Origin of the sequence: Mesorhizobium sp. M0062 (genome assembly GCF_040323125.1) — a bacterium.
Lineage (GTDB): Bacteria > Pseudomonadota > Alphaproteobacteria > Rhizobiales > Rhizobiaceae > Mesorhizobium.
The window spans coordinates 1-222,827 of sequence record NZ_JAMYUO010000006.1 but is presented as its reverse complement, the minus strand read 5'-3'; the positions used below and the strand labels follow the sequence as shown (position 1 = coordinate 222,827).

At 62.0% G+C, this 222,827-nt stretch carries 231 protein-coding genes, 2 tRNA genes and 2 pseudogenes (1 of these 235 running past the window's edge); 72 read left to right on the top strand and 163 right to left on the bottom strand.

The genetic code is table 11. From position 1 onward, the window contains the following. Together NKJ64_RS10465 and NKJ64_RS10460 are read right to left on the bottom strand one after the other, a co-directional pair. Positions 1–311, bottom strand: the beginning of a protein-coding gene (locus NKJ64_RS10465) for an NAD(P)/FAD-dependent oxidoreductase (protein ID WP_023693465.1). Its footprint begins 1,066 nt before the window's first position; the window shows 311 of its 1,377 coding nt (coding positions 1–311); it begins with the start codon at positions 309–311; its stop codon lies off the left edge, out of view. A gap of 30 nt (positions 312–341) precedes the next feature. Beyond that, on the bottom strand, positions 342–1,169 hold the full coding sequence (locus NKJ64_RS10460; RefSeq protein ID WP_023710464.1) for a DUF2243 domain-containing protein: 828 nt from the start codon (positions 1,167–1,169) through the stop codon (positions 342–344). Positions 1,170–1,480: 311 nt separating this feature from the next. Here NKJ64_RS10460 and ctaD point away from each other — a divergent pair, with 311 nt between their 5' ends. Further along, positions 1,481–3,139 carry a cytochrome c oxidase subunit I gene (gene ctaD, locus NKJ64_RS10455; RefSeq protein WP_023693467.1) on the top strand — a complete coding sequence of 553 codons (1,659 nt, stop codon included), beginning with the start codon at positions 1,481–1,483 and terminating at the stop codon, positions 3,137–3,139. A 103-nt stretch (positions 3,140–3,242) separates the two neighbouring features. Here ctaD and sdhD read toward each other — a convergent pair whose 3' ends face one another. Further along, positions 3,243–3,632: a succinate dehydrogenase, hydrophobic membrane anchor protein gene (sdhD, locus tag NKJ64_RS10450; RefSeq protein ID WP_352462498.1), complete on the bottom strand. Its 390-nt coding sequence runs from the start codon at positions 3,630–3,632 to the stop codon at positions 3,243–3,245. A 549-nt stretch (positions 3,633–4,181) separates the two neighbouring features. On the opposite strand from sdhD, the gene cphA reads away from it, so the two are divergent. The 3 genes from cphA to NKJ64_RS10435 are packed head-to-tail and all read left to right on the top strand — an operon-like array spanning position 4,182 to position 8,787. After that, positions 4,182–7,067 (top strand): cyanophycin synthetase, encoded by a 2,886-nt coding sequence (gene cphA / locus NKJ64_RS10445; protein ID WP_352462497.1) that lies wholly within the window; start codon positions 4,182–4,184, stop codon positions 7,065–7,067. After that, the gene (locus NKJ64_RS10440; protein WP_352462496.1) at positions 7,067–7,966 is read left to right on the top strand and encodes an isoaspartyl peptidase/L-asparaginase family protein; all 900 of its coding nucleotides are present in this window, start codon (positions 7,067–7,069) and stop codon (positions 7,964–7,966) included. Before cphA ends, NKJ64_RS10440 begins: the two co-directional genes overlap by 1 nt. After that, positions 7,963–8,787 carry a cyanophycinase gene (locus NKJ64_RS10435; protein WP_352462495.1) on the top strand — a complete coding sequence of 275 codons (825 nt, stop codon included), beginning with the start codon at positions 7,963–7,965 and terminating at the stop codon, positions 8,785–8,787. The genes NKJ64_RS10440 and NKJ64_RS10435 overlap by 4 nt, the downstream gene beginning before the upstream one ends. 222 nt (positions 8,788–9,009) lie before the next feature. Here the strand turns inward: NKJ64_RS10435 and NKJ64_RS10430 are convergent, their stop codons facing one another. Beyond that, positions 9,010–9,507: a hydrolase gene (locus NKJ64_RS10430; protein ID WP_023702861.1), complete on the bottom strand. Its 498-nt coding sequence runs from the start codon at positions 9,505–9,507 to the stop codon at positions 9,010–9,012. 39 nt (positions 9,508–9,546) lie between these two features. Beyond that, entirely contained in the window at positions 9,547–9,717 is a 171-nt protein-coding gene (locus NKJ64_RS10425; protein WP_023672674.1) for a hypothetical protein, read from the bottom strand. Positions 9,718–10,616: 899 nt separating this feature from the next. Here NKJ64_RS10425 and NKJ64_RS10420 point away from each other — a divergent pair. Next, positions 10,617–11,441: an SIR2 family NAD-dependent protein deacylase gene (locus tag NKJ64_RS10420; protein ID WP_023696169.1), complete on the top strand. Its 825-nt coding sequence runs from the start codon at positions 10,617–10,619 to the stop codon at positions 11,439–11,441. Positions 11,442–11,570: 129 nt separating this feature from the next. Here NKJ64_RS10420 and NKJ64_RS10415 read toward each other — a convergent pair whose 3' ends face one another. From NKJ64_RS10415 to NKJ64_RS10405, 3 genes are all read right to left on the bottom strand, one after another. After that, positions 11,571–12,638, bottom strand: a complete 1,068-nt coding sequence (locus tag NKJ64_RS10415) for a M42 family metallopeptidase (RefSeq protein ID WP_352462494.1) — start codon at positions 12,636–12,638, stop codon at positions 11,571–11,573. A gap of 47 nt (positions 12,639–12,685) precedes the next feature. After that, positions 12,686–13,114 (bottom strand): GFA family protein, encoded by a 429-nt coding sequence (locus tag NKJ64_RS10410; protein ID WP_050587750.1) that lies wholly within the window; start codon positions 13,112–13,114, stop codon positions 12,686–12,688. Between the two features lie 68 nt (positions 13,115–13,182). Beyond that, positions 13,183–13,794 (bottom strand): ATP-dependent Clp protease proteolytic subunit, encoded by a 612-nt coding sequence (locus tag NKJ64_RS10405; RefSeq protein ID WP_023672669.1) that lies wholly within the window; start codon positions 13,792–13,794, stop codon positions 13,183–13,185. Between the two features lie 445 nt (positions 13,795–14,239). Here NKJ64_RS10405 and NKJ64_RS10400 point away from each other — a divergent pair, with 445 nt between their 5' ends. Further along, complete coding sequence (locus tag NKJ64_RS10400; RefSeq protein WP_352462492.1) at positions 14,240–15,640, top strand: Do family serine endopeptidase; 1,401 nt, start codon at positions 14,240–14,242, stop codon at positions 15,638–15,640. A 200-nt stretch (positions 15,641–15,840) separates the two neighbouring features. On the opposite strand, the gene NKJ64_RS10395 is transcribed toward NKJ64_RS10400, so the two are convergent. The 6 genes from NKJ64_RS10395 to NKJ64_RS10370 form a co-directional block, all read right to left on the bottom strand. Continuing rightward, the gene (locus tag NKJ64_RS10395) at positions 15,841–16,806 is read right to left on the bottom strand and encodes an ABC transporter permease (protein ID WP_352462490.1); all 966 of its coding nucleotides are present in this window, start codon (positions 16,804–16,806) and stop codon (positions 15,841–15,843) included. 3 nt (positions 16,807–16,809) lie between these two features. Next, on the bottom strand, positions 16,810–17,814 hold the full coding sequence (locus tag NKJ64_RS10390; protein WP_023682465.1) for an ABC transporter permease: 1,005 nt from the start codon (positions 17,812–17,814) through the stop codon (positions 16,810–16,812). After that, positions 17,811–19,355, bottom strand: a complete 1,545-nt coding sequence (locus NKJ64_RS10385) for a sugar ABC transporter ATP-binding protein (protein ID WP_023830072.1) — start codon at positions 19,353–19,355, stop codon at positions 17,811–17,813. Before NKJ64_RS10385 ends, NKJ64_RS10390 begins: the two co-directional genes overlap by 4 nt. Before the next feature lie 60 nt (positions 19,356–19,415). Next, the gene (locus NKJ64_RS10380) at positions 19,416–20,396 is read right to left on the bottom strand and encodes an ABC transporter substrate-binding protein (RefSeq protein ID WP_023672664.1); all 981 of its coding nucleotides are present in this window, start codon (positions 20,394–20,396) and stop codon (positions 19,416–19,418) included. Between the two features lie 102 nt (positions 20,397–20,498). After that, positions 20,499–22,118: a GMC family oxidoreductase gene (locus tag NKJ64_RS10375; RefSeq protein WP_023672663.1), complete on the bottom strand. Its 1,620-nt coding sequence runs from the start codon at positions 22,116–22,118 to the stop codon at positions 20,499–20,501. Then, positions 22,115–22,864: an FCD domain-containing protein gene (locus NKJ64_RS10370; protein WP_023682469.1), complete on the bottom strand. Its 750-nt coding sequence runs from the start codon at positions 22,862–22,864 to the stop codon at positions 22,115–22,117. Before NKJ64_RS10370 ends, NKJ64_RS10375 begins: the two co-directional genes overlap by 4 nt. Positions 22,865–23,051: 187 nt before the next feature. On the opposite strand from NKJ64_RS10370, the gene NKJ64_RS10365 reads away from it, so the two are divergent. After that, on the top strand, positions 23,052–24,146 hold the full coding sequence (locus tag NKJ64_RS10365; protein WP_352462488.1) for a mandelate racemase/muconate lactonizing enzyme family protein: 1,095 nt from the start codon (positions 23,052–23,054) through the stop codon (positions 24,144–24,146). A 292-nt stretch (positions 24,147–24,438) separates the two neighbouring features. Further along, the gene (locus NKJ64_RS10360) at positions 24,439–25,011 is read left to right on the top strand and encodes a hypothetical protein (protein WP_196814988.1); all 573 of its coding nucleotides are present in this window, start codon (positions 24,439–24,441) and stop codon (positions 25,009–25,011) included. 457 nt (positions 25,012–25,468) lie between these two features. Here the strand turns inward: NKJ64_RS10360 and NKJ64_RS10355 are convergent, their stop codons facing one another. From NKJ64_RS10355 to NKJ64_RS10270, 17 genes are all read right to left on the bottom strand, one after another. Further along, positions 25,469–26,206 carry an SDR family oxidoreductase gene (locus NKJ64_RS10355; RefSeq protein WP_245265786.1) on the bottom strand — a complete coding sequence of 246 codons (738 nt, stop codon included), beginning with the start codon at positions 26,204–26,206 and terminating at the stop codon, positions 25,469–25,471. A gap of 70 nt (positions 26,207–26,276) precedes the next feature. Then, the gene (locus tag NKJ64_RS10350; protein ID WP_352462513.1) at positions 26,277–26,774 is read right to left on the bottom strand and encodes a 2,4'-dihydroxyacetophenone dioxygenase family protein; all 498 of its coding nucleotides are present in this window, start codon (positions 26,772–26,774) and stop codon (positions 26,277–26,279) included. Positions 26,775–26,977: 203 nt separating this feature from the next. Next, a complete protein-coding gene (locus NKJ64_RS10345) occupies positions 26,978–27,646 on the bottom strand; it encodes an NADH dehydrogenase ubiquinone Fe-S protein 4 (protein ID WP_352462486.1) in 669 nt (222 codons plus the stop codon). A 169-nt stretch (positions 27,647–27,815) separates the two neighbouring features. Beyond that, entirely contained in the window at positions 27,816–28,325 is a 510-nt protein-coding gene (locus tag NKJ64_RS10340) for an Hsp20/alpha crystallin family protein (RefSeq protein ID WP_023696160.1), read from the bottom strand. A gap of 46 nt (positions 28,326–28,371) precedes the next feature. Continuing rightward, positions 28,372–28,875: an Hsp20 family protein gene (locus NKJ64_RS10335; RefSeq protein ID WP_023755306.1), complete on the bottom strand. Its 504-nt coding sequence runs from the start codon at positions 28,873–28,875 to the stop codon at positions 28,372–28,374. Positions 28,876–30,531: 1,656 nt separating this feature from the next. Next, complete coding sequence (locus NKJ64_RS10325) at positions 30,532–31,473, bottom strand: type II secretion system F family protein (RefSeq protein WP_352462484.1); 942 nt, start codon at positions 31,471–31,473, stop codon at positions 30,532–30,534. A gap of 9 nt (positions 31,474–31,482) precedes the next feature. Further along, positions 31,483–32,436: a type II secretion system F family protein gene (locus NKJ64_RS10320; RefSeq protein ID WP_023755304.1), complete on the bottom strand. Its 954-nt coding sequence runs from the start codon at positions 32,434–32,436 to the stop codon at positions 31,483–31,485. Between the two features lie 7 nt (positions 32,437–32,443). Further along, positions 32,444–33,886: a TadA family conjugal transfer-associated ATPase gene (locus NKJ64_RS10315; RefSeq protein WP_352462483.1), complete on the bottom strand. Its 1,443-nt coding sequence runs from the start codon at positions 33,884–33,886 to the stop codon at positions 32,444–32,446. Between the two features lie 14 nt (positions 33,887–33,900). Continuing rightward, the gene (locus tag NKJ64_RS10310) at positions 33,901–34,485 is read right to left on the bottom strand and encodes a L,D-transpeptidase (protein WP_352462482.1); all 585 of its coding nucleotides are present in this window, start codon (positions 34,483–34,485) and stop codon (positions 33,901–33,903) included. Then, the gene (locus NKJ64_RS10305) at positions 34,482–35,615 is read right to left on the bottom strand and encodes a pilus assembly protein (RefSeq protein WP_352462481.1); all 1,134 of its coding nucleotides are present in this window, start codon (positions 35,613–35,615) and stop codon (positions 34,482–34,484) included. The genes NKJ64_RS10310 and NKJ64_RS10305 overlap by 4 nt, the downstream gene beginning before the upstream one ends. Positions 35,616–35,657: 42 nt before the next feature. After that, positions 35,658–36,287: a TadE/TadG family type IV pilus assembly protein gene (locus NKJ64_RS10300; RefSeq protein WP_352462480.1), complete on the bottom strand. Its 630-nt coding sequence runs from the start codon at positions 36,285–36,287 to the stop codon at positions 35,658–35,660. Next, positions 36,281–36,760, bottom strand: a complete 480-nt coding sequence (locus tag NKJ64_RS10295; protein WP_352462479.1) for a TadE/TadG family type IV pilus assembly protein — start codon at positions 36,758–36,760, stop codon at positions 36,281–36,283. The genes NKJ64_RS10300 and NKJ64_RS10295 overlap by 7 nt, the downstream gene beginning before the upstream one ends. Next, positions 36,757–38,223, bottom strand: a complete 1,467-nt coding sequence (locus NKJ64_RS10290) for a TadE/TadG family type IV pilus assembly protein (protein ID WP_352462478.1) — start codon at positions 38,221–38,223, stop codon at positions 36,757–36,759. Before NKJ64_RS10290 ends, NKJ64_RS10295 begins: the two co-directional genes overlap by 4 nt. Before the next feature lie 86 nt (positions 38,224–38,309). Then, the gene (locus NKJ64_RS10285) at positions 38,310–38,597 is read right to left on the bottom strand and encodes a pilus assembly protein (RefSeq protein WP_352462477.1); all 288 of its coding nucleotides are present in this window, start codon (positions 38,595–38,597) and stop codon (positions 38,310–38,312) included. Then, positions 38,578–40,086, bottom strand: coding sequence for a type II and III secretion system protein family protein (locus NKJ64_RS10280; RefSeq protein ID WP_352462476.1), 1,509 nt, complete (start codon positions 40,084–40,086; stop codon positions 38,578–38,580). Before NKJ64_RS10280 ends, NKJ64_RS10285 begins: the two co-directional genes overlap by 20 nt. 42 nt (positions 40,087–40,128) lie before the next feature. Next, positions 40,129–41,130 carry a Flp pilus assembly protein CpaB gene (cpaB, locus tag NKJ64_RS10275; protein WP_352462475.1) on the bottom strand — a complete coding sequence of 334 codons (1,002 nt, stop codon included), beginning with the start codon at positions 41,128–41,130 and terminating at the stop codon, positions 40,129–40,131. 160 nt (positions 41,131–41,290) lie between these two features. Further along, complete coding sequence (locus NKJ64_RS10270) at positions 41,291–41,491, bottom strand: Flp family type IVb pilin (protein ID WP_352462473.1); 201 nt, start codon at positions 41,489–41,491, stop codon at positions 41,291–41,293. A 446-nt stretch (positions 41,492–41,937) separates the two neighbouring features. Here NKJ64_RS10270 and NKJ64_RS10265 point away from each other — a divergent pair, with 446 nt between their 5' ends. Continuing rightward, positions 41,938–42,465 (top strand): A24 family peptidase, encoded by a 528-nt coding sequence (locus tag NKJ64_RS10265; RefSeq protein WP_352462472.1) that lies wholly within the window; start codon positions 41,938–41,940, stop codon positions 42,463–42,465. 98 nt (positions 42,466–42,563) lie between these two features. Further along, positions 42,564–43,529: a phosphatase PAP2 family protein gene (locus NKJ64_RS10260; RefSeq protein ID WP_352462471.1), complete on the top strand. Its 966-nt coding sequence runs from the start codon at positions 42,564–42,566 to the stop codon at positions 43,527–43,529. A gap of 31 nt (positions 43,530–43,560) precedes the next feature. Here NKJ64_RS10260 and NKJ64_RS10255 read toward each other — a convergent pair whose 3' ends face one another. From NKJ64_RS10255 to NKJ64_RS10245, 3 genes are all read right to left on the bottom strand, one after another. Further along, positions 43,561–44,121, bottom strand: a complete 561-nt coding sequence (locus NKJ64_RS10255; protein ID WP_352462470.1) for a hypothetical protein — start codon at positions 44,119–44,121, stop codon at positions 43,561–43,563. A gap of 66 nt (positions 44,122–44,187) precedes the next feature. After that, complete coding sequence (locus NKJ64_RS10250) at positions 44,188–44,775, bottom strand: hypothetical protein (protein ID WP_352462469.1); 588 nt, start codon at positions 44,773–44,775, stop codon at positions 44,188–44,190. 98 nt (positions 44,776–44,873) lie between these two features. After that, entirely contained in the window at positions 44,874–45,359 is a 486-nt protein-coding gene (locus NKJ64_RS10245; RefSeq protein ID WP_023755287.1) for a tetratricopeptide repeat protein, read from the bottom strand. A 745-nt stretch (positions 45,360–46,104) separates the two neighbouring features. On the opposite strand from NKJ64_RS10245, the gene NKJ64_RS10240 reads away from it, so the two are divergent. Continuing rightward, positions 46,105–46,779 (top strand): methyltransferase family protein, encoded by a 675-nt coding sequence (locus NKJ64_RS10240; protein ID WP_352462468.1) that lies wholly within the window; start codon positions 46,105–46,107, stop codon positions 46,777–46,779. Between the two features lie 586 nt (positions 46,780–47,365). Here NKJ64_RS10240 and NKJ64_RS10235 read toward each other — a convergent pair. Both NKJ64_RS10235 and NKJ64_RS10230 read right to left on the bottom strand, forming a co-directional pair. Further along, positions 47,366–47,713 (bottom strand): DUF1294 domain-containing protein, encoded by a 348-nt coding sequence (locus tag NKJ64_RS10235; RefSeq protein ID WP_023726602.1) that lies wholly within the window; start codon positions 47,711–47,713, stop codon positions 47,366–47,368. Positions 47,714–47,751: 38 nt separating this feature from the next. Beyond that, positions 47,752–48,009 (bottom strand): hypothetical protein, encoded by a 258-nt coding sequence (locus NKJ64_RS10230; RefSeq protein ID WP_245264546.1) that lies wholly within the window; start codon positions 48,007–48,009, stop codon positions 47,752–47,754. A gap of 477 nt (positions 48,010–48,486) precedes the next feature. Here NKJ64_RS10230 and dusA point away from each other — a divergent pair, with 477 nt between their 5' ends. Continuing rightward, positions 48,487–49,482, top strand: a complete 996-nt coding sequence (gene dusA, locus NKJ64_RS10225; protein WP_023726600.1) for a tRNA dihydrouridine(20/20a) synthase DusA — start codon at positions 48,487–48,489, stop codon at positions 49,480–49,482. A gap of 5 nt (positions 49,483–49,487) precedes the next feature. On the opposite strand, the gene NKJ64_RS10220 is transcribed toward dusA, so the two are convergent. Together NKJ64_RS10220 and NKJ64_RS10215 are read right to left on the bottom strand one after the other, a co-directional pair. Next, positions 49,488–50,192 carry a TIGR02281 family clan AA aspartic protease gene (locus tag NKJ64_RS10220; protein ID WP_023726599.1) on the bottom strand — a complete coding sequence of 235 codons (705 nt, stop codon included), beginning with the start codon at positions 50,190–50,192 and terminating at the stop codon, positions 49,488–49,490. Positions 50,193–50,205: 13 nt separating this feature from the next. After that, positions 50,206–50,439, bottom strand: a complete 234-nt coding sequence (locus NKJ64_RS10215) for a DUF1289 domain-containing protein (protein ID WP_023824914.1) — start codon at positions 50,437–50,439, stop codon at positions 50,206–50,208. A 187-nt stretch (positions 50,440–50,626) separates the two neighbouring features. Here NKJ64_RS10215 and NKJ64_RS10210 point away from each other — a divergent pair, with 187 nt between their 5' ends. Continuing rightward, entirely contained in the window at positions 50,627–51,625 is a 999-nt protein-coding gene (locus NKJ64_RS10210; RefSeq protein WP_023736601.1) for a nicotinate-nucleotide--dimethylbenzimidazole phosphoribosyltransferase, read from the top strand. A gap of 9 nt (positions 51,626–51,634) precedes the next feature. On the opposite strand, the gene NKJ64_RS10205 is transcribed toward NKJ64_RS10210, so the two are convergent. Next, positions 51,635–53,158: a sensor histidine kinase gene (locus tag NKJ64_RS10205; RefSeq protein WP_023690732.1), complete on the bottom strand. Its 1,524-nt coding sequence runs from the start codon at positions 53,156–53,158 to the stop codon at positions 51,635–51,637. A 75-nt stretch (positions 53,159–53,233) separates the two neighbouring features. Between NKJ64_RS10205 and NKJ64_RS10200 the strand changes: the two genes are divergently transcribed. The 4 genes from NKJ64_RS10200 to NKJ64_RS10185 all read left to right on the top strand — a co-directional run bounded on the left by NKJ64_RS10200 (position 53,234) and on the right by NKJ64_RS10185 (position 55,760). Further along, positions 53,234–53,857 carry a thermonuclease family protein gene (locus tag NKJ64_RS10200; RefSeq protein WP_023726596.1) on the top strand — a complete coding sequence of 208 codons (624 nt, stop codon included), beginning with the start codon at positions 53,234–53,236 and terminating at the stop codon, positions 53,855–53,857. A gap of 39 nt (positions 53,858–53,896) precedes the next feature. Further along, positions 53,897–54,508, top strand: a complete 612-nt coding sequence (locus NKJ64_RS10195) for a glutathione S-transferase (RefSeq protein ID WP_023669015.1) — start codon at positions 53,897–53,899, stop codon at positions 54,506–54,508. Next, complete coding sequence (locus NKJ64_RS10190) at positions 54,508–55,125, top strand: uracil-DNA glycosylase family protein (RefSeq protein ID WP_023669014.1); 618 nt, start codon at positions 54,508–54,510, stop codon at positions 55,123–55,125. Before NKJ64_RS10195 ends, NKJ64_RS10190 begins: the two co-directional genes overlap by 1 nt. Before the next feature lie 143 nt (positions 55,126–55,268). After that, entirely contained in the window at positions 55,269–55,760 is a 492-nt protein-coding gene (locus NKJ64_RS10185) for an Lrp/AsnC family transcriptional regulator (protein ID WP_023669013.1), read from the top strand. Between the two features lie 48 nt (positions 55,761–55,808). Here the strand turns inward: NKJ64_RS10185 and NKJ64_RS10180 are convergent, their stop codons facing one another. The 9 genes from NKJ64_RS10180 to NKJ64_RS10140 form a co-directional block, all read right to left on the bottom strand. Next, on the bottom strand, positions 55,809–56,378 hold the full coding sequence (locus NKJ64_RS10180; protein ID WP_352462466.1) for a DUF3299 domain-containing protein: 570 nt from the start codon (positions 56,376–56,378) through the stop codon (positions 55,809–55,811). A gap of 102 nt (positions 56,379–56,480) precedes the next feature. Further along, complete coding sequence (locus tag NKJ64_RS10175) at positions 56,481–57,185, bottom strand: DNA alkylation repair protein (protein WP_023682487.1); 705 nt, start codon at positions 57,183–57,185, stop codon at positions 56,481–56,483. A gap of 9 nt (positions 57,186–57,194) precedes the next feature. Next, positions 57,195–58,064, bottom strand: coding sequence for an NAD(P)-dependent oxidoreductase (locus tag NKJ64_RS10170; protein ID WP_023682488.1), 870 nt, complete (start codon positions 58,062–58,064; stop codon positions 57,195–57,197). Between the two features lie 103 nt (positions 58,065–58,167). Further along, entirely contained in the window at positions 58,168–58,998 is an 831-nt protein-coding gene (locus NKJ64_RS10165; RefSeq protein WP_352462464.1) for an ABC transporter permease, read from the bottom strand. Next, positions 58,995–59,711, bottom strand: a complete 717-nt coding sequence (locus NKJ64_RS10160) for an ABC transporter permease (protein ID WP_023669007.1) — start codon at positions 59,709–59,711, stop codon at positions 58,995–58,997. The genes NKJ64_RS10165 and NKJ64_RS10160 overlap by 4 nt, the downstream gene beginning before the upstream one ends. Positions 59,712–59,785: 74 nt before the next feature. Further along, positions 59,786–60,571, bottom strand: a complete 786-nt coding sequence (locus tag NKJ64_RS10155; RefSeq protein WP_023688509.1) for an ABC transporter substrate-binding protein — start codon at positions 60,569–60,571, stop codon at positions 59,786–59,788. Between the two features lie 317 nt (positions 60,572–60,888). Beyond that, positions 60,889–61,392: a molybdopterin-guanine dinucleotide biosynthesis protein B gene (mobB, locus tag NKJ64_RS10150; protein ID WP_023690740.1), complete on the bottom strand. Its 504-nt coding sequence runs from the start codon at positions 61,390–61,392 to the stop codon at positions 60,889–60,891. Next, complete coding sequence (gene mobA / locus NKJ64_RS10145; RefSeq protein ID WP_023682493.1) at positions 61,389–62,021, bottom strand: molybdenum cofactor guanylyltransferase MobA; 633 nt, start codon at positions 62,019–62,021, stop codon at positions 61,389–61,391. The genes mobB and mobA overlap by 4 nt, the downstream gene beginning before the upstream one ends. A 7-nt stretch (positions 62,022–62,028) precedes the next feature. Beyond that, positions 62,029–62,949, bottom strand: coding sequence for a DMT family transporter (locus tag NKJ64_RS10140; RefSeq protein ID WP_352462463.1), 921 nt, complete (start codon positions 62,947–62,949; stop codon positions 62,029–62,031). On the opposite strand from NKJ64_RS10140, the gene NKJ64_RS10135 reads away from it, so the two are divergent. Beyond that, a complete protein-coding gene (locus tag NKJ64_RS10135; protein WP_280800279.1) occupies positions 62,900–63,031 on the top strand; it encodes a hypothetical protein in 132 nt (43 codons plus the stop codon). The two genes, NKJ64_RS10140 and NKJ64_RS10135, sit on opposite strands and share 50 nt — an antisense overlap. Positions 63,032–63,175: 144 nt before the next feature. On the opposite strand, the gene NKJ64_RS10130 is transcribed toward NKJ64_RS10135, so the two are convergent. From NKJ64_RS10130 to moaA, 3 genes are all read right to left on the bottom strand, one after another. Beyond that, the gene (locus NKJ64_RS10130) at positions 63,176–63,532 is read right to left on the bottom strand and encodes a hypothetical protein (protein WP_023805152.1); all 357 of its coding nucleotides are present in this window, start codon (positions 63,530–63,532) and stop codon (positions 63,176–63,178) included. Between the two features lie 176 nt (positions 63,533–63,708). Continuing rightward, entirely contained in the window at positions 63,709–64,125 is a 417-nt protein-coding gene (locus NKJ64_RS10125) for a hypothetical protein (RefSeq protein ID WP_352462462.1), read from the bottom strand. A 149-nt stretch (positions 64,126–64,274) separates the two neighbouring features. Further along, positions 64,275–65,270, bottom strand: coding sequence for a GTP 3',8-cyclase MoaA (gene moaA, locus NKJ64_RS10120; RefSeq protein WP_031193366.1), 996 nt, complete (start codon positions 65,268–65,270; stop codon positions 64,275–64,277). Positions 65,271–65,468: 198 nt separating this feature from the next. Between moaA and NKJ64_RS10115 the strand changes: the two genes are divergently transcribed. Together NKJ64_RS10115 and NKJ64_RS10110 are read left to right on the top strand one after the other, a co-directional pair. Then, a complete protein-coding gene (locus NKJ64_RS10115; RefSeq protein WP_023668999.1) occupies positions 65,469–65,822 on the top strand; it encodes a gamma-butyrobetaine hydroxylase family protein in 354 nt (117 codons plus the stop codon). 64 nt (positions 65,823–65,886) lie between these two features. Next, positions 65,887–66,498, top strand: coding sequence for a pyridoxamine 5'-phosphate oxidase family protein (locus NKJ64_RS10110; RefSeq protein WP_023682499.1), 612 nt, complete (start codon positions 65,887–65,889; stop codon positions 66,496–66,498). 26 nt (positions 66,499–66,524) lie between these two features. Here the strand turns inward: NKJ64_RS10110 and NKJ64_RS10105 are convergent, their stop codons facing one another. After that, the gene (locus NKJ64_RS10105; RefSeq protein ID WP_023668997.1) at positions 66,525–66,977 is read right to left on the bottom strand and encodes a MarR family winged helix-turn-helix transcriptional regulator; all 453 of its coding nucleotides are present in this window, start codon (positions 66,975–66,977) and stop codon (positions 66,525–66,527) included. A 48-nt stretch (positions 66,978–67,025) separates the two neighbouring features. On the opposite strand from NKJ64_RS10105, the gene NKJ64_RS10100 reads away from it, so the two are divergent. Continuing rightward, positions 67,026–67,934 (top strand): alpha/beta hydrolase, encoded by a 909-nt coding sequence (locus NKJ64_RS10100; RefSeq protein ID WP_023710493.1) that lies wholly within the window; start codon positions 67,026–67,028, stop codon positions 67,932–67,934. A gap of 45 nt (positions 67,935–67,979) precedes the next feature. On the opposite strand, the gene NKJ64_RS10095 is transcribed toward NKJ64_RS10100, so the two are convergent. Then, positions 67,980–68,378: a rhodanese-like domain-containing protein gene (locus NKJ64_RS10095; protein ID WP_023688500.1), complete on the bottom strand. Its 399-nt coding sequence runs from the start codon at positions 68,376–68,378 to the stop codon at positions 67,980–67,982. A gap of 62 nt (positions 68,379–68,440) precedes the next feature. Beyond that, a complete protein-coding gene (locus NKJ64_RS10090; RefSeq protein WP_023755273.1) occupies positions 68,441–69,049 on the bottom strand; it encodes a TetR/AcrR family transcriptional regulator in 609 nt (202 codons plus the stop codon). 100 nt (positions 69,050–69,149) lie between these two features. On the opposite strand from NKJ64_RS10090, the gene NKJ64_RS10085 reads away from it, so the two are divergent. Both NKJ64_RS10085 and NKJ64_RS10080 read left to right on the top strand, forming a co-directional pair. Continuing rightward, positions 69,150–69,896 carry a 3-oxoacyl-ACP reductase family protein gene (locus NKJ64_RS10085; protein WP_023688499.1) on the top strand — a complete coding sequence of 249 codons (747 nt, stop codon included), beginning with the start codon at positions 69,150–69,152 and terminating at the stop codon, positions 69,894–69,896. A 212-nt stretch (positions 69,897–70,108) separates the two neighbouring features. After that, a complete protein-coding gene (locus tag NKJ64_RS10080) occupies positions 70,109–71,989 on the top strand; it encodes a L,D-transpeptidase family protein (RefSeq protein ID WP_023755272.1) in 1,881 nt (626 codons plus the stop codon). Positions 71,990–72,086: 97 nt separating this feature from the next. Here NKJ64_RS10080 and NKJ64_RS10075 read toward each other — a convergent pair whose 3' ends face one another. The 3 genes from NKJ64_RS10075 to NKJ64_RS10065 all read right to left on the bottom strand — a co-directional run bounded on the left by NKJ64_RS10075 (position 72,087) and on the right by NKJ64_RS10065 (position 73,731). Beyond that, positions 72,087–72,557: a hypothetical protein gene (locus NKJ64_RS10075; RefSeq protein ID WP_023668992.1), complete on the bottom strand. Its 471-nt coding sequence runs from the start codon at positions 72,555–72,557 to the stop codon at positions 72,087–72,089. A gap of 91 nt (positions 72,558–72,648) precedes the next feature. Then, complete coding sequence (locus NKJ64_RS10070; protein ID WP_352462460.1) at positions 72,649–73,389, bottom strand: lysozyme inhibitor LprI family protein; 741 nt, start codon at positions 73,387–73,389, stop codon at positions 72,649–72,651. A gap of 84 nt (positions 73,390–73,473) precedes the next feature. Then, positions 73,474–73,731, bottom strand: coding sequence for a PepSY domain-containing protein (locus NKJ64_RS10065; RefSeq protein ID WP_023668990.1), 258 nt, complete (start codon positions 73,729–73,731; stop codon positions 73,474–73,476). Between the two features lie 357 nt (positions 73,732–74,088). On the opposite strand from NKJ64_RS10065, the gene NKJ64_RS10060 reads away from it, so the two are divergent. Beyond that, the gene (locus NKJ64_RS10060) at positions 74,089–75,861 is read left to right on the top strand and encodes an adenylate/guanylate cyclase domain-containing protein (protein WP_023825553.1); all 1,773 of its coding nucleotides are present in this window, start codon (positions 74,089–74,091) and stop codon (positions 75,859–75,861) included. A 129-nt stretch (positions 75,862–75,990) separates the two neighbouring features. After that, positions 75,991–80,313, top strand: a complete 4,323-nt coding sequence (locus NKJ64_RS10055; protein WP_352462458.1) for a cytochrome P450 — start codon at positions 75,991–75,993, stop codon at positions 80,311–80,313. 29 nt (positions 80,314–80,342) lie between these two features. Here NKJ64_RS10055 and NKJ64_RS10050 read toward each other — a convergent pair whose 3' ends face one another. After that, a complete protein-coding gene (locus NKJ64_RS10050; RefSeq protein ID WP_023668987.1) occupies positions 80,343–81,029 on the bottom strand; it encodes a Crp/Fnr family transcriptional regulator in 687 nt (228 codons plus the stop codon). 508 nt (positions 81,030–81,537) lie between these two features. Between NKJ64_RS10050 and NKJ64_RS10045 the strand changes: the two genes are divergently transcribed. Together NKJ64_RS10045 and NKJ64_RS10040 are read left to right on the top strand one after the other, a co-directional pair. Beyond that, entirely contained in the window at positions 81,538–83,802 is a 2,265-nt protein-coding gene (locus NKJ64_RS10045) for a DNA/RNA non-specific endonuclease (RefSeq protein WP_023829838.1), read from the top strand. 16 nt (positions 83,803–83,818) lie between these two features. Further along, the gene (locus tag NKJ64_RS10040; protein WP_023755269.1) at positions 83,819–84,802 is read left to right on the top strand and encodes a trypsin-like peptidase domain-containing protein; all 984 of its coding nucleotides are present in this window, start codon (positions 83,819–83,821) and stop codon (positions 84,800–84,802) included. A gap of 115 nt (positions 84,803–84,917) precedes the next feature. Here the strand turns inward: NKJ64_RS10040 and NKJ64_RS10035 are convergent, their stop codons facing one another. Beyond that, positions 84,918–85,448, bottom strand: a complete 531-nt coding sequence (locus tag NKJ64_RS10035) for a hypothetical protein (RefSeq protein WP_155923874.1) — start codon at positions 85,446–85,448, stop codon at positions 84,918–84,920. Here NKJ64_RS10035 and NKJ64_RS10030 point away from each other — a divergent pair. From NKJ64_RS10030 to NKJ64_RS10020, 3 genes are all read left to right on the top strand, one after another. Continuing rightward, a complete protein-coding gene (locus tag NKJ64_RS10030) occupies positions 85,440–86,237 on the top strand; it encodes a hypothetical protein (protein ID WP_155923873.1) in 798 nt (265 codons plus the stop codon). The two genes, NKJ64_RS10035 and NKJ64_RS10030, sit on opposite strands and share 9 nt — an antisense overlap. Continuing rightward, complete coding sequence (locus NKJ64_RS10025) at positions 86,234–88,936, top strand: DNA/RNA non-specific endonuclease (protein WP_352462456.1); 2,703 nt, start codon at positions 86,234–86,236, stop codon at positions 88,934–88,936. Before NKJ64_RS10030 ends, NKJ64_RS10025 begins: the two co-directional genes overlap by 4 nt. Positions 88,937–89,049: 113 nt before the next feature. After that, positions 89,050–89,322, top strand: coding sequence for a hypothetical protein (locus NKJ64_RS10020; RefSeq protein ID WP_023730577.1), 273 nt, complete (start codon positions 89,050–89,052; stop codon positions 89,320–89,322). Between the two features lie 241 nt (positions 89,323–89,563). On the opposite strand, the gene NKJ64_RS10015 is transcribed toward NKJ64_RS10020, so the two are convergent. From NKJ64_RS10015 to NKJ64_RS10000, 4 genes are all read right to left on the bottom strand, one after another. Further along, on the bottom strand, positions 89,564–89,773 hold the full coding sequence (locus tag NKJ64_RS10015; protein WP_023755266.1) for a hypothetical protein: 210 nt from the start codon (positions 89,771–89,773) through the stop codon (positions 89,564–89,566). After that, the gene (locus tag NKJ64_RS10010) at positions 89,770–90,522 is read right to left on the bottom strand and encodes a hypothetical protein (protein ID WP_023755265.1); all 753 of its coding nucleotides are present in this window, start codon (positions 90,520–90,522) and stop codon (positions 89,770–89,772) included. Before NKJ64_RS10010 ends, NKJ64_RS10015 begins: the two co-directional genes overlap by 4 nt. A gap of 470 nt (positions 90,523–90,992) precedes the next feature. Further along, positions 90,993–91,067, bottom strand: a tRNA-Val gene (locus NKJ64_RS10005). Positions 91,068–91,195: 128 nt separating this feature from the next. Continuing rightward, positions 91,196–91,879: a phosphoglycolate phosphatase gene (locus NKJ64_RS10000; protein ID WP_023825560.1), complete on the bottom strand. Its 684-nt coding sequence runs from the start codon at positions 91,877–91,879 to the stop codon at positions 91,196–91,198. A 155-nt stretch (positions 91,880–92,034) separates the two neighbouring features. On the opposite strand from NKJ64_RS10000, the gene rpiA reads away from it, so the two are divergent. The 3 genes from rpiA (at position 92,035) to gor (ending at position 94,886) form a co-directional block, all read left to right on the top strand. Next, a complete protein-coding gene (rpiA, locus tag NKJ64_RS09995; protein ID WP_352462455.1) occupies positions 92,035–92,766 on the top strand; it encodes a ribose-5-phosphate isomerase RpiA in 732 nt (243 codons plus the stop codon). Beyond that, positions 92,753–93,370 carry a DUF2059 domain-containing protein gene (locus NKJ64_RS09990; RefSeq protein ID WP_023668979.1) on the top strand — a complete coding sequence of 206 codons (618 nt, stop codon included), beginning with the start codon at positions 92,753–92,755 and terminating at the stop codon, positions 93,368–93,370. The genes rpiA and NKJ64_RS09990 overlap by 14 nt, the downstream gene beginning before the upstream one ends. 124 nt (positions 93,371–93,494) lie before the next feature. Further along, on the top strand, positions 93,495–94,886 hold the full coding sequence (gene gor / locus NKJ64_RS09985) for a glutathione-disulfide reductase (RefSeq protein WP_352462453.1): 1,392 nt from the start codon (positions 93,495–93,497) through the stop codon (positions 94,884–94,886). A gap of 73 nt (positions 94,887–94,959) precedes the next feature. Here the strand turns inward: gor and mgtE are convergent, their stop codons facing one another. Next, positions 94,960–96,327, bottom strand: a complete 1,368-nt coding sequence (gene mgtE / locus NKJ64_RS09980) for a magnesium transporter (protein ID WP_023818901.1) — start codon at positions 96,325–96,327, stop codon at positions 94,960–94,962. Between the two features lie 289 nt (positions 96,328–96,616). After that, positions 96,617–98,503, bottom strand: coding sequence for an ABC transporter ATP-binding protein/permease (locus NKJ64_RS09975; RefSeq protein WP_352462451.1), 1,887 nt, complete (start codon positions 98,501–98,503; stop codon positions 96,617–96,619). Between the two features lie 601 nt (positions 98,504–99,104). On the opposite strand from NKJ64_RS09975, the gene NKJ64_RS09970 reads away from it, so the two are divergent. Next, positions 99,105–99,539, top strand: coding sequence for a hypothetical protein (locus NKJ64_RS09970; RefSeq protein ID WP_023730582.1), 435 nt, complete (start codon positions 99,105–99,107; stop codon positions 99,537–99,539). 6 nt (positions 99,540–99,545) lie between these two features. Here NKJ64_RS09970 and NKJ64_RS09965 read toward each other — a convergent pair whose 3' ends face one another. Both NKJ64_RS09965 and NKJ64_RS09960 read right to left on the bottom strand, forming a co-directional pair. Then, a complete protein-coding gene (locus tag NKJ64_RS09965) occupies positions 99,546–100,226 on the bottom strand; it encodes a DsbA family oxidoreductase (protein WP_023730583.1) in 681 nt (226 codons plus the stop codon). 49 nt (positions 100,227–100,275) lie between these two features. Beyond that, positions 100,276–102,096, bottom strand: a complete 1,821-nt coding sequence (locus tag NKJ64_RS09960; RefSeq protein ID WP_352462450.1) for an extracellular solute-binding protein — start codon at positions 102,094–102,096, stop codon at positions 100,276–100,278. A gap of 260 nt (positions 102,097–102,356) precedes the next feature. Here NKJ64_RS09960 and NKJ64_RS09955 point away from each other — a divergent pair, with 260 nt between their 5' ends. Further along, positions 102,357–102,980 (top strand): invasion associated locus B family protein, encoded by a 624-nt coding sequence (locus NKJ64_RS09955; RefSeq protein WP_023730585.1) that lies wholly within the window; start codon positions 102,357–102,359, stop codon positions 102,978–102,980. Positions 102,981–103,061: 81 nt separating this feature from the next. Here the strand turns inward: NKJ64_RS09955 and hspQ are convergent, their stop codons facing one another. Continuing rightward, the gene (hspQ, locus tag NKJ64_RS09950) at positions 103,062–103,385 is read right to left on the bottom strand and encodes a heat shock protein HspQ (protein ID WP_023668971.1); all 324 of its coding nucleotides are present in this window, start codon (positions 103,383–103,385) and stop codon (positions 103,062–103,064) included. A 224-nt stretch (positions 103,386–103,609) separates the two neighbouring features. On the opposite strand from hspQ, the gene NKJ64_RS09945 reads away from it, so the two are divergent. After that, positions 103,610–104,572, top strand: a complete 963-nt coding sequence (locus NKJ64_RS09945; RefSeq protein WP_023730586.1) for an AEC family transporter — start codon at positions 103,610–103,612, stop codon at positions 104,570–104,572. On the opposite strand, the gene NKJ64_RS09940 is transcribed toward NKJ64_RS09945, so the two are convergent. Next, entirely contained in the window at positions 104,549–105,760 is a 1,212-nt protein-coding gene (locus tag NKJ64_RS09940; protein ID WP_023730587.1) for a UbiH/UbiF family hydroxylase, read from the bottom strand. The two genes, NKJ64_RS09945 and NKJ64_RS09940, sit on opposite strands and share 24 nt — an antisense overlap. Positions 105,761–105,855: 95 nt before the next feature. On the opposite strand from NKJ64_RS09940, the gene NKJ64_RS09935 reads away from it, so the two are divergent. The 8 genes from NKJ64_RS09935 (at position 105,856) to NKJ64_RS09900 (ending at position 114,148) form a co-directional block, all read left to right on the top strand. After that, on the top strand, positions 105,856–106,743 hold the full coding sequence (locus NKJ64_RS09935; RefSeq protein WP_023691318.1) for a DUF2182 domain-containing protein: 888 nt from the start codon (positions 105,856–105,858) through the stop codon (positions 106,741–106,743). A gap of 14 nt (positions 106,744–106,757) precedes the next feature. Further along, on the top strand, positions 106,758–107,372 hold the full coding sequence (locus tag NKJ64_RS09930) for a DUF1326 domain-containing protein (RefSeq protein ID WP_352462449.1): 615 nt from the start codon (positions 106,758–106,760) through the stop codon (positions 107,370–107,372). Then, complete coding sequence (gene pcsA / locus NKJ64_RS09925; RefSeq protein ID WP_023682522.1) at positions 107,369–108,199, top strand: phosphatidylcholine synthase; 831 nt, start codon at positions 107,369–107,371, stop codon at positions 108,197–108,199. The genes NKJ64_RS09930 and pcsA overlap by 4 nt, the downstream gene beginning before the upstream one ends. Positions 108,200–108,217: 18 nt before the next feature. Continuing rightward, complete coding sequence (locus tag NKJ64_RS09920; RefSeq protein WP_023807406.1) at positions 108,218–109,195, top strand: quinone oxidoreductase family protein; 978 nt, start codon at positions 108,218–108,220, stop codon at positions 109,193–109,195. 216 nt (positions 109,196–109,411) lie between these two features. Further along, positions 109,412–110,989 (top strand): ABC transporter ATP-binding protein, encoded by a 1,578-nt coding sequence (locus tag NKJ64_RS09915; RefSeq protein ID WP_352462447.1) that lies wholly within the window; start codon positions 109,412–109,414, stop codon positions 110,987–110,989. Then, positions 110,986–112,110, top strand: a complete 1,125-nt coding sequence (locus NKJ64_RS09910; protein WP_031193354.1) for an ABC transporter permease — start codon at positions 110,986–110,988, stop codon at positions 112,108–112,110. The genes NKJ64_RS09915 and NKJ64_RS09910 overlap by 4 nt, the downstream gene beginning before the upstream one ends. After that, entirely contained in the window at positions 112,110–113,030 is a 921-nt protein-coding gene (locus tag NKJ64_RS09905; protein WP_023668962.1) for an ABC transporter permease, read from the top strand. Before NKJ64_RS09910 ends, NKJ64_RS09905 begins: the two co-directional genes overlap by 1 nt. A gap of 50 nt (positions 113,031–113,080) precedes the next feature. Next, the gene (locus tag NKJ64_RS09900; protein ID WP_023682527.1) at positions 113,081–114,148 is read left to right on the top strand and encodes a BMP family ABC transporter substrate-binding protein; all 1,068 of its coding nucleotides are present in this window, start codon (positions 113,081–113,083) and stop codon (positions 114,146–114,148) included. A gap of 139 nt (positions 114,149–114,287) precedes the next feature. Here the strand turns inward: NKJ64_RS09900 and rimO are convergent, their stop codons facing one another. From rimO to NKJ64_RS09870, 6 genes are all read right to left on the bottom strand, one after another. Further along, complete coding sequence (rimO, locus tag NKJ64_RS09895) at positions 114,288–115,601, bottom strand: 30S ribosomal protein S12 methylthiotransferase RimO (protein WP_023688481.1); 1,314 nt, start codon at positions 115,599–115,601, stop codon at positions 114,288–114,290. 140 nt (positions 115,602–115,741) lie between these two features. Next, on the bottom strand, positions 115,742–116,401 hold the full coding sequence (locus NKJ64_RS09890; RefSeq protein WP_023668959.1) for a TerC family protein: 660 nt from the start codon (positions 116,399–116,401) through the stop codon (positions 115,742–115,744). Between the two features lie 262 nt (positions 116,402–116,663). Next, complete coding sequence (locus tag NKJ64_RS09885) at positions 116,664–117,071, bottom strand: DUF930 domain-containing protein (protein ID WP_032904882.1); 408 nt, start codon at positions 117,069–117,071, stop codon at positions 116,664–116,666. 119 nt (positions 117,072–117,190) lie between these two features. Further along, positions 117,191–118,117, bottom strand: coding sequence for a glycosyltransferase family 2 protein (locus NKJ64_RS09880; protein ID WP_352462446.1), 927 nt, complete (start codon positions 118,115–118,117; stop codon positions 117,191–117,193). Beyond that, positions 118,118–119,317 (bottom strand): FAD-dependent oxidoreductase, encoded by a 1,200-nt coding sequence (locus tag NKJ64_RS09875; RefSeq protein ID WP_023726567.1) that lies wholly within the window; start codon positions 119,315–119,317, stop codon positions 118,118–118,120. A gap of 64 nt (positions 119,318–119,381) precedes the next feature. Continuing rightward, a complete protein-coding gene (locus NKJ64_RS09870) occupies positions 119,382–119,771 on the bottom strand; it encodes a sugar 3,4-ketoisomerase (protein WP_023696117.1) in 390 nt (129 codons plus the stop codon). A 431-nt stretch (positions 119,772–120,202) separates the two neighbouring features. Here NKJ64_RS09870 and NKJ64_RS09865 point away from each other — a divergent pair, with 431 nt between their 5' ends. Further along, positions 120,203–120,931: a hypothetical protein gene (locus NKJ64_RS09865; RefSeq protein ID WP_023688477.1), complete on the top strand. Its 729-nt coding sequence runs from the start codon at positions 120,203–120,205 to the stop codon at positions 120,929–120,931. Positions 120,932–121,278: 347 nt separating this feature from the next. Here the strand turns inward: NKJ64_RS09865 and NKJ64_RS09860 are convergent, their stop codons facing one another. After that, positions 121,279–121,470 (bottom strand): DUF3606 domain-containing protein, encoded by a 192-nt coding sequence (locus NKJ64_RS09860; RefSeq protein WP_023668952.1) that lies wholly within the window; start codon positions 121,468–121,470, stop codon positions 121,279–121,281. Between the two features lie 186 nt (positions 121,471–121,656). Between NKJ64_RS09860 and NKJ64_RS09855 the strand changes: the two genes are divergently transcribed. Further along, on the top strand, positions 121,657–121,818 hold the full coding sequence (locus NKJ64_RS09855; protein WP_023691300.1) for a hypothetical protein: 162 nt from the start codon (positions 121,657–121,659) through the stop codon (positions 121,816–121,818). A gap of 147 nt (positions 121,819–121,965) precedes the next feature. Here the strand turns inward: NKJ64_RS09855 and NKJ64_RS09850 are convergent. Further along, positions 121,966–122,055, bottom strand: a tRNA-Ser gene (locus NKJ64_RS09850). A 210-nt stretch (positions 122,056–122,265) separates the two neighbouring features. After that, positions 122,266–122,745 carry an MgtC/SapB family protein gene (locus NKJ64_RS09845; protein ID WP_027050850.1) on the bottom strand — a complete coding sequence of 160 codons (480 nt, stop codon included), beginning with the start codon at positions 122,743–122,745 and terminating at the stop codon, positions 122,266–122,268. A 295-nt stretch (positions 122,746–123,040) separates the two neighbouring features. On the opposite strand from NKJ64_RS09845, the gene NKJ64_RS09840 reads away from it, so the two are divergent. The 7 genes from NKJ64_RS09840 (at position 123,041) to NKJ64_RS09810 (ending at position 130,559) form a co-directional block, all read left to right on the top strand. Continuing rightward, on the top strand, positions 123,041–124,249 hold the full coding sequence (locus NKJ64_RS09840; RefSeq protein ID WP_023830024.1) for a septal ring lytic transglycosylase RlpA family protein: 1,209 nt from the start codon (positions 123,041–123,043) through the stop codon (positions 124,247–124,249). Positions 124,250–124,351: 102 nt separating this feature from the next. Further along, positions 124,352–125,518, top strand: a complete 1,167-nt coding sequence (locus NKJ64_RS09835; RefSeq protein ID WP_023830023.1) for a D-alanyl-D-alanine carboxypeptidase family protein — start codon at positions 124,352–124,354, stop codon at positions 125,516–125,518. Positions 125,519–125,590: 72 nt separating this feature from the next. Continuing rightward, a complete protein-coding gene (tmk, locus tag NKJ64_RS09830) occupies positions 125,591–126,265 on the top strand; it encodes a dTMP kinase (RefSeq protein ID WP_023701723.1) in 675 nt (224 codons plus the stop codon). Next, positions 126,262–127,317 (top strand): DNA polymerase III subunit delta', encoded by a 1,056-nt coding sequence (locus NKJ64_RS09825; RefSeq protein WP_023745049.1) that lies wholly within the window; start codon positions 126,262–126,264, stop codon positions 127,315–127,317. Before tmk ends, NKJ64_RS09825 begins: the two co-directional genes overlap by 4 nt. A gap of 90 nt (positions 127,318–127,407) precedes the next feature. Further along, positions 127,408–128,958, top strand: a complete 1,551-nt coding sequence (gene metG, locus NKJ64_RS09820) for a methionine--tRNA ligase (protein WP_023832184.1) — start codon at positions 127,408–127,410, stop codon at positions 128,956–128,958. Continuing rightward, complete coding sequence (locus tag NKJ64_RS09815; protein ID WP_023696113.1) at positions 128,958–129,746, top strand: TatD family hydrolase; 789 nt, start codon at positions 128,958–128,960, stop codon at positions 129,744–129,746. Before metG ends, NKJ64_RS09815 begins: the two co-directional genes overlap by 1 nt. A 3-nt stretch (positions 129,747–129,749) precedes the next feature. Continuing rightward, entirely contained in the window at positions 129,750–130,559 is an 810-nt protein-coding gene (locus NKJ64_RS09810; protein WP_023682541.1) for an MBL fold metallo-hydrolase, read from the top strand. 23 nt (positions 130,560–130,582) lie between these two features. On the opposite strand, the gene NKJ64_RS09805 is transcribed toward NKJ64_RS09810, so the two are convergent. From NKJ64_RS09805 to NKJ64_RS09760, 10 genes and pseudogenes are all read right to left on the bottom strand, one after another. Further along, positions 130,583–131,344, bottom strand: coding sequence for a GNAT family N-acetyltransferase (locus NKJ64_RS09805; RefSeq protein WP_023708498.1), 762 nt, complete (start codon positions 131,342–131,344; stop codon positions 130,583–130,585). A gap of 340 nt (positions 131,345–131,684) precedes the next feature. After that, positions 131,685–132,014: a hypothetical protein gene (locus NKJ64_RS09800; RefSeq protein WP_023668943.1), complete on the bottom strand. Its 330-nt coding sequence runs from the start codon at positions 132,012–132,014 to the stop codon at positions 131,685–131,687. Then, positions 132,011–132,910 (bottom strand): annotated as a pseudogene (locus NKJ64_RS09795) (translation factor GTPase family protein); the annotation flags it as partial. The gene NKJ64_RS09800 and the pseudogene NKJ64_RS09795, both read right to left, overlap by 4 nt. 41 nt (positions 132,911–132,951) lie before the next feature. Beyond that, positions 132,952–133,854, bottom strand: a complete 903-nt coding sequence (locus NKJ64_RS09790) for an alpha/beta fold hydrolase (RefSeq protein ID WP_352462443.1) — start codon at positions 133,852–133,854, stop codon at positions 132,952–132,954. 70 nt (positions 133,855–133,924) lie between these two features. Then, complete coding sequence (locus NKJ64_RS09785) at positions 133,925–134,701, bottom strand: DUF8605 domain-containing protein (RefSeq protein WP_245261307.1); 777 nt, start codon at positions 134,699–134,701, stop codon at positions 133,925–133,927. Positions 134,702–134,807: 106 nt separating this feature from the next. Continuing rightward, positions 134,808–135,584 carry a pyrroline-5-carboxylate reductase gene (locus NKJ64_RS09780; RefSeq protein WP_023668939.1) on the bottom strand — a complete coding sequence of 259 codons (777 nt, stop codon included), beginning with the start codon at positions 135,582–135,584 and terminating at the stop codon, positions 134,808–134,810. A 23-nt stretch (positions 135,585–135,607) separates the two neighbouring features. Then, positions 135,608–136,486 carry an aldose 1-epimerase family protein gene (locus NKJ64_RS09775; protein ID WP_023668938.1) on the bottom strand — a complete coding sequence of 293 codons (879 nt, stop codon included), beginning with the start codon at positions 136,484–136,486 and terminating at the stop codon, positions 135,608–135,610. A gap of 174 nt (positions 136,487–136,660) precedes the next feature. After that, a complete protein-coding gene (locus NKJ64_RS09770; RefSeq protein WP_023668937.1) occupies positions 136,661–137,377 on the bottom strand; it encodes a Bax inhibitor-1/YccA family protein in 717 nt (238 codons plus the stop codon). 56 nt (positions 137,378–137,433) lie between these two features. Next, the gene (locus NKJ64_RS09765) at positions 137,434–138,210 is read right to left on the bottom strand and encodes an anti-sigma factor family protein (protein ID WP_352462441.1); all 777 of its coding nucleotides are present in this window, start codon (positions 138,208–138,210) and stop codon (positions 137,434–137,436) included. Then, a complete protein-coding gene (locus tag NKJ64_RS09760; protein ID WP_023668935.1) occupies positions 138,207–138,740 on the bottom strand; it encodes a sigma-70 family RNA polymerase sigma factor in 534 nt (177 codons plus the stop codon). Before NKJ64_RS09760 ends, NKJ64_RS09765 begins: the two co-directional genes overlap by 4 nt. A 175-nt stretch (positions 138,741–138,915) precedes the next feature. Here NKJ64_RS09760 and NKJ64_RS09755 point away from each other — a divergent pair, with 175 nt between their 5' ends. The 3 genes from NKJ64_RS09755 (at position 138,916) to mazG (ending at position 141,568) form a co-directional block, all read left to right on the top strand. Then, on the top strand, positions 138,916–139,353 hold the full coding sequence (locus NKJ64_RS09755) for a DUF3592 domain-containing protein (RefSeq protein WP_352462440.1): 438 nt from the start codon (positions 138,916–138,918) through the stop codon (positions 139,351–139,353). Positions 139,354–139,482: 129 nt separating this feature from the next. Beyond that, positions 139,483–140,667 carry an amino acid aminotransferase gene (locus NKJ64_RS09750; protein WP_352462439.1) on the top strand — a complete coding sequence of 395 codons (1,185 nt, stop codon included), beginning with the start codon at positions 139,483–139,485 and terminating at the stop codon, positions 140,665–140,667. 76 nt (positions 140,668–140,743) lie between these two features. Beyond that, complete coding sequence (mazG, locus tag NKJ64_RS09745; RefSeq protein ID WP_023688462.1) at positions 140,744–141,568, top strand: nucleoside triphosphate pyrophosphohydrolase; 825 nt, start codon at positions 140,744–140,746, stop codon at positions 141,566–141,568. 6 nt (positions 141,569–141,574) lie between these two features. On the opposite strand, the gene hflX is transcribed toward mazG, so the two are convergent. The 8 genes from hflX to dusB all read right to left on the bottom strand — a co-directional run bounded on the left by hflX (position 141,575) and on the right by dusB (position 151,723). Further along, positions 141,575–142,966, bottom strand: coding sequence for a GTPase HflX (gene hflX, locus NKJ64_RS09740; protein ID WP_352462437.1), 1,392 nt, complete (start codon positions 142,964–142,966; stop codon positions 141,575–141,577). After that, on the bottom strand, positions 142,967–143,212 hold the full coding sequence (gene hfq / locus NKJ64_RS09735; protein ID WP_006202172.1) for an RNA chaperone Hfq: 246 nt from the start codon (positions 143,210–143,212) through the stop codon (positions 142,967–142,969). A gap of 145 nt (positions 143,213–143,357) precedes the next feature. Continuing rightward, a complete protein-coding gene (locus NKJ64_RS09730) occupies positions 143,358–144,218 on the bottom strand; it encodes a D-amino-acid transaminase (protein WP_023755217.1) in 861 nt (286 codons plus the stop codon). Positions 144,219–144,320: 102 nt separating this feature from the next. Beyond that, positions 144,321–145,682 (bottom strand): nitrogen assimilation response regulator NtrX, encoded by a 1,362-nt coding sequence (gene ntrX / locus NKJ64_RS09725; RefSeq protein WP_023668929.1) that lies wholly within the window; start codon positions 145,680–145,682, stop codon positions 144,321–144,323. Continuing rightward, positions 145,672–147,960, bottom strand: coding sequence for a sensor histidine kinase NtrY-like (locus NKJ64_RS09720; protein WP_023688460.1), 2,289 nt, complete (start codon positions 147,958–147,960; stop codon positions 145,672–145,674). The genes ntrX and NKJ64_RS09720 overlap by 11 nt, the downstream gene beginning before the upstream one ends. A 144-nt stretch (positions 147,961–148,104) precedes the next feature. After that, positions 148,105–149,562: a nitrogen regulation protein NR(I) gene (gene ntrC / locus NKJ64_RS09715; protein ID WP_023691281.1), complete on the bottom strand. Its 1,458-nt coding sequence runs from the start codon at positions 149,560–149,562 to the stop codon at positions 148,105–148,107. Next, the gene (locus tag NKJ64_RS09710; RefSeq protein ID WP_352462436.1) at positions 149,559–150,704 is read right to left on the bottom strand and encodes a two-component system sensor histidine kinase NtrB; all 1,146 of its coding nucleotides are present in this window, start codon (positions 150,702–150,704) and stop codon (positions 149,559–149,561) included. The genes ntrC and NKJ64_RS09710 overlap by 4 nt, the downstream gene beginning before the upstream one ends. Beyond that, positions 150,701–151,723 carry a tRNA dihydrouridine synthase DusB gene (gene dusB / locus NKJ64_RS09705; RefSeq protein WP_352462435.1) on the bottom strand — a complete coding sequence of 341 codons (1,023 nt, stop codon included), beginning with the start codon at positions 151,721–151,723 and terminating at the stop codon, positions 150,701–150,703. Before dusB ends, NKJ64_RS09710 begins: the two co-directional genes overlap by 4 nt. 139 nt (positions 151,724–151,862) lie before the next feature. On the opposite strand from dusB, the gene NKJ64_RS09700 reads away from it, so the two are divergent. Both NKJ64_RS09700 and NKJ64_RS09695 read left to right on the top strand, forming a co-directional pair. Then, entirely contained in the window at positions 151,863–153,086 is a 1,224-nt protein-coding gene (locus NKJ64_RS09700) for a bifunctional 2-C-methyl-D-erythritol 4-phosphate cytidylyltransferase/2-C-methyl-D-erythritol 2,4-cyclodiphosphate synthase (protein ID WP_023752290.1), read from the top strand. Further along, positions 153,083–153,592, top strand: a complete 510-nt coding sequence (locus tag NKJ64_RS09695; RefSeq protein ID WP_023682551.1) for a CinA family protein — start codon at positions 153,083–153,085, stop codon at positions 153,590–153,592. The genes NKJ64_RS09700 and NKJ64_RS09695 overlap by 4 nt, the downstream gene beginning before the upstream one ends. Here the strand turns inward: NKJ64_RS09695 and NKJ64_RS09690 are convergent. The 11 genes from NKJ64_RS09690 to eno all read right to left on the bottom strand — a co-directional run bounded on the left by NKJ64_RS09690 (position 153,568) and on the right by eno (position 163,966). Then, positions 153,568–154,029, bottom strand: coding sequence for a type II toxin-antitoxin system RatA family toxin (locus tag NKJ64_RS09690; RefSeq protein ID WP_023710532.1), 462 nt, complete (start codon positions 154,027–154,029; stop codon positions 153,568–153,570). The two genes, NKJ64_RS09695 and NKJ64_RS09690, sit on opposite strands and share 25 nt — an antisense overlap. A gap of 11 nt (positions 154,030–154,040) precedes the next feature. Beyond that, a complete protein-coding gene (gene lipA / locus NKJ64_RS09685; RefSeq protein ID WP_023668921.1) occupies positions 154,041–155,006 on the bottom strand; it encodes a lipoyl synthase in 966 nt (321 codons plus the stop codon). A 207-nt stretch (positions 155,007–155,213) separates the two neighbouring features. Next, positions 155,214–155,471, bottom strand: coding sequence for a GlsB/YeaQ/YmgE family stress response membrane protein (locus tag NKJ64_RS09680; RefSeq protein ID WP_023668920.1), 258 nt, complete (start codon positions 155,469–155,471; stop codon positions 155,214–155,216). A gap of 101 nt (positions 155,472–155,572) precedes the next feature. After that, the gene (gene lpdA, locus NKJ64_RS09675; protein WP_023825582.1) at positions 155,573–157,021 is read right to left on the bottom strand and encodes a dihydrolipoyl dehydrogenase; all 1,449 of its coding nucleotides are present in this window, start codon (positions 157,019–157,021) and stop codon (positions 155,573–155,575) included. Positions 157,022–157,042: 21 nt separating this feature from the next. Further along, positions 157,043–157,684: an SGNH/GDSL hydrolase family protein gene (locus NKJ64_RS09670; RefSeq protein WP_352462433.1), complete on the bottom strand. Its 642-nt coding sequence runs from the start codon at positions 157,682–157,684 to the stop codon at positions 157,043–157,045. Next, on the bottom strand, positions 157,681–158,100 hold the full coding sequence (locus tag NKJ64_RS09665) for a hypothetical protein (RefSeq protein ID WP_023835247.1): 420 nt from the start codon (positions 158,098–158,100) through the stop codon (positions 157,681–157,683). Before NKJ64_RS09665 ends, NKJ64_RS09670 begins: the two co-directional genes overlap by 4 nt. A 14-nt stretch (positions 158,101–158,114) precedes the next feature. Then, positions 158,115–159,533, bottom strand: a complete 1,419-nt coding sequence (locus NKJ64_RS09660; RefSeq protein WP_352462432.1) for a pyruvate dehydrogenase complex dihydrolipoamide acetyltransferase — start codon at positions 159,531–159,533, stop codon at positions 158,115–158,117. Positions 159,534–159,551: 18 nt separating this feature from the next. Continuing rightward, positions 159,552–160,973, bottom strand: coding sequence for a pyruvate dehydrogenase complex E1 component subunit beta (locus NKJ64_RS09655; RefSeq protein WP_352462431.1), 1,422 nt, complete (start codon positions 160,971–160,973; stop codon positions 159,552–159,554). Between the two features lie 15 nt (positions 160,974–160,988). Beyond that, positions 160,989–162,035, bottom strand: a complete 1,047-nt coding sequence (gene pdhA / locus NKJ64_RS09650; RefSeq protein WP_023682559.1) for a pyruvate dehydrogenase (acetyl-transferring) E1 component subunit alpha — start codon at positions 162,033–162,035, stop codon at positions 160,989–160,991. Positions 162,036–162,230: 195 nt separating this feature from the next. Further along, on the bottom strand, positions 162,231–162,554 hold the full coding sequence (locus NKJ64_RS09645) for an FtsB family cell division protein (protein WP_023688447.1): 324 nt from the start codon (positions 162,552–162,554) through the stop codon (positions 162,231–162,233). A gap of 137 nt (positions 162,555–162,691) precedes the next feature. Next, positions 162,692–163,966: a phosphopyruvate hydratase gene (gene eno, locus NKJ64_RS09640; protein ID WP_352462430.1), complete on the bottom strand. Its 1,275-nt coding sequence runs from the start codon at positions 163,964–163,966 to the stop codon at positions 162,692–162,694. 186 nt (positions 163,967–164,152) lie between these two features. Between eno and NKJ64_RS09635 the strand changes: the two genes are divergently transcribed. Beyond that, positions 164,153–165,643, top strand: coding sequence for a glycoside hydrolase family 19 protein (locus NKJ64_RS09635; protein WP_352462429.1), 1,491 nt, complete (start codon positions 164,153–164,155; stop codon positions 165,641–165,643). A 109-nt stretch (positions 165,644–165,752) separates the two neighbouring features. Next, complete coding sequence (locus NKJ64_RS09630; protein WP_023835249.1) at positions 165,753–165,875, top strand: hypothetical protein; 123 nt, start codon at positions 165,753–165,755, stop codon at positions 165,873–165,875. Between the two features lie 82 nt (positions 165,876–165,957). Here the strand turns inward: NKJ64_RS09630 and NKJ64_RS09625 are convergent, their stop codons facing one another. The 6 genes from NKJ64_RS09625 to NKJ64_RS09600 form a co-directional block, all read right to left on the bottom strand. After that, positions 165,958–166,323: a PRC-barrel domain-containing protein gene (locus tag NKJ64_RS09625; protein WP_023668909.1), complete on the bottom strand. Its 366-nt coding sequence runs from the start codon at positions 166,321–166,323 to the stop codon at positions 165,958–165,960. A gap of 83 nt (positions 166,324–166,406) precedes the next feature. Next, positions 166,407–166,610 (bottom strand): dodecin family protein, encoded by a 204-nt coding sequence (locus NKJ64_RS09620; RefSeq protein WP_023668908.1) that lies wholly within the window; start codon positions 166,608–166,610, stop codon positions 166,407–166,409. A gap of 97 nt (positions 166,611–166,707) precedes the next feature. After that, positions 166,708–167,586: a 3-deoxy-8-phosphooctulonate synthase gene (gene kdsA, locus NKJ64_RS09615; protein WP_027050832.1), complete on the bottom strand. Its 879-nt coding sequence runs from the start codon at positions 167,584–167,586 to the stop codon at positions 166,708–166,710. Next, on the bottom strand, positions 167,583–168,455 hold the full coding sequence (locus NKJ64_RS09610; RefSeq protein ID WP_352462428.1) for a VOC family protein: 873 nt from the start codon (positions 168,453–168,455) through the stop codon (positions 167,583–167,585). The genes kdsA and NKJ64_RS09610 overlap by 4 nt, the downstream gene beginning before the upstream one ends. 55 nt (positions 168,456–168,510) lie before the next feature. Next, the gene (locus tag NKJ64_RS09605; protein WP_023696086.1) at positions 168,511–168,801 is read right to left on the bottom strand and encodes a Dabb family protein; all 291 of its coding nucleotides are present in this window, start codon (positions 168,799–168,801) and stop codon (positions 168,511–168,513) included. 113 nt (positions 168,802–168,914) lie between these two features. After that, positions 168,915–169,049 (bottom strand): hypothetical protein, encoded by a 135-nt coding sequence (locus tag NKJ64_RS09600; RefSeq protein WP_023696085.1) that lies wholly within the window; start codon positions 169,047–169,049, stop codon positions 168,915–168,917. Positions 169,050–169,308: 259 nt separating this feature from the next. Between NKJ64_RS09600 and NKJ64_RS09595 the strand changes: the two genes are divergently transcribed. Further along, entirely contained in the window at positions 169,309–170,559 is a 1,251-nt protein-coding gene (locus NKJ64_RS09595) for an SAM-dependent methyltransferase (RefSeq protein WP_023696084.1), read from the top strand. Positions 170,560–170,619: 60 nt separating this feature from the next. Here NKJ64_RS09595 and NKJ64_RS09590 read toward each other — a convergent pair whose 3' ends face one another. Then, on the bottom strand, positions 170,620–172,599 hold the full coding sequence (locus NKJ64_RS09590; protein WP_352462427.1) for a bifunctional 2',3'-cyclic-nucleotide 2'-phosphodiesterase/3'-nucleotidase: 1,980 nt from the start codon (positions 172,597–172,599) through the stop codon (positions 170,620–170,622). A 141-nt stretch (positions 172,600–172,740) separates the two neighbouring features. Next, positions 172,741–174,006, bottom strand: a complete 1,266-nt coding sequence (locus tag NKJ64_RS09585; RefSeq protein ID WP_352462425.1) for an NAD(P)/FAD-dependent oxidoreductase — start codon at positions 174,004–174,006, stop codon at positions 172,741–172,743. Positions 174,007–174,187: 181 nt separating this feature from the next. Here NKJ64_RS09585 and NKJ64_RS09580 point away from each other — a divergent pair, with 181 nt between their 5' ends. Next, positions 174,188–174,853 carry a 5-formyltetrahydrofolate cyclo-ligase gene (locus tag NKJ64_RS09580; protein ID WP_023696081.1) on the top strand — a complete coding sequence of 222 codons (666 nt, stop codon included), beginning with the start codon at positions 174,188–174,190 and terminating at the stop codon, positions 174,851–174,853. Between the two features lie 55 nt (positions 174,854–174,908). On the opposite strand, the gene NKJ64_RS09575 is transcribed toward NKJ64_RS09580, so the two are convergent. Together NKJ64_RS09575 and NKJ64_RS09570 are read right to left on the bottom strand one after the other, a co-directional pair. Next, entirely contained in the window at positions 174,909–175,172 is a 264-nt protein-coding gene (locus tag NKJ64_RS09575; protein ID WP_156940696.1) for a hypothetical protein, read from the bottom strand. Positions 175,173–175,232: 60 nt separating this feature from the next. Continuing rightward, positions 175,233–175,415 (bottom strand): annotated as a pseudogene (locus NKJ64_RS09570) (Lrp/AsnC ligand binding domain-containing protein); the annotation flags it as partial. 171 nt (positions 175,416–175,586) lie between these two features. Between NKJ64_RS09570 and NKJ64_RS09565 the strand changes: the two are divergent. Continuing rightward, positions 175,587–176,000 (top strand): hypothetical protein, encoded by a 414-nt coding sequence (locus NKJ64_RS09565; protein ID WP_155922397.1) that lies wholly within the window; start codon positions 175,587–175,589, stop codon positions 175,998–176,000. On the opposite strand, the gene NKJ64_RS09560 is transcribed toward NKJ64_RS09565, so the two are convergent. Further along, a complete protein-coding gene (locus NKJ64_RS09560) occupies positions 175,997–176,470 on the bottom strand; it encodes an Lrp/AsnC family transcriptional regulator (protein ID WP_023668897.1) in 474 nt (157 codons plus the stop codon). The genes NKJ64_RS09565 and NKJ64_RS09560 overlap by 4 nt on opposite strands. A 155-nt stretch (positions 176,471–176,625) precedes the next feature. Here NKJ64_RS09560 and ald point away from each other — a divergent pair, with 155 nt between their 5' ends. Beyond that, positions 176,626–177,741 carry an alanine dehydrogenase gene (gene ald, locus NKJ64_RS09555; RefSeq protein WP_023688436.1) on the top strand — a complete coding sequence of 372 codons (1,116 nt, stop codon included), beginning with the start codon at positions 176,626–176,628 and terminating at the stop codon, positions 177,739–177,741. A gap of 205 nt (positions 177,742–177,946) precedes the next feature. Further along, positions 177,947–179,227, top strand: a complete 1,281-nt coding sequence (locus tag NKJ64_RS09550; RefSeq protein WP_352462424.1) for an outer membrane protein — start codon at positions 177,947–177,949, stop codon at positions 179,225–179,227. A gap of 389 nt (positions 179,228–179,616) precedes the next feature. Here NKJ64_RS09550 and NKJ64_RS09545 read toward each other — a convergent pair whose 3' ends face one another. From NKJ64_RS09545 to NKJ64_RS09520, 5 genes are all read right to left on the bottom strand, one after another. Next, on the bottom strand, positions 179,617–180,084 hold the full coding sequence (locus NKJ64_RS09545) for a DUF1203 domain-containing protein (RefSeq protein WP_023736671.1): 468 nt from the start codon (positions 180,082–180,084) through the stop codon (positions 179,617–179,619). 258 nt (positions 180,085–180,342) lie between these two features. After that, positions 180,343–180,906, bottom strand: coding sequence for a GNAT family N-acetyltransferase (locus NKJ64_RS09535; RefSeq protein WP_023830003.1), 564 nt, complete (start codon positions 180,904–180,906; stop codon positions 180,343–180,345). 5 nt (positions 180,907–180,911) lie between these two features. Then, positions 180,912–181,763 (bottom strand): 3-mercaptopyruvate sulfurtransferase, encoded by an 852-nt coding sequence (sseA, locus tag NKJ64_RS09530; protein WP_023691267.1) that lies wholly within the window; start codon positions 181,761–181,763, stop codon positions 180,912–180,914. A 95-nt stretch (positions 181,764–181,858) separates the two neighbouring features. Next, on the bottom strand, positions 181,859–182,602 hold the full coding sequence (locus NKJ64_RS09525; protein ID WP_023821351.1) for an alanyl-tRNA editing protein: 744 nt from the start codon (positions 182,600–182,602) through the stop codon (positions 181,859–181,861). Further along, positions 182,602–183,636 (bottom strand): cysteine synthase A, encoded by a 1,035-nt coding sequence (locus tag NKJ64_RS09520; RefSeq protein ID WP_023830002.1) that lies wholly within the window; start codon positions 183,634–183,636, stop codon positions 182,602–182,604. Before NKJ64_RS09520 ends, NKJ64_RS09525 begins: the two co-directional genes overlap by 1 nt. A 214-nt stretch (positions 183,637–183,850) precedes the next feature. Here NKJ64_RS09520 and NKJ64_RS09515 point away from each other — a divergent pair, with 214 nt between their 5' ends. Then, on the top strand, positions 183,851–184,672 hold the full coding sequence (locus tag NKJ64_RS09515; protein ID WP_023698793.1) for an SDR family oxidoreductase: 822 nt from the start codon (positions 183,851–183,853) through the stop codon (positions 184,670–184,672). A gap of 70 nt (positions 184,673–184,742) precedes the next feature. After that, positions 184,743–185,723 carry an alpha/beta hydrolase gene (locus NKJ64_RS09510; RefSeq protein WP_023830001.1) on the top strand — a complete coding sequence of 327 codons (981 nt, stop codon included), beginning with the start codon at positions 184,743–184,745 and terminating at the stop codon, positions 185,721–185,723. A 93-nt stretch (positions 185,724–185,816) separates the two neighbouring features. Here NKJ64_RS09510 and NKJ64_RS09505 read toward each other — a convergent pair whose 3' ends face one another. After that, positions 185,817–187,253: a DEAD/DEAH box helicase gene (locus NKJ64_RS09505; RefSeq protein WP_031193338.1), complete on the bottom strand. Its 1,437-nt coding sequence runs from the start codon at positions 187,251–187,253 to the stop codon at positions 185,817–185,819. 407 nt (positions 187,254–187,660) lie between these two features. On the opposite strand from NKJ64_RS09505, the gene NKJ64_RS09500 reads away from it, so the two are divergent. Both NKJ64_RS09500 and NKJ64_RS09495 read left to right on the top strand, forming a co-directional pair. Further along, the gene (locus NKJ64_RS09500) at positions 187,661–189,193 is read left to right on the top strand and encodes an acyl-CoA carboxylase subunit beta (RefSeq protein WP_352462423.1); all 1,533 of its coding nucleotides are present in this window, start codon (positions 187,661–187,663) and stop codon (positions 189,191–189,193) included. A 6-nt stretch (positions 189,194–189,199) separates the two neighbouring features. Beyond that, entirely contained in the window at positions 189,200–190,270 is a 1,071-nt protein-coding gene (locus tag NKJ64_RS09495) for a M48 family metallopeptidase (RefSeq protein ID WP_023682586.1), read from the top strand. Between the two features lie 25 nt (positions 190,271–190,295). Here the strand turns inward: NKJ64_RS09495 and NKJ64_RS09490 are convergent, their stop codons facing one another. Then, on the bottom strand, positions 190,296–192,296 hold the full coding sequence (locus tag NKJ64_RS09490; RefSeq protein WP_352462422.1) for a hypothetical protein: 2,001 nt from the start codon (positions 192,294–192,296) through the stop codon (positions 190,296–190,298). After that, positions 192,293–193,846, bottom strand: a complete 1,554-nt coding sequence (locus NKJ64_RS09485; RefSeq protein WP_023743040.1) for a bifunctional ADP-dependent NAD(P)H-hydrate dehydratase/NAD(P)H-hydrate epimerase — start codon at positions 193,844–193,846, stop codon at positions 192,293–192,295. The genes NKJ64_RS09490 and NKJ64_RS09485 overlap by 4 nt, the downstream gene beginning before the upstream one ends. A gap of 385 nt (positions 193,847–194,231) precedes the next feature. On the opposite strand from NKJ64_RS09485, the gene NKJ64_RS09480 reads away from it, so the two are divergent. Together NKJ64_RS09480 and glnA are read left to right on the top strand one after the other, a co-directional pair. Next, on the top strand, positions 194,232–194,570 hold the full coding sequence (locus NKJ64_RS09480) for a P-II family nitrogen regulator (protein WP_006205430.1): 339 nt from the start codon (positions 194,232–194,234) through the stop codon (positions 194,568–194,570). 58 nt (positions 194,571–194,628) lie between these two features. Then, positions 194,629–196,038 (top strand): type I glutamate--ammonia ligase, encoded by a 1,410-nt coding sequence (glnA, locus tag NKJ64_RS09475; protein ID WP_023672775.1) that lies wholly within the window; start codon positions 194,629–194,631, stop codon positions 196,036–196,038. Positions 196,039–196,175: 137 nt separating this feature from the next. Here glnA and NKJ64_RS09470 read toward each other — a convergent pair whose 3' ends face one another. Then, entirely contained in the window at positions 196,176–197,216 is a 1,041-nt protein-coding gene (locus tag NKJ64_RS09470) for a glutamine synthetase beta-grasp domain-containing protein (RefSeq protein WP_023691256.1), read from the bottom strand. 316 nt (positions 197,217–197,532) lie between these two features. On the opposite strand from NKJ64_RS09470, the gene NKJ64_RS09465 reads away from it, so the two are divergent. Beyond that, a complete protein-coding gene (locus NKJ64_RS09465; RefSeq protein ID WP_023706518.1) occupies positions 197,533–197,730 on the top strand; it encodes a DUF2735 domain-containing protein in 198 nt (65 codons plus the stop codon). A gap of 94 nt (positions 197,731–197,824) precedes the next feature. Here the strand turns inward: NKJ64_RS09465 and NKJ64_RS09460 are convergent, their stop codons facing one another. The 36 genes from NKJ64_RS09460 to NKJ64_RS09285 all read right to left on the bottom strand — a co-directional run. Further along, the gene (locus NKJ64_RS09460) at positions 197,825–199,711 is read right to left on the bottom strand and encodes an MFS transporter (protein WP_023682590.1); all 1,887 of its coding nucleotides are present in this window, start codon (positions 199,709–199,711) and stop codon (positions 197,825–197,827) included. A 177-nt stretch (positions 199,712–199,888) separates the two neighbouring features. Next, a complete protein-coding gene (locus NKJ64_RS09455; RefSeq protein WP_023738898.1) occupies positions 199,889–200,680 on the bottom strand; it encodes an ATP12 family chaperone protein in 792 nt (263 codons plus the stop codon). Positions 200,681–200,691: 11 nt separating this feature from the next. Next, entirely contained in the window at positions 200,692–201,549 is an 858-nt protein-coding gene (locus tag NKJ64_RS09450) for a DMT family transporter (RefSeq protein ID WP_502902861.1), read from the bottom strand. 62 nt (positions 201,550–201,611) lie between these two features. Next, positions 201,612–202,592 carry an RluA family pseudouridine synthase gene (locus tag NKJ64_RS09445; protein WP_023672769.1) on the bottom strand — a complete coding sequence of 327 codons (981 nt, stop codon included), beginning with the start codon at positions 202,590–202,592 and terminating at the stop codon, positions 201,612–201,614. Positions 202,593–202,725: 133 nt separating this feature from the next. Next, entirely contained in the window at positions 202,726–203,100 is a 375-nt protein-coding gene (crcB, locus tag NKJ64_RS09440; RefSeq protein WP_023682593.1) for a fluoride efflux transporter CrcB, read from the bottom strand. 53 nt (positions 203,101–203,153) lie between these two features. Further along, on the bottom strand, positions 203,154–203,984 hold the full coding sequence (locus NKJ64_RS09435) for an aspartyl/asparaginyl beta-hydroxylase domain-containing protein (RefSeq protein ID WP_023738900.1): 831 nt from the start codon (positions 203,982–203,984) through the stop codon (positions 203,154–203,156). Between the two features lie 182 nt (positions 203,985–204,166). After that, on the bottom strand, positions 204,167–205,477 hold the full coding sequence (locus NKJ64_RS09430; RefSeq protein ID WP_023738901.1) for a replication-associated recombination protein A: 1,311 nt from the start codon (positions 205,475–205,477) through the stop codon (positions 204,167–204,169). A gap of 47 nt (positions 205,478–205,524) precedes the next feature. Continuing rightward, positions 205,525–207,018 carry a DegQ family serine endoprotease gene (locus NKJ64_RS09425; protein ID WP_023688416.1) on the bottom strand — a complete coding sequence of 498 codons (1,494 nt, stop codon included), beginning with the start codon at positions 207,016–207,018 and terminating at the stop codon, positions 205,525–205,527. A 197-nt stretch (positions 207,019–207,215) separates the two neighbouring features. After that, positions 207,216–207,647 (bottom strand): 50S ribosomal protein L17, encoded by a 432-nt coding sequence (rplQ, locus tag NKJ64_RS09420; RefSeq protein WP_023682598.1) that lies wholly within the window; start codon positions 207,645–207,647, stop codon positions 207,216–207,218. A 104-nt stretch (positions 207,648–207,751) separates the two neighbouring features. Continuing rightward, positions 207,752–208,762, bottom strand: coding sequence for a DNA-directed RNA polymerase subunit alpha (locus tag NKJ64_RS09415; RefSeq protein WP_023682599.1), 1,011 nt, complete (start codon positions 208,760–208,762; stop codon positions 207,752–207,754). Positions 208,763–208,864: 102 nt separating this feature from the next. Further along, positions 208,865–209,254 carry a 30S ribosomal protein S11 gene (rpsK, locus tag NKJ64_RS09410; protein WP_006205444.1) on the bottom strand — a complete coding sequence of 130 codons (390 nt, stop codon included), beginning with the start codon at positions 209,252–209,254 and terminating at the stop codon, positions 208,865–208,867. A gap of 125 nt (positions 209,255–209,379) precedes the next feature. Then, on the bottom strand, positions 209,380–209,748 hold the full coding sequence (rpsM, locus tag NKJ64_RS09405; protein ID WP_006205445.1) for a 30S ribosomal protein S13: 369 nt from the start codon (positions 209,746–209,748) through the stop codon (positions 209,380–209,382). A 211-nt stretch (positions 209,749–209,959) separates the two neighbouring features. Then, complete coding sequence (locus tag NKJ64_RS09400; protein WP_352462417.1) at positions 209,960–210,568, bottom strand: adenylate kinase; 609 nt, start codon at positions 210,566–210,568, stop codon at positions 209,960–209,962. Continuing rightward, the gene (gene secY / locus NKJ64_RS09395; protein ID WP_023672761.1) at positions 210,565–211,905 is read right to left on the bottom strand and encodes a preprotein translocase subunit SecY; all 1,341 of its coding nucleotides are present in this window, start codon (positions 211,903–211,905) and stop codon (positions 210,565–210,567) included. The genes NKJ64_RS09400 and secY overlap by 4 nt, the downstream gene beginning before the upstream one ends. Positions 211,906–212,162: 257 nt before the next feature. Then, positions 212,163–212,633 (bottom strand): 50S ribosomal protein L15, encoded by a 471-nt coding sequence (rplO, locus tag NKJ64_RS09390; RefSeq protein ID WP_023682601.1) that lies wholly within the window; start codon positions 212,631–212,633, stop codon positions 212,163–212,165. 22 nt (positions 212,634–212,655) lie between these two features. After that, positions 212,656–212,853 (bottom strand): 50S ribosomal protein L30, encoded by a 198-nt coding sequence (gene rpmD / locus NKJ64_RS09385; protein WP_006205449.1) that lies wholly within the window; start codon positions 212,851–212,853, stop codon positions 212,656–212,658. 24 nt (positions 212,854–212,877) lie between these two features. Beyond that, positions 212,878–213,441, bottom strand: a complete 564-nt coding sequence (gene rpsE / locus NKJ64_RS09380; protein ID WP_006333394.1) for a 30S ribosomal protein S5 — start codon at positions 213,439–213,441, stop codon at positions 212,878–212,880. Between the two features lie 154 nt (positions 213,442–213,595). Continuing rightward, entirely contained in the window at positions 213,596–213,955 is a 360-nt protein-coding gene (gene rplR, locus NKJ64_RS09375; RefSeq protein WP_023682602.1) for a 50S ribosomal protein L18, read from the bottom strand. 141 nt (positions 213,956–214,096) lie between these two features. Beyond that, a complete protein-coding gene (rplF, locus tag NKJ64_RS09370; protein ID WP_023691246.1) occupies positions 214,097–214,630 on the bottom strand; it encodes a 50S ribosomal protein L6 in 534 nt (177 codons plus the stop codon). 89 nt (positions 214,631–214,719) lie between these two features. Further along, positions 214,720–215,118 (bottom strand): 30S ribosomal protein S8, encoded by a 399-nt coding sequence (rpsH, locus tag NKJ64_RS09365; protein WP_006205453.1) that lies wholly within the window; start codon positions 215,116–215,118, stop codon positions 214,720–214,722. A 12-nt stretch (positions 215,119–215,130) separates the two neighbouring features. Further along, positions 215,131–215,436 carry a 30S ribosomal protein S14 gene (gene rpsN / locus NKJ64_RS09360; RefSeq protein WP_010909282.1) on the bottom strand — a complete coding sequence of 102 codons (306 nt, stop codon included), beginning with the start codon at positions 215,434–215,436 and terminating at the stop codon, positions 215,131–215,133. A gap of 27 nt (positions 215,437–215,463) precedes the next feature. Next, a complete protein-coding gene (gene rplE / locus NKJ64_RS09355) occupies positions 215,464–216,063 on the bottom strand; it encodes a 50S ribosomal protein L5 (RefSeq protein ID WP_023672755.1) in 600 nt (199 codons plus the stop codon). Further along, the gene (gene rplX / locus NKJ64_RS09350; RefSeq protein ID WP_013531428.1) at positions 216,056–216,370 is read right to left on the bottom strand and encodes a 50S ribosomal protein L24; all 315 of its coding nucleotides are present in this window, start codon (positions 216,368–216,370) and stop codon (positions 216,056–216,058) included. Before rplX ends, rplE begins: the two co-directional genes overlap by 8 nt. Before the next feature lie 12 nt (positions 216,371–216,382). Continuing rightward, on the bottom strand, positions 216,383–216,751 hold the full coding sequence (gene rplN / locus NKJ64_RS09345; RefSeq protein ID WP_006205457.1) for a 50S ribosomal protein L14: 369 nt from the start codon (positions 216,749–216,751) through the stop codon (positions 216,383–216,385). A 72-nt stretch (positions 216,752–216,823) separates the two neighbouring features. Continuing rightward, complete coding sequence (rpsQ, locus tag NKJ64_RS09340) at positions 216,824–217,063, bottom strand: 30S ribosomal protein S17 (protein WP_010909280.1); 240 nt, start codon at positions 217,061–217,063, stop codon at positions 216,824–216,826. Positions 217,064–217,074: 11 nt separating this feature from the next. Beyond that, positions 217,075–217,275, bottom strand: coding sequence for a 50S ribosomal protein L29 (gene rpmC, locus NKJ64_RS09335; RefSeq protein ID WP_006205459.1), 201 nt, complete (start codon positions 217,273–217,275; stop codon positions 217,075–217,077). A gap of 13 nt (positions 217,276–217,288) precedes the next feature. After that, on the bottom strand, positions 217,289–217,702 hold the full coding sequence (rplP, locus tag NKJ64_RS09330) for a 50S ribosomal protein L16 (protein ID WP_006205460.1): 414 nt from the start codon (positions 217,700–217,702) through the stop codon (positions 217,289–217,291). Between the two features lie 26 nt (positions 217,703–217,728). Next, positions 217,729–218,454 carry a 30S ribosomal protein S3 gene (gene rpsC, locus NKJ64_RS09325; protein WP_023672753.1) on the bottom strand — a complete coding sequence of 242 codons (726 nt, stop codon included), beginning with the start codon at positions 218,452–218,454 and terminating at the stop codon, positions 217,729–217,731. Continuing rightward, on the bottom strand, positions 218,454–218,843 hold the full coding sequence (rplV, locus tag NKJ64_RS09320; protein ID WP_006205462.1) for a 50S ribosomal protein L22: 390 nt from the start codon (positions 218,841–218,843) through the stop codon (positions 218,454–218,456). The genes rpsC and rplV overlap by 1 nt, the downstream gene beginning before the upstream one ends. A gap of 2 nt (positions 218,844–218,845) precedes the next feature. Then, positions 218,846–219,124, bottom strand: coding sequence for a 30S ribosomal protein S19 (gene rpsS, locus NKJ64_RS09315; protein WP_006205463.1), 279 nt, complete (start codon positions 219,122–219,124; stop codon positions 218,846–218,848). Positions 219,125–219,140: 16 nt separating this feature from the next. Further along, positions 219,141–219,974 carry a 50S ribosomal protein L2 gene (gene rplB, locus NKJ64_RS09310; protein WP_023706515.1) on the bottom strand — a complete coding sequence of 278 codons (834 nt, stop codon included), beginning with the start codon at positions 219,972–219,974 and terminating at the stop codon, positions 219,141–219,143. 23 nt (positions 219,975–219,997) lie between these two features. Beyond that, positions 219,998–220,291, bottom strand: a complete 294-nt coding sequence (locus tag NKJ64_RS09305; RefSeq protein ID WP_023672751.1) for a 50S ribosomal protein L23 — start codon at positions 220,289–220,291, stop codon at positions 219,998–220,000. Beyond that, positions 220,288–220,908, bottom strand: coding sequence for a 50S ribosomal protein L4 (rplD, locus tag NKJ64_RS09300; RefSeq protein WP_023672750.1), 621 nt, complete (start codon positions 220,906–220,908; stop codon positions 220,288–220,290). Before rplD ends, NKJ64_RS09305 begins: the two co-directional genes overlap by 4 nt. Further along, positions 220,908–221,636 carry a 50S ribosomal protein L3 gene (gene rplC / locus NKJ64_RS09295; RefSeq protein ID WP_023682606.1) on the bottom strand — a complete coding sequence of 243 codons (729 nt, stop codon included), beginning with the start codon at positions 221,634–221,636 and terminating at the stop codon, positions 220,908–220,910. Before rplC ends, rplD begins: the two co-directional genes overlap by 1 nt. 61 nt (positions 221,637–221,697) lie before the next feature. Further along, on the bottom strand, positions 221,698–222,006 hold the full coding sequence (gene rpsJ / locus NKJ64_RS09290; RefSeq protein WP_010909272.1) for a 30S ribosomal protein S10: 309 nt from the start codon (positions 222,004–222,006) through the stop codon (positions 221,698–221,700). Between the two features lie 69 nt (positions 222,007–222,075). Further along, a partial coding sequence (locus NKJ64_RS09285) for an EF-Tu C-terminal domain-related protein (protein WP_352462416.1) occupies positions 222,076–222,827 on the bottom strand: 752 nt, incomplete at its 5' end.

Genomic DNA, 222,827 nt, shown 5'->3' with positions numbered 1-222,827 from the left:
CCATCGGCCAGCACCAGTATCCTGGCCTCGGTGCCGATCTCGGTGACATCGCCGAAGAGGACCTGAACCGAGGGATAGCGGCCCAGGATCTTGCGGATGGGCTCGGCGATGTCAGGCGCCGACAAGGCGGCGGTTGCAACCTGATAGAGCAAGGGCTGGAACAGGTGGTGATTGTGGCGGTCGATGATCGTCACCCCGATTTCCGCCTTGCCGAGCGCCTTGGCAACCTCCAGACCGGCAAAGCCTCCGCCGACCACGACGATGCGCGGTGTCAGGCTCCGGCCGTGGCTGCTCTCGGTGGCGAATTGCATGCTTGATACTCCCCTATCCCTGTCCGGAAGTCATAGCCTGGCAGGAGTGCCTCGCTGCTGGCTGGAGCTACTGCTCACTCCGGCGGCATCGGTCCAGGCAAGGCATCCGGCAATGACAGGCGTCGTGCTGACCACAAGGGCGCCGCGCGCGTGAAGAGCTACCAACCCGCGCCATGAGACGCGGTCGACCGCCCAGATGGTGCCGCTGGCGTCGACCCATTTGAGATGGGCGTCGGCGACTTCAACGGCCCGCATCATCGCCGCCGGTTCCATCCCGGCCCGAAAGACGATGATGGAATTGGCGGCGCCGTTGAAGAACGGGCCGGCGCCGGCTGCCAGTCCCGCAAGCAGGACGATGCTGGTCAGCGCTGCCGAAGCACCGCGTGCCGGTCCGCCGCGGTTGGGCAGCACCAGCACCAACACAAGCGGCACGATGCCGAAGATGACCAGCCACGCAATATCCCAGGCGAGCGGCAAGTCGCTGTTCATCTTGATCCGGTGCAGACCCAGCAGCCAGTGAAACACGACGGCATCGACGACATGCCAGACGCCGAACCCGGCGAAGGCGAGCCGCAGGATCTCCGTGGTGGTCCCGGGCCGCGCGCCGGCCGCCCTCGCGGCCACCAGCAGCACCGTGCCGGCGACGGCGAGCACATACATGCAAAGATGGAAGAGGCCGTCGGCCATGATCTGGAAGCGCAGGTCGGAACCCACCGGATCGGCGACGCCCGAGAGAAGATGATGCCATTGCAGGATCTGATGCAGGACGATGCCGTCGAAGAAACCGCCGAGCGCGAAGCCGAGCAGCAGCCAGCCGGCTCGCGTTCTCGGGTCGAGTGTCGCGGTGATCGCGTCCATGTCAGGACCACCGGCTCCAGGCCGGGGCGTTCAGTTGCCTGGGCACCGACATGTCCGGCGGCATGGGGTCATGGAGACCATGACGCGCCTCGAGCCAGAAGGCGGATATCAGCCCACCAACCACCGTAGTCAGAACCAGTGTCGCAGCAATTATCGCCAGCATGGACGTCGATCCTCAGCCGCGCAGGGTCGGCCGCGCGGAACCTAACCGCGGCTTCCGTGGAATGTTCCTACCGCCGGCTCGGTGGAGGGAACAATCAAGTTCCAGCACGGTTCGATGCTGGCGACGGACGGCTCAAGCGGAGAAGGTCATGAACGAATATACGGCGGCAGATCCGGACGGTCTCGACAGCCACCAGCCGACCGGCATCACCCGATGGCTGTTTTCGACCAACCACAAGGACATCGGCACACTCTATCTGGTCTTCGCTTTCATCGCGGGGGTGATCGGCATGCTCTTGTCGGTGAGCATGCGAATCGAGCTGCAGCAACCCGGGATCCAGTTTTTCCCCGGACTGGCGTCGATGATCTACGGTTACCAGGGCGACGCGGCGATCGACGCCGGCAAGCAGCTTTACAACGTCTTCACCACGGCCCACGCGCTGATCATGATCTTCTACACTGTGATGCCCGCCCTGATCGGCGGCTTCGCCAACTGGATGGTTCCGATCATGATCGGCGCCCCCGACATGGCCTTCCCGCGCATGAACAACATCTCGTTCTGGCTGCTGCCGCCGGCATTGATGTTGCTTTTATTGTCGATCTTCATGCCCAGCGTCCCCGGCGGCTATGGCCCTGGGACCGGCTGGTTCCTGTACCCGCCGCTGTCGACCTCCGGCCATCCCGGTCCCGCCGTGGATCTGGTCATCCTGTCTCTGCACATTGCGGGCGCCTCCTCGATCCTGGGAGCCATCAACTTCATCACCACCATCTTCAACATGCGCGCGCCGGGGATGACCCTGCACAAGATGCCCCTGTTTGTGTGGTCGATCCTCATCACCGCCTTCCTGCTGCTGCTGGCTCTGCCGGTGCTGGCCGGCGCCATCACCATGCTCCTGACCGATCGCAATTTCGGAACCACGTTCTTCGCGCCGGACGGCGGAGGCGACCCGCTGCTGTACCAGCATCTCTTCTGGTTCTTCGGCCACCCGGAAGTCTACATCATGATCCTGCCGGCGTTCGGCATCGTCAGCCAGGTGATCTCGACCTTCTCGCGAAAGCCGATCTTCGGGTATCTCGGGATGGTCTACGCAATCGTGGCGATCGGGGTGATCGGCTTCGTCGTCTGGGCCCACCATATGTACACCAGCGGGATAGGCCTCGACACGCAGCGCTACTTCACCTTCGCCACGATGGTGATCGCAGTGCCGACCGGGATAAAGGTGTTCTCCTGGATTGCAACCATGTGGGGCGGTTCGGTCAGCCTGCGGACGCCGATGCTCTGGGCCCTCGGCTTCATATTCCTGTTCACCGTAGGCGGGGTGACGGGCGTTCAACTCGCAAATGCCGGCCTCGACCGTGAACTGCACGACACATACTTCGTCGTCGCGCATTTCCACTACATACTTTCACTGGGAGCGATCTTCGGCATCTTCGCGGGCTGGTATTACTGGTTTCCGAAAATGACGGGATATCTCTACAATCCGCTTCTGGCTGGGGTCCATTTCTGGACGACCTTCGTCGGCGTGAACCTCGTCTTCTTCCCCCATCACTTCCTTGGATTGGCGGGCATGCCGCGTCGCTATGTCGACTATCCCGACGCATTCGCCGGCTGGAACATGGTGTCCTCGTATGGATCGTACCTGTCGGCCGCGAGTGTCGTGATTTTCCTCTTCGGCATCTTGGAAGCTTTCTACCGGCAAAGAGCCGCCGGCATGAACCCATGGGGGCCAGGAGCTACCACATTGGAGTGGGAGTTGACCTCTCCACCCCCTTTCCATCAATGGGACAGGCTGCCGCAAATCAGATGAGGCCGGGTTGTCGAACTCCTTTGCGCAAGCCAGCCCGGTTCTCCGCTGAGGCGAACTTCAGCCTGCCGGTGGCAGACGCTGGCTGCAGCTGAGAACCGGATCGCTATCTGAAGCTGATTGACAGCACAGCGAACAAGCTTGCGAGCGCGACTGCCCAGCAGAACAACCAATTGGCGATCAGAAGAAGCGATTTGAGCACGGTGGCATGGCAGTAGTCTTCGATGATCGATTGCATTCCAAGCCGCATGTGAACGCAGCTTACGAGAATGAAGCCAATAAGGGCTGGCGCGACATAGATCGATCCTACGACGCTGAGGACGGCGTCTCGAGGCTCACCGACCAGCATTATAACGACCGCGACGATGTAAATGACAAGGATCAACAGGGCAGCAGATGTCAGCCGCTCCAGCATGAACGTTTCGGTTCCGTGTTTCGCCGATCCAAGGCCCCGCACTCGAGCTAGCGGAGTTCTGATTGAGGGTCTGTCAGCCATGGCGTTTCCCCAAAATTACTTGGTTGCCTTGCGCGCAACTCAAGCTGTTGCTGTTTCGATGCCCGGGCCGTCGGTGCCGACGGATAGTGGGCAAGCACGGTCTCCAGTCGAGCAAGGCGGGCTTTGTGGGCGTTCAGTTCGTATCCTGAACGCCATCCAATTTGCCTGGGTCTGCCATCTCTGCATAGCTCGCATTCAAGCAGCGAGATACGAAGGCGGACCGCGTCGATCTCCTTGACAAGCGCGGCCTTCACCGATTTTCGACTCTGCATGGCTGTAGTTCCGGTGCAAGGATGGTTCCAAACCTGACGCGTCTGGAAATGTTCCCGGGTGCCGAAAGCGTGCTGAAGATTAATGCCTCAGTGCTGGACCCGCACAATGGGTCGCCATGAGCTAAAGCCGGGCACTAGCTCAACGGCCGCGATGTGCCCGGCGAATGTTTGTGAAAACGAGCGAATGCCTGGCCCGCCTCGTCCCGAGAGATAAGTAGCCCTCAGAACAGCGACCGCACGTGGCCGAGATGACCAGAGGGTGTTCTTGGGGCAACATATGTTAACGGCCACTTTTGTTTCTCTCTCCTGCAAAAATATTTGGGCTGAAAGGCCGGGAACTAACCGATCCTCCGGATGTTGCGGAGTTAGTCAGGAGAAACGGACTATGTCGGACAAAGAAATTCATCGGGGCGCCTCGCGTTTTCGCCCTATCCGCGTCGTGGACGCCCGCGTGTTTCGCGGGCCGCACCTCTATAGTATGACGCCAATGGTCCAGATTCGGATCGACCTCGGAGCCCTTGAGGCGTTCCCGACAGACAAACTGCCCGGGTTTTCCGAACAAATCGTCCGACTGTTGCCCGGCCTTGCGGGCCATGGCTGCAGCTATGGCGCCGCCGGCGGCTTCGTCCGCCGCATGCAGGAAGGAACCTGGCTCGGCCACGTCGTCGAGCATGTCGCCCTGGAACTGCAGAGCATGCTCGGTCACCGGGTGACACGAGGAAAGACACGGTCGGTCAAAGGCAGTCCGGGCACTTATAACGTCATGTTCGCCTACAAGGACGAGCTTGTCGGGCTGCTCGCCGGGCGCGTCGCGCTCGAACTGGTGGACAGCCTGCTGCCGGCCAATCTCCATGGTGTCGAGGGGCTCGGCGACATTGCGGAAACGCAGGGGCCATTCGAGTTCGCAGCCAGGCTGCAGCAGCTCAAGCTTCTGGCCGCCGAGCGTGCCTTGGGGCCTACGACTGCTTCCTTGGTGCGCGAGGCCGAGAGGCGAGGCATACCCGCGGCGCGGATTGACGACAGCAGCCTCGTGCTGTTTGGTCACGGAAAGCATCAGAAGCGCATCCGCGCCAGTTGCAGCGACCTCACTTCCGAGATTGCGACCGAGATCGCCTCGGATAAGGACCTGACCAAATTCCTGCTGCAACAGGCCGGCCTGCCGGTGCCACGCGGGGAGCTGGTGCGATCGGCGCAGGACGCAGTCGCGGCGGCAGCACGGCTGGGCTACCCCGTGGTCACCAAACCACTCGATGGCAATCATGGAAGCGGCGTCAACATCGGTCTGGCAACAGAAGACGAGGTCCGCTGGGGCTTCGAACAGGCGCGAGAACACAGCCGTAGCGTTATCGTCGAGCAGCATTTCGTCGGCTCGGACCACAGGATCCTGGTGATCGGCGGAAAGGTGGTGGCGCTCGCCGAGAGGGTTCCGGCCCATGTGGTCGGCGATGGCCGGAGTTCTGTCGCCGAGCTCGTCGAGGAGACGAACCGCGACCCGCGGAGGGGAGAGGGCCATTCCTCGGTATTGACCCGCATCGAAATCGACGAATGCGTCGAGCATTTCCTGTCAAAATCGCAGCTCGCCCTGGCGAGCGTTCCAGCGCCGGGCCAAAAGGTGCTCTTGCGGCCCACCGCCAATCTCTCCACCGGTGGGACCGCGATCGACCGGACGGAAGAAATCCATCCCGAAAACGCGCTGATCGCCAGGCGGGCGGCACAGATCGTCGGTCTCGACATTGCCGGGATCGACTTCGTCTGTCCCGACATCTCACGGCCGGTCAGCGAGACCGGCGGCGGCATCATAGAGGTGAATGCCGGTCCTGGCTTCCGCATGCATCTCGAACCCTCGTCGGGGCGCGCCCGCAACGTCGCACGGCCCGTGCTCGATCTTCTCTTCAAAGGCGGCAAGGACGGCCGGATTCCGATCTTCGCGATCACCGGGACCAACGGCAAGTCGACCACTGCCCGGATGCTGGCGCACATCCTGCAGGCGAATGGCGCAACCGTCGGGCTCACCTCGACCACCGGCGTCTACTTGAACGGTGAACGAATCATGACGGGGGACTGCTCCGGTCCGCAGAGCGCCAGGATCGTGCTGCGCGAGCCGGGTGTCGATGTCGCGGTGCTGGAATGTGCGCGCGGCGGCATCCTGCGCGAAGGGCTTGCCTTCGATGCATGCGATGTTGGCGCGGTTCTGAACGTCCACGGCGACCATCTCGGGCTGAGGGGCATCGACACGATCGAGGACCTGGCGGAGGTGAAATCGGTCGTGGTCGAGTCCGTCCGCCGCGGCGGATGGAGCATTCTTAATGCCGACGACGTCCACACGTCCGCAATGTCGCGAGATGCCGGAGGCAGGATCTGCTACTTCTCGCTGGCGAGCAGGAGCGAGTGGCCCGGCTTCTTGCGCAACCACCTGGCGGAAGGCGGCCGCGCCGTGACGCGGGAGCCCAGCAGCGACGGCTGGGACATTTTCATCCACGAGGATGGGGAATCGATGTTCTTGATGAGCGTCGACGAAATTCCCGCGACCTTCGAGGGTTCGGCCGAATTCAACGTTGCCAACAGCCTGGCAGCCGTCGCCATGGCGCATTGCCACGATGTTCCGGCGGCAACGATCCGGGCGGCGCTGGCCGAGTTTGGCACCTCGTTCGAGCAATCTCCCGGTCGCCTCAACGTCTTCGACGGGCATGGTTTCCGCACCATCGTCGACTATGCGCACAATCCGGAGGGGCTGAAGGCGCTCGGAAAGCTCGTTTCCCACATGAGGCGCGGCTATCAGCGCACGATCGGCCTTGTCGCCATACCCGGTGACCGCCGCGATTGCGACATACGCGAGATGGGCGCGATCGCTTCGCGGATATTCGACGTCATCGTCTTCAAGGAGGATGAGCAGGAGCTGCGCGGCCGAGCCCCCGGAGCGATCGCCGGCTTGCTGCGGGAAGGTGCCTTGAACGCCGGCTGCGCCCCAGGCCGCATACACGCCGTCTGTCCCGAGAAGGAGGCCGTCGACGTGTGTCTCCGGCTTGCTCGGGAGAACGACCTTGTCGTGCTCACCGTCGACGACGTTGAAGCCGTGTGGCGGCAGGTAACCGGCTTCGGAGGCGCGACGCCTTCGAGGGGAGGGCCCGATCAGACCCATATTCGCCATCTGAGGGCTGGCTGATGTGGTCGCTGATCCTGCACGGCGGCGCCAAGGAGATCGATCCGCAAGAGGAGGAGGCGCATCGCAATGGATGCATCGAGGCGCTCGAGGCAGGTCGGGCCATCCTGGCCGGCGGCGGAACGGCGGTCGATGCCGTGGAAGCTGCCGGTCGCGTCCTCGAGGCCGACCCGACATTCAATGCGGGATATGGAAGTGCCCTCAATTCGGACGGCGAGGTCGAGATGTGCGCTGGCCTGATGGAGGGCAGGGACTTCAATGTAGGTGCCGTCGCAGTGATCAAGGGCGTGCGCCATCCAATCAGTGTCGCCAAGGCCATGCTGCATGAGGAGCCGATCCTGCTGGCGTCGGAGGGGGCCCGGCGTTTCGCCGCCGACAAGCAGCTGGAACTTTGCGATCCGGCGGATTTGATCACGTCGCAGCAGCGCGACGCCTCCAGCAAGTCTGAGGCGAAGGATACGATCGGTGTGGTTGCCCTGGATCAATACGGGGACATCGCCGTGGGCACTTCGACCGGCGGACTGGACGGCAGTGCTCCCGGTCGTGTGGGGGATTCTCCGCAACCCGGCTGCGGCTATTATGCCGACAACCGGTTGGGAGCCGTCGCCTTCTCGGGAGACGGTGAGCATATCGCGCGAAAGGCTCTCGCGGCCCGTGTCATGCAGGCACTCTCGGCGCGGCAGGCATTGTCTTCGGGACAGGCTGAAGGCGGCCTGGAGCAGGTGCTGAATCCCGCGCTCAAGGAAGTCGAGGCGATCGGCGGCGAAGCCGGAGCCATCGTGCTTACCGCGACCGGCGTGTCTGGATGGGCGCATAACAGCAAGGAGTTCGCAGTCGCATTCATGACCAGCGAGGACAACCACCCACACGTTTTCCTGCGCAAGAAAGACGTGGACAAATGACCGACAAGAAGAAAAAACGATCCTCGAACGGTAAAGCCGGAACGCTCGTCATCATCGGCGGCCACGAGGACCATGATGGCGATCGTGTCATCTTGAAGGAGGTGGCGAGCCTGGTTCCGAACGGCCGCCTGGTGCTTGCCACCATCGCGTCTCATGAGCCGGATGGCTATCTCGAGAAGTATCAGAGGTCCTTCGGTGAGCTGGGCATCAAGGATGTCATCGAGCTCTACGTCAACGACCGCCTCGAGGCAGCTCATGAAAAGAAAATAAGTGCGCTCGCAGACGTGAGTGCGGTGTTCTTCTCCGGCGGCGACCAGCTCCGGATCACCAGCCAGATCGGCGACACGCCCATCGACGAGCGGGTGCACGAAATCTATGAAGCCGGAGGCGTCATTGCCGGCACCTCCGCGGGCGCGTCGGTCATGAGCGACACAATGATGGTGAAGGGGCCGAACGCAGCGTCCTTTCGGATCGGCCACATTCGCATGGCGCCGGGACTGGGCCTGCTGCCGAACGTCATTATCGACCAGCACTTTGCGGAACGGGGCCGCATTGGGCGGCTCATCGGGGCGGTGTCGCAGAACCCGCGCGTCCTCGGCATCGGCATTGATGAAGACACCGCGATCGTGGTGAAGGGCGAGATGTTCAAGGTCATTGGCAGCGGCGCTGTCTATCTGGTCGATGCAGCCGGCGTGACCCATTCCAACATCGCGGAAGGTGAGCCTGATGCCGCCCTTTCCATCCATGATCTGAGGGTTCACGTGCTGAGCTCAGGCGATGCGTTCGATCTCGCGCTGCGACGGCCGGTGGGGATTCCTTAAGACTTCGCCGCACTCAAGTTGATGGTGTGGCGCGGTCCGCGTACCGGGCCCTCGAGCAGTGCCGATCCACGCGCGAAAACCGCTATCCGTGAGGCTGTTCTCCCATTTGAAGCCGCCACCAGGATGGTCGCATTGTTGCGAATACGGCAGGATTACAGACGGCCTCTCGTCGGCTCGAATCCCGCAAAGCTGAGACCTTCGCTCGCCCGGCGTTCTGCCGGGCTAACCCCGCCGGCGACTGGCCTGAATGGCAGCAAAGGTTACCGGACGAAACCCCCATGCGTCGACGCCGACATCATGCTGGCGCGTCATCGGCTTCAGACGACCGTGCGAATGACCGTGCAGGTTTACCGATCTCTTGCCGATCTGGTTCCAGGTGCGAAAAGGATAGTGACACAGAACCAGCAAGCTGCCCTCGACAAGAAGCTCCATATAGTGGTGCACGCTCGCCCAGGCCGGGTCGCCAATGGTGGCAGCGCCATCATTGTTGCCAATTATCAGGTGCTTGGACCCGTTAAGAGACGACAGCAGTGAAGACACGGTCTCGGCTGGACCCTTGGCGAAATCGCCGAGGTGCCAGACCTCGTCGTTCGGGCCAACCGTTTCGTTCCAAAACGCAACCAGCGCCTGGTCATGCTCGACCAACGAGGCGAAGGGACGCCGGTCGAGGCGCAGAATGCGCGGATCGTTGAAATGCGTATCGGAAGTGAAGAAGATCATGCGCCGCGGCCGGCTGCGACGCGCGAATGGCGGTCGCCTCTAACTGCCGGAGCGCTCTTCGGCTTCATCATCGATCCCGATCGGGGCTTCCCTGAGCATCTTGAGTGCCTCTTCCTTCGTAAGGCCGCACTTGCGCGCAAAGTAGAGCGCCTCGATCGCCTTTTCGCGATCCGCCGTGGATTTTGCGTGCTGTTTGGGCTTTTTGCCCATCGTTCTCTGCCACCTTCCGAGGCCACCAAACCATCACAGTGCCGCGTTGTTCCCGTGCATCGGCTGACCTGCCGGACTGCGCGACTGCCGATGTCGCCGACATCCCGGGAGCCCCGGACAGCGCGTATATCAGCCGGCTCGCGACAACGGCGGAGAATGCTCGCTTGCACAGTTCGAGCCATGCCACAGCGTGAATTCAAACGAAAGCCCGCGCCGTGGGAGGGGCCGGCGCGGGCGATCGGGCTACCGATCTTGCAGCGCGGGGGTCGACCGCTTTGTTCCGGGCCGCATGCAAAGCATCGGCGTTTCATTGCATCCTGGGGGACACAACCAGCATTTCGCTTCAGTCCGCCGCCGATGTGGGAGGATGAATACCGCCTTGCGCTAATTCGTCCGCCCTGGACACGAAACCAACCGCGCATTGAGCGCGTAGCTTCGGCGATTTAAAACACCTGCACTGGAATATTTCCGGGCGCATGGAACATCTCCGGTCGCTGATGTTTAGGCCGGAATGACGATGATTTCTGTTCTTACAATGATTTACTCTCTCGCCATCTTTATCGGCGCGAAGCGGCGCAACCTCTTGGTGAATGCGAAACTCGATAGAGCTTTGCGCAATATGCTGGCGCAGAACTGAATCAACGTGGCCAGTAAACCGCAACACCGCCGGTTCCAGTTCACAGCCAGTGTCCTCGCGGCCGCTACCTCGGTTCGGGTGGCAAGCGGCTCGGCAGGACTGCAAGGGCCGCCCCCTCTGGGCTGGCTGGTGCGTGGTCGATCCGATTTCGTCGATGAGGGCGGAGCACGCTGGCTCGAATTGGGGAGCCGCGTCCACGATCCCCGCACCGGGGCACGCACCTTAGGTCCGGCCCACGCGAGTGGCTTCGGAGGACCTATCCATGAACGATGATGATCCTATAGATTCGCTCGCCAATGCAATTCGTCATCGCAGCGCAATTTTGTTTGTGGGGGCGGGGGTATCGATCAGCGTCGGACTTCCGTCTTGGGAGAAACTCATCGAGCGAATGGCAAAGGAGCTCGGCGTCGACGATGAATTTTCCACGCGACGCGATCGTTTTCAGACCTTGGCCGAATACTATCGGATCAAGCATGGCAGTATCGGACCACTTCGCAGTTGGATGGACAGAAACTGGTCTGTCGCCAAGGAACGGATCGAGAAATCGGAATTGCACCGACTCATCGTGACGCTCGATTTTCCCGTCATCTATACGACGAACTATGACCGGAACCTGGAACTCGCTTTTGAAATCCACGGTCGAGAGTACGTGAAAGTGGCCAACGCACGGCACGTTGCGCAGGCCCGTCGAGGCGTAACGCACATCGTGAAATTTCACGGCGACTTTGACGAGGACTCTTCCCTTGTCCTCACCGAAACCGACTATCTTGACCGCCTGTCCTTCAATTCTCCCCTTGATGTCCGCTTTCGCTCCGATGCTCTCGGCAGCACGATCCTGTTCATTGGCTATAGCCTCTCCGATCCAAACATCCGGCTGCTGTTGCACCGGCTTTGGCAGACCTGGCACCGGTCTGGATATGAGAAAGATCGTCCCCCTTCGTTCATCTTCATGCCCAGCCGCAACCCTGTGGAGGAGGCCGTGCTTGGGCGCTGGGGTATTTCGGTGCTCGTTGGCGCAGGTGATGATCCTGAAGCCGGTCTGACGGACTTCCTCAGGCGTTTGGTGGAAGCGGTGGGGGTGACCTGAGGCGCGCTCCCCAGTGGACTGCAGTCGGGTTTTCTCAGGTGCGCGGTGACCGACGCACCAGGCGGTGGCCGACAGGCACCAGATCGGCGACTGTTGGAGCCACGACTTCCACAATCAATCCCGCCGCGATCATCTTGGCGTGAAGTCGATCTCCGGCGTCAATTGCCGGCAATATGCACAAACAAGGTCAATCGTCGTTTGCACATCATCCAGGCAAACAACTTCGGACGGGGTATGCATGTAACGCAAAGGCACGGAGAGCACTCCACTTGCCACGCCGCCTCGGTTCTGCTGCATGACACGCGCGTCGGTAGGGCTTGAGCTGCCCACCGCCTGAAGCTGATAAGGTAGGCCCTCTTTCTCGGCCACCGACTTCAGCAGATTGAACACCACCGGGTTGGTGTTCGCGCCTTGAGTGATTGCCGGCCCTTTCCCAAGGTCCAGTTTGCCCTGATCCTCGGCGCGAGCGCGCGGATAGTCCATCGCCACGCCCATATCGATTGCGAGGCCGGTTCGAGGTGCGATGTTGAACGCTGAGGTCATCGCGCCTCGGGACCCAATTTCCTCTTGAACCGTACCCAGGATATAGAGGCCCACGCCGGGGTGAACGCCTCCCTCCTCGGAGAGGCAGCGCAGGACCTCGGCGCCGATGAGGAGGCCAACCTTGTTGTCGAACGCTCGTCCGACAGCAAGGTTGGCCTGTAGCGCCGCAAACTCGCCGTGGATAGTGACCGCGCTGCCGACCTCTACGACCTTCAACGCTTCCTCTCGCGAACTCGCGCCGATATCGATCCACAGTTCCATCAGCGAGGGAGTCTGAGACGTGTCAGAGGCTTTGAAGGTCTGGATTGCTTTGCGACCCACGACGCCCAGGATCGGCTCCTTGCCGTGCACCCAGACACGCTGGCCGATTTCAGTGGCAACGTCCGTTCCACCTATGGTGCTGAAGAAAAGAAAGCCGTCATCGTCGATGTAATGGACGATGAAGCCGACCTCATCCATGTGCCCGGCATACATGAAGCGCACAGACGCCTCAGGATTGATGATCGCCGTGACATTGCCCATGACGTCCGTCGTCAACCTGTGGGCATAGGGACGAACATACTCGCGGAAAAGCTCCGCTACGGGTTGCTCAAAGCCGCTCGGCGACGGGGTCGCCACAATTTCCTTCAAGAACTTGAGTGATTCATCGCGCATCAAGCTGACTTTCACGGTTCACGGGGTGGAGGGCCATTCGAGCATGGTCATACTCGTCGGGCTTCGCGCCAATTTTGGCCTTCTTCGGTGCGATCGCCCGCGAATTGGTCAGCCCAAGGCAGGTTGTGGAGCCAGGCTTCGCGCCGGGGGGTCCAAAGCTCGTATGTCGGGAGAAGGTCGTTTGGCGCATCGTCGAGAGTGCCGGTCATGATCTCGGCTTCGTCGTCGCGGAGATTCACCACGCGCGACCCGCATGCCGGACAAAAACCTCTGCCGTTGAACGCCGCAAGCTCGCCCTTGCACTGGTAAGCCGACCGCGGCCACACGGCAAAGGCACTGTAGGTGCTGCCGCTGGTTCGCTTGCAATCCTGGCAATGACACAAGCCAACGCGCAACGGCGCGCCGGTAACAACATACCTCACAGACCCGCAAAGACAGCCGCCGGTCCGCTCTATCTTGTCAACCTCGTCGTTCATGGTCGCCGCCGACATGAGTGAGGGAAGCGTGTTGGACTCCGCTCTGCCGTTTGCATCGAGGCATCAAGTTAATGGGCAATGTCTTCAACAAGGCCTAGCTCCAAAGCTCTTGCTGCCATCAGGTAGCAGCTGTTCAGGGCATGGTCGCGCAGCTCTTCCAGCGATGTTCGAGAACCTTGGACGAGATCGGCGAACCCTTCATTCTCGAGTCGCTCTGCCGTTTCCAACAGCGCAAGTTGTTCGCGAACGATCTGAAGACAGCTTCGAATTGGTCCATTCAGAACCAAGTCTTTCTCAAGCCTTCTTTCATGAATCAGCAGGACTGCTTGCGGGCAAAGGAACCTGCAGGCTTTCGGGAAAGCGGCAAGGACCGTTACCCCGGCAGAGTAAACCGTATTCTTGCCAATGATGTAGCCGTTGCGGCCCGAGTGTTTCAGAAAAAGTTTGAACTCTAGAGCTAGACGTCGCGCGCCGTCGGCGTCGCCTCCGGGCGTGTCGATTTCAACGTAGAGATCGTCTTCCCCGGAACGCACGGCTTTCAAATCGTCCAAGGCTTTGGTGACGACAGTGTCATCAATCAAGCCGTGTATACGCAAGTTTGGATCGAACAAAAGCCGGTGAAGGTCTGGAGCGGGCGGCGGGGAGACGGTGTGTTCGGCTGACTGGGGCAACAGGTCCATATAGGCATCCTCATTATGGGGGCCGAACTTAGTTGGTACCCTTTTGTTCCCTTGAGGGAGTTCGAGCGGTGGTGATCACAGCCGCGTCTCTCGGCGGCTGTGGAGCTCCCTCTTTCATTGCAGATCCTTTTCGCACCAGGCCCGGTAGAGGCACCTCAGCCGCTAGGTTGGCTCCATCGGCATATCGGGCATTTGCCGGAGCTGACGCAGTCGCTTTGCTGATTTCTGCCACGTCCGGGACCAGTCCTGTGGACGGTTGAACTCAACGGCCTCAATGGTTCCCGGCTGCTGCCTTCCGGACCCCCGCGGTCGGGCTATTTTTCCTGGCCGTGCCATTTTTCCGGGGGGCTGAAACAAACAGCTTTGTTGGCAGTTCTAGCGTCCGGAGCACCGGCTCCGCGCGGCGCGGCCGAGCGGCCGGGGCTGTCCGGCAGGAGGTCCAGCAATGTCTCACGATATGCAAAGACGATTTGCAACGCGCTTGATCGCGGTTGCGCTGATGCTCTCGGCCAGTGGCGTGGCGCCTGTCCTGGCCCAGGATACCCCGACCGACTTCACAGCGATCATCCAGCAGAAATTGCCGGCCGTGGTCGCGATCACGACCCGGGAGGTTGTCCAGGACCAGACGACGGCGGGCGACTTTACAAGTCCGTTCGATGGCCAGGGCCTCGGACCCGTTCAGCCGCAGGTGAGGGAGGCGCTTGGCTCCGGATTTGTGATCAGTGCCGACGGCTACATCGTCACCAACAACCATGTCGTTGCCGATGCGACAGAGATCCATGTCGTATTTTCCGACAAGGAAACGGCGCCGGCGCAATTGGTCGGCCGTGACCCCGCCACCGATATAGCGGTGCTGAAGGTCGACCCGCGGCCCAACATGACCACGACCAAATGGGGCGACTCGGATGCAATGCAGCCGGGCGCATGGACAATCGCGATCGGCAGTCCCTTCGGGCTCGGAGGGACAGTCACTGTCGGCGTCCTTTCGGCCCGCTCGCGAGACATTCAAGCCGGGCCGTACGACGATTTTCTCCAGACGGACGCGTCGATCAATCGAGGCAACTCGGGCGGTCCGCTGTTCAACGCACGTGGCGAGGTGATCGGCGTCAACACCGCCATTGTCTCGCCGTCGGGCGGCAGCATCGGAATCGGGTTTGCGGTGCCATCGCGCACCGCCCAGAGCATCGCCGACCAGTTGATCCGAACCGGCCGGATCGAGCGCGGCTTCATCGGGGTCCGCCTGCAGGACATCACGCCGTCGCTGGCTGAGGCCCTCGGGATGAAGGATGACAAGGGCGCGCTGGTTGCTTCGGTCGAGCCCGGCAGCCCGGCGGAGAAAGCCGGCTTGAAGCCGGGTGACGTGATCACCCGATTCAACGGCAAGGGCATTGAGGGTGTCCATGACCTCACGCTTGCGACGGCTAGTCAGAAGCCTGGCAGCAAGGCCACTCTGACACGGAGTAACGGCGGCAAGGACCAGGAGATCGCGCTTGTCATCGGTGAGCGCAAGGATGCGGAGGTGAAGACCGGCGCTGTTCCCGACAAGAAGTCGGCGGCCGAAGGCCTCGGCCTATCCCTCAGCCCGATTCCGGATCAGGCGCGTCAGCAGCTAGGCATCAAATCAGGAACAACCGGCGTCTTCGTCGTGGAAGTGGCTCCCGATGGCCTTGCCGCCCGGAGCGGATTGCAGCCCGGCGATGTCATCATATCGGCCAACAATCGCCGCGTGACGGAGCCTTCGGATGTCGTCGAGGAGTGGGCGAACTCTCGCCGGCAGAGCAAGCCCATCCTGTTTCGGCTGGAAAGGCAGGGGCAGTCCGTGTTCGTGGCGGTCGCCGGGAAATGACCGTCTCCAGGACGGCCATGTGACTGCACCACGATCCGCTTGCGGATCCCGCTCCAAGGGTGTCGGACCCCAGGTGCACCGGGGAAGCATCGCCGCAGAAAGTCTGCGGGATGCGCTCATTGGCCAGGCGCGCAACGCGCACTGATTCTGCAGCGCCAGAGCTCTTTTGAGCTCATCGTGCTCGAAGGCGCTCGCCATCCTCAGGCAGTTTCGCGCCTTGCCGTAAGCCGTGCCTGGAGAAGGACGACGACGAGCAAAAACAGCCCGCGGATCACCGACTGCCAGTAGGCTGACAGCGAAATCCAACCCATGCCGTTTTCGAAGTTCAGGACGTTGAAAAGGATCCCGAGCAACAGCACGCCGGCCAGCGTGGTCAACACCGAGCCCGAGCCGCCGGTCAGCAGCGTCCCGCCCACGACCACGGCTGCGATGGCAAACAGCTCCCAGCCGACGCCCTCGATCGGCTGGCCTGCGCCGAACTGAGAAGCGAGGACGACGCCGGCGAGCCCGGCCAGGCACCCGCTTGCGACATAGACGAGAAATTTGACGCGGTCAGTGCGCAGCCCCATCAGCCGCGAGGCATCCTCGCCACCGCCGATGGCCAGCACCGTCCGTCCCGTGCTGGTGTAGTTCAGGACCACTGAGCCGACGGCATAGGCAACCAGGGCGATGACTGCCGGAATCGGGAAAATCCAGAAATTCCCTTGGCCGATGGCGGTGAAACCCGAATCGTAAGACACCGAAACGGTCTGGTTGCCGGCCAGAAGCAGCGCCGAGCCGCTTGCGGCCAGCATGGTGGCAAGCGTGGCGATGAATGGCATCAGGTTGCCGCGCGTAACCAGGAGCGCGTTGATCAGCCCGGCTGCCAGGCCGGCGCCAACGCCCGCTGCAAGGCCTGCCACGATGCCGTGCGGGCTCGCCAGGGCCGACGCGACGCTGCCCAAGGCGGCGACGGAGCCGACGGACAGGTCTATGCCGCCGGTCATGATCACGAAGCACATGCCGAGCGCGACGAGCGCGAACATCGAGTTGTAGCGCAGAACGCTCATCACGTTGAAGAGGCCGAGGAAGCGGTCGTAGCGCAGGAATCCGAACAGGACGAGGGCTGCAAGCGCGATGACGACACCGTAAGTGCCGATGATGCGAACCAGTCTGGCGGTGTTCATGGATTACACCCGGTGTTGCTGCTGCAGCCAGACGGCGAATGCGATGATGCCGGCCTTGACGACGAGCGCAGCGGCGTCGGGCACGCCATTGGCGAGCAGCGTGTAGCGCACCAACTGGATGGTCAGTGCGCCCAGCAGGGTGCCGATGATTGTGGCCTTTCCGCCACTCAACAGCGTGCCGCCCACCGCGACCGCCGCGATGGCGTCGAGTTCCATGCCCAGCCCCACGAGATTGGCGTCGCTGGAGGAGTTGATCGCAATGACGACGAGACCGGCTAGCCCCGCGCACAGGCCGCTGATCGCATAGACAGCGAGCTTGATCCTCGATACGGCGATGCCGGCGAGTTCAGAGGCCTTTTCATTGCCGCCGACCGCCAGGATGCTTCGCCCGAACACCGTGCGGTGAAGGGCCCAAGCGGCCGCCGCAACCAGCACGGCCATGATGATGACCTGCGCGGGAATGCCGAGCGGGCGGGCAAGTCCGATCCACTGGAATTGCGGCACGCGGAAGGTCTGCAGATTGCCGTTGGTCATGACCTGCGCGATCCCGCGCCCGGCGATGAACAGCACGAGCGTTGCGACGATCGGTTGGATGCGGAAACGCGAGACCAACCAGCCGTTGAACAGCCCGAACAGGCCGGCGACGAGGATCGAGGCAATCATCGCGACGGCTACCGCCAGATAGATGTTTCCGACCGGGAAGATCGTGCCCATGAAGATCATCGGCGCCAATGCGCCGGAGATCGCCATCAGCGAACCAACCGACAGGTCGATGCCGCCGGTGGCGATCACCAGGGTCATCCCCACCGCGACGATCACAATCGTGCAGACCTGGGTTAGGTTGACGTTGAGTGTCTGCAGCGTCGCGAAATTGCGCGTATAGGCAAGGTTGAAGACCACCAGCAGCACAAGCGCGATCACCGTGCCGTAGCGCGCCAGGAAACCGAACACATCAAAGCGGCGGTTTCCAGCGTCGTTGGCTGCGGATGGTGTGGCCAGATCGCTCACGCTGCCTCCTTCGCCGCGCCGCCATGCGCCATCGCCGCGAGCACGTCCTCCTCGTCGGCTGCCTGGCCTTCCAGTTCGGCCACCCTCACTCCTTCGCGCAGCACGAATATGCGGTCGGCTCCTTCCATCACTTCCTCGAGTTCCGAGGAGATCATCAGCACGCCGAGCCCGTCATCGGCAAGCTTGCGGATGAGGCGCTGGATCTCGGCCTTGGCCCCGACATCGATGCCGCGCGTCGGCTCATCGAGAATGAGCAGCTTCGGGTTCATTGCCAGCCAGCGGGCAAGCAGCACCTTTTGCTGGTTGCCGCCCGACAACTCGCGGACCTTCTGGTTAGGCCCCGAGCATTTGATGTCGAGTTCACGAATGAAGCGCTCGACGATCTCCTTCTGCCGGGCCTCGTTCAGGATGCCATTGCGGCTGATTTTCGGCAGCAGTGCCAGTGTTATGTTCTCCGCGACGGTCATTTCCGGCACGATGCCCTCGGCCTTGCGGTCCTCAGTGCAGAAGCCCATCCCTGCGGCGATGGCATCGGCGGCACGTGCGGGATGGTAGGACGCGCCCTCCATCGTCATCTCGCCTGCGCTCCGGCGGTCGGCGCCGAATACGAGGCGGGCTGTTTCGGTGCGGCCGGCGCCGAGCAAGCCGGCAAAGCCGGCGATCTCGCCGCGGCGCAGGTCGAAGCTCACGTCACGCACCAACTGGCCGGCCGCCAGCCCTTGCGCGGTAAACAGCACATCACCGATCGTCGACCGATCGCGCTCGCCGAACGCGGTTGCGTGGCCTTCGACGGCTGCGACGTCGCGGCCGAGCATGGCCGCGACCAGCTCCAGCTTGCCGATGTCGCTCATCGCCGCGCTTCGCACCGTGCGGCCGTCACGCATGATCGTGACCCGGTCGCAGACCTCGTACAACTCGTCGAGCTTGTGGCTGACGAACAGAACGGAGACGCCGTCGGCCTTGAGCTGACGGATAACGCTGAACAAGACCGAGACTTCACGCTCGTCCAGCGAGGAGGTCGGCTCATCCATGATCACGAGGCGGGCGGAAAAGCCGATGGCTCGGGCGATCGCCACCATCTGCTGCGTGGCGGTGTTGAAATCGCTGAGCGGGCGGCGCACGTCGATGCCGATCGAGAAGCGGCTGAGCAGGCGCCCGGCTTCCGCATGCATCGCGCTCCAGTCGAGCAGGCCGCGGCGGCGCTTCTCGCGTCCAAGGCAGATGTTCTCGGTCACCGAGCGCAGCGGTACGAGATTGATCTCCTGGTAGATGGTGCTGATGCCGCTGACCTGCGCCTGATGCGGAGACCCAACTTCGAACGGCTTCCGTTCGAACAGCACCTGCCCCGCATCCCGGCGGTAATAGCCGGTGAGCACCTTGATAAGTGTCGATTTGCCCGCACCGTTCTGGCCGATGAGTGCGTGGATCTCGCCCGGAAGAACCTGGAGCGAGGCATCGGCCAGGGCAGGGATGCCGGCAAAACGCTTCTGGATGTCACGCATGTCCAGGAGCAGCGCGGCTTGGTCCGGCTGAGCGGTCATCGTCAAACTCCCAAACCCTACCCGCCGGAGCGGGTAAGGCAGCTGGAAAGAGAGTGGATATCAGAACGCAATATCGAAGTCTTTCTTCGCGTTCGTGGCGTCGAAGAAGGCATCCTCGTTCTTGATGAACGGCGGGATCTTCTTGCCGGCCGCATAGTCGGCCATCGTAGCGAAGGCCTTCGGCCCGAACAGCGGGCTGCAAGCGCAGATAGCGCCGATCTTGCCGTCAATGATCGCCTGGACGCCTTCCTTCTCGCCGTCGATCGACAAGATCAGCACATCCTTGCCCGGGGTCTTGCCGGCTGCTTCCAAAGCGGCGATGGCGCCCAGCGCCATCTCATCATTGTGCGCGTAGATGATATCCGCATCAGGGTGCGCCTGAAGCAGCGTCTCGGCGACCTGCCGGCCCTTGTCACGAGCGAAGTCGCCGGACTGCGATGCCAGGATGGTGAACTGCGAGTGCTTGGCGATGAAATCGTCGAAGCCTTTCTTGCGGTCGGTAGCGGCCGAGGCTCCGGTCGTGCCTTCCAGCTCGATGATTTTCGACTTGCCATTGGCGTTCTTGACCAGCCATTCGCCGACGCGGGTCGCCTCCTCGATGAAATCCGAACCGATGAAGCAGACATAATCCTCGCCCGGCTTGGCCATGGTGTGATCAACGTCGCGGTCGACCAGAAACACCGGTATGCCGGCATCGCGCGCGGCAAGAATGACCGGCACCAGGGGCTTGTCTTCGCGGGGCGGCAGGAAGATTGCGTCGACGCCCTGCGCGATCATCGAGTTCACGTCGGAGGCCTGCTTGGCCGACGAACCGGCGGCATCCGTGTAGACCAGCTGATGGCCGAGCTTGGCGGCTTCGTCCTGCATGCTCTTGGTCTCGGCAAGGCGCCACGGATTGTTGCTTTCCGTCTGGGCGAAACCGACCTTGTACTTGTCCTTCTTGGCGAGTGGCGGGAGCGCCGCGAAGGCGCGTGAGCCGAGTGTCAGCGCGACCGCGCCGGCGGCGGAGCCAACCAGTAGTTTTCGACGGGTAATGATCATGCTCTTTCCTCCTTTATTGTCGCTTTCAGCGACTGTGTAATTTCCTCACGATATCGGCCCAGACGGCTTCGGCGAGACGCCGTCGGCAAGCTGGATCCGGCGCTATGCCGCCTCCAAAATAAAGTCGGCGCAGCGGTCGCCCAGCATCATGGCGGGCGCCGCCGTATTGCCGGCATTGATGTTGGGGCAGGCCGACATGTCGGCAACCCGCAGATTGTCTATTCCGCGCACGCGCAGCGCCGCGTCCAGCACCGCCATCCGGTCGCTGTCCGAGCCCATCCGGCATGTCCCGGCCGGATGGTAGTTGGTCTTCACAAAGCGCTTGCAATGCTTTGTCATGGCTTCGTCGCTGAGATCATCCTGGCTTGGCACGGCAATGGCCTTGACCCGATCGGCGAGCGGCTTGGTCTGAAAAACCTGCAGGAAATAACGCTGGCCGGAGATCATTTCCCTCATGTCGTCGGGATGTTTCAGGAGGTTCGGCGAAACGATCGGCATGTCCTTCGGATCCGCCGAACGCAGCCTCACGAAACCGCGCGACTTTGGCTTCACCACCACTGTCGTCACGGTAAGCCCATAGGTGTTCTCGACCAAGGTCAGGATATCGCGGTCCAGATAGACGTGCGGTACGCAGAAGGCCTGGATCGTCGGTTCGCCCTCGGGATCGGCCGGATTGACGAAGGCTCCGGCCTCCACCCCCGCTGACAGGATCGTGCCGGTGCCGAAGAGCTTGAAATGCAGGCCGTTCCTGATCATCCGCCAGCCTTGGCCCTGCCTGAAATAGCCGTATGGGCCGTTTGCGGTGGCGATGATCGGCACCTCCGGATGGTCGATCAGGTTTTCGCCGACCCCGGGCAGGTCGGCGACGCAGGAAATGCCGTGCCCGGCAAGCGCCTCGGCGGGGCCGATGCCGGACAGCATGAGCAGTTTCGGCGAGACGAGGGCACCGGACGAGACGATCACGTCGGCATCTGCATGGACGGTATGCTCGGCGCCCGACGCATCCGAATAGACGACGCCGGTGACCCGACCGTTTTCGATCAGCAGCCGGCTGACTGTGCAATTGAGTTTCAGCGTCAGCTTGGGATCATTCGTCAGCGGCTCGATGAAGGCATAGGCGGCGCTGCTGCGCTTTCCCCGCCGGTTCATGAACTGGTAGAAGCCGACCCCGCGCTGCGACGGTCCGTTGAAGTCATGGTTGTACGGCAATCCAAGGCCTTGGACGGCCTGGACGAACCAACGGGAAACATCATCGATGTGGCCTGGATCCGAGACCAGCAGCGGACCTTCGCTGCCATGCAGTTCGCCGCCGAGGCGGTTGTTTCCCTCCATGCCGGTGAAATGCGGCAGCACCGCCTGCCAGTTCCAGCGCACGCCGGCATTGTTGCCGCGCAGCAGTTCGTCCCACTCCTCATAATCGGCCGAGCGGCCTCGCATGTAGACCTGGGCGTTGACCGAGGTGCCGCCGCCCAGCACGTTGCCTTGCGAGATTTCATGGACGCGGCCGTCGAGATGGGCCTGCGGCTCGGTGCGGTGATAGCGCATGAATTTCGAGCCGTTGATCATCTTGAAGATGCCGGGCGGCATGTCGAGCAAGGGATGATGATGGGAATGGCCGGCCTCCAGCAGCAGGGTTCGCCGTCCCGCTTTGACAAGCCTTGCCGCCGCGACGCAGCCGGCTGCTCCGCCGCCCACCACGATATGGTCGTAGGACTGCGTCATGCTTCCGGCGCCTCACGGCTTTCGAATGTACCGCGGACATACTCCCAGGCCGCCGAGAGGTGGTTGAGCAGCGCCCGCTCGGCGCCGTCAGGATCTCGCTCAATGATGGCCGTGCAGATTTCACGATGGCTGAGGAAATTCACGCGGTTGCGCTCGGGCGACCGTGGCATGCGCATCCAATGCGGCGACAGCCATGCGGTAAATGCCTTGTGCACGACAGGCAGCACCGGGTTGCGCGCGATGTCATAGAGCGCTGCGTGGAACGCCACGTCCGTCGCATAGAATTTCTCGGAATCCGGGATGGCCGCCTCGTTCATCGCCAGCGCCGCCCTCAGGGCTGTGACGTCATCCTTGCGGGCATGGATGGCGGCGTTGCGCGCCAGCGACGCCTCGAGGAAGACGCGCATGTCGTAGAGGTTCTTCACGCCCGCCTGGTCGCTCAGCAGATGTCCTACAATGCCGTCGAGGGCGCCGAGCGCGGCATCCAGGCCAGGCCGGCGCGCCACGGGCCGGAACCGCGGACGCGCTTCCACCAGGCCGCGGCTGGCCAGGCGCGCAATCGCCTCACGCACAACGCCCCGGCCGACACCATACTCGATCATCAGTTCGCGCTCGGCCGGCAGGTAGCTGCCGTCGCCAAGCCTTCCGGACGTGATGTCGGCCTCTATGCCGGCCACCATCGCGTCGGCCGCGCGGGCGGCGAGAATAGCCGCGGGCATCTCAGGACGCTCTTCCGTATCCAGCAAGCCTTTTCCTCCCAGATGGTCCTGTTATTAGAAGGTAAATCGGACCAAAGCACAAGCGGTTTGATGCTTTTGTAGGACCAAAAATGACAGACTGGCTTCAGAATCGCTGAAAGATCAACCACATTGTTGCTAGTCAGCGCTGCCGGTGCAATTATGGTCCGATGAAAAAACCTGAATGGAGCGCAGCATGAGCCGCACCGAAATCAAGGAAGTCGAGACCCGGCTGTTCCGGGTCCCACTGCGTGAGGTGATGACCGATGCCAAGCACGGCGCGCACACGCATTTCGAGCTGGTCACCGTCACGCTGAGGCTTGCCGACGGCACCGAGGGCACAGGCTACACCTACACCGGCGGCAGGGGCGGCTATGCGATCAAGGCAATGATCGATCACGACCTCGCGCCGTTCCTCAAGGCTCGCGACACGACGCAGATCGACACGATTTACGACGGCATGCTCTGGCACATCCACTATGTCGGGCGCGGCGGCATCGCTTCTTTCGCGATTTCGGCGATCGACATCGCGTTGTGGGACCTCAAGGGCCGGCGTAGCGGCCTGCCGCTTTGGCAGATGGCGGGCGGGGCCGGGAAGAGCGCCAAGGCCTATCGCGGCGGCATCGACCTAAACTTTACCCTCGATCAGCTTTTGGCCAGCATCGATTCCTATCTCAATGGCGGCTTCACCGGGGTGAAGATCAAGGTCGGCAAGGACGACCTGGCCGAGGATGTGGCCCGGGTGAAGGCAGTTCGCGAGCGCATAGGACCTCATGTCACCTTTATGGTTGACGCTAACTACGCGCTCGACGTCCCGCGAGCGATCGAGGCAGCGAGAGCATTCGCCGCCTACGATCTGCTGTGGTTCGAGGAGCCCATCATACCCGACGACTATGAGGGTTACGCCAGCATTGCCAAGGCGACCGGAATGCCCCTGGCAATGGGAGAAAACCTGCATGTCATCGAGGAGTTCGAGCATGCCTTCGCTTGGTCGAATCTCAGCTACATCCAACCCGACGCCTCCAACTGCGGCGGGGTCACAGGCTGGCTGCGCGTGGCAGCGCTCTCACGCAAGGCTGGCACTCCGGTCTGCAGTCACGGGATGCAGGAACTTCATGTCAGTCTCGTTGCAGGTCAGACAAATGCCGGCTGGGTGGAGGCGCATAGTTTCGATATTGACCTTTACACCACCGAGCCGCTTAGGCTTCAGGATGGTTTGGCGATAGCACCCGACGAGCCTGGAGTGGGCGTTGTCTTCGACTGGCGCAAATTGGCGGATTTTCGCCAATAGCGCCCCCTGAACGGCGGCACGGCCGCATGCATTTTGTCCGGATCCTGATTCCTCGTTCCGGCAACGCGGAGAGCCCTTCGACAGGAAGACTTCGACCGTCTGAAGAACGAATTCGCCGCCGCCGCAGCCAGCGGGCATACCGCTTATCGGATGCCACACTTACATTTGTAATTGCAGCGACGCTTCACCGGCTTTAACTCACGCGATCATAGCAGCGACACGACAAATGCAGGCGGCCGCCCGAACACCGGCAGAAGCTGCAAGCATTGGGTGCGCCTGCAGGGAGGCGGCGATGGTTGCAACGCGTACGGACACTGCGCATGCGGTTATGGAGGACTTCATTCTATCGCGGCACCGCTCACTGGTCCGCGAAGTTGGATTTTACGAGGCTATGAGTCAAACCCGACAAGCGATCGCCGCATCGCGCGAGGTGCTGAGGCGCTTTCGCGAACGTCAGGGCGACGACACTGCTCGAGCAAAGAATGCAGACCGTGGTCCTGTCGCCGTGTCAGCCTTCGATGCCGACATCATACGCGCTGCATGCCGAGATCTGATCGCGGAGATGAACGTGCCCGAGTGTCAATGGCGCGAGCTGGCGCGAAGTCTGGTGCGCGAATTCGTGGCCTGCGAGGAGACCGAAGCCGGTTTGGTGGATTGGATCGTCCGCCGGCCAGCGATGACGAAGACGGACGAGGCCGGCCGACCGGAGCCAGCCGGCGAGGCGGCGAATGAGCCAGGAGTCAGTCGACCGCAATCAACGCGAGCAAGCAGATCTCCCGGCGACTTGTTGCGCCGAACTGCGGTGGTCCCAGGATCGGAAACATTGGCGAGCGGCTTGGACACATCTGATCCTCCTCGTTTTTAGGCGTCCGGCCCCGTGTCCGCATTGGGAGACGAATGCGTCCAGCCGACTGTCTAAGGCAGACGGCGACGGCCATGTCGCGTTGCTCCCGGCCTTCGCTCACAAAGGAGCCCAAGCCGGATGCCAACCAGGCTGCATTAGGCCAATGGGAACAATTTGCGCGGGCCGAGCTTGGGCTAGCGTCGTACAGAGGTGCAACTATGCAAGATAATTTTGACCGAGCTTCATCCGTCGCGGAGGTTGCGGAATCATTCGTGAGATCCCGGAGGCCGTTCTCTGTCGTATCGACCCGGGATGCGGTCACGATTGTCAGGAAACAGGCAGCTTTTTGCGAGCATACGGATGGCGAGCTTGCGGAGTTGGTGGCGGCAATTGCGGTCAGGCATGGTCGATTGGTCGCGTTCGATCTTGATCTCGACGACACAGGCTTGGAGATCGGTCGCGCAGCATAGCCAACGCCTCACGCAATGAGATAGCCACCGTCAACCGGCAAAATTGCCCCAGTGATGAACCCCGCGAGCGGCGAACACAAGAACAAGGCGGGGCCAGTCAGGTCGCCCGGCGTACCCCAGCGACCCATCGGAGTGCGTTTCATCAATTCCGCGTTGCGAGCTGGATCGGCCCGTGGCGCGGCGGTCATGGCGGTCTCGATCCAGCCAGGCGCCAATGCGTTTACGCGAATGCCATCCCCGGCATAGGCGATCGCAAGTGACTTGGTAAGTTGCACGACCGCGCCCTTGGATGCGGCGTAAGCCGGCGCATGAGCCGCGCCAAAAAACGCGAACATCGAGGCGATGTTGACGATGGCGCCCCCGTTCGAGAGTGCCCCTCGGAACGCGCTCGCACTCCGCATGGAGCCGGTGAGATTGATATCGACCACCGTTTCGAAACCCTGGACAGTGAATTCGGCGGCGCGCAGGTTTACCCCTGCGCAATTTACGAGCGCTGCAACGGATGTGAACTGACTGGAATATCCTTCGACCGCAGTCATGTCCCGGACGTCGAGTACTGAATACGAGACGGGGGTGCCGTATGCACGAGCGGCCGCTACCTCGGCGGCCGTGGCCCCCGTCGCGTGGACGATTGCCCCGGCCCCGGCGAACGCCATGGCGATGCCGTTTCCGATGCCTGTCGTGCCTCCGGTAATGACGACGGTCTTGCCCGCGAAGAAGGGCATGGCCCATATGGAATCGGTCACCAAGATCTCCTCGTTTCGCCTCTGTGGCGGAGCGCGAACTCATCGGCGCGGAAGACAAACGGGCGGATGTCTACCGCACGAACTGATCGACGAAATCCTTACCGAGACCCACGCTCGCATAATGATTTCTGCACATGTCGATCTTGGTGAAAACGTCCTCGAAACCAATCTGCTTGTTATCCTTGTCCAGGTAAACCATGCAGCCGGAAATGTTGAAGAAGGTGATCATCTCGGGCACGTCGCTTGGAACCGTGAGCGTGTGGATTTCACCGGGCGGCTCGAAAACGTAAGATCCGGTCTCTGCCACCCAGTCGTGTTCAAGATAGTGCCAACGCCCCTTGATCACATAGCCATGCACGGGGGCCGGATGCAGATGACGGCTTAATATCCCGGCCCGGCGTACGCGGAGCAGATTGCACCACTGGCCTTGCGTTGTGTTGAGCATAAGTGGTCGGAACCACACGCCCTTAGCCTGTGGGACCCAGACACGCTCGTCTTCGGGGACGGCCGCGATCGCGATCTCTTTCGGTGCCAGGGGATGGGCGGAGCCGTTGAAGGATTGATACATAGGAACCTCTGTCGCCAATTCATTGGGGTCCATATCAGCGCGATCCTAACAACTGGGCCGAGTTCTGCCGAGGCGCAATCGGGCGCCCACGCATTGGGAAAGTTGTCGGCGCGCGCCCGCCCGCTGCCGCGACCGCAAGCGGGAAGGGTTTCGGGATGGTCCGTTGGGCGTCGAAGACGATCAGTGGGTTCCTTCTTGCCTTATCATGCGGCTATCCGGGAGTGCAACGGGCTGGTCCTGGTCTGGAAGCCCCGGTTTCGGACTTCCAAGGCCAGCAGAGCGAGTTCGACCTCGTCCAATCGCGACGGGCGTGCATTTTCCGGCATGCCTTCGGCGGTGGCCAGGTCGATCAGATACTCGTTCCAGGCCCAGTTCTTGAGCACGGCGCGTTTCTCGTCGGGTGCGAGCACCGGGTCGTCCACGACCTCCATCGGAGAGGCGTAGAATGTCTCGGGCTCCGAAAGCGCCGTCTGTATGTGCGCTGCCTGTGCACCGGCGCCATAGCCGTGACTTGCCTGGAGCCAAGCCAATCGCAGCCGCTGCCAAACCAGGTCGGAAAAGGCCTGTTTCTCCTCCGATACATGCTGTCTCCTGATCTTGGCCGGGGAAGCAGGAGGTGCCGCCTGCACCACGTAATTGAGGCCTTGACGCTCGGCATAACGGATCGCCGCTTCCAGCGTCGGAAAGTTCAGTTCAACCTGGGTCAGGGTGTCCCCGCCACCCGTGTAGCCCATCAGCGGCTCGATGAACGGGGCTGTGCGGCGTTCGAAGACCAATCGCCAGTCCCTGTGGGGCTTTGCCGAGGTCATGGCCGAGCGGCAGGGCTGGTAGATCCGCGCCGTTGCGCCGTCCGGAAACACTGACCGTCCCATTGACAAAGCCGGCCCGTCTAGACGAGGCCGATTGTCATTGTCCGGCCGGACGGACGTCTTGGTTAGGTTTCTGTTGTCGCTGCTTTGAACTGTCTCCATTGCCTGTCCCTCCCGTTATGAAGGGTCGCACGGGCAGCGGCCGTAAGGGCCGCCACCCATACTGCATCCGTCAGTTCTTCCCGTTGATTGCGATCCGCTTGGCCTTCGCCTGCGCCCGCTCGGTCTTGGGCAACGTCACGGTCAGCACCCCGTTCTTGAAGGCGGCGTTGACCTTGTCTTCTTCAACCTCGTAGCCGAGCGGAATGAGGCGCTCGAAGCGGCCGTAGAAGCGCTCGGAGAACTGCCGGTCCTTGTCCTCGGTCTCGGAACGCTTCTCGCCTTTAAGCTTGAGCGCCCCATTTTCCAGCAGGACTTCTATGTCGCTCTCGTCCAGGCCAGGTATTTCCGCCGTGACGCGGACTTCCTTGTCCGTGTCGGAGATTTCGACACTCGGCCAACTGGCGGCGAAAGAGGGACCGAAGGCCGGCAGTCTGGCGCCAAAGCTGCGGAAGGCGTCATCGAACAGCCGGTTTACCTCCCGGTGGAGGGAGACGAAGGGGTCTCGATCTCCGTCGGGGAAGAGACTGGGCGCCGAGTTTCCGTTGCCCCGGCCCCATGGGATCAAGTCACGTACGCTCATTGTCTTTCTCCTTTTGTAGGTCTCTGAGTCGGGCGGGACGCCCGGCTCAAGCGAAAGCCTTCATGGTGGATTGCTCAGGCGCCAGCTTGTCGGTCTCGACCTTGGGCGCCTCGATCTTCGGCATGGGAGCCCCGCTGGAGATTTCGATCTTGCGCGGTTTCATCTCCTGGGGAACCTCGCGCTTGAGATCGATGCTCAGCAGTCCGTTCTCAAGGCTGGCGCCCTCGACTTTGACATGATCGGCCAGTTCGAACCGACGCTCGAAAGCGCGCCCGTTGATGCCGCGGTACAGATACCGGCCGTTCTCATCGCCGGATTGCGACCCGCTCACAACCAGCATGTTGGGCTGGTGGGTGACGGTCAGCTGGTCCTGCGAGAAACCGGCGACCGCCATCGTGATGCGATACTGATCATCATCAACCTTGGCGATATCGTAGGGCGGCCAGTTGTCGAACGAGGCCACACGGCTCGCACTTTCAAGCATGTCGACCATGCGGTCGAAGCCGATGCTGGACCGGTATAGAGGGGTAAAATCGAGGTTTGTCTTCATAGCCACATCCTCCTTGAGCAACATGGACAACAGAAGGCGCCAAGAGCCTTGCCGCCTCCTGGTGTTGCCGGCCCCATTGGGCGGCCGGCGACCATCATTTAGAATCGCGACGTGCACCTTCAAGAGGAAGAATAGGAAAATTTTCATCGGCAATCTGGGCGAACGCACCGATGCCACACCCCTCCCGCCGGCGGGGTCACTCGCCGACGGGTCCATGGTGTCAAGAACAACTACGTCGCCCTTAAATCCGATCGACGAATGGTACGAACGCGGCCACTGCCGCGCTGTCACTGCAGTCAGGACCGGCACGCTCATCCGATTGATCCAACTGTTGCAACGCATCCATGATCGTGTCGAAGCTGACCGGTTCACCCGCTCCCGGCTGCATGCGAAGCGCTGGCACGGATTCTACGGCGCAGGCATCCGACGCCCATGACGAAAGAATGGCGCGCTACTCCTGAACAGCCAGGGCAACGTCGGCCAAAACGTCGTGGGGATGTTTGAAATGCCGCGCCGGATGCAGCAAGCGGTCCAGAAAACGTCGGGGGCCACGGGTTCAATCGATGCAAAATAGGTCGAAATGGGTCCTTCCATGGATGGTCCTCCGCTTCAGACAATCTCATGCGTGTTTGGCGGCTCTCGCCAGCGGCTGTCGATCACGACCAGGCAGATCATCCAGGAACGACGCTCAACGACTTTCCCTAGTCGATACCGAGACTCATCGTCCGGCACCCTGGGCGGCTCGATCACGACCGAAGCGAACGAGCCGTTCGCGATCGAGGGTGGCGATGCTGCACTTCCCCAGATGTTCGGAGCATAGCGAGGGCTGCGGCCTTGGAGCGGCGAGGGGACTTGCCTACATCGCACATGTCGTCGATATGGAGGTCGATGAGTTCGCCGAAGGCTTCAGGCGCGCTAACAGGGCTTTGTCGGCGTCTCACTGCGATCGACTTGGTGTCGGTGCCCCGGCGCCGCGCATCCTCGCGTTGCAGGAAGGTCTCGCTGACGCAGCGTGTGCGGCAGGTTCTAAGGTTCTGATGTTAAACAGATGCTGAAAAATCAAGAGCATAGACTGGCCATTGCACCGATGATGGATGGGATAGATGATGAGTAATATCAGATAGCTGCATGATACCGTGTGCAAAAATCGCACACGTAAGTTCTGCTTCTCTTCTTTTTCGTTCCCACGACGGCGGCGCCGACTGCCCTTTTCGGACGCCCTTCTTCCCGACGACATTGACCGTTCCAATCCGGATGTTCGCCGGGATATCCGTGAACCTCATTCTCCGATGCGGCGTCCAATTTTTCTGCGGTTCATGGAAGCTGTTCGAACTTTCTGGGTCGCACCTCAGCCCGAATTACTGGGGCTCCTGGACGAAGCGGGAAGGAGATTCGGCTTCCGGCAGTTTGGCGGGCGTCGAGTGTAGACGGCCGCTTTGCGCCTCATATCGCCACAGGACGGCAACTTGCACCCGGCCGGAGACGGACCTACGCCCGGGAATCGCGGTTTGATTTGGCGTGACTTGGGCCCGCGTCCTATTTATTGGCGCTTGTTTCAGCCCGACTCCATGGGCTTTTCACGGATATCGTTGACGCGCGTACGCCACGGTGGCGGGATGAGCGGGTTGCTCTACCTCGACGGATCTGAGTTGCGCGCTACCCGGGCGTCATCGACTTCAGCATCGAAGCGACGCGCATGATTATCGGCATCAGTACGATTATCAGGCTCAGCGGAAACAGACATGTGGCCAGCGGAAAGAGCATCTTGATAGGCAGGGCATTGGCCTTTTCCTCGGCGCGCAGGATTCGCATCTGACGCATTTCCTTGCTGTAGACGCGAAGGCTCTTTGTGACACTGGAGCCAAGTTCTTCCGACTGTCGAAATAACACGGCAAGCGACCTGGCCTCGTCGATGCGCAGGCGGGTCGCCAGGTTGGTCAATGCATCGCGTATGCGCCGGCCGCCGCGAACTTCAAGCATCATTATGGATAGGTGCAGCCCGAAGTCGGGCCGGGTCGACATGAACTCACGCGCGACACGATCGGCCGCCGCTTCGACGCTCAGGCCGGCGTCGACGCAAACGATCAACATATCCATGAAATCAGGAAAGATCCTGCGATAGGCTTTCTCCTTGGCAACTCCCATGCGTTCGAGCACGATGCCGTGGATGAAGAAAACAAGGCCCCCGCACAACATGGATATCAGGATCGCGAGCGGCCTGGAAACGCTGACCAAGTAGTGTTCGAAAACCAGAAATGTGCCAAGCAGCACCAGCACCGAGATCACGGCACGCGCGGTCTGAAATATCGTACTAGCCTGCGGTGAAAAGAACCCGGCTCGCAACAGGCGGTTCGGCAATGAATTCGAATTTGCGTCTTTCCGGACAACGTTGAAATAGTTTTTGACGAAGACGCCGTACCGGTCATCGGTTATTTCGGATGCAGTGCTGTAATAGGAACCGCCGACCGCGTCGCTGTCGCTCGCTGCATCTGTCAGCCTGGACGCCATTTCGCGTTGGCTCGCAATCCTTCCAACAATGACCGTCGAGAAAAGCAGAACACCGACGAAAGTGGCAAGGAGGATCAGTGTTTCGTTCATCTATCGCACTCAAAAATCGAAATTGACAAGTTTATAGAGAATAAAATTCCCGACAGCCATCACAGCGAAGGCCACCGCTAAAATAACGTTGCTATATCCACTTTCCCAGACAGGATCGAAATAGGTCGGCACGAGTGTGCTGATCATAAGATAGAGGCCGAAGGGAAATGCCGACATGATCAGGGCCGTTATCCTGCCTTCGGCGGACAGGGCCTTGACCTTGGCCCGAAGGATCGCTCGTTCGCGAACCACGTTCGCCAGGTTCTCCAGTATCTCGACAAAATTGCCGCCGGTTCCACGCTGGACGCTCATCGAGATCGCCAGAAGCTTCAGGTCCTCCGCTCCGACGCGCTCGATCATGTTGAGCATCGCATCGTTGAGATCGGTTCCGTAGGTGAGTTCGTCACTGAGCATGCCGAACTCCGTCCCTATGGGATCGGGCAATTCCCGCGAGACCAGGGCTATCGATATCGGCAATGGATGCCCGGCCGAAAGGCTCCGGGTCACCACGTCGAGTGTGCCTGGCAATTGGGTCGTGAACTTTCTTATCCGTTTCCCACGCACGCGTATCATGATGACAAGCGGCAGGGCGGCCAAAAAGAGGACCACCGAGATGAACCTCGGCAGTGTCGGAACACCTAGATAGCTCAGCACCAACCAGACCAGAACAGCGATCACCGGCGCATAGATCGCCAGCCTCATGACGTCCAGCTTCAGTCCGGATTGCGCGAACAACCGCCGCAGTCGGACCAGCGGTTTGAAGCCGCGGCGATCATAGTCAAGCGCCCTTTCGCGGACCATCCCCTTGAAGACGCCAAGACTGTCCTCGGTGCCTTGCAGAAGCTTGAGGCGGTAGTTCAGCGAACTGCTTCGCCGGAATTGGTTCGCGACAATCCCTGTGACTCTTTCGAACAGTATCAGGCCACCGATAAAAACTAATGCGTAGATGAGCATGAGGTCCATTGCGCACCTACACCAATGAGCGAGCCGGATCGAAAATGTCGCCCGGCAGCTGGAAGCCCAGTTCGGCGATATGCTCGAGGAATCGCGGACGGATGCCGGTTGCCCGGAACTGACCATTCACCCTGTTCAAGTCGTCAACGCCAAGCTTCTGGAATTTCATGATCTCCTGCATCTGGACGACGTCGCCCTCCATGCCGGTGATTTCGGTGACTGAAACCAGACGCCGCGTGCCGTCGTGAAGGCGCTCGACCTGGACGATCAGGGTGATTGCCGAAGCGATCTGGGACTTGATGCTCAACTGCGACATCGGCATGCCTGCCATACCGATCATTTGCTCAAGCCTGGAGACCGCATCGCGCGGCGTGTTGGCGTGAATCGTCGTCATCGATCCTTCGTGACCGGTGTTCATGGCCTGCAGCATGTCGAACGCCTCCTCGCCGCGAACCTCACCGACGATAATCCTGTCGGGTCGCATACGGAGGGCGTTCTTCAGGAGCTCGCGCTGGCGTATTTCGCCGCGTCCGTCCAGCGTCGGCGGCCGCGTTTCGAGCCGGCCGACATGGGGTTGCTGAAGCTGCAATTCGGCGGCGTCTTCGATCGTGATCAAGCGCTCGCGGTTTGAAATCTGCGACGAAAGCGCGTTGAGCATGGTGGTCTTTCCGGAACCGGTTCCTCCGGAGATGATCATCGAGACCTTGCCCTTGACCGCCGCGGTCAGCAGAACCTGCATTGCCTTGGCCATCGAATGACTTTCGACAAGGCGGTCGAGCGTGTACGGGCGGCGCGAAAACTTGCGGATCGAGACGAGCGGACCATCGATCGCGACTGGCCTGATGGCAGCGTTCACCCGGGATCCGTCGGGAAGCCGCGCGTCGACCAGCGGCGACGACTCGTCCACACGTCGCCCGACGGTCGTGACGATCTTGTTGATCACGCGCATAAGGTGATCTTCGTCCTTGAACCGGATAGGGGTATCCTCAAGCTGGCCATAGCGCTCGATGTAGACGTGCTCATGGCCGTTGATCAGGATATCGGAAATCGTATCGTCCTTGAGCAACGGCTCTATCGGGCCGAGCCCGAGCATCTCGTCGGTAATGTCGCTGATCAGGGTGTCGAGCTCACGTGCATTGAGCGGGAAATTCCGCGCCCGGACGTATTCGCGCACCAGCGGCCGGATTTCTGCCGCGAGTTCGTCATTTTGCGCGGTCTCAAGCAGTCCGAGATTGATACGGTCCAGAAGATAGCGGTGCAGGTTCACGCGTTCCGAAACCATGTCGGGGCCAAGAGCACCACGCTCCTCCGGCTTTGGCTCCTCGGTCAGCGGCGGAACGGAAGGAACGACTTCGGTCTTGTTCTTCTCCGCGAGCGCGAGGTCAGACGCCACGACAGGCGCCTGCGGCAGATCCTCGGATCGTGATCTGTAAAATCGTCCAATGATGCCGTTGGCCATACCGCCCGCTCTTCCTATTCGACAATCACTTTTGCGCCAATGTGCACCTCGCCATAGAGCTTCAGCACATCGGCGTTGGTCATGCGAAAACAGCCGGAAGACACGAATCCTCCGATCGAGGGCGCATCGTTGGTGCCGTGGATGCGATAGAGTGTATCGCGCTGCCCTTTGAACAGATAGATCGCGCGCGCGCCAAGCGGATTGTAGGGGCCTGCCGGCATCATTTCCGGCAGCCGCGGATCGCGCTGGCGCATCTCGGCCGGCGGCCGCCATTCCGGCCATTCGGCCTTACCGCCGACACGCACGGTGCCGGTCCATACGAACCCATCCTTAGCCACGCCGATCGAGTATCTGGCGACTTTGCCCGGCGCCACGACGAAGTCGAGCGTTCGCGCCGCGGTCGAGATCAGGATTGTTCCCGGCTTTTCCCTGGTCTCCGTCGCAACGACGCGCCTGGTGACCGGCCCTAGGCTCTTCGGCACCGGGTCGCTTCGTCTCTCCGTCGCATCGGCTCTGCCGATGCCGGCGATGGCCACCAACACAAGACCGGCTCGGGCGCTGCCGCGCGCTAGGCGGCCGATCCGACCCAGACTGGTCATTTCACGGCCTCGGCTAGTTTTTCGATCTGGCGGACGAATTTCGAGCGCGGGTTGACTTCGACCGGCAGCATGCCGCGATTGATTGCCTCGTTCATGGTGCCCCAGTCGTCCTCGACGACCATGGCGCTCGATTGCTTGAAGACGTTGTTGGCGTCCTTCTTGCCGATGCCGAAGCTGAAGAGACGCCTGCGATGCTTGTTGGCGATGACCTTGATCGCAATATCGTCGCTTCTGAGCTTCTTGATCAGGTTGTAGACTTCCTTGGCCTGCTGCAGACCGGGAATGGTCAATTCGGTGACCAGATGGATGGAATTGACCGCGGCCAGCAGTTCATCCTTCCAGCTCGTCTCGTAATAGGGGATGTCGACCACGGTGTGATTGTTCTGGAGAGACACGACGTCCAGCATGCGCAGGACAAGTTCGCCGCCGGTGGGAGCCATCGTGACGCCGGGTTGGCGGAACGACAGCAGCGAAAAACCGCGCTGGTGCTTCTTCTTGATGATGTCGATGAATTCCAGATCGACCCGCGAAGGCTGCGCGATGATCGGCCGTAAATCGTAGTCATTGGGCGTATTCAGGTAGTGACCGCAAGCGCCGGTGGCAAAATCGAGATCGAACAAGGCAACGCTGACTTGCGTTTTCTTCGCCGTGCGGGCGAGCGCATCGGCCAGCGAGATTGCGACGGAGGTTCCGCCGGCTCCGCCCACCGCCGAGACAACCGCATGCACATGGTTGCCGCCTGAATGCGCCATCTGCACATTTCCGGTCACGGCTTCAAGGAAGCTCTTGCGGTCCAGCGGCTTTCTCACCCAGTCGCTGCCGTTGAGCTTCAGCAGCAGCCGCATGCGCTGGTCGGTGAGCGGATCGGAAACCACGATCAGCGGAAGCGCGGCGAACTTGCGCCGCAGTTCCTGCGCGACGGTGCTTTCGAGGAGGGCGCCATCGCCGGCGTCGAGCACCAGCAAATCGTAGCTTGCCGGATCGACCGCCATGCGCTTGTCCAGCAGCGCGCCATGATCCTTCACCTCGGAATCGTATTGCGAGAGCGCCGACAGCGAGCTCTGCATGAACTCGGACGCAGCCTGATCCGCCGAGGCGATCAGCACCTTTATTCTTCTCGAAAAGTTCATATGGCTTGTCATCCGAGAATGCCCGATATTCCGCAGCCTTGGTCAGCTGCCCGAGTTTGTGTTCAAGTCCTCGCTTGTGACGGTCACCGGCATGGCTGGAACCGTTACATTATTGAGTCCTAATAAAGCGCCGAGTAAAGGCAGATTGAAAGTGATGCCGAGAACTTCCATGCGTATGGTTAGCACCGCGCCCCCCGGCCTTCCGTAGTAGCCAAGTCCCGACATCATGTAGGTGACGCGAACGTTGTTTATGCCGATGCGCCGGTTTAGTTGGCACATTGCCGGACTCCCGGTGCCAACCGGTTGGCACGCTGTCGCCCCGGCGGTGCCATACACGATACGGTTGAGTTCAGCGGTGCAAGCCGGTCTCCCCGTACATGTCCAGGGGCCAAGCGCGCCGACCGGTATAGCCACTCCGCCGTTCGTGCTGCCGGGCGCCAGGGCTGTCACGGTGACGGGGTCGAAGCCAGTTACCATCGAACTCGAAACGGCCGCCCTGCGCGCGCCGAATTGCAGTGCCTTGACGGTCTGGTTCCACTGGAACATCGCATAGCCGAACTCGATGAAGGCAGCGAAGATCAGCAGGACCAAAGGCATCGCGATCAGCCCCTCCGCGAGCGTGACACCGGACTCCTCACGGACGAAGGATCGGAAGAGAGGTGCCCTCACCATCCGATATATCTTTCTTCGTGAAAGGCCTGGATGGTGATGTTGGCGAGGCCAGTCCAGCCGAACAGCGGCGAGGAGCTGTAGGCAAGTGACGTGTTCGCGGTGATAACTTTAGTCCCCGAGCGCGTAACCGTGGCGAATACGATCGTACTTCCGCTCGGCCCCCATCCTTGCACCCGCAGCACTGTGGCGGCTGGGTTGGACGTCCCGTAATAGGCGATGCGCCGGGCGACGGTGTCGCTGCATTGCGACACGTAGCCGGAAAGCGCATTGCTTGGCTGGCAACGGGCAAGATAGCGCGCCGCGTCACGCAGGCCGGTCTCGACCTGCTCCTTCTCCCAGAACATGTTGCCGAATTCCAGGATACCAACGGAAAACACCGTGACGAACGGCACGATGAGCAACGTCTCAGCGAGGACCGCGCCGTGCTCGTCGCGGTGGAACCGTTCGAGAAACCGTTTCAGCCAGGTGATCATCGGACCAATTGCGCCTCCTCGCGCAAAAACTGATCCAGCGTCCCGCTGCCGCCCTGGCCCGTGACATCCACTATCTCCAGGCGGATCGGCTTTTCACTGGCGGATGTATCGTCTTCCTTGCTGTTGTCTTGTTTTTCGATGGGGTTTGTCAGGAACATACTGACGAATGCATCGGGTTTAAGAGTCGTTTTGCCGCTGATCGTCGTGTGCTTGGTCGAATCGGAAAAGTCGCCGCAATTCACAACGGCCGCGAAGATGGTGCGACGGTCCGGTTTGTCGCTGAGTGTCGCCGGTGCGCCCGTGTAGCAACGGGGGACGCCGTTTTCGCCGCTCACCTTGTTGTCCGCCCTGTCTGCAACGAGATTGTGGTCGATTTCATACCTGTAAACATCGTAGCGTGACGCGTTCAGAAGCGCCGCCGGGAAGGGGGTGCTGACATGGTTCAGACTCCAATAGCCGGCTCGGTTCCAGGAACCATTAGTGCTGATACCCAAGCTGGGCGTCGGATACGTTCCTGGCCCGAATCCCATTGCCTTGGTCGGAACGTCACTGTCCACCTTGCCGCAGCCAGACGAGCCAGTCGTAAACTTGGCTCCCTTTCGCACATTGGTGGCGGGGCGATACAGCGGATCGCCCTTCGCCGAACCCAGGCTTCCGGCGTATATGTCGAAACGCACGTTCAGGCCGACATTCACCTGGCCGAGCGTTACGCCGGTCTTGGTAACCACGGATTTCTTGGTGTAGCACTGCCCGCTGGCTCCCTTGGCGAAGGCGTCCTTGAGCGGGATATCGGTGTCCAGCAGTCCGAAATTGCCGGGCCCCGGTGTACTGTCGGTTTTGAGCACCTGCAGTTCGCGGCTGTAGGTCAACCCCTGTGCGTATGCTTGCTGCATCGTAAGGCCCTGAGCTTCGAACGGATTGCAGATGAACATCGGTGTGACGTCACAAGCAGAGGCGGTGTATGTCGCGACGGCCTCGGCCTGGAAGTTCAGCGTCTGCCTCGTCAGCCCAACGGGTAACGGAAACAGCGAGGTCATGGCGCGCGGCGTCGAACGGATCAGGACATAGGCCGCGGCAGTGCCGTCCGTCGTTCCATTCGTTGCAATCCAGGCGGCATCGATCGCCGTGTCGTCGCTGGCCGGAACGGTGGTCAGGTACGCCGCACTGACCGTGGTTTGGTCCATGGTGATCGGACCACCATTGGAAAACCTTGCTTCATTCCTGACCAGATTGGCAATCGCGGCATTGGCCCGCGTGATGGCGTCCGGCGCTCCGTTGAGCTCTCTTGCTGCGGCGAGCGCCAGCCCGTCGACGGCGTTCTGCAGATCGGTGTGAAGATTGTTGCCCCGCCCGACATCGATGATCAGCAGGCTGAAGCCCAGAAGCATCGGCATGGCAATCAGTGTCAACGCCGTGACATAGCCACGGTCGTCGAATAGCAAATCGAATATCTTCCGTTTCATACCCCGCCCCAACGGTTTTCGCCGCACTTAGCTTCGCAAACCCGGAGCCGCCGCTTGCTCCCTGACCTGTCCTCGTTGTTTCGTCCTCAGTTCGTGGTCTCCGTTGCAGCCGGCGCGACCGCCGCCGGCACGATCACCGCTGTTGGCGCATAGCGCTGCTGCGCCCTTGCAACCACGCGTCCGTTGCCTTCGATCCTGGTGTTCCATGCTTCCTTCGGGAACGGATCGATCGTCTGGAGGCCGATATTGGCCTGCGGTGCGTCGCCAAGGCCGAGCGTCACCGAATCCCTGCGCGCCATGTAATCGGCGCAACCGCTCATCAGCAGGCATGCGGCGACCACGGCAGCGGCCGTCCTATTTCTTGCCGACGGCATACGCGCCTCCGAAATCGAGATCGATGATGTGGCCGTAAGGACCGATGACGCCCTTGCCGTCCTTGAAGCCCCGCATCATGTCCTTGTCGACTTCCAGCATGCCAAGCAGGAACATATCCACGTCGTTGCCCGGCCGCGTCTGGTCCAGCGGCGAATGCAGCTTCTCGTCGGGCGAGGTCGGCCGCACGATGCGTGGCGTCACCACGATCACCAGATCGCTCTCCCGCTTCTGGAACGAGGTGGAGCGAAACAGCGTCCCAAGCACCGGGACCTGGCCAAGCCAGGGCATTTGCTGCACGTCGCCTGCGTTGACCGCCTGCAGCAGGCCGGCCATGGCGAAGCTCTGCCCGTCACGCAGTTCGACGGTGGCATTGGCTTTGCGCGAAATGAAGCCGGGATTGCCGTTGACGGTGACGGAACGGTCGATTTCGCTGACCTCCGGCTCAATCACAAGATTGATGAGGCCATCGTCAAGGACGATGGGGGTGAAGGAGAGTTTGACGCCATAGGGCCGATAGCTGATCTCGGTCGCGAGTTCCCCGCCAGTGGACACCGCACGCGTAATCGGCACCTCTCCACCGGCATGGAAGCTGGCCGTTGTGCCGCTCATTGTCACAAGATTTGGCTGCGCCAGCCGGCGGACAAGACCCTTTGCCTCCAGCGCGTTGATGACAACGTCGATGCGCCAGCCGGAAACTTCCAGCACCTTGGCGATCACTTCGCCGAATGGCGTACCGTTCTGCGTGGCGACGCCGCCGACTTCTGTCTGGAGTTGATGCGTGTCATCGTTGACGCCAATGTGAAGCCGGGGAGCCGCGGTAAAGAGACCGCCGCTGGCGCTTACACCATTGAACCCGATCCCGAGATCCCGTCCCGCACTGCGCGAGGCCTCGATGATGCGGACCTCCAGCATCACCTGCTGGGCGTCGGCAACGCGAACCTGGTTCAGCACGGGTTCGCTCGAATATTGCTGCGCGATCTCCAGCACCCGGGCAAGATCGACGCCGTCCTTGACCACGCCGGAAATCCGTATGCGGTCGTTGACGTTGGTGACGGTCAGGTGAGAGCTCGGCACCGCCGAGCGGATCGCCGCCCTGATTTCGTTGAAATCGAGCATGATACGCACATCGATGACGCCGAGAAGATTTTTCGCGTCGTCATAGATCGAGATGTTGGTGGCACCCGATCCCTTTCCCTGGATATAAAGCGAGCGTTCCGTCAAGGGCACAACGTCGGCCACAGTGGCGTTGCCAACCACGAGATCGGCGAAACGGCGGCTGGTGGTGATCGTCAGCGTGCTGCCCGGCGCGACCGTCACATGAATGACGTTTCCACCGCCGATCGTGATGGCTTTTTGCTGGGCGTATGCAGGCGCGACGAGACCGGCAAGCAGGGAGATCGCGGCAGCCAGGAACGCAATAGCGACGAGAAGGCGCGTCGGCCCCAAGGCCGCCCATGCGCCCCTGTCTTCAAGCTGGCGATTGCCCATGCTCCATCACCTTTCCCCCGTCCGCTGCCGAATGGCTTCTTGTCAGTCCAGCAGCCGGACCCGATATTCTTCCCGCTTCGTATTGCGCGAAACGCCGATCACCGCGAAGTCCGGCTTCGGCGCCGCCACCAGAACTGGTTCGGCAGGTTCCGCCGGCACGGTATTTGGCTTAAGCTTGTCTTCCATCGCACCGAGGCGATTGCCGAGCGTGTCGCCGACACTTTTTACGAGCTTCTCCAGATCGGTAAGTCTGCTTTCGTCCTGGTCGGCGCGATCGTTCTTGAGCGCCTGCGCCATCGGCCCGCCGCCGAGATCGGCAAGCGTCACCGGCTGCGTCGGTTCCACGCCGGAAGAAGCGACATTGCGCAGCGCCAGCGAAAGCGTGCCGACATTGCCGGCCAGCGTCAGCTTCTGCGCCTCGGTGGTGGTGACTTCGAAGGTTACGGTCTTGACGACCTCGACCTTGTCGGTGCGGTCGTCCGCGGTCTGGTCGGCGGCGAGAACCTTGACCCCTTGGAGCAGCACGTCGACAAAAGTCTGGTCAGCGCCGGAATCAACCTTGATCACCCGCGTCAGCATGATGTCGACGCGATCGCCCGGCAGCACGAAACCGGCGACGCCGAGCACGTCGTTGACGCGAATCGAGACCGCCTTCATGCCTTCGCCAAGCGCCGCCGACAATGTCGCGCGCTGGCCGGCGCCGGTGATCTTGGAGGCGAGCACCGGCTCGTCCTTTTCCATCGCCGACATCACGTAGCGAAGCTCACCTTCCTTGCCGAGCAATTCCTCCGGCTTGCGGAAGGCGCCGGCCGGCAGTTCTCCGGTCGGCCATGCAAGGGCCCTGACATCCTCCGGCTTGACCGGCTCGCCGAAGCGGAGCGCTCGCGTGGCAACAAGAATCGTATTCTCGGATGCAGGCTCGCTCAGGCCGGCACGCTGCGCGAGAAGGTCGCGCTGGGTGGCGAGATAGGATCGAACGCCGAGGACCGCAAGCAACGCCAGCGCGACCGAGACAAGCAGACTTATTATGGTGGAGCTTTTCATTTAACGGCCCCCGCCGTAACTTTTTGCCCAGACGAAAGAATCAATCAATCAAGATAATAACTAGATAACAAGCGGCCGACAAAGCCGCTTATTATCTATGCAGCATGTTTGTGCTGCGGTCAAAAGGCGGCAGGCAAGCCGCCTTTTGACGCCATCGATGTTACGCTGGGGTCGGGGCGGAGAGGCTGGTGGTGAACCATGCGCCCCAGGTCGTCCACGCGGCAGACAGGTTGGTGCCCACGGTCAGCACTGCAGCGATAACGCCGCCAACGAGCAGGCCCAGGAGAACGAGGTATTCCGAAAGCGCGATGCCGTCCTCTTCGCGGGCGAAGGCACGGAACATGCTGGTCAATTTGGTCATGATGATACTCCCTTACATGACGTTTCCATTACCGGTCCGCGAGAGGAGCCCCCCAGCGCCAGACAGCTTTATTAATATCTCGTTAATTAGTGGAGCGTCAATTAGTGAATTCTAACGCTGCCATTCTCATTTGGTTTATGGTAAATTAACAACGGTCCTATGCACCTGCTCCTACTTGGCCGGGGAAGCAGTTCCAAAGAGGTGTGAGTCGAACACAACAAAGACCATCCGCCGCCGGCCGTGGCGCCTCCTTCTGGTTACTTTTGGCTTGAGGTTTCCGACTAATTCGCCCGCCAGTACCCTTAAGACCTGATCAAGTTGCCCATCGCAGCCGACGCGCCGGAGGCTTCGTCGGGCATGTCGCGGCCGATGGCGTTAAATCAGTCCTAATGATTCGGGCAGTTTGGGACCGGCAATATGCTGGTATGTAAGAGGGGGTAGGCGGGATGGAATTCCTCGGTGTATTGGCAATCACCGCAGCGGCGGGATTGATCCTCATCGCCGCATGGCAGGACTTCGTAGCCTGGAAAATACGCAACTGGACGGTTCTGGCGCTTGTGGCGGACTATGCGCTTCTGGCGTTGATCCGCTGGGCGGGACCGCCAGGGGCCGGCACTCTGGCGGGGATCGATGGCGATTCGCCGCTCCAGGGCGACCTTGCCGCCGGCCTGTTGCTGCTCACGATCGGCTTCGTGCTGTGGGCCTTTCGGATGCTGGGCGCCGGCGACGCAAAGTTGTTCTTTCCGATCGGCCTGTTCGTCGGGCTGAACCATCTGTTCTCGTTCGCCGTCGGGCTTGCCGCCGGAGGGGTTGTGGTCAGCCTCGCCTTGCAGTTTCCCATGCCGCTGCAATACCAGGCATGGCCGGCGCTGTCCCGCATCGAGGAGATCCGAAAATCGCGCAAGGTGCCCTATGGCGTCATCATGGCCGTGGCGGCACTGATTGCGATGTACTTGCGCTATTTCGGAACGTGAAAGCGTCACCTCGCCCAACGGTACCCCTTCAAGTCCTGGCGGAACGACTTGGCTTTTCAGGAATTCGCGATAATGCTGCTCTCGAGGCCGATGCGCCAATGAAACCCGACCGACTGATCGTCATTCCGTTGGTGGTTGCCGGTTTGAACCTGGCCGTGCTTGCGGTTTGGCTACCCCGTTCGACGGTCACGCTCGACCCGGCCATCGTCCGCAGTTTCGGGCTGCTCGAAGCCTTCGTTCTGGCCCTGTATCTATTCAGCAGATTTATCGTTTATCGAGCCCGAGACGACCAATCCAGGCTCGGCCGGGCGTTCGTCGTGGTGTTCAATGTGGCCATGCGTGCGGCACTCTATCTGGCCCTCATGGTGCCAGTCGCGGTCCCCGCTGTCGTTTTGAGCTATCTCGCCGCAGCAGCCGGGGTACCACTGGTTGACGCCGATCTCTCCGCGATCGACGCGGCCCTGGGCTTTGACTGGCTCGGCTTCCTTGCCCTTACGAACGAGGCTGCCTTTGCACCATCTGTCCTTCAGTTCGCCTATCAGAGCTTAAATTGGCAACTGGCCGTGGTACCAATCATTTTGATCGCCACATCGCAAACGAGATGCCTGCTCGAACTTGCGGCGCTGATTGGCCTCACCGTGACGCTCACTGTAGCTATTTCGGCCGTTGTCCCGGTGATCGGACCTTATGGCTACTATCATCCGGCGTCGGCGCTGTTCGACGCCTACTCCAACGTCGCCGGAAGTTCGCATCTGGCGGATTTCGATGCATTAAGATCTGGCGAACCGTTTCTGTTGAAGCGCAACGCCGGCCTTGTGTCGTTTCCGTCTTTTCACACGATCCTTGCCGTGCTGCTGGCGTTCGCCATGCGGGCAACACCTTATGTGCGTGGTCCCGCAATAGTTCTCAATTCGCTTCTGATCGTTGGCGCCGTGCCGTTCGGCGGCCACTATCTCATCGACACTCTCGCAGGCGGGGCGATCGCGGCCCTGTCGATCTACTTTGTTTGCTTCTTCAGAGTCGGCACGGCCAGACAGGCGGGATTGCGTTCAAGAGCCGCATAACGCCGGCGAGCGAAGATGTGGACAGTCCGCTTCAGGCCAACTCGCGCAGAGCGGTCAGCAGCCGGATCTCGACCTGCCGCTTGGCGGTCGACTGCGCAATCATGTCGCGTATGACGACCAGATGACTGACCGCGCAGGCCAACGCGACCACTGCAAAAAGGCCGACACCAAGGGCGGGAAAGCTGCTGAAATCCGGCGTCCAGTCGATCCGCGGTGCCGGGCCGATGCCGCCCGTGTCGGTGCCGGCCGAAAAGACACCTGCGCAGCCCATCGACAGGAAGAGCATCAGGAAGGCAAGATGGGCATGGATAAATCGCGCTTTGCCGGCTGGACGGGAAGAGAAGGCGATCACGGCGCCGGCGAGTGCGGCGGCGGCGAAGACGACGAAGGCAGCGGCATCGCCGGAACCCGGCAGCCCGGCAACCAGGTAGACCGGCTCGCGGACCAGCGGGGCGAGGGTCATAAAACCTTGCCAGGCGGCTGGATCAGCGGGTGAGGCGCCAAGCCGATAGGCGGACGCAATGAACGCCGCGCCGAGGCCAAAGGTCAGCGTGGGTGCAAGGTAGATCAACCTGGCGGCATATTTCAGCATCGGTCGTCCCCGCAATTTCTGCGCAGACGATGAACTTCTTCCGTTAAGAATAGGTTCCACGCAAACCTACTTGCGGACTTTGCTGTAGGTTACTTTTCCGTCGGGCGACACGGTCCGCTCGAACTGGACCGGGTTGGCCGGACGAGCAGGTTCGGAACGCACTTCTTTCGGTTGCGACGGCGGAGCGCTCAGAACGATTTCCCTCGGTGGTTCCGGGGCGTCGAGCACGGCGCCGCCGGCCTCGGAGACGGCTTGAAAACGCTCGGCCATGTCCTGGTTTTCGCCTGTGAGCTTCGCCACCTGCTTCTCGAGTTGCGCGGTCTGATCGACCAGCGCCGAGATCCGCCGGTTCAATTCCCCGAACTGGCTTTGGACACCTTGGTTGACGGTATCCAATTGTCTGGAAAGCCGCGTCTCGAATTGACCGAGGCCGGAAAGCCGATCCTCGAGCGCGGAAACCTCGCGGATCGACTGGAAGAGAAAGATCAGCATGACGACCATGCCGATGGCCAAAGCAAGCGAGATGACGTTCAGCGTGATGGCTATGCCGCCGGCCACTCCGGCCTTCTGCATCAACGGCCCCGGCTCTGGCGGTTCCGAGTTTTGAGGATACTCCAGAATTGCCGGTTCACTGCCGACGACGAAGTTAAGCATAACCGCCTCGCCGGACCGGTTCTTTCAACGGGGGCAGCCGAGCCGTCCGATCCATCTCAGTTCAGCCATCTTTCCAAAACCGCCGTGAAGACATGGCATCACGGCCGCTTCGCTAATGCAGTGCTGTTGGCGAGCAGTTGAAGGTTGTTGGCCGTCGTCTCGTTCGACGGGTCCAGCTCGTAGGCTTTCAGGAAATTGCGTCGCGCCTGCTGGAGATTTCCACGCAGAAGATAGGAGTAGCCGACGTTGTTATAGTATTCCGGGCGACCGCCGATCATCGTTGCAAGCTGGCGATAGGCGAGGTCGGATGTATCGAAACGGCCAATCTGATCGGCAGAAGCCGCGAAGCCGAGCCAAGCCTGCGGGTCCTTGGGGAAGAGTTCGACCGAGCGCTTGAAGAGCGCGTAGGACATTCCGTAGTTCTTTTCCTTGAACTGGGTCTTGCCCAGTGCGACCAGCTCGTCGGTCTTGTAGAAAGAAACGTCGGGCAGGTCCTTCACGGAGGCGGCGCTGTCGCCATAGGAGGACAAATCTCCGGTCTGGCAACCGGCCAGAAACAAAGCGCCGACGACAATCGCCGCCAAACCCCAGCCCCTCCTGAACACGCTTCCCGGACCTTTCCCCACGCAGGACCTATTTCCCCCAAGGCTATAGGCCGAATATGCCGAATCCAACAGCGCGACCGATTATATTAGGTATTTCTGAACAAGCTGTTGCAAAAATGCCCCGGGACCGCATTATGAAAATCGTTCCAGCGGGTGATCGGGGATGCGCTCTGGACAGCTCCTGGTGGCGTTCGTCACCTCCAGCCCCAGGCGCTCGCGTTCAGGGCCCGCCACTGCCCAGCCCGAACAGCATTGATGCCCGATCAAATACTAAGTCGCCAAGCAGGCAATCCGCAGCGGATACGCAAAGGCTTTTATACGAAGCGGGTGCCCTGTCCTCCGAGCCATGACTTATATCGGGAGTGACTCAAGCGCGGCCGGATCACGCCGAGGCATGCATCCGCTTCGTCTCAAAGCGATCCCCGTTGCGGATTATCGCGCGATTGATACAAGCGCTCATGGGGCCAGTGCCAAGTTTCCACTCGCATTGAGCAGGAAGCCGGCCAATGAAAACGCCAGCCGCCACGATCAGGAGGCTGACAAGCACCACCAGAATTCGCACAGATTGCCGAAACATAAGCTACAGCGCCCCAAGGTCGATGTACCCAAGTTAGGGAACTTCGGCTAATTCGACGTTAAGAACAGCGTTAACGCTTTCTTGAGATCGAAGTTGCGGGCAAGGTTAAGAAATGCTTCATTCTGCGTCGGCCTTGGGGAGTGGATCATGAAAATCTGGTCGTTCGACTTCGCGGGACGCCTGATCCTCATGCTGGTCTTTGCATTTTTCGTGCTTAACGGAGCTGGGGGCCTCGTCGCACTTTTTGGCGACGCGCAAATGTCTCCAGTCGACTTCATACTCCAATTCGTCTCGCGCACGTCTTCGCTCATCTTCTCCACGCTGTTGGTCACTTTTACCATTATCCGGCTCCCGCCTAGGGATATCAGCCTTGGCTGGGCGCCGCGCATCGCAGCTGTCTGCGGAACTTTTATGCTCGCGACTATCGCCATCATGGTTCGCCCAGCACCGACAGAGGGCATGGAAACCGTTGCGGCATTGCTGGTTTTCGCGGGCATGACGGGCTCTGCCTATTGCCTTCTCTGGCTCGGCCGATCGTTTTCGATCGATGCGCAGGCCCGCCGATTGGTAACGCGCGGTCCTTACGCCGTCGTCCGTCATCCGCTTTATCTCGCGGAATCGCTCTTCATGCTCGGAGCCGTCGCGGCCAATCCGTCACCCGTGGTCATCACGTCGGTCGTGGTGAATTTCGCCATTCAATACTGGCGGATCTTGAACGAAGAACGCGTCTTGTCCTTGTCCTTTCCCGAATATGACTCGTACTCGCGAAAGGTGCCGATGCTCATTCCTTTTTCGCGAAGGTTGACGCTAGCCGCGCATTGAGGGGCACCAGTCGGGGACGGTTCCAGTAGGGCGCCCCACATTCATCGCTGATCCGGTGCCGCTTGGCATTGGAGCCTTTCATTGGGAGCAAGTTAAGATTAGAGCGTGCGCTGCCGTCATCCGAATGGGTTGGGACGATCCGCTCACGGGACCTGGATCCAGCTTTACGGCGTGGCGCTGGTTTGCGGGATTGCAAGACGAGACCAAGCTTGGCGTGTTTCTCGAAACCGCCGTCCCTGCTAGCAAATAGAGGCCGACGCAGGGAAGCTCTCAGCGCGTGGCAGAGCGTCATTCGTCTGCATGTTTCGCCGATGTCCAGATGGTGCGCATGTGGCCCCAGCCGGTTTCCCGATAGTCCACTTCCGGCTAGGCCCGGCGCGTACTTGGTGGAGCCCCGCCAAGGTGCCGGGCCACTCAGAACGGCTACCAGGGACAGCACCACGTAACTGGGTAACAATTATTAGGTGCCGGCCGGATGGACGCGCCGCTTGCCGCCAAATCTGCCAGCAGGCAATGCGCGCCCTCATCCGTTTCGGCCATGTCGCGAATTGTATGACCTGAACGTCCGCTCTTGACACCCTTGAAACTAGAGGCCCCCGAATTCGCCTCCGAATGTCAGTAATTGCGAGAGCGCTTCGGGCAATCCCGGAAAGAGCAATCCCACTTCAATCGCGATTACCGCGAGGACTTGGAGCAGGACGATGCGAGCGAGGCTGGAGCGGAACGGCTCCTTGCGCGTCTTGTGCCGGATCGTCTTTTGCGCGATCACAGTCCCGATGCTACCGCCAATGATGGCGAGTGTAAGAAGCGTCGACTCTGGAATGCGTTGGGCACCGTTTTTGGCCTTAGCCTTGTCGAACGACATGGTGGCGTAAGCCAGCAAGTTTACCGCGACAGCGTAGCCGATGACCCCGATTGCAAACTGCCCCGGCATGCGCTCCTCCACCTTCGGGCCAGTATAACCTAAGCCCGCTAAATCATCGGATGGCAACGGGTCCATCTAAATGGGCTATCTGAAACGTCGTCATGGTGACACGAAGTGACCGATGAGCCTGTCGAGTTCATCCTGCGTCGGGCGCCTGTCGCGCTGATGGCCTTTCCAACCACGCGAAGCCTCTTCAGGGCAATACGCGCGAGATCAACCGGTTCGACCTTGACGGGCAGACCGTGCACCGCAGCGGCATGAGCCAGAATGAGTTTTACAAAGCCAATGTCGATGCCGAGCGTCATCGGTCCGGCACCTTGGGCGGCCCGGTCGCGACCAAAACGAATGAGCCGTTCGCGATCGAGCGCTGCTAGGTTGCACTTCCCCAGATGTCTTTGGAGCATATCGAGGGCTGCGGCCTTGGAGCGGCGAGGGGACTTGCCTACATCGCACATGTCGTCGATATGAAGGTCGATGGGTTCGCCGAAAGTTTTCAGGCGCGCTATACGGACTTGGTCGGCGTCTCACCGCGATCGACTTGGCGCTCGGTTTAGGTTGCCCAGCGCCTGGCGTCGTCTCGGCGCAGAAAGGTCTCGCTAACGTAGCGACCCTTGCGACGGACTTGGACACGCCATGAACCGGACGAGAGTTTTGTGTAGGTGGCCATTTTCTCGTGTGCGCTCCGTGTGCACTGAGAGATCGAAACGTGGCGAAAAGGGTCGTATTCTGGCGTAAATTCGCGTGCACTCGGGCTGCTCTAACGATTTGATGTTAAAGAAAAAATGCTGAAAAATCAAGATCATAGACTGGCTATTGCACCCATGATGGACTGGACCGACCGGCATTGCCGGTTCTTCCACCGCCAGTTGACGCAGCGTGCGCTGCTCTACACCGAAATGGTGGTGGCGGACGCTGTCATCCATGGTGCGCGCGAGCGGCTGCTTGGTTTTGACGAGACCGAACATCCGGTGGCACTGCAGCTCGGCGGCTCCGATCCGCAAAAGCTGGCCGAGGCGGCGCGCATCGGCGAGGGCTTCGGCTACGACGAGATCAATCTCAATGTCGGCTGTCCGTCCGACCGCGTCCAGTCCGGCACGTTCGGCGCCTGCCTGATGAAAGTGCCTGACCTCGTCGCCGATTGTGTGGCGGCGATGAAGGCGGCGGTGAAAATCCCGGTGACGGTCAAATGCCGCATCGGCGTCGACGAGCAGGATCCGGAGCCCGCGCTCGACGCGCTGGCCGACGGCGTTTTCGCGGCCGGCGCCGACGCGCTGTGGGTGCATGCGCGCAAGGCTTGGCTGGAGGGTCTGAGCCCGAAGGAAAATCGCGACATCCCGCCGCTCGACTATGACAGGGTCTATCGCCTCAAGGCGGGAAAATCGAACAAATTCATCGGCATCAACGGCGGCGTTCAATCGCTCGAAGAGGCGGCTCGCCACCTCGATCATGTCGATGGCGCCATGCTTGGCCGCGCCGCCTACCACACGCCAGGCATCTTGGCCGGCGTCGACGCGGCATTCTACGGCGACAAGGCCGGCGCCTACGATTTTGCCGCGCTGATCGACACGATGGCCGACTACGCCGCGCGGCATATCGAGCAGGGCGGGCGGCTCGGCCACGTCACCCGCCACATGGTCGGGCTGTTCCACGGCCTGCCGGGCGCGCGCCGCTTCCGGCAGATACTGTCCACCGACGCGACGAAACCCGGCGCCGGACCGGATGTGCTGAAGGCAGCGTTCGCTGCCGTCGATTTCGACCGTGTTGAAAAGGCCGCTTAAGCAGTTCAGTCGCGCAGAATCATCCGGTCGCCGCGCACGTCGAAACCCGACAGGGAACCGATGAAGTTCATGCCGAGCAGGCTCTGGCTGAGCGCGCCGGGCGCGGCGACCATCACCTGCATGTTCTTGCGCACGATGCCGCCGATCGCCAGTTCGTCGGTGCGCACCGAAGCGGCGCGTGCCATGCCATTGGCGGTCGAGACCGGGACGGTGAAGCTCAGCGCGGCCGGATTGAAGCCGGCCGCCTGCGCGTCTTCGGCGGTGAGCACTGTACTGGTCGCGCCGGTATCGACGACGGTGCGGATCGGCGCGCCGTTGATCGTGATGCGGGCCTCGAAATGGCCGCTGTCGGCCTTGTCCAGGGTCACGGTGGCATGGCCGTCCTCGACGCCGAGCGCCAGCGGGCTGCCGGGAACGAGGCCCGCCGTCACCCGGCTGGCGAAATCCTGCAACTCGTAGCGGTACTGGTAGCCGGCGACGAGCGCCAGCACGATCAGGGCCCACGTGCCGAGATTGCGGGCCATGACGCCGAGCGGCCTGCCGGACCGGACAAGGCCGGCGCTGACGAGCAAGCCGATCGCCCCCAGCCAGACCAGACGGCTGAAATCGTAATTCTCGATGCCGAACGTGCTGCCGGCGTCGTTGTTGATCATCAGCAGCACCAGCCCGAGGCCGATTGCCGCCATCACGATCCAGAACAGTCGGTTCATTGGACCTGCCGCCTCAAGAGAGGACGTCGCGCTCGCGCGCCATGCGGCTGCGGCGTGTTTCCCGGCGCGGCCGGCGCTCGACCGTTTCCAATCGGGCCGGCAACTCGGCCATGACGCTGCGGCGTACCTCCGGCGTCATCCCCATCCAGGCGCCGATTTCATCGCGCGTGCGGCCACAGCCGAAGCAGAAGCCGGTTTTCATGTCGATCGAACAGACCAGGATGCACGGGGATTCGATGGCCGTCATGACTTTCTCTTGAAGGTTCCGTCCGGAATCCCTCGTTCCATCTCCACATGGTGCAACGGCAAAGCCAATGCAAGCCCTTCGGAATGCGGCGCGGGCAACCGCTTTCGCGCCAATGTCGAGGGGAGTTGTGCCGGCCGGGCAAGGCGGTTATGCCGCTGATCAACCACAGGGAATGATCAGGACCGACATGACCAGCGCGCTGCCCTTCGACGACTTTCGCAATCTGCTGGCGAGCCTGCCGCCTGCCGATACAGTCGCGGAAAACAGGGTGCGCACCCTGTTTTCCAAGGCCGACAAGCCGAAAGCCTCGCTTGGACGTATCGAGGACATCGCCGCCTGGCTTGCTGTCTGGAGCGGGCGCGCCCCGCCGGCGGTGAACCGGCCCCTAGTGGCGATCTTCGCCGGTAACCATGGCGTGACCCGCCACGGCATCTCGCCGCGCCCTGTCGCTGCGACCGCAAACGCCGTTGAGCTGTGCGCCGCCGGCGGTGCGGCAATCAACCAGATTTGCGTCGCCAACAATCTTGGCCTCAAGGTGTTCGATCTGGCGCTGCACATTGCGACCGCCGACATCACCGAGGACGCCGCCCTCGACGAACGCGGCTGCGCCGCCACCATGGCCTTCGGCATGGAAGCCATTGCCGGTGGCTCCGATCTGATTTGCCTCGGCGATCTCGGCGTCGGCAACTCCACCGTTGCGGCGGCTTTGTGCGCCGCCCTGTTCGGTGGCAGCGGCGCCGACTGGGTCGGCCCCGGCTCCGGTGCCGACGCGGCCATGCAGGCGCGCAAGGCTGATGTAGTCGATGCAGCCGTCGCCTTCCATGGTGCGGCTCTGAAGGACCCGTTGGAAGCACTGCGCCGGGTCGGTGGCCGCGAGTTTGCGGCCATTGCCGGCGCCATCCTCGCCGCCCGGATGCAAAAAATCCCGGTGCTGCTCGACGGCTTCGCCGCGACCGCTGCCGCTGCCGTGCTGCATGCCGCCAACCCGGGTGCGCTCGACCATTGCCTGCTGGCCAGCCAGTCGCCCGAACCCGGCCAAAGGCTTGCCGCCGAGCGGCTCGGCCTCAGGCCGCTGTTCGATCTCGGCATCAGCCACGGCGAAGGGGTAGGGGCCGCCCTTGCCGCCGGTCTGGTCAAGGCGGCGGCGCTTACCAGTTCGGGCATGGCGGCGGCGGTCAAAGCCTAGAACAAGCTGTCAACGTCGGCGGGCCGCCGCCACGGTCTTGGTTGGCAGCGCCGGCAGTTCCTCCATCACTCGGGCGAGCGGGAAGATGGCGATTGCCTCGGTGCCTTCGCGCAATTTCGACTGAAGTTCGAATTCGCCGCCATGCATGGCGAGCAGGCCCTGCACAATCGGCAGTCCGAGCCCGGTGCCCTGTTCGGCGCTCTTGATGGCGATCGAGCCCTGGCCGAAGGCGGACAGCACGATCGGGATTTCGTCTTCCGGTATGCCCGGCCCATTGTCCTTGACCGAAATGTACTGGCCGCCGCCCGCCGTCCAGCCGACGCGCACGCGAATTTCGCCGCCGGTGGCGGTGAATTTGATGGCGTTGGACAGGAGGTTGAGCGTGATCTGCCGCACCGCGCGCTCGTCGGCGAACAGCCGCGGCAGGGCACTTTCGAAATCCTGGACGATGCGGATGTCCTTGTTGCGCGCCTTCAATTCCATCATGTGGCAGCAATCTTCGGCGATGTTGAGCAGCATCACCGGCTCTTCGTTGAGCTGATAGCGGCCGGCCTCGATGCGCGACAGATCAAGGATTTCATTGATCAGGTCGAGCAGATGCTGGCCGGAATCGTGCACGTCGCGGGCGTAGTCGCGATAGGTGGGGTTGCTCATCGGCCCGAGCACCTCATTGGCCATCACCTCGGAAAACCCGAGAATGGCGTTGAGGGGTGTCCTCAGCTCATGGCTCATAGAAGCAAGGAAGCGCGACTTCGCCAGATTGGCGTCTTCGGCCCGCCGACGAGCTTCGTCCGACATTGATTTCGCTGTCTCCACCTCGGCGAGCAGCGCGTCCTTTTCGGAGCGGAAGGACAGAAGTATCAGCGACGAGCGGTTGAGATGGCGCGCGATATAGGCAAAGAACGGCAATGCCGCGACCAGCAGGGCGACCATGATCGTCCCGACCGGCACCCAAAATTTCGTTTCAGCATAGGCATAGACCGCCACCGGAACGACGAAGGTGGCAAGCAGAGAGCCGCGCAAGGACGACGCCATGATAGCGGTCGCCGCCATGGCCAGCAGCAGCACCACCGCCTTGGCGGCCTGGAACTGGTCGATCTGGCAGGTGGCGCAGCCGAGCCATGCGAACCACGCCCAGCCGAGGCCGCACAGCGAATGTCCGATCAGGAAATCCCTGCGGGTGTGAACAGGATTGAGCTCGGCGGCTTCGGTGCGCTCGACGCGGCGCGCCATGAAGGCGACGATCGAATAGCAGATCAGGGTGAACAGCGCCCAGACGCTGATCTGTTTGTCCACACCGGCCAGCAGCCCGGCCGCCGCGACCGCCAACACCAGCAGTGGGATGACGGCTGCGCCGCGCACCATGGTCCCGGCATGCAGCTTCAGCAGTTCACGGTCGAAGTCGAGATTGCCAACCTGCTGCGAAAGACGGTCGCGCGTCTTGCGCACCGCGCGCGCCACATCGCTGTTGCGGTGCGGTTTCCGGCGGTCCACAATGAATTTATCCGCTGTGTTCGAGCGTAGCAGAGGCATGGAAACTTCGATTTATGCGCGCAGCGATCTCAATTCGTTAAGCTACGTTCGAATGATTAAGAGACTGTTTGCCATATGAGCCGTTCGTGGTCGCCAAGGCCGCGCCGGCGATACTATCCGCCGCCGCCGCGAAGCCTGTGGCGCAAGCTGCTGGATTACGCGCTGACGGTCATTCTGCTCGGCCTGCTGATCCTGCTCGCCGCACGCCTCGACCGTTTCGAGACGCGCAAGGCGGAAGGGGTGGCGATCGTCAACGATGGCGATTCACTCACTCTTGGCACCGAACGTATCCGCATGCGCGGCATCGACGCTCCGGAATACCAGCAGATCTGCCGTAGGGATGGCGCAGACTACGCCTGCGGCAGGCTGGCGCGCCAGGCGCTGGTGCGGCTGATATCAGGAAATCCGGTGACCTGCAGCGGCTGGCAGCGCGACCGCTACGGCCGCCTGCTCGGCGATTGCAAGGCCGGCGGCAAGGATCTCAACCGGGCCCAGGTTGAGGCCGGCTGGGCCATTGCCTATGGCGATTTCGACACCGAGCAGGCCATTGCCCGCGCCGGCAAGGTTGGCATCTGGGCCGGCACGTTCGATGAGCCGCAAGACTGGCGCGAAAGCCACCACGGCGGCCCGCTCGAAAGAAAGCACGGCACCCTGGCTTCGGTCGGTGACGCCTTGCGAGAGATGTTTCGCTTCTGGTGACGAGCACTATAGTTGAAGGACCAGATCGGGAGGATAAGCATGAAACTGTTCGACGGCGGCCGCGCCCCCAATCCGCGGCGCGTGCGGGTTTTCCTCGCCGAAAAGGGCATCGCAGTGCCGCTGGTGCCGGTCGACATGGGTGCGATGGGGCACAAGCAGGAGCCGGTCAGGTCGCGCAACCCGCTGCAGCGGCTGCCGGTGCTCGAGCTCGACGGCGGTACCATCCTCACCGAATCCGTCGCCATCTGCCGCTATTTCGAGGAACTGCATCCCGAACCGGCGCTGTTCGGGCAAGGCGCGCTCGGCAGGGCCAAGGTCGAGATGTGGCAAAGGCGCATGGAGTTCAATCTGCTCAGCTGCGTCGCCCAGGCTTTTCGCCACATCCATCCGGCGATGAAGGAATGGGAAATTCCGCAGATCCCCCAATGGGGCGAGGCCAACAAGGCGAAAGCGGTCGAATTCCTGAAACTGCTCGACCCCGAACTGGCAAACCGCGAATTCGCCGCCGGCGACGCCTATTCGATCGCCGATATCACCGGCATGATCGCCATGGATTTCATGAAACCGGCGCGCATCAAAGTGCCGGACGAGTGCACCAACGTGCTGCGCTGGTACAGCGCCGTCTCGAGCCGTCCGAGCGCTTCCGCCTGATGGAGGCGGAACTCGAACGCTTGACGGCAAAGGTCCGCGCCTGCCGCATCTGCGTCGACACTCCGGTCGGCAGGCCACTGCCGCACGAGCCGCGCCCGGTGCTGCTGCCATCATCCAGTGCCCGCATCCTGCTCGCCGGCCAGGCGCCAGGCACAAAGGTGCATTTGTCGGGCATGCCGTTCACCGACGCGTCCGGCGACCGCTTGCGAAGCTGGCTGGGCGTGACAAGCGAGGAATTCTACGACACGGATAAATTCGCCATCGTGCCAATGGGGTTCTGCTTCCCCGGCCAGGACGCCAAGGGCGGCGACCTGCCGCCGCGCCGAGAATGCGCGCTGGCCTGGCGCGCGCCGCTGATGGCGCTGATGCCGCAGATCGACCTCGTTTTGACAATCGGCTCCTACGCGCAATCCTGGCATATGGGCGCCACGCGCCGGCCGTCGCTGACCGAAACCGTGAAGGACTGGCGCACCATCTGGGATGCGCCGGCCAGCCTGAAAGTGCTGCCGCTGCCACACCCGTCATGGCGCAACTCAGGATGGCGGAAGCAGAATCCATGGTTTGAAATGGATTTGCTGCCGTTTCTGAGATCGGAAATCCGCTATCGCATAGATTAGACTTTAAGCAAGATATCACTCGCTTTTGTGCCATCCGGCAGAATTTCTTTCTTGTGAAAGGTCGAAATAAGAGGGAGTATAGCCAATCTATTCCCAAAGCGCGTCGCGCCCGAGGGAACGCGGCCTGCACCAGGAGCACCTCAATGGATCGCCTCGACAGAAAAATTCTCCGCCTCCTGCAGGAGGACGCGACGCTCGCGGTTGCCGATGTCGCCAAGAAAGTCGGCCTGTCGACGACGCCGTGCTGGCGCCGCATCCAGAAGCTGGAGGAAGAGGGAGTCATCAAGCGGCGCGTCGCCATTCTCGACCACGAAAAGGTCAATGTGCGCGTCACCGTCTTCGTGTCGATCCGCACCAATTCGCACAGCCATGAATGGCTGCGGCGTTTCTCGGAAGTCATCCAGGAATTTCCCGAGGTGGTCGAATTCTACCGCATGAGCGGCGACGTCGATTATCTCTTGCGCGTCGTGGTGCCCGATATCGCCGCCTATGACGCCTTCTACAAGCGGCTGATCGCCAAGATCGAGATCCGCGACGTGTCGTCGTCCTTCGCCATGGAGCAGATCAAGTACACGACCGAAATGCCGCTCGACTACATGCTGCTGGACAAGGAATCCGGCGCCAACGCGGCCTGAGCGCGGTTGTCCGTGACTGGGCGGTGACGCTGCACAAGCCGGCGGCGCTTAGTTTTTCTTTTTGTTGAGGAAACTCCAGGGCGAGTTGACCGGCAGCGTGATCGTGTCCGGCACCGTGTCGACTGCCACCACATCGGCTTTGCGTACGGTGTAGCCGGACTGGATGATGCTGACGCCGTCGAGAATGAACAACTGGCTCTTCTCCAAGCCGGGCCGCAAGGCGCCGGTCACGGCAACCGACTCATAGGCCTGCGACATCTTGTAGGGACGGGCCGGCGTCACCAGCACGATCTGGTTGGGCGGCGGCGTCGGCATGTGGCTGCAAGCGCCTGTCCACGGCACCAGCAGGAACTGGTAGACGAGGTCGCCATCGCGGTCGACCGGCAATGCATAGCCGGCTAATTGTACCATCTTGTCCTGCAGGTTGAGCGACAATGTCTCGCCACGATCGGGCAGTTTTGCCGCAATCATCGGCAGGCCGGCATCTTCGGCCACCGCCTGCGTCGCAGGGCGGAGATCCTTCCAAAAGATATGCGCGGTTTGCGCTGAGGCGTCGAAGGTACCGGCTGTCAACAACGCGGCTGCAAGCGCGAGGGTCGATTGGAGATGTTTGGTCATAGGCCAAGTAAAGACGTCCTGGCCAATTGCGTCAACGCTTGAGCCGCATCATATGTCTGGGAGAGCCGGCGGCCAGGTTGCGTCGGCAAACGGGTTGCCAGGTCAGCCTTTTCTGGCGGCGATCCGCTCGATGATCTTGGCATTGGTGAGTTCCCGTACGGCGTCCTTGCCAATCCAGCGAGCCGTCTTGTCGGTCGACTGGGCCAGCCGTTCGGCCACGGCAAGGGCAGCACCGTGCATCTCCAACGATCGCTTGCCGATCGAACGAAGCGCCCAGTTTGCCGCCTTCTTCACGAAATTGCGGCTGTCGGCGGCATGCCCTTCGATGATCGGCAGGAAGCCGAGGAAAGTCGCCACCGGCTCCTGCTTCCGGTGCACGACGGACCACGCCATCATGGCAAAGGCCGTGCGTCGAACGAACTCGCGCTCGTCCGCCGCGAACTCTTCGATCAGCTCCTTCCAGGCGTCCGTGTCGACGAAGAGATCGGAGACGCCGTCGACGATATCCCAGGAATCGAAGGACGCGGCCCATTGTCGTGCATCCGCGGCTGAGAAGCGCTTCGGGTCGGCCGTGACGGAAGCGATGAACTGCGCCTCCATGATGCCGGTCTGCCAAAGCTCGAAAGCACGCTCGTGGTTGCGCTTGATCTTTTTGGCGATCTGCCGCTGCATGCCATGCGAGATGCCGAGCGCGCGCTCGATCTTGATGCCGTAGCGCAGCATACCGCGGCGATTGTCCTCCGAGCCGATCGAGCGCAAATGGGCGACGATCTCATCGGCGCTCGATTGGGGCGAAAGCTCGGCCATTGCGAACGCCTATTTTTCCAGGCGCGCCAGCAGGGACGAGGTGTCCCAGCGCTTGCCGCCCATCGCCTGCACATCCTTGTAGAACTGGTCGACAAGGGCGGTCACCGGCAGTCTCGCGCCATTGCGGTCGGCTTCATCGAGGCAGATGCCGAGATCCTTGCGCATCCAGTCGACGGCAAAGCCGAAATCATATTTACCGGCATTCATCGTCTTGTGGCGGTTCTCCATCTGCCAGGACCCGGCAGCGCCCTTGGAAATCACCTCGATGACCTTCTCGATGTCGAGCCCGGCCTTTTTGCCGAAATGGATGCCTTCGGCCAGTCCCTGAACCAGCCCGGCAATGGTAATCTGATTGATCATTTTCGTGAGCTGGCCGGCGCCCGACGGACCCATCAGCCCGACCATGCGGGCGAAGGCGTCGATGACCGGCCTGGCCTTGTCGAAGGCAGCCTGCTCGCCGCCGACCATCACCGTCAGCACGCCGTTCTCGGCGCCCGCCTGGCCGCCGGAAACCGGGGCGTCGAGGAAGGAAAAACCGGCCTTTTCGGCGGCGTCGGCCAGTTCGCGCGCCACTTCGGCCGAAGCCGTGGTGTTGTCGATGAAGACGGAGCCTTTTTTCATCGCGGCGAAGGCGCCATGGGCCCCGGTCGTCACCGAGCGCAGATCGTCGTCATTGCCGACGCAGGAGAAGACGAAGTCCTGGCCCTCTGCGGCCTCCGCCGGCGTCGCGGCAGACTTGCCGCCATGCTGGGCAACCCATTGCTCGGCTTTCGCCGCGGTGCGGTTGTAGACGGTGACGTCGTGGCCGCCTTTGTTCCTGAGGTGCCCGGCCATGGGATAGCCCATCACGCCAAGACCGAGAAATGCCACAGATGCCATGAGTTTGCCCTTCAGACGGAACGGAATTGTCTTGGAAAGCTCTAGGCTCTACGCGCCATTCGTCAAGACGCGCATGAGCCGATCGACTGGTACAGCCGACCGCTCAGCGGATCAGATGAATGGTGATCCGTCGCTCGATCCATTCGACGCCGTGGCGCAGGATCTCGACCATCACCAGATAGACGATGGCGACCCAGACATAGGCCTGGAAGTCGAAGGACTTGGCGTAGGCCAGCTTCGCGTTGCCCATCAAATCATAGACGGTGATGATGGCAACGATGGCGGAAGCCTTGATCATCAAGACGAGTTCATTGCCGTAGGGCCGGAGCGCGACGATAAAGGCCTGCGGCAGGACGACCTTGCGCAGCGTCTGCAATTTGTGCAGGCCGAGCGAAGCAGCGCCCTCCCATTGGCCCCTCGGAACACTTTCTATGGCGCCGCGCAGGATTTCGGCCTGGTAGGCGGCGGTGTTGAGCGCGAAGGCGAACACACCGCAATTGAAGGCGTCGCGGAAGAACCACCACAGTCCGACGGATTCGAGCTGCACCCGGAATGAGCCCAGGCCGTAATAGACGAGATAGACCTGGACGAGCAGTGGCGTGCCGCGGAAGAAATAGACGTAGCAATAGGCCAGGACAGACAAATAGCGGTTCGTTGACATGCGGGCATAGGTGACGGGCAGCGAAAAGAGCGCGCCGAGCACCATCGAGATGGCCACCAACGCAAGCGTGGTTCCCAAGCCCTGCAGATAGGCAGGCGCGTATCTGGCGAAGAACTCGCCATTCCAGGCGTAAACCAGATAGACGGCGATGCCGATGCCGAACAGGACCCAGAAGCCGACCAGTGCATAGCCGACGACACGGGCCCGCGGCCAGCCCCGCGCCCGTGGTGGTGGCTTCTCGATGTCGACGGCGGCGCGCGTCACGACGCTCATCGTGCCTCCCTCCGCCCGAGCGAACGCAGGATGAAGCCGGTGGCGATCGACGACAGGATGGCAAGGATGAGAAACACCATCGCCGCGACACTGTAGAACAGGAAGGAATGTTTGGTGACACGGGCCGCCACGCCGGCGTTGCGCAAGGTTTCAGCCAGGTTGACGACCGACACCAGGGCCGTGTCCTTGAGCAGGCTCAGCCAGCAATTCTCAAGGCCGGGGAAGGCGATGCGCAGCAGCTGCGGCAGGATCACCTTGCGCATCGTCTGCCATTTCGACAGCCCGATCGCATAGCCGCCCTCGTACTGGCCCTTCGGAATGGCGCGAAAGGCCGACAGGAAGACTTCGCTGGAATACGACGAAAAGATCAGCGACAGCACGATCATGCCGGCGAGGAAGCTGTCGACATCGACCGTCGCTTCCGGCCTGAACAGACGGATGACATACTGCAAGAGGATCGGCATGCCGAAGAAGAACAGGAAAAGCGTCACCAGTTCCGGCAGTCCGCGAAACACCGTGGTGTAGATGTTGGCAGCCACGCGAAGCGACGGCTCTTCGGATTGTTTTGCCCAGGCGACGAAAAAGCCGATCGTCAGGCCGATCGGCAGTGTCGCCAGCGCGAGCGCAATGGTGACCAGTGCGCCATAGGCAATATCGTCAATCCAGCCATCGGGTCCCCAAGTGAGAAGTATCCATATGTTCTGGCTTGGCATTGACGGGTCTTGTCTCCACTTCTGTCAGGCCAAGGCGGCAGCAGGAAACTTCCCCTGCCGCCTTGTTCAGACGATCAGGACTCGGCGCCGAAGACGTCGAACTTGAAGTACTTGTCGTTGATTTCCTTGTACTTTCCGTTGGCGCGGATTGCGTCGATGGCGCTGTTCAACTTGTTGACCAGATCCGTCTCGCCCTTGCGCACGGCGATGCCGGCGCCCGGTCCAAAGATATCGACCGGCTGCGGCGAAGGCTGGCCGAGAATCTTGCAGCAGGCGCCATCAGGCGAATCCAGGAACTGCTGCAACACGACGATATCGTCCTCGATCGCGTCGAGACGGCCATTGGCGAGATCGGCCTGCTCTTCGGGGCTGCTCGGATAGCCCTTGACCGTGCTGTCCGTATAGGTTTTCGAGGCGTAATTGAAATGCGTCGTCGTGGTTGCGACGCCGATGGTCTTGCCGGCCAGGTCTTCCTTGGTCACGCCCTTGAGGGTCGAATCCTTGGGTACCGCGATCGCCGACGGCGTGTTGTAGTATTTGTGGGTGAAGTCGACCTTCTCGGCGCGCTCCGGCGTGATCGACATCGAGGCGACGATGGCGTCGAACTTGCCGGCCTGCAGGGCGGGAATGATGCCGTCCCAATCCTGGGCGACGAAGGTGCACTTGACCTTCATCTCGTCGCAGAGCGCCTTGGCGATGTCGATGTCGAAGCCGACGAGCTGGCCGTCGGAGGTCAGGTTGTTGAATGGGGGGTAGGCGCCTTCGGTGCCGATTCTCAGGGTCGTTTCCTGAGCCTGGGCGACGCCGAGCGTCAGCAGCGCAGCCGATGCGGCGAGCGCGATACGCAGTGCAATACGCATGATAGTCCTCTCTTTATGGCTCCCGGCCGTCGTTCCGGAACGGCTCTGTGGGGCGGTGCTTTTGACCGCCCGCTGGCGCGATACTCCCACTGTTTTCGGGAGAAAAGCAACTGTAAAACCGTTGCTTGCGGGATTTGCGGGTCCAGCCAATGCCGACGCCGGGTTAATGCATGTCGCCCAAAAGTGCGCAGCGGTTTTGGGACGACGACATGCATAAATAAAACAACCTGAAGCGCGTCGCATGGCCGTTCAGGCGCGACGCGCTTAGACAATGCAACGGCTGAAGAGGGCGGCTGAACCGGGCGAGGGCAGGGACCTCAAGGTTTGAGGCCGGTCATGCGCTCGATGAAGTCGGCTATCCCTCCCGTGTCGTCGAGATCGAACACAGGCAGGCTTTCGCCGGTAACCGCGAAGTCGGCGGCAATCGCCACGATATGTCCGTCGTTCGCCGACAGCGGCGAGCGGTCCTTGGCCTCCCGCCGCCGGGTCTCGATCTTTTTGTGCGCCTCGCGCTTGTAGCCTTCGACCAGCACGATGTCGCACGGGGCCAACCGCGACAGGACCGTCTCCAGCGTCGGCTCGTCCTCACCGCGCAATTCATGCATCAGCGCCCAGCGTTTGCCCGACACCACCGCGACTTCGGTGGCGCCCGCCTGGCGGTGACGAAAGCTGTCGGCGCCAGGCTTGTCGATGTCGAACTCATGATGGGCGTGTTTGACCGTCGACACTGTCCAGCCGCGCCGGACGAGCTCTGTGACCAGCTTCTCGGTCAGTGTGGTCTTGCCGGAATTCTTCCAGCCGGTGATGCCGAAGATGTTCATGGGCCGATGCTCTGCAACAGACGCTCGGCCACCGCAAGGTCGTGCGGTGTGTTGATGTTGAAGAACGGGTCGATCTCGTCACTGCCGTGGGTCAGCAACGGAAATTCCACTTCGACACAGTCGTGCCGCTCGATGAAGGCGGAGACGCGCCTGTTGTCCTCGTCGATCAGGAAATGACGCAAGGCCTCACGCAGCCCGAGCGGCCACAGCGCGAAGGTCGGATGCTGCCGGCCGGCGGAACTGGCAACAGCGATGGAGCCTGGTCGCTCGTCAACAGCCGCAGCCAGCCTCTCGACCAGGTCCACCGGCAGGAACGGCGTGTCGCCGGCGGCCGTCGCCAATGCCTTGAAAGCGGTATTCGCTGCCGCCCATTCGAGGCCGGTGAGGATTCCGGCAAGCGGTCCGGCATAGCCTTCCACCGCATCGGCGAGAACCGGAAGACCGGCCGCCTCGAAGCGCGCCGGGTCACCATTGGCGCTGAGCGCCAGCGATCCGACCTGCGGCGCCAGGCGGGCAACGACATGGTCGAGAAGCGGACGCCCGCCAAGCGCCAGCAAAGTCTTGTCGCCGCCGCCCATGCGCCGTGACAGGCCTCCGGCCAGGATAATTCCTGCAATGTCTTGGCTCATGGCCAAGCTATATGCCGTCCGGCGCCATGTCGGGTCCAGCGCTTTCGGCTGCGGGTTTTTGCCGGCCGGCGACCCGCTCGCGATAGAGCGCGTAGAGGCCGGAGCCGATGATGATGGCGGAGCCGAAGATCATCGGCAGGTCGGGGACATCGCCGAAGATGATGACGCCAAGCAGCATCGACCAAAAGAGGGCCGTGTAGCGGAATGGCGCAATGAAGGAGATGTCGCCAGCCCGCATTGCCATGATGATGAACTGGTAGCCGATCAGCACCAGCACCGCCGCCAATGCCAAAAGTGCCGTGCCTTTGCCGGACATCGGCGTCCAGCCGCCCATCGGCGACAGCAGCACGGCGCCAACGATGGTCATGGCGATTGCCGTTGCCGTCGACACCAGCAAGGTCGGGATAGCCCTCGGGATGCGCTTGGTGGCGAGGTCACGTACTGCGCAACAGGCGACGCTGACGAGTGCGTACAGCGAATAGACGCTGAAGCCTTCGAAGCCTGGCCGCACGATGATCAGCACGCCGCCGAAGCCGACGGCGATCGCCAGCCAGCGCCGCCAGCCGACCGCTTCGCTGAATACGAGTGCCGCCCCCATCGTCACCGCCAGCGGCAGCGCCTGCAGCACCGCGGAGACATTGGCGATCGGCAGATGCGCTAATGCCACAAGGAAGGCGACGGTGGCGCCGGCCTCGGCGACCACGCGAAGCGCCACCAGCGGCTGCAGCATCGACCTCGGTCGCGCGAGCGCGCCTTGCTGCCAGGCGAGCAGGCCGACGAGCAGCGACGCAAAGGCGCCGCGCACCAGCATCACCTGCGCCATGTTCATCGATTCCGACGAGAACTTGGTGATGGCGTCGTTGAGGGTGAAGCCGATCATGGCCACCATCATGCACAGCGCGCCGCGAATGTTTGGGGAAAGAGGCAAGGGCGTTACCGGTTTTGCAAGAGCAATTCCAGAAAAGTGTGAAACGGTTTTCCGTCCGGAATTGCGTGAAAACAAAGAATAAAACGGTTCGACGTTTCGGCGAAACGGTGAACCGCCCAAGCCTGTAGCAGCCGGCGGCAAGACAGCAACGTCAAAGAAATAGGCCACGGATTTTCACCCGTGACCCATAGAAATCCCTGAGAGGGCTGGCCGATGACCGGCAGGCTCATTTCGGCGTCAGCACCTCGGTGCCGCTGCCGTTCTTACCGGCGATGGTCCACAGGCCGTGCAGCGAACCGTCATCTTCTACCTTGTAGACGACGAGACCGATTTCCTTGCCCATGACATAGCCGGCGGAGAAGGCATCGTCGTTGCGCATGCAGATGCCGTCCGACGATGATCCGCCCGTCTCCCAATGGATGGTGCAGGTGGTCTCGCTGGTCAGCGTGATGGTGGCTTGGCCGCCATATTTCGAGCCGTCGAAATTGGTGCCCGCGACGGTGTAGCTGCCACCGATGGACTGTGCTGCTGCCGGCGCGGCGGCAAACCCAAGCAGTGCAAGAGAAAGTAAGAATGTGCGCATGTCGTATTCCCCCAAACCGAGCGACGAGCCGCTATGTCCAAGAATCTAGGCTCGAACGCGCTTGCGGTAAATCCGCCAGCTATATGCGCATGAGACTTTTTCTGGTGTGTGTCCGAAAAGCTCACGGTCCTTTGAGGCTGCCGGCGATGGCGCCGACCAGCGGATCGTATTTCGCTTTAACGGTCGGCGGATAGTCGATCCGCACGGTGCGGATGACGCCGTCCTTGCCGAACAGGCGCCGTTCGTAAAAAGATCTTGCCATCCTTCAGTCCCGACAGCACCGCCCAGTTCTTGCCGGTCTTGCTGTAGCTGATCTGGTAGCCCGCTTCCTTGATTGCCTTCTCCTCGGCGACGAAGCTCTTTGGGGTGTCGTCACTGACGTTGAAAATACCGGAGCAGATCAGGCTGGCGCCGTCGGCGCTGAGCCATTGCTGTCCGTCGCCATTGTACGGCTCGGGCTGGCGATCGGTGAAGATGTCGTCGGGAAAGGTGCAGACCGTGCCGAAGCGCGCATTGGTGTAGGTGAACGGCGCTGCATTGGCGCTGCCTGCCGCTATCAGTGCAACTGCCAATCCAATGGAAAGACGCTTCATTCGATGTCTCCAATGAACTAGAGCAATTCCAGGAAAAGTGTGATCGGTTTTCCGTCCGGAATTGCGCAAAAAACAAAGACATAGAGCGGTTCGCCGTGAAACGGTGAACTGCTCTATGGAGACACTCCTTGCACCAAATCTCGGAAAAATCAGCCGCCGGTGACGCTCATATGCCTGGATACCGAGGGGCGGCTGGTGCGGCGGTCGATGATGAAATCATGGCCCTTCGGCTTGCGGCCGATCGCTTCGTCGATGGCAGCAGCGACCAGCTCGTTGCCTTCGGAGGCACGCAACGGCGCGCGCAGGTCGGCGGCATCCTCCTGACCCAGGCACATATAGAGCGTGCCGGTGCAGGTCAGCCGCACGCGGTTGCAGCTTTCGCAGAAATTATGCGTCATCGGCGTGATGAAGCCCAGCCTGCCGCCGGTCTCTGCGACATGGACGTAGCGGGCCGGACCGCCGGTCTTGTAGGGGATGTCGCTCAGCGTGAACTGGCGCTCAAGCGAAGCGCGCAGCAGCGACAGCGGCAGATACTGATCGGTGCGGTCGGCGTCGATCTCGCCCATCGGCATGGTTTCGATGACGGTCAAGTCCATGCCGCGGCCATGCGCCCAGCGCATCATCTCCGGCAGCTCGACGTCGTTGAAATCCTTCAGCGCAACGGCGTTGAGCTTCACCTTCAGCCCCGCCGCCTGCGCGGCATCGATGCCTTGCATGACCTTGCCGAGATGGCCCCAGCGGGTGATGGCGTGGAACTTGTCGGCATCGAGAGTGTCGAGCGAGACATTGATGCGCTCGACACCGCAATCGGCAAGCTCGGCGGCAAAGCGCGACAGCTGCGAGCCATTGGTGGTCAGCGTCAACTCTTCCAGCGCGCCGCTCTTCAAGTGCCGCGACAGCTGGCGCACCAGATGCATGATGTTCTTGCGCACCAGCGGCTCGCCGCCGGTGAGGCGCAGTTTGCGCACGCCCTTTTCGATGAAGACGGTGCAGAGCCGGTCGAGTTCCTCGAGCGACAGCAGGTCCTTCTTGGGCAGGAACGCCATGTCCTCGGCCATGCAATAGGTGCAGCGGAAATCGCAGCGGTCGGTGACCGACACGCGCAAGTAGCTGATCGTGCGACCGAAGGGATCGATCATGTCCATGCGTTCAAGCGTTTCCAATGCTGCGAGTGGCGCCGTTATATACGGCTATGTGATACGATCCAACCCGCCATTCAAGATAGCCGCTCTCGATCTTTGGTGACATTCCCTGGCCGACATCCGGTGTCGGCCGGGTCCAAATGGCCTTTTCCGCTCGCGCGAAGCAGCGTAGGGAAGGGCGGATTGACGGGATGCAGAACAATGACGGCGCCGAAGGAACTCAGGGTCTCGAAGGACAGAAAACTGCTGTCCGTCACCTTTCCCGATCATCGGCCGTTCGAACTGCCGGCCGAACTGCTGCGCGTCGCTTCACCCTCGGCCGAGGTGCAGGGCCATTCGCCGGACCAGCGGGTGACGGTTCCCGGCAAGCGTAACGTTGCTATCCTGAAGATCGAGCCGGTCGGCAACTACGCCGTGCGCATCACCTTCGACGATTTTCACGACACCGGCATCTTCACCTGGAATTACCTGCACACGCTTGGCCACGAAAAGGACGCGCGCTGGAATGCCTATCTCGCCGAGCTCCAGGAGAAGGGACTGAGCCGCGACCGCTAGTTCGGCACTGTCGGCAAAACGTCATGACTGGGGGTAACGCTGGCAACGGTTCGGAGACGGGAAGATGTCTGACATCACCACGGTCGAACAGCTCGAAGCCCTCTACGGCCTGCCCGGCGAAGCGTCGACGGTCAAGGAACTCGACCACGTCATTCCCGAATATGCCGCCTTCATCGAAGCCTCGCCTTTTGTCGCTTTGGCGACGAGCGGGCCGGAAGGGCTGGACTGCTCGCCGCGCGGCGATCTCGCCGGCTTTGTGCGCATGCATGACCCGAGAACGCTGATGATGCCGGACCGACGCGGCAACAACCGCGCCGATTCGCTTAAGAACATCATCCGCGATCCGCGCGTCGGACTGCTGTTTCTTGTGCCGGGTTCGGGCACGACGCTGCGCGTCAACGGCCGCGCCCGCATCACCACCGACGCCGCGCTTTGCGCCTCCTTCGCCGTCGAAGGCAAGCCGGCGCGCTCGGTCACCGTGGTCGATGTCGATTCGGTCTATTTCCAGTGCGCCCGCGCGATCGTCCGTTCGGAGCTGTGGAATCCGGCAAAGCACGTCGACCCGAAATCGCTGCCGACACCCGGAACAATCCTGGAAGTCACCAGCCGCAAGAATATCGATGCCGGTACTTACGACAAGGAATGGCCGGAGCGGGCGAAGAAGACGATGTGGTGAGGTGGGAGGCGCGTGGATCGAACGGCTCAGGTATCCTTCAGCACGTCATAGATCTTGCGCATCTGTTCGCCGATCATGTCGCACTGTTCCGCTGTCGACTGGCTCATCGCCTTTTCGATCAGCGCCATATGCACCTTCAGCGCTTTCATCAGGAGCTCCGTGCCGGCCTCGGTAAGCGTCAGCCGCAGCACGCGCTTGTCCTTCTCATCGCCTTCGCGGCGCAACAGGCCGCGCGCCTCGAGCTGCGGCAACAGCATGGTGATGTTGGAGCGGCCGACCAGCAGTTTGCGGGCGAGATCGTGCTGCGACATGCCGGGATGGCGATAGAGGTTCATCAGCACGTCGAGCTGCGCCGGCTTGAGGTCCAGCGGCGCCAGCTTTACCGCCAGCGCACGCTCCAGCACATGGCAGGCGCGCGCCACCGCGACCCAGTTGCGAAAGCGCGGGTTGTCCCAGGGCAGCTCTTGTTTAATGTTCATGTTTGAACTATTATGTTCATGCTTGAACGGAATGGATGGATCGCCACTATGGCATCATTTGGACTGAAGGTCATCCGGGGCGTGTTCGGCGCGGCCGAGCTTGTGGCGCCGCGTCTGAGCGGGCGCGCGGCCTTCGAACTGTTCTGCCGCACGCCGAGCGTGAAGGCGCTCAGCGACGGCGAGCGGCGTGCGGTCGACCGCGCCGCCGGCTTCATGGCCGAGGCGCGCCATCATCGGCTGACGACCAAGGCCGGCTGCGTCATGGTGCACGAATTCCGGCCCGAGCCGGGCAGGGCGTCCGCCGGCACGGTGCTGGTGGTCCATGGCTGGCGTTCGCGCACGGAATATATGCGGGCGCTGATCGAAGGCTTTCGCGATGCGGGCTACCGGGTCGCCTCGCTCGACCTGCCGGGCCATGGCCAGTCGCTGGGCCGTCATCTCAATATGGTCAATGCGGTCGAGGCGGTCAGGGTCGCCGGCGAATGGTTCGGTCCGTTCAAGGCGATCGTCGGCCATTCCTTCGGTGGCGCCGTCGCCGCCAATGCCATTGCCGGTTCGATCAAGGGTATCCAGCCCGTCGCGGCCGAGCGGCTGGTGCTGGTCGCCGCGCCAAGTTCCCTGCCGGCGATCTTCGCCGACTTCAGCCGCATGCTCAATGTCGGTCCGCGTTCGCAGGTTTCCATGGCCGATCAGGTGAAAAGGCTGTCGGGCCGGCCGCTGCATGAATTCACCGGCGACCGCCAGTTGGCTGAGGCGCCGGTGCCGACGCTGGTCATCCACGCGCCGGACGACCGCGAAGTCCCCGCCGATCATGCCACACGTTATGCCGGCGCCGGCAGCCATGTGCGGCTGCACTGGGCCGATGGGCTCGGCCACCGTCGCATTCTCGCCGACAAAGGTGTTGTCGAACGCGCTGTGACTTTTGTCAAAAACGAGCGCGAGCTGATACTGCATTGATTCCAATGGGTGTATTGTCGACTCCGACAACGCCGGAGCGGTGAGCTAACCGTTCTTCTTGCCGCCCGGCTCGACGGGCAATCCGGCCGCCTTCCAGGCGGTATAGCCGCCAAGGATGTGCTTGACCGGCGACAGCCCCATATCCTGCGCCGTCTTGGTGGCCAGCGCCGAGCGCCAGCCGCCGGCGCAAAAGAAGACGAAGCTTTTGCCCGAGGCAAAGAACGGCTTGTGGTAAGGGCTTTCGGGATCGATCCAGAATTCCAGCATGCCGCGAGTGACATGTTTGGCGCCGGGGATCTGGCCGTCCCGCTCGATCTCGCGTGGATCGCGCAGGTCGACGAAGATGGTGTCCTCGTCGTCGAGCAGCCCGGCCGCTTCCTCGGGCGAGACCACCTCGATCTCGGCATTGGCCTCGTCGAGCAACTCGCGATACCCTTTTTTCACGGATGATCCCTCCCGGCGCATTTCGCCGCCGACTGGATTTCCAGCACAAGCTCCGCGCTTTGTCACGCTGTTCCGACCAGCCCCTGCCACGCCGCCATCGCTCCGGCCACTGTGGCCATCAGCGCTTCGCACGAGGCGCCGTCGCGGGCCTGGATCGACATGCCGTGCTGGACCGTCGCATAGAAGGTCGCCGCCGCGTTGCTGTCGAAGCCCGCCGGCAATTCGCCTTCCGCCACACCGCGTTCCAGCCGTCTCAGCAAGAGGGTGTGGTTTTCGGCGCGGCGGCGGCGCAAATCATCGCAGATCGCGCCGCTGCTTGAATCCTGGTGCAGTGCGCCCAGCGCGATGAGACAGCCCTGCGGGCGGTCGTCCTGAGAGTACGCTTTTGCCGTCTGGCGCAGGAAATTCTCGATCGCCTGGCATGCCGTCGGCGCTTCGTCCAGCGCGCTCCAGATCTCGGTGCCTTCGTTGCGGGTGTAATACTCGGTCGCTTCCAGAAACAGCGCCTCCTTGCTGCCGAAGGCGGCATAGAGGCTGGGCGAGCTGATCCCCATCGCCGCGGTCAGGTCGGCGATCGAGGTGCCCTCATAGCCTTTGGCCCAGAACAGCTCCATCGCCTGCCGCAAGGCGGCGGTTCGATCGAAGGTGCGGGGACGGCCTTTTTCCGGCATGACGATCTTTTCTGTGTTGATCGATACATAATTCACTTGACGTCGCCAGGCAAGGTTGCCAGATATTTATGTATCGATCGTTACATAACGGAGAAATGACATGTCAGCGAACGGATTGAACGGCAAGGCAGCACTGGTCACCGGCGGCAGCCGCGGCATAGGTGCTGCGATAGCAAAACGGCTTGCGGCCGATGGCGCCGACGTTGCCATCACCTACGTCAACAGCTCGGCGCCGGCCCAAGCTGTCGTCGCCGAGATTATAGCGGCAGGTGGTCGCGCGATCGCCATCCAAGCCGACAATCGCGACGCCGCCGCCATCGAAGGCTCGGTCACCGAGGCGGTGAATGCCTTCGGCCGGCTCGACATCCTGGTCAACAGCGCCGGCATCTGGCGCGCGGCGCCCATCGAACAGATGTCGCTGGCCGACTTTGACGAGACCATTGAGGTCAATCTGAGAGCGCCGTTCGTGGCCTCGAAGGCGGCAGCGGCTCACATGGGCGAGGGCGGCCGCATCATTTCGATCGGCAGCAATCTGGCCGAGCGCGTCACCGACACCAGCCTCAGCGCCTATTCGACCAGCAAGGCTGCGCTGGTCGGCCTGACCAAGGCGCTGGCGCGAGACCTCGGTCCGCGCGGCATCACCGCCAATGTCGTTCATCCCGGTTCGACCGACACCGACATGAACCCGGCCGAAGGCCCGCATGCCGAACACCAGCGGCGGAAGATGGCGACGCCCCGCTTCGGCAAGGCTGACGAGATCGCCGGCATGGTTGCCTGGCTCGCCGGTCCGGAAGGGCGCTTCGTCACCGGCGCCGCGCTCACCATCGACGGTGGCGCCAACGCCTGAAGCAGCAGCCGCTTTGACCGGTCTGGAGCGGCAACGCCGCTCCAGACGTCACGATGTTGTGAAACCGTTCTGCAACAGGCCTGCGGAAATTTATGGAAGCTTAACGAAATCGGTATGAATCGGTATAGTAGCGCCTTACATCCGCCATGCGGTTGGCAAGATCGTCTAGCGGCGCGGAACGGGAGCCGGCTTGCAGCCGGAGCGGGTGATTAATGAAATTCCTCGGAAATAAAGCCACCGTGATGCCGCTTGCAGTGGCGGCAGCACTGGCCTTCGGTGTGCCGCAGGCAAGCGCGCAAGGCCTGTTCGACATGCTGTTCGGCGGTGGCGTCAAGCACAGGCCGCAAGGCGAATTCCCGCCGCCGCCAAAGCGCAAGCCGAAGCCCGCCGTATCGGGCGGCGGCGGCACCAGGATCAGCAGCCCGTCCTACTACACCTACAAGGCCGACCGGCTGGTGCGCGTCGACTTTGCCGCGTTGGTGGCGGCACCTCCCCAGGTGGCAACAGCTGAAGACGCCGCCTTTGTGCCGTCGGCGACCAGCACTGCCTTCCGCGAAGCCGTTGCAGGCCTTCGTGACTATGAACTCTATGCCGAGCCCGATATCGCCAAGGCACTGATTGCCTATTACTCTGCCAATCCTGATTTCATCTGGGTGAACGAGGGCAATCCCAATGCCCGCGCCCAGGATGCGGTGCGGGTGCTTGGCGAAGCCGCAAGCTATGGTCTCACGTCGGCCGACTACACGGTCGAAGTGCCAGCAGCCAACGCATCGGCAGTCGATGCCAACGCCCATCTGAAGGAACTCGTCCGCTTCGAGATGGCGCTGTCAGCGCGCGTACTGCGCTATGCCCGTGACGCCCAGAGCGGGCGCGTCGATCCCAATCGCATCACCGGCTACTATGAATTTCCGCCGAAGCCGGTCGACATGGAAGGCGCGCTCAAGACGCTGGCCCACACCCAGGAAGTGCGCACCTACCTCGAATCGCGGCACCCGCAGAACGCGGAATATCAGGCGCTGCGCGTCGAACTTGAATCGCTGCAGGCGAGCGCCGAAAACGAAATCGTCGTCGATCCCAAGCTGTTGCTGAAGCCCGGCGAGACCAGCGCCGAACTGCCGAAGCTGCTGACGCTGATCGCGCGCAATCTCGACGACGAGATGGGCGGCGCCTATGGCGAGATCCTGTCTCGTCTCGGCACCAGCGATGTCTATGTTCCCGAACTGGTTCCGATCATCAAGGCCGTGCAGGTGAAGGCCGGCATGAAGGGCGATGGGGTCATCGGCCCGCGCACCGTCGCCTCGCTCGCCGGCGCATCCAAGGCAGACAGGCTGCAGAAGGTGCAGGTCGCGCTGGAAGAATTGCGCTGGCTGCCGTCCGATCTCGGCAGCCCGCGGGTGTTCATCAACCAGCCCGCCTTCACCGCCAGCTATATCGACAATGGCGAGGAGAAGCTGAAGACCCGCGTCGTCATAGGCCGGACCACCAACCAGACCGCCTTCTTCTTCAAGGAGATCAAGCAGGTCGATTTCCATCCCTATTGGGGCGTGCCGCAGTCGATCATCGTCAACGAGATGCTGCCAAGGCTGCGTAGCGATCCGGGCTATCTCGACCGTGCCGGCTACGAGGTGACCGATTCGCGCGGCAGGCGGGTTCCCTCTTCCTCGGTCAATTGGGGCGCCTACGGCGCCAACATTCCCTACAGCGTGCGCCAGCAGCCGAGCGAAGCCAATGCGCTGGGCGAACTGAAGATCCTGTTCCCCAACAAGCACGCCATCTACATGCACGACACGCCGCAAAAATCCTTCTTCCAGCGCGATATGCGGGCGCTCAGCCATGGCTGTATTCGCCTTCAGGATCCACGTGGGATGGCGGCGGCGGTGCTCGGCGTCTCGGTCGACGACATCGCCGAAAAGCTCAAGCACGGCCATGCCAGCGAAGACGTGACACGCACGATTCCCGTCTATGTCTCCTACTTCACTGCCTGGCCGGACCTGTCCGGCAAAGTCGAATATTTCAACGACGTCTACGACCGCGACACGCGGCTGATGCAGGCGCTGGACGCGACCGAAGCGGTGCGTTCGCCGACGAGCTGAACCAGCGGAGTTCCTCGTTCAACGAAACGAGGAACTCACTTTGTCTCTCTGGTTTTATTAGATTTTTGGCCGATAGACGGTCGCCCGTTTCCTGCGATCAGCGCTGGATGAGCGGACGCCGGAAGCCGGCGTCGCGGCCCGCGATCAGCCAATAGACCAGGCCGGCTACGAGGCCGGCGGCGGCGATGATGCCGATATCGGCCCAGCGTCCGGCATCCTCTTCCGCGGCCGGCCAGACCAGGAAGAAGCCGGCTGCAGCGGCAGCGGCGCCAAACAGCATGTGCACCAGGAAATTGCGCAGGGCAAAGAATTCGGCGAGCAGCGCGAAGATCAGCGTCTGCAGGCCGGTCAGCACGATCGTCAGGAAATAGACGACCATGCCGAGCGGCGGCCACAGCAGCACGACAATGGGCGAAAATTGCATGGCGCCGAAATAGTCCGGCGCGTTGGGCAATACGGCGAGTGCGCAATATATCGCCACGACCGCGAACAATCCGATCAGCACCGAAACGAAATAGCCGGCAAGCATCATCAGGATGCGCTTCAAAACATGCTTAACCATGGCCATGCACCCCCGTGCCCTGCAACTGTTACGCGCACTCAGCCATCAAAGGCGGATCGGCGCAAGAGTGCATCCAGCAGTGCTTTGCGGCAAATCTTCAGGCGCCGCCGCATAGATGTTGTGAATCCGGCAAAACCCATGTGCCTTTTATCGTGAGGTCGACGCCGTAATAGACCCGCCCGCGCTCGTCGCCCTGCGGACAATCCCTCGGGATCGATATCAGGCACATGACGACAGGATCGCCGGCTTTCGAACTGGCAAGGCCAGGCTCCCGCTCGTAGGAAACCCCGGCGCCGCCATTGCTGAACCGCGCCAGGCTGCCGGCTTCAGGGCCGGCGGTTTCCAGCGGGTCGTCGCCGAGCCGCGTCGTCAGCGCGGTGATGTGGGTCAAGGCGCATTGGCCGATCGACGAGGGCAGGGGCTGGTCGAGGCTGCCCGGATGGCGGGCCGCGGTGTCGAGCGCCTTCTTGCCGATCAGGGCGATGTTGTAGTCCTGCACCCAGGACGGCGCATTGCCGTAGGTCTGCAGCGCATTGTTCTGGGCGCTGACGATGCAGGCGGCATCCTGCCCACAGGCGTTCCTGTCGGCGATGAGCGCACGGGCGATCTTGCGCTTGTCGCCGCCAAAGGCTGGCTCGAAACCCGTAAAGGCCTCGGCCACCAAGGCATCAATTGCCGACAGTCGCGGGTCGGCACAGATCGCCTTTTCCACCGGCAGGCTGGCTTTGCGGCAGTCGAAGGACGGCCCGTCGGCACGCGCTGGACCAAGGCAGACCGCCCCGCCAGCAAGTGCGACGACAAGCGCAAACGAGTTGGCAATTCGATTGGAAGAAAGCATGGTCGCCCCGTTGTCCGACAACTGCCACCATTCTAGGCAAAAAACGCAGCGGACGGAATTGCCGAAGCGGTGTCGGTATCGGCGCTATTTCGGTTCGGCGGTCACGGGATCGAAGGTGATTTCGACTTTCGCCTTGTCGGCGGTGTAATAGGTCACGGTGTAGCCGTCCTTGTCCCAGTCGACCTCCTTCACATAGCGAAAGCCGTCGCGCTGCTCGACCTTGGCGATGATTGCCGACAGTTTCTGGGCATTCGTCGGCGGCAGTGGGCTGTCATCCGCGGCAAAGGCCGTCGAGCCGGCCAGAAGAACGACGACACCGGTCGCCAGAACAAGATTTCGCATGATTACCCTCATTTCACGTTGGTATGAACCGCACCGGAAACTCGCAGGCAGCACAGTTTGTTCCGAGAGCTGACATCGCGCAGCTTCCGTGAAGCCCTAGATCTCCGCGCTCAGAGCGACGGCACGCCAATATTTGCGCCAACCGCCGGCCAACCATGAGTGCTGCCACGGCCCGCGCTGGACAACCCGATGGTGGTAGAGCTTTGCCCAAGACCCTGCTAGACTTCTGGTCCTGGCGGGGTGGCATGGCGCGCCAACCCCGCCGGAATCTTCATCTCTCAGCGCGCGGCGAAGTGTTTCAGGAACGGGTCGTCGCCTGTGCTGGACCAGAACCAGAAAGGGAGCGGGGGCTCGAACATGGCTGTACGGAACTACACCCGTCAGCTGGCGACAATCATTTCTATCGATGCCGTCGGGTTCTCCCGGCTGATGGGCATCGACGACGAGTCTGCTGTCGCGGCATTCGAGGAACGGCGCGACATCATCGCCGACAGCTGTGGCACATTTGGCGGCCGCACGTTCGGCGACGCCGGCGACAGCATCATGGCCGAGTTCGGCAATCCGATCGAGGCGTTGCGCGCGGCCTTTGATTTCCAGGGCCGCATCGTCGCCCTCAACGCCGAGGTTGCCGACGACATGCGCATGCCGTTTCGGGCCGGCATCAACACCGGCGACGTCATCGTGCGTGGTGGACGCCTCTACGGCGACGACGTCAACATCGCCGCGAGACTCCAGGAATTCGCGCCGGGCGACGGTCTCGCCGTTTCGGAGACGACCTGGCACCATGTGAAGGACAAGACGGCGGCCGAATTCACCGATCTCGGCGAATTCATGCTGAAGAACATCGCCTTGCCGGTGCGCGTTCTGATCGCCGGCCGCAGTGGCAACGGATCCTCGCCGGCGGCGTCGTTCGCCGCCATTCCCCAGGCCAATGCGCAGCAGAAGCTGTCGTCCAAGGGGCCGCCGGCGATCGCCGTCCTGCCCTTCCACGCCGATGGCGGCGAGCATGACATCGGCTACATGGCCGACGGCATCGCCGAGGACATCATCTATGGTCTTTCCAACACCAGATGGCTCTCGGTCATCGCCAAGGGCTCCAGCTTCCAGTTCCGCGACGACACGCTGGGCACGCGGGTGATCGGCAACGCGCTCGGCGCGCGCTACATCGTCAGCGGCACGCTGATGCGCAATGGTGGCCAGATCCGCCTCAACACCTCGCTGGCCGACGCGTCCAACGGGCGGCTGGTGTGGTCGCAGCGCTTCGATCGCGATCTGGTCGACATCTTTAACCTGCGCGACCAGATCGGCGCTGAGATCGTTTCGATCCTCGACAAGGAGGTCGACCGGGCGGAACAGGCACGCACCTTCCAGGTTCCCTGGGAAAGCCTGGAGACCTGGCAACTGGTGCGACGGGGCCGCTGGCACATGAACCGGCGCACCCGCGGCGACACCGAAACCGCACTCGAGTTCTTCCAGAAGGCCTACCGCGAGGACGCCAACTCGAGCGCCGTGCTCAACGAACTGGCGTGGTGGTATTTCTGGCGGGCATGGCTGCGTTTCGGCGACAGCGACGATTTGAACAAGGTCGAGCAGTTTGCCCGCAAGGCGTTGCTGGTGGACAGCCTGGATGCGCGCCCGCACGCCCATCTCGGCGCCGTCGACATCATGCGCGGCGAACCGCGGTCGGCCGTCGACCATCTCGAGGAAGCGATCCACATCAATCCGAGCTTTGCCTTCGCGCGCTCGGCCATGGGCAGCGCCCAGCTGCTGCTCGGCAATGCCGCGTCAGCGATACCGTTCTTTCTCGATACCGAGCGATTGAGCCCGTTCGACCTCTACCGCTTCCACAATCTGGGGGAACTGACGGCGGCCTATTGTCTGGTCGAGAACTGGCCTGCGGCGATCGCTGCTGCCGACCGCTCGCTCAACCTGTCTCCCGGCTATTTTTATTCCAGGTTCCTGAAGATCGGCGCGCTGATGCGAAGCGGCCGGCCGGAACAGGCGCGGCGCGAGATGACCATTTTCACCACCCGGCATCCCGATTTTTCAGAACAGCGTGTGCGCTGGATACCGTTCACCGACAAGGCCGCGAACGAGATCCTCGTCGCCAATTTCCGACTGGCCAAATGAACATGGCGTCAATGCTGGCTGGAACATGGACCAACTGTGAAAAGATTCACATACGTGCAACCGATGCAAACCTAGGCGTTGAACGGCCGGCATCGCAATAACGTGGATAGCCGGGGGGCTTGAACGCGCATGACCGAACTGAAGTATTTCGACGCTATTCGCGCGGCCCAGAAAAACCAGCGCCCGCTGTCGGAAATTCCGCCGTTCGATCTCGGCCGGATCCGCAAGACAGGGCTGATTGCGCGCATCGTCGGGTCTCTGGCCGAAGACCCCCGCTGGGCGCTTTCCCTGTTGCGGCGTATCCGCCCGACCGGCAAGCTCTTCGGTGTTCTGGTGGTCACCAAGAACGCCGATGTCCGCGACATATTGGAGCGCGGCGACGAATTCCAGACCCCATACGGCCCGGAAATGACCGAGCTTGCCCGCGGATCGAACTTCATCCTCGGCATGCAGGACGGCGCCGACTACCGGCGCATGAAATCGTCGGTGCTGAGTGCATTCCCGCCGGCCGAGGTCGAAGCCGCCGTCAGGCCGATCGCGGCGCGTCATTCGCAAGAGATCATGACGCGCGCCAGCCCCGGCTTCGATGCGATCTCCAGGTTGATGAAGATCGTCCCGGTGCACATCTGTCGAGATTATTTCGGCGTCGAGATCGACGATGAATCCGAATTCGCCGACTGGGCGATCGCGCTGAGTGCGCTGTTCTTTTCGGACCCGACGGCGAGCCCCGTCATGCGCGAACTCGCGGTGGTGGCGGGCGACCGTCTTCTCAAAGCCATCGATCGCTCCATCCAGTCGGCCAGGGACCGGGGCTTGAAGGCCGAGCAACCGCTGGCGAGGCTGGTTGTCCAGATGGATCAGGGCCGCCTGTCGCGGGACGACCTCAATTCGATCATGCTGGGCATGATCGCCGGCTTCGTCCCGACCAATGTGCTGGCCGCCGGAAATTGCCTCGACGTGATCCTGTCGCGGCCCGACGCACGGCAGGCTATCGATGCCGCATTGGCCGAAAACGATACCGCCAAGCTCGACAGGGCCGTCCTTGAAGCCATGCGCTTCAAGCCGATCTGGGTCGGCCCCTGGCGCTACACGGCCCGCGACGCGATCATCGGCAAGGGTACGCGCCGCGAGCGCCTGGTGAAGGCCGGCACGGTGGTGATGCCGGCGACGCTGTCGGCGATGTTCGATGCCGACGCCGTGCAGAACCCGGACCAGTTCGACACATCGCGCCCGCATCGCGACTACATGGTGTTCGGCCACGGCATTCATCAGTGCATCGGCGCCGAGATTGCCAGGATCCAGATCGGCGAAAGCCTGCGCGCCCTGTTCCAGAAGCAGGGCGTGCGCCGCATGCCCGGCAAGGCCGGGCGGATGACCCGCATCGGCGCCTATCCCGAAACCCTCAAGGTCGATTTCGAACGGGCAGAATTCTGCCGCACCGTAACGCAGTCCATGGTGACGGTGGTCTGCCCGGTCACCCGATCCGCGTCGCTGGATGCTGTCCGCGACAAGGTTGCCAGCCTCGGCAACCCGGCCGTCGAAGATATCCGCACCGCGCTCGACATTGCCGGCACCGTCCACTTCACCAGCCTGACCGTGGTCGGCACCGGCGAGATCGGCGCTGATTCCGGTCAGGAAAAAGGAGCTCTGGTTCTCGAGATTTCCGGTGACGGCAGCATCGACGATGTCATCGATGCGGTCACGCACGCCATCGGGCACCGGCTGCGGCCGATCTTCAAGGATGTCTGCGATCTGCGCGATGGCGGCGCATTGAACGATTTCCTGCGCAAGCACAATGTCGACATATCGCCGTCCTTCGGCAGCAATGCCGGACTGGTGTTTTCGGGCACGCCGGGGCACTCGGTCCAGCGTATCAAGGCCGAGCAGCAGCTTTTCGAAGCCGTGCGCGACATCGTCGAGCGGCCACGCAAAGGCGCCGGCAACGCTCCCGCCGTGCTCGCTGAAGTTCGCCAGCATGTCCAGTCATTAGGGACGTTTGCCTGGGCGTTCGAGCCGGCCGAGAGCCTGCTGGAAAAGCCGCCGGGTCATTGGGGCCGTGCCCTGATGACGACGTTGCTGGTACCACCGGTCTTCGTCACGGTGGCGATCATCTGGGCTGCTTGCTGGTACATGACCTACGGTGTGGTGTTCGGCAGATCTATCGACATCAGTTCCCAGGAAATCTCCTTCACCGCCATAGCCGTAGCAATCACCTCACTTCTGTTGTCGGGACTTGGAGTGTTGGTGGCAGCGGCGCTGCTGGCGTTTTCGTGCTTGCTGGCGCTGCGACGCCGCGAGGACAGGGATCGGCCGGAAAGCACATCAATCGGCATATCTGAATTGAACGCGATACTCGTCAAGGAGGGCCACGCGGCACAAAACCATCTGACTGCGATTTCGACGATGAAGGCCGGCATTCTGCGGCGGCTGGCGCTCAGGTTTTCTTTCTACCTGATCTCGATAGCTGCCCAGAAGGTATTCAAGCCAGGCTTCCTCAACACCATCAACACCATCCATTTCGCCCGCTGGATACTGCTGCCCGGCTCCAACCGATTGATGTTCTTCTCCAACTACGGCGGCAGCTGGGAAAGCTATCTTGAGGACTTCATCGCCAAGGCGTCCGCTGGCCTGACCGGCGTGTGGAGCAACACCGTGGGCTATCCACGCACACGATGGCTGTTCCTGGACGGCGCGCGCGACGGCGATCGTTTCAAGCGCTGGGCGCGGCGCCAGCAGGTGCCGACCCTGTTCTGGTACTCCGCCTATCCGCAAATCAACACAGAGCGCATCCGGATCAATTCCCGGGTCAGGCGCGGCATTGCTTCCGCCGTCGGCAACGAGGCGCGCGACTGGCTGAGCTTGTTCGGTTCGCTACGGCGCCCGGCGAGCGAAACAACCACCGTTCAAAAGACCACTTCGCTGCTGGCCAATATCAGCTCTGCCTTTCCGGCGCCTCTCGAACAGCAGCTGGAAACCGGCGAGATCCAGTCCATCTTCTTCGGCCCGCTCGGCCCGCTCGCTTATTCGCATATGCTTGCGATCCGGGTGCCGGACAAGTTGCCGGCGCCCAAGCGCAGAGCCTGGCTCGATTTCGTTGTCGAGCAGACGAGTTTCGGCGAAGGCAGGCCCGCCGGGCGCGCTATGATAGTCGCCTTTGGTCCCGGTGGCCTGCGGCAGTTTGGGCTCGACGAGGGTGTGGAGGGCGATCCACTGGAAACATTTCCGATCGCCTTTCGCCATGGCATGGGCAACCCCGAGCGTGGGCGCATACTGGACGACCGAGGCCGCGACGGCCCGGACGAATGGGAGTGGGGGTCGCTGGAGAACCCTGTGGACCTGGTCATCGTCTGCTATGCTGAAGACCCGGGACGGTTGAAGACCGAGATTGCCACCGTGAGACGAAAGACGACCGGTGCAGGCATGAAGGTCGTTGCCGAACTGCCGCTCGCCGTAAACCGGGGTCCGACCGACACGAAGACGAAATCGTCCGACGGGGCAAAGCGTGACGATCGGTCGGAACGTGGGCCAGCCTACGAGCATTTCGGTTTCGCGGACGGGATTTCGCAGCCGATTGTCCGGGGCACGACCCGCGCCAGCAGGGGCGCCGCGCCCATGCATCTGGTCGCGCCCGGCGAGTTCCTGTTCGGCTATCGTGATGAGCATGGGTTCTATCCAGCCTCGCCCTCGGTAAGCGCATCACGCGATCGGACTGGAATCCTTTCGCAGGTGCGCCGTAGCCGGCTGATTCCGGGCCTGCCGCCACCGCCGCGCGATTTCGGGCGCAACGGTTCATTCCTGGTTATTCGCCAGTTCGAGCAGCACGTCGACGTCTTCAACAACTACTGCAAAAAGGCTGCAGCCTTGGTCGCGAGCCAACTCGGCAACCAAGCCATCACGCAAGACTGGATTGCCGCCAAGATGCTCGGCCGCTGGCAGAACGGTAGCTCGCTGGTGCGCAACCCCGATCATCCGGGACGCGTCATCGACAACAACTTCGCCGCTGGCGCCGAGGATCCGCAAGGCCATCGCTGCCCGCTTGGTGCCCACATTCGCCGTTCCAACCCACGCGACTCGCTGGGTGAGGACCGCGATACGCAGATCAATATCGGCAAGCGCCATCGTATCCTGCGGGTCGGCCGTACCTATGAGAAGCAGGACGGCAAGAATGGCAAGGTCGAAAAAGGGCTGCTGTTCATGTGCCTCAACGCCGACATAGAGCGCCAGTACGAATTCATTCAGCAGACCTGGGTTTCGTCGGCCACGTTCCAGGGCCTCGTCGCTGAAAAGGACCCGACGATTGGTTCGCGCAGCGGTGATGGCAGGTTCACCATTCCGTCATGGGAAAAGGTCACGACGCTCCGTGACATGCCGCAATTCGTCACCACCAAGGGTGGTGGATACTTCTTCATGCCCAGCCGCTCGGCGCTGCGCTACCTGATTTCGCGGCTCTGAGTCTTAGCCGGGGCTATTCGGGATCGGCGTCAGTCGTCGTCCTGCGATTCGGCGATATGGCGCAGCGCCCCGGTGTCGGTGATGCGCAGGCCGCCGCGTTTGATGGCAATGAACGAGCGGTTGCGCCAGTCGTTGAGCGTCTTGTTGACGGACTCGCGCGTGGCGCCGAGGAACTCTCCGAGTTCCGATTGCGAGATCGGGATCCAGCCGGCGCTGTCGGCCATCACCTTGGCCAGGAAGACCAGGCGTTTGGCGAGCCTCGCCTCGATGCCGAAGAAGGCCTGGTCGCCGAGTTCGCCGCTGACCCAGCGCAGCCGGGCGCACAGAAGTTCGATCATCGCGCGTGCCAGCGGTGGATTTCTCTCAATGCGATCAAAGAGTTGTGTCCTGCTGAGCGAAACCAGCTCGCAAGCGGTCAGGCAGATGGCGGTGGCGGTGCGTGGCCGCCCGTCAAGCGCGCCGATCTCGCCGACGAGGCTGCGCGACAGCTCGATATTGGCCACCAGCTTCTGCCCGCCAGGCGAATAGATCGAGATTTCCACCGTGCCGCTCATCACCCCGTAGATCCGGTCGGCGGCATCTTCCTGGACGAACAGATGCTGGCCGGCGGCGTAGCGCTCGACCTTGCAGCCGCTGAACAGGATATCGAACAGCTTTGGATCGATGCGTGCCAAGCGCGGCAGATCGTTTCTGTCGTTTGGGCCGCCAAAAGCCATGTTCCAAATTCCCAATTGCCGCAATCGGCGAAGTTTAAGGGCCGAAGTCTAAGGCAAGAGTGCACCGCGTCAAAGGCCGGCGTTCATCCCTTGCGATTACGCCTTGTAAAGGCTTGGCGCAGTGGTCGCGCCCAGTGCCTGGCTCGTGCCGGGCGGAAAGCCGCCGGCACGCGCGGCGAGAGGAGCCGCGCGTGCAGGCGCCAACTGATAAAAATGGATAGGTGATAAAATTTCTGTAAAACCGAGCGGCCGCAATGGCCCTTCCACCCGTTGCGATAGGTGGGCGCAAACAGCGTGAGCGTCTGTGACGGAGATCACATACAGCATCGCTGAAATAATGCGAGCGTCATACATCGCGCGAGCGACTGCGGCAAAGAGACATGCCGACGTTGCACTCCGGTCATCTTCGACGCGAGTTGATTTGTTTCCTTGCCTGCCAGTCAGAATTGCACCAGTCTAAAATGGGGCAATACATTTCTTTTCTTCGACAGAACCTTTGAGGGCGACTATGCCGGTCAGCAGAGAGCAGCGAATCCGTCAATATCTCGATCTCGTCACCGGGGGCGAGGGGACTGAATCAGTCCTCGGCAACGTGGAGACGATGGCAGGCGGCGCTCTGGAATCCCTTGCGCCTGCGGAAGCCGGCAAGACGGAGGCGGCGTTTGAATCGGCGCGCGCTGGCATGGAGAGCCTCGCGCGGGGCGCCGAAGTCGCGCCCGAGCAGCTTTCCGATCTGGAAGCCATAATCATCCCGGAGTTGCGGCCGGTTTATGACATCAAGGATGGCACCTTTACGACGCTGACTTTCGACGGCGCTCCGACACCTGGCCATTCGCTGTGGACGAAGCTTACCAGCGAGGCCGCATTGAAGCAGCGCATCGAAGCCGCCCTGCCGGCGATCGGGCGTATCGAACTGTTGTGGAACACCAATATCCCTTACGGCGGCACGGGCTTCGTCGTCGGCCGCAACCTGCTGATGACCAACCGTCATGTGGCGCAGATATTTGCGGACGGCCTTGGCGACCGCAATGTGCAATTCATCAACGGCCGCGCCGCCGGCATCGACTTCAAGCGCGATTCGGCGGCGGGAAACGTCTTCAAGATCCGCAATGTCCGGATGATCCATCCCTATTGGGACATGGCGATCCTCGAAGTCGAAGGCCTGCCCGACAACATCACGCCGCTGTCGCTCGCGGTCGCCGACGCGCGCGATATGCTGCGCCAGGAAGTCGTCGCCATCGGCTATCCCGCGTTCGACAATCGCAACGCAGTCGATGTCCAGAACGAGCTCATGCGCAATCGTTTCCAGGTCAAGCGCCTGCAACCGGGCATGCTGCAGGGCGGCTTCGATACGGAGAGTTTCGGCAAGATCGTCAGCGCGGCGACACATGATTGCTCGACCACTGGTGGCAACTCCGGCACCGCCATGATCAACCTCGCCACCGGCGAGGTCGTGGCGCTGCATTTCGCCGGCCGCTATCTCGAGCGCAACTACGCCGTGCCCACCGGCGCGCTCGCCAAGGACCAGCGTGTCGTCGACCTCGGCCTCAATTTCGCCGGCGCCGCCAGCGGCGGCCCAAACGATTGGGGCGCATGGTGGAACAAGGCGGACAGCGGGTCGCCGGCCGAGGGCGTAAACCTGGTTGAAGTCGGCGGCGTCCAGCAGATCCCGGGCGTCGCCACTCAGACGCCTCCATCCGGAGGTGTCGTCGTTTCGCCGGGCGGCAGCGTCACCTTCGAAGTGCCGTTGCGCATCACCGTCTCGCTCGGCGCAACGCCTGCCCATGAAGCGGTCACGGAATCGGTCGAGCTCGAAGCGGCCAAGTCGACCCCTCCAGGCGGCGCATTCGTTCCCAAAACGGTCGCGGACTATGCCGGCTATAAGGGCTACGACGAGAAATTTCTCTCTGGCGGCACTAAACTCGCGCCGGTCGTTGTGCCGATGCCTGAGGCCACCGACCTCTCAGTGCTGGCGCCGCTCAAGGCCGGCGGCACGCAACTCGACTACCAGAATTTTTCGCTCAAGATGCACGCCAAGCGGCGGCTGGCGCTGTTCACCGCCTCCAACGTCACCGAGGAGAGCAATCTGCGCGAGCCGGAAAAGGGCCGCAACTATTCGCGCGGCGGCCTGTTCAGCGAGCGCTGGTTCCCGGATCTGCGGCTCGACGACAAGTACCAGATCCCCGACGTCTTCTACACCCAGGATCAGGGCGCCTTCGACAAGGGCCATATCGTCAGGCGCGATGACGTGGCCTGGGGCAGCACGTTCGAGCTTCTGCTCAGGGGCAATGTCTGCTCCTTCCATGTCACCAACTGCTCGCCCCAGGTCGAAGGCTACAACCGCTCCGACAGCGGCGAGAAGAACTGGGGCGATCTTGAGAACCACGTCCTGTCGGAGGCGGCCAGCGAGCGGCTGTGCGTCTTCGCCGGGCCGGTCCTCGCCGAAGACGACCGGACCTTTGCCGGCAAGGGTCCCAAAGGCACCAGTCTCCGCGCGCCGGTGCCGCGCCGCTTCTGGAAGGTGGTGGTCGCCCGCGTCAGTGACGGCATCGCCAGCTACGGCTTCGTGCTCGAACAGGATCTGTCGGACACGGAACTGGAGTTCACGGTCTCCGAAGAATTCATCGGCGCCATGTACCCGCTGACCGAAATCTCCGAAATGACCGGCGTCAGCTTCGACCAGTCGCTGGTCGATGCCGACCAGTACGAAACGGTTCGCGGCACCGAAATTGCCATGCGGGCGGGATCACGCAAGCGGAAGAAGAAGGCTTAGGGTCGGAGGGAATCCCATGACCGAATGGACGCAATCCGAACTGAACAGTCTCAACCGCATCCTCGCCAACCTTTACCCGATGATCGGCGACGGCGTGCGTGTTGCCAAAGGTGTCGGTCTTTCGACGGCCCAGATCGCCTTTGACAACAAGGCGATCAACAACTGGTTTGCGATTGTCCAGCGCGCAAAGCAGGAGACCAGGGCCGACGACCTCGTCGCCTTTGCACTCGATGAGAATCCCGGCGACCAGGCACTGCTGCAGGCAAAGCAGCACGCCCCGCCGCCGCCGGTCGAAGGCCCCGCGACCGCCAATTGGAGCGGCGCGACGGCGCCGGCCCAGCTCGAAAAAATCCTTGGCGACAAGAGCACGCTGGTGCCGATCAGCTATCTCGAACTCGGCCTTGTCAGGGCAAGATCGGTGGTGCGCATCAAGCGTGCGGATGGCAGCTCCGGCACCGGCTTCATGACCACCGGCGGGATACTGATCACCAACAACCATGTCTTGCCTGACGGCGCTTCATTGGCGGGCACGGTGGTCCAGTTCAACTATCAGCGCACCGTTGCCGGGCTCGACGCGCCGCTCGACCAGTTCGACATCGACACCGCCGTGCCTCTTCGTACCTCCAAGGACAATGATTGGTCCGCCGTCCGCATCAAGGGCGATGCCTCCAAATGGGGCGAGTTGGAATTGAAAACCATGACCGTCAAGGCCGGCGATCATGTCAACATCATCCAGCATCCCGGCGGTGCGCAGAAACAGATTTCGTTCGTCGCCAATGTCGTGGCCTTCGTCGGCGGCGGCCGCGTCCAGTATCTGACCGACACACTGCCGGGTTCGTCGGGCTCGCCGGTCTTCGACACCGACTGGAACCTGATTGCGCTGCATCACAGCGGAGGCTGGCTCACCGAGCCCAACGCGCCTGCCAAAAGCACATATTATCGCAACGAAGGCATCGCGATCGACACCATCATCCAAGACCTCGCGGCAAAGCCTGTGTAGATGGTGAGCTATGCAGACCGATGGCGCAGCTCGATGCGCGGCGATTTGGGACTACGGCATGTAAATTTTTTCGGATGTGACGGTTTATAACGCCACACACCAAACACCAGGGAGTTCAGAGATCAGCGCCTATTTCGACCTCAGGCTTCAACTGGCTGATCTCTACCCATTGCCTCCCGATTGGTTGCAGGTAACCAAGGACGCTGGGATCGTCGCTGGCGCCATCAACTTCCAGGGCGCGGCGCTCACAGTCTGGTTCAACATCCTCGACTATGCCTTGACCAACAAGCTGTCGCAGCCGCTGATAGACACTGTCGTTCAGCAAAATCCGCAATGCGCCGCAATATGCAAAGCCTATCTGGATGAACTTGCCGCGGGCGAGAAACCGACGCCCGAACTGCCGGGCCTGACCACCGATGACCGCGTCAACACGGCCGTTGCCGGCTTCGATGCCGTCAACCAGCAGCCAAAGGACATTCAGGCCGTACTCGCCGCCGGCGATGGGCTCACCGCCGTCACCAGCCAGATCGATGTTCTTGCGACCTACAAGAACTTGCATGATGGCCTGCAGAGCTTTCAATATGGCATCGGCAGCTTCCAGACCCTGATGATCGCCGGGCGAGACATGGGCGCTGATTTGAATCAAGTCCGCGTCCTGCGCAAATTCCTCAACCAGTTGAGGCTCTTCTGCGCATCCGCCGGCGACAAGGTCACTGTATTGCCCCCTGGGCCGGCGCTTCGCGACATCGAGCAGGCATGGCTCGACGACCTCGGGCAGGCTGCGGCGAAACTGCAGGGCGCAATCCCCAACACATCGGCCGACGCCTACGATGCCTTGCTGGATGTGCGCACCGTGCTGCGCGTCGTACCCTCGCGGCTGAACCAGCAGATATTCGTCACCGCAAAGAACTTGCCTTTCGGCATCCTGGCCGCGGGGCTCGAAACAATAGCCGGCAAACTTCCAGCCGGCGAGCCTTCCGTGCCTGCGATAAAGGCCGCGCATGACGCGATCAAGGTACTGTCTTCGACCATCTATGCCCGCGTAGTCGAGCACAAGCTCTGGCAGGACATCGACAACAAACTGGCCAACCTCACCGATCTGATCGAACCGGTGGAAGGGGGGGCGGCGGCGGACAAGTCGCTGCCTTTCCAGTTTTCGCCGCTGTGGCGAAATCTGGAAGTGAAGGTCCAGGTTCTCGCCGATCTCGACCCGAACGGAAAATGGCGAACCACGCTCGCCGGCTACTCCACCGACGTCAACGACGAGCTGGCGCGCGAGACCGTCGACCCCGCCTTCATCCTTGCCTTCGAAGCCTATCGGGATGAGGCCCAGCAGCGCTTCGTCCAGGTCGATCTGGCGCTCAAAACCGAATGTGCCTCGATCGTCCGCGTCAGCACGCCTTTGCACAGGATCATTGAGGAGCTAGGGCCATGAGCGATGAACCGGCGACCGACGCTCAGACCGCAACCTCGGCTGATGCGGATTTCGACTCGCTGAGCGACATCCGGGTCGCGCATCTCGAACTGATGCGGATCGCCAGCAGCAATGAAGCCGTCGACCCCTCGATGAAGCGCAGCGACAAGGCCGGCGCCGAGACGACGGACGCTGATGCCGACAACGCGATTCCGGATGCACAAACCATCCGCGACTTCCTCGCCCAGGCGCGGCGCGCGGGTAGTACTATCGAACGGGAATCCGACCGGCGCGCGGCGCAGCGTATACTCGACTATTGGTCTGCCGAACTGGTCACGCGTCCCGGCATCACCTCCGCCGATGTCAGCCCGGCGCGTCTAGCGCCCTTCGCAGGCAGTGGCGGCCTCGAAACAGCCGAGCCAATTGCCGTCGCGGTCGACTCCGAATCCGCATCGCGTGAAATCACCGATTCGGGGGACATTGCCATCGCCGTTCCCGAACCGGTTGCCGTCGTGACCAAGGACAGTGCCGTATCCGGCGACGGCTTCGCATCCGACGACGAACTGAGTTCGGACGAGCTGATCGAGCGCTTTCGCATCCGCGTTGCCGCGCAGGCCCGGCAGTGGAAGAACACCGGCTATGCCGGCTATCTCCTGCGCGGCGAAGCGCTGAAGGAGGCGTCGGAGCTGTCGCAGGGCCCCGACATCGCCGAGTTCATCAAGGCGAGTGCCAAGGCGGAGACGGAGAGAAAATCGCGCGATCGTCGCAAGACACTGCTGACCTTGGTGTTCGCCGCGCTTGGGATAATACTCGCAGCAGTGACCTATTTCGCTTATGCCCAGAGAAACGAAGCTCTCAATGCGCGCTCGATTGCCGACAAGGCGCTGCTTCAAGCAGAGGAATCAGCGAACAGGCTCGCGACGCTCAACATAGCCCTTAGCGAGGCCCTTAAAGAGACAAAAAGTGCGCGCGAGCAGGCCGAGGCCGCGTTTGACGTCGCGCGGAAGAGTGTCGATGACGCCGCCAAAAGGCTCGCCGAGCAGCAAGCCATGCAGGGCACCCTGCGGTCGGCGACCGTGCTGGTGATCACACAGCTCAAACTTGAAAAAATGGCCATCGACGAGCTGACTCCCAGTCTGCGGCAGGCCGTGCTTGTGGAATTGGCTGATCAGGTCAGGAGCGGCGAGGTCGTTCTCGCCCAGTTGCCGGCACCGCTGCAGAGTGCACTCGAACCGCTGCTCGGCAAAGTTACCGACAACTTGCCCAGCGGCCTTACGGGATACAACATCGATTTTATCCAGGCCAAAATCGGATTTCCCAGGCTAACCGGCGATTTGGCGAGCGACGTCGGCCTGTCGGCGCCGCTGGCCTACTTCAACTATTCGTTGGTCATGGGCCGAAGTCACCGCATGGCCATCTATTCAGCGGTCAATCTGGACCGCTCGCAAAGAGTGAGCCTCCAGATCACCGGCAGCGGATTGCGGTACGATGTCCGCCAACCGACTTCAGTGCAGCCGGATCTCAACTGGTATCTTGGCCAAAATCGAAGCTGGCTGCCGGCGCGTTTGGCAAGCGCAAATGACATTGCGTGGGGTCCCGAATTCGCAGGTGATCCGGCCGCGGCAGCGCTCAAACTGGCGCAATATACCCGTATCTTGCCGAACACGATGCCGCAGGCGCGTGAATTCTATCGGCTCAGGTGGACGCGGCTCGAAAGCTGGGTGGGCACGCAACATAATCCACTGGCCAACCGGGTGATCATTTTCAGCGGTCCGGTCTTCCGGCCTGCGGACCAGCCGATCGGCGGCGTGCCGGCCCCTTACGCCTATTGGAAACTCGCCGTTTCTTCCGTCCCGGCTGCCGTTATGGGAGAGGTGAGGGAGCCCGAATTCGTCGTCGACGCGTTCTTCATTCCAGCCGACGCAATAGGCGAATTCGATCCCGAGCGATACCGGCTCCCGGTTGCCGAGCTTGAAAAGCGCACCAGTCTGAATTTCGGCACGCTCATCGAATGGACGGATTCAGTGAAGAACCCCGGCCCGGATGGAACCGCGGCAGACGCGTTGGCGGGCCGCGTCAAGCTGCTCGACAGCGCCGACGGCGCCAGCGATGCGCTGCGCGGTGAATTGATTGCCGTCCTCGGCAATCCGGACCTGCCGGCACCTGAACGGCGCAAGGTCGTGGCGGCTCTCGTCGAGATGGCCGGCCTCCGACACATGACCGGACTGACGCCTGCCGGGCGCAGCAACGTGCTTGAGACCTTGCTCAGCGTTCCGCCCGACCTGTGGAGCCGCCCGGATTGGCTGCCTGTGCTTGCCGCCGCGCGCCGCGCCGTCGCGGATCTCGATATGTCCGAGGTCGATGGGCATGCAATCATCGACGATCAGGACCGCGAAGCCCTCAACACGTTGAAGGACCGGCTGCATATCCAGCGGAGCCCGCAGACGGTTTACGTCCAGTTCGCCGGCATGACACGCGAGGACGCCCAGGCGCTCTCCGCCAAGATGCGGGCCTTGGGCTGGAATATTCCAAGCCCTGGTGAAGAACGGGTCGCCGCTGCGGCCGGCAAAAACGAGGTTCGCTACAATCCCGACAGCGACGCCGACCACCGCGCCGCCGAACTGCTGGCCGCCGACCTTACCGCTGCCGGCCAAGCGGTGACCATAAAGGCAGTCCCCGTTATCGGCGCCAACACGCTGGAGATCTGGATCAGCATATAGCAGCGGCAGAAAGCACGGGCTGCCGGAAGAAAATCTGGTTCGTCAAAAAGCCGTGATGCAGCGCTTCAAAATAGCGGCGATAATACGGGCCGGTTTCACTCCGGGGGTTTACCATGCGCACACGCCACGCCGTCATGCTTGCACTTGCAGCGCTTTCCATTCCTGCCGTCTCCATGCCGCTGCAGAAAGCCAGCGCGCTGGAGCCTGAAAAATACACGGTCTATTGCGCCAACGACCACATCGAGGTTTCGTTCTGGGATCTCGAGCAGATGAAGGTGCGCAACGGCTCCGATGTCTGCCAGTTCCAGAGCTATACGAGCTACTCAAGCGCCTTGAATTTTGCCCAGAAGAATTTTGGTGGGGAAGGGGCGGACTGCAGCTGTTAGCTTTTGTTGGCGTGCGATTTGGGGCGCCGACACCGACTCCTGACTCATACCGGATAAGGCTGCGTCAATCGCATCCACAACTGGGGAATCAACCTTCGTTCAGCCTCCGTCTTTTCATCTCGCCGGCATTTCGCCGTTTTCTTAACCGTGCCAAGAGACTTCGGTCACCGCGCGATTGGCCTCCAATAATTACGCAAAAGCTCATTGCAGGTTGTCGGAGGGAGATCGATTTTTCCAAAAGTCACCGCCTCTGGTCCGAGCGAAGTTTGAATTTCCTCGGAGATGAGAAAGCGTTCGCGTCTGAGATACCTATGCTGGTGCCAAGGACAAGCGACTTCTTTTTTCCCTTCTCTGGAACAGTCAGCAGCTCAAGGTTCATGGTCCCATACGAAAACCCAAGATAAATCACCTGTTCGGCCTCTGCGATGAGGCCGTGAATTCTGGCCATCATCTCCTCGTTTCCACGCGTTCGGTGAAGGTTCGAATCTGTTTGGCAATCTCTAAAAGCTCGGTTGAATGTGGTTCGGCGCCGAATTTAACCTGGCCGTTTGGTTGCCACGGTAGCCTGCCGACCTGACCGTAGGGATGGATGACGGTCAGCTTGTTGACGGCTTTCTGCGCTTCCTGCTCCGAGATGAGCAGGTAGTTTTGTAAGGCCTTTTCCAAATAGAGTTCGATACACCGGTCGTAGTTGAAGGTGATAAAGCTCACATTGTCGAAAAGCGTGTCAGTGGCCTTCGCCTGGGCATTTTCCAAAAGCATTTTGACGAAGGTTGAATGCCAGCTCTCTTTGATTGAGTCGTAATTCAATTTGCCATCCCGATCTTTGTCGCCGCGAAGGCTAGAAGCCCGTTCGGCATCTAGGATGCAGACGGCAATCCCGAGTTTGCCCATGAAGACGATGTGTTCGTCATGGGAATGGGTGTGCATGAAGTTATCAATCGAAATAGCTTGCGGCATGGCGGCTTTGATGGCTCGGCCAGCGCGCCACCAAGGGTTAGAATCTCGTATTTCCAGCTTCTTGATATGCTCTTGGACAGCCCAATAAACAGCCAAATTTCCTTCTTTCGGATTGAACCCGTCCGGGAAGGTAAAGCCCAGCGCCTTGCCGATGCGCCCCTTAAGCGCATCTCCCATCGGCAAATCAACTTCTGCGCTGGCGCCAGCACCAACAATGAAGACAGTTTTCTTCTTAAACATGGTCACCCGAACCGCTTAGGCGCAATCGCCGCTCTCGGTGGCACCGGTTTAATAGGGTCAAAGGTTTTTGCCTAGGCAAGCGCCGGGTTTCTCGCAAGATTCAGACGAAGAGGCTCCGGCCTATCGTGAAGCTTACGGCACATTTGTGCTCGATGATGAGGTTAAACGGAGTAACCGAATGGGATACCGCCACCCACATTGGTCATCGTCGGCCGGGCACGGCGGAGACATACATGCCGATGATCCGGCGTGCCTTAAGTGTGCCGCTAAGGCGCTCAATAAGCTGGTAGCGGCGGTAGCAAATGGGCTTCCCGCGTGGGCAAGCGGGACCACTATCCGGACCGGCTAACCGGTGGAACGGGTGGGGCCGGTATGACGCCATGCCGGAGGGTTTTCGGTTTGCGCGCCAATGACTGGCGCTCACTCGATGGCGGCTGAGTAAATTATCTAGGGATTCCAAGCAGATTGGATGGTGGGCGATGCAGGGATTGAACCTGCGACCCCACCCGTGTGAAGGGTGTGCTCTCCCGCTGAGCTAATCGCCCGCTCGTTGCCCGAAGGCCAAGCGAGCCGCGATATAAGGGAGGCAGGGTCGTGAAGTCAAGGAGATGCGCCGGCCTTCTGTGCCTGAAATAGCCGAGGACAGGCGCTGCCGCGCAATCGCCCGTTTCGCTCAGCCGGCCGCAGCTGCAATCAGCCGTTCCGCCAGGTCGAGCGTCAGCGCGTCGAAATGCGAAATCACCGCCGACGGCTCGAATTCTCTGACATGGCGGTCGGTGTAGCCGAAATCGACGGCGACCACCGGAATGCCGGCGGCCTTGGCCGTGTCGATGTCGGTCTGCGAATCGCCGACCATCAGCGCATGGTGCGGGTCACCGCCGGCGAGCCTGATGGTTTCGGTGAGATGGCGCGGGTCGGGCTTGCGGAAGGCGAACGTGTCCTGGCCGGCGATCGCGGCGAAATGCTTTGTCAGGCCGAGCGCCCCGATCAGCGCTTTCGAATTCGCCTCATATTTGTTGGTGCAGATGGCAAGCAGGTAGCCGGCCTTCTCGAAGCGGGCGATCGCCTCGACCACGCCGGGGTAGGGGCGCGACTTGCCGGGGATGTTGAGCGTGTAGTGGTCGAGGAACAGCTTGAGCAGCCGGTCGTGCTCCTCCACCGCCAGCGACTTCTGCTGCGCGGTATGCGCGCGCTCGATCATCACCCGTCCGCCCTGGCCGACAAAACGCCGGAAGCCGGCCTCGTCGACAGCGGCAAGCTCGCTGGCGGCAAGGCTGTGATTGAGGCTGTCGAGCAGATCCGGCGCCGTGTCGATCAGCGTCCCGTCGAGGTCGAACACGATGATCGGTTGGGTCATGGCCTATCCTGTGGCTGATGCATTGCAGGCAGGCGATAGCGGCTGCGCTTCTTTCAGGCAAGCCGGTGGGAGCCAAAGTCTTTGACCCTGCGGGCAAAAGTGCTAGGAGCGCGCATCCAGAAAAATCAGAACCAAGCCAAACCCCCGGGGTGAGCATGAATGCGAGGCAGTTGAAAGTCGAGGCCGCGCGGGCTGCCCTTGCCCATGTCAGCGACGGCATGCGCATCGGCATCGGCACCGGGACGACGGCCGACGAATTCGTGCGGCTGCTGGCCGAAAAGATCGCCACCGGCTTGTCCGTCATCGGCGTGCCGACGTCGGAGCGCACTGCAGCCCTTTGCCGCGAACTTGGCGTGCCGCTGTCGACGCTTGAGGAAACGCCCGAGCTCGACCTCACCGTCGACGGCGCCGACGAGATCGACGCGGCGCTGACGCTGATCAAGGGCGGCGGCGGCGCGCTTTTGCGCGAGAAGATCGTCGCGGCGGCATCTCAGCGCATGATCGTCATTGCCGATCGCTCGAAGATGGTCGACACCCTTGGCCGGTTTCCCTTGCCGATCGAAGTCAACCGGTTCGGCCTGCGCGCGACCGAAATCGCGGTCGCGGCAGCGGCCAAAAGTCTCGGCCTTTCCGGCCCGGTTACATTGAGGATGACGGGGGGCCAGCCTTTTGTTACAGACGGCGGCCATTTTATCCTCGATGCATCTTTTGGCCGCATTCCGGATACAAGAGCGCTTTCGAATGCTCTCCATGCCATTCCTGGTGTGGTCGAGCATGGTCTTTTCATCGGGCTGGCGTCAGCGGCCATCATCGCCGGCGGCGACGGCATCCAAACCGTCCATGCCGCCCGAAAACCAGGGAGTTCTACCGATCATGATGTTGCATAACCGGGTTCGCAATCTTTGCGCCGTTCTGGCGGCTTCGGCCGTTTTCGCCTTCTCTTCCCCGGCGTTCTCGCAGGAGATCACGGAATCGCATCTGAAGGCGGCACGGGCGGCGGTCACGGCAATCCACGCGACCGACTCGTTCGACAACATCCTGCCGCAAGCAGCGGCCTCGCTCGAGCAGCAGCTCATCCAGAAGAACCCTGATATGCAGGAGCTGATCGGCAAGACCGTCAGCGAGAAGGCACTGGCGCTGGCCTCGCGCCGTGCCGATCTGGAGAAGGAAGCAGCGCTCGCCTATGCCAAGGTGTTCTCCGAGAAGGATCTCACCGACATCGCCGCCTTCTACAATTCCGATGCCGGCAAGAAGCTGCTCGACAACGGCCCCAACGTGACGCGCGAACTGGTCAAGGCCGCCGACATCTGGCAGAACGGCCTGGCGCGCGATCTCGCCCAGCAGGTCGGCGAAACGCTGGCAGCAGCCGCGAAGGCCGCTGCTCCGGCCGCGCCTGCGCCGGATAACGCAACTGCCCCCGCCGATGGCGCTGCACCTGCCGACGGCGATGCGCCCGCAGACGGTGACCAGCCGGAAGCGCCGAAGAACTAAGACGTCTGATTTCGCCACCGGCATCCTTGCCGCTGGACCAGAAAGCTCGGTGGAAACCGGGCTTTTCTTTTGGCTTCATGCGGCCTACCTGTCGCAAACATTTCCTGAGGCAAGGAACAGCAGCATGGCCGGTTACGACTACGATCTCTTCGTCATCGGCGGCGGCTCCGGCGGGGTGAGAGCGGCGCGCGTGGCGGCAGCGCTCGGCAAGCGTGTCGGCATCGCGGAGGAATACCGCTATGGCGGCACCTGCGTCATCCGTGGCTGCGTGCCGAAAAAACTCTATGTCTATGCCTCGCAATTTCCCGAGCATTTTGCCGACGCCGCCGGCTATGGCTGGACGGTGCCGGAGGCGAGCTTCGACTGGCCGACGCTGGTCGCCAACAAGGACCGCGAGATTGCCCGTCTGGAAGCGATCTACGAAAAGAACGTGAAAGGCGCCGGCGGCGAGACGTTCCACTCGCGCGCCATGCTGGTCGACCCGCATGTCGTGCATCTCCTGGGCGATGACCGCACCGTCACCGCCGACCAGATCCTGATCGCCACCGGCGGCCGGCCGGCGCCGCACCCGGCGCTGCCCGGTCACGAGCATTGCATCTTTTCCAATGAGGTTTTCGACCTCAAGCAACTGCCGAAGGCGATCATGATCGAGGGCGGAGGCTACATCGCCGTCGAATTCGCCAATATCTTCCATGGCTTGGGCGTCGACACCACGCTGGTCTATCGCGGCAAGGAGATACTGTCACGCTTCGACATGGACCTGCGGCACATGCTGCACGAAACCATGGAAAAGAAGGGGATCAAGATCCTCTGCCACGCCGTGTCGGAATGGGTCCGCAAACGGCCGGACGGCAGGCTGGATGCGTTGGTCACCGGCGGCAAGGTACTGACGATCGACCAGGTCATGCTCGCCATCGGCCGCCTCCCAAACACCGAGAATATGGGCCTGGAAGGCGTCGGTATCGAGCTCGGCATAACCGGCGCCATCGTTGTCGACGAATATTCCCGCACCAACATCGACAACATCTGGGCGATCGGCGACGTCACCAACCGCGTGCAGTTGACGCCGGTGGCGATCCACGAGGCCATGTGTTTCATCGAGACCGCATTCAAGGGCAATCCGACCGCGCCCGACCACGACACCATTCCGACCGCCGTCTTCTCACAGCCGGAGATCGGCACCGTCGGGCTGTCCGAGGACGATGCCGTCAAGCGCTACGCCGATATCGAAATCTACCGCGCCACATTCCGGCCGATGCGGCACACGCTGTCGGGCCGCGACGAAAGGATGCTGACGAAGCTGGTGGTCGATGGCGCCACGCGAAAAGTGCTCGGCGCGCACATCCTCGGGCCGGACGCCGGCGAGATGGCGCAGTTGCTCGGCATTCCGCTGAAGGCCGGCGTCACCAAGGATGATTTCGACCGCACCATGGCCGTCCACCCGACGGCAGCGGAGGAACTGGTCACCATGTACAAGCCCACCTACCGCGTGAAGAACGGCGTGCGGGTCGATTGACGCCCGCGCGCTCGATCTTGAAGAACCCCCCATGGCAGCCGCTGTGCCACCGCGATGGGAGGCCTGAAGCTTATTACAACAAAGTGCCGCGCAGGATGACCAGCGCCACCGAGAAATAGATCACCAGGCCGGTGACATCGACCAGCGTGGCGACGAACGGCGCCGAGGCGCTCGCCGGATCGAAGCCGATCCGTTTCAGCGCGAACGGCAGCATCGACCCCGACAGCGAGCCGAAGGTGACGATACCGACAAGGGCTGCCCCCACGGTCGCCGCGATCAGCGGCCAATGCGGCCCATAATCGTAGAAGCCCATATACTGCCAGAGCGCGATGCGGCAGATGCCGACCACGCCAAGCATGGCGCCGAGTACCAGGCCGGTTGGCAATTCGCGCAACGCCACCCGCCACCAGTCACGAAGGCCGATCTCGCGCAGCGCCAGCGCGCGAATGACGAGCGAGGTCGCCTGCGAACCGGAATTGCCGCCCGAGCTCATGATCAGCGGAATGAACAGAGTGAGCACGATCGCCTTCTCCAGTTCGCCTTCATAGCTTTGCATGGCGTTGGCGGTCAGCATCTCCGAGATGAACAGCGCGCACAGCCAGCCGCCGCGCTTCTTGATCATCGCGAGAAAGCTCATCTTCATGTAGGGCTCGTCGAGCGCCTCCATGCCGCCGAAACGGTGCGCGTCCTCGGTCGTCTCCTCGATCATGATGTCGATGATGTCGTCGATGGTGACGATGCCGAGGATCTTGCCGTGGTCGACGACGGGAACCGCGAGCAGGTCATATTTGGAGATCGTCTGCGCCAGTGTCTCGCGATCGGTCAGCGGCGTCACCGTCACCGGGGCGCGATCCGGCGCCACCGACAGGATCGGATCGTCCGGCTCGCCGGTGATCAGCCGGCGCAGGCCGGTCGAGCGCACCAGCACATGCGTGTCTGGATCGACGATGTAGATGGCGTAGACGGTCTCCCGCGTCCGCTCCACCTTGCGGATGTAGTCGAGCGTGCGCCCGACGGACCAGTCCGACGGCACGCTGACGAATTCGGTCGTCATGATCGAGGCGGCGCTGCCTTCGGGATAGCCGAGAATGGAAAGCAGCGTTGCCCGCAGCGGCGGGACCAACCCGCCGAGCAGCTCGGAGCTCGCCGGTTCGTCCAGTTCGCGCAGGATATCGGCGGCGCGGTCGACCGACATGGCGGTCAGGAGCTTGCACGCTTTGGCGCGCGGCAGCGCCTCGGCCAGATCGGAGGCGCCGTCGAGTTCAGGCTGGTCGAAGATCTCGACCAGCCGCTCGAACGGCATTTCGCAAAGCAGTTCTATCGCGGTATCGCGAGATTCCCGGTTCAGGGCCTCGACGACATCGGCGACGTGATCATTGGCAAGGATACGCGCGATAGCGACGGCATCGTCGCTTGCTACGACGGGGGTAAATTCGTTCATGGCTCACTCCTTGCCGTCCGGCGGGACGTGAGCCGTTAGAGGTCACATCGAGGCGGACGGCGGTTGCGTTCGACTACTGTCGCCAGGCATGGCGCGGTGACCTTTCTGCTCGCGGGTTCGAGTTGGAATTCAGCGAGCGGGCGCAACATAGGAGCGCATCTTGGCGAGTCAATCGCGGGGGTGGCGGAAAACAGCCGGGAGCCGCCCAATCGCGAGACTGTGATGATTATTGAAGGGGGAGGGAGCGAGTGCCCCGCCGCCAGTGGCGGAACGCGCTTCGGCGTGGCTGCTATTTCTGCTTCAGCCGGCGTGAAAAACGCATCCATTTGTCCTCGACCGGCCGCGGCTGCGTAAGGATGGTGGTGAGCTCGCGCGGAAGGTTCGGAACAAGCGGCCTCTTGGTGGCGACGCCGTCGGCGATCGCGACCACGCTGTGGTAGAATTCCTCGCCCGAGGCCGAGCGTGGCGCCACCGCCTCATGCATGATGCTGATCACCGTGACATCGGGACAGTTGTCCTTGATGGCCTGGTGGAAGGCGATCTTGCCATCCGGATCGAGCGCGCCGGTCGCTTCGTCGAGGAACAGCAGTCCCGGTTGCTGCAGCACGATGCGGGCCACCACCAGCTTCTGCTTCTGGCCGCCGGACAGCAGCTGGTCCCAGATCTTTCCCTCGCGGCTTTCATCGGCCATGTGTTCGATGAAATCGCCAAGGCCGGCCTTGTGCAGGGCTGCCGCGACCTGCGCATCGCCATAGTCGTCCTCGGAGCCGGGCAGGCACACCAGCTGCTTCAGCGACACCTGCTGCAGCTTGACCTCCTGGGCGGCATAGAAGCTCCTCACACCGTCAGGGAAGACGATGGTGCCGCGGCCATAAGGCCACAAGCCGTTGATCGCCTTGATCAGCGAAGTCTTGCCGCAGCCGGATTCGCCCTTGAGGAATGCCCACTCGCCGCGCCGAAAGCGCAGATTGGCTGCGCTCAGGAACGGCGTGGCGTCTTCACCCTGATGCGCCAGTTCAAGCTTCTGGATGGTCAGGCCGAAGACCGGGTTCTGGCTGGCATAGTGGAAGTCGGAACGGCCGGTCTGGCTGTAGAATTCCTGCGGCTGTTGGACGTTCTCAATGGCGTGCGCCAACTCGATGACGCGCTGGCTGTTGGCCCGCAAGGTGGCGAGACTCGGCATGACATGGATGAACCAGGAACATTTGCTGATCAGCGCGTTGACCTGCTCGGAACCGGTTATGTAGCCCTTGAGGTCGACGCCGTTGTGGATGAACGGCACCAGACCAGGTCCGTAGGCGACAACTTTGGCCCCGACGAAATTATAGACCGATTCGAATCCCGCATAGAGGGTGTTGACGATGTTGAGCTTCGACCAGGTGGTATCGATATCGAGATAGAGCCGTCCATGTATCGTCTTTTGCACGTCTTCGCCTTGCGACGCCGACACATGGAAACTGCGGCGCAACAAAGTGATCAGCTCGCTGCGATAGGTGCCTTCGGCCTTCTGCATCCTGACGTTGAGCCACTCCAGCATTCCGCCGAGTTTGACCGCGATCCAGGTATTGACCGGCACGTAGATGGCAACCGCCAGCAGAGCGAGGACGGCGCTGCCATAGCTGCCGAGGGCATCCAGGCCTTTTACCTCCACGGAATTCGCCAGCAAAGCGCCGCCGACAAAATAAAGTGAGGTGAAGACGCCGAACACACCTTGGGCAAGCCCGATGGCGCCGCCCGCCATGTCTTTGATGGATTCCTGCACGCGCTGATCGATGTTGTCGGGCGCTGGCGCATCTGGCGAGCCATTCTGGGCGTGGTAGTGCGTATGGTTGGTATCGAGCAGCGCCGCATTGAAACGCGCGTTCAACCAGGCGCGCCATTTGCGATGCAATGTCGCCGATACAAATTTGCAGGCGCCTATGATTCCCATGTCCTTGAACACGACCAGCAGGACAAGCAGGCCGGCATTGGTAAGCACCGATTCAAGGGGCGTGGTATTCGCGGCGTCGTGAAAAAAAGCGATTGAGGCTGCCAGTTCGCCCGCCAACACGGTAAACCAGACGTCCGCCTTGCTCGACAGGGCTATGATGAGTGCGAGGACGACGGTGAGAGCCCAGGCTTCCCTCCACCGGTCCGAGAACCAGTAGGCCCGCATCAGTCCCCAGAAGGTCCGCATCGACGATACTGGCGTCAGGGGCGACGGCCCGGCGGGGGCGTCGCGGTTCCAAAGTGCCGATATTGAACGTCGCGGTCTGTCGACCCGAATCACAATCCCGCCCAAACCTTTCTTAGTTTTGTTACGGATAGTAACACCAATTGATCATTTTCTATGAATTTTATCCCGGCGAATGTGAGGCAGCCCACCCGCCGTTGCCATGAGGCAACAGTCGGTGCTGGGATGCCGCCGTTTCCAGGCCAAATATCCCCTTCATTTCAGTGCTTTGCGAGAACGCTCAGATGTGCGGAAATATTCCCTGAGGGAAGGCTCATACACGGCTTTGTGACCAAAAAGCCTTGCCCATCAGCCGGTTTTCCTGGTGCGCGCTAACCGGATCGGTCGAAAAACTGCCATCGGTGATCGCTCCAAGGCTGCGCGAATCATCTCACAGGCCATCATGTCGGGCACGCAAGATCGCCCTGCACAGCGACTGTTCATGCGTCCGCACGCGCTTTTTAGCTGCAGCTTAACGCCGTTTGACAATCGTGCGCGCTGGAATGAACCTTGCCGGGCACTGTCGGCACCCAGCATATCCGGTTCTTGAACAAGGAAGCTCTCCATGCTTGCACGCGCCGCCGCTCCCGCAATCCTGTCGTTCCTTGCCTGGCTGCCTCTGGCGCATGCCGGCAGCCAGACCATTGCGGCAAGCGCCGAAGGGCAAATCGAGTTCAATGGGCCGTCCGGCAACATCGGCTGCATCTACACGCCGAAGGGCGGCACCAGCACCTACGAGCCACAGGATGGCGGTCCGGAACTGAGCTGTTCGCGCGTCGAGCCCAGCTACGTCACCGTGATCCTTGGGCCGAACGGCCCGGCGACATTGATCAAGAATCCGGGAGAGCAGGGCTGCTGCAGCGATGTCGCGAAGCTGGCCTATGGCAACAGCTGGAGCAAAGGGCCGTTTACCTGCCAGTCGTCAACCAAGGGACTGACCTGCACGGGCAGCAACGGGCATGGCTTCTTCCTCAGCAAAGCCAAGGTGACGGTGAAATAACTTCGGTCAGCCGGCCTTTTCCAGCTCGCCCTTGGCCTTTGCAGCCGCGACCTGGCGGATGGCATCAGTCAGCGTGTCGGCGTCCTGCGCGCCCATGACGGCGTATTTGCCTTCGAGCAGGAAGCACGGCACGCCGGTGATCCCCATCCGCGATGCCGTGGCGATTTCTGTGCGCACCTCCTCGACGTCGGCATCGGTCGGCAGGAGCGTTTCGACCACGGCAGCGTCCATGCCTGCCTCGCGGGCGGCATCGACCAGCACGGCGTGGTCGCCAATATTGCCGCCTTCCTCGAAATACAGCTGGAACAGCCGGCGCACGAGCCGGTTCTGCACGGCTTCACCGGCGGCACCGGCCCAGCGGATGACACGATGCGCGTCCAGCGTGTTGGCGGCGACCTTGATGGCGTCGAAAGCGAAATCGATGCCTTCGGCTTCGCCGAGCGGCTCTATGCGGGCATGCATCTGACGGATGCGCTCGTCGCTGCCGAATTTGGCCAGCATGTATTCGCGCCGGTCCTTGCCCTCGAGCGGGATGGTCGGGTCGAGCTGGAACGGCCGCCAGCGCACATGAACCTCAACGTCGCCGGCAGCGGCAATCGCTTTATCCAGCCGCTTCTGGCCGACGAAGCACCAGGGGCAGACGACGTCGGAAACCACGTCGACCGTAATGGAATTGTCATCGCTCATCTTGATCTCCTGCAGCCGAGCGTTTTACCGAGCATGATCTCGGCTACGCTCAGTTCGGCTTGCGCCACCATGTCGGCCATTGATAACCGAATATGGGTGTCTTTTTGGGATGATCCAGGTAATTCCAGTAAGCGAGCCATTGCTGCGCGTTGTACTGCATCGGCACCATGTAATTGCCGGAGATCAGCAATCGGTCGAGCACGCGCACGGCGGCGACATAGTCTTCCTTGGTCCGTGCTCTCAGCATCGCGTCGATCGCCGCGTCGACCGCCGGATCGGCGACGCCGGCCAGATTGAATGAACCTTCTCTTTTGGCCTCTGAAGAACCCCAGCGAAGGTTCTGCTCCATACCGGGAGACAGCGAGTTGCTGAACCCGCTCGACCCGACAAGAACCTCAAAGTCGAAACGCTGCTTGCGCGACTGGATCTGGTCGGCTTCGAGGCTGCGGATGGTCACCGCGATGCCGATCTTTTCCAGCGAGCGCTGATAGATGGCGGCAAAGCGTTCCTCGTCCTGCGAGGCCGTCAGGATCTCGAAACCGAACGGGTTTCCCTTGGGATCCAGCAGGACGCCGTCCCTAACGGCGTAGCCCTGGCTCTTCAGCAGGTCGAACGCCAGCTTCAGTACCTTGCGGTCCTGGCCGGTGCCGTCATTCACCGGCGGGCGCCAGCTGCCGTCCATGACATCGGCCGGCACGCGGCCGGGGTAGGGCGCCAGCAGCGCCTTTTCCCTGTCGCTGGCGGGATGGCCGAGCGCGGAAAGTTCGGAGTTTTGCCAGTAGCTCATCGTGCGCGTGTACTTGCCGCCGAACAGGTTCTTGTTGGCCCATTCGAAGTCGTAGAGCATGCCGAGCGCGCGCCGCACCTCCGGATTGGAAAACTTCTCCAGTCGCGTGTTGAACAGGAAGCCGGTCACCACGGGCGGTATGCCGGTGTCGAAGGTCTCGGCGATCACCTCGCCGCGATGGAAGGCGGGAAAATCGATATCGCGCTCGCGCTTGACCGGATCGCCCTCATCGTAAATGGCGCAGATGCCTTTCTTGAACGCTTCCGTCTTGGCATTGGCGTTGAGGAAGTACTCGATGGTGATCTGGTCGTAATTGTCGAAGCCGCGCTTGGAAGGGATGTCCTTGCCCCAGTAATTCGGATTGCGCTTGAAGACGATGCGCTGTCCCGGCTGCACCTTGTCGATGGTATAGGGACCGCTGCCGATCACCGGCTTCAGCGTCGTCTTGTCGAAGGTATCCTTGTTGAAGGCGTGCTTTGGGATGATCGGCGTCAGTGCGATGATCAAGGGGGTCTCGCGATTGGCCTTGTCGTTGAAGGTGAAGCGCACGCTGTGATCGCCGGTCTTTTCGAGCTTGGCGATCAGGCTCATGCGGTCCCTGTAGGGCGGGCGGCCCTTGTCGGTGAAGACATCGTAGGTGAACAGCACGTCATCCGGCGTCACCGGCTCGCCGTCGGACCACTTTGCATTTGGGTTGAGATGGAACTCGATCGACTTGCGCTCGGGATCCATATCGGCTGTGTCTGCGAGCAGGCCATAGAGGCTGAAGGCCTCGTCGTAGTTGCGCATCATCAACGGCTCGAAGACGAGATTGCCGAAAATGAGGTCCTGCATGCCGCGCGCCGTGGTGCGCAGGCTCTTCAGGATGAACGGGTTCAGATTGTCGAAGCTGCCGACGACGCAGTAAGTGATGTTGCCGCCCTTGGGCGCATCGGGATTGACGTAGTCGAAATGCTGGTAGTCGGCTGGCAGCGCCGGCTCGCCCTGCATGGCGATGGCATGTTTCGGTTCCGACATCGCCACGCCGGGTGCAAAGGCGAAGAACGAAATTGCGGCGATCAGCCAAACAAGAATGCGGCCCATGACCGTCTCCTTACTGGGCGGCTTGATGATTCGGAGTGCACCCTAACATGGCGCCGCGGCGCTCCGGCCAGATACATCAACCCAAATCGCACGACCCAAATTGCGCGGCCAAGAATTGCAGGCGGCGGGCTGGATTCGGCTGCTCATGCAGTGTAACACGCGCTCCGAAGTCATTCTGTTGCCTCAATTCGGCAACAGGTAGCAGGACCACACGGCGCGAAGAAGCCGGTCCCGGGATCATTTGAGAGGAAATGCACGACATGACGAGCCTGAACAGCAACGCATACCGCCTTTCGGTCATGGCCGCGGGCGTGGTCGGCTTTCTGGGCGCCGGACTTCCCACCGCTTCGGCACAGCAACAGATTCCGCAGGGTTGGTTCAAGGCCTGCACCAAGCAGGAAGATGTCGACATCTGCAATGTCCAGAACATCATCACTGCCGGCAACGGCCAGTTCGTCACCGGGGTTAGCCTAATCGAGTTGAAGGGCAAGGTAAACCGCAAGGTCTTCCAGGTCACGGTTCCCCCAGGTCGCCTGGTGCCCCCCGGCATCGCCCTGCAGATAGACGCCGGCAAGGCGACGAAGCTGGATTATGTCATTTGCTTCGCCGACCGTTGCGTTGCCGAAGTGCCGCTGACCGACGCGCTCGTCGCGTCCTTCAAGAAGGGACAGGCGATCACGCTGACCTCGATCAACTTCCAAAGTCAGCCAAATCCCATCAAGGTTGCCTTGACCGGCTTCAGCGGCGCCTTTGACGGCGCGCCGCTGCAGCAGTCGGACATCGAGGATCGGCAGAAAAAACTTCAGGATTTCGTCGTCAAGAACAACCAGGACTTCGCCAAGAAGCTCAAGGACGAGCAGGCCAAGGCCAAAGCCGCCAACTAATCGCCGGGACAGATACCGGAGCGACAAAAAGCGGGGTCATGCCCCGCTTTTTTGTTGTCGTCACGTCGATGCAAGGTGATGTCAGTGTCTCGACTGGCGTTTTGGCTCATAGCGTCCGTCGGGCCGCTTGTCGAACATCTCGCCGATCTGTGGATGCCGGACCGGTTCGCCCGATTGATCCTCGAGCAGGTTCTGCTCGGAGACATAGGCGATGTATTCGGTTTCCGAATTCTCGGCGAGCAGATGGTAGAACGGCTGGTCCTTGCGCGGCCGCACGTCGGCCGGGATGGCTTCGTACCATTCGTCGGTGTTGGCGAATTGCGGATCGACATCGAAAATGATGCCGCGGAACGGAAACAGCCGATGACGAACCACCTGTCCGATCGAAAATTTGGCCGTTTTCATCATACTCACCACTAAGCCTCTAGAGCGCCCGGCGTCCCCTCGAATGTGCGAAGAGCGCTCTAAGACTTTGAATTTACACACACCGTGGCCAACAATCGAGCCCGACTTAGGTCTGGGATCAGGCTTTATTTGGCGCAGATGGCGTGTCAGTTCAATGCCGAAGCGCTTGACGCCCGATGAAGCTACGGGCTAGCCCGGTCCCGGGGTTTCGGGCCAGGGCAAAAATGTCTGACATTGTCGGTCTTGTTATTCCGTTCTTCGGGCTGATTTTCATCGGCTTTCTGGTCGCGCGCATAACCAGGCAGCCGCTGGAGGCGCTTGGCTGGATGAACACCTTCATCGTCTATGTCGCGCTTCCTGCCCTGTTCTTCCAATTGCTGGCCCGCACGCCGTTCGAACAGTTGACCGAATGGCGCTTCATCTTCGGCTCGGTATTTTCCACCTACACGATCTTCTCGATCATGTTCGTATGGTCGGTGACGGCGTCGCGCGGCGAGATCGCCCAGTCGACGATCAAGGCGCTGGCCGCGGCCTACGGCAATATCGGCTATATGGGGCCGGGGCTGGCGCTGCTCGCCTTCGGCGAACAAGCGGCGGTCCCCGTTGCGCTGATCTTCTGCTTCGAAAATATCATGCATTTCGCCATCGCGCCGATGATGATGGCGCTGTCGGGCGACGACAAGACATCGCCGTGGCGGCTCATCCTCGGCGTAGTCAGGAAAATCGTCCTGCACCCGTTCATCATCGCGACCGCGCTTGGCGTCGGCGCCGCCTATCTCGGCTTTCACCCACCGCAGCCGGTCGATCGCCTGCTCGAATATCTGTCTCGGGCGGCCGCCCCTTGCGCCCTGTTTGCCATGGGCGTGACGCTTGCGCTCCGGCCCCTCAACCGCGTGCCGCATGAGTTGGCGTCGATCGCGGCGCTGAAGCTGATCCTGCATCCATCGCTCTGCTACGTCGTGCTGAGCTGGATCGGGAACTTTTCCGAAATCTGGGTTTTTTCAGCCGTGCTTTTGGCGGCATTACCGACCGCAACCAACGTCTTCGTCATCGCCCAGCAATATGGCGTCTGGGTGCAACGCGCGTCGGCCAGCGTGCTGATCACCACCTGCCTCTCGGTGCTGACGGTGACCGGGCTGCTCTACATGATCCGCCACGGCATCTTACCGCCGGACCTGTTTCCCTGAACCGCCGGTAAGCGCCGCAAAGCCGCTGCCCGGCCTCAAGCCTTCGCGCATGAAAAAGGCGCGCAGCGGCGCGAAACTGCCGAGCACATTGAGGCCGGCGCTGCGTGCCATCTGCGCCGGCAACATGTCCGACAGCAACGACATGTTAAGCAGGTTGACCGCGCCCGAACGCGCCAGAATGTCGGGACGGCGCCTGGAATCATAGGCGGCCAAAGCCCTTGCGGCGCCAGGGTCGCCGCGATTTTCGCGTGCGATTCCAATCAGATCCTCGACGTCCCTGATGCCGAGGTTTAGACCTTGGGCCCCGATCGGCGGGAACACATGTGCAGCCTCGCCGACCAGCGCCACACGGTTTTGCGCGAAGCGCCCCGGTGATGCCGCTGAAAGCGGGTAAATTTGTCGGCCGGGCTCGACCGACACCCGGCCCAGCATCGACTGCATCTGCTGCTCGACACGCTCGGAAAGCGTCGCGTCATCGAGTGCGGCGAGGTCCTTCGCCGCCTCCGGTTTCACCACCCAGACGAGGCTGGAGCGGTTGCCGGGCAGCGGCACCTGGGTGAACGGCCCGGTCTCTGTGTGGAACTCGGTCGAGGTGAAGCCGTGTTCGCTGCGATGGCCAAAATTCAGCACCAGCGCCGCTTGGCGGTAGGATCGCACCGAGGCCACTATGCCTGCCGCCTCGCGCGCCGGCGACAGGCGCCCATCGGCAGCGACCGCAAGCGCGGCCGAGACTTCGCGACCATCAGTCAAGACGGCATGCGCCTGATCGGCGTCCAGACGCCAACTCTCGACCATCGACGTCAGCCATTCGATGCCGGGATGGGCCGCGACGGACTTGGCCAGCGTCGGGTTCAGCGCACTATTGGGCAGGTTGAGCCCGAACTGCTCCTCGCCGATCTCCATGGCGCGAAAAGTCACCACCGGGCTGCGGATCAGCCGGCTGGTCGCATCAACGATGCGCATGACCTTCAGCGGCGCGGCCTTCGGCGCAAGTTCGGCCAGCACGCCCAGCCGATCGAGAACCTTGAGAGCAGGGTTCATCAGCGCCGTGGTCCGGCCATCGGGCCCGCCTGCTTCGGGTCCGACCAGGGTTACCGGAAAGCCCGCCTCGGCGAAACCGAGCGCCGCGATCAGTCCGGCAGGGCCGCTGCCGGCTACCAGTATCCGTGCTGTCTCGCGATGATCCAAATTGGACTTCCAGTTTGCGATGCAGGTGTCTACCCATGGATATAGGTCAGACCATGCGGCTTGATCAACGCGGCGATTAGGCTCATTCGGTTGTCATGACCGGCCAGCAGGACGATTTCAGCCATCTCGACCGCGCCGGCCGCGCCACGGCAAGCCTGGCCCGCAGCCCCCGCCTGACGGTCAACATCGCCATCGCCGGCGGCATTCTGCTCGCCTGGTTCATTCTCGGCGCCATGGCGATCCGCGGCGCCGAAGCCCGGCTCCCCGGCGTACCAGGCGATGTGGTCCTGCGATATCTGCCGCAACTGCCGCTGCCGGATGTCCTCGACCGCTTCTTCGGCATGTGCCTGACGCCCGCACCACTTGATGCCGGCGGCGCACCGGTTCTGGCGCTGATCGTGATGTGGTTTTTGATGGCCGTGGCGACGATGCTGCCGTCGGCGGCGCCGATGATCCGTACCTATTGTGAAATCGCCGACACCGCCCGCATCAAGGGCGAGCCGGTGGCCCATCCGCTGGTCCTGGCTGCCGGCTACCTCTCGACATGGCTTGTCGCCTCTATCGGCTTCGCGGTGCTGACGTTGCTCGTCCACGCATTTACGTCCTCCGCTCGATTGCTCGATCCGGTGAGCGGCCTTGCCGCGGCGGCCGCGCTGCTGGTTGCCGGCCTCTACCAGTTCAGCAGCCTCAAGCAGGCCTGCCTGACAAAATGCCGGAACCCGTTCTCGACACTGTTTTCCAACTGGAGCGCGGAGCCGGGTGGCATCTTCCGGCTAGGGCTGAAGCAGGGCCTGTGGTGCCTCGGCTGCTGCTGGGCGCTGATGCTGGTGATGTTTGCCGTCGGCGCGATGAACGTGTTCTGGATGGCGCTGATCGGCCTGTTCACCTTGATCGAAAAACAGACCACCGGCAGCCTTCCAACCCGAGTGGCCGGTGCGATACTGCTTGTCTGGGTAGTCGCCCTGCTAGTAGTCTCGGCATGACGGGGGAGAATTCCATGGCAGAGCAAGGCTGGGCAATGAAAGGAGAGCTCGTACTCTCCTGCAATTGCACGGTTTTTTGTCCTTGCGTGCTGTCGCTTGGCAGCCATCCGCCGACGGAGGGTTATTGTCAGACCTGGGCGGGCTTCCGCATCGACGCAGGCCATTTCGGCGAGGTCGACCTGTCCGGCCTCAATCTCGGTCTGGTCATGGAAATCCCCGGCTTTATGAGCCGCGGCAACTGGACCGCAGGCCTGTTCATCGACAAGCGCGCCTCCGTCTACGCGGTGAAAGCGCTGACCAGGATCTTCACCGGGAAGGCCGGCGGAACAACCTCGCTGTTGTCGATCCTTGTCGGCAAGTTCCTCGGTGTCGAGCAGGTGCCGATCACCTACGAGACGCGTGACAAGACCCGTATTTTCCAGATACCGAAGATCATCGACGGGGCGGTCACACCGATTCCCGGCAAGGATCGCGAGAAGGATACCGTGATCGGCAACTCGGAATACTGGATCGCGCCGGAGATCATCGTGGCCAGGTCCGACAAAAGCAAGATGCGGGCGTTCGGCCACAACTGGAACTTTGCCGGCCGCTCGGCCGAAATCTGCAAACTGGATTGGCGGGGCTCGTGAGCAAGAACACAACCGCCAGGAATGCCGCCAAAAAGATCACCGACCGGATACCCAGGCCGAAGAAAAAGGTCACCTGGCCGCAGGCGCGGGCATTCTCGGTGCATCTGTTGACCGCGTCTGGCTCGTTCCTGGCCTTCCTGTCTCTGGTGGCGGCAAGCGAGCAACGCTGGACGGCGATGTTCTGGTGGCTGGGGCTGGCGCTGTTCGTCGACGGCATAGACGGGCCGATCGCGCGCAAGCTTGAGGTCAAGGAGATCCTGCCGACCTGGTCGGGCGAACTCCTCGACAACATCATCGACTATGTCACCTATGTGCTGATCCCCGCCTTCGCGCTCTACCAGCGCGGCTTCATGGGCGAAGGGCTGTCTTTCCTGTCGGCGGCCATCATCGTGGTGTCCAGCGCCATCTATTATGCCGACACCGGAATGAAGACGAAGGAGAACTTCTTCAAAGGCTTTCCGGTGGTCTGGAACATGGTCGTGTTCACGCTGTTCGTCATCGAGCCGGGACAGTGGGTGTCCTTCGGCGTCGTCGTGGCGGCCGGCATCCTCACCTTCGTGCCGATCAACTTCATTCATCCCGTGCGGGTGGTGCGGCTGCGGCCAATTAATCTTGGCATGACGCTGCTCTGGTGTGCTTTCGGTGCGCTGGCGCTGGCGCAGGCGGCCCTTGCCGCCTTCTACGACCAGATCGGCGTTTTGGGCGAACAGGTCGGCGTCTTTACCAAGGTCGGCATCACCATCACCGGACTTTACCTCGCCTGCATCGGCGGTATCATGCAGTTCTTCCCCAAACTCGGCGCCAAGCCGGACACTAAGAAAGCCTGACCGCAGGAAAGCCCACAAATGTCCAAAGCAATCCGTATCCACGCCCATGGCGGTCCGGAAGTCCTGACCTATGAAGACGCCGATCCGGGACAACCCGGCGCCGGGCAGATCCTGGTCAGGCACACCGCGATCGGCCTCAATTTCATCGATGTCTATCACCGCATCGGCCTCTATCCGCCGCCCGGCGGCTTCCCGCTGATCCCGGGCGGCGAGGCGGCAGGTGTGGTTCTCGAGGTCGGCGCAGGCATCGACTGGCTGAAGCCGGGCGACCGCATCGCCTATGCCGTCAATGTCGGTGCCTATGCCGAACAGCGCATTGTCGCCGCCGACCGCGTGGTCAAGGTACCGGACCGCATCAGCGACGAACAGGCCGCCGGCATGATGCTTAAAGGCATGACGGCGGAGTATCTGTTGCGCCGGACCTTCAAGGTGAAGGCAGGCGACACCATCCTGTTTCATGCCGCCGCCGGCGGCGTCGGGCTGATCCTGGGACAATGGGCAAAACATCTCGGCGGCACCGTCATCGGCACGGCAAGCTCAACCGACAAGATCGAGCTCGCCAAGGCGCATGGCTTCGACCATGTCATCAACTACAAGGAGCAGGATTTCGTCGCCGGCGTCGCCGCCATCACCGGCGGCAAGAAATGTGACGTCGTCTACGATTCGGTCGGCAACGACACATTCCCGGCCTCGCTCGACTGTCTGAAGCCGCTCGGCATGTTCGTCTCTTTCGGTCAGTCCTCTGGACCGATCCCGTCATTTTCGATGTCGCTGCTGGCGCAGAAGGGCTCGCTGTTCGCTACCAGGCCGACGCTGTTCGTCTACAACGCCAAGCGTGAAGACCTCGAAATCTCCGCCGCGGCATTGTTCGATGTGGTGTTGAGCGGTGCGGTCGAGATCAAGATCAACCAGCGCTATGCGCTGAAGGACGCCGGCAAGGCGCAAGCCGATCTCGAAGGGCGCAAGACCACGGGTACGACAATACTGATCCCCTGACGGAGGTTTGCCTTCCTTTCAGTGCTTTGCCGCGGCGCCCAGGCACTGTTTGCACGAAAAACCGGTCGGTCGGTTTGTTGTGCGAAACGGGCCTATCTTTACCCCTTGAGTTTCCGCTGAAATTCTTGAAGCTCTTTCAAGGTGGGTGCTGCTTTCGCACGAGAGCGGCCAGCGCATACGATGTTGGCGGGAACACAGAACATATCCGGAAACCGGATGGGAGGCACTGTGAGTGCAGATCATGATGGAGCGAACCTGCTTGAGGTTCGTGGCCTGACCAAGATATTCGGCACGCTGACTGCGTGCGATCATATCGACCTCAACATCGCCAAGGGCGAGATCCACGCGCTGCTTGGCGAAAACGGCGCCGGCAAGTCGACGCTGGTCAAGATGCTGTTCGGTTCGCTGGAGCCCAATTCCGGCGAGATATTCTGGAACGGCGAAGCGGTGCGGATCACCAGTCCGGGCATGGCGAAGAAGCTCGGCATCGGCATGGTGTTTCAGCACTTTTCGCTGTTCGAGGCGCTGACCGCGGCCGAGAATATCGCTCTGTCTCTGGATGACGGCTCACCGATCAGCTCGATCGCGGCCAAGGCGAGGGCGCTTTCCTTCAGCTATGGCCTGCCGCTCGATCCGGACTCGCTGGTCGGCGATCTCTCGGTCGGCGAACGCCAGCGCATCGAGATCATCCGCTGCCTGTTGCAGACGCCGCAGCTCATCATCCTCGACGAGCCGACCTCGGTGCTGACGCCGCAGGAAGCCGACAAGCTGTTCGAAACGCTTGAGCGCCTGCGCTCGGAGGGCAAATCCATCCTCTACATTTCGCACCGGCTGGAAGAGGTCAAACGCATCTGCGACCGCGCCACCGTGCTGCGTCACGGCAAGGTCGTCGGCCATTGCAAACCGCGCGAGGAAACGGCTTCGTCGCTGGCCCGCATGATGGTCGGCAACGAGGTGAAGGCCGTGGTGCGCGCACCGGCCGAAGGCATCGAGGCCGCGCAGCCGCTGCTCGAAATCCGCGCCCTCAGCCGCAAGCCGGCAACCCCGTTTTCGATCCCGCTGAAGAATATCAACCTCACTGTGCGCGCCGGCGAGGTGATCGGCATTGCCGGTGTCGCCGGCAACGGCCAGGGCGAGTTCTTCGAATCCGTCTCCGGCGAGGTGCTGCAGCAGGACGCCGCATCCGTGCGCATCCGCGGCAAGGATGCCGGCTCGCTCTCGATCACAGGCCGGCGGCTGATGGGCGCTGCCTTCGTGCCGGAAGAACGCCTCGGCCATGGCGCGGCGCCACGCATGAAGCTTTCGGAAAATCTGCTTCTGTCGCGGCACGCCACCGACGGCAAGGTTTTTGTCGGCGCCGGCGGCACGGTCAAAAGCGGTGCGGTCTATGCCGCCGCCCAGCGCATCATCGTGGCGATGGACGTGCGCAAGAGCGCGCCCGATCCGGAAGCCGCGGCCCTGTCGGGCGGCAATCTGCAGAAATTCATCGTCGGCCGCGAACTCGACCGCAGCCCTGCCGTCATGGTCGTCAACCAGCCGACCTGGGGCGTCGACGCCGGTGCCGCCGCCCACATCCGCCAGGCGCTGATCGAACTGGCGCGCAGCGGCTCGGCGGTTCTGGTCATCAGCCAGGACCTCGATGAGCTGTTCGAGATTTCGGACGCGATCGCGGTCATGCACAATGGCGAATTGTCGAAACCGCTGCCGATCGCCGAGGCAACTTTCGAAAAGATCGGCCTGTTGATGGGCGGCGCCGAGCCCGGCCACGCCGAACATGGTCTGGAGACGGCATGATGCGCCTCGAACTCGTCAAACGCCCGCAGCGCTCGATGCTGTTTTCCGCGCTGTCGCCCTTCATCGCCTTCGCCCTGACGATCATCGCCGGCGCGGTTCTGTTCGCGTTGCTCGGCGTCAACCCGCTGAGCGCATTCGAGATCTATTTCATCGAGCCGATCAGCCAGGTCTGGCAGTTGCATGAACTGGCGATCAAGGCCGCACCTTTGATCCTGATCGCGGTCGGCCTGTCGGTCTGTTACAAGGCCAACATCTGGAACATCGGCGCTGAGGGACAGTTCATCCTCGGCGGCATTTTCGGCTCGGCCATTCCGGTGCTGTTTCCCGGGTTCGAAGGCCCGCTTGTGCTGCCGCTGATGCTGTTGTTCGGCATGGTCGGCGGCGCCGCCTATGCGGCAATCCCTGCTCTCCTAAAGACGCGCTTCGGCACCAACGAAATCCTGACCAGCCTGATGCTGGTCTACGTCGCCCAGCTTTTCCTCGACTGGCTGGTGCGCGGCCCCTGGCGCGATCCGCAGGGCCATGGTTTTCCGCAGACGATCCAGTTCAACGACTCGGCGGTCCTGCCGGAACTGATGCCGGACGCCGGCCGTGCCAATTGGGGTTTTGTCTTCGCGCTTGTTGCAGCCGTGCTGATCTGGGTGCTAATGAGCCGCCTGCTCAAGGGTTTTGAGGTCCGCGTGCTCGGCTCCAGCCCGAGGGCAGGGCGCTTCGCCGGCTTCGGCCTCAACCGCATGGTCTTCTTCGCCTTCCTGCTGTCAGGCGCGCTGGCCGGGCTTGCCGGCATTTCGGAAGTCTCCGGCGCCATCGGCCAGCTGCAACCGGTGATCTCGCCCGGCTACGGCTTCACAGCGATCATTGTGGCGTTCCTCGGCCGGCTCAATCCGCTCGGCATCGTCGCCGCCGGCCTGGTGCTGGCGCTGACTTATCTCGGCGGCGAGGCGGTGCAAAGCGCGCTCGGCATTTCCGACAAGGTGGCGCGTGTGTTCCAGGGCATGCTTTTGTTCTTCGTGCTCGGTTGCGACACGCTCATCCATTACCGCATTCGCCTGGTCGGCATGGCGCTGACGAAAAGCGCGGCGAAGCTTGAAGCCGCGCCGAAGTTGAAGGAAGCCCGCTGATGGACATCGCCGTCAACATCCTTTTGACCATCGCCACGGCGGCAACGCCGCTTTTAATAGCGGCAATCGGCGAACTCGTGGTCGAGCGCTCCGGCGTGCTCAACCTCGGCGTCGAAGGCATGATGATCATGGGCGCCGTCGGCGGCTTCGGCGCCGGCTATCTCACGGGATCGCCCTGGATCGGCCTGTTGGCGGCAATCGCCATGGGTGCCGTGTTCTCGCTGCTGTTTGCGGTGATGACGCTGTCGCTCGCCACCAACCAGGTGGCGACCGGCCTGTCGTTGACGCTGCTTGGCCTCGGCCTGTCCGGCATGATGGGGACCAGCTTCGTCGGCCAGCCGGGCGAGCGGCTGCCAAACCTCTACGTTCCGGTGCTCACCGACATTCCCGTCGTCGGCAGGCTGTTGTTCGGCCAGGACCCAATCTTCTACATCTCGATCGCGCTGACGGCGGCCGTCATGTGGTTCCTGTTCAAGACCCGCACCGGCCTCACCCTGCGCTCGATCGGAGACAGCCACACATCGGCACATGCGCTCGGCATCAAAGTCATCCGCTACCGCTATCTCGCGGTCATCTTCGGCGGCGCCTGCGCCGGCCTTGCGGGCGGCCACCTGTCGCTGGTCTACACGCCGCAATGGGTAGAGAACATGAGCGCGGGCCGCGGCTGGATCGCGCTGGCGCTGGTCGTCTTCGCCTCCTGGCGTCCGTGGCGCGTGCTGGCCGGCGCCTACATCTTCGGCGCGGTGTGGATCGGCCAGCTTCATGCACAGGCATTTGGCATTCCGGTGCCTTCGCAGCTGCTTTCTTCTCTGCCCTATCTGGCAACCGTCGTGGTTCTCGTTCTAATCTCGCGCAACAAGCGTCTGACGATGATGAACACGCCGGCTTCCTTGGGGCAGCCATTCGTTCCGGATCGTTGACAACAAAAACAAACGGGAAGCTCCAAGGCTAAACTCAGAGAGGTAACACAATGAAAAAACTGCTTATCGCGTTGATGACCACGACCGCCGCCATGTCACTGGCGGCGTCCGCACAGGCCGCCGACAAGTTGAAGGCATGCTGGGTCTACACCGGCCCGATCGGCGATTTCGGCTATTCCTACCAGCACGACCAAGGCCGCCTCGAGGTGGAGAAGGCGCTCGGCGACAAGGTCGAAACCGCCTATCTCGAGAACGTCTCGGAAGGTCCCGATGCCGACCGCGCTTTCGAGCGTCTGGCGCGCGAAGGCTGCAAGATCATCTTCGGCACCTCTTTCGGCTTCATGGACCCGGAAGTGAAGGTCGCCAAGAAGTTCCCCAAAGTGATGTTCGAGCACGCCACCGGCTACAAGACCGCTGACAATCTCGGCATCTACAATGCGCGCTTCTATGAAGGCCGCTACGTGCTCGGCCAGATCGCCGCCAAGGAATCGAAGGCAGGGGTCGCCGGCTATATCGTTTCTTTCCCGATCCCCGAAGTGGTGATGGGCATCAACTCCTTCATGCTCGGCGCGCAATCGGTCAACCCGAACTTCAAGGCCAAGATCGTCTGGGTGAACTCCTGGTTCGATCCGGGCAAGGAAGCCGACGCGGCCAAGGCGCTGTTCGACCAGGGCGCCGACATCATCGTCCAGCACACGGATTCCACTGCGGCACTGCAGGTGGCGGAAGAGCGCAAGCTGCACGGCTTCGGCCAGTCCTCCGACATGATCAAGTTCGCGCCGAACGCGCAGCTGACCTCGCTGACGGACGAATGGGGGCCGTACTACATCAGCCGCGTCCAGGCAGCGCTCGACGGCACCTGGAAGCCTGACAATGTCTGGCTCGGCATCAAGGACGGCGCCGTCAAGCTGGCGCCCTTCACCAATATGCCGGACGATGTGAAGGCGATGGCCGAGGCAACCGCCAAGAAAATCGCAGATGGCTGGAACCCCTTCACAGGACCGGTCGCCAAGCAGGACGGCACGCCGTGGCTCAAGGACGGCGAAGTAGCCGACGACGGCACGCTGCTCGGCATGAACTTCTATGTGAAGGGCGTCGACGACAAGTTGCCGCAGTAAGTATCGGAAACGCAAAAGAGAAGGGGCGCCGCCCGGCGCCCTTTTTCACTTCGCGGGCTGCACGCTTCGACTGCGAAACCGCGCCGAGGGCTGTGCCAAAAATCCGATGGCGCCGGGAGGCGCCCTTTTTGGTAATTTTCTAAACCGCCGAGCCGTAAAGGTCGTAGGCGTCGGCGCGGTCGATCTTGACCGTGACGATGTCGCCTTGGCGCAGCGGGCGGCGCGACTGGATATGCACCGAACCGTCGATCTCGGGCGCGTCGTATTTTGTCCGGCCCTTGGCAGACGTGCCATGCGCCTCGTCGATCAGCACCGGCAGGCGCTTGCCGACCTTCTTGGCCAGCTGCGTCGCCGAGATCTTCTGCTGGCGCTGCATGAAGCGATGCCAGCGCGCTTCCTTGATCTCCTGCGGCACCTGTTCGAGGCCGAGATCGTTGGAGCGGGCGCCGCGGACCGGCTCGTATTTAAAGCAGCCGGCGCGATCGATCCTGGCCTCGTCCAGCCAGTCGAGCAGCATCTCGAAATCCTCGTCGGTCTCGTCGGGGAAACCGACGATGAATGTCGAGCGTATCGCCAGATCCGGGCACACCTCGCGCCAGCCGCGAATGCGCTCCAGCGTCTTTTCGCCATGGGCTGGACGGCGCATGTTCTTCAGCACCTGCGGCGAGGCGTGCTGGAAGGGGATGTCCAGATAAGGAAGGATTTTTCCATCCGCCATCAGCGGGATGACATCGGCGACATGCGGGTAGGGGTAGACATAGTGCATGCGTACCCAGATGCCGAGCTTGCCCAGCTCCTCCGACAGGTCGAGGAATTTCGCCCGCACTTCGCGGTCGCCGAACATCGACGTCTGGTACTTGATGTCGATGCCGTAGGCGCTGGTGTCCTGCGAGATGACCAGCAATTCCTTGACCCCGGCCTTGGCCAGCTTCTCGGCCTCGCGCAGCACATCGGCCGCCGGGCGCGAGACGAGGTCGCCGCGCAGTGCGGGAATGATGCAGAAGGTGCAGCGGTTGTTGCAGCCTTCGGAAATCTTGAGATAGGCGTAGTGGCGCGGCGTCAGCTTGACGCCTTGCGGCGGCAGAAGGTCGATATAGGGATCGTGGCTGGGCGGCGCCGCCTCATGCACCGCGGCCATCACGCTCTCATAGGCCTGCGGGCCGGTGATGGCGAGGACGTTGGGGTGCTTCTCTCGGATGACGTCCGGCTCGGCGCCGAGGCAGCCGGTGACGATCACCCGGCCGTTTTCCGAAAGCGCCGAACCAATGGCGTTGAGCGATTCGTCGCGGGCTGAGTCGAGAAAGCCGCAGGTGTTGACGACGACAAGGTCGGCGCCGTCATGCTTGCGTGCGATCTCATAGCCTTCGGCGCGCAGGCGCGTGATGATGCGCTCGGAATCCACAAGCGCCTTCGGGCATCCAAGGCTGACGAAACTGACGCGAGGCGCAGACATGAGAAAACATCCGGGTTTTTCGGGATCGGCGGCCAGTACCACACTTATTGCGGCATTGGTATGGGCAGCGGCTGCGGCGAACGCGACCACTGCCTCCGGCAGATACCCATGCTGCTACAGAAGCTGTGGGACCGGCAGCGTCAGCTCACCACAGGACTGACATGCGGCCAGACCTCGACAACGCCGCGATAGACCATATCGATCGCGACGTAGAGAATGATCAGCAAGCCGACATAGGCGATCCAGCGGTGGCGATGCAGCAGCTTGGCAATGAAGCTCGCGGCCAAGCCCATCAAGGCGATCGACAGCACCAGGCCTATGACAAGCACGGGAAAATGATCGCGCGCCGCACCGGCGACCGCCAGCACATTGTCCAGCGACATCGAAACATCGGCGACGACGATCTGCAGGGCCGCCTGGCCGAGCGTCTTGCGCGGCGCCTTGCCACCCACCGTTCTGTCGCTGTTGAGGTCGGAATCGGACAGCGCCTCGGTCGCCTCGAACTCGTCGGCATGCGACGTCCGCAGCTCGCGCCACATCTTCCAGCACACCCACAACAAAAGGATGCCGCCGGCCAGCAGCAGGCCGACAATGGCAAGAAGCTTGACGGTGACGGCGGCAAACAGGATGCGCAGCACCGTCGCTGCCAACACGCCGATCAGGATGGCTTTCTTGCGCTGCTCGACCGGCAGGCCGGCGGCGGCAAGGCCGATGACGATGGCATTGTCGCCGGCAAGCACCAGATCGATGGCGATGACCTGGAGGAGGGCCGTCATGCTTGCAGCGCTGAAAATGTCCATCGACCGGAGCCCCTTGCTGTATCGGCGTGTTCGTCGTCGGATATGCCGACGCCCTAACGTGTATGGTTCCCGCGCGTCAAGAGACTGCCGGCGCAATTCCAGGAAAAGTGCGTAGCGGTTTTCCGTCGGGAATTATGCAAAAACAAAGAGTTAGAGTGGGTCAGCTGCTCCATAAAAAGCTGAACCGCTCTAACGGCCGACGCTGAAAGCCACGGGAATAGGGAAGGTCGTTCTGCCAGAGAGAATTCTGGTCGCAGCGAATTCAGTCGTAGAGATTGTACTTCGCCCAGTCGGCTTCCGGAATCTCGTCGCCGATGCGGTAACGGAACTGCAGGACCTCCATATGGTCCGGCGCCGTCTCGCATTTGAACTTCAGCCGGTACCACTGTCCCTTGCTGCGGAAGGCAGCACCCGGGCTGCGGATGACATCGGCTTTCATTTCCGGCGTCGCGAAGGCGTAGGCGACGACGCGGTCTGCCTTGTACTTGTGGTCGTCATGGCTGATGCGGTCGAGCACTTCGGCGTCGCATCTCTGCTCCAGCCGGGTCTCCGGGTCGAGTTTCAGCAGGCCGGCGCGCAGGGCGGCGTCCATCGCGTGGGCGGGCCAGGCCAGCGTCACCGAGGCCAGCGCCGCAAGGAATAGTTTTTTCATGGGCGGGAGAACGACCATAACTCGCGTGAAAAATCAACCGGAGTGCCATTTTGGGGCAGCCGGATATGCGCGGAAATCGTCGTTGGCCGGGCAGGGTGTCTTGACGCAGCCGCTTTGACACGTCGCCGGCGCCATTCTTAATTGTCCGGGCTGCCATGCACCGATTGCCTGTTTCCCCGTCTTTCCGCTTCTCGCGATCGCGGCAGCCACCGCCACGGCCGCAAGGCGATATAGGCAGCGAGGAAGGTTCTCTGTGCCAGGCCGGCCTCGCTGTGCCAGACCTCCCTTATCCCCGCCGCCCTCAATGCCCTTCGTTGGGTGCTGTTGCGTTCCCAGCGCCGGCTGATGCTGCCCGCCCGATAGTATTTGTGGCAGAGCACTTGCGGCACGCGGACAAAGCCGCCGAGCAGCGACAGATGCAGAAGCCAGGTCCAGTCGGCGCTGAATTCGCCTTGGCTGTTGGGCTTGATCCCGCCGCTGCGGTGGAACGCCCAGGCCCTGAATACCCCACGGTTGGGGACCCACCATCCATGCGGCTGGCGCGCCATCACCCGGCCACGCACAAAACCGTCCTGCAAGCCCTCCAGCAGGTCGAACTTCCACGTGGCACTTTCGCGTCTGACTTCGATCACTTCGACATCGCTGAACGACAGTACGGCCTCGGGATTGGCATCGAGCGCCCGCACCAGCGCCTCGATATAGGTTGGATCGATGACGTCGTCATGGAAGGCAAAGAACATCAATTCGCCGCTGGCATTGGCCATCAGATCGTTGGAGTTCTTCAGCCATCCCAGGTTTTTGTCCCGGCGCAGGATACGGACATCGTCGCGGCCGCCGGCGAAGGCTGAAACGATCTCGAATGTCGCGTCGGTCGAATTGTCCTCGCCGACCAGGATCTCGATATTGTCCCAGGTCTGCGCGGCGAGGCTGTCCAGCGTACGCGAAATGAATGCCGCCGAATTGTAGCATGGCACCAGCGCCGTGACCTTCGGCCGCCAGCCGGATCGAAGCTGGACTTGTTTCTGCGCTACCTGCTTCGCGCCGCCCTGTTCTGTCTCACCCATTCACTCGATCCCGCAGATTTGCCGCGCCAGCCTGTCGGCAAGCCACGGCGCCGTCGAATATTTACCTGTGTCGACCGAGATGTAGTTGCCCAGGCGGTTGACCCCGAATTGGTCGCGGCGATGGATTGTGGCTTTCGGGTCGCTGAGCGAACCACGCCCTTGCGCAAACACGAAGCCGCCGCGTACCTCAAGCTCCTCGGCATCGTCGAACATGCTGGAAACACTGGGCACCAACCGGGCGAGCGTGGCGCGAACGTCGCCGATGAACCGCTGTCGTGCGTCGGCATCGAGCGCTTGCGGCGTTTCGATCGACAATTCGCCACTCTCCGCAAGCAACCCGCTCGGGTACCAGGAGAGATAGAAGTTGCGCCCGTCATAGTTTTTTATGTCGCCGAACGGGCCAAGGGCGACGACCGCGCACGGCACATCGACAGGCTGCCTGGTGCGGCCGAACAGGCAAAGCCTGTAGCGGTGCGACCATCCGGGAACCGGCTCGATGCCGGCCGTGCGGTCGACAGCCAGCCGCCCCTCCCAAAGGCAATTGACGACGATGTCGAACGCCTCGCTTTTCTCGCCTGCGACCGCCACGCGCCATTTCCCGTCAATTCCGTCCACCGGCTTTGCCGACAGGACTTTGGCCGCCATTCGCAAGCTGATGTTGGGTTCACCCCGAAGCACGGCGCAAAGCCGGTCGGCAACCCATCGCGTGTTGATGGATCGCTCCGGCACCTGGAAGCCGCCGACGATCTGGTCCGAGTTGGTGACATCGGCCAATTCAGTTCTGGAAAGCCGTTTCGACCGCGCCGCCGATACGTCGGCAAGGTAGCTGGTGGCGTCAGCGTGGCTGCGCACCAATACATCCACACGTTCAAAGATCGCCCCCAGCGCCTCGGCAGCGACGATCGAGTTGCGATGGACCAGATAAAGGTCTTCCGAAAAGGTCGTGTGCGATTCCAGATTGCTTCCGATCAGCTCGGAAACAAGCCTGCCGAAACACAGTCCTCCCGAAAGCAGATGCCGGGCGGTCAGCAGCGAGGGATCGTTCCCGTAGAGATAGCCGAGATGAATCTTGCCCTCGTTCCAACGGCTGGCGCAGGCCATCGGCTCGCTCTCCTTGTCGAAGAGGGACACCGCGTAGCCTCTGCGGGCCATCATGAGAGCGAGGCTGGCGCCCATGATGCCGGCGCCGAGAATAGCCATTCTGCCGCGAGGCGCTGTCATGTCCTGGCGCGCATCGCGGCCTCTCCTTTCCCGATGAGTGTCATCAGGGGTTCGATACGTAGTTTTCAGGGTCGTATTCGGTATCGCAGAAAACCAGCAAAGACGGGTTCTCGCCTTCATAGGTCTGCAGCGCCCACACCGGGGCATCGACCAGCACCGCGCGGTTCGATGCGGTGAGCGTCAGCCGTTCGATCTGTTCCTGATAGCGAAATTCGATGCCGATCTCGCCCGACAGCTGCATCATCAATTGCCGGCCCGAGCCGTGTGCATGTCCGCCCCGCGACGTGCCGCGCGGCGCGGTGACGACGAACGCCCGCACGGCTTGGAAATTGTAACCGCTGAACTCGATAGCGGTCAGCATTCCCCTGGGATCGCAATGTAACGAAGTGGGGATCTCGGTGACCTTGCCGCCAAAGAACGTTCGATGCTGCATAACGTAAGCCCGCCAGAAGCCGGTCGAAATTTACCTCAGACTAGCGCTTACATCAAAAGACAGAGAATACAACCACTTAGGCGGTGTTTTGGGACACAGCAGCGGATCGATGTCGAGCTCGGCCTCAGGCCGATACGGTGCCGACTACCGAAGGTCGCCGCGCCGTCACGACTTCTGAGTCGCGGCCGAAACCAAGGCTTAAGACCTTGGTCCGAGCGGTCTAGGACCTTTGAGTTCGGAAGGCCGGCCGGTCCCAACGAGGGTGATCTACTTCAGCAATTTCAAAGAGTTATGCTGGTTGGCGTTTCGCCGGCCGGCCGCTTCGTTCTCGCAATGAAAGCACAGCTATATCCAAGTTTACCCTTTGTGTTAGCGATTCCTCATGTTGCCCGCTATAGCGGTTAGTGGCGGTGGCAATCTCGGAGGTAGTTATGACATCCCGAAAGACCCTTTTTGCTGCATTTGCGGTGTTCTCGCTTCTGGTGTCGCCGGCCCTGGCTGCTGCTGGTGGCAACGGCCATGGTAACGGCCATGGCAACGGTAACGGTAACGGTAACGGCAATGGCAATGGCAATAGCGGAGGAAACGGTAATGCTGGCGGCAATGGCGGAGGCGGCGGTTCGCTCGGCAAGTCGGCATCCGCCAAGGGCCAGGTCGCCAAGGCCGCTACCGGTTCAGTGTCTAAGGAAAAGAATATCCATGCCAAGCTGGGCCGATTGAACTCACTGCAGCGCAACGCCAACGCCTTTATGCACTCCAAGAGCAAGAACTTCGCTGGCGTGCAGGCTTTTGTGACACAGTCGGCGATAGCCAAGAACGCTCAATCGGCGCTCGATGCCGCTAATCAGGCGGTTGCCGACGCCAAAGCGGCGCTCGACGCGCTGAATGCGAAAGCGGCTGACCCGAATACCCCGCCCGAAGATGTCCCGACGCAGGCCGACCTCGATGCAGCACAGGCAGCGCTCGATGACGCCACCCAGGATGCGGCCGCTGCTCAGACCGCCGCCACAGCTGCCGCTGCCAACGTCCCATCGATCGATGCAGCCCTTGCCCAAATGGCCAACAAGCCCGTTGACCCTGAGGTGACAGATTGGGCCAATAGCGTACTTGCCGACAAGATCGACCAAGTAGCCGCCAAGCTGGCGCCGGCCGCGCCCTAAGGCCCCATGCGGCGGCAGCGATCCAATCGACGATAAGCCGTCGGGTCCGCCCGGCGGCTGCACCTTTCTCGCCTATCTGCAGCGTTGGTCCCAATGCAGGTCCGAGATTCTGGTCATGGCTATTTTGCGAAATCTCCAGCCGGGCCGCCGTCCTCAAGGCTGAATTCATGCGTGCTTCGCGCATCTTCATCGACCACACGAAACCAATGCTCCTGAAGCGCTCTAGGCGACACCCTTTGGCCCGTGACCTTCTCTACCGCAGATAACGGATCATCGGCGCTCGTGGCCTGAGTTGAGACACACTCCTCTCCATGCCACTCTTCCACCTGGTACTCTGGCATGCCGGCCTACCTACCGCTCCCCAGAGCCTTCGCTTCCCGCTCCAGCGTCTCGCGTCGGTTGCCGTGCTTCGCGATCAATTCCTTGACCTGCTGCGGGGTGATGCCGGCCTTGGTGGCGAAATACTCGACTTCATAATCCTCATCGGCAGAGACGCGGTCCCGATCGCGGAAGTCCGTCTTCGTTTTGTCGTCAGCCATTTGCTTTGCTCCTGGTTGAATGATCAACCGCAACGTGCAGCCGCAGCCTTTTGTTGCAGCGGAGCCCGGATTTCCGAAACGGTCACATGGGAAAACGGCCCTCAGTCGCAGGAGGTGCTGGTGTTGCTGTAACTTTGAACGGAACGGTTCTTCTCCTTGACGGTTGTGACGTGAAGGAGATGCCTCATGTTTGAAAGTGTGATGTGGTTGATCGTCGTTGCTGGTGGGCCACTGTTGCTGGCCCTATTGATGGCATACGTTCTTATGACCCGACGCCACCGTGGTCCTGCAGAACGCATGGAAAGCGACCGCGCGACCAAACGGCTCTATCGCCAGGACGAACGTTGATCCTGAGGCTGGCGCAACGTTTGCGCTCACGCTGGCCCGCTGCCTCGCGGTGGCAGGCTTCTTCGTTTTAGGAAGTTAGGAATAACTTAGGAAAGATTTGGCCCTCTTTGAAAATACAGAGGCAATTCAGCACGGTAGCCAAATATCTGGCGGAGGGAGTGGGATTCGAACCCACGGTGGGCTTGCACCCACGCCGGTTTTCAAGACCGGTGCCTTAAACCGCTCGGCCATCCCTCCAACGTGACTTTTCAATCATCTAGGAACATCAACCGACCCAGTGAACGACAGTTGGTATCGAATGATACCTATCCTTCCGGACCAGCTTGCGGTTCATTTCTCTAGAGCGTTGCCCATCGCCAAGTCAACCATCGGCGCTGCCATGGATAATAGGGGGTGGCGTTCGTTACCCGAACGGAGCTGCGAACCCGTTTTCGAAGGAGCCGGGATCTAATTGCGATCCTTGCTGCCGACCTGCACAAGTTGCAGAAGACCCAGCACGACAAGTGCGAGCAAGGTAGCCAAAGCCGCGATCTGCCAGAACCCGAGCCCAACCGCCAGGCCTATGGCGCCTGCCAGCCACATGCCCGCCCCAGTGGTAAGCCCTTGAACCTCGCCCTTGGAGAAGAAGATCAAGCCCGCGGCCAGAAATGCCACGCCGGCAGTCGTGGCTTCGATCAAGCGGATAGGATCAATGGCGATTTCCTGACCATCGAAGACGTGAAGATGAGTAATCTCGATCGTGAGGATGGCAATTAGAGCCGTCGCAACACAGACCAGGATGTGTGTCCTCAATCCGGCCGGTCGGTTACGCCATTCGCGTTCGATCCCAACGATGGAGCCAAGGACGGCCGCGAGCAAAAGCCTGGCTGAAATTACGGAAAAGGGCAGCCACGTCTGTTGCCCGAAACGTTCAATGAATTCATCCATGAGGCGCAGAACGTATCTCGGGTCGGTCGGTTCCAGGCAGCCGCGCTTCATGCCACAGGTTCACTTCCAGACTCCAAAGGACAGAGGTCTCGGATGCCTCCTCACAGGCGCCCGGCCAGCCCGGGACCTGGCCGCCACATTCCTGCCCGGTTCCGGACACAATCGATTAATACGCTGATAAACAATTCCTGCGCACAAGGGATGGGGATTGGCGCGTCGCAGGCATTGCTCATCTGGCTCCGCCGAAATTCTAGAAGCGGCGCCTGTGTCGAGACGGTAGGGGACATCGGAAAACATGCAGACCACGACGCATCGGCGTCTTCGTCGCGCTCCTGCTTTGGTGTTGTGCGCTCTTTCGGCTGCGTTGCTGGCCGCGTGCGCGTCGCCGCAGTCCGAGCCGAAAGCCATGGTCTACAAGAAGCCTCGCTCGAAGGAATATTTTGCCGAGACCGAGTACGGCGTGAAGGCCAGCCCGCGCGTTCAGTACATGCGGCGCGGCGGCGGCCGCGACCAGTTGGGCAAGCCCTATCAGGTGCGCGGCAAGTGGTATTACCCCAAGGAAGACAAGCGCTACGCCAAGGTCGGTCTCGCCTCCTGGTATGGCGATGCCTTCCACGGTCGTCTCACAGCCAATGGCGAAGTCTACGACATGACCCATCTGACCGCGGCGCATCCGACCATGCCGCTGCCGAGCTATGCCCGTGTCACCAACACCGAGACCGGAAGCTCGGTCATCGTGCGCGTCAACGACCGCGGCCCCTATCATGAGGGACGCATCATCGATGTCTCGGAACGCGCCGCGCAAATGCTCGACTATGCCAAGGTCGGCACGGCCAGGGTCAAAGTGGAATATATCGGCCGCGCGCCGCTCGACGGCGACGACGACCAATATCTGGTCGCCTCCTATCGCCCGGGCAACAACCGCCCGGACCCGTCCGATGGCTTGCCGACCGGCGTCATGGTGGCGATGAACGGACCTTCGCCGAGCCTATCTGTTGGCGCACCCCCTGCCGTAGTGCCGTTTCCTGGTCAGTTGACGAATTCCGACACACAGCCAGTGATGTCGATGCAGGCACCGGCCTCAAGCGATGTGACGCTGCCTGAATTCGGGCCGATCGTGCCTCAGCGCCCGGAATCGTCCTTTGCCGTGGCTTCGCTCTCCTATGCGGATGAGCGCGTACAGCGCGCCGACGTCTTTGCAGCGCTTGACGACCAGGGCATGTCGCCAGCCGACATCCTGCAATCGTGGAAGAAATCCAACCCGCAGGCATCGCCTGCCGTTTCCGACTATGTCGCCGCCGGATCCTTCGACGATGCTGCCGAGGCAAAGCGGGTGGCTGCGGCTCTCGAACCGTTCGGCAGGACCGAAATCCAGAGCACCGAACTCGACGGCAATGACTGGTACGCGGTCAATCTCTATCCGGATGGCCATGGCAATGTCGACGACCTCTTGCGCGCGGCATGGTCGCATGGCGCGCCGGACGCGCTGGCTGTGCGCAACTGACCAACAAAGGCACGCCGGTTTTGTCATTGCGCGGTTGATCCGCCGGGAAGAAGCCTGATAGCGTTGCGGCAAGTTTCTGCCGGCTAACAGTCGAGCCTCTTCATGCGATTTCGCCTTTTCCACCCTTTTGCCGGGCTTTTTGGCCTTGGCTTCTTGCTTGCCGCGTTGGTTCCGGCCAACGCGCAGCTTTTTGAGACCAAGGCCACGCAGGCTTTCGTGATCGATGCCGAAACCGGCACGGTGCTGTTTTCCAAGGATGCCGACCAACCGATCCCGCCGGCCTCGATGGCCAAGCTGATGACGATGGAGATGGTCTTCAACGCCATCAAGTCGAAGCGCATGAGCCTCGACGACACCTTCGTGGTTTCGGAAAATGCCTGGCGCAAGGGCGGTGCGCCTTCGGGAACGTCGACCATGTTTGCCAAGCTCAAATCGGCGATCCGGGTCGAGGATCTGATCCAGGGGGTCACCATACAGGCCGCCAATGACGGCTGCATGGTGCTGGCCGAAGGCATGGCCGGTTCGGAAGAGAATTTCGCGGCGCAGATGAACGATCGCGCCCGCCAGATCGGGCTCGCGAAATCGACATTCGTCAATTCGACCGGCCTGCCGGCCGACGGCCAGCAGACGACGGTGCGCGAACTGGCGCAGCTTGGCCTGCATATATGGCGCGAATATCCGGATCTCTATCTCTATTACGGCCGGGCCGATTTCACCTGGAACAAGATCTCGCAAAAGAACCGCAACCCGTTGCTGGCCATGGGCATCGGTGCCGATGGGCTGGCGGTCGGGTCGAGTGAGGCGGGCGGTTTCGGCATCGTCGGCTCGGTCAGCCATGACGGGACGCGGGTGATCGCGGCGATGAGCGGATTGGCCAACGACCGCGAGCGCGCCGAGGAAGCGCGCAAGCTGCTTGAATGGGGCGTCCGCTCCTTCGAGAAGACCGAGATTTTCGCCAGCAACGAAGTGGTCGGCGAGGCCCAGGTGTTCGGCGGCGCCAAATCCAGCGTAGCGCTGAAGGCAAAGGCGCCCATCGACGTCCTGCTGCCGATCGCCAACCGCGACAAGCTGACCGCCAGGATCGTCTATCAGGGGCCGGTATCGGCGCCGGTGGAGGAGGGACAGCCCGTCGGCGCGCTGCGCGTCTGGATCGGCGACACGCTGAGCCAGGAAACCCCGCTTTTCGCCGCCGAATCGGTTGGCGTCGGCACACTGCCGCAACGAGCGTTTGATGCCGCCAGGGAACTGGCCGTAGGCTGGCTGCGTTGAGTTCCTGCGGCGTGGACCTTTTCTCGGGCGCGGACTAAGACACCAGCGCAAAGCAGGACAAAGGCCTTTCGATTGGCAAGCGGATTTTTCATCACCTTCGAAGGCGGCGAGGGCGCCGGCAAGTCGACGCAGATCGAGCGGCTGGCCCAGAAGATGCGCGCCAAGAAATACGATGTCCTCCTCACCCGCGAACCCGGGGGGTCACCCGGCGCCGAGGCGGTCAGGCACGTGCTCCTGTCCGGCGCCGCCGAGCCTTTCGGGCCGAAGATGGAGGCGTTGCTGTTTGCCGCCGCACGCTCCGACCATGTCGAGCAGGTCATCCGGCCGGCGGTGGAGCGCGGCTCCATCGTGCTTTGCGACCGTTTCCTGGATTCGTCGCGCGTCTATCAGGGCGTCACCGGCGGCCTCGATCCGGCTTTCATGGAAGCTCTGGAGGAGGTCGCCATCAACGGCATGATGCCGGACATGACGCTGATCCTTGACATTGACCCCGCCGAGGGCTTGCGGCGCGCCGCCGCGCGGCGTGGCGCCGAGGACGGTCCGGACCGCTTCGAAAAGGAGACGCTGGACATCCACCAGCGCCGCCGTGACGCCTTCCTGGCGATCGCAACCGCCGAGCCGGACCGCTGCATCGTGATCGACGCGTCGGCGCCTCCCGCTACGGTGGAGGATGTCATCACCGCGGTGGTGTTCGCCGCACTTGAGGCGAGGGCGCCCGCGCGCAACCGACAGGCGGCGCCCGCATGATCTTCGAACGCATCGCTCCCGAGCAGCACGACACGCTGGACGGTGTACCGGAGCCGTCCGAGACGCTGCGCCTGGTCGGCCATGAGCAGGCGGCCGCGATGCTCGCTGCCGCCTATCGCTCGGGAAAACTGCCGCATGCGGTGATCTTTGCCGGGCCGATCGGCATCGGCAAGGCGACGCTTGCCTTTCACCTGGCGCACCATCTGTTGAAGCATCCGGCCTTCGACCAGGCGCCGGATGTGTTTGCCGTTCCCGATCCGGCCTCATCGCTGTTTCGCCAGATCGCCACCGGGGCGCATCCCGGCGTGCTGCATCTGACCAGGCCGCTGAACGACAAGACCAAGAGCTTCAAGACGGTCGTCACCGTCGACGAGATCCGCAAGGTCAACCGCTTCCTGTCGCTGACCTCGCATGACGGCAGCTACCGGGTGGTGATCGTCGATCCGGCCGACGACATGAACACCAACGCCGCCAATGCCTTGCTGAAGAACCTCGAGGAGCCGCCGAGCCGCACGCTGTTCATCCTCATCGTGCATGCGCCGGGCAGCCTTTTGCCGACCATCCGCTCGCGCTGCCAGATGGTGCGGCTGACGCCGCTCGATGCCGGCAGCCTGATGAGCGTTCTGGAAACCGTCGAGCCGCCGCCACCTTCCGATCCTGCCGCGCGCGCGGCACTGGCGGAACGGGCAGGGGGCAGCGCCCGCAATGCGATCCTTCTGACCCAATATGGCGGGCTGGAGATTGCCGGCACGCTCGACGCCCTGGTCACGTCGGGCAGGAGCGACATCGCCGGCGCCTATCGCCTTGCCGAGGCCGTCGCCGGCCGCGACCAGGCGATCCAGTTCGACATCTTCAACCGCCGCGCGCTCGATCTGCTCTCCACCGGCGCCAGTGAAGCCGCGCTGGCTGGGGATCTCGCGCGGGCGAAAACGCTGTCCGACACTTGGCACGAGGCGCTGAACGCCATATCTGAGACCGATACCTACAATCTTGACAAGAAGCAGCACGCCTTGACCATGATCGACCGCCTGAATTCCGCAATGCGAATGTGACCGGTTTCGGCATTGGGGCGGGATGGCAATCGCCGTCTCGATGCGATATCCACCGCTCACATTCATTCGGCCATTCATGACGGTTAATTCATGTCACGCGACACATTCTACATCACGACACCAATTTTCTATCCGAACGGCAAGCCGCATATCGGCCACGCCTATACGGTCATTGCGACCGACGCGCTGGCCCGCTTCCAGCGCCTGGACGGCAAGGACGTGCTCTTCCTCACCGGCACTGACGAACACGGCCTCAAGATGCAGCAGACGGCCGAGAAGGAAGGCATAACGCCACTCGCGCTTGCCGACCGCAACTCGGCGATCTTCCGTTCGATGACAGAGGTCCTGGGCGGCTCGAATGATGATTACATCCGCACGACGGAACCACGCCACTACGAGTCGTGCCAGGCGATCTGGAAGGCGATGGCGGCCAATGGCGACATCTATCTCGACCGCTACAGTGGCTGGTATTCGGTCCGCCAGGAAGCCTATTTCGAAGAGAGCGAAACCACGCTTGGCGACGACGGCGTGCGCCGCGAGCCGCTTGGCTCGCCGGTCGAATGGAATGAGGAGGAAAGCTACTTCTTCAGGCTTTCCGCCTATCAGGACAAATTGCTTGCGCTGTACGAAAGCCAGCCCGATTTCGTCGGTCCGGCCGAGCGCCGAAATGAGGTGATGAGCTTCGTCAGGTCCGGCCTCAAGGACATCTCGGTCTCGCGCACGACCTTCAATTGGGGCGTGCCGGTGCCCGGCGACGACAAGCATGTGATGTATGTCTGGGTCGATGCTTTGACCAACTACATCACCGCTGCCGGCTATCCCGACACCAAGGCCGAGCAATGGCGCTACTGGCCGGCCACGCACATTATCGGCAAGGACATCGTCCGCTTCCATGCCGTCTACTGGCCGGCTTTCCTGATGTCGGCCGGCATCGAACTGCCGAAGCGCGTCTTCGCGCATGGCTTCCTGTTCAACCGCGGCGAGAAAATGTCGAAGTCGGTCGGCAATGTCGTAGACCCCTTCACCATGGTCGAGCATTACGGCCTCGACCAGGTGCGCTATTTCTTCTTGCGTGAGGTGCCATTCGGCCAGGACGGCAGCTACAGCCATGACGCGATCGTCAACCGCACAAATGCCGATCTCGCCAACGGTCTCGGCAATCTGGCGCAGCGCTCGCTGTCGATGATCGCCAAGAACTGCGGCGGCGTGGTGCCGCATCGCGGCGAGCTGACCGAAGCCGACAGCGCGATCCTCGACCAGGCGGTGGAAGCGCTGGGTACCGCGCGCCAGGCGATGGCGGAACAGGGCATCCATCTCGCGTTGGCGGCGATCTTCGGCGTTGTGGCGGAAGCGGATCGCTACTTCGCCTCGCAGGCGCCCTGGGCGCTGAAGAAGACCGATCCGGCGCGCATGGAAACGGTGCTGTGGACGACCGCCGAACTGGTGCGGCGCGTGGCATTGCTGTGCCAGCCCTACATTCCGGGGTCGGCCGGCAAGCTGCTCGATCTGCTGGCGGTGCCGGCGGACACGCGCGACTTCGCGCATGTCCATGCCGACTATGCGCTGGTGCCCGGCACGGCGCTGCCCGCGCCGGAGGGCGTGTTTCCGCGTTATGTCGAAAACCCTGAGGCGAGCGCCTGATGCTCGTCGACAGCCATTGCCATCTCGACTTTCCGGATTTCACCGAGGAGCGGGCGGCCATCGTCGCCCGCGCCAAGGCTGCCGGTATAGGTCACATGGTGACCATCTCGACACGCGTGAAGCGGTTTGCGCAAGTGCTTGAGATTGCCGAGAGTTTCGACGAAATCTATTGCTCGGTCGGCACTCATCCTCACAATGCCGGCGAAGAGCTGGATGTGACGGCTGAGGACCTTGTGCGCCTGTCCGCGCACCCGAAGGTGGTGGCGATCGGCGAGGCCGGGCTCGACTATTTTTACGACAAGGCGCCACGCGATGCGCAGGCGCAGGGCTTTCGCACTCACATAGCGGCCGCGCGCGAGACCGGCTTGCCGCTGGTGATCCATTCGCGCGATGCCGATGACGACATGGCTGCCATCCTCGAAGACGAAACAGGGAAGGGCGCCTTCCCCTTCATCCTGCATTGTTTTTCGTCGGGGCGACGGCTGGCAGAGGTCGGCGTGGCGCTTGGTGGCTATGTGTCCTTCTCGGGCATACTGACCTTCAAGAACTCCGCCGATTTACGCGCCATCGCAGCCGATGTGCCGCATGACCGGCTGCTGGTCGAGACCGACGCACCGTATCTGGCGCCGGTGCCGTTCCGCGGCAAACGCAACGAGCCGGCCTATATCGCGCATACAGCCAAGGTGCTGGCGGAGACGGTCGGCGTTGGCGAAGCCGAGATCGCGACGCTGACGACGGCAAACTTCTTCCGGCTGTTCGGCAAGATGCCGCGGCCCGCCGGGCTCTGACGCATGAGCGACCGGCTGCGCCTCACCATCCTCGGCTGCGGCTCGTCACCTGGCACGCCGCGCATCACCGGCGATTGGGGCAATTGCGACCCGGCCAATCCGAAAAACCGGCGTACACGCTCAGCCGCGCTCGTCGAGCGGATAGCAGCCAACGGCGCCAGAACCACGGTCGTCATCGACACCGGGCCTGATTTCCGTGAGCAGATGCTGATGGCGGCGGTCCGGCGCATCGACGCCGTCGTCTATACGCATCCGCACGCCGACCACATCCACGGCATCGACGATCTGCGCGGCTACGTGCTGGAGCAGCGCCATTTGATCGATGTCCATGCCGACCAGCCGACCATGCTCAGGCTGCGCGAAGCGTTCGGCTATTGCTTCGAGACGCCGCTTGGCAGTTCCTATCCGCCGATCGTCAGGCCGCACATCATCGATCACGCAAGGGCGGTGACGATCGAAGGCGAGGGCGGTGCCCTCACCCTCGAGCCGCTGCCGCAGATCCATGGCGACATCATTTCGCTCGGCTTCCGCATCGGCGGGCTGGCCTACTGCCCCGATATAAGCGACTTCCCGGATACCACCGCCGAGCGGCTGCGCGGCCTGGAAATGCTGGTCATCGATGCCTTGCAGTACCATACCCATCCCAGTCATCTGTCGCTCGGTCAGGCGCTTGGCTGGATTGAAAAACTGGCGCCGAAACAGGCCGTGCTGACGCATATGCATGTGCCGCTCGACTATGCCACGGTGAAGGCCGAGGTGCCGGCCAACGTCACTCCGGCCTATGACGGCATGGTGATCGAAATTCCTTTATGAGACAGCATGATACGAGCAGATCTTTATAAGGACGTTCGGTTCTTCGGCGCGAAGATCAGCAGCGTTCCAATCCGCTCATAGCCCATGCGGGGATAAAGCAGCGCTCCGGCACGCGTCGCCAACAGCATCGAGCACCGCGACGCATGCGCTTTGTCGTCATGCAGCATTTTGGCCATCAGCGCCTGGCCGATGCCTCGACGCCGGTACGAAGGCTCGACAAACATTGCCGAGCACCATGTGGCGCCGATGGCGTCTATGCTGCGCACACGCCCGACGATGGCGTCGCCATCGAGCGCCACATACTGGCGAAACGGCGCATCGTCGCCGAGTTGATCGTCTGGAAGTGGCCGCCTGCGTATGACCTTTCCCAGTTGTGCAGCGCGTTCAGCCGTCCTCACGCGTTCGATAGAGACGATTACTGGCGGGTCTGGAATTTGGCGCAGCGACTGGACGAAAAAGCCTTCCGTCCGCAGCAGCCGGTAGCCGAGCGCCTTGTAGGCAGTTCGCGTCGGTTCGTCCGGGCCGTCATTCGCGATCACGACCGAAACGGCAAAGCTTGGCCGCGCATGCTGCCGCACGATGGCATCGGCTTCCTCGGCGGCGACGTCATGGACGATCCATTCTTCGCCACGGTAGTCGCGTGCATTCTTGCGCTCGGCATCGCGCATCAGCCACAAGGGTCCGACGCGGCTGGCCTCGTAGGGAAAGGAACGGCTCTTGTCGGTGCTGAAGCCGTGCACGAACACTTCGATCGCCGCTTCGATGTCACGCTTTGCTGTCGTCATCGACACAGCGTAGCGTTGGCCATCGGCTCAAGGCAACACGCGTCGATCATGCCAAACCCGTGAAAATCGCAGCAATTTCCAGCTTCAGTCTAATGCACAAGTTCCATAATCTATCTTATGCGACTTTCATATGTGGCTGCTGCTTCCATTACGGACGTGCCAATATACGCCCTGCTGACTGAGATGCGGGCCGGCGGCTCTGATTGCTTGGCGGGAGGAACGTTGACGAAGCAGTGGCGAAATGAGTTGGCGTGGTCTTCATTTCTCAAGGGATGGCGCCTTTGGCAAAGGCCTCGACTTCCTGCTCGACCGGCCCGCGCCGGGATAACGAACAGGAGCGTCATCCCGAAAAGCTTTCCAGGAGGCCGCTGAAGGCTGCTGCGATTGCAACAAGATGGAAGACGCCAAGGGCCAGCCATCTGGAGCCGCCGGCGCCCGCAACAAATGCCCCATAGGCAGGAAACTGCAGCGCAGCCAATCCGATGGAAAGGCTGGTGATCGTTGTGTTGGTCAAAAGCGTTGCCAGCATGGGGACCGGATAGAGAAGTCGCGCCAGCACATAGTCGCCATGCCCGGCCCCGGCCGAATAGAGCGCCAGGAAAAAGGCGACCGGCGTGACGCCGAGGCCGACAAGGAACCCTGCCCGCGAGGAGAATTTTGGCGACGTCATCTGGCCATGGCCATGGCGGCCGGTGGGTCGCCGCCGGGTGGCAGTGGTACGGGAGCGTATCCGGAATAGTCGGCGCGCAGGCGTGCCAGTCCGTTCGAACAGGACCGGAGCGCATCCTCCAGCATGAACATGTTCGCGAGCGGCATTGTCGCTTTGACAACGACGACCACGCCGCTGATTTCCCGACTCCGGATCAGGCCCCGGCGGCTGTGCAGTTCGGCGATGATTTTGTCGACATAGGCCGCCGACGTGTTCACCTCGACTTGCATGATCGGCTCGAAGAGCTGCACGCCCAGCTTGGGAGCGGCTTCACGGAAGCAGGCTCGGCCGGCGATCTCGAAAGTCAGGGGCGAGGAATCAGTATCGTGATACGCGCCGTCGATCAGCGTTGCCTTCACGCCAAGCATCGGGAAGCCAAAAAACGGGCCTGAAGACAGAATGTTCCGCAGCCCCTTTTCGACGCCCGCAACATATTCGTTCGGAAGCGCACCGTCGGCGACCTTGGACCCGAAGACGAAGTCCCAGCTACCGCCATTCGGCTCGAACGCAATCTTGACGCGGGCGAACTGACCCGTACCACCGGACTGCTTATTGTGCGTGTAGTCCTGCTCGTGCTTACGGGTGATCGTCTCGCGATACGCTACCTTGGGCGCGCCGACATTCACCTCAATGCGAGACTCGCGGCGCAGGTGGTCGATGACTATGTCGAGGTGGAGTTCGTCCCTGCCGGCGACGATCGTCTGGCCCGATTCCCCATCCTGCTTGACGTGCAACCAGGGATCCTCGTCCGCCAGCTTCGACAAGGCAGTAGCTAGCTTCTCCTGATCCGCCCGCGACTTCGGCTCGATCGCGATTTGCAGCAGAGGCCAGGGCGCGGCAGACTTTTCTATCATGACGCCATGGTTGCAGATCGATCCGATGACCGCAACGGAGGGGTCTACGCCCGGCCGGCCTCCCTGCCCGTCCCTTTCGCTTCCTGACTGTGGACGCGCGCCAGGAAATCGCGCACCAGCGGAAGTGCCTCATCGAAATGCGTTTCGAGCAACCAGTGGCCGGCGCCATCGATCAGATGAAGCTCCGCTTCCCGCAAATCGCGCTGGTAGGCATGCGCCGATTGTGCCGGCATGTAACCATCCTCGGGGCCCCAGACGATGAGCGTTTGCGGTTGGTGCTCGCGCAGATAGCTCTGATAGCGCGGGAACCAGCCGAGGTTCGCCTCCAGCTTCTCCATCAGGCCGACCGCGAGCCGCCGGCGGATCGGCGTGTCCATCAAAGGCCAGTGGAGTTTCCAAAGATCGGGAGGCACGCGCTCGGCTACAGCGTAATCCACCTCTCCGACAAACTCGTGCCGGAAGCCCTCCTCGCTTACCGCCTCTTCCAACGGCCGGTGCTTTTCGGGCGTCTTTTCCTTCCAATAGGCTTTTATCCCAGCGTATTTCGGCCCGAGAACATCCTGGTATATATCGCCGTTCTGGATGATGAGTGCCGCGATGCGCTCGGGATGTGCGATGGCGTGGCGCAGTCCGATCTGAGAGCCATAATCGTGCAGCCAGAGCGCATAGCGCGACGTGCCGAGCGCATCGGCGAAAGCTGTCAGAAACCCGGCATAGGCATCGAAATCATAGCCAAAGTCCGACATTTCGGGCGTGCCGCTGTAGCCAAAGCCGGGAAAGTCCGGCGCGAATGTATGCCAGCGATCGGCAAGTGCCGGCATCAACCGTCGGAATTGATAGGACGAGCACGGATAGCCGTGCGGCAGGAGAAGGACGGGAGCATCAGGCGGGCCGTCTTCGCGATAGAAGATGCTGTTTCCGTCAATGTCGATCCGGCGATGTTGCAATTATACCTCCTTGCTCAAAGCTTGCCCGCCACTTTGTTTACGGCGCTCGGGCAAGAAGGTTCCCTTGAAGTCAGGGCGTGACGGCTTCCGGCTCTCCATTGCCCGACAGGATCTGCAGCGTTCCGCGCGTGGCGTTGCGGAACGCATCGTCGAAACTGACGCCACGTACCTGCCAGCGATACTCCTTATCCTTGAAGCTGAGCCGCCAGTCGCCGACCCAGCCCAGCGCTTCCTGGCGCCATACCAAAGTGCCGGCAAGCAGGGCGTCCCCATCCAGCGTGTTGGCCACGTCGGCGAGCGCGACGTCGGACGGCCGAGGCAACTCCAGCGGCAAACCGGTCCGGTGCGCCGCGTCCGCCAGCGCAACGCGCATATCCGCCGCAAGCTCGCCGCCGCCATCGCGCACCAGCGTGAAGCCGTCGCCTTTCATCGGCCTTACATCCAGCAGTGCGACCATTTTTGGCCGCGGCACCGCCCACGGTTTGCGCCCGAGCGACGCCAGCAAGGCATCGATCTTGTCCGGGTCGAAATCGGCGGTGATGTAATGCGGCCGGTCGTGGGTGCCCTGCTCGTCATGCGGCGGGCGGTTGTTGAGCAGGTCGCGGTAGCCGACACCAGTGACATAGTCGGCCGCGTGCCGGCTCATGTCCGCAACACGCGGGTCGCCGATCAGCCGCGGGTCGCCGGAAACCTTGACCAGCACCTCTTCAAGGCACGGCGCCAGGCCCCAGGCCCGGTTCTCCTCGCCAGTGCCGCTGGTCACCGATTGCGCGCGGTAGAGGCTGGCGCGGTCGATGTCGGCGGCAGCGACCGGAAAGACAATCAGCACAGCCAGCGCCGCTGCCACAAAGCCCAATTTCAAGCATCCAGGCACCCGCCGACCCTCCCGAACGGTCCGGAACATCCGTTGGAGCCATACTCCTGATCATCAGGGAATTTCAAGGTACCGCCCATCAAGGCGTATCGCCGACGATGCGCCGGTGTACGCCGTCCAGGCTCTCGGTGAGCGCCTCGAACATGTTTCGCGCCGTGAGTTCGCGAAGAACCTGTTCGTTGATGCCGCCGCGCGTCGCATAGTCCTGCGCCAGATGCATGAAGTCGGCATCCGGCGACATATCAGGAGCGCATCCCAAGGCTTTGAAAAGCGAGGCGATGTAATCGCGCCCCTTCCCTTCCTCCACGCCATTCCTCTTGAGCCAGCTGTTAATCGTATCGAGATATCTAAAGTAGCTGGCATAGGTTGCGGTGGCCACGCTCAACGCGTTGAATTCGGCTGGGTTCTCGACCTCGATCACTTTCCCCAGATTGCCGAACAAGGCAGCGACAGTGGCATCCGGCGGGCAGATGATCGTTGCCCCCAGCCGGTGGGCGATCATCGGCATGGGCAGCGCTTTCGTCACCTGGTGCGCGGGTGCGGTCAAGCGGGCAATCTCCTCGCGCGGCAGCGTGGCGATCAAGCTGATGAGGTGATGCTCGCGCCGAAACCGCAAACCCGGCAGGACGTCATGCGCAATTTGCGGCCGGACAGCCAGCATGACCAGGTCGCATTGATCGAGAACCGCCTGATTGTCATCAGCGATACGCACATCCGGATAACGGGCTGCCAGCTCTGCGGCGATCTCTTCATTGCGCGGCGACAGCAGCACGGAGACGGAGTTATCCGCGACGGATTTGAGCCCGCTGACAATGGCCGCTGTAAGGGCACCCGTGCCGATGAAGCCAAGTTTCATCGCGCCTGTCTCTGGTTCATCGGTCACAGCGGCGCATGCTCGAGCCGTACCTGATAGCTCAGCACGCGCTTTTCACCGGGCGCGATCAGCATCACGCCCGGCTTGTCCGCGAACTCGCCATCGAAATCCACGGGGCTGGCAAGCCCGTGCCAGGGTTCGATGCACAGGAACGGAGCGCCGCCCGGCTTCGACCAGATGCCCAATTCCTTAAAACCCTGCCACGACATCTCGATCGCCGCACCGTTCGCGGCGGCATAGCGCACGCTGGTGCTGGCCGGCCGGTCGAGGATCACGGCGTCTGCCTCGAACAGCTGTTCGGAAAGCGCCAGCGTTTTGCCTTCGATAGGCGTCGGCCGCGGTGCAGCCAGCACCAGGCCATCCTTCAGCCGGCGGATCGGCGCCGGCTCGTCCTGGGCAAAGGTCAGGTGGTAGTCTGTCTTGGCGAGCCCCGGCTGCAATGGCCAATTGAAAGCCGGATGTGCACCGATGGAGGCTGGCAGCGTCTCGTCGCCGGTGTTGGCAATCTCGAAGCTCACACCAAGTTCGCGACGCTCGAGGGTGTAGGTGATGGCAAGGCGAAAGGCGAACGGATAGCGCGTGCGTGTATCGGCATCGTCGGTCAACACCAGCGTGCAGGATCGGGGGCTCGCGTCAGCCCACACAAATGGCTTGTCGCGGGCAAATCCGTGCTGCGTCAGGGGATAGACCCGGCCCCGATGGCGAAGCTGGTCCCCCTTCAGCCGGCCGACGATCGGAAACAGCACCGGCGAATGCCGCCGCCATTCCGGCCCGGCCTGCCACAAAAACTCCAGACCCTCGGCATTGCGCAAGGAGACGAGCTCGGCCCCCTGCCCGACAATGGTTGCCGAGATGCCGTCGCCCTGAAGCGTCACTTGTTCCATGCGTTCTCGCGGAAAGCTGCGTGCGAGCGGCAGGTTAGCAAAAGCCCGCATGGACTCAAGGGCGCAGCGACATCGCGCTGATAGAGGAGCGATGTCTCCACGCCAAAACGACAGTGGCCGGAGATTCTCCTCCGGCCACTGCGAGATCGAGATTGTTGCCTTGCTACGGTTCGACTATTCGCGTTCGCCGGTGAAGTTCAGCAGCAGCTGGAAGATGTTGACGAAGTTCAGGTAGAGCGACAGCGCGCCGAAGACGGCGAGCTTCTGCTGCGATTCCGCGTCGAAATTCTCAGCATACTGTTCCTTGATCGTCTGCGTGTCCCAGGCGGTCAGGCCAACGAACACCGCGATGCCGATCACCGAAATGGCGAACTGCAGCGCGGTCGAGCCGAGGAAGATGTTGACGACGCTGGCGATCACCACGCCGATCAGACCCATGATCAGGAACGACGAGAACTGGGTCAGGTCGCGCTTGGTCGTGTAGCCGTAGAGGCTGGTGGCGCCGAACATGGTGGCGGTGATGAAGAAGGTGCGCGCGATGCTGGTGCCGGTGAAGACCAGGAACACCGAAGCCAGCGACAGGCCCATCACCGCGCAGAAGGCCCAGAACATCAACTGGGCGCTCGCCGCCGACATCGTCTGCATCTTGAACGAAAACAACAGCACGAAGGCGAGCGGCGCCAGCATCACCACCCATTTCAGCGGGCTGGAAAAGATCGGCACGTAGAGGGCCGGCGTCGAGGACACCACCATGGCAACGATGCCGGTGACGACGAGGCCGATGCCCATATAATTGTAGACGCGCAGCATGTGGCTGCGCAGGCCCTCGTCATAGACGGCGCCGGCGCGCGCGCCAGTGCCCATGCGGTATCCGAGGTCAGGGGTATTCATTGCGGGTTCTCCTTATGTGGTCTCAGTAAAGCGTCTTGATCAGTAAAGTGTCCTGATCAGTAAAGTGTCTTGGCAAGCGTCTCGGCGGTGCGGTCGAGGTCGTGGACATCGCTGCGCGCGACGACCGCGTACGCGACCTCGCCGATCTGGAAATAGACAGAGGAGATGTCGCCGGAGGGCGCGATGGCAGGCTTGACCACGTCGAAGGTTCCGGGCCGGATCGCAAACAGCGAGACCAGCCCCATATCCTTCGTCTCCAGCGCCACCTCGACGCTCGGCCCGAAGCGCGACGGATAGATCTGGACGTCGCGGACCTTCCAGTCCTTGGGCAGCGATGGCATGACGATTGCGGTGGCGGCGCGGATTTCGTCGCCATTGTAGTTGGGCGCCTCCAGCTGCGAGGGCATCGCCTCGCGCATGAGCGTCGTCTTGTGCGCCCGGATCGCTTCTTCGACATAGGCGGGCGGCGGCGGCGAAGCCACGACCTTGGTCACCAGCAGCGGCCCGAAGAGGCCGTTCGCCAGCCAGCCGGCAGCGACAAAGATGGCGACCGCGGCCGCCCGCTGCAGCACGGCGAAGACGCGGCGACTGGCCAGCCCCCTGCCCAGCCGGCGCGCGACTTCAGTCGTCGCCGGCCGCGCCATGCCTGTGGAAGCAGCCAGCGCCAGGCGCAGTTCGTCGCGCGTCCTCAAGTCGGACATCACCCGCGCCGCAGCCTCCGGACGAGCCGACAGGAACGCCTCGACCTCGATGCGGCGCGCGACATCCAGCTGGTCGTCGACATAGGCGTCGAGATCGGTATCGGTCACCGGGTCCCGCAACAGGTCGGTCATGACGGGTCTCCCACGATCCTCAGATGGCTTTTGGCCGGCGAAGGTGCAGCGTTTTCCATCTCGCGCAGTGCTGCGCGCGCCCTGCCGATACGCGACATCAGCGTGCCCAGCGGCACCCCGCTGGCGTCGGCGGCCTGCTGGTAGGAAAGGCCCTCGATGGCGACCAGATGCAGCGCCGAACGCTGCTCCTCCGGCAGACTGAAAAAGGCCTCGCGCACCTGCGCCAGTCGCACGGAATGTTCCTGCGGCGCCGGCGTGCTGGCATCGGTGAGATAGCCGGCCTGCTCGACACGCGCTGATTCCGACCGGCGCGAGCGCATCTTGTCGATGAAAGCGTTGTGGACGATCGACAGCAACCATGCCCGCAGATTGCCGCCCGAGCGGAATGTGTCGCGCCGCTCGTAGGCGCGCACCAGCGCATCGTGCACCAGATCCTCGGCGTCAGTGCCGTCGCGCGTCAGCGAGCGTGCGTAGCGCCTGAGCGAACCCAGCTGTCCGACAATATCGAAGCGTGGCATCGACCGTTTCATGCCCCGTTTACGAAACAGGCGGGGATCTTAATCCATCGCCACGAAAACTTTTTTGCGTCGCCACAATAGGCATCATGCAATCAGAAGTCCGCTGCGCACTTACCCATCTCCCGTGCGGCAGATGTTTGCTTTATGGATGAAGTCTAGCCTTATCCGTCTGTCCCAGGAGCAAAAGATGGCCAATGGTAGTCGTGTAACGGGTTTTGCAGCGTTGCCGATCGTCGGCAGGGTGTTCATCATCTTTGGCATTGTCGGACTGACCGCTTCCGGCGTGCTGGCCATCGTCGAGATGTACGGCCCTCGTACCGCTTCGGCGACAGGCAGGATTGTCGCCGCCGAATACAATCCCCGCATCGAGTTCTCGACCGCCGACGGCACCGTCATCCGCTTCAACAATGCCGTCCACAGCTCGTTCTGGGGTGATGGCGACAGCGTCCCTGTCGCTTACGACCCAACCAATCCGCAAAATGCCTCCGTCGACAGCTTCGCCGGACGCTGGTTCCTTGCCGGGCTGGCCGGCATGCTCGGCGGTTTCTCCCTGCTGACCGGCATCGGTCTCGCCGTGATTGGACGGGTGCTTATCCGGCGGATTGGAATGAACCCGTCGCCATAGCCGCCGACCCCTGCCGTACAGACAAAGCTTGGCGTAACGGTCCAGTACGCTAGCGGACTGGCGCAGATGGAAGCACTGGCGAAACGCGGCCGCTTTGCGTATTACTCCGCCGCCATTGGAGCCGTATTGATGTTCGAGACCCTGCAACCTGCCCCGGCCGACAAGATCATCGCCTTGATCGGCCTCTATCGCGCCGATCCGCGCCCCGGCAAGATCGATCTCGGCGTCGGCGTCTACAAGGACCGCGACGGCAGGACGCCGGTCATGCGCGCCCTGCGCGAGGCCGAGAAGCGGTTGCTGCAGGACCAGGACACCAAGACCTATCTCGGCCTTGCCGGCGACACCGGCTTCAACACGGCGATGGTCAAGCTGGCCTTCGGCCCCGCTGCCGACATGACGCGCATCCGCGCCGCGCAAGCGCCTGGCGGTTCCGGCGCGCTGCGGCTGGTGGCGGAGCTGTTGAAGCGGACCCGCCCCGACGCAACCGTCTGGCTGTCGGACCCGACATGGCCGAACCACCCGCCGGTGATGCGCGGGGCCGGCCTCAAGGTGCGCGATTATCCCTATTTCGATGCCGTTTCCGGCGCGGTGCGCTTCCACGAGATGCTGGCAACGCTTGGCGCAGCCGAGCCCGGCGATATCGTGCTGCTGCATGGCTGCTGCCATAACCCGACCGGCGCCAATCTCGATATCGCGCAATGGGCCAGCGTCACCGATCTTGTCGTCGAGCGCGGGCTGTTGCCCTTTGTCGACATTGCCTATCAGGGCTTTGGCGAAGGCCTGGACGCCGATGCGGCCGGCTTGCGCCTTCTCGCGGGCAAGGTGCCTGAAATGGTCGCTGCCTCGAGCTGCTCGAAGAACTTTGCCGTCTACCGCGACCGCGTCGGCGCGGCGATGATCCTGGCGAAGGATAGCGCGCAAGCCGATGTCGCGATGAGCCAGATGCTGGCGGCGGCGCGCGCCATGTATTCGATGCCGCCGGACCACGGCGCCGCCGCCGTGCGCATGGTGCTGGAAGATGATGGCCTTCGCGCCGACTGGGAGGCGGAGCTGGAGGAGATGCGGCTGCGCATGCTGAGGCTGCGCGTCCAGTTCGCCGACGCGCTGCGCCGGCAGTCCAACTCCGACCGCTTCGACTTCATCGCCAGCCATCGCGGCATGTTTTCCAGGCTTGGCCTGACCGAGGCGCAAGTCGAGCGGCTGCGTGCCGAGTATGGCGTCTACATGGTCGGCGACAGCCGCATCAACGTCGCCGGCCTGCCCGAGGACGGCATGGATGACCTCGCCAAGGCGGTTGTGTCGGTACTCGGCTGAAGCTCGCTGTGGACAATCTTCCCTCTCCGGCTGACGCCGTTGGCCGCACGACAGGCAGCGGGATAGCATTCGCCGCATGAAACCTTCGCGCGACATTTCCCGGCTGATCGAGATCATGGCGGCGCTCAGGGCGCCGAAGACCGGTTGTCCCTGGGACATCGAGCAGGATTTCTCGACCATCGCGCCCTATACGATCGAGGAAGCCTATGAGGTGGCCGACGCCATTGCGCGCGGCGATCTCGACGATCTGCGCGACGAACTCGGCGATCTCCTGCTGCAGGTCGTCTACCACGCGCAGATGGCTGAGGAAGCCGGCGATTTTGCCTTCGGTGATGTGGTCGAGGCCATCACCACCAAGATGATCCGGCGCCATCCGCATGTCTTCGGCGACGAGAAGGCGCGCAGCGCCGGCATGGCAAAGGGCATGTGGGAAAAGATCAAGGCTGAGGAAAAAGCCGAAAAGCGAAGTGCGCGCCTCGCCCGCGGCCTCGACCCCGAAGACCATGGCAAGGGTTTCCTGGACAGCGTGCCCGTCGCCCTGCCCGCTTTGACTCGTGCGCTGAAGCTGCAGGAAAAGGCAGCGCGTGTCGGTTTCGACTGGAGCGAGGCAGCACCCATCCTCGACAAGATCGAGGAAGAGATCGGCGAGCTGCGCGAGGCACTGGCTAAGGGCGAAACGGCTGAGATCAAGGACGAATTCGGCGACATGCTGTTTGCAGTCGTCAATCTGGGGCGTCACCTCAAGCTCGATTCGGAAGCGGCGCTTAGCGGCACCAACGAAAAGTTCCGCTCGCGCTTCCACTATGTCGAGCGCGCGATCGATGCATCGGGAAGCACGCTCGAAAAAGCCACGCTGGACGAGATGGAAGTGCTCTGGCAGCAGGCCAAGGGCGTGAAATAATCAGGCTTACTGCCTGTTTTTGCGGTGCAATCGGCTTTCGATCTCTTGCCGGGCGGTGTGCGTGGCCCTGAGTGCGATGGTCGCGCTGCCATCCTCATTGTCTACCCGTGAAACGACGTCGCCATTGCGGTATAGCCAGTCGACAAGGCCGAACTGCGGCGGTTCGATCGTCACCGTCAATTCCTCGAGTTCGCCCGACATCCTGGTCTCGATCAGCGCCTTCAGCGCATCGATGCCTTCGCCGGTGACCGCCGAGATGGCGATCGGCGGCGCCTTGTTGGCGTCAGTGCCGTCGGCGAGCAGGCGCTCCCGGTTGCCGTCGTCGAGAAGGTCGACCTTGTTCCACACTTCGACGACGCGCTTGGCATCGCCGGCATCGACGCCGAGATCGGCGAGAATGCGCTCGACGTCCTCGGCTTGCGCTGCGGTATCCGGATCCGAGATATCGCGCAGGTGGATGACCAGATCGGCCTCGACGACCTCTTCCAGTGTGGCCCGGAAGGCGGCGACCAGATGCGTCGGCAGGTCCGAAATGAAGCCGACTGTGTCCGACAGGATAATCGGCGTGCCGTGCGGCAGGCGCACGCGGCGCAGCGTCGGGTCGAGCGTTGCAAACAGCATGTCTTCGGCCAGCACGTCGGCCCCGGTCAGCCGGTTGAACAGCGTCGACTTTCCGGCATTGGTGTAGCCGACGATCGCCACCACCGGGAACGGCACCTTCTTGCGCTTGGCGCGGTGCAGGTCGCGGGTGCGGCGCACCGTTTCCAGCTCGTGCTTGAGCTTGATGATTTTTTCCTGCAGCTGCCGCCGGTCCGACTCGATCTGGGTTTCGCCGGGGCCGCCGAGGAAGCCGGCGCCGCCGCGCTGGCGTTCAAGGTGGGTCCAGCTCCGCACCAGGCGGCCCTTCTGGTAGTTGAGATGGGCAAGTTCGACCTGCAGCGTGCCCTCCTTGGTCCGCGCGCGCTCGCCAAAAATCTCCAGGATCAATCCGGTGCGGTCGAGCACCTTGGCATTCATTTCTTTTTCGAGATTGCGCTGCTGCACCGGCGTCAGCGGATGGTCGACGATGACCACCTCCGCGTGACCCTCTTTGACGATCTCGGCGAATTCCGCGACCTTGCCGCTGCCGAGCAAGGTTGCCGGGCGTGGATCGTTGACGGTGACCACCGCCGTGTGGATCAGATCCAGGTTGATGGCGCGGGCAAGGCCGACCGCTTCGTCGTGGCGCGCATCCGCCGAACGCGTCAGCCGTGGACGGTTCGTTTCGTCATCGTTGCGCTGATGCCGGGTAAGCACCGGCACAATGACAACCGCCCGGGTCGGACCTGTGGCTTCCGTCCCGGAATTATGTGCTGGTTTCCCGCGGACGCCGCGGTCCGCGTCTTTTTCACGTGCCAATCAGGCGCCCTGGCTTTCCTCGCCATCGAACATCTGAACCGGCTGGCTCGGCATGATCGTGGAAATGGCATGCTTGTAGACGAGCTGGGAGTGGCCGTCACGGCGCAGCAGAACACAAAAATTGTCGAAGGAAGTGACCACGCCGGTCAGCTTGACGCCGTTGATGAGAAAGATGGTGAGTGGATTTTTGCTCTTGCGAACAGAATTCAGGAACAGGTCCTGAAGGTTTTGCGATCGTTCCGCCATTGTTCTTGTCTTTCGCCGATCCCCTTCGGTTTGCAGGCTAATGCGCCAAATTAGCGGGCACATGTCAAGCTTGCAAACACCCCCTTGCCGTCAGTAACGACAAGCAGAACGAGATATATTGATGTGCAGTCCGTCTGTGCGGTTATCAGGCTGGACTTTTTTCCGCAACGTCAAAAAAGGCTTGCCGCAATGAAAGTGTTATCGAACCGGGGTGCCCATTGGCGACCGCGGCACCGTCGATTGCCACGACCGGCATGGCGATTGTCGTTGCCGAACTGATGAAAGCTTCTCGCGCCGCCTTGGCTTCAGTGACTGAAAACCCGCGCTCCTCGATCGTCAACCCGAGCTTTGCCGCCACTTCGAACATGGTCGTGCGGGTGATGCCGCGCAGGATGCCATGCTCCGCCGGCCGGGTGACCAGAACGCCGTCCCTTGTAACGATCCAGGCGTTGGACGAGCCGCCCTCCTTGACGTTGCCATCGGTGTCGACGAACCAGGCTTCCTGGGCGCCGGCCTCCTTGGCTTTCTGCTTGGCCAGCACGTTGGGCAGCAGGCCGGTGCTCTTGATGTCGACCCGGTCCCAACGGTTTTCCGGCACGGTGATGACCTTGATGCCCGCCTCGGCTCGCTTGGCGGCCGCCGCCGGGTCGGCCTTTCTGGCCGTAATCACCAGCGATGACGGTGTATCGGCCGGGAAAACGAAGTCGCGGCTGGCAACACCGCGCGTAACCTGGACATAGACCAGGCCGTTGACGACGTGGTTGCGCCGGACGATCTCGCGCAGAAGAAGCGGCAGCACGCCCTTGGTGACCGGCCAGTCGATCGACAATTCGCTAAGCGAGCGGTTCAGCCGGGCAAGATGGCGCGGCATGTCGACGATAAAGCCCTGCGCCACCTCGCAGACCTCGTAGACGCCGTCGGCGAATTGATAGCCGCGATCCTCGATATGCACGGCAGCGTCGGCATGGGCGACATAGCGCCCGTTCACATAGGCAATGCGCGGCATGGGTTATCCCTCAGAACAGTCTCGCTATTTCTAGGCGATTCCGCCGCTGCCGTAACCGGCAATTGCACGGGCCACGGCCCGCTGGACCAACAACAATGGGGATCAGACCCCCAGCGACTTCAGTTTCCGGTGCAGCGCCGAGCGCTCCATGCCAATGAATTCCGCCGTCTTCGAGATGTTGCCGCCGAAACGGTTGATCTGGGCGATCAGATAGTCCTTCTCGAACTGTTCGCGCGCCTCGCGCAGCGGCAGCGCCATGATGTGCTGGTCGGACTGGTTCGGCGTGCGCGGCATGACATCGCCGATCTCCGACGGCAACAGGTCGGCGGTGATCGGCGCATCGATATCGTCGCCACGCGCCAGGATCATCAGCCGTTCGACATTGTTGCGCAGCTGGCGGACATTGCCCGGCCAGTTGTGCGCCTGCAGCACGGCAAGCGCATCGTCGCCGATGCGGCGCGGCTTGATGCCGGCCTGGCGAGCGATCTGCTTCATGAAATTGTCGACGAGATAGGGAATGTCCTCTCGCCGCTCGGCCAGGCCCGGCACCATGACCGGAACCACCGCCAGGCGGTGATAGAGGTCTTCGCGAAAACGGCCGTCGGCGATCATCGCCTCCAGGTTCTGCGAGGTCGAGGAGATGATGCGGACGTCGACCTTGACCCGCTTGGTGCCGCCGACCCGCTCGAACTGCTGTTCGACCAGCACGCGCAAAATCTTGTTCTGCGTCTCGCGCGGCATGTCGGCCACTTCGTCGATGTAGAGAATGCCGCGGTGCGCCTCTTCAAGCGCGCCGACCTTGCGCTCGGTGCCGTTCGATTCGGTACCGAACAGCTCGATCTCCATGCGCTCGGGCGTGATGTTGGCCGCGCTCAGCGTCACGAAGGGCGCGCCCTTGCGCGTCGACAGCGTGTGGATGGCGCGCGCGGCGAGCTCCTTGCCCGAGCCGGACGGACCGATGATCATGACGCGGCTGTTGGTCGGCGCCACGCGCTCGATGGTCTGGCGCAGCTGGCTCATCGCCGACGACATGCCGATCAGGTCGAAGGTTTCGCCGCTGCGCTGCTTGAGGTCGGACACCTCGCGCCGCAATTTCGAGGTTTCGAGCGCCCGCTCGGCGATCAGGATCAGCCTGTCGGCCTTGAACGGCTTCTCGATGAAATCATAGGCGCCGCGGCGGATGGCCGACACCGCTGTCTCGATATTGCCGTGGCCGGAGATCATCACCACCGGCAGGCTCGGATGCATCGTCTTGATCTCGTCGAGCAGCGCCAGCCCGTCGAGGCGCGAGCCCTGCAACCAGATGTCGAGGAAAATCAGCCGCGGCGCCCGGTCGGCGATTGCCGCGAGCGCGCTGTCGGCATCGAATGCCGTGCGGGTTTCATGCCCTTCGTCGCTCAATATGCCCGCGACGAGTTCACGGATGTCTTCCTCGTCATCGACGATGAGAATATCAGACGCCATTACCGACCTTTTCAGTTTCTCGTTCGTGTTCCGTTTCGCCTTGACCGCGTGGCGGCGCGGTTGCGGCAGCTGGCGGCAGGATGATCGAGATCATCGCGCCGCGTCCACCGTGGAAATCCGCGGGCGCATCGTGCAATTCGAGCCGCCCGCCATGGTCCTCCACGATCTTCTTGACGATGGCGAGACCGAGCCCGGTGCCCTTCTCGCGCGTCGTCATGTAGGGCTCGAGCAGCCTTTGGCGGTTCTCGCGCGGCAAGCCTTTGCCATTGTCGATGACGTCGATTCTGATCGCGCCATTCTGCCGGGCAGCTTGAATCCGGATTATGCCGTGCGAACCGTCCTTTTGTTCCAGCCCGTCAATCGCCTCGGCCGCGTTCTTGATGACGTTGCCGAAAGCCTGCGCCATCAATCGGCTATCGAACGTGCCCTTGAGCGGTTCGTTGCCGAACACGCGTTCGAAAGCAATGTCGGCGCGGCTGACTTCGACCAGGAACGACGCCTCGCGCAGCGATTCACGCAGATCGATGGCTTTCATCTCGGGCTTGGGCATGCGGGCGAAAGCCGAGAACTCGTCGACCATGCGGCCGATATCCTCGACCTGCCGGATGATCGTGTCGGTGCACTGGTCGAAAATCTCGCGGTCCTCGGTGATGACCTTGCCGAAGCGTCGCTTGATGCGCTCGGCCGAGAGCTGGATCGGCGTCAGCGGGTTCTTGATTTCATGTGCGATACGCCGCGCCACATCCGCCCAGGCCGACGAGCGCTGTGCCTGGACCAGATCGGTGATGTCGTCGACAGTCACGACGTAGGATTTCTCCTCCTCGCCGTCGTCGCCGGCCTCGATGGTGATCTGCACGTTGAAGGTACGCTCGGCGCCGGTGCGATAGAAGGTGACCTGCTCGCGATAGACCGGCTTGCCGGATTTGCGGCCGATCTCGAAGACACGGCCGACATGCGGTAGCACGGCGGACAGGTTCTGCCCCAGCGCCGCCGTGGCCGATATGGCCAGCATCGTTTCGGCCGATTTGTTGACGATGGAGACGATGCCGTAGGGATCGACGCCGATGACGCCGGCGGTGACGCCGGCCAGCACCGCTTCCGAGAAACGACGCCGTTCGTCGATCAAATCCTTGGCCGACAGGATCTCGTTGCGCTGCGATTTAAGCTCCAGCAGCATCTTGTTGAACGTATCGCCAAGCGAGGCGACATCGCCGTCGGAAGGCCGTACCGGCACGGCGACATCGAGATTGCCGGTCGCAACCTCGTCAGCCGCGCCGATGAGCTGACGGATGGGCCGCACCAGACGGTCGGCCACCGCTATGCCGGTCCAGATGGCCGACAGGATGATGATCAGCGTCAGCGACAGATAGGGCAGCGCGAACGCCACCTGCGACGTCCGCCTGTTGTCTTCCAGGCCGCGATATTCGGCGGTGTTGGACTGGACGATCGCCCTCGCCTTGATCACTTCGGGGTCGACCAGGCGATTGGTGTAGAGGTAGAGGCCTTCGATCTCCCGCAGCTTGATGATGGCGCCCATGATGTTGCGCGTCTTCGGCTCGATCAGCACCGGCTTGCCGTCGGCCGCACTTGCCACCGCGCCCTCAGGCGGTGCCGGCATGGCGAAGTCCGCATCGGTCTGGGCACTCACGACAAAGGAGCCGTCTTCCCTGACCAGCGCCGCATGCACCAGGCTTCTGCCCACGGCTTCCTTGTTCATCAGGTCGAGAAAGCCGGTTCGATCGAGGCCGTAAAGCGTGCGCGACGCATCGAGATCGTAGGCCATCGACAGCGTCGTGCCCTGAAGATTGCGAGCGTTTTCCTGCACATAGGCGTCGGCGATCGACAGCGACGAGTTGACGATCGCCTTGGTGCGGATCTCGAACCAGCGGTCGAGGCCGATATCGAGCGTGATCGAGGCGATGATGGCCACCATGATGGCTGGGATGGCCGCGACCAGCGCAAACATCGTCACGATGCGCACATGCAGCCGCGAAGCCGCCTTGCCGTGCCGGCGCGCCATGGTGATGCGATGCACCTCTCGGCCGACGAGGGCAATCAGCGCCAGCACAAATAAGGCATTGGCCGCAATCAGCGTCAGCGTTGTGTTTGCGTCTGGCGTGATCGGCGTGGCGCCGACAAGAATCGCAAACGAGATTGCCGCCGTAACCAGCGCGCCGGCAATTGCCACAACGCCAGGCAACGCAAGCAGCCGCCGTCCATCCCTCTGGCCGGGTCTGCTGAAAAGCGGTTCGTTTGATGTCAGAGCTTGCGAAGCCATGTCGCCGTCTAAGAGCCAGTGATTGCGTCGGATGTATGCAACGCATTGTGGCGATTATGCAACAAGTGTGGCCGTGACGGAAATCTTTCGGCCGCCGATCCCCTGAAAAGGGGACGACCTCGCGTCACTTCGGGCGCCAGGCGCTCATGATCTCGACGATTTGTAGACGTTGACGCCCAGCTCGCGAATCTTCTTGCGCAGCGTGTTGCGATTCAAGCCGAGCAATTCGGCCGCCTTGATCTGGTTGCCGCGCGTTGCCGTCATGGAAGCGAGCACCAGCGGATATTCGACCTCGGACAAGATGCGTTGATAGAGACCTGCCGGCGGCAAATCACCGGCAAAAGAGGCGAAATAGCGCTGCAGGAAGTGCTCCACCGCCTGGCCGATGGACAGATCGTCCGGGATCAAATTGCCGCCGCCGGGAACGACCGGCCTTTCGCCTGTCTTCAGTTCGGCCTCGATGATCTCGGCTGATATTTCGTCCTGCGAATAGAGCGCCGCAAGCCGGCGCACCAGGTTTTCCAGCTCGCGCACGTTTCCCGGCCACGGATAGCGCTTCATCAATTCGATGCCGCCGGTCGAAATGCGCTTGGTCTGCAAGCCTTCGCTGGCGCCGATCTTGAAGAAATGCCGCACCAGATCGGGAATGTCTTCCGATCTCTCACGCAAACCCGGCAGCCGAAGCGGCACGACGTTCAGGCGATAGAACAGATCCTCGCGGAAAAGCCCCTGGTTGATCAGCGTGCGCAGATCCTTGTTGGTGGCGGCGACGATGCGCACATCGGTCTTGATCGGCGTGCGCCCGCCGACAGTGGTGTATTCGCCTTGCTGCAGCACGCGCAGCAGCCGCGTCTGCGCCTCCATCGGCATGTCGCCGATCTCGTCGAGGAACAGCGTGCCGCCCTCGGCCTGCTCGAAGCGGCCTGTCGAGCGGTTCTGTGCGCCGGTGAAGGCACCCTTCTCATGACCGAACAGTTCCGATTCGATGAGGTCGCGCGGGATTGCCGCCATGTTGATGGCGACGAACGGACCGCCTCGGCGGCGGCCATATTCGTGCAGCGCGCGCGCTACCAATTCCTTGCCGGTGCCGGACTCGCCCGAGATCATCACCGTCAGATCCGTCTGCATCATGCGCGCCAGCATGCGGTAGATGTCCTGCATGGCGGCCGAGCGGCCGACCAGCGGCATGGCGTCAGGCTGTTCTTCCGGTCGCGTATCGATCTTCGGTCGGCGCGGCTCTGACAGCGCACGATTGACGATGTTGAGCAGCTCGGTCAGGTCGAACGGCTTCGGCAGATATTCATAAGCACCTGTTTCGGAAGCACGAATCGCCGTCATGAAAGTGTTTTGCGCGCTCATCACGATGACCGGCAGCTCGGGCCGCGCCTTCTTGATGCGCGGCAGCATGTCGAAGGCGTTCTCGTCCGGCATGACAACGTCGGTGATCACCAGATCGCCCTCGCCCGCCGCCACCCAGCGCCACAGCGTCGAGGCGTTGGAGGTCACGCGCACCTCATGGCCGACGCGCGACAGCGCCTGATTGAGCACGGTGCGGATGGCCGCATCGTCGTCGGCGACGAGAATATTGCCGCGAACCGTCATTTGCGGTCTCCTTCGCCTTCATCATCGGCAGTGTCGATGGGTGTTTCTTTCCAGGCCGGCATCAGGATTCGGAAGGTGGTGCCGCGCGGCGTCGAATCGCATTCGATGATGCCGCCATGCTCGCCGACGATTTTCGCCACCAGCGCCAGGCCGAGCCCCGAGCCGTTCGGCTTGGTGGTGATGAACGGATCGAACAGGATCGGCAGAATGTCTTCCGAAACGCCGGACCCATTGTCGCGCACGCAGAATTCAAGCGGTAGCGACACGCGGTCCTGGGTTCCGGGAACGGAAACGCGGATGCCCGGCCTGAACGCGGTCGACAGCACGATCTCGCCCTGCGGGGCGCCGCCGATCGCCTCGGCGGCGTTCTTGACCAGGTTGAGAAACACCTGGATCAGTTGGTCGCGGTTGGCGAAAACCGGAGGCAATGATGGATCATAGTCCTCCAATATCCTGATTCTCTTGGCAAAACCGTTCTTGGCGATTGCCTTCACATGATCCAGCACGACATGGATGTTGACAGGATAGCGGTCAATCGGCCGCTCGTCGGAAAACACTTCCATGCGGTCGACGAGGGAGACTATGCGATCAGTCTCGTCGGTGATGAGGCGGGTCAGCGCGCGATCCTCGTCGGACGCCGAGAGTTCGAGCAGCTGTGCGGCGCCACGTATGCCGGACAGCGGGTTCTTGATCTCATGTGCCAGCATGGCGGCAAGGCCGGTGACCGAACGCGCGGCACCCCTGTGTGTCATCTGCCGGTCGATCTTGTCGGCCATCGAGCGTTCCTGGAACATCACCACGATCGAGCCTGGGAATTCCGGCACCGGCGCGACATAGAGATCGACGACCTTCTCGATGCCGAGACGCGGCGACGACACGTCGACACGGTATTCGTTGACCGGCGCACGGCGCTCGCGCACCTGGTCGACCAGTTGCAACAGCGGGCTGCCGAACGGGATCAGTTTGGACAGTGTGTTGCGTGCCAGCATGTTGGCGCTGGAGCGGAAGAAGTCTTCCGCGTCGGCATTGGCGTAGGTGATGAACCCGTCCGGATCGACCATGATGACCGGACGGCGGATGGTGTTCAGCACGATACTGGCGGCATCCGCCATGTCGGAGCTCGGTGTGACGGTGGCGTTCATGCGGCGCTCCGCAAGGGCGTGGCTTCGCCGGAAAACACCTCATGCAGCAAGGCAATGACGCGGGCGGGTTCGAAAGAGGTGAGGATGGCTTTCCGCCGCTCATCGGAAACGCCAGCAGAGTGGCGGTCGAGATACCAGCCGAGATGCTTGCGCGCCTGGCGCAAGCCACTTTCGACGCCGTAAAGCGTCAGCATGTCTTCGTAGTGGGAAACGATGTAGTCCGCCATGGCTTGCGGGCTTTCCGGCACGCCGGAGGGCGCGTCGCCCGCAGCCGTTGCCGCGATGTGGCCCGCCGTCCATGGCGCGCCATAATGCGCACGACCGATCATCACCGCGTCGGCGCCCGACTGTTCAAGGATTTCGGCGGCCTCCGCGGGCGAGCCCACATCGCCATTGGCGACGACCGGGATCGAGACGACGTCCTTGATGCGGGCGATGGCGCCCCAATCGGCCTTGCCTTGATAAAACTGGCAGCGCGTGCGCCCATGCACGGTCACCATTTTAACACCGGCCTCTTCGGCGCGGCGCGCCAAAACGGGTGCATTGAGCGCATTGTCGTCCCAGCCGAGCCGCATCTTGACCGTGACCGGCACCTGGACCGCGCCGATCACCGCTTCGATCAGCGACAGCGCGTGGTCGAGATCGCGCATCAGCGCCGAGCCGGCATAGCCGCCGGTCACCTTCTTGGCCGGGCAGCCCATATTGATGTCGATGATGTCGGCGCCCTCGCCGGCAGCGATGCGCGCGCCCTCGGCCATGTGCTCGGCCTCGCGGCCGGCAAGCTGGACCATATGGACGGGCAGCCCGGAATGACGGATGCGCAGGTCGCAGCCGGCCCTGCCCTTGGCAAGCTCGCCGCTCGCCACCATTTCCGACACGACCAGGCCCGCGCCATGCGCGTAGGCGCGCTGCCGGAACGGCTCGTCCGTTATTCCCGACATGGGCGCGAGGAAGACGCGGTTGCGGATCGTCACGCCGCCAATGTCGAGCGGCGAAGCCAATTTTGTCACTTCAGGCATGCACAAAAACCAAGCATATCGGATTGCTGCACATTCTCTAGCCATAAGAAAGGCATTGTGCAACGCGCAATGACGTCACATTGCGGCGCATTTGGGAAAATGCTGGCCTTCGCCATAAGCCGCGACTAAGCCTCTTGGCATGACAGACGCAAGCGAAAAACCGGCCGAGGCGACGACCGACAAGGTCGGCTTGGTCATCGTTGCCGCCGGTCGCGGCGCGCGTGCCGGAAAGGCCGACGGGCCGAAGCAATATCAGCGCATCGGTGGCCGTGCCGTGATCGCGCGCACGCTGGAGACTTTCCTGGCGCATCCCGAAATTGGCCCCGTCGTCGTCGCCATCCATGCCGATGACCGAGCGCTTTTCGACAAGGCAGCCGGCGCGTATGCCGAGCGGGTTACCGCCGTGGTCGGTGGCGAGTCGCGCCAGGCCTCGGTCCGGCTCGGCCTGCTGGCGCTGAGGGAACGTACGCCCGGCCGTGTCCTTGTCCATGACGCGGTGCGGCCGTTTGTCGACACGGCCCTGATCGACCGTATCATCGCCGCCATTGGCGAGCGCCAGGGCGCGCTGCCCGCTTTGCCCGTCGCCGATACGCTGAAGCGCGAGTCGGGCACCGGCATGATCGAGGAGACGGTGCCAAGGGCCGGCCTTCATGCCGCGCAGACGCCGCAGGGCTTTCCGTTCTGGCCGTTGCTCGCCGCGCATGAAAAGGCCCATCATCTCGGCAAGGCGGATTTCACCGACGATGCCGCGATCGCCGAATGGGCGCATATTCCGGTGAAAATCGTCGAGGGATCGCCGGACAATGTCAAATTGACCTGGGCAAGGGATATCGCGATGGCGGATCAACGGCTTACTGGCGAGCGTTTTCCAGACATTCGCACCGGCAATGGCTATGACGTGCACGCCTTCGAGGCTGGCGACCATGTCACTTTGTGCGGCGTCGCCATCCCGCACGGCAAGAAGCTTTCGGGCCATTCGGATGCCGATGTCGGCCTGCACGCGCTGACCGATGCGCTGCTCGCCACTTGCGGCGCCGGCGACATCGGCACGCATTTCCCGCCTTCCGATCCGCAATGGAGGGGCGCGGCGTCGAAGATCTTCGTCGAGCATGCGGCCAGGTTGGTGCGCGAACGCGGCGGCCGCATCGCCAATGCCGACATCACGCTGATCTGCGAGGCGCCGCGCGTCGGCCCGCATCGCGAGGCCATGACCAACGCGTTGTCGGCGATACTGGGCATTTCCAGCGATCGCATCTCCATCAAGGCGACGACCAACGAAAAACTCGGCTTTGTCGGCCGCGAGGAAGGCATCGCCGCCATCGCCACAGCCAGTGTCGTCTTCCCCGGGGAGGTTCCCGCATGAACAACAGCGATCTTGCCAACGCCCTGCTCCAGGTCTGCCAGCAGCGCGGCATCATGCTGGCGACGGCCGAGAGCTGCACCGGCGGCATGATCATCTCGGCACTGACCGACATTGCCGGCTCGTCCGCTGTCGTCGATCGCGGCCTCATCACCTATTCCGATGAAGCAAAGATGGAGATGCTCGGCGTCTCGCCCGCCACACTCGAGGCGCATGGCGCCGTCTCGCGCGAAACGGTTCTGGAGATGGCGGCGGGCGCTCTGGCGCGCTCGCGCGCCGGGCTGGCGCTTGCCGTCACCGGCATTGCCGGCCCAGGCGGCGGTTCGCCGGAAAAACCGGTCGGCCTCGTCTGGTTCGGAGTTGCCCTAAGACGTGGGCCGGTGGCTGCCGAGCTCAATATGTTTGCCGACAATGGCCGCGACTTCATCCGCCGTGAGACGGTCAAGCATGCGCTGGAGATCGGCCTGCGCGCGCTCGGCGACACTCATGAGATGGGCGTCGTTCCGTAGATGACGTCCGCACGTTTTTCGAAGGCTTCGGAAAACATGCGGAAGGCGCGATCGAACATGGTGCCCATCAACACGCCGAGGATACGGCTCTTGAACTCGTAGTCGATGAAGAAGCGGACGTTGCAGCCGCCGCCGTCGGCCGGCTCGAAGCGCCAGATATTGCTTAGATATTTAAACGGCCCATCGATGTATTTGACGTCGATGGTGTTCTCGTCCGGCTTCAACAGCACTTGCGTCGTAAAGGTCTCGCGGATCGCCTTGTAGCCGATGCTCATATCGGCGAGGAGAATGGTGCGGCCATCACGCTCCTTGCGAGAGCGCACCGTCAGCGCCTCGCACAGCGGCAGAAATTGCGGATACGTCTCGATATCGGCGACCAGCGCAAACATCTGCTCCGGCGTGTGGGCAACGCGGCGTGTGGCTTCGAATTTCGGCATTGAAGCAGGATTTAACTCGCTTTTTTGAGCTGCGCCTCACGCGCCGCCCGCAGCCTGGCGAAATCGTCACCGGCATGATGCGAGGAGCGCGTCAGCGGGCTCGACGCCACCAGCAGGAAACCCTTGGTCTTGCCGATCGTCGCGAAGGAGCTGAATTCCTCCGGCGTGACGAAGCGGATCACCGGGTGGTGCTTCTTCGACGGCTGCAGATACTGGCCAATGGTCATGAAGTCGACATTGGCCGAGCGCAGGTCGTCCATCAGCTGCAGGATCTCGTTGCGCTCTTCGCCGAGGCCGACCATGATGCCGGACTTGGTGAAGATCGACGGGTCGAGCTCCTTGACCCGCTGCAACAGCCGGATCGAGTGGAAATAGCGAGCACCCGGCCGCACCGTCAGGTAGTTCGACGGCACGGTTTCGAGATTGTGGTTGAAGACATCGGGCTTGGCCGCCACGACGATCTCCAGCGCGCCCTCCTTGCGCAGGAAATCGGGCGTCAGGATTTCGATCGTGGTCAAGGGCGTCGCTGCTCGGATCGCCCGGATAACCTCGGCGAAATGCTGCGCGCCGCCATCGGCGAGATCATCGCGGTCGACCGAGGTGATGACGACATGGGTCAGCCCCATCTGCTTGACGGCATGCGCGACACGCGCCGGCTCATCGGCATCGAGCGCGGTGGGAATGCCGGTGGCGACATTGCAGAAGGCACAAGCGCGCGTGCAGATCTCGCCCATGATCATGAAGGTGGCGTGCTTCTTTTCCCAGCACTCGCCGATATTGGGGCAGCCGGCCTCTTCGCACACCGTGACCAGCTTGTGCGACTTCACGATCTCGCGGGTTTCGGCATAGCCCTTCGACATCGGCGCCTTGACGCGGATCCAGTCGGGTTTGCGCAGCACGTCCTGATCAGGCTTGTGTGCCTTCTCGGGGTGCCGCAGGCGCGGCGCGTTGGCGATCGTGTCGAGAACAGTGACCATCTCAAACCTGACTTGTTGGCGTCTGCCCGTCGGCATTCGCCCTTCTGGCGTCATCTAGGGCTTTTCGGTGCAAAGAAAAAGGCTGCGGCGGCGCATGCCGCCACAGCCTTTTTCGCATAGCGGGGATCCAGAGCAATTCCAGGAAAAGTGTGACACGGTTTTCCGTCCGGAATTGCGTCAGAAGAACGAGAGAAACGGCGAGCCGTTTTATCGGCGTATCAGCCGCCCGGCAAAGATCAGCAGGCAGGCGCCGATGAAGCCGGTGATCAGGTAGGCGAGCCAGCCGACACCGAAGGGTTCGATGTTGAGCGCCCTGAGAATTGCGTTCAGCACCACCGCGCCGACAATGCCCATAATGATGTTCATCAAGACGCCGGTATTGCTCTTCATGACCATCTCGGCCAGCCACCCGGCCAAACCGCCGATGATGATGGCCGCAATCCAGCCCACGCCATTCACGTCCATATGCCAACTCCTCCAGTGTCAGGTGAAAATGCATCCGGAAACGAACTGTCTGCCGTAAGGTTCCTCCGGCGCATGCGTCTGAGTCTCGCGGCAGCAATTTATCACGCGTTGAGCGCACGGCCATAGGCATCGAGCACGCTTTCCTTCATCATCTCCGACAGCGTCGGATGCGGGAAGATGGTGTGCATCAGTTCTTCCTCGGTGGTCTCCAGGTTCATCGCCACGACAAAGCCCTGGATCAGCTCCGTCACCTCGGCGCCGACCATATGCGCGCCGAGCAGCTGGCCGGTCTTCTTGTCGAAGATGGTCTTGATGAAGCCCTGGTCCTCGCCAAGCGCGATCGCCTTGCCGTTGGCGCCGAACTGGAAACGGCCGACGCGGATGTCCTTGCCTTCGGCCTTCGCCTTGGCTTCGGTGAGCCCGACCGAGGCGACCTGCGGGTTGCAATAGGTGCAGCCCGGGATCTTCAGCTTGTCTGTCGCATGCACGCCGGGGAAATTGGCGATCTTCTCGATGCAGACCACGCCTTCATGCTCGGCCTTGTGGGCGAGCATCGGCGGTCCGGCGACATCGCCGATAGCGTAGATGCCGGGCACATTGGTCTTGCCGTAGCCATCGATGACGACGCAGCCGCGGTCCGTCTTCACGCCGAGCGTCTCGAGGCCGAGATTCTCGATGTTGCCCTGCACGCCGACGGCCGAGATCATGCGGCCGGCGGTGATCTTCTCGACCTTGCCGTCCTTCATCTCGACATGGGCGGTGATCGAGTTGGCACCCTTCTCGACCTTGGTCACCTTGGCCTCGAGGATGATTTTCATGCCCTGCTTCTCGAACTGCTTCTGCGCGAATTTCGAGACCTCGGCATCCTCGACCGGCATCACCGCCGGCAAAAGCTCGACCACCGTCACCTCGGCGCCCATGGTGCGGTAGAAGGAGGCGAACTCAATGCCGATGGCGCCCGAACCCATGACCAGCAGCGATTTCGGCATCTCCTTCGGCACCATCGCTTCAAAATAGGTCCAGATCAGTTTGCCGTCCGGCTCGATGCCGGGCAGCGCGCGCGGCCGGGCGCCGGTGGCGAGAATGATGTGCTTGGCGGTGTAGGTCCCCTCGCCCTTGACGCCCTTCGGCACCGGCGGCTGCGGCTCCATCGGCTTCTTGGCCGTCTTGGAAACGACGATTTCACCTGGCTTTGAAAGCTTGGCCTCGCCCCAGATGACGTCGACCTTGTTCTTCTTCATCAGGAAGGCGACGCCGCCATTGAGCCTCAACGACACTTTGCGCGAGCGGTCGACGACAGCGGCGGTGTCGGCGCTGACCTTGCCGCCTTCGAGCTTCAGGCCGTAGTCTTTCAGATGATCGGAATAGTGCATGATCTCGGCCGAGCGCAGCAGCGCCTTGGTCGGGATGCAGCCCCAGTTGAGGCAGATGCCGCCGAGATGCTCGCGCTCGACGATCGCCGTCTTGAAGCCGAGCTGGGCGGAGCGCACCGCCGTGACATAGCCGCCGGGGCCTGAGCCGATGATTATGACGTCGTAGGATTCAGCCACGGGGTTTCTCCCTGATTTTCTCTAGAGTTCCAGCATCACACGCACCAATGGCGCCAATGCGTCACCTATATTGCGCGTGTTTTCGGCATCGAGATGGACCCCGTCGATCGGTGTGGTCTCGGCCACCGTGCCGGCATCGAAAAAGCCGCAGCCGGCCTCGTCGGCGAGCGCGGAATATTGCGGCGCCAGCCGCTTCGAGGCCTCGTCGCCGCCGGCAAACATTTCCTTGAATTCGGCATTGTCGGTGCGGCTGACCGCTGGTGGCGCGACGATCAGGATTTGCGGCGCGGCCCAGTCGAACGGATAATCGTGGCCGCGCACGATGTCGATCAGCCGCTGCACCCCCTGCTTGGCCGCGACCGGATTGCCGTGGATCCAGGGCTTCATGTCGTTGGCGCCGAGCATGATGATGATCAGGTCGAGCGGCGCATGGCTGGTCAGGATCGTCGGCAGCACCTTGGCGCCATTGCGGTCGGCACCAGCCAGGTGATCGTCGAAAGCCGTGGTGCGGCCGTTCAGACCTTCGGCAATGACTTCGATATCGTCGTCGCCCAACGCCGCCTTGAGCACGCTCGGCCAGCGATCTTCCAGCGCATAACGCCCGAGGCTCGCCGCGTCATAGCCCCAGGTCAGGGAATCGCCGTAGCAGAGGATCGTCTTCATGCACCCGCACCCGCCTCCGCCCTAAGCGCGCGCCGCACGCGCCATCCCACGAACAGCCACTGCACGATAACCGTGGCGATGCTTGGCAAAAACAGACCGGCGACAACGGGGAGATCGCCTGACCACTGGGCTTTGCCAGGCGGCTGCGAGAAGGTCCAGGCAATCAGCCCGATTCCGGCCAGCACGAACAACGAAACCCCAACAAGCCCCGTCAGGTTTATCGCCCTTTGCGGGTTTGGCACGAACTGCGCGATGAAAAACGCCACGGTCGCAACGATGGTGACCAGCGCCGAAACCATGAAGACCAGGATGTATTCGGAATTCGCATTGGTGACGATTGCCAGCCACAGCGCCACCAGCCCGCCGGCCAGGCCGGAAAGGATCAGGGCGAAAAGGCTGGTGACGAATTTCCGCACAGCCTTTTTCCTTCCTAGACCAGCATGCCCATCGGATTTTCGATCATGCGCTTGAAGGCGACCAGAAGTTCGGCGCCGAGCGCACCGTCGACGGCGCGGTGATCGGTCGACAGCGTCACCGACATGATATTGGCGATTCTGATCTCGCCATTCTTGACCACCGGCCGCTGCTCGCCGGCACCCACCGCCAGGATCGTCGCATGCGGCGGGTTGATGACGGCGGCAAAGTCCTTGATGCCGAACATGCCGAGATTGGAGACAGCCGTCGTGCCGCCCTGATATTCCTCAGGCTTCAGCTTGCGGCTGCGCGCACGGCTCGCCAGATCCTTCATCTCGTTGGAGATAGTGGACAGCGTCTTTTCGTCGGCGTGGCGGATGATCGGCGTGATCAAGCCGCCGGGGATCGACACGGCAACGCCGACATCGGCGTGCTTGTGCTTGACCATGGCGCTTTCGGTCCACGACGCATTGGCATCCGGCACCGCCATCAGCGCCATCGCCATCGCCTTGATCACCATGTCGTTGACCGACAGCTTGTAGACGGGCACTTCGCCCTTGTCGGTCTTCTTCATCGGAGCCGCCGCATTGATCTGTGTGCGCAGCGCCAGCAGGGCATCGAGCTCGCAGTCGAGCGTCAGGTAGAAATGCGGGATGGTTGTCTTGGCCTCGACCAGGCGGCGCGCAATGGTCTTGCGCATATTGTCGTGCGGGACGAGCTCGTAGGACCCTTCGGCAAACAGCTTCAGCACCTGTTCGTCCGACATCGCCTTGGGTGCCGGAGCCGGCGCAGACGCCGGAGCGCCGGCAGGTGCGGCTTTCGCGGCCGGCGCGGCCTTGGCGCCACCGCCGGCGATCGCCGCCTCGACATCGGCCTTGACGACACGGCCATGCGGGCCGGTGCCACTCACGGCGGACACATCGACGCCGGCGTCTTTGGCTATGCGCCGCGCCAGCGGCGAGGCGAAAGTGCGCTCGCCTGACGATTGGCTGATCTCCCCCCTTGTGGGGGAGATGGCCGGCAGGCCAGAGGGGGGCGCGACAGACTGAGAGGTCGGCGGGACAGCGCCCCCCTCTGTCGACTTCGTCGACATCTCCCCCACGGGTGGGGAGATTGACGCCTTATCCTGTTTGGCATCGGCTTTCGCGGGCGCGGCATCGCCGCCGCCCTTTGCCGCCGCCCCTGCATCCTCGCCTTCGCCAGCCAGAATGGCGATCAGAGCATTGACCTTGACGCCTTCGGTGCCGGCCGGAACGACGAGCTTGGCAACCGTGCCCTCATCGACGGCCTCGACTTCCATCGTCGCCTTGTCGGTCTCGATCTCGGCGATCACGTCGCCCGGCGAAACCTTGTCGCCCTCCTTGACCAGCCACTTGGAAAGATTGCCCTCTTCCATCGTGGGCGAGAGCGCCGGCATGGTGATGTTGATTGGCATGATGTCCTCCCGACCGGCTCAGCGATACGTGACGGCTTTGACCGCCTCGATGACCTCGCCGACATTGGGCAAGGCCAGCTTTTCGAGGTTCGCCGCATAAGGCATCGGCACGTCCTTGCCGGCGATGGTGATGACCGGCGCATCGAGGAAGTCGAAGGCGCGCTGCGAAACCTGGTTGGCGATGTGGTCGCCGACCGAACTTTGCGGGAAACCTTCTTCGACCACGATCAAGCGGTTGGTCTTCTTCACCGAGGCAATGACGGTGTCGAGGTCGAGCGGACGGATGGTCCTGAGATCGATGATCTCGGCATCGATGCCCATGCCGCGCAGCTCGGCTTCCGCCTTGATGGCATAGGTCATGCCGATGCCGAACGAGACGATGGTGACGTCCTTGCCCTGCTTGTGAATGCGCGCCTTGCCGATCGGCAGCACGAAATCGTCAAGCTTCGGCACGTCGAAGGACTGGCCGTAGAGGATTTCGTTTTCGAGGAAGATGACCGGGTTCGGATCGCGGATCGCCGCCTTGAGCAGGCCCTTGGCATCGGCAGCCGTGTACGGCATCACCACTTTCAGGCCGGGAATATGGCTGTACCAGGCGGCATAGCACTGCGAATGCTGGGCGCCGACGCGGGCGGCAGCCCCGTTCGGGCCGCGGAACACGATCGGCGCGCCCATCTGGCCGCCCGACATATAGAGCGTCTTGGCGGCGGAGTTGATGATCTGGTCGATCGCTTGCATGGCGAAATTAAAGGTCATGAATTCGACGATCGGCTTCAGGCCGGCCATTGCCGCACCGACGCCGACGCCGGCAAAGCCATGCTCGGTGATCGGCGTGTCGACCACGCGTCGCGGCCCGAATTCCTGCAGCAGGCCTTGCGTGATCTTGTAGGCGCCCTGGTATTCCGCGACCTCCTCGCCCATGACGAAGACATCGCCGTCGCGGCGCATTTCTTCAGCCATGGCATCGCGGAGCGCTTCGCGCACCGTGGTCGAGACCATCTCGGTGCCGGCGGGAATATCCGGATCGGCGGCAGGTTTGGCCGCCGGAGCGGCGGGAACCGCCTTCGGAGCCTCGCCGGCATCCTGGGGAGCCGCTTTTGTACCTTCCTCGGCTGCATCGGTCCGCTGACCGCCAGCGGAAACGGCATCCTGGGTGGAGGCAGGCTTGCCGCTCTTTTCGACATCGCCTGCACTTTCACCGTCCTGCAGCAACACGGCGATCACCGCGTTGACCTTGACGCCTTCGGTGCCGGCGGGAACCACGATCTTGCCGATCGTGCCTTCATCGACGGCTTCGACTTCCATCGTCGCCTTGTCGGTTTCGATCTCGGCGATGACATCGCCGGCGACGACCTTGTCGCCCTCGTTCTTCAACCATTTGGAAAGATTGCCCTCTTCCATGGTCGGCGAGAGAGCGGGCATGAGAATTTCGATCGGCATGTCCTTGCCCTCCCGTTACAATACGATGTCGGTCCAGAGCTCGGACGGATCCGGCTCTGCGTCGTGCTGGGCAAATTCGGCGGCGTCGGCGACGATGTCGCGGACTTCCTTGTCGATGTTCTTGAGTTCGTCCTCGGTCGCCCACTTCTTGGCCGTCAGCCGCGCCTTGACCTGCTCGATCGGATCATGATCCGAGCGCATCTTCTGCACTTCTTCCTTGGAGCGGTATTTTGCGGGATCCGACATCGAGTGACCGCGATAGCGATAGGTCTGCATCTCGAGGATGATCGGACCGTTGCCGGCACGGCACCATTCGGTCGCCTGATCGCCGGCGGATTTGACCGCACGCACATCCATGCCGTCGACCTGAATGCCGGGAATCTTGAACGAGGCGCCGCGATGCGAAAAATTGGTTTCGGCCGACGAGCGCGACACCGAAGTGCCCATGGCGTAGCGGTTGTTCTCGATGATGTAGATCACCGGCAGCTTCCACAGCGAGGCCATGTTGAAGCTTTCATAGACCTGACCCTGGTTGGCAGCGCCATCGCCGAAATAAGTCAGCGACACATTGTTGTTGTCGCGGTAGCGGTTGGCGAAGGCGAGACCGGTGCCGAGCGAGACCTGCGCGCCGACAATGCCGTGGCCGCCGTAAAAATGCTTCTCCTTGGAGAACATGTGCATGGAGCCGCCCTTGCCCCTCGACAGGCCACCACGGCGTCCGGTCAGCTCTGCCATGACGCCGCGCGGGGAAAGTTCCATCGCCAGCATGTGGCCATGGTCGCGATAGGCGGTGATCATCTGGTCGCCGTTGATCAGCGACATCTTCATGCCGGTGACGACCGCTTCCTGGCCGATATAGAGGTGGCAGAAGCCGCCGATAAAGCCCATGCCGTAGAGCTGGCCGGCCTTTTCCTCGAAGCGGCGGATAAGCAGCATGTGCCGGTAGGCGGCAAGCTCCTCGTCCTTGGTGAAGTCAGCCGGCTTGGGGGCGGAAAGCCCCGTTGATTTGGCGGATGTCGATTTAACGGATTTGGCAGGCGCTTTTTTGGCGGCGGTGGCCATGCATCACTCCCTGTTGGCGTCTCTTTGCGGACACTAAAGCAGACCATGTCTGCTCCGGGGAGGATCAGCTCCTCCCCACCGATTGGAGGGAAGCTAACATGCGAGACCGCGTTTCGCCATGCAGAAAAATGCATGGCTGGCATGCGCCTAAACGCCCAGAATCATTAGAGATAACAGCGATTAACTGAAACTTGGTTATTTCGAATTGGCCGGCAGCATGATGGTGATTTCATCGGGCTGGGACAGATTGAGCGCCCGGCGTGCCTGCTCGTCGAGCATATCCTTTTCAAGCGTACCCTCATGCATCAGCTGGACGCGCCGCTCCAGATCGACCCGGCGCGCCTTGATGGCATCGTACTTGGCCTGCAATTCGATGGTCTGCGCTTCGAGCTGATATTTGGAATTGATGCCGAACTCGCCATGATAGGCATGGAAGCCGAAATAGGCCAGGAACGCCACGCAAAGCGACGGGATGATCAGCCGGCCGGTGTTTCTCTGCTTGTGCTGGCGTGTCCACATGGTCGCAATCCTCTGACCTGTCTATCTCGCCCGATTGTGCTTAATGGACGGTTACGGACAGGTGCACTAGCCAGCGCCCGCAACGAAAAAGGGCGGGAAAATCCCGCCCTTCGTCGTTTTCGCCAGTTCGGCAGAATTTAAGCTTTGATTACCGACTTGCCGGCGTAGCGCGCCTGCTTGCCGAGCTCTTCCTCGATGCGGATCAGCTGGTTGTACTTGGCCATGCGATCCGAGCGCGACAGCGAACCGGTCTTGATCTGCCCGCAATTGGTGGCGACGGCGAGGTCGGCGATGGTCGAATCTTCGGTTTCGCCCGAACGGTGCGACATGACTGCGGTGTAGCCTGCCTTATGCGCGGTCTCGACAGCGTCGAGCGTTTCGGTAAGCGAGCCGATCTGGTTGACCTTGACCAGGATCGAATTGGCGACACCCATGCGGATGCCGTCGCGCAGCCGCGCCGTGTTGGTGACGAAGAGGTCGTCGCCAACCAGCTGCGTCTTGTTGCCGATCAGGTCGGTCAGGTACTTCCAGCCCTCCCAGTCGTCCTCGGCCAGGCCGTCCTCGATCGAGATGATCGGATAGTCGGCGGCAAGCTTGGCCAGGTACTTGGCCTGCGCCTTGGGATCGCGGGTCCTCTTCTCGCCCTCATAGACGTAATTGCCGTCCTTGAAGAATTCGGTCGCCGCACAGTCGAGACCAAGCGCGATCTCCTCGCCCGGCTTGAAGCCGGCCTTCTCGATCGATTCCATGATGAAATCGAGCGCCACCGGCGCACTCTTCAGATTGGGCGCGAAGCCGCCTTCGTCGCCGACATTGGTGTTGTGGCCGGCATCCTTGAGCTTCTTGCGCAGCGTGTGGAAGATTTCCGAGCCCCAGCGCACGCCTTCGCGCAGCGTCGGCGCGCCGACCGGCAGGATCATGAATTCCTGGAAATCGATCGGATTGTCGGCATGCGCGCCGCCATTGATGATGTTCATCATGGGCACCGGCAGCAAATGCGCCTTGGTGCCGCCGACATAGCGGTAGAGCGGCAGGCCGGCGGCTTCCGCGGCGGCCTTGGCGACCGCCAGCGAGACGCCGAGGATGGCGTTGGCGCCGAGCCGGCTCTTGTTGGGCGTGCCGTCGAGCTCGATCATGGTCTGGTCGATGTGGATCTGGTTTTCGGCTTCCAAGCCGCCGATCGCCTCGAACAGCTCGCCATTGACGGCCTCGACCGCCTTGAGCACGCCCTTGCCGAGATAGCGGGCGCCACCGTCGCGCAGTTCGACGGCCTCATGCGCGCCGGTCGACGCGCCCGACGGCACCGCGGCGCGGCCCATCGAGCCGTCTTCGAGGACGACGTCGACCTCGACGGTCGGATTTCCACGGCTGTCCAGGATTTCACGCCCGACAATGTCGATGATGGCGGTCATTGCGATGTCCCCGATTGATCGATTGAAAGCGTCGCGCCCCTCTTAGCCAAAGTGCCGCAAAAGGCAATCAGGAATGGCATGAAATAATGGTGACAGTCGCCCCATGCGCTCAGGCCGTGGGGCATGGGCGACGCCATCTGAACGCAAACAGCCCGCCCTGACGTCATATGTCTGGCGCGGCATGGGGTGGGTGCCCCGCCCCTGCGGCAATGCCTTTGTCACGAAACCAGGCGGCACACAAACTCCACCCGATGCTTCAAAAGAGGCTACCGCCAACGTGACAAACTTCACAATGCAGAGAATTCGAAGATGTTAGGGTCACATCTACAACGCGAACTATTTGGCGACCACAGTGAAATCAACAAACTTGAACTCTTTGGGGAGGCGGCAATGGCAGCGATTTCAGGTACTGGCTGGGAACTTCTTATTAGCCGCAAAGTCGAGCATATGAGGGGCACCAGACGCAGGACAGTTGGTACCTATAAAGTCTTTCACAACGGCACGGCAGTAACGGGTCTATCGGGGTTCGTGTGTGAATCTCGCGGCCCAGGCGACAATTCCAAAGAAGACAATGGCAGGCGCATCGAGCCCGGCACCTATCCGCTGGCGACACAGGCCGGAGGCAAATATGTGACGATCGGCTACACTGGCGCCAAGACGCCACCCAAACCTGGACTCGAACTGCTGAAGACCAACAAGCGCACCGAAATCCTGATCCATCCGGGCGTCAATTTCCTGTCCAGCGTCGGATGCATCAACCCGACGAAGAAGGTGAGCGGTCCGCTTTCCGACATGGATTTCACGGAGAGCCGGACACGCGTAATCGCCCTCATCGACGATCTGAAAACCTTTGCCGGCGGTGGCTTCCCGAAAAGCAACGGCAAGCGAATCCCCAATGCTTCGGTGGTCGTCGAAGGCGAACCGGTGCTGTCGACCGAGAGTGTCGAGAGCGTGCTCGAAGCCGTTGCGGGCGATCCGAACAAGGGTTTGCCAGCAGCGGTCTTCCAGAAATTCGCGCAGAGACCGGCAAGCGGTTCCAAGCGAACAATCTATGACGGTTACATCGGCGCCTTTACCTCCGACAAAGGCCTCAAGACACTTGGCGATCATGGGGTGTGCAACAACTATGATCGGCTGATGCATTTCTTCGCTCAAGCGGCGATGGAAACCGGTGGCTTCACCCTCATTCGCGAATCCCTGACCTACACGACCGTGGCGGCAATCCGGAACGCATGGAGGTCGCGAGCCGCGGGCAAGACCGATCAGTGGATCGAGGACAACCTGCTGCGCAAGCCGCAAGCCCTGGGCGACTGGGCCTATGGCGGCCGCATGGGCAATGTGAAAGGAACGTTGGACGGCTTCAATTTCCGCGGCGGCGGCACGTTCCAGACCACCGGGCGCGACGCGTACACGGCCAAGGGCAAGCTCGCCAAGGTCGACCTCGCCAATCATCCTGAACTGATCGAGGATCCGCAGATTTCGCTGCTCGCAGCTTGCGCCGAATGGAAAGGGTCAGGCTGCAATGCCTTTGCCGATGCCGGCCTGATTAAAAAGATCTCGCGCGCGATCAACGTCGGCAACGCCAATTCCACCACGCCGGCCAATGGCGAAGCGGATCGGATCGCCTGGCACGAAAAGATTTTCAAGGCGGTGAAGAATGCCGGACTCCTCGGCTGAGCATGCCTCGGATCACGTTCGGCAACACCACGTCATCATAATTCAGAGATAACAATCTCTGTGTCGACTAGGATGGTGATGCGCGGGGCGAAACAGGAGGAGTTTCGCCATGTCCGAGTTGAGCGGTATCGTGAGTTTGTTCCTGATCGCGGCGGCGTTCCTGACGTCGTGCGATACGCAGCAGCCGCCAAAGGCGGCGACGCAGCTGTCCACGCTTCATGCAGCAGAATAATTTAGAAACTGTCGGGTTGCACTGAAAAGGCCCCCGTTTCGGAATTCGGGGGCCTTTTCACGTCAGGCGTCAGCGCAGCTGATCAATGCCAATACGGCGTGACCTTGTAGTAATCATAGGAAGCATCACGTGCGGCCTCGCCATCGGCGCCGGCCAGTTCATTGATCGAATAGGCGGGTGCTGCCTTCAGCTGCTCCTTCGAGAACGGCACGACATAGCCGCCCTTGTCCTCGTCATAGTCGAGGCTCGCCCACGGAATGGCGTGATACTTCTCGCCAATGCCGAGAAATCCACCGAACCCGATCACCGCGAACATGATGCCGTTCGACGTCTTGTCGAGCATGATGTCCTCGATGCTGCCGATGCTCGTGCCTTCGGTGTTGTAGACCGACGTGCCGATGACGCGCGAAGCGGCGATGGCTTCGGTGTGGCCTGTCTGGGTGGTCATGGCTGCTGCTCCTCATGTCGTTGATCGATACTTTGACAATGAGGTGCGCGGGCGAAAGTTCCCGTTTTTCGAGCGGCGGGCGGTTACTCCGCGAGGATGAACGTCACCTTCATGTTGACGCGATAGGCCGCGATCCTGCCGTCCTCGACGACGATCTTCTGGTCCTGGATCCAGGCGCCTTCCACGTTCTTCAGGGTCTTTGAGGCGCGCTCAATCCCCTTCTCGATGGCGTCCTGAAAGCTCTTTTTCGACGACGACGTGATTTCGGTGACGCGGGCGACGGACATGGCTTCCTCCTGCCAAGACGCTCATTTGCAGCAGCGAGCCTACAGCCGGCTTATGCCTTCCACAAGCAGGGCAGCGCGCGCGCCATAGCCGAAACCATCAGCCTCGGTTCAGGTCAGCAGCATTCTTGGCGATGCGGTCGAATGCCATCAGTCTTTCGAGCAGCGCCGGCATGTCCTTCAGCGGCAGCATGTTGGGCCCGTCGGAGGAGGTCGAATTGTCGGGATCCTGGTGGGTCTCTATGAACACGCCGGCGACGCCGACGGCAACGGCAGCCCGCGCCAGCGTCTCGACAAAGCGGCGCTCGCCACCGGAGGAACCGCCCTGCCCGCCCGGCTGCTGCACCGAATGGGTGGCGTCGAAAATCACCGGCGCGCCGATCTCGGCCATCACGGGCAAAGCCCGCATGTCCGACACCAGCGTGTTGTAGCCGAAGGAAGCGCCGCGCTCGGTGGTCAGCACATTGGGGTTGCCGGAGCCGGTGATCTTGGCCACCACGTTCTTCATGTCCCAGGGCGCCAGGAACTGCCCCTTCTTGACGTTGATCACCTTGCCGGTCTTGGCGGCGGCGACCAGCATGTCGGTCTGGCGCGACAGGAAGGCCGGAATCTGCAGCACATCGACATGGTGTGCGACGATCGCGCACTGCTCCTCGGTGTGGACATCGGTCAGAATGGGAACCGAAAATTCCTTGCGCAACTCGTCGAACACCGGAAGCGCCGCGTCCATGCCGGCGCCGCGCGTTGCCGACAGCGAGGTGCGGTTGGCCTTGTCGTAGCTGGTCTTGTAGACGAGGCCGATGCCGAGCTTGCCGGTCAGTTCCTTCAGCGCGCCGGCCATGTCGAAAGCGTGCTGGCGCGATTCGAACTGGCACGGGCCGGCGATCAACGCCAAGGGCCCGCTGTTGTCGAAGACGACGTTGCCGACGGTTACCGACGAATTCGGCGCCAGCGAATTGAGCCCTTGCGGCTTGCTCATGGGGTCTCCCGGAAGATGAAAGCCGCGCCCTGTCCGGATGCCGGCTGCACGACGATTTCGTTGCCCGCTATATCGTGCCCGACGGCGTTGTCTGCAAGCAGCCTCGCGACAGCGCCGACACTGCGGACTGAAAAGACAATCGCGGCGAAGCGAACTCTTGTCGGCGCACCGGCCGGAATGTCGAAGCGCGCGGTGAAAGCCGCAGGATCCAGAACGGTCAGACGCGCATTCGGCAGGTCGAAGACCGCGCTGCTCTGCTGCTCCGAGCCAACCACTGTCGAGATCAGGCTGATCTGTGTGGAAGGCACATCGCTGACCGCAACGACTTCGGCAATGCCGGTCACGCCGTTGGCATGGGCCTGCAGTGCCGTACGGTCGATTTGAGGGGCGTTGATCCGCTCGCAAGCGAACAGAAAGGCGTCCGTCGTCTCGGCGCCGGCGGCGAAAGCCAGTTTGAACGAGGCCATGTCGCTCTTTCCGGCCGTGTCGGTGAAGGCGCGGGAAAAGCTCAGCACGTCCCCCGCCGACAGACCGACCGAGACATAGCGCGCATGATCCGCATCGGCATCATCGGTGGCCAGCACCACGGCGGAAAAGCCCTCATCGCCCAGCCTGGCGCGATAGAGGCGGTCGCGCGCGACAAAGACATTGCCGCCGGCGATCGCACTCGCTGCCACCTGTTCATTCCCAACCGCTAGCGGTTCGAGATAGGTGCCGTCGGCAAGGAAGACGCAGCAATTTTCGGTGCCAAAGGGATGAACGCCGGTTGGCGCGACGACGAAGCCAAGCGATGTCAGCCGCGCCCACGCCACGGCGAGGCTCGCCGTCGGCAGCACCAGATGGTCAAGCGGATGGGTCGTGCTGGTCATGCCGGCGCGGTGTGCATCATTCCCGAAATTGGTTCAAGGCCTCTTGCCGGCCCGATCAGGCCGTCGCCACGATATCGGCCGAATAGCGCAATTCGCGCAAGGGTTTGACCCGGCTGGTCGTCTCGGCATAGAGCGGGTGCGCCTTGTATGCGGCAAGCGCGGCATCATCCTCAAACTCGGCATAGACGACCACGTCGATCGCATCCGACAGCGGATCGACCTTGGTGTTGAGCGTCACCTCGAAGAGGCTTGAATGCGGGATCTTGCCCAGTGTGAGCAAGCCCGTACGCACGGCCTCGACATCGTCCTTGCGCCGCGCGCTGAAGAAAACGATATGCCGGATCACGCCTGCCTCCACGTTCGATTTGCGGCATGTTTTGTGTGAGCGGGACCGTCGCGTCAACCGCCACGATGTCGCGCCCGGCAACGCCGGCAGGCGACTTTGCAGAGGCGCAAAAGCTAGGCCCCGCCGGTGACGTAGCGCACGACGCGCGACATCTCCCTGACCGTCGTGTCGAGATAGCGGCCCTGATTGTAGAGGCCGTCCCAGATCAGGAAAAAGGCGATGGCGACGATGACGATGACATAACGCATGGCTGAAACTAACGTATGTGGCTGTTCGTAACCATAGCGATTTCGCCGAGGGCCGCGCTCTCCCGCGGATTCTGGCCTCAGGCCGGCAAGCTGGGCCAGCGCCGCACGAAGCTTGCCTCTTGAAGTTTCGGCCAATGCCATGGAAGATTGTGGCGAAAATTTAAGCAGGCTACGGCGTTCGCGCCTGGCGAATGAAAGTGGAGGATGTGGAGGCCGGCAGATCTTGCGCCGCCCCCGCGGAAGTCCAGGGGGGTGTGAGATGGCTGTCAGGGAATACAAAGGCATCGGCGACGCCATCAGGCTGGACGAACTCAATTTCGCCGAGATCGTCAAGGGCCTGCCGGCCAAGGCGCGCATGGTGCTGTCGGCGGCGATGAAATTGCCGCGCGGTTCGCTGAAGGTGAGGATGCCGGATGGCCGGGCGGTGCTTGTCGGCGGCAACGGACCCGGGCCGGATGCCGAGCTGGTGTTGAAGAACTGGCGCCTGCCCGGCCGTGCCTTTTCCGGCGGCACCATCGGCGTTGCCGAATCCTACATGGACGGCGACTGGGAAAGCCCTGATGTAACCAGCTTCCTGGAACTGTTCGTCGTCAACTCGGCCGTTGGCGAACGCATTGCCGGCGGCGCCAGCTGGCTCATCAACACGGTCCAGCGCATCCGCCACTGGTTCAACGAAAACACCCGCACAGGCTCGAAGCGCAACATCTCGGCGCATTACGATCTCGGCAACGCCTTCTACAAGCAATGGCTCGATCCCAGCATGACCTATTCGTCGGCGCTCTATGCGACCGGCGCCAACGACCTGGAAAGCGCTCAGGCCGCCAAATACCGCGCGCTGGCCAAGGATACGGGTATCGGCAAGAAGGACCATGTGCTCGAGATCGGCTGCGGCTGGGGTGGTTTTGCCGAATTTGCCGCGCGCGAGATCGGCTGCCGCGTCACCGGCCTGACCATCAGCCGCGAACAGCACGATTTCGCCAAGGCGCGCATCCAGAAGGCGGGACTGTCTGACAAGGTCGACATCAAGCTGCAGGATTACCGAGACGAAACGGGCACTTACGACCGCATCGCCTCGATCGAGATGTTCGAGGCGGTCGGCGAAAAATATTGGCCGGTATTTTTCGGCAAGATGAAGGCATGCCTGAGGCCCGGCGGCACCGCCGGCCTGCAGATCATCACCATCAACGAGGCCGCTTACGACACCTATCGGGCGCGGCCGGATTTCATCCAGCGCTATGTCTTCCCAGGCGGCATGCTGCCGACGCCGTCGATCCTGAAGACGCTGGGCAGCGACCATGGCCTTGCCCATCTGCGCGAGCGCGTCTTTCCGGACGACTATGCCCGCACGCTTGCCGAATGGCGCAACCGCTTCTGGGCGTCGTGGGAAAAGATCGTCCCGCTCGGCTTCGACGACCGCTTCAAGAAGCTTTGGGAATTCTATCTCCACTATTGCGAAGCCGGCTTCAGGGCCAGCTACATCGACGTGCGCCAGGTGGTCTACAAGGCCTGATCCGAAGCGTGATTGAGCGGGCGTATGCCCGCTCGTTTTCCCTGTTAGCTGCACGTTGCCTCAAAGCAGGATGCGATACTTCGCAAACCCGGATTCGCCCTCGCCGGCCGGCTCGATCTTGAGCGATTTCACTCCCGATATAAAATCCTTCGCTTTGGGGCCGGTCTCGAACACGACGCTGGTGCCGGGCAGCGGCGTGAACGACCAATTGTCGTCGGCCGAGGGATTGATCGTGCCTTCGCTGACGACGTAGCGCACGATCACGTCGCGGTTGGTGTCCGGCGCCTCGTAGATGATCTTCGAGGCATTGATGTCGGGGAAATTGCCGCCACCGCCGGCGCGGTAATTGTTGGTGGCGACGACGAATTTCGCTGCCGGATCAATAGGCTTGCCGTCGAAGCTGAGGCCGACGATGCGGTTCGAGCCGGCATTGGCGACGCCACCCTTGGCATCGTATTTCGGCAGCTGCGACAGGTCTATTCCGTAGCTGACGCCATCGATCACATCGAAATTGTAGGACGGGAATTCGGTGTCGATGAGCGCCTGGTCGGCCTTGCCCGGCTCGATCTTCCTGAAAATGCCGGCCGACATTTCCAGCCATTCCTTCACTTGCGCGCCGGTGATTTCGACGGCGCGCACCGTGTTCGGATAGAGATAGAGGTCGGCGACGTTCTTGATGGCGAGGTCGCCCACCGGCACGTCGGTATAGTAGTCGGCGCCGTTGCGCCCGCCGGCCTTGAAGGGTGCTGCCGCCGACAGCAGCGGCACATCCTTCCACTGCGTGCTCTTCAATATGTCCTTGAGGTACCAGCTCTGCGCCTGGTTGACGATCTGCACCGACGGATCGTCGGCGACCAGCGCGAAATAGGAATAGAGCGGCGCCGAGGTCTTGCCGACCGGTCGGCGGACATAGGCAAGTGTCGCCTCATGGTCCGCCTTCAGCGCATCGACGACGCGCTGGTCGTCCGCCACCGTCGGCTTGTTTGCCTTGTCGACGCGCTGGTAGATCGGCCTTGCCTCCGATGTGGCCGAGGCTACGCGCCATTTCGATCCGTCCCGTTCCAGAAGCAGATCGATCAGTCCCATATGCGAGCCCCAGAAACCGCCCATCACGGCGGGCTTGCCCTGCAGCGTGCCTTTCTCGGTGTCGACGCCTTCGAGCGCCTGAAAATCCTTCTTGCCGGGGAAGACCAAATGCTGATGGCCGGTGAACACCGCATCGATGCCTTCGACGCCGGCGACGAAGAAGGAGGCGTTCTCCATGCCGTCGCCCTGCTTGATATCGATGCCGGAATGCGAGAGCGCGATGACGATGTCGGCGCCCTCCTCCTTGATCTGCGGTACCCAGGCCCTGGCCGCCTCGACGATATCGCGCGTCCTGACATTGCCTTCCAGGTTCTTCAGGTCCCAGACCATGATCTGCGGCGGCACGAAGCCGATGATGCCGATCTTGATCGGCTGCTCGGCGCCCGACCCGTCCTTGATCTTCTTGTCGAGGATGACATAGGGCTTGAGGTAGAGCTTGTCGTCGCGCGGGTTGGCGGCAAGCTCGGTGCCGCGGATCAGATTGGCGCAGACGAACGGGAAATTGGCCCCGGCCAGCACCTTGTCGAGGAACGACAGGCCGTAGTTGAACTCGTGATTGCCGAGCGTCGAGCATTCATAGCCCAGCAGGTTCATGCCCTTCATGATCGGATGCAGATCGCCTTCCTTGAGGCCCTTCTCATAGGCGATGTAATCGCCCATCGGATTGCCCTGCAAAAGATCGCCATTGTCGATCAGCATCGCATTGGTGGCTTCCTTGCGCACCGCCGCGATCAGTGAGGCCGTCCGCGACAGGCCCATCGTGTCGTTGGCTTTGTCTGCGTAGCAGTCGTAAGGCAGCACATTCACATGGATGTCGGTGGTCTCCATAATCCTCAGATGCGCCTGATTGGCCTGCGCGCGGGCGGAAAACGGATGGAGCATGATCAGCGCCCCGCTGGCGGCCGTACCGGCAAGAAAACTACGGCGGGAGACGGGGTAATTGAGATGCGGCATTGGTTTTCCTTCCCAGCGACGTGACAAGATCCCAGCCCCGGGCGGAAGCTTCGCGCCGAAAACCGGCCATGTCCATCGGGAAGTCAGTCGATCAGCAAAAGGTGACGGCTGGATGAATATCCTTGGCCGCGGTTGAGAACCTCAGCCCTTGTCATCGTCGCCCTGGGTGATCAGCCGCGCGCTGCGCTGGCCGGTGAAATAGATCCATAGCCAGCTAAGCGACACCGAGAGCCGGTTGCGGAAACCGATCAGGAAGTAGATATGCGCCACGCCCCACAGCCACCAGGCAAGCCATCCCGTGAGCTTGATCGAGCCGAAATCGATCGCGGCTGCCCACTTGCCGATCGTCGCCAGGTCGCCGGCATGTTTGTAGCGGAAAGGCCGCGGCGCGCCATCGCCGGCCAGCCGCGCCCTGATCGTCGCGGCGACATGCTTGCCCTCCTGCTTGGCCGAGGGCGCCACGCCGGGCACCGGTTTGCCGTCCGGCCGCAAGACATGCGCGGTGTCGCCGATGACGAAGATTTCAGGACTGTTCGGCACGGTCAGATCGGGCTCGACCATTACCCTGCCCGCCCGGTCCACCGGCGCGCCCAGCCACTCTCCCGCGGGGGAAGCCGCCACGCCGGCGGCCCACAGGATGGTTCGCGCCGGCAGATGCGTATCGCCAAAGACGACGCCTTCGGCATCGAGGCGCGTGACGGCGCGGCCAAGCTCGACCGTGACGCCCCGCCGCTCCAGCGCCTTGCGCGCATAGTCGGACAGCTTTGGCGCGAAATTGGCTAGGATCCTGTCTCCGGCCTCGACCAGCACCACACGCGCCTCACGCGTGTCGATGTTGCGGAATTCGCCGCGCAGCGTTTCATGCGCGAGTTCGACAATGGTGCCGGCAAGCTCCACGCCGGTCGGGCCGCCGCCGACGATGACCAGTGTCAGCAGTGCCTGGCGCTTGGCCGGATCGGTCTCGCGCTCGGCCTGCTCGAAGGCGAGCAGGATGCGCCGCCGAATGGTGGTTGCGTATTCGAGCGTCTTCAGCCCGGGCGCGAAAGGCTCCCATTCGTCGTGGCCGAAATAAGCATGACGCGCGCCGGTGGCGAGCACCAGCGTGTCGTAGGGAACAGAACTGCCGTCCTCAAGCAGCACGCGTTTGCCTGGACGGTCGACGCCGGTGACGTTGCCGAGCAGGGTCGTCACGTCCTCGCGCTTGCGCAGCAGATGACGGATCGGCCAGGCAACTTCCGAGGTCGCCAGCGAGGTGGTCGCCACCTGGTAAAGCAGCGGCTGGAAAAGGTGATGGTTGCGCTTGTCGACCATGGTGATGCGCACGGGTGCGCCGGCCAGCGCCCGGGTGAGTTCGAGACCGCCGAACCCTGCGCCGACGACAACGACATGATGGCTGGTTTCACTCATCGCATTCACCCCTGTTTGTCTCTCTTTATCTAGTGATTTTTGTGCACCGCAACAATGTCGCGGCGCGCTAGACTGCCGCGCGTAAGGCTGCCCAGGACTCGTCGCCGGATGTCGCGAATGCCTATGTCGGCAAGCCTGGACGGGTATAGCCTTGCAGGGGCTGGAACCACGGGAGTGAAGCATGGCCAACGACGATGACAAAGATCGCAAAGGGCGGGCGCAATATTCTTCGCCGCCTTGCTTCATGCACGAACTCGATCCGGAATTTCGCGCGCCATTGACCGACTGGACCGATGTGCGCCGTTGGCGCAAGGCCGAGCGCGAGCGTCTGATCGCGGCACGGTTGGCGGTTTCGGCCGATGCGCGGGTGGCGATGTCGCGGGCTATCACCGAAGGCCTCGACGCGGCAATCGGCGACATTGCCGGCCGCATGGTCAGCCTGTACTGGCCGTTTCGCGGCGAGCCGGACCTGCGGTCGTGGATGGCGTCGATCAACCAGCGCGGCGGCCGCACGGCACTGCCCATCGTGATCGAGAAGGGCCAGCCGCTGATCTTCCGCGCTTATGTGCCTGGCGACCGGCTGGAAAAAGGCGTCTGGAACATCCCTATTCCCGCCGAAGGCGACCCGGTGCTGCCCGACATCGTCATCTCGCCGATCGTCGGCATCGACCCGCGAAACTACCGCCTGGGCTATGGCGGCGGCTTCTTCGACCGCACGCTGGCTGCCATGCCGTTCAAGCCATTGGTCATCGGCGTCGGCTACGAACTGCAGCGCATCCCCACCATCTACCCGCAGCCGCACGACATCCCGATGGACCAACTGGTGACCGAGGTATTAAAAGCCTAGCGTGATGAGATTCAGAGACCCTCCGTGTGATCGCACATATTCATAAATATCACGCTTAGAAAAGATCGCCGTTGGTGTCATTCCCAGGCAACTGAGGAATATCCGCCTTACCGGCATCTTTATACTCGGCCAACAAACGAATGCGGCGATACACACTGAACAGAATTTTCAGCAAGACAAGCGGATCTCCGGTGCGCGCGTGTAGCGCACCTGCAGACGGAAGCTCAATCAATCGGGCCATGTCATTGGCACTGTCGGCGATTATCTTCACCTCTTCAGCGGCTTTTCTAGTATCCACTTTATTTGATTTTACGCACAATTCCGTGCACTCCGCTAATCAGCTTCTAAGCCTCTCCGCTTCTTCTCCATCGCCGCGCGATCAACAATCGCGCAAGGCAAAGGACGAACTGATCTTCATCACGTGCGGCATAACAGACAGCCACTTCTTGTGGATGCGTTGATAGCCCACGAGGTGCTTCGCCGCGATGCGCAGGATGTAGTCGTATTCACCCGACATCAGGTGGCAGGACAGCACATTTGGGCAGCACTTTATCGCCGCATCGAGGCCGGTTGACCGCCGTGTAGCAACACAAATGTTACGTGACAAAAATCCGACGTGGTCGATAAATACTCTTTAAGGGAACCATGCTGCAGCGAACCGCTTCGACATGCGCTTCGGGCGGATCCAACAGTGTCGAGCCGCTCTTGAATTGGCTTCGCAACGGGTGGCGAGATGATCGGACGAACCATAGCAATTACCCTCGCAATTGCGTTTTCCCTTTCGCCTTTGCATGCGCAACCACGGCATCGTTTGCCGAGCGGCTACAAATGGGGCCGCTGCCTGCTTGTTGTTGGCGGTCAGACCCGCATATCCGGAAGGTGCTCTTATCAAATCGAGCAGGGCGGCGATTTCAATATCCAGGGACCGAAGCAAGTTTTTGCAGGGATCGACTATCCTGATCCGCATAGTGGCGCTGGTGAAATGTCTAAAGATTACTGGGCGGATGTCTACAAGGACGGTGATGTCTGGGCGGGCTATGCAAACTCCGACATTCGCGCCACCCACGGTGATGAACGCTGGGAAGAACTTCGCCGCGAAGGCGCATGCTATATCGGGAAGGACGTCCGAGTATGTTTGTGGCGTTAAGCCAGTTCCGGCTTCATTCCCATGGCGGTCCGATCGACGATCTCGCGCAGGGCAAAGGATGAGTTGATCTTGGTCACATGCGGCATCGCCGACAGCCACTCCTTGTGGATGCGCTCATAGTCGACCAGATCCTTGGCGGCGATGCGCAGGATATAGTCGTATTCGCCCGACATCAGGTGGCACGACAGCACATTCGGGCAGCGCTTGATCGCCGCCTCGAAATCCGACAGCGTCTTTTCGAACTGTCCCGACAGCGATATGTGCACGATCGCCGTCATCTGGTGACCGAGCGCTGCATTCGAAAGCCGGGCGTGATAGCCGCGGATGGTGCCGGATTTCTCCAGATTGTCGAGCCGGCGCGAACAGGCCGACTGCGACAGGCCGACCCTTTCGGCGAGCGCCGCATTGGGTATGCGGCCATCCTTCTGCAGTGCCTCGAGAATGGCGATATCGATCCTGTCGAGCGGCATTTCTCGTGATTCCTGCGAAATTTCCTTGATTTCGCGCAACGATTATCGAAACGCGTGACCCCGCGCAAGCGCATTCGCAAACACCTGCGCAACGATTTGTGGTTCACTCGGTTGATACAGGGAACGAGCCCGAAGGGCCGGATCAGGAGAAGACTATGCGCGTCGGTTGCCCCAAGGAAATCAAGAACCACGAATACCGCGTCGGCCTGACGCCGGGCTCCGTCCGCGAATATGTCGCGCATGGTCATGAAGTGCTGGTCGAAAGCGGCGCCGGCGCCGGCATCGGCGCCGATGACAATGCCTACCGCGCCGCCGGCGCCACCATCGCCAGGACCGCCGCCGACGTGTTCGCCAAGTCCGACATGATCGTCAAGGTCAAGGAGCCGCAGCCCAACGAATGGGCGCAGCTGCGCGACGGCCAGATCCTCTACACCTATCTGCACCTGGCCCCGGATCCGGAGCAGACCAAGGGCCTGCTCGCGTCCGGCGTCACCGCAATCGCCTATGAGACCGTAACCGACGACCGCGGCGGCCTGCCGCTCTTGGCGCCGATGTCGGAAGTTGCCGGCCGCCTGTCGATCCAGGCCGGCGCGACCGCGCTGCAGAAGGCCAATGGTGGCCGCGGCGTGCTGCTCGGCGGCGTGCCCGGCGTGCTGCCCGGCAAGGTCACCGTGCTCGGCGGCGGCGTCGTCGGCCTGCATGCCGCCCGCATGGCGGTCGGCCTCGGCGCCGACGTCACCATCATCGACCGCTCGATCCCGCGCCTGCGCCAGCTGGACGACCTCTTTACCGGCCGCGTCCACACCCGCTACTCCACAGTCGAGGCGCTTGAGGAAGAATGCTTCTCGGCCGACATCGTCGTCGGCGCCGTGCTCATCCCGGGTGCTGCTGCACCCAAGCTGGTGACCCGCGAAATGCTGTCGGGCATGAAGAAGGGCTCGGTGCTGGTCGACGTCGCTATCGACCAGGGCGGCTGCTTCGAGACTTCGCACGCCACCACCCATGCCGAGCCGACCTATGAGGTCGACGGCGTGATCCATTACTGCGTCGCCAACATGCCGGGCGCCGTGCCGGTGACCTCGGCGCACGCGCTCAACAACGCGACGCTGCATTATGGCCTGCAGCTGGCCGACAAGGGCCTGAAGGCGCTGGTCGACGACCACCATTTGCGCAACGGCCTCAATGTCCACAGGGGCAAGATCACCAATCGCGCCGTGGCCGAAGCACTCGGCTATGAGCTGGTCGAACCGAAAGTGGTTCTGGCTGCCTGACCTGACCTGGCATTTTGCCTCCCTTACCCGCCGGTTGTACCGGCGGGTTTTTCTTGGCTACAAGACCGCAAAACGCCCGCTCCAGGGCAAGGTGCAGCCCCTCTCGACAGCGCTTTTGCCTGTCGATGTGACATTTTTGTCATTCCAATATTAACGAGCATCCTGTTAGAACACGGACGGGTTTGTTCTATGCTAAGGGGCTAAAATGTTTATTTCTGCTAAATCCGTTCTTCTCGGCGCCGTTTCGGCAATGGCTTTGATATCGGTAGCGCATGCCGCCGACGTTGTGCAGCCGGTGGAAGAACCTGCCGGTTTCAACTGGAGCGGCGCCTATGTCGGCATCGGCGGCGGCTTCGGCGCCACCGTGCACCGCATCAGCGTCGACCCGTTTCTCGACTTCAATGGCATCGGCGGCAACGGCGTGTTTGGCGAAGTGACCGCCGGCTACGACTACATGGTCTCTGAACGCTTCCTGCTCGGCGGCTTCATCGACGCCAACATCGGGAATATCGGTCCGTCGATCAGCCTTCCGGGCGCTGATATCGACCTGACGAACGCTTATGGCTTCGACGTCGGCTTGCGCGCCGGCTATCTCTTGAACCCCAGTACGCTCGGCTATGTGCTCGGCGGCTACACTTGGAACCATTTCAAGCTCGAGGGTTCGGGCTTTGCCGACGGTCTTGATTTCACGGAGAACCGTGGCGGCTATGTCGTCGGCGTTGGCATGGAAACCGTGCTGCGCGGCAACTGGACGATTAAGACCGAGTACCGCTACGCCAACTATGGCGACGACTCGGTGGCTGACCTCGGCATTATCGGCGGCCCGGGAACCTCTCTGGATGTCGAGCCGTCCAGCCACACCTTCCACATCGCGGCCAATTACCGCTTCGGCGCCCAGAATGGCGGCGGGGCCTCGTTTGCTGCTCCGACCTACAACTGGACCGGCTTCTATGTCGGCGGCGCGCTTGGCGCCGGCACCGTGGTGCATGACCTGACGCTCGCCAGCGCCCTCGAATTGGATGGCATCGGCGGCGAAGGCGTGTTCGGCGAGGCGAGCATCGGTTACGACCATGATTTCGGCGGCTGGGTCGCCGGCGTTCTGGTCGACGCCCGCTATTCCGGCATACGCTCGAAGCTGGACATTCCGGGTGGGTCGATCAAGGGCGATGCCGACTATGGCTTCGATGCCCTGGCCCGCATCGGCGCCAAGGTCAACGAATCGACGCTGGCCTATGTCCTCGGCGGTTACAGCTGGCAGCATTTCGACCTGCATGCCTCCTCGCCCGTTGGCGACATCGTCGACTGGGGCTCGAGCGGCTTCTCGGTCGGGGGCGGCCTGGAAACGGCCGTTTCCAGCAACATGACGCTTGGTCTCGAATACCGCTATTCGCAGTATGAGAAAGAAGATTTCGGCTCGGACGGCTTCCTCACCGACGAGCCTTCCTTCCAGACCGTTCGCGTCGGCGCGAAGTATAAATTCAACTAAACGCCGCACACACACACGGCGAAGGCCCGTCGGTCAATTCCGGCGGGCTTTTTCTTTGCGCAAATTCCTGGCGCCGGAATTGAACAGGCTGGCGGACAACAAAAAAGCGGAGCCAAAGCCCCGCTTCCTCGGTCATCGAGATCCCCGCCGGTTCATCCGCGGTCGGCAATCCATCGACGCTGGTCTTTTACCGAGAGAATGCGACGGGAGTACGACAAGTCCCAACCGCCATCGGCGTGCGTCGCCATGCCGGCGAGGATCGCGATGCTGTGTGAAGTGCTTCACATCCGCAATTCGAAAAGCATGCGCAGACAGGGATGCCAACTTGACGGATCGAGCCGTCACACGGTTCCCAACTGCCCGCCAGACCACCGGCGGGCATCTTTTTGTCAGAAACGCTCGATGCGGCACTGATAACAATTGTTGCGCGCCGAGCGGACGTGGACATAGGCGATGTCAGCGCGCTCAAACAGCGTCTCTGCCCGCGCCGCAATGCCGCCAGTCGGAATGACGCCGCCGCTGCCATAGACGATGCGGTCATCCGCACCATAGCCGCGCACGATATAGTCGCTGCTCTCAAGCATCTCTGGAAGCGCTTCTGTCTCGGCTGCGCGTTCGCATTCCTGCGCATGCAGGAAGATCGGTCCTGTCTCGGCGTAAGGCTGCAACGCCGGAAACGGCCGATAGGCCATGATCAGATAGCCATCGCCTTCGGCGACGTTTCTCAGGCAATGCCGGCACGGCACCCCGTCGCCATCTGAAACCTTCCGCTCCGGCGTTTGCCCGTAGGCGTCCGGCCCGCCGCGCTGCAGCGCTCTCACATCTTCTGTCGGCAAGGCTTTGAACTGGACGGTCATGGCTAAATCTCCGGTGTGGTTGACCGGAAATTATGCCCCCGCCGAGGTGCTTCCCACCCGATTCCTGTCAACTGTCAGCAGCCCGGCCAGTCTCAGGCCGGACTGCTTCGGCATTGGGCAGGTCCCGCGCCGGCTCAGCGGATGAAATCGTCGAAGCGGCGCAGCATCACCCGGCGCCTGCGCCAGTTCTCGTCCTGGGTCCGCACGAGCAGGAATTCCTCGCCATGAACGGTCGGTTCGGCCTTCAGTCGGAGAAAGTCACGGCCGCATGACGCTGGCCGAGCGCTCGGCGAACGACAGCGGATGCACGGTCTCCTTCTTTTGCGCCACCGGCGCAAAACCGAGCTTCTGGTAGAGCGGCAAGGCAGCCGGATGGTCGAGCGTGCAGGTCTGCACCGTTACCCGTTTCGGCCCATACGACCATGCTGCGGCAATCGCCGCACCGAGGAACCAACGGCCGATGCCTTGCCCGGTCGCATGTTCCATCATGCCGAAATAGGCGAGCTCGACTTCCTCTGGCAAATGCGGCTTGAGGTCGAAGAAACCGGCCGGCGCGCCGTCGAGATAAAGCACCCTGATGTCGCGGTCCTCGCGGTGGATGCCGGCGGCAAGCTCGTCATCGTCCAGCCTCAGCACATTGACCCAGTGCCATTTGCGTCCGACCCGATCCATCAGATAGCGGTAGAAATGCAGCGGAATGTCCTTGGTCCTGAGCAGCGCGATCTGCCTGTTGTAGGGCAACGGCAGCGAATAGGCCGGCGGCACATGCATTTCCAGAAACGTGACCGTAACCTCGATGTCGTCCAGCGCGCCATTTTCCATCGCCATCATTCCTTGCCCGTCACCACGGGCGTGTCTGCCAGCCCGCCCCATTCCGTCCATGAGCCGTCGTAGAGCCGGTTGTCGGTGTGGCCGAGCGTCTCCAGCGCCAGAGTGACGACAGCCGCCGTGATGCCGGAACCGCAAGAGGTGACGACCGGTTTCGACAGATCGATACCGGCATCCTCAACGGCCTTGCGCAACTGGTCCTTCGACAACAGCGCGCCGTCCTGTGACAGCGCCGAATAAGGCAAATTGTGCGCGCCGGGCATGTGGCCGGAGCGAACACCCGCGCGGGGCTCTGGCTCGGCGCCGGTGAAGCGGCCCGCGCCTCGGGCGTCCGCAATCTGGCTCTCGCCAGTCTCGACGATGCGGCGCATGTCGGCAAGGCTGGCGACGCGAGCGGCATCGAAATCGGCATGAAACACATTCGGCGCGATCTTGGTCGGCTCCGCCGTCACCGGCCGGCCCGCCGCCTTCCAGCGGTCGAAGCCGCCGTCGAGCACATAGACCTGGAACACGCCCATGACGCGGAACATCCACCAGGCGCGCGGCGCCGAGAAGAAACCCGGACCGTCATAGACGACAATGGTGTCGTCGGCCGAAATTCCCATGGCGCCTACATATTGCGCGAAATGCTGTGGCGAGGGCAGCGTGTGCGGCAGCTTGGCATCAGGATCGGAGGCCGCATCATGATCGAAGAATCGCGCGCCCGGAATATGCGCAGCCTCATACTCGGCGCGCGCATCGCGCTTCTGCGCCGGCAGATACCAGGATGCATCGACGATCGTCAGGCCGGGCTCGCCAAGACGGCTCTGCAACCAGTCCGCATCGACGGTGAAAGGGCTGTCATCGGCCATTGTTCTTCTCCTGCTCCGCCTTGGCGAGGCATTGCTTCCTGTTGACCATGATCTTCCCCGAAAACCGGCTTCCACTTTTCGGGATCATGGTTCGTTCAAGCTACCGGCGGCGGTCCGAAGCGAATGCGAAAACGCCGGTTTTCGCGGCCCTTCTTCTCGATCTTGCCGATGTGGATTTCACCGACTTCGCCGGTGCTTTTGACATGGGTGCCGCCGCAGGGCTGGCTGTCGATCGAAGCGTTGTCGCCGATGCAGACCAGGCGGATCTTGCCGGTGCCGGCGGGCGGCCGGACAGTCTTGGATTTCACCAGGCCAGGATTGGCTGCCAGTTCCTCGTCGGTGATCAGCCTGACGAAGATCGGATGATCGGCCCGCACCAGCTCCATCAGCCCGGCGGTGACGTCTTCCCTGGTGAAGCCGGCATCGGGAGCGTCGAAGTCGACGCGGCTGTCATCTTCGGAAACCGCAGCACCGGTAATCGGAAACGGACAGACGACGGTGAGCAAATGGCAAGCTGCGTGCATGCGCATCAGGAGATGCCGCCGCTCCCAGTCGATGGCGAGTTTCACCTGCTCGCCGACCTCGGGTGCCGGCTGCTCCGGCGCCGGCACATGGATGATCTCGTCCTTGGTCTCGCCGGTGATGGTGGCGGCAATGGCGATGCGGGTGCCGTCGGCGCGCTCTAATGTGCCGGTATCGCCAGGCTGGCCGCCCGATGTGGCATAGAAGATGGTCCGGTCGAGAATGATGCCGCCGCGCTCGTTGATGGCGACAACGGTGGCGTCGGCCGCTCTGAGATAGGCGTCGTCGCGAAACAGCGCTTCTGTTCTGTGCGCCATCAGGCGACCTTCTCATACGGCACCGGAATTGTGCTGCGCTCATCCATCCAGCCCGGCACCGGCAGGTTCTTCTCGCGCAGGAATTCCGGGTTGAACAGCTTCGACTGGTAGCGCGTGCCATAGTCGGCAAGTATGGTCACGATGGTGTGGCCGGGGCCAAGCTCGCGCGCCATCCGTATAGCGCCGGCAATGTTGATGCCGGTCGAACCGCCGACGCACAGGCCTTCTTCCTGGATCAGGTCGAAGACGATCGGCAGCGCCTCTTCGTCCGGCACCTGGAACGAGAAGTCCGGCGTGAACCCATCGAGATTTGCCGTGATGCGCCCCTGCCCTATCCCTTCGGTGATCGAGCTGCCGTCGGACTTCAATTCGCCACTGGTGTAGAAGGAATAGAGCGCCGCACCCAGCGGATCGGCGAGCGCGATCTTGACGTTGCTGCTCTTGGCCTTCAGCCCGAAGGCGACGCCGGCCAGCGTTCCGCCCGAACCCACCGCCGAGACGAAACCGTCGACCTTGCCGCCGGTCTGCATCCAGATTTCTTCCGCCGTGGTGCGGATATGGCCGTCGCGATTGGCAACGTTGTCGAACTGGTTGGCCCAGATCGCGCCGTTCGGCTCCGACCTCGCCATCTGCTCGGCCAACCGCCCCGACAGTTTCACGTAATTGTTGGGGTTCTTGTAAGGCACCGCCGGCACTTCGATCAGCTCGGCACCAAGCAGCTTGATCGTGTCCTTCTTTTCCTGGCTCTGGGTGTCGGGAATAACGATCACTGTGCGATAGCCCAGCGCCTTGGCAACCAGCGTCAGGCCAATGCCGGTATTGCCTGCCGTGCCTTCGACGATGACCCCGCCCGGCTTCAACAGCCCACGCTGTTCGGCGTCGCGGATGATGAACAGGCCGGCGCGATCCTTGACCGACTGGCCGGGGTTCATGAACTCGGCCTTGCCCAGGATCTCGCAGCCGGTCTGCTCCGAGGCCTTGTTGAGGCGGATCAGGGGCGTGTTGCCGATCGCTTCGATCACAGAACGGGGCATCCGGGATTCCTTATGTAGCTGCGGCGAGACCCTAGAAACCCGAAGCTTGCGTTTCAAGGCAAGAATTCGCCTGGTCCAGTCGCATTTCGGGCACTGCAATCTCCCGCGGCCGGACAACGCGCGATGACGATCATTTCAACCAGTACGGAAAAGCGCTCTTTTCATTCGATTTTTTCACCGCTAGAGCACTAATGACAGATCGGCAGGGCGCAGAATGACACTTTACCGGGCCAACCCGAAGCACGGCGTCGCCTGGATAACCGGCGGCAGCAGCGGCATCGGCCGTGCGCTGGCCAAGGACCTCGCGGCAAAGGGCTTTGTCGTCGCGGTCACCGCACTCGACGGCGACCCACTCGACGCGCTCATCGTCGAGACGGCGCAGATGCCGGGACGTGTCGTCGCCTACCCTTGCGACGTCACCGATGAGCCGCGCATGGCAAGCACGGTGGCGGCGATTGAAAAGGAGCTCGGGCCGATCGTGCTCGCCGTCTTCAACGCCGGCAACTACATCGCCACGCCCGGCGAAGACCTCAGGGTCCGCGACTTTCGCCAGACCTTCGAGGTCAACTATTTCGGTATCATCAATGGCCTCGTCCCGCTCATGGAGCGCATGCGCATCCGTGCGCGCGGCCATATTGTGCTTGTCGGATCGGTTACCGCCTATTTCGGCTGGCCGACCACGGCGGCCTATGGCGGCTCGAAGGCGGCGATCAACATCTTGGCCGAGTCGCTGAAATACGATTTCGACAAGATGAATGTCCGGATCCAGGTGATGAATCCGGGCTTCATCGACACGCCGCTGACCGAAAAGAACATGCTGCCGATGCCGGGACTGATGCCGGTCAACCGCGCCTCGCGCCGCATGCTGCGCGGCATCGAGCATGGCGGCTTCGAGGTTACCTTCCCTCACCGGCTGAGCTGGGGGCTGAAGGTGCTGGCACTGCTGCCAAGGCCAGTCTGCCGGTGGTTCATCAGCACGGCGACCCGCTGGACAGGGCGGCCGCTGAATTTCGACCGCAAGCCGCCGAACCAATAGCTGTCCACAGTCCGGCTGTTGCCTGACTGCACCGGCCGCCATAGGCTTTAGAATTGTTGTGGAGTCTGAGATGGGGCGACGGATCGTGCTTGCGGTGCTGGGCGTCGTCATCATCCTTGTCTTGGCCCTCCTGCTTGGTCCGCGCGTTCCCGTCGACACAACAATCAGCTTCGACCCCAAAGTGATCGGCGACGATCCGCAAGCGTATATTGCGCGCGAAGAGGCTGCCGTGCCCAACGTTCGCGACGGGCTCGAGAAAGAAATCATCTGGGCCGATCCGATGGTTCACGCCAGGACGCCATTGGCGATCGTCTATATCCATGGCTTTTCGGCATCGAAGGGCGAGGTTCGCCCGCTGGCCGACGAGGTCGCCGACCAACTCGACGCCAACCTTTTCTACACCCGCCTCACCGGTCATGGGCAGGACGGCGCTGCTATGGCGCAAGGCAGCGTCAATGCCTGGATCAACGACTATGAGGAGGCGCTCGCCATCGGCCGAGCCATCGGCGACAAGGTGATCGTCATCGGCACCTCGACCGGTGGATCGCTGGCGGCATGGGCGGCGACTGAGCCTGGCGCATCGGACGGCGTCGCTGCAATCGCATTCATCTCGCCGAATTTTGGCATCAGGGCTTCAGGCGCCGAGCTGCTGACCATGCCCTGGGGCAGGCAGATCGCCGATTTCGTCGGCGGCAAGGAGCGCAGCTTTCCGACCCGCAACGCGCTGCACGAGAAACTCTGGACGCACACATATCCAATGGCAGCTGTGCTACCGATGGCGGCGCTGACCAACCTTGCCTACGCAGCGCCTGTGGAGAAGGCAACCATACCGGCGCTGTTCATCTTCTCGGATTCCGACAAGGTGGTGCGCCAGGATCGCACCCGCGAAATCGCCGGCCGCTGGGGCGCACCGCATGAACTGGTGCCCGTCGACGACAATGGCGATCCCGACGACCACGTCATTGCCGGCGACGCGCTGTCGCCCCCGACCACGGCTTTCCTGGCGCAGCGGATCGTCGTGTGGGTGAAGGCAATTACCGGGCAGCCCTAAACGAAAAGGACGGCCGAAGCATTGCCCCGGCCGTCCTCATATTCAATCGTCAGCAATCAAGCCAGGCTCGACGAGCCTGACCGGTTCGTCTGATCAGGCAGCCCGCGCAGCGGGCCGCTTGCCGCCGAAGCGGCGCTTGTTGTTGCCCTTGAAGGCCTTGGCGCCTTCCGGCTTGCGCTCGCTTGCACCCGCAAAGGCCGGCTTGTCACCAAAACGCTTCTTGGCGAAGCCGTTGTTCTGGCCACCGGGCCGCCTGCCGTCGCGACGGCCATTGCGGTCGTTGCGATCGTTGGCGGGCTCGAAGCGCTCGTTCTTTTCGGCCGGATTGCGCACCGGATCCGGGCTGCCGAGATGGTCGGCAACGATCGGCAGCTTGCTGCGGATGATGCGCTCGACCTGACGCAGCTTGCTGTTTTCGGAAGGATCGCAAAGCGTGATGGCGATGCCGTCCATGCCGTTACGGCCGGTACGGCCGATGCGGTGGACATAGCTTTCGGCCTCATCCGGCAGATCGAAATTCACCACATGGCTGATGCCGGGGACGTCGATGCCGCGCGCCGCGATATCGGTCGCGACGAGAATGCGCACCGAGCCCTCGCGGAAATCGTTGAGCGCCTTCTGGCGGGCGTTCTGCGACTTGTTGCCGTGGATGACGGCGGCCTTGAAGCCGTCGCGTTCGAGGTCCTTGGTCACCCGGTCGGCGCCATGTTTGGTGCGCGAGAAGATGATGACGGACTTCATCGCCTCGTCGGCGAGCATCGTCGACAGCACCTGGCGCTTCTGCTTGGTGCGGGCAAAGACGACGCCCTGCACGATCTCGGCGGCAGCGGTGCTCTGCGGCGCGACTTCGACGCGGATCGGGTTCTTCAACAGGCCCTTCGCCAGTTCGGCGATTTCATTGGGCATGGTGGCCGAGAACAGCACCGTCTGACGGTCGGGCGCGGTCGCCTTGGCGATCCGCTTGACGTCGTTGATGAAGCCCATGTCGAGCATGCGGTCGCCCTCGTCGAGGACCAGCCATTTGGTGTCGGAGAGGATGAGGTCGCCCTCGCGCACCAGGTCGGTCAGGCGGCCGGGCGTGGCGATCAGGATGTCGACGCCGGGCGCAACCTTCTTCACCTGGCTGAAGCGCGAGACGCCGCCAAGCACGAGAGCGGTCGAGACATGCGCGCCCTTGGCGAGGATCTTGATGGTGTCCTCGATCTGGACGGCGAGTTCGCGCGTCGGCGCCAGGATCAGCGCACGGGTGGTCTTGGCCCGGCGCTTGGTGCCGAGCGCGATGATCTTCGACAGGATCGGCAGCGCGAAGGCAGCGGTCTTGCCCGAGCCGGTCTGGGCGATGCCGAAGATATCACGGCCTTCCATCTGCGGCGGGATCGCCTGCGTCTGGATCGGCTTCGGCTCGGTGAAGCCGGCGCCATGCGTCGCCTTGAGCAGCGCGCCCGTGATCCCAAGAGCTGCGAAACCGGTGAGGTCCGCAGTGTTGCCGGTCGAGATCGCGTTACCGGCTGAGGTGTTTTCGTTGGTCAAAATAGTCTTCTTTCACGCGGTCTTGGCCGCAAACATCGATGGCGGCAGGGCGCAACCTGCCGTCGAGAAATTTGATATGAAACGACAAGGCGGGCGGACGGAAACGTCCACTCGGCTGCGCTGTCGTGCCCGCAGGCGTCATGCCACGGGGCTCTTTCGCCACTTCGTGATGTATCGGAAAGAGGGGCCGATATACCGGAAAGAGGGAAAACAGACGCAACCAGTCTCATTTGTCGAGAAGGCCGGAATCTCCGGCCCAAGCGCCTATGGGCTGCATATGGCTGAGTTCGCTCCGGAATGCAAGGGGCCACATGTTGCAGCGCAATAATCGAGGCCGAAAGCGGCGCTTGCACACGCCTGCAGGCATCATTACCACAAAGGCAGCTGCCATTTCTGGAGACCGAGCGATGAAGGACGTGCTGAAGGAACTCGAGCGCCGCCGCGAGATCGCCCGCATGGGTGGCGGCCAGGCCCGCATCGACGCCCAGCACAAGAAGGGCAAGCTGACGGCGCGCGAACGCATCGAGGTCTTTCTCGACGAAGGCTCGTTCGAGGAGTTCGACATGTATGTCGAGCATCGCTCGACCGACTTCGGCATGGAGAAGACCAAGATCGCCGGCGATGGCGTCGTCACCGGCTGGGGCACGGTCAATGGCCGTCCGGTCTATCTCGTCGCCAAGGACTTTACCGTCTTCGGCGGCTCGCTGTCGGAGGCTCATGCCGAAAAGGTCATCAAGGTGCAGGAGATGGCGCTGCGCAACCGCGCGCCGATCATCGGCATCTACGACGCCGGCGGCGCCCGCATCCAGGAAGGCGTGGCGGCGCTAGGCGGCTATGCCGAGATCTTTCAGCGCAACGTGCTCGCATCCGGCGTCATTCCTCAGATTTCCGTGATCATGGGCCCGTGCGCCGGCGGCGACGTCTATTCGCCTGCGATGACCGACTTCATCTTCATGGTGCGCGACACCTCTTACATGTTCGTCACCGGGCCGGATGTGGTCAAAACGGTCACCAACGAGACGGTGACGGCCGAGAGCCTTGGCGGCGCGTCCGTCCACACGACCAAATCGTCGATTGCCGACGGCGCCTACGACAATGACGTCGAGGCGCTGTTGCAGATGCGCCGGCTGGTAGACCTTTTGCCCGCGTCAAATACGTCGGAGCTTCCTGTGATCGAGTGCTACCAGTCGGTCACCGACCATGATCTGTCGCTCGACCGGCTGATCCCAGACAACGCCAACAAGCCTTACGACATCAAGGAGCTGATCCTCAAAGTTGCCGATGAAGGCGACTTCTTCGAAATCCAGCAGAACTTCGCCAAGAACATCGTCACCGGTTTCGGCCGCGTCGAGGGCCGTACCGTCGGCTTCGTCGCCAACCAGCCGATGGTGCTGGCCGGCGTGCTCGATTCCGACGCAAGCCGCAAGGCGGCGCGCTTCGTGCGCTTCTGCGACTGTTTTTCCATTCCCATCGTCACCTTCGTCGACGTCCCCGGCTTCCTGCCCGGCACCGCGCAGGAATATGGCGGCCTGATCAAGCATGGCGCGAAACTCCTGTTTGCCTACGCCGAGGCGACCGTGCCGAAAATCACCGTCATCACCCGCAAAGCCTATGGCGGCGCCTATGACGTGATGGCCTCAAAACATCTGCGCGGCGATATGAACTATGCCTGGCCGACGGCGCAGATCGCGGTGATGGGGGCGAGAGGCGCGGTCGAGATCATCTACCGCAAGGATATCGGCGACGCCGAAAAGATCGCAGCTCACACAAAGGCTTACGAGGACCGTTTCCTGTCGCCCTTCGTCGCCGCCGAACGCGGCTATGTCGACGAGGTGATCATGCCGCATTCGACCCGCCGCCGCATTGCACGGGCACTGCGCATGCTGCGCAACAAGGACATGCAGAACCCTTGGAAGAAGCACGACAACATCCCGTTGTAACATCCAATGTCGCGACTGATCATCAGCGCCGGTCGGCGGTTTGGCAGGTTCACGGTCCTGTTTTTCGTTGTTCCCGCTCTCATCGTCTTCTGCGTCTGGATGTCCCTGCTCGACAACCAACCAATCTGGTTTATCGCCAGCGGCTTCGTCGTCATGCCGATCGCCACCACGGCCTTGGCATTTCTGTTCGGCACATTGTTTGCGGGCTTCCGACGCAGCAAGATCAAAGGCGTCAGTGAAGCAGAAGCGCCCGGCCTGTGGGCGCTGTGGCGGAGCGTCGCCGGACCGCGCCGTGCTGCGCGCACGGTTGTCATACTAGAGGGCAACCTGAACGCCAGCGTGCGCGAAGAGCGCACGCTTCTCGGCCTTCTCGGCAATCGGCTGTTTCTAACCATTGGCATCCCTCTCCTCGCAGTGACCGATGAAAGAGCGCTTGCCGCGATCCTTGCCCATGAGGACGCGCATGTGCGCAACAAGGATACCAATGGCAGCCTCAATCTCGCTGAGTTCGAAAACGGTTTCGGATTTGTCTTCGAGTATGCCCCGCCCGGAACCACGATCACAGGCAGCCTGCTCCACGCCGCTATCGGCTGGCTGGCGCAATCGTTCGAGCGGGAAGAAATCCGGCTTTCGCGCGAAGCGGAGATCAAGGCAGATCGACACGCGGCATCCTCCGGCGACGCCGAGCACGCCGCACGCGCGCTGTTGCTTCTTGCCACGGCAGACGTGCATTTCACGGAGACGGTCTATGACCCTTTGCAGCATGAATTGCGAGGTGCTTTGCGTCCGCCGCGAGCGCCGCTCGAGCGCGTGCTGGAAGCTGCCGGCCAGCTGCGAGAACCCATTTGCCTCAATGTTTGCGCCCGCAAGGCGTGGGCAAGCCCGGATGACGCAAAGTCTACCCATCCATCATGGGCTCAACGGCTGGCGGCGCTTGGCTACACGGAGCCGCCCGACCTGGACCCGATCGCCGTGACCGCGCTCTCGACGCTGCTGAACTCGAGCGTAGCACAGCGGCATATTGCGGAATTCGACACCAAATGGACTGCGCGGATGGAAGACTATCTCCAGCGCTGAACTGGTGGTCGCCCAACTCGCAGGCTCACTCCTCTTCCGCCGCGCCGAACCCCGCATCCCTGGGGGCGCTGGTCGCGGTCGCCCAAGGCGTTGCGTGGTTGTCGATGCGCATCTGGAAGATGAAATAGGTCGGCGAGCAGTAGCCGATGCCTTTCACCTTGGCGGCGCCCGGCGTGTCGGGCGGCAGCGACTGGCACATATAATCCTCGCGGCAGAAATGATCGGCCGAACATGCGGGACGGTTGCCGCGGTTGACCGCGCCGCCGAGGCACTGGTCGAAATTGTTGGTGGCGACGCAGGTGTCGAATTTCTTGCCGCCGACCATGCCGCAAATTTCCGATGGCATCGGCTTGCCCGTCTTGAAGGCGGCGAAGCTGCGGTCCTTGTCGTCGCAGGCGCGATAAGCGATGCCTGCCGGTACGCCGATTTTCGGTGGCCGGCAGGTGTAGGCGGTCCGCGAAAGGGTCGGCGCAAAAGCGGCGAACTGGCCGGTGATCTTGTAGCGGTCGTTGAACGGCTGAGACGGGTTGCTGGAGATCGACCCGGTCAGGCAGGGATGGCCCGAAAACATCTTTGGACTGTCCTTGGGCAACAGACATTGCGCCAGCGTGGTGCGCACGCCTGAGGCCGTCGCCAGCGGCGTGCAGACGGTGCCGCCACCGCATTGCCAAGTCGCGCCGAAGCGTTTTGCATCATCCGGCATCAGGCACGGCATCGCGATCTCGGCCGGGGCGTAGCCGACATCGCCGGCATCGGTCCATGTCGCCGGCGGCGCGAAGGACAGCGGCCGGTAGCGGTTCGGCTCCTTGCCTTCTTCCGTCGCGCGCAGCCAGGCCTCACGTCGCGGAATCTCGGCATGGAGATGCGGCGAGATGCCGACCTCGATCCGGTTGAGAGGCGACGTCGTTTTGTCGTCGAGGCCGATGAAGTGAAAGCCGGCCGTCGAGCCTGCCTGGTGGCAGCCCTGGCAGGCGCCATTGTCCAGCCGCTCGACCAGCGCCTCCGGTGTCCGCACCAGTTTCAGCGCCGCATAGTCCAGGCCGGCGAAATCCGCTGGCTGGAACAGCGGCGTGAACGGATGGTTGGCCCGTCTCGCGCTGCCGAAGGTCGACCACGAGATGATTTTCTTCGCCAGGAATTCGTCGGGGATTTCGTAGACGCCGAGATCGACGGCCGCGACATTGGCGCTGACGTAGTCGGCGAGCCTTTTCTTGAGTGCAGCATTGTCCGAGAGCCGCGCAACGTCAGGCGAATTCTCCAGCGGCTTCTCGCTGATGGCAGCGCCATCGATGCCGAAGATCCGCATCAGATAGGCCGCCTGCCCGCCGAACTCGGTCTCCTGGCCCGAGGGAAAGCGCACCACTTGCGCGTTGAGTTCGAGCTGTTTGAAAGTCAGTTCCTCCGGTGCCAGCGGCACGCCGACCAGCCAGCCGGCATCGACGTTTTCGTCGATCTGCGGTGTCCAGCGCCCGGCAACGCCGACGCAGCCGCCATCGGCATCCGGCGCCACGCTGTAGACGGCGTTGAAATTGAATGGCAGCCGCGATGCCAGAACCTTGCCGTTCTTGCGGAAACTGTAGGCCAGGCGATAGACAAAGCGCACCTCGCCACAGCTCTTGTCACCTTGCAGCGCGGTGAAGTCACGCCGGTCCAGCCGGTTGACGACGCCGACCAGGCGGAAGCGCGCGGCCTCGGTCTTCAGCCAGCGCATATCCATGATGCGGCCGACATTGCCGTCGGTCACCTCGTAGAGCGTGCGCCCGCCGGCCTTTATCTCGGCCCGCAGCGTGGCAATATCGGTCGCCACCATGTCGACAACAGCACGATAGGCCGGCACCTCACTGTAGAGCGTCTTCAGATCGTCCGCGCCGTCGACGGCGAAAATGCCGGCGAAGCCAAACCCCTTGGCATCAAGGGCGGCGAGCACCGCCGGATCGTCGACGATGGTCACCGGCTGCTCAGCGCGCACGCCATGCGAGGCGAACAGCGCGATGATGGCTGCAATGGCGAGCGCGAAACGCTTCATCCGATCGGCACCTTCTGCCGTGCCTCGACAAGTTCACGCAGCACCGGCACCAGCGCCAGCGGCAGATCCTCGGCGATCAGACCCGGTCCGAAGCGGCTGCCGGCCTCGGCATGGATCCAGACCGCTGCGCAGGCGGCCTCGAATGCCTGCATGCCCTGCGCCAGCAGCGCGGCGACAATGCCCGCCAGCACGTCGCCGGAACCGGCGGTGGCGAGCCATGGTGCACCATTGGCGTTGATCACCGCGCGGCCGTCCGGCGCCGCGATGACGGTGTCGGCGCCCTTGTAGACCATGATGGCGTTGGCTCGTTCAGCGGCTGCGCGCGCCTTGGCGAGTTTCGACTGCTTCTTGTCCTTCGCGATGTCGGGAAAAAGTCTGGCGAATTCGCCTTCATGCGGCGTCAGCACCAATACCGGCGCCAACGGGAGCAGCGCGGCGTCGAACAGGGCCTGAGGCTGATGCGCCAATGACGTGATGGCGTCAGCATCCAAGACAATGGCAGGGCGCTGAATTCCGAATGAACTCGTCGACGTGCGGTTTAGGTCAGCGACCGTCGCGATCAATTGCAACGCGAAATCCCCCACTTTGGGTTTCGGCCCGAGCCCTGGTCCGAACACAAGTACTTCGGGGTGCCTCGCCGACAAAAATTCCTGCACTTCCTCCATCGAACCGGCCTCGCGCAGCATGATCGATGTCAGATGCGCGGCGTTTACCTGCATGGCATTTTCAGGCGAGAGCACGGTCACCGCCCCTGCCCCGGCTCTGGCTGCAGCCATCGCCGACAGCCGCGCCGCACCTGTCGCGCTCGGCCCGCCGGAAAAGACGCTGACGTGGCCGCGCTTATACTTATGTGTATCGACCGCCGTTTTCGGAAAACAGTATAGCCAGAAGTCAGGCGTGTTCTCGAACGTCTTGATCTTGAACTCATCGACGATCGCATCCGGAATGCCGATATCGGCGACGATGATCTCGCCGCAGAGGCTGCGCCCCGGCATCAGCAGATGGCCGGGCTTTTTCCGCACGAACGTCACCGTCACGTCGGCCTTGAAATAAGCGTTGCTCAAGCCGGTCTCGCCCGACACACCAGAAGGCAGATCGATTGACACCACAGGCACGCGCTCCGCCGCGGCCAATCCTGAGACGGCAGAGGCATGCAGGGATATCTTCTTCGACAATCCCGCACCATAGAGCGCGTCCACGACGACTTCACCCGGTTCCGGGTAGCAGTGTCCGATGTGCTCGACCGGCAGATTGCAGGCCTCGGAAGCTCGCGCCGCATCACTCCCGGGCTTCTGCTTGCCTTCGGCCCAGAGCGTCACATTCACACCAGCCTCGGCCAGCAACCGCGCTACAACATAGCCGTCGCCACCATTATTGCCGGGGCCGCACAGCACGTGCACGCGGCTTGCTGCGGGATAGCGTGCCAGGACCACAGCAGCGACCGCTTCGCCGGCGCGCTGCATCAGGCCATAGCCGTCGAGCGGACCGGCCGCGATCGCCAGCCGGTCGACCTCGCCCATCTCGGCCGGCGACAGGACTTCATTGCTCATGGATTGCCGATCCCGCATTTCGTTCAAGGCCGACCCTTTGTCCCTATCGAGCATTGTCCAGTTTCGGATTCGAAGCAAACGGCCAGGTGCTGCGTTGGCGTGCGGCCAATCCTTTCGCAGACTGGTGCCACGGATCCGCGCGGGCCTGCAAAATGCGCAATCTGCCTAATTATCGTGCAGACGCCCGAAGCGGCAATGTGTAGGCTTCGGGCAGCTTTGCCGCAGCCGAAGCAGAGGATGACGCGAATGTGCATCCCGGCGCGGCGCGGCATTGGAATTGCGCGAAACCGCTTCGCGTGGGCTGAAATTGGCACAGTTCGTGCTTGATGGAGGCGCAAGCGGGGCGCACAACCCGTTTTTTTTGGCAGTGGAGGCCACTTTTTACATGAAAAAGATCGAAGCGATCATCAAGCCGTTCAAGCTAGACGAAGTGAAGGAAGCGCTTCAGGAGGCCGGTCTGCAAGGCATTACCGTCACCGAGGCCAAGGGCTTTGGCCGCCAGAAAGGCCATACCGAACTCTATCGCGGCGCCGAATATGTCGTCGACTTCCTGCCCAAGGTGAAGATCGAAGTGGTGCTGGGCGACGACGCCGTCGAAGGCGCCATCGAAGCCATCCGCAAGGCGGCGCAGACCGGCCGCATCGGCGACGGCAAGATCTTCGTCTCCAACATCGAGGAGGTCGTTCGCATCCGTACCGGCGAAACGGGGATGGACGCCGTCTGAGCTTTCTGATTTCAGATTAACGTCTCCTCGAAACGTCATCACACAGGGAAGAAACGACATGACGACAGCCAAAGACATCATGAAGCAGATCAAGGACAACGACGTGAAATTCGTCGACCTGCGCTTCACCGATCCGAAGGGCAAGCTGCAGCACGTGACGATGGATGTCATCGAGGTCGAGGAAGACATGTTCGCCGACGGCGTCATGTTCGACGGCTCCTCGATCGCCGGCTGGAAGGCGATCAACGAGTCCGACATGGTGCTGATGCCCGATGCGGACACCGTCCACATGGATCCGTTCTTCGCCCAGTCGACCATGGTCATCCTGTGCGACATTCTCGATCCGGTCTCCGGCGAATCCTACAACCGCGATCCGCGCGGCACTGCAAAGAAGGCCGAGGCCTACATGAAGGCCGAAGGCATCGGCGACACCATCTATGTCGGCCCCGAAGCCGAATTCTTCGTCTTCGACGACGTCAAGTACAAGGCCGATCCCTACAACACCGGCTTCAAGCTGGACTCGACCGAACTGCCGTCCAACGACGACACCGATTACGAGACCGGCAATCTCGGCCACCGCCCGCGCGTCAAGGGCGGCTATTTCCCTGTGCCGCCGATCGACAGCGCGCAGGACATGCGCTCCGAAATGCTGACCGTGCTCGCCGAAATGGGCGTGCGCGTCGAAAAACACCATCACGAGGTTGCCGCTGCCCAGCACGAGCTCGGCATCAAGTTCGACACGCTGGTCCGCAACGCCGACAAGATGCTGATCTACAAATATGTCGTGCACCAGGTCGCCAACGCCTATGGCAAGACGGCCACCTTCATGCCGAAGCCGATTTTCGGCGACAACGGCTCGGGCATGCACGTCCACCAGTCGATCTGGAAGAACGGCAAGCCGACCTTCGCCGGCAATGAATATGCCGGCCTGTCGGAGTCGTGCCTGTTCTACATCGGCGGCATCATCAAGCACGCGAAGGCGATCAACGCCTTCACCAACCCGCTGACCAACTCCTACAAGCGCCTTGTGCCTGGCTATGAAGCACCGGTTCTGCTCGCCTACTCCGCGCGCAACCGTTCGGCCTCCTGCCGCATTCCGTTCGGCTCGTCGCCGAAAGCCAAGCGCGTCGAGGTCCGCTTCCCCGATCCGGGCGCGAACCCCTACCTCGCTTTCGCCGCCATGCTGATGGCCGGCCTCGACGGCATCAAGAACAAGATCCACCCGGGACAGCCGATGGACAAGGATCTTTACGATCTGCCGCCGAAGGAACTGAAGAAGATTCCGACCGTCTGCGGTTCGCTGCGCGAAGCGCTGCAAAGCTTGGACAAGGACCGCGGCTTCCTGAAAGCCGGCGGCGTCTTCGACGACGACCAGATCGACAGCTATATCGAGCTCAAGATGGCCGAAGTGATGCGCTTCGAAATGACCCCGCATCCGGTCGAATACGACATGTACTATTCGGTCTGAACGATAAGCCTCAGCGACAAGGAAAAACCCCGGCGTCAGTTCAGACGCCGGGGTTTTTGTTTGACCAATAGCAGACCGTAGATGTGGTAGCAGCAGGCTACGGCGCAGGCTTATGAAGCCTGCGCCGCTATAGATGCTCAAGCAGCAGCCGAGACCTGCGCGCTGGTCGAAACCTCCGCGATGGTCTTCAGGATCTGCGAAGCGATCTGGTAGGGGTCGCCTTGCGAGTTCGGACGGCGGTCTTCCAGGTAACCCTTGTAGTCATTGTTGACGAAGGAATGCGGCACGCGGATCGAGGCGCCTCGGTCGGCGATGCCGTAGCTGAAGCGGTTCCACGGAGCGGTCTCATGCTTGCCGGTCAGGCGCTTGTCGTTGTCCGGGCCGTAGACGGCGATGTGGTCCATCAGGTTCTTGTCGAATTGAGCCATCAGCGCTTCGAAATAGGCCTTGCCGCCGACTTCGCGCATATAGGCGGTCGAGAAGTTGGCGTGCATGCCCGAGCCGTTCCAGTCGGTGTCGCCGAGCGGCTTGCAGTGATACTCGATGTCGATCTCGTACTTTTCGGTCAGGCGCTGCAAGAGATAGCGGGCCATCCACATCTGGTCGGCGGCCTTCTTGGAGCCTTTGCCGAAAATCTGGAATTCCCACTGGCCCTTGGCCACTTCGGCGTTGATGCCTTCATGGTTGATGCCTGCTGCGAGGCAAAGGTCGAGATGCTCCTCGACGATCTGGCGCGCGATCGGGCCGACATTCGAATAGCCGACGCCGGTGTAGTACGGGCCCTGCGGCGCCGGATAGCCGCTCTCGGGGAAGCCGAGCGGACGGCCGTCCTTGTAGAAGAAATACTCCTGCTCGAAGCCGAACCAGGCGCCCTCGTCGTCGAGGATGGTGGCGCGCTTGTTGGACACATGCGGCGTCACGCCATCTGGCATCATCACTTCGCACATCACCAGCACGCCATTGCTGCGGGCCGGGTCCGGGAATACGGCGACCGGCTTCAGCACGCAGTCGGAGCTGTGGCCTTCGGCCTGCTGCGTCGAAGAACCGTCGAAGCCCCACAGCGGCAGCTGCTCGAGCGTCGGGAACTCGGCGAACTCCTTGATCTGGGTCTTGCCGCGAAGATTGGGGACCGGCGTGTAACCATCGAGCCAGATATACTCGAGCTTGTATTTCGTCATTCTAGAGCCTCTCGTTGCTTGATCACCGAACCTGGATGACGCCGGCGCGCCGAGCCATCCAGCAGCCCAGCTGCCGGTCGATAAAATGCAAATCGTGTGCCACTTCAGTTGGTCAGGGTGCGGCAAAAATGCCCTTTCATCCCGCCGGTGATGGCAAGCCGCCTAAGCAATGCGCCCGGATCAATCAAAGGCAGAATTTGCTTAAATAACAGGCAAATGCAGATCTTTCTTTAGGCATCTTGCCTAAAAGGATTGCAGGACCTACCTTGATGGAAAGATGAATCGAAGAGCCTCTCCAGAAGAAAGGAGACCGACCATGGAAATCACCTCAGCCCGTCCGTCGGCCAAAATCCTGATGTTCCCGGTGGCAGCGCGTGCGGGTGCCTCAAATTTAGGCGTAAAGGCCAAGTTTGCGGCAGAGCTTGCTTCGCTGCGCGATCACCCGCTTGCCCATGGCGGGGCCTGGTATCATGAGGCCGCCATTGCGGAGGCCGAACAGCCTCGCAAGAGCTAGGCGTCTTCCGCGCTGATAGATCGAACAGGCCCACAAATCAAAAACCCGGCGCGATCGCTCGCGCCGGGTTTTTTGTTTGATACAGAGCCGTCGGCTACTGCTTGGTATGCAGGTCGGTGCCGAGCGTATCCCTGACGAAGATCATGCCGATGATCAGCGTCACCGCCGCGATCACCACCGGATACCAAAGGCCGTAATAGATATCGCCCTTGTAGGCGCTGAACGCGAACACGATCGCGGGCAGCAGGCCGCCGAACCAGCCATTGCCGATGTGATAGGGCAGTGACATGCCGCTGTAGCGGATGCGTGTCGGGAACATCTCGACCAGGATCGCCGCGATCGGCCCGTAGACCATGGTCACGTAGAGGACCAGGATGAACAGGATGCCGATGACCTTTGCCCAGTTGACCTGTGCGGGGTCGGCAAACATCGCGAACGCGCCCGCTGCCGGAACGCTGTACACGGTCACCTCGGTGGCGCCCGCGGCCTCATCCTTGGTCAGCACCTTGTCCTTGATGGCCTGTTCGGTCGGGACCGCGGTCTTTTCGCCGGCGCGGATGGCTGCCGCATCGAGCTTCAGTTCAGGATTGGCCGCGACAAAGGCGTCGAGCTTCTGGTCGGCAACCTTGGCGGCAGCGCGCTTCAACGGGTAACCGCCACCCTGAAGCGCGAGGTTGATACCCTTCTTGAAGGCAGCGTCGCTTGCAGCCTTCTTGTCGCCCGCGGCCTTGGCATCATAAGACGCCACAGTTTCGCTGCCGATCATGACACTCGCCGGGGTCCCCGCCGCCGCGGTAGAGACGATGTCGTAAGGCACCGAGTTCTTGGCAAGGAAGTCGGTCGCGATATCGCACGAACTGACCGGTACGCGCGTGCCGGTCGGGTTGAACTGGAAGTTGCAGTCTCCCGGAGCCGCCGTCACCGTGGCGCGCGTGTTCTGCTGTGCGGTGGCGAGCGCCGGATTGGCGGCCCAGGTCAACGCCTTGAACAGCGGGAAGGTGGTGACGACTGCCAGCGCAAGGCCGGCCATGATGATCGGCTTGCGGCCGATCTTGTCGGACAGCCAGCCGAAGAAGACGAAGAAGCCCGTGCCGAGTGCCAGCGCAATGGCGATCATGATGTTGACCGACTGCGCGTCGACCTTGAGCACATTGGCCAGGAAGAACAGTGCATAGAACTGGCCATTGTACCATACCACGGCCTGACCGGCGGTGAGGCCGAACAGCGCCAGGATGGCGATCTTGGCGTTTTTCCACTGGCCGAAGGCTTCCGACAGCGGCGCCTTGGAACTCTTGCCCTCTTCCTTCATGCGCAGGAAGGTCGGCGATTCCGAAAGCGACAGCCGGATCCAGACCGAAATGCCGAGCAGGATAGCCGAGACCAGGAACGGAATGCGCCATCCCCAGGCGTTGAAGGCGTCCTTGCTTACGGAATTCTGCACCAGCAGGATGACAATCAGCGACAGGAAAAGGCCGAGCGTCGCCGTCGTCTGGATCCATGAGGTGTAGAAGCCGCGACGGTCGTCCGGCGCATGTTCCGCGACATAGGTCGCGGCGCCGCCGTACTCGCCGCCAAGCGCCAGGCCCTGCAGCATGCGCAGCGCGATCAACAGGATCGGCGCCAGAATGCCCAGTGTCTCTGAACCCGGAAGCAGGCCGACAAGGAAAGTCGACAGACCCATGATCATGATGGTGACAAGGAATGTGTATTTGCGGCCGACGAGATCGCCGATGCGGCCGAACACCAGCGCGCCGAACGGGCGCACGATGAAGCCGGCGGCGAAGACCAGCAGCGTGAAGATGTAGCGGGTGCTTTCGGGAAACGAGTTGAAGAAGGTCAAGCCGATCGCGCCGGCCAACGCTCCGTAGAGATAGAAATCATACCATTCGAAAACCGCGCCCAGCGAGGAGGCGAAGATGACCTTCTTCTCCTCTCGTGTCATGCCGCGGCTGGCTCCGCCGGCGGTCGATGCCAATGCCATTGAACTGTCCTCCCGTGAATCGTCTGCCTTCGACGCTGGGCGTCATCGTCGGCGTTCCCTCTGAACGCGACTCGAACCAGCCATCAGCGTAAAAAATGACAGAAAGCGACCGCCGGAGGCAGACAGACCTTGGATTTATGACTTTGGTATTAGGTGCAGTGCGGCAAAGGCCGAGGATCAGGTCTTCAGCGCATCGAGCAGGCCGACGGCCGCCATCATGTCGCGTTTGCGGGCCGAGCGGCGTGCGACAGCCTCGGCATCCTGGCCCCAATGCTCGATCTGCCAGTCCTCGTCGACATGGCCGGCGGCCCAAGCCGCGTCGCCATCGAGCGCGCCGTAATCGACCGCCAGCGCCAGCAGCGCCGACCCGGTCAGCGAAGTCATGACATGGATTGCGGCCAGCCGCAGCGGCTCGGCACGCTGGGCAAGATGAGCGCCGAGCACTGCGATGCTCTCGCGCGGCTGCTCGACATGGATGATGCCCTCGGCGAGATTGAACCGAGCCCCTAATGTCGCTCTCGCCCAGTCGATCACCGGATCCCAATGCTGGTTCTGCCGCTCGACCAGCCCCTGTGGCGCGTCGGCGCGGTAGCAGGTCAGATCGGACGAGGCGAAGCGCAAGACGTCCTCCAGCACCGCCTGCGGGTCGCTGGCGACGCCGTCGATGGCGGTGTTGACCAGACGCAGCACCGGCATCGTGACCGGGTCGATGGTCTCGCCCTGTGCAGCGAACTCATTGGCGACCAGGGCGGCGGCCTTTTCGGTCGGCAGCGCCAGCAGCGCCTTGCCCGGCGTGCGCACCGGCTTGCCGTCGAGATGGACGGCAAAACCGTCCTCCACAGCTGCGACCGACACGTCCTTGTAGAAGCGCTTCGGCAGGTGCGTCTTCATCTGGATCTGCGCGCGGCGGACCGGATCCGGATCGGACAGATGCTTTCCCGCTTCGAGGTCGTTGAGGATGTCACGCATGGTCGAACTTTCTATCCAGGTACCTGCTTGCGCGCCGGCCGGTTGACGATGATCAGGCCGACTGCGATCAGCCCAAGCGCCACAAAGATCCTGGTCGTTGGCGCCTCGCCAAGAATGATAGCGCCGCAGAGGACGCCGAACACCGGCGACAGGAAGGCGAAGCTCGACAGGCCCGATGCCGGATAGCGCCTGAGCAGCCAGAACCACAGCACATAGGTGAAGGCAACTATATAGAGCGACTGGAACAGCAGCGCCAATGTCGGCAAGGCACTGACCGCGCGGATCGGCGGGCCGGCGAAAGGCAGAACCAGGACACCGACAATGGCCGCACCGGCCAGCTGATAAAGCAGCAATTTCTCGGCACTGGTCTCGACCAGTTTCGAACGCTTGATGACGATACGGGTCGCCGCCCACAGAATACCGGAGCCGAGGCTGAGCAGATCGCCCATCAAGGTCACGTCGGTGCCGCCGGCAATCCCGTCTGAAAACACCGCCACCAGGCCGCAGAAGGCGAGAACGAGCCCGCCAAGCTTGCGCGCGTTGATACGCTCACCGAGCAGGAAATGGCCGCCGATCAGGACCCAGAACGGCATGGTGTTGACCAGCAGTGTGTTGCGGGCAACGGTCGTGTATTCCAGCCCGATATAGAGGCACAGGAACTCGACGCCGAACAGCACGCCGACGATGATGCCGGCGACAAGCGACCCGTCGGCCTTAAACAGCCTGATGCCGCGCAGCCAGCACCAGCCGAGCACACAGAGCCCGCCAATGATCGAACGTGCGATCGAGACGAAAACCGGATCGATGCCGGCATAGGAGATCTTGGCGGCGACGTAGTTCAGCCCCCAGGAAAAGGTCAACCCGACCATGATGGAAGCAGCCGCCAGATCGACCGCATCGGGGCGATCCAATACCGAGGCAACGGCCAATGTCAGTCCTCCGCGCTGGCGTCGTCGAAGCCGATCAGGTTCCAGCTCTGGCGCATATGCGGCGGCATCGGCGCGGTGACGTCGATGACGCCCTTGTCCGGGTGCGGAATGACGATGCGGCGCGCATGCAGATGCAGGCGGTTCTGAATGCCGCCCGGAAAGTCCCAGTTGGTGTCGGCCTCGAAATATTTGGGGTCGCCGAGGATCGGGCAGCCGATATAGGCGGCATGAACGCGCAGCTGGTGGGTGCGGCCAGTGTACGGCTCCATTTCCAGCCAGGTCATCGTCTGAGCCGCCTGCTCGATGATGCGATAGTAGGACACGGCGTGGTCGGCGCCCTTTTCGCCATGGGCTGCCACGCGCACGCGGTCGCCGTCCTCGGTCGGCTCCTTGATCAGCCAGGTCGAGATCTTGTCCTCACGCTTGGGCGGGACGCCCTTGACCAGCGCCCAATAGGTCTTCTTGGTCTCGCGCGCCCGGAATGACTCGGAAAGCTTCATCGCCGCAAGCCTGGTGCGGGCAACCACCAACACGCCCGACGTGTCGCGGTCGAGCCGGTGCACCAGGCGCGGCTTCTCGCCCTTCTGGCTGCGCCAGGCCTCCAGCATGTCGTCGACATTGCGGGTGACGCCCGAGCCGCCTTGCACCGCCAGGCCGGCCGGCTTGTTGAAGACGAAGACTTTTGGATCTTCGTGGATCAGCATCTTGGCCAGCACATCGGCGTCGCCCTGGTTGCGGATCGAGTAACCCGTAAGCGCACTCTCGCCCTTCTTGTCGACCTCGAGCGGCGGCACACGCACCACCTGGCCGGGCTCGACACGGCTGTCGGCCTTGACCCGGCCGCCATCGACGCGGATCTGGCCCGAGCGCAGCAACTTCTGCAGATGGCCAAAGCCGAGGCCGGGGAAATGGGTCTTGAACCAGCGATCGAGCCGCATGCCCGCCTCGCCGGCCTCCACCGTGATCTGTTCTACGCCTGCCATGATTTTCGCTTTATCCGTTTCTAACGCGTGACCCCGAAAATCTACTCCGGCTTTCGGAAAGGATCATGCGCAAGATCAAAGTTTCTGCAGCGCGTCCAGAGGATGCGGCGTGCTCCAGGTCGGGGCAATAACACTATGAAACGGTTCTTGCGAGCCAAAGTCCCAGAAACAGGGCGATAATGGCGCCAACGACGCTGGCAAGCGCATATCCCAACGCCGTCAGCGTCGCTCCGCGCTCCCACAGGGTCGCGAAATCGAGCGAAAAGGCGGAGAAGGTGGTGAAGCCGCCAAGGATGCCCGTGGCGACGAACAGCCGGAGCTCATTGGAACCGCCGCGCCGCATCAGCGCGGCGACGAACAGCCCCATAACAAAGGAGCCGAGGATGTTGATCGCCATTGTCCCCCAGGGGTAGTTGGGGCCGACGAGGCGCAAGGCGCCGATGTTGGTCAGGTGGCGGATGCCGGCGCCGATGCCGCCGCCGACCACAACAAGAAGCAGATTGAACATGCCCGTTTACTGCCCGGCCAAGGCAGTGCGGTCAATCCCTTCAGGCTAACGCCTCAGGTCGTCTCGACCTTCTTTGCCTTGCTCGAGCCGATCATCTTCCAGTTCTTGTAGAACATGGAATTGATGCGCTCGACGGTGACCGAAACGATGGCCAGAAGTCCGGCGATGAAACCGGGGAACGGCGACGGGCGGATGATGTCCATGAACACGCAGTAGCGGCGCCCATCATACTCGTTGACCGAGCGGTGCAGCAGCGTGTCGTCGAAAATATAGAGCGGGTTGTCGTGCCAGTAATTCCTGGCGCCGTTGCATTCGACGAAAACCTCTGCCTTCACCGGCAAGAGATTGTAGAGGATGCGCAGGCTGAGCCGCAGCGGTCCGAAATGCCAGGAAGTCGATTCCTTGCCTCTGAAGACAGACACGGCAATGGTCTTGATGTATTTGAAATCCTTGTTGAATTCCGCAACATTGTCGATCCGGTGCTTGCCGTACCACTGATAGACATACATGCCGCGACGACCGGTGCCGAAATTGGCGTCGATATCGGCGATGATCTCGTCCTTGCGCGCCTTGAAGACGTCAAGAACCTCGTTGACCTCGCGCTGATAATCGGCAGGAAACTGCTCCAGCTTCCACACACCCGGGTTGCGGTAGCAAACGAGGTCCACCAGCAGATTGAAGGGCGACAGCAGCCAGGTGAAGATGCCATTGCCGAGGAAATAGCCGCGCAACAGCGACAGATCCTTGCTGGCGTTGCGCAGCACATCGATCAGGCCGCAGACGATCCAAATCGTGGTCAGGATCGGAATGAAATAGAAGCCGAGCACGAGCAGCGGGACAGCAATCACAGCCTGGCGAAGCGTTTTGCGAAGGGATTTTGTCATTTCTGTTCGCGCCGCGCGCTGTCCCCGTTCCGAATTATCGCCCGTCCTGGCAGCCTCCCGGCCGAGTCATGCGACGTGATAGGGCTTTTTGTCATGCGGTACAATCACACTGCTGTGACTGGCGGGGACAGAATTTCAGTTCATCGCGGGCAGGCCGAGTTCGTCCCGTTTGTCCCGCGCACCTATTTTTCCCGCTCGCTGCGCAGCTTTGCCCAATAGTCCAGCCGTTTCTTGATATCGCGCTCGAAGCCGCGTTCGGGCGGATCATAAAAGGTCTGCCGGCCCATCTTTTCGGGGAAATAGTCCTGGCCGGAAAAAGCATCGGGCTGGTCGTGATCGTAGCGGTAGCCGGCGCCGTAATCCTCCTCTTTCATCAGCTTGGTCGGCGCGTTGAGGATGTGCTTGGGCGGCAGCAGCGAACCGAACTCCTTCGCCGCCCGCGTGGCTGCCTTGAAGGCGGTATAGACGGCGTTGGATTTGGGCGCGGTGGCGAGATAGACGGTGGCCTCGGCGAAGGCCAGTTCGCCTTCGGGCGAGCCGAGATAGTCGTAGGCGTCCTTGGCGGCGTTGGCGATAACCAGCGCCTGCGGGTCGGCCAGCCCGATATCCTCCATCGCCATGCGCACCAGCCGGCGGCCGAGATAGAGCGGATCCTCGCCGGCGTCGAACATGCGGGCAAGATAATAAAGCGCCGCGTCCGGGTCGGACCCACGCACCGATTTGTGCAGCGCCGAGATCAGATTGTAGTGACCGTCCTGGCCCTTGTCATAGATCGGCGCGCGGCGCTGGACGATGCGCTGCAGCCCTTCGGGATCGAAAACCTCGCCGGGTTTGGCGGCGCGCCAGACTTCCTCGGCCAGCGTCAGCGAGGCCCGGCCGTCGCCATCGCTCATGCGGATGAGCATCGCCCGCGCCTCGTCGTCGAGCGGCAGCGCCCTGCCCTCCGTCTCCTCCGCCCGCGTCATCAGTTTGGCGATGCTGTCCTCGCCCAGCGAGTGAAACACCAGCACCCGCGCTCGCGACAGAAGCGCGGCGTTCAGCTCGAACGATGGATTTTCGGTGGTGGCGCCGACCAGAACAACTGTTCCATCCTCCATGACCGGGAGGAAAGAGTCCTGCTGGGCACGGTTGAAGCGATGGATCTCGTCGACGAACAGCAGCGTCTGGCGGCCATTGGTGCGGCGCAGCTTCGCTGCTTCGAACACTTTCTTCAGGTCGGCGACGCCGGAAAACACCGCCGATATCTGCTCGAAAGCAAGACGGGTCTCGCCGGCCAGCAGCCGCGCAACGGTAGTCTTGCCGGTGCCGGGTGGCCCCCAGAAAATCATCGAGCCGAGCGAACCGGAGTTGATGAGCCGCGTCAGTGCGCCGTCGGGGCCGGTCAGATGCTCCTGGCCGACGACCTCGCCAAGGTTTTTCGGGCGCAGCCGATCGGCCAAAGGCCGGCCGGGCGGCGCTCTTTCCGGTTCATCGACGCTGAACAGATCGGCCATCTAGGTCTTCTGGTTGGAGCACGATCCTCAGAAATGGGAAGATCGCCTCAGTAACGCAACACCTGGCGCAGTATCTGCCCGCCGCGCTCGACGGTAAAGCGCCACCAGCGCGTATCCTGCTGGGCAAGCTGCGCCAGTGTCGCCGCCGTATCGACGGTGGTGCCGTTCACCTCGCGCACGATGTCGCCGGGCTGGAAGCCGAAATCGGCAGCCGGCGAATCGCGGTTGATGTCGACCACGGTGACGCCCTTGAGGTCGGTGCGCAGGCCAAGCCGCTGGGCGAGCCTGGGCGACAGTTCCGCGACCTTGGCGCCGGAGAATGGGCTGCGGCCATGCAGCGTCACTTCCGACGCCTTGGCGCCTTCCGGCGCGCGCTCCAGTGCGATCTCCATTGTCGCCTGCTGGCCCTTGCTCAGGATGGCGAAGGTCGCCTTGGTGCCGATCGACAGGGTCGCCATGCGGTAATCCAGCGCCTCGATGCCTTCGACCGTCGTGCCATTGAGCTGCAGCACGACATCGCCGGGCTTCAGCCCTGCCTTGGCCGCCGGTCCGGCTTCCTCAACCGACGACACCAGCGCGCCGGTCGGCTTCTCCATGCCGAGCGATTCGGCGATCTGCGGTGTGACCGCTTCGAATTCGGCGCCTATATAGGGCCGCTCGAAGAAATCGAGCCCGGCCTTGGCCGCGTCGGCGAAGGCGCGCACCATGTTGGCGGGGATGGCAAAGCCGATGCCGATCGAGCCGCCGCTGCGGCTGTAGATGGCGGTGTTGATGCCGACCAGCTGGCCGCCCATGTTGATCAGCGCGCCGCCGGAATTGCCGGGATTGATGGCGGCGTCGGTCTGGATGAAGTAGCCCGAATCCGAAACGCCGATATGGCTGCGGGCAAGCGCCGAAACGATGCCGCTGGTGGTGGTCTGGCCGACGCCGAACGGATTGCCGATGGCCAGCACCAGGTCGCCGACCTCGAGCGCGTCGGAATCGCCGATGGCGATCACCGGAAACGGCTTGTCGGAGGTGATCTTGAGCACGGCGAGGTCGAGCGTCTCGTCCTTGAGCATGACCTTCGAGGTGAATTCGCGCCCGTCGGCGGTCGCGACCTTGACCTCGTCGGCATCCTTGATCACGTGGAAATTGGTGACGACGACGCCGCTCGGGTCGACCAGCACGCCCGAGCCGAGCGAGGATTGCGCGCGCGGCTGCGCGCGGCCGAAAAATTCCTCGAAGAACGGATCGCCGTCAAAGGGCGACGTGACCTTGGCCGTCTGCGACGCATAGACATTGACCACGGCCGGCGCCGTCTGCTTGACCAGGGGCGCAAACGACAGCTGCACCTCTTCGCGGCCGAACGGCACGCGCTTGTCGGGACCGGAGGTGCCGTTCTCGCCCTCGACGCCATGCAAGAGGTCGGTCAGCACATCGGAGAGCCCCGGATCGGCTGGCTTGGCGGCGTCCTCGGCCAGAGCCTGCCTGACTGTCGGCGCGGCTGCGAACGCCATCATGGCGAAGAGCAGAACAAGAGACAGTCGGTTGGCGCGCATTCGCGAATCCTCCAAGGCAAGTTCGGGGGCATTGTCCCGACGATTGTGCAGAATGAAAGGCTAATGCACTGAAATGCGGCGATTGTCGTGCAAAAGCACTTGGCCGGCAGGCAAAAAAGCCTGGCGAAGCATGCCCTCGCGACAATGCAAAAAAGGGGCCCGAAGGCCCCTTGAAGTCATTCCTGAAAAACCGAGCCTTATGCGGCAGCGGCTTCCTCGTCGGTGCCTTCGGCCTCGATGCGGGCGCGGTCGCCGGCGCCCTTGGCCGAGGTGTCGCGATCGACGAACTCGATGACTGCCATGGCGGCATTGTCGCCGTGGCGGAAGCCGGCCTTCATGATGCGCAGATAGCCGCCATTGCGGGTGGCGTAGCGCGGCGCGATGGTGTCGAACAGACGCTTGACGACGCCTTCATTGCCGATCTGGGCAATGACCTGGCGGCGCGCATGCAGGTCGCCGCGCTTGCCGAGCGTCACCAGCTTCTCGACGATCGGACGCAAATCCTTCGCCTTCGGCAGGGTGGTGACGATCTGTTCGTGCTCGAGCAGCGACACGGCGAGGTTGGCGAACATCGACTTGCGATGGCTAATGCTTCGGGCGAAGCGGCGGCCTTTAAAACCGTGGCGCATGGCTCTTTTCCTTCTTCAGTTGTTCAAGAGGCCACGGCCTCTGATGGTTTTCCGCATGACCGTCGGATCGAGCGGCCCACGCCGCCGATCCTTGGACTTCATGCTCAATATTGGTCTTCGTAACGCTTGGCGAGGTCTTCGATGTTTTCCGGCGGCCAGTCCGGCACTTCCATGCCGAGGTGCAGGCCCATCGCCGCGAGCACTTCTTTGATCTCGTTCAGCGACTTGCGGCCGAAGTTCGGGGTGCGCAGCATCTCGGCTTCGGTCTTCTGGATGAGATCGCCGATGTAGACGATGTTGTCGTTCTTCAGGCAGTTGGCCGAACGCACCGAAAGCTCGAGCTCGTCCACCTTCTTGAGCAGCGCCGGGTTGAAGGCGAGCTCGGTGACGGCCTCGGTGGCGACTTCCTTCTGCGGCTCGTCGAAATTGACGAACAGGCCAAGCTGGTCCTGCAGGATGCGGGCAGCGAATGCCACCGCGTCCTCGCCCGAGATCGAACCGTCGGTCTCGATGGTCATGGTCAGCTTGTCATAGTCGAGAACCTGGCCCTCGCGGGTGTTCTCGACCTTGTAGGAGACCTTCTTGACCGGCGAATACAGGCTGTCGACCGGGATCAGGCCGATCGGCGCGTCTTCGGCGCGGTTGCGGTCTGCCGGCACGTAACCTTTGCCGGTGTCGACTGTGAATTCCATACGGATTTCAGCGCCCTCGTCCAGCGTGCAGATGACGTGGTCGGGGTTGAGGATCTCGACGTCGCCAACCGTCTGGATGTCGCCAGCCAGAACCGCACCCGGGCCCTGCTTGCGAACGACCATGCGCTTGGGACCATCGCCTTCCATGCGGATGGCGATTTCCTTGATGTTGAGGACGATGTCGGTCACGTCCTCACGCACGCCGGCAATCGACGAGAATTCATGCAGAACGCCGTCGATCTGCACGGCGGTGACAGCCGCACCGCGCAGCGAAGACAAAAGCACGCGGCGCAGCGCGTTGCCGAGCGTCAGGCCGAAGCCACGCTCGAGCGGCTCGGCGACCAGCGTGGTCAGCGTCTTCTTCTTCGACGAGAACTCGATCTTGTTCGGCTTGATCAGTTCCTGCCAATTTTTCTGGATCATGATGCTTTCCTTCCGTTGACCCGCCACCATCCAATCGTGGCGGGCGACCTGGAGTGCCGTGGAGGAGCGCCTTGAGGCGCTCACGCGGCGTTCGGTAATGTCTTAGACGCGGCGCTTCTTACGCGGGCGGCAGCCATTGTGCGGGATCGGCGTCACATCACGGATCGAAGTGATGGTGAAGCCGGCCGCCTGCAGGGCGCGAAGCGCCGATTCACGACCGGAGCCGGGTCCGCAGACCTCGACTTCGAGCATGCGCATGCCGTGTTCCTGGGCCTTCTTGGCGACGTCTTCGGCAGCCATCTGGGCGGCGAACGGGGTCGACTTGCGCGAACCCTTGAAGCCCTGGGCACCGGCCGACGACCAGGCAATGGAATTGCCCTGCGCGTCGGTGATGGTGATCATCGTGTTGTTGAAGGTCGAATTGACGTGGGCAACGCCCGACGAGATGTTCTTGCGTTCACGACGGCGAACACGAGCGGCTTCCTTGGCCATGATAGTCCTTTCAGTTGATCTCTACACCGCCGTAATGCCAGCGGCTCCACCTTTGAAAGCGAGTAGTGAGCAGGGACTAGCGAATAGGGACCCCTACTCGCTAATGGCTACTCGCTATCGCTCACTTACTTCTTCTTGCCGGCGATCGACTTGGCCGGGCCCTTGCGGGTGCGTGCATTGGTGTGCGTGCGCTGGCCGCGAACCGGCAGCGAACGGCGGTGACGCAGGCCGCGGTAGCAGCCGAGGTCCATGAGACGCTTGATGTTCATCGACACTTCGCGGCGCAGGTCGCCTTCGACCTGGTAGTCGCGGTCGATGGTCTCGCGGATCTGCAGCACTTCCGCGTCGGTCAGTTGGTTGACGCGGCGCTCGGCCGGGATGCCGACCTTGTCGACGATCTCCTGGGCGAACTTCTTGCCAATGCCGTGAATGTACTGAAGCGCAATGACGACGCGCTTGTTGGTCGGAATGTTGACGCCGGCTATACGAGCCATATTCTTCTCTTCTCCATGTGGGACCGGCCGGCCTTCAAAATAAGGCACGCGCGGCGCTGTTCAAATTACCCCGCGTCCGGTGGAGGCCGGCCCTTGCGGGAGTTCCCTAGTTTCAATGCGGCTGCCTTGCCCTTGCGGACAAGCAAGCCTCATGCCTGATAGGAAGACGGGCCGCCATAACCCAGCGAACCGTTCCAGTCAAGCGCAATCTTTACTTTACCGTAACGGTCTCCCGCGTCACCGCCGCGAGCAGCGCTTCAATCTCCGCCGTCACGGTGTCGACAGGAGCCATGCCGTCGACACTCCTAAGCGAGCGTTTGGCGTAATAATAGCCGATCAGCGGCGCCGTCTTCTTGTAATATTCCCGCAGGCGCTCTTCGAACACCACCGGATTGTCGTCCTTGCGCACCGGCTGTCCGGCGGCCTTGGCGTCGTCGGCGCGCTTGACGATGCGGCCGACCAACGCTTTGTCGTCGACGACGAACTCGATCACGACATCGAGGCCAATGCCGCGCTCGGCGAGCATCGATTCAACCGCATCAGCCTGCACCAGCGTGCGCGGATATCCGTCGAGGATGAAACCGCTGGTGCAATCGGGTTGGTCGATGCGCTCGGCCACGATCGCGTTGACAATGGCGTCGGAAACCAGCTCGCCGGCATCCATCACCGCCTTGGCGCGCTTGCCGACTTCAGTGCCGGCCTGTACGGCGGCCCGCAGCATGTCGCCCGTCGACAGCTGCGGTATGCCGTATTTTTCTACCAGTCTTTGTGCTTGCGTCCCCTTGCCCGCTCCTGGCGGCCCAAGCAATATCAATCTCATCTGGCCTTCTTCCCCCCGCGCAGCTTCGACTTCTTGATCAGGCCCTCATACTGGTGCGCGATCAGGTGACCCTGGATCTGCGCCACCGTATCGAGGGTTACACTGACCACGATCAGAAGCGATGTGCCACCGAGGTAGAATGGTACGCCAGTTGCCGAAATCAGGAACTCGGGCAGCAGGCACACCAGCACCAGATAGATGGCGCCGACGACGGTGATGCGCGTCAGGACATAGTCGATGTAATCGGCGGTGCGCTCACCCGGACGGTAGCCCGGAATGAAGCCGGAATGCTTCTTGAGCTGGTCGGCGGTGTCCTTCGGATTGAACACGATGGCCGTGTAGAAGAAGGCGAAGAACACGATCATTGCCGCATAGAACAGCATGTAGAGCGGCTGGCCGTGGCCGAGCGAAGCGAGCACGGTGCTTGCCCAGGCCGGCAGGTTTGTCGTCTGCGAGAAGCCAGCGACCGTTGCCGGCAGCAAAAGCAGCGACGACGCGAAGATCGGCGGAATGACGCCCGACGTGTTGAGCTTCAGCGGCAGATGCGAGGTATCGCCCTGGAACATGCGGTTGCCGACCTGGCGCTTCGGATACTGGATCAGCAGGCGGCGCTGCGCGCGCTCGAAGAACACGATCAGCGCGATGACGATTATGGCCAGCACGATGATCGCGAGTATCAGCCCGGTCGATAGAGCGCCGGTGCGGCCGAGCTCCAGCGTGCCGGAGATGGCGCGCGGCAGGCCGGCGACGATGCCGGAGAAGATGATCAGCGAAATGCCGTTGCCGATGCCGCGGGCGGTGATCTGCTCGCCCAGCCACATCAGGAACATGGTGCCGCCAACCAGCGTGACGACGGTCGAGATGCGGAAGAACATGCCGGGATCGTTGACGATGCCGTTGCCGCCTTCCAGGCCCACCGAAATGCCGTAGGCCTGCACCAGCGCCAGGAGTACCGTGCCGTAGCGCGTGTACTGGTTGATGACCTTGCGGCCCTGCTCGCCTTCCTTTTTCAGCGCCTCCAGCGACGGAATGACCGAGGTCATCAGCTGCATGATGATGGAGGCTGAGATGTAAGGCATGATGCCGAGCGCGAAGATCGCCATGCGCTGCACGGCGCCGCCGGCGAACATGTTGAACATGCCGAGCACGCCCTTGGCCTGCGAAGAGAAGGCCTGCGCGAATGCATCCGGATTGATGCCGGGCAGCGGGATATAGGTGCCGAGGCGATAGACGAGCAGCGCGCCGACGGTGAACCAGATTCGCTTCTTCAGGTCCTCCGCCTTGGCGAAAGCCGCAAAATTCAGATTCGAGGCTAGTTGTTCAGCAGCCGAAGCCATGCCTGATTCTCCGCTAGAGCATGATGCCGAAAAGTGTGAAGCGGTTTTCGGACAACGTCATGCGCTACTTCTTTGATTTGTATGTCACGCTCGATGCCCGCAGCTCAGGCGGCGCGTGGCACCGAAGCTCACGAGATAAGCTCCGGGCTCTAAACATGCAAGCGGCCGCGTTGACGCGGCCGCCTAATTGATCGGATCAAAGCGCAATCGTGAACAAAAACGGATACCGTTCCTGCCGGCCGCACTTCAAATTGCCGTTACTCCGCTGCCGCTTCCGGCAGCTTGACCGAACCGCCGGCCTTTTCGATCTTCTCGATCGCGGCCTTGGAGGCGCCGGCGACGTCGAAGACAAGCTTTGCCTTGAGCTCGCCGTCCGAGAGGATGCGCACGCCGTCCTTGACGCGGCGAATAACGCCGGCGGCAACGAGTGCCTCGGCCGTCACGGTCGCCTTGGCGTCAAGCTTCTTGGCATCGAGCGCGGTCTGGATACGAGCCAGCGAAACGACGACAAAGCTCTTGGCGAAGATGTTATTGAAGCCACGCTTCGGCAGGCGCCGATAGAGCGGCATCTGGCCGCCCTCGAAGCCGTTGATGGCAACGCCGGAGCGCGCCTTCTGGCCCTTGACGCCGCGACCGCCGGTCTTGCCCGAGCCGGAGCCGATACCACGGCCGAGACGCTTCTTGGAGTGCGTCGCGCCGTCCTTGTCACGCAGATCGTTGAGTTTCATCTGGGTTCTCCTGCGCTTTTGCTCAGCCCTCGTCCACGACGCGGACGAGATGCTGGACGGCAGCGATCATGCCGCGCACCGAGGGAGTGTCCTCCAGCGTGCGCTGCTTGTGCATCTTGTTGAGGCCGAGGCCGACCAGCGTTGCGCGCTGTTCCTTCGGGCGGCGGATCGGCGAACCGATCTGCTCAACGGTGATGGTCTTGGTTGCTTTCTTGGCCATGGTCAAAATCCCTGGTCAGATCGACTATTCTTCAGCCGCAACGGCGGTGCCGCGGCGGGCCTGAAGGGTCGAATATTTGATGCCGCGCGCAGCAGCCACATCCTTGGGATGCATCTGGCTCTTCAGCGCGTCGAACGTGGCGCGAACCATGTTGTAGGGGTTCGACGAACCCATCGACTTGGCGACCACGTCATGCATGCCGAGCGTCTCGAAGACAGCGCGCATCGGGCCGCCGGCGATGATGCCGGTACCCTGCTTGGCAGCGCGCAGCAGCACGCGTCCGGCACCCCAGCGTCCTTCGACGTCGTGGTGCAGCGTGCGGCCCGAGCGCAGCGGCACGAAAATCATGTCGCGCTTGGCCGACTCGGTTGCCTTGCGGATCGCTTCCGGCACTTCGCGCGCCTTGCCGTGACCGAAGCCGACGCGGCCCTTCTGGTCGCCGACGACGACGAGTGCTGCAAAACCGAAGCGACGGCCGCCCTTGACGACCTTGGCGACACGGTTGATGTGGACGAGCTTGTCCACCATGCCGTCATCGCGTTCTTCACGATCGCGGCCGCGGCCGCCATCCCTACGTTCCTGTGCCATATCCTGTTCCTTGTTTTTTTCCGGAAGCACGGTTGCTGATAAGATCCGGTGCGCCTCTTTGGGTCACCGGGGGCGAATTATTTTTCCTTGCATGATCTTGTCCGAAAAGTCTGCAACTTTTTGCTGCGCTGACCTTCGGTTCGGGATCAGGCAATTAGAAGCTCAGACCGCCTTCACGGGCAGCCTCGGCCAGCGCCTTGACGCGGCCGTGATAGATATAGGCGCCGCGGTCGAAGACGACTTCCTTGACGCCGGCCTTCGAAGCACGCTCGGCGATCAGCTTGCCAACAGCGGCTGCTGCCTCGGTGTCGGCGCCGGTCTTGAGCGAACCCTTGAGGTCCTTCTCGAGTGTCGATGCAGCCGCGATGGTATGGCCCTTGGCGTCGTCGATGACCTGCACGTAGATGTTCTTCGACGTGCGGTGAACCGAGAGACGCGGGCGCTCGCCGGCGACCTTCTTGATCTGACGGCGAACGCGCTGCGCGCGGCGCTGGATGGATTCCTTGGTAGCCATGATAGTCTTCCTTGCCTTCAAAAAACGGGGGGCCGCCATGTGCGGTAGGCGAAAGCGCCTCCCGCGACCGCTCCCCGCGGCGTTGCAGTTCTTTGGCTTGGCCTTTTCCGAAAAGTCTGCAACTTTTCGGGGCCAGGCCTACTACTTCTTCTTGCCTTCCTTGCGGACGATCTTCTCGCCGGCATAGCGGACACCCTTGCCCTTGTAGGGCTCGGGACCGCGATACTCGCGAATCTCGGCGGCAACCTGGCCGACCTGCTGCTTGTCGATGCCGGTCACGGTGATTTCCGTCGGCTTCGGCACAGTGATCGTGATGCCAGCCGGCGTCTGGTAGACGACATCATGGCTGAAGCCAAGTGCCAGCTGCAGGTTCTTGCCCTGGAGTGCCGCGCGATAGCCGACGCCGGTGATCTCGAGCTTCTTCTCGAAACCGTCCTTGACGCCCTGCAGGATGTTGACGATCTGCGTGCGCGACATGCCCCACTTGGAGCGGGCGGTCTTGGTCTGGTCGCGCGGCTGGACAGCGATTTCGCTGCCTTCCATCTTGACCAGCACTTCGTCGTTCACCACGAACTTCAGCTCGCCCTTGGGGCCCTTCGCCGTCACGGTCTGGCCGTTGACGGTCGCGGTCACGCCCTGCGGCAGCGAAACGGGTTTCTTTCCAATACGAGACATTTGGTTGTCCTCGTCACTTCTCTTGTTTCAGGTCTCTGTCTTCGGGAACGATCCGAAGACCGGATTCCACTTTGCGGTCAGCTGCCAGATCAGAAGATCTGGCAGAGGATCTCGCCACCGACATTCTGTTCGCGTGCTTCGTGGTCGGCCATCACGCCCTTCGGCGTCGAAAGGATGGCGATGCCGAGGCCGTTGGCGACGTGCGGGATCGACTTGGCCGAGACGTAAACGCGGCGGCCCGGCTTCGAGACGCGGGCGATTTCGCGCACGACCGGAGCACCGTCGAAATACTTCAGCTCGATTTCGATCTCGGACTTGCCGTTGTCGAAGTCGGTCTGGCTGTAGTCGCGGATATAGCCTTCAGCCTTCAGCACGTCGAGGACGCGGGTACGCAGGCGCGAGGCCGGCGTCGAAACGCTCGACTTCTTGCGGCCATACGCGTTGCGGATGCGGGTCAGCATATCGCCGAGAGGATCGCTCAATGACATGTTATGTCCTCCTTACCAGCTCGACTTGACCAGGCCCGGGATCTGGCCGTTATTGCCGAGATCACGAAGCGCGATGCGCGATACTTTGAGCTTGCGATAATAGGCGCGCGGACGGCCGGTAACTTCGCAGCGGTTGCGGATGCGGATCTTGGCCGAGTTGCGCGGCAGGGCAGCAAGCTTCAGCTGAGCGCGGAAACGCTCTTCCATCGGCTTGGACTGATCCATGATGATCGCCTTCAGGGCAGCGCGCTTGGGACCGTACTGGTCGGCAAGCTTGCGGCGCCTGTTGTTCTTCTCGACTGAGCTGGTCTTTGCCATTTCAGATTTTTCCTTTTCTCGCTGCCGTTACTGGCGGAAGGGGAAGTTGAAGGCCTTGAGCAATGCCCTGGCTTCGTCGTCCGTCTTCGCAGTCGTACAAACGATGACGTCCATGCCCCAGATCTGATCAACCTTGTCGTAGTTGATCTCCGGGAACACGATGTGTTCCTTGATGCCCATGGCGTAGTTGCCACGGCCATCGAAGCTCTTCGGATTCAGTCCGCGAAAGTCGCGGACGCGCGGCAGTGCGATGTTCACGAGACGGTCGAGGAACTCGTACATGCGTTCCTTGCGCAGCGTGACCTTGGCGCCGATCGGCATCTTCTCGCGGACCTTGAAGCCGGCGATCGAATTACGGGCGCGGGTGACGACGGCCTTCTGGCCGGCGATCATCGCCAGGTCTTCGGCCGCGATCGAAGGCTTCTTCGAATCCGCGGTCGCTTCGCCGACGCCCATGTTCAGCACGATCTTGTCGATGCGCGGAACCTGCATCTCGTTCTCGTAGCCGAACTGCTCCTGCAGCGCCTTGCGGATGGTCTCGTTGTAGACCTGCTTGAGGCGCGGCGTGTTCTGGGCCTTGGACTGTTTGCTTTCAGCCTTGGGCTTCGTGGTTTGAGCCTTAGCCATTGATGACTTCTCCCGAGCGCTTGGCGACGCGCACCTTCTTGCCGTCCTTCTGGAAGATGAAGCCGACGCGGGTCGGCTTGCCATCCTTGGGGTCGGCGAGCGCGATGTTCGACAGCTGGATCGGCGCTTCCTTGGTGATGATCCCGCCCTCTTGGGACTGGGACTGCTTCTGGTGACGACGGATCATGTTGACGCCGCGCACCAGCGCGGTGTCTTCCTTCGGCTGAACCGAGAGGACTTCGCCCGAACGGCCCTTGTCCTTGCCGGCCAGCACGACGACCTTGTCGCCTTTTCTAATCTTTTGCATTGGTCCGGCTCCTTACAGCACTTCAGGCGCGAGCGAGATGATCTTCATGTGGTTCTTGGCGCGGAGTTCGCGCGGAACCGGTCCGAAGATACGCGTGCCGATCGGCTCTTTCTTGTTGTCGACGAGAACGGCCGCGTTCTTGTCGAAACGGATCACGCTGCCGTCCGGGCGGCGGATGTCCTTGGCCGTGCGAACCACGACCGCCTTCATCACATCGCCCTTCTTAACGCGGCCGCGCGGAATGGCTTCCTTGATCGACACCACGATGATGTCGCCTACGGAAGCGTATTTCCGCTTCGAGCCGCCCAGCACCTTGATGCACATGACACGACGGGCGCCGGAATTATCCGCGACGTCGAGGTTTGTTTGCATCTGAATCATGACTGGCCGCCTTCTTCTCTTCTAACGGGACGGGCTCAAAGCCCCTCCCCGGTCTGTCCAAAATTCGGTTTGTTACGCCTGGTCCGAAGACACGACGATCCAGCGCTTGTCCTTGGAAATCGGCTTCGATTCCTGGATGAACACCTGATCGCCGACCTTGTGGGCGTTGTTCTCGTCGTGCGCCTTGTACTTCTTGGTCATGCGCACGGTCTTCTTCATCACGGGATGCGTGAAGCGCCGTTCGACCTTGACGACTACCGTCTTCTCGTTCTTGTCGCTGACGACAGTGCCCTGCAGAATGCGCTTTGGCATGATTTTCGTCCTTAAGCCTTCTTGGCCGCGGACTTTTCCGCAGCGATGGTCTTGATACGCGCAATGTCCTTGCGAACCTGCCGCACGCGCGCGGTCTTCTCGAGCTGGCCGGTGGCCTTCTGGAAGCGCAGGTTGAACTGCTCCTTCTTCAGGCTGGCCAGATCGTCGGTCAGCTGGTCCTGGGTCTTGGTCCGGATGTCTTCGGCTTTCATGATCAGCCCGTCCTTATTCTGCGATGCGCTGTACGAAGCGCGTCCTGACCGAGAGCTTGGCCGCGCCGAGACGCAGCGCCTCACGGGCGGTTTCTTCGTTGACGCCGTCGATCTCGAACATGATGCGGCCCGGCTTTACGCGCGCCGCCCAGTAATCGACAGCGCCCTTGCCCTTGCCCATGCGCACTTCAGTCGGCTTCGACGTCACCGGCACATCAGGGAAAATACGGATCCACACGCGGCCGGCACGCTTCATCTCACGAGTGATCGCGCGGCGGGCCGCTTCGATCTCACGCGCGGTGACGCGGTTCGGCTCAAGCGCCTTCAGCCCGAAACCACCGAAATCCAGGTTGGTGCCGCCCTTTGCGGTACCATGGATACGGCCCTTGAACTGCTTGCGGAACTTTGTGCGCTTTGGCTGCAGCATCGTTCTAACTCCAAATTCCTAAATAATCAGGCGTTTTCGCGACGACGACCGCGTTCGCGATCACCACCACCGCCATGCGCAGCATCACCCTCGGTCGCGCGACGCTCCGAAGCCATCGGATCGTGCTCGAGGATTTCGCCCTTAAACACCCAGACCTTGACGCCGCAGATGCCGTAAGCCGTGTGCGCTTCGGCCGTGCCATAGTCGACATCGGCGCGCAGCGTATGCAGCGGCACGCGGCCCTCGCGGTACCATTCCATGCGCGCAATCTCGGCGCCGCCGAGACGGCCGGCGCAGTTGATGCGGATGCCTTCGGCGCCAAGGCGCATGGCCGACTGAACGGCGCGCTTCATGGCGCGGCGGAACGCGATACGACGCTCGAGCTGCTGGGCGATCGACTGGGCGACCAGGGTTGCGTCGATTTCCGGCTTGCGCACTTCAACGATGTTCAAGTGCGTCTCGGACTTCGTCATCTCCATCAGCTTCTTGCGAAGCTTTTCGATGTCGGCGCCCTTCTTGCCGATGATCAGGCCCGGGCGCGCCGCATGGATGGTGACACGGCACTTCTTGTGCGGGCGCTCGATCACGACCTTGGAAATCGCAGCCTGCTTGAGTTCCTTTTCAAGATATTTGCGGATCTTGATGTCCTCATGCAGCAGCTTGCCGTACTCGCCGGTGTTCGCGAACCAGCGCGAATCCCAAGTGCGGTTGATGCCGAGGCGCAGACCGATCGGATTGACTTTCTGACCCATTATGCGGCCTCCCCTTTTTCTTCGACTTCACGAACGACGATCGTGAGGTGCGAGAACGGCTTTTCTATACGGCTGGCGCGACCGCGGCCACGAGCATGGAACCGCTTCATGACGATCGACTTGCCGACATAGGCTTCCGCCACGATCAGCGCATCGACGTCGAGGTCGTGGTTGTTTTCCGCGTTGGCGATCGCCGATTCCAGCGTCTTCTTGACCGTGCCGGAAATCCGCTTGGCCGAGAATTCGAGATCGGAAAGCGCTGTCGCGACCTTCTTGCCGCGGATCAGCGCGGCAACCAGGTTCAGCTTCTGCGGGCTGATACGGATCGTGCGCAGAACGGCGCGCGCTTCGTTGTCAGCAAGCCTGCGCGGAGCTTTGGCCTTGCCCATGATTATTTCCTCTTCGCCTTCTTATCCGCGCCGTGACCGTAATAGGTCCGGGTCGGAGCGAATTCACCGAACTTGTGACCGACCATGTCCTCGTTCACCGAGACCGGAACATGCTTCTGGCCGTTGTAGACACCGAAGGTGAAGCCGACGAACTGCGGCAGGATGGTGGAGCGACGGCTCCACATCTTGATCACCTCATTGCGACCACCTTCACGAACCTTGTCCACCTTCTTGAGAAGGTAGCCGTCGATGAAGGGGCCTTTCCAAATAGAACGAGTCACTTGGCGTTACCTCTTCTTAGCTCTTGCGCTGATGGCGCGAGCGCAGGATGAACTTGTCGGTCGCCTTGTTGGACCGCGTCTTCTTGCCCTTGGTCGGCTTGCCCCACGGGCTGACCGGATGACGGCCACCGGAGGTGCGGCCTTCACCACCGCCATGCGGATGGTCGACCGGGTTCATGGTCACGCCGCGATTGTGCGGGCGCTTGCCGCGCCAGACCGTGCGGCCGGCCTTGCCGTCGTTGATGTTGCCGTGGTCGGGGTTCGACACGGCGCCGACGGTGGCCATGCAGGAGCCGTGAACGACACGCTGCTCGCCCGAGTTGAGGCGCAGGATCGCCATGCCCTGGTCGCGACCGACCAGCTGGCCATAGCCACCCGCTGAACGTGCGACCTGGGCGCCCTTGCCCGGCTTCAGCTCGATGTTGTGGACGATCGTGCCGACCGGCATCGAGGCCAGCGGCATCGCATTGCCTGGCTTCACGTCGACCGATTCACCGGCCACGATCTTGTCGCCGGCGGCAAGGCGCTGCGGAGCGATGATGTAGGACAGCTCGCCATCGTCATACTTGATCAGCGCGATGAAGGCGGTGCGGTTCGGATCGTATTCAATGCGCTCGACCGTGCCGACGACGTCGAACTTGCGGCGCTTGAAGTCGATGATGCGGTACGAACGCTTGTGACCGCCGCCGATGAAGCGGGCCGTGATGCGGCCGTGATTGTTGCGGCCGCCCGACTTGGTCAGGCCTTCGGTCAGGCCCTTGACGGGCTTGCCCTTGTAGAGGCCCGAGCGGTCGACGATGACCAGCTGGCGGGTGCTCGGCGTTACCGGGTTGAATTTTTTAAGTGCCATGTTTGTTGTCCTCGCGGCCTAGCTCAGAGACCCGTCGCGACGTCGATCGACTGGCCGTCGGCCAGTGTCACAATCGCCTTCTTGACGTCGCTCTGGCGGCCGATCGTGCCGCGGAAGCGCTTGATCTTGCCCTTGCGGACAAGCGTGTTCACGGCCGTAACCTTGACGCCAAACAGCGCTTCGACAGCGGCCTTGATTTCCGGCTTCGACGCCTTCTTGGCGACGTTGAAAACAACCTGGTTGTTCTCGGAAGCCATGGTCGACTTTTCGGTGATCGCCGGCGAGACGATCACGTCGTAATGACGGAGGTCGGTCATTTAAAGCGCTCCTCGAGAGCCTCGACGGCGGCCTTCGAAAGGACCAGCGTGCCGCGGCGCAGAATGTCGTAGACGTTGATGCCCTGGATGGGCAGCACGTCGATGTTCGGGATGTTGGTCGCCGCCAGCTTGAAGTTCTGGTCAAGCTCGGCACCGCCAATCACCAAGGCATTGGTCAGGCCCAGCGTCGCGAAATTCGCGATCAGCGCCTTCGTCTTGGCCTCGGTCAGCTTCAGCTCGTCGATGATGATGATCGACGCGCTCTTGGCCTTGGCCGAGAGAGCATGCCGCAAGCCCAGAGCGCGCACCTTCTTCGGCAGATCGTGCTCGTGGCTGCGAACGACCGGGCCGTGGGCCTTGCCGCCGCCGCGGAACTGCGGAGCGCGTGCCGAATGGTGACGGGCGCGGCCCGTACCCTTCTGCTTGTACATCTTGGCGCCGGTGCGCGCGATTTCGGCGCGGCCCTTGGCCTTGTGCGTGCCCTGCTGCCGTTTGGCCAGCTGCCAGCGCACGACGCGCTGCAGGATGTCCTCGCGCGGATCAAGGCCGAAAATCTCCTCGGAGAGTTTCACCTTGCCGGCGTCCTTGCCGCCAAGCGTTGTGATCTTGAGATCCATTATTCTGCTCCCTCTGCGGCCGGAGCCTCGTTCTTGGCGCCACTCTCGGCGGCAACGGCGCGGATCGCGGCAGGCTTCGGCGCATTGGCCGGCAGTGCCACCTTGGCCGCATCGCGGACCAGGATCCAGGCGCCCTTCGATCCGGGAACCGCACCGCGGATCAGGATCAGGCCGCGATCGGCGTCGGTCGAAACGATCTCGACATTCTGTGTGGTGACGCGGGTGTCGCCCATGTGGCCAGCCATATGCTTGCCCTTGAACACTTTGCCCGGGTCCTGACGCTGGCCGGTCGAACCGTGCGTACGGTGCGAAACCGAGTTACCGTGCGTCGCGCGGCCACCACCCATGTGATGGCGCTTGATGACGCCCTGGAAACCCTTGCCGATCGTCGTGCCCGTCACATCGACCTTCTGGCCGGCGACGAAGTGCTCGACGGTGATCTCGGCGCCGACATCGATCATGTTGTCGGCGGAGACGCGGAACTCGGCGACCTTCGCCTTCGGCTCGACGGAAGCGGTCGCGAAATGGCCGCGCATCGCCTTCGACGTGTTCTTCACCTTGGCAAGGCCAACGCCGAGCTGGACGGCCGTATAGCCGTTCTTCTCCTGCGTGCGCTGAGCCACGACCTGGCAGTTCTCCATCTGGAGAACGGTGACGGGAACATGTTCCCCGGCATCATTATAGATGCGGGTCATTCCCACCTTCTTTGCAATCACACCTGAACGCATCGGTTCAATTCCTTTAGAGTTCCGGGCCAGGGGCACCGCCCCTAACCGCGCTCTCATTCCCTTAGAGCTTGATCTCGACGTCGACACCGGCGGCCAGATCGAGCTTCATCAAAGCATCGACCGTCTGCGGGGTCGGATCGACGATGTCGAGCAGACGCTTGTGCGTGCGCATCTCGAACTGCTCGCGGCTCTTCTTGTCGACGTGAGGCGACCGGTTGACCGTGAACTTTTCGATCCGCGTCGGCAGCGGAATGGGGCCGCGGACGTTTGCTCCGGTGCGCTTGGCCGTCGACACGATTTCTTTCGTCGAGGCGTCAAGCACGCGGTGATCAAACGCCTTCAGGCGGATGCGGATATTCTGTCCGTTCATGCGTCACTTCCTTGTTCTGGCGCGGCGCGGGCAAATCCTGCGCCCGCGACAGATCGGTTTAAGTCCAAATTACTCTTTGATGGTGACGACGATGCCGGCACCGACGGTGCGGCCGCCTTCACGGATGGCGAAGCGCAGCTTCTCTTCCATGGCGATCGGCACGATCAGCTCGACATCGACCGTGATGTTGTCGCCGGGCATAACCATCTCCGTGCCTTCCGGCAGCGACACGATGCCGGTCACGTCGGTCGTGCGGAAGTAGAACTGCGGACGGTAGTTGGTGAAGAACGGCGTGTGACGGCCACCTTCGTCCTTGGTCAGGATGTAGGCTTCGGCCACGAACTTCTTGTGCGGCTTCACCGTACCGGGCTTGGCCAGAACCTGGCCGCGCTCGACACCTTCACGATCAACGCCGCGCAGCAGCGCGCCGATGTTGTCGCCGGCCTGGCCCTGATCGAGCAGCTTGCGGAACATCTCGACGCCCGTGCAGGTCGTCTTGGTCGTCGGACGGATGCCGATGATTTCCAGTTCCTCGCCGACCTTGACGATGCCGCGCTCGACGCGGCCGGTCACGACCGTGCCACGGCCCGAGATCGAGAACACGTCTTCGATCGGCATCAGGAACGGCTTGTCCAGCGGACGAACCGGGGTCGGGATGTAGGCATCGACCGCAGCCATCAGCTCGCGGATCGCGTCTTCGCCGATGGTCTTGTTGGAGTCTTCCAGAGCAGCCAGCGCCGAACCCTTGACGATCGGAATGTCGTCGCCGGGGAACTCGTTCTTCGACAGAAGCTCGCGAACCTCGAGCTCGACCAGTTCGA

Bases quoted from the DNA above. Each gene is read 5' to 3' on its own strand.
- NKJ64_RS10460 (WP_023710464.1), bottom strand. From the start codon at position 1,169: ATGGACGCGATCACCGCGACACTCGACCCGAGAACGCGAGCCGGCTGG.
- ctaD (WP_023693467.1), top strand. From the start codon at position 1,481: ATGAACGAATATACGGCGGCAGATCCGGACGGTCTCGACAGCCACCAG.
- sdhD (WP_352462498.1), bottom strand. From the start codon at position 3,632: ATGGCTGACAGACCCTCAATCAGAACTCCGCTAGCTCGAGTGCGGGGC.
- cphA (WP_352462497.1), top strand. From the start codon at position 4,182: ATGTTAACGGCCACTTTTGTTTCTCTCTCCTGCAAAAATATTTGGGCT.
- NKJ64_RS10440 (WP_352462496.1), top strand. From the start codon at position 7,067: ATGTGGTCGCTGATCCTGCACGGCGGCGCCAAGGAGATCGATCCGCAA.
- NKJ64_RS10435 (WP_352462495.1), top strand. From the start codon at position 7,963: ATGACCGACAAGAAGAAAAAACGATCCTCGAACGGTAAAGCCGGAACG.
- NKJ64_RS10430 (WP_023702861.1), bottom strand. From the start codon at position 9,507: ATGATCTTCTTCACTTCCGATACGCATTTCAACGATCCGCGCATTCTG.
- NKJ64_RS10425 (WP_023672674.1), bottom strand. From the start codon at position 9,717: ATGGGCAAAAAGCCCAAACAGCACGCAAAATCCACGGCGGATCGCGAA.
- NKJ64_RS10420 (WP_023696169.1), top strand. From the start codon at position 10,617: ATGAACGATGATGATCCTATAGATTCGCTCGCCAATGCAATTCGTCAT.
- NKJ64_RS10415 (WP_352462494.1), bottom strand. From the start codon at position 12,638: ATGCGCGATGAATCACTCAAGTTCTTGAAGGAAATTGTGGCGACCCCG.
- NKJ64_RS10410 (WP_050587750.1), bottom strand. From the start codon at position 13,114: ATGAACGACGAGGTTGACAAGATAGAGCGGACCGGCGGCTGTCTTTGC.
- NKJ64_RS10405 (WP_023672669.1), bottom strand. From the start codon at position 13,794: ATGGACCTGTTGCCCCAGTCAGCCGAACACACCGTCTCCCCGCCGCCC.
- NKJ64_RS10400 (WP_352462492.1), top strand. From the start codon at position 14,240: ATGTCTCACGATATGCAAAGACGATTTGCAACGCGCTTGATCGCGGTT.
- NKJ64_RS10395 (WP_352462490.1), bottom strand. From the start codon at position 16,806: ATGAACACCGCCAGACTGGTTCGCATCATCGGCACTTACGGTGTCGTC.
- NKJ64_RS10385 (WP_023830072.1), bottom strand. From the start codon at position 19,355: ATGACCGCTCAGCCGGACCAAGCCGCGCTGCTCCTGGACATGCGTGAC.
- NKJ64_RS10380 (WP_023672664.1), bottom strand. From the start codon at position 20,396: ATGATCATTACCCGTCGAAAACTACTGGTTGGCTCCGCCGCCGGCGCG.
- NKJ64_RS10375 (WP_023672663.1), bottom strand. From the start codon at position 22,118: ATGACGCAGTCCTACGACCATATCGTGGTGGGCGGCGGAGCAGCCGGC.
- NKJ64_RS10365 (WP_352462488.1), top strand. From the start codon at position 23,052: ATGAGCCGCACCGAAATCAAGGAAGTCGAGACCCGGCTGTTCCGGGTC.
- NKJ64_RS10360 (WP_196814988.1), top strand. From the start codon at position 24,439: ATGGTTGCAACGCGTACGGACACTGCGCATGCGGTTATGGAGGACTTC.
- NKJ64_RS10350 (WP_352462513.1), bottom strand. From the start codon at position 26,774: ATGTATCAATCCTTCAACGGCTCCGCCCATCCCCTGGCACCGAAAGAG.
- NKJ64_RS10345 (WP_352462486.1), bottom strand. From the start codon at position 27,646: ATGGGACGGTCAGTGTTTCCGGACGGCGCAACGGCGCGGATCTACCAG.
- NKJ64_RS10340 (WP_023696160.1), bottom strand. From the start codon at position 28,325: ATGAGCGTACGTGACTTGATCCCATGGGGCCGGGGCAACGGAAACTCG.
- NKJ64_RS10335 (WP_023755306.1), bottom strand. From the start codon at position 28,875: ATGAAGACAAACCTCGATTTTACCCCTCTATACCGGTCCAGCATCGGC.
- NKJ64_RS10325 (WP_352462484.1), bottom strand. From the start codon at position 31,473: ATGAACGAAACACTGATCCTCCTTGCCACTTTCGTCGGTGTTCTGCTT.
- NKJ64_RS10320 (WP_023755304.1), bottom strand. From the start codon at position 32,436: ATGGACCTCATGCTCATCTACGCATTAGTTTTTATCGGTGGCCTGATA.
- NKJ64_RS10315 (WP_352462483.1), bottom strand. From the start codon at position 33,886: ATGGCCAACGGCATCATTGGACGATTTTACAGATCACGATCCGAGGAT.
- NKJ64_RS10310 (WP_352462482.1), bottom strand. From the start codon at position 34,485: ATGACCAGTCTGGGTCGGATCGGCCGCCTAGCGCGCGGCAGCGCCCGA.
- NKJ64_RS10305 (WP_352462481.1), bottom strand. From the start codon at position 35,615: ATGAACTTTTCGAGAAGAATAAAGGTGCTGATCGCCTCGGCGGATCAG.
- NKJ64_RS10300 (WP_352462480.1), bottom strand. From the start codon at position 36,287: ATGGTGAGGGCACCTCTCTTCCGATCCTTCGTCCGTGAGGAGTCCGGT.
- NKJ64_RS10295 (WP_352462479.1), bottom strand. From the start codon at position 36,760: ATGATCACCTGGCTGAAACGGTTTCTCGAACGGTTCCACCGCGACGAG.
- NKJ64_RS10290 (WP_352462478.1), bottom strand. From the start codon at position 38,223: ATGAAACGGAAGATATTCGATTTGCTATTCGACGACCGTGGCTATGTC.
- NKJ64_RS10285 (WP_352462477.1), bottom strand. From the start codon at position 38,597: ATGCCGTCGGCAAGAAATAGGACGGCCGCTGCCGTGGTCGCCGCATGC.
- NKJ64_RS10280 (WP_352462476.1), bottom strand. From the start codon at position 40,086: ATGGGCAATCGCCAGCTTGAAGACAGGGGCGCATGGGCGGCCTTGGGG.
- cpaB (WP_352462475.1), bottom strand. From the start codon at position 41,130: ATGAAAAGCTCCACCATAATAAGTCTGCTTGTCTCGGTCGCGCTGGCG.
- NKJ64_RS10270 (WP_352462473.1), bottom strand. From the start codon at position 41,491: ATGACCAAATTGACCAGCATGTTCCGTGCCTTCGCCCGCGAAGAGGAC.
- NKJ64_RS10265 (WP_352462472.1), top strand. From the start codon at position 41,938: ATGGAATTCCTCGGTGTATTGGCAATCACCGCAGCGGCGGGATTGATC.
- NKJ64_RS10260 (WP_352462471.1), top strand. From the start codon at position 42,564: ATGAAACCCGACCGACTGATCGTCATTCCGTTGGTGGTTGCCGGTTTG.
- NKJ64_RS10255 (WP_352462470.1), bottom strand. From the start codon at position 44,121: ATGCTGAAATATGCCGCCAGGTTGATCTACCTTGCACCCACGCTGACC.
- NKJ64_RS10250 (WP_352462469.1), bottom strand. From the start codon at position 44,775: ATGCTTAACTTCGTCGTCGGCAGTGAACCGGCAATTCTGGAGTATCCT.
- NKJ64_RS10240 (WP_352462468.1), top strand. From the start codon at position 46,105: ATGAAAATCTGGTCGTTCGACTTCGCGGGACGCCTGATCCTCATGCTG.
- NKJ64_RS10235 (WP_023726602.1), bottom strand. From the start codon at position 47,713: ATGCCGGGGCAGTTTGCAATCGGGGTCATCGGCTACGCTGTCGCGGTA.
- NKJ64_RS10230 (WP_245264546.1), bottom strand. From the start codon at position 48,009: ATGACGCTCGGCATCGACATTGGCTTTGTAAAACTCATTCTGGCTCAT.
- dusA (WP_023726600.1), top strand. From the start codon at position 48,487: ATGCTGAAAAATCAAGATCATAGACTGGCTATTGCACCCATGATGGAC.
- NKJ64_RS10220 (WP_023726599.1), bottom strand. From the start codon at position 50,192: ATGAACCGACTGTTCTGGATCGTGATGGCGGCAATCGGCCTCGGGCTG.
- NKJ64_RS10215 (WP_023824914.1), bottom strand. From the start codon at position 50,439: ATGACGGCCATCGAATCCCCGTGCATCCTGGTCTGTTCGATCGACATG.
- NKJ64_RS10210 (WP_023736601.1), top strand. From the start codon at position 50,627: ATGACCAGCGCGCTGCCCTTCGACGACTTTCGCAATCTGCTGGCGAGC.
- NKJ64_RS10205 (WP_023690732.1), bottom strand. From the start codon at position 53,158: ATGCCTCTGCTACGCTCGAACACAGCGGATAAATTCATTGTGGACCGC.
- NKJ64_RS10200 (WP_023726596.1), top strand. From the start codon at position 53,234: ATGAGCCGTTCGTGGTCGCCAAGGCCGCGCCGGCGATACTATCCGCCG.
- NKJ64_RS10195 (WP_023669015.1), top strand. From the start codon at position 53,897: ATGAAACTGTTCGACGGCGGCCGCGCCCCCAATCCGCGGCGCGTGCGG.
- NKJ64_RS10190 (WP_023669014.1), top strand. From the start codon at position 54,508: ATGGAGGCGGAACTCGAACGCTTGACGGCAAAGGTCCGCGCCTGCCGC.
- NKJ64_RS10185 (WP_023669013.1), top strand. From the start codon at position 55,269: ATGGATCGCCTCGACAGAAAAATTCTCCGCCTCCTGCAGGAGGACGCG.
- NKJ64_RS10180 (WP_352462466.1), bottom strand. From the start codon at position 56,378: ATGACCAAACATCTCCAATCGACCCTCGCGCTTGCAGCCGCGTTGTTG.
- NKJ64_RS10175 (WP_023682487.1), bottom strand. From the start codon at position 57,185: ATGGCCGAGCTTTCGCCCCAATCGAGCGCCGATGAGATCGTCGCCCAT.
- NKJ64_RS10170 (WP_023682488.1), bottom strand. From the start codon at position 58,064: ATGGCATCTGTGGCATTTCTCGGTCTTGGCGTGATGGGCTATCCCATG.
- NKJ64_RS10165 (WP_352462464.1), bottom strand. From the start codon at position 58,998: ATGAGCGTCGTGACGCGCGCCGCCGTCGACATCGAGAAGCCACCACCA.
- NKJ64_RS10160 (WP_023669007.1), bottom strand. From the start codon at position 59,711: ATGCCAAGCCAGAACATATGGATACTTCTCACTTGGGGACCCGATGGC.
- NKJ64_RS10155 (WP_023688509.1), bottom strand. From the start codon at position 60,571: ATGCGTATTGCACTGCGTATCGCGCTCGCCGCATCGGCTGCGCTGCTG.
- mobB (WP_023690740.1), bottom strand. From the start codon at position 61,392: ATGAACATCTTCGGCATCACCGGCTGGAAGAATTCCGGCAAGACCACA.
- mobA (WP_023682493.1), bottom strand. From the start codon at position 62,021: ATGAGCCAAGACATTGCAGGAATTATCCTGGCCGGAGGCCTGTCACGG.
- NKJ64_RS10135 (WP_280800279.1), top strand. From the start codon at position 62,900: ATGGCCACCATCATGCACAGCGCGCCGCGAATGTTTGGGGAAAGAGGC.
- NKJ64_RS10130 (WP_023805152.1), bottom strand. From the start codon at position 63,532: ATGCGCACATTCTTACTTTCTCTTGCACTGCTTGGGTTTGCCGCCGCG.
- NKJ64_RS10125 (WP_352462462.1), bottom strand. From the start codon at position 64,125: ATGAAGCGTCTTTCCATTGGATTGGCAGTTGCACTGATAGCGGCAGGC.
- moaA (WP_031193366.1), bottom strand. From the start codon at position 65,270: ATGGACATGATCGATCCCTTCGGTCGCACGATCAGCTACTTGCGCGTG.
- NKJ64_RS10115 (WP_023668999.1), top strand. From the start codon at position 65,469: ATGACGGCGCCGAAGGAACTCAGGGTCTCGAAGGACAGAAAACTGCTG.
- NKJ64_RS10110 (WP_023682499.1), top strand. From the start codon at position 65,887: ATGTCTGACATCACCACGGTCGAACAGCTCGAAGCCCTCTACGGCCTG.
- NKJ64_RS10105 (WP_023668997.1), bottom strand. From the start codon at position 66,977: ATGAACATTAAACAAGAGCTGCCCTGGGACAACCCGCGCTTTCGCAAC.
- NKJ64_RS10100 (WP_023710493.1), top strand. From the start codon at position 67,026: ATGGCATCATTTGGACTGAAGGTCATCCGGGGCGTGTTCGGCGCGGCC.
- NKJ64_RS10090 (WP_023755273.1), bottom strand. From the start codon at position 69,049: ATGCCGGAAAAAGGCCGTCCCCGCACCTTCGATCGAACCGCCGCCTTG.
- NKJ64_RS10085 (WP_023688499.1), top strand. From the start codon at position 69,150: ATGTCAGCGAACGGATTGAACGGCAAGGCAGCACTGGTCACCGGCGGC.
- NKJ64_RS10080 (WP_023755272.1), top strand. From the start codon at position 70,109: ATGAAATTCCTCGGAAATAAAGCCACCGTGATGCCGCTTGCAGTGGCG.
- NKJ64_RS10075 (WP_023668992.1), bottom strand. From the start codon at position 72,557: ATGGCCATGGTTAAGCATGTTTTGAAGCGCATCCTGATGATGCTTGCC.
- NKJ64_RS10070 (WP_352462460.1), bottom strand. From the start codon at position 73,389: ATGCTTTCTTCCAATCGAATTGCCAACTCGTTTGCGCTTGTCGTCGCA.
- NKJ64_RS10065 (WP_023668990.1), bottom strand. From the start codon at position 73,731: ATGCGAAATCTTGTTCTGGCGACCGGTGTCGTCGTTCTTCTGGCCGGC.
- NKJ64_RS10060 (WP_023825553.1), top strand. From the start codon at position 74,089: ATGGCTGTACGGAACTACACCCGTCAGCTGGCGACAATCATTTCTATC.
- NKJ64_RS10055 (WP_352462458.1), top strand. From the start codon at position 75,991: ATGACCGAACTGAAGTATTTCGACGCTATTCGCGCGGCCCAGAAAAAC.
- NKJ64_RS10050 (WP_023668987.1), bottom strand. From the start codon at position 81,029: ATGGCTTTTGGCGGCCCAAACGACAGAAACGATCTGCCGCGCTTGGCA.
- NKJ64_RS10045 (WP_023829838.1), top strand. From the start codon at position 81,538: ATGCCGGTCAGCAGAGAGCAGCGAATCCGTCAATATCTCGATCTCGTC.
- NKJ64_RS10040 (WP_023755269.1), top strand. From the start codon at position 83,819: ATGACCGAATGGACGCAATCCGAACTGAACAGTCTCAACCGCATCCTC.
- NKJ64_RS10025 (WP_352462456.1), top strand. From the start codon at position 86,234: ATGAGCGATGAACCGGCGACCGACGCTCAGACCGCAACCTCGGCTGAT.
- NKJ64_RS10020 (WP_023730577.1), top strand. From the start codon at position 89,050: ATGCGCACACGCCACGCCGTCATGCTTGCACTTGCAGCGCTTTCCATT.
- NKJ64_RS10015 (WP_023755266.1), bottom strand. From the start codon at position 89,773: ATGATGGCCAGAATTCACGGCCTCATCGCAGAGGCCGAACAGGTGATT.
- NKJ64_RS10010 (WP_023755265.1), bottom strand. From the start codon at position 90,522: ATGTTTAAGAAGAAAACTGTCTTCATTGTTGGTGCTGGCGCCAGCGCA.
- NKJ64_RS10000 (WP_023825560.1), bottom strand. From the start codon at position 91,879: ATGACCCAACCGATCATCGTGTTCGACCTCGACGGGACGCTGATCGAC.
- rpiA (WP_352462455.1), top strand. From the start codon at position 92,035: ATGAATGCGAGGCAGTTGAAAGTCGAGGCCGCGCGGGCTGCCCTTGCC.
- NKJ64_RS09990 (WP_023668979.1), top strand. From the start codon at position 92,753: ATGATGTTGCATAACCGGGTTCGCAATCTTTGCGCCGTTCTGGCGGCT.
- gor (WP_352462453.1), top strand. From the start codon at position 93,495: ATGGCCGGTTACGACTACGATCTCTTCGTCATCGGCGGCGGCTCCGGC.
- mgtE (WP_023818901.1), bottom strand. From the start codon at position 96,327: ATGAACGAATTTACCCCCGTCGTAGCAAGCGACGATGCCGTCGCTATC.
- NKJ64_RS09975 (WP_352462451.1), bottom strand. From the start codon at position 98,503: ATGCGGACCTTCTGGGGACTGATGCGGGCCTACTGGTTCTCGGACCGG.
- NKJ64_RS09970 (WP_023730582.1), top strand. From the start codon at position 99,105: ATGCTTGCACGCGCCGCCGCTCCCGCAATCCTGTCGTTCCTTGCCTGG.
- NKJ64_RS09965 (WP_023730583.1), bottom strand. From the start codon at position 100,226: ATGAGCGATGACAATTCCATTACGGTCGACGTGGTTTCCGACGTCGTC.
- NKJ64_RS09960 (WP_352462450.1), bottom strand. From the start codon at position 102,096: ATGGGCCGCATTCTTGTTTGGCTGATCGCCGCAATTTCGTTCTTCGCC.
- NKJ64_RS09955 (WP_023730585.1), top strand. From the start codon at position 102,357: ATGACGAGCCTGAACAGCAACGCATACCGCCTTTCGGTCATGGCCGCG.
- hspQ (WP_023668971.1), bottom strand. From the start codon at position 103,385: ATGAAAACGGCCAAATTTTCGATCGGACAGGTGGTTCGTCATCGGCTG.
- NKJ64_RS09945 (WP_023730586.1), top strand. From the start codon at position 103,610: ATGTCTGACATTGTCGGTCTTGTTATTCCGTTCTTCGGGCTGATTTTC.
- NKJ64_RS09935 (WP_023691318.1), top strand. From the start codon at position 105,856: ATGACCGGCCAGCAGGACGATTTCAGCCATCTCGACCGCGCCGGCCGC.
- NKJ64_RS09930 (WP_352462449.1), top strand. From the start codon at position 106,758: ATGGCAGAGCAAGGCTGGGCAATGAAAGGAGAGCTCGTACTCTCCTGC.
- NKJ64_RS09920 (WP_023807406.1), top strand. From the start codon at position 108,218: ATGTCCAAAGCAATCCGTATCCACGCCCATGGCGGTCCGGAAGTCCTG.
- NKJ64_RS09915 (WP_352462447.1), top strand. From the start codon at position 109,412: ATGGGAGGCACTGTGAGTGCAGATCATGATGGAGCGAACCTGCTTGAG.
- NKJ64_RS09910 (WP_031193354.1), top strand. From the start codon at position 110,986: ATGATGCGCCTCGAACTCGTCAAACGCCCGCAGCGCTCGATGCTGTTT.
- NKJ64_RS09905 (WP_023668962.1), top strand. From the start codon at position 112,110: ATGGACATCGCCGTCAACATCCTTTTGACCATCGCCACGGCGGCAACG.
- NKJ64_RS09900 (WP_023682527.1), top strand. From the start codon at position 113,081: ATGAAAAAACTGCTTATCGCGTTGATGACCACGACCGCCGCCATGTCA.
- rimO (WP_023688481.1), bottom strand. From the start codon at position 115,601: ATGTCTGCGCCTCGCGTCAGTTTCGTCAGCCTTGGATGCCCGAAGGCG.
- NKJ64_RS09890 (WP_023668959.1), bottom strand. From the start codon at position 116,401: ATGGACATTTTCAGCGCTGCAAGCATGACGGCCCTCCTCCAGGTCATC.
- NKJ64_RS09885 (WP_032904882.1), bottom strand. From the start codon at position 117,071: ATGGTCGTTCTCCCGCCCATGAAAAAACTATTCCTTGCGGCGCTGGCC.
- NKJ64_RS09880 (WP_352462446.1), bottom strand. From the start codon at position 118,117: ATGGGTGAGACAGAACAGGGCGGCGCGAAGCAGGTAGCGCAGAAACAA.
- NKJ64_RS09875 (WP_023726567.1), bottom strand. From the start codon at position 119,317: ATGGCTATTCTCGGCGCCGGCATCATGGGCGCCAGCCTCGCTCTCATG.
- NKJ64_RS09870 (WP_023696117.1), bottom strand. From the start codon at position 119,771: ATGCAGCATCGAACGTTCTTTGGCGGCAAGGTCACCGAGATCCCCACT.
- NKJ64_RS09865 (WP_023688477.1), top strand. From the start codon at position 120,203: ATGACATCCCGAAAGACCCTTTTTGCTGCATTTGCGGTGTTCTCGCTT.
- NKJ64_RS09860 (WP_023668952.1), bottom strand. From the start codon at position 121,470: ATGGCTGACGACAAAACGAAGACGGACTTCCGCGATCGGGACCGCGTC.
- NKJ64_RS09855 (WP_023691300.1), top strand. From the start codon at position 121,657: ATGTTTGAAAGTGTGATGTGGTTGATCGTCGTTGCTGGTGGGCCACTG.
- NKJ64_RS09845 (WP_027050850.1), bottom strand. From the start codon at position 122,745: ATGGATGAATTCATTGAACGTTTCGGGCAACAGACGTGGCTGCCCTTT.
- NKJ64_RS09840 (WP_023830024.1), top strand. From the start codon at position 123,041: ATGCAGACCACGACGCATCGGCGTCTTCGTCGCGCTCCTGCTTTGGTG.
- NKJ64_RS09835 (WP_023830023.1), top strand. From the start codon at position 124,352: ATGCGATTTCGCCTTTTCCACCCTTTTGCCGGGCTTTTTGGCCTTGGC.
- NKJ64_RS09825 (WP_023745049.1), top strand. From the start codon at position 126,262: ATGATCTTCGAACGCATCGCTCCCGAGCAGCACGACACGCTGGACGGT.
- metG (WP_023832184.1), top strand. From the start codon at position 127,408: ATGTCACGCGACACATTCTACATCACGACACCAATTTTCTATCCGAAC.
- NKJ64_RS09815 (WP_023696113.1), top strand. From the start codon at position 128,958: ATGCTCGTCGACAGCCATTGCCATCTCGACTTTCCGGATTTCACCGAG.
- NKJ64_RS09810 (WP_023682541.1), top strand. From the start codon at position 129,750: ATGAGCGACCGGCTGCGCCTCACCATCCTCGGCTGCGGCTCGTCACCT.
- NKJ64_RS09805 (WP_023708498.1), bottom strand. From the start codon at position 131,344: ATGACGACAGCAAAGCGTGACATCGAAGCGGCGATCGAAGTGTTCGTG.
- NKJ64_RS09800 (WP_023668943.1), bottom strand. From the start codon at position 132,014: ATGACGTCGCCAAAATTCTCCTCGCGGGCAGGGTTCCTTGTCGGCCTC.
- NKJ64_RS09780 (WP_023668939.1), bottom strand. From the start codon at position 135,584: ATGAAACTTGGCTTCATCGGCACGGGTGCCCTTACAGCGGCCATTGTC.
- NKJ64_RS09775 (WP_023668938.1), bottom strand. From the start codon at position 136,486: ATGGAACAAGTGACGCTTCAGGGCGACGGCATCTCGGCAACCATTGTC.
- NKJ64_RS09770 (WP_023668937.1), bottom strand. From the start codon at position 137,377: ATGAATACCCCTGACCTCGGATACCGCATGGGCACTGGCGCGCGCGCC.
- NKJ64_RS09765 (WP_352462441.1), bottom strand. From the start codon at position 138,210: ATGACCGACCTGTTGCGGGACCCGGTGACCGATACCGATCTCGACGCC.
- NKJ64_RS09760 (WP_023668935.1), bottom strand. From the start codon at position 138,740: ATGAAACGGTCGATGCCACGCTTCGATATTGTCGGACAGCTGGGTTCG.
- NKJ64_RS09755 (WP_352462440.1), top strand. From the start codon at position 138,916: ATGGCCAATGGTAGTCGTGTAACGGGTTTTGCAGCGTTGCCGATCGTC.
- NKJ64_RS09750 (WP_352462439.1), top strand. From the start codon at position 139,483: ATGTTCGAGACCCTGCAACCTGCCCCGGCCGACAAGATCATCGCCTTG.
- mazG (WP_023688462.1), top strand. From the start codon at position 140,744: ATGAAACCTTCGCGCGACATTTCCCGGCTGATCGAGATCATGGCGGCG.
- hfq (WP_006202172.1), bottom strand. From the start codon at position 143,212: ATGGCGGAACGATCGCAAAACCTTCAGGACCTGTTCCTGAATTCTGTT.
- NKJ64_RS09730 (WP_023755217.1), bottom strand. From the start codon at position 144,218: ATGCCGCGCATTGCCTATGTGAACGGGCGCTATGTCGCCCATGCCGAC.
- ntrX (WP_023668929.1), bottom strand. From the start codon at position 145,682: ATGGCGTCTGATATTCTCATCGTCGATGACGAGGAAGACATCCGTGAA.
- NKJ64_RS09720 (WP_023688460.1), bottom strand. From the start codon at position 147,960: ATGGCTTCGCAAGCTCTGACATCAAACGAACCGCTTTTCAGCAGACCC.
- ntrC (WP_023691281.1), bottom strand. From the start codon at position 149,562: ATGACGGTTCGCGGCAATATTCTCGTCGCCGACGACGATGCGGCCATC.
- NKJ64_RS09710 (WP_352462436.1), bottom strand. From the start codon at position 150,704: ATGAACGCCACCGTCACACCGAGCTCCGACATGGCGGATGCCGCCAGT.
- dusB (WP_352462435.1), bottom strand. From the start codon at position 151,723: ATGCCTGAAGTGACAAAATTGGCTTCGCCGCTCGACATTGGCGGCGTG.
- NKJ64_RS09700 (WP_023752290.1), top strand. From the start codon at position 151,863: ATGACAGACGCAAGCGAAAAACCGGCCGAGGCGACGACCGACAAGGTC.
- NKJ64_RS09695 (WP_023682551.1), top strand. From the start codon at position 153,083: ATGAACAACAGCGATCTTGCCAACGCCCTGCTCCAGGTCTGCCAGCAG.
- NKJ64_RS09690 (WP_023710532.1), bottom strand. From the start codon at position 154,029: ATGCCGAAATTCGAAGCCACACGCCGCGTTGCCCACACGCCGGAGCAG.
- lipA (WP_023668921.1), bottom strand. From the start codon at position 155,006: ATGGTCACTGTTCTCGACACGATCGCCAACGCGCCGCGCCTGCGGCAC.
- NKJ64_RS09680 (WP_023668920.1), bottom strand. From the start codon at position 155,471: ATGGACGTGAATGGCGTGGGCTGGATTGCGGCCATCATCATCGGCGGT.
- NKJ64_RS09670 (WP_352462433.1), bottom strand. From the start codon at position 157,684: ATGAAGACGATCCTCTGCTACGGCGATTCCCTGACCTGGGGCTATGAC.
- NKJ64_RS09660 (WP_352462432.1), bottom strand. From the start codon at position 159,533: ATGCCAATCAACATCACCATGCCGGCGCTCTCGCCCACGATGGAAGAG.
- NKJ64_RS09655 (WP_352462431.1), bottom strand. From the start codon at position 160,973: ATGCCGATCGAAATTCTCATGCCCGCTCTCTCGCCGACCATGGAAGAG.
- pdhA (WP_023682559.1), bottom strand. From the start codon at position 162,035: ATGGCCACCGCCGCCAAAAAAGCGCCTGCCAAATCCGTTAAATCGACA.
- NKJ64_RS09645 (WP_023688447.1), bottom strand. From the start codon at position 162,554: ATGTGGACACGCCAGCACAAGCAGAGAAACACCGGCCGGCTGATCATC.
- eno (WP_352462430.1), bottom strand. From the start codon at position 163,966: ATGACCGCCATCATCGACATTGTCGGGCGTGAAATCCTGGACAGCCGT.
- NKJ64_RS09630 (WP_023835249.1), top strand. From the start codon at position 165,753: ATGTCCGAGTTGAGCGGTATCGTGAGTTTGTTCCTGATCGCGGCGGCG.
- NKJ64_RS09625 (WP_023668909.1), bottom strand. From the start codon at position 166,323: ATGACCACCCAGACAGGCCACACCGAAGCCATCGCCGCTTCGCGCGTC.
- NKJ64_RS09620 (WP_023668908.1), bottom strand. From the start codon at position 166,610: ATGTCCGTCGCCCGCGTCACCGAAATCACGTCGTCGTCGAAAAAGAGC.
- kdsA (WP_027050832.1), bottom strand. From the start codon at position 167,586: ATGAGCAAGCCGCAAGGGCTCAATTCGCTGGCGCCGAATTCGTCGGTA.
- NKJ64_RS09610 (WP_352462428.1), bottom strand. From the start codon at position 168,455: ATGACCAGCACGACCCATCCGCTTGACCATCTGGTGCTGCCGACGGCG.
- NKJ64_RS09600 (WP_023696085.1), bottom strand. From the start codon at position 169,049: ATGCGTTATGTCATCGTCATCGTCGCCATCGCCTTTTTCCTGATCTGG.
- NKJ64_RS09595 (WP_023696084.1), top strand. From the start codon at position 169,309: ATGGCTGTCAGGGAATACAAAGGCATCGGCGACGCCATCAGGCTGGAC.
- NKJ64_RS09590 (WP_352462427.1), bottom strand. From the start codon at position 172,599: ATGCCGCATCTCAATTACCCCGTCTCCCGCCGTAGTTTTCTTGCCGGT.
- NKJ64_RS09585 (WP_352462425.1), bottom strand. From the start codon at position 174,006: ATGAGTGAAACCAGCCATCATGTCGTTGTCGTCGGCGCAGGGTTCGGC.
- NKJ64_RS09580 (WP_023696081.1), top strand. From the start codon at position 174,188: ATGGCCAACGACGATGACAAAGATCGCAAAGGGCGGGCGCAATATTCT.
- NKJ64_RS09565 (WP_155922397.1), top strand. From the start codon at position 175,587: ATGATCGGACGAACCATAGCAATTACCCTCGCAATTGCGTTTTCCCTT.
- NKJ64_RS09560 (WP_023668897.1), bottom strand. From the start codon at position 176,470: ATGCCGCTCGACAGGATCGATATCGCCATTCTCGAGGCACTGCAGAAG.
- ald (WP_023688436.1), top strand. From the start codon at position 176,626: ATGCGCGTCGGTTGCCCCAAGGAAATCAAGAACCACGAATACCGCGTC.
- NKJ64_RS09550 (WP_352462424.1), top strand. From the start codon at position 177,947: ATGTTTATTTCTGCTAAATCCGTTCTTCTCGGCGCCGTTTCGGCAATG.
- NKJ64_RS09545 (WP_023736671.1), bottom strand. From the start codon at position 180,084: ATGACCGTCCAGTTCAAAGCCTTGCCGACAGAAGATGTGAGAGCGCTG.
- NKJ64_RS09535 (WP_023830003.1), bottom strand. From the start codon at position 180,906: ATGGAAAATGGCGCGCTGGACGACATCGAGGTTACGGTCACGTTTCTG.
- sseA (WP_023691267.1), bottom strand. From the start codon at position 181,763: ATGGCCGATGACAGCCCTTTCACCGTCGATGCGGACTGGTTGCAGAGC.
- NKJ64_RS09525 (WP_023821351.1), bottom strand. From the start codon at position 182,602: ATGGCGCACAGAACAGAAGCGCTGTTTCGCGACGACGCCTATCTCAGA.
- NKJ64_RS09520 (WP_023830002.1), bottom strand. From the start codon at position 183,636: ATGCCCCGTTCTGTGATCGAAGCGATCGGCAACACGCCCCTGATCCGC.
- NKJ64_RS09515 (WP_023698793.1), top strand. From the start codon at position 183,851: ATGACACTTTACCGGGCCAACCCGAAGCACGGCGTCGCCTGGATAACC.
- NKJ64_RS09510 (WP_023830001.1), top strand. From the start codon at position 184,743: ATGGGGCGACGGATCGTGCTTGCGGTGCTGGGCGTCGTCATCATCCTT.
- NKJ64_RS09500 (WP_352462423.1), top strand. From the start codon at position 187,661: ATGAAGGACGTGCTGAAGGAACTCGAGCGCCGCCGCGAGATCGCCCGC.
- NKJ64_RS09495 (WP_023682586.1), top strand. From the start codon at position 189,200: ATGTCGCGACTGATCATCAGCGCCGGTCGGCGGTTTGGCAGGTTCACG.
- NKJ64_RS09490 (WP_352462422.1), bottom strand. From the start codon at position 192,296: ATGAAGCGTTTCGCGCTCGCCATTGCAGCCATCATCGCGCTGTTCGCC.
- NKJ64_RS09485 (WP_023743040.1), bottom strand. From the start codon at position 193,846: ATGAGCAATGAAGTCCTGTCGCCGGCCGAGATGGGCGAGGTCGACCGG.
- NKJ64_RS09480 (WP_006205430.1), top strand. From the start codon at position 194,232: ATGAAAAAGATCGAAGCGATCATCAAGCCGTTCAAGCTAGACGAAGTG.
- glnA (WP_023672775.1), top strand. From the start codon at position 194,629: ATGACGACAGCCAAAGACATCATGAAGCAGATCAAGGACAACGACGTG.
- NKJ64_RS09470 (WP_023691256.1), bottom strand. From the start codon at position 197,216: ATGACGAAATACAAGCTCGAGTATATCTGGCTCGATGGTTACACGCCG.
- NKJ64_RS09465 (WP_023706518.1), top strand. From the start codon at position 197,533: ATGGAAATCACCTCAGCCCGTCCGTCGGCCAAAATCCTGATGTTCCCG.
- NKJ64_RS09460 (WP_023682590.1), bottom strand. From the start codon at position 199,711: ATGGCATTGGCATCGACCGCCGGCGGAGCCAGCCGCGGCATGACACGA.
- NKJ64_RS09455 (WP_023738898.1), bottom strand. From the start codon at position 200,680: ATGCGTGACATCCTCAACGACCTCGAAGCGGGAAAGCATCTGTCCGAT.
- NKJ64_RS09450 (WP_502902861.1), bottom strand. From the start codon at position 201,549: ATGGTCGGGTTGACCTTTTCCTGGGGGCTGAACTACGTCGCCGCCAAG.
- NKJ64_RS09445 (WP_023672769.1), bottom strand. From the start codon at position 202,592: ATGGCAGGCGTAGAACAGATCACGGTGGAGGCCGGCGAGGCGGGCATG.
- crcB (WP_023682593.1), bottom strand. From the start codon at position 203,100: ATGTTCAATCTGCTTCTTGTTGTGGTCGGCGGCGGCATCGGCGCCGGC.
- NKJ64_RS09435 (WP_023738900.1), bottom strand. From the start codon at position 203,984: ATGACAAAATCCCTTCGCAAAACGCTTCGCCAGGCTGTGATTGCTGTC.
- NKJ64_RS09430 (WP_023738901.1), bottom strand. From the start codon at position 205,477: ATGGCCGATCTGTTCAGCGTCGATGAACCGGAAAGAGCGCCGCCCGGC.
- NKJ64_RS09425 (WP_023688416.1), bottom strand. From the start codon at position 207,018: ATGCGCGCCAACCGACTGTCTCTTGTTCTGCTCTTCGCCATGATGGCG.
- rplQ (WP_023682598.1), bottom strand. From the start codon at position 207,647: ATGCGCCACGGTTTTAAAGGCCGCCGCTTCGCCCGAAGCATTAGCCAT.
- NKJ64_RS09415 (WP_023682599.1), bottom strand. From the start codon at position 208,762: ATGATCCAGAAAAATTGGCAGGAACTGATCAAGCCGAACAAGATCGAG.
- rpsK (WP_006205444.1), bottom strand. From the start codon at position 209,254: ATGGCCAAGGAAGCCGCTCGTGTTCGCCGTCGTGAACGCAAGAACATC.
- rpsM (WP_006205445.1), bottom strand. From the start codon at position 209,748: ATGGCTCGTATAGCCGGCGTCAACATTCCGACCAACAAGCGCGTCGTC.
- NKJ64_RS09400 (WP_352462417.1), bottom strand. From the start codon at position 210,568: ATGAGATTGATATTGCTTGGGCCGCCAGGAGCGGGCAAGGGGACGCAA.
- secY (WP_023672761.1), bottom strand. From the start codon at position 211,905: ATGGCTTCGGCTGCTGAACAACTAGCCTCGAATCTGAATTTTGCGGCT.
- rplO (WP_023682601.1), bottom strand. From the start codon at position 212,633: ATGAAACTCAACGATCTGCGTGACAAGGACGGCGCGACGCACTCCAAG.
- rpmD (WP_006205449.1), bottom strand. From the start codon at position 212,853: ATGGCCAAGAAAGCAACCAAGACCATCACCGTTGAGCAGATCGGTTCG.
- rpsE (WP_006333394.1), bottom strand. From the start codon at position 213,441: ATGGCACAGGAACGTAGGGATGGCGGCCGCGGCCGCGATCGTGAAGAA.
- rplR (WP_023682602.1), bottom strand. From the start codon at position 213,955: ATGGCTACCAAGGAATCCATCCAGCGCCGCGCGCAGCGCGTTCGCCGT.
- rplF (WP_023691246.1), bottom strand. From the start codon at position 214,630: ATGTCTCGTATTGGAAAGAAACCCGTTTCGCTGCCGCAGGGCGTGACC.
- rpsH (WP_006205453.1), bottom strand. From the start codon at position 215,118: ATGTCATTGAGCGATCCTCTCGGCGATATGCTGACCCGCATCCGCAAC.
- rpsN (WP_010909282.1), bottom strand. From the start codon at position 215,436: ATGGCAAAGACCAGCTCAGTCGAGAAGAACAACAGGCGCCGCAAGCTT.
- rplE (WP_023672755.1), bottom strand. From the start codon at position 216,063: ATGGCTAAGGCTCAAACCACGAAGCCCAAGGCTGAAAGCAAACAGTCC.
- rplX (WP_013531428.1), bottom strand. From the start codon at position 216,370: ATGCAAAAGATTAGAAAAGGCGACAAGGTCGTCGTGCTGGCCGGCAAG.
- rplN (WP_006205457.1), bottom strand. From the start codon at position 216,751: ATGATTCAGATGCAAACAAACCTCGACGTCGCGGATAATTCCGGCGCC.
- rpsQ (WP_010909280.1), bottom strand. From the start codon at position 217,063: ATGCCAAAGCGCATTCTGCAGGGCACTGTCGTCAGCGACAAGAACGAG.
- rpmC (WP_006205459.1), bottom strand. From the start codon at position 217,275: ATGAAAGCCGAAGACATCCGGACCAAGACCCAGGACCAGCTGACCGAC.
- rplP (WP_006205460.1), bottom strand. From the start codon at position 217,702: ATGCTGCAGCCAAAGCGCACAAAGTTCCGCAAGCAGTTCAAGGGCCGT.
- rpsC (WP_023672753.1), bottom strand. From the start codon at position 218,454: ATGGGTCAGAAAGTCAATCCGATCGGTCTGCGCCTCGGCATCAACCGC.
- rplV (WP_006205462.1), bottom strand. From the start codon at position 218,843: ATGGGCAAGGCCAAAGCTCCGCGCAGGCTTGCTGACAACGAAGCGCGC.
- rplB (WP_023706515.1), bottom strand. From the start codon at position 219,974: ATGGCACTTAAAAAATTCAACCCGGTAACGCCGAGCACCCGCCAGCTG.
- NKJ64_RS09305 (WP_023672751.1), bottom strand. From the start codon at position 220,291: ATGACCGACCTCCGTCATTACGACGTGATCGTCTCGCCGGCGATCACC.
- rplD (WP_023672750.1), bottom strand. From the start codon at position 220,908: ATGGATCTCAAGATCACAACGCTTGGCGGCAAGGACGCCGGCAAGGTG.
- rplC (WP_023682606.1), bottom strand. From the start codon at position 221,636: ATGCGTTCAGGTGTGATTGCAAAGAAGGTGGGAATGACCCGCATCTAT.
- rpsJ (WP_010909272.1), bottom strand. From the start codon at position 222,006: ATGAACGGACAGAATATCCGCATCCGCCTGAAGGCGTTTGATCACCGC.